At 43.1% G+C, this 230,686-nt stretch carries 197 protein-coding genes, 3 tRNA genes and 1 pseudogene (1 of these 201 cut by a window edge); 82 read left to right on the top strand and 119 right to left on the bottom strand.

The window, feature by feature from the left end; translation table 11 throughout:
* The 12 genes from HRQ91_RS01005 to HRQ91_RS00950 all read right to left on the bottom strand — a co-directional run.
* Nucleotides 1–127 carry the 5' portion of a GntR family transcriptional regulator gene (locus HRQ91_RS01005; protein WP_210119871.1) on the bottom strand. 977 nt of this gene lie to the left of the window's left edge, so only the first 127 of its 1,104 coding nucleotides appear in the window; its start codon is at nucleotides 125–127; the stop codon falls past the left edge of the window.
* 10 nt (nucleotides 128–137) lie between these two features.
* Nucleotides 138–1,541, bottom strand: coding sequence for a sulfatase family protein (locus HRQ91_RS01000; protein WP_210119870.1), 1,404 nt, complete (start codon nucleotides 1,539–1,541; stop codon nucleotides 138–140).
* Nucleotides 1,542–1,544: 3 nt separating this feature from the next.
* Nucleotides 1,545–3,032, bottom strand: coding sequence for a tripartite tricarboxylate transporter permease (locus tag HRQ91_RS00995; RefSeq protein ID WP_210119869.1), 1,488 nt, complete (start codon nucleotides 3,030–3,032; stop codon nucleotides 1,545–1,547).
* Nucleotides 3,033–3,043: 11 nt separating this feature from the next.
* Nucleotides 3,044–3,568, bottom strand: coding sequence for a tripartite tricarboxylate transporter TctB family protein (locus HRQ91_RS00990; RefSeq protein WP_210117350.1), 525 nt, complete (start codon nucleotides 3,566–3,568; stop codon nucleotides 3,044–3,046).
* Between the two features lie 72 nt (nucleotides 3,569–3,640).
* Nucleotides 3,641–4,597 carry a tripartite tricarboxylate transporter substrate-binding protein gene (locus HRQ91_RS00985; RefSeq protein WP_210119868.1) on the bottom strand — a complete coding sequence of 319 codons (957 nt, stop codon included), beginning with the start codon at nucleotides 4,595–4,597 and terminating at the stop codon, nucleotides 3,641–3,643.
* Between the two features lie 304 nt (nucleotides 4,598–4,901).
* Nucleotides 4,902–5,960 carry a Gfo/Idh/MocA family protein gene (locus HRQ91_RS00980; RefSeq protein WP_210119867.1) on the bottom strand — a complete coding sequence of 353 codons (1,059 nt, stop codon included), beginning with the start codon at nucleotides 5,958–5,960 and terminating at the stop codon, nucleotides 4,902–4,904.
* 4 nt (nucleotides 5,961–5,964) lie between these two features.
* On the bottom strand, nucleotides 5,965–6,762 hold the full coding sequence (locus HRQ91_RS00975; RefSeq protein WP_210119866.1) for a sugar phosphate isomerase/epimerase family protein: 798 nt from the start codon (nucleotides 6,760–6,762) through the stop codon (nucleotides 5,965–5,967).
* 1 nt (nucleotide 6,763) lies between these two features.
* On the bottom strand, nucleotides 6,764–7,579 hold the full coding sequence (locus HRQ91_RS00970; RefSeq protein ID WP_210119865.1) for a sugar phosphate isomerase/epimerase family protein: 816 nt from the start codon (nucleotides 7,577–7,579) through the stop codon (nucleotides 6,764–6,766).
* A gap of 18 nt (nucleotides 7,580–7,597) precedes the next feature.
* Nucleotides 7,598–9,100 (bottom strand): tripartite tricarboxylate transporter permease, encoded by a 1,503-nt coding sequence (locus tag HRQ91_RS00965; RefSeq protein ID WP_210119864.1) that lies wholly within the window; start codon nucleotides 9,098–9,100, stop codon nucleotides 7,598–7,600.
* A 15-nt stretch (nucleotides 9,101–9,115) separates the two neighbouring features.
* Nucleotides 9,116–9,634, bottom strand: a complete 519-nt coding sequence (locus HRQ91_RS00960) for a tripartite tricarboxylate transporter TctB family protein (RefSeq protein WP_210119863.1) — start codon at nucleotides 9,632–9,634, stop codon at nucleotides 9,116–9,118.
* Between the two features lie 124 nt (nucleotides 9,635–9,758).
* On the bottom strand, nucleotides 9,759–10,775 hold the full coding sequence (locus tag HRQ91_RS00955) for a tripartite tricarboxylate transporter substrate binding protein (protein ID WP_210119862.1): 1,017 nt from the start codon (nucleotides 10,773–10,775) through the stop codon (nucleotides 9,759–9,761).
* A gap of 143 nt (nucleotides 10,776–10,918) precedes the next feature.
* Nucleotides 10,919–12,133 carry an ROK family protein gene (locus HRQ91_RS00950; RefSeq protein WP_210119861.1) on the bottom strand — a complete coding sequence of 405 codons (1,215 nt, stop codon included), beginning with the start codon at nucleotides 12,131–12,133 and terminating at the stop codon, nucleotides 10,919–10,921.
* 329 nt (nucleotides 12,134–12,462) lie between these two features.
* Here HRQ91_RS00950 and nifJ point away from each other — a divergent pair, with 329 nt between their 5' ends.
* The 4 genes from nifJ (at nucleotide 12,463) to HRQ91_RS00930 (ending at nucleotide 20,606) form a co-directional block, all read left to right on the top strand.
* Nucleotides 12,463–16,011, top strand: coding sequence for a pyruvate:ferredoxin (flavodoxin) oxidoreductase (gene nifJ / locus HRQ91_RS00945; RefSeq protein ID WP_210119860.1), 3,549 nt, complete (start codon nucleotides 12,463–12,465; stop codon nucleotides 16,009–16,011).
* A gap of 335 nt (nucleotides 16,012–16,346) precedes the next feature.
* Complete coding sequence (locus HRQ91_RS00940; protein ID WP_210119859.1) at nucleotides 16,347–18,311, top strand: tRNA uridine-5-carboxymethylaminomethyl modification enzyme MnmG/GidA; 1,965 nt, start codon at nucleotides 16,347–16,349, stop codon at nucleotides 18,309–18,311.
* 102 nt (nucleotides 18,312–18,413) lie between these two features.
* A complete protein-coding gene (prfA, locus tag HRQ91_RS00935) occupies nucleotides 18,414–19,499 on the top strand; it encodes a peptide chain release factor 1 (protein WP_210118697.1) in 1,086 nt (361 codons plus the stop codon).
* A 27-nt stretch (nucleotides 19,500–19,526) separates the two neighbouring features.
* Nucleotides 19,527–20,606 carry a N5-glutamine methyltransferase family protein gene (locus tag HRQ91_RS00930; protein ID WP_210119858.1) on the top strand — a complete coding sequence of 360 codons (1,080 nt, stop codon included), beginning with the start codon at nucleotides 19,527–19,529 and terminating at the stop codon, nucleotides 20,604–20,606.
* Nucleotides 20,607–20,614: 8 nt separating this feature from the next.
* Here HRQ91_RS00930 and metA read toward each other — a convergent pair whose 3' ends face one another.
* Complete coding sequence (metA, locus tag HRQ91_RS00925; RefSeq protein WP_210119857.1) at nucleotides 20,615–21,523, bottom strand: homoserine O-acetyltransferase MetA; 909 nt, start codon at nucleotides 21,521–21,523, stop codon at nucleotides 20,615–20,617.
* A gap of 46 nt (nucleotides 21,524–21,569) precedes the next feature.
* Between metA and HRQ91_RS00920 the strand changes: the two genes are divergently transcribed.
* Nucleotides 21,570–22,598 carry an alpha/beta hydrolase fold domain-containing protein gene (locus HRQ91_RS00920; RefSeq protein WP_210119856.1) on the top strand — a complete coding sequence of 343 codons (1,029 nt, stop codon included), beginning with the start codon at nucleotides 21,570–21,572 and terminating at the stop codon, nucleotides 22,596–22,598.
* Nucleotides 22,599–22,630: 32 nt separating this feature from the next.
* The gene (locus HRQ91_RS00915) at nucleotides 22,631–24,100 is read left to right on the top strand and encodes a peptidase U32 family protein (RefSeq protein WP_210119855.1); all 1,470 of its coding nucleotides are present in this window, start codon (nucleotides 22,631–22,633) and stop codon (nucleotides 24,098–24,100) included.
* 43 nt (nucleotides 24,101–24,143) lie between these two features.
* On the opposite strand, the gene HRQ91_RS00910 is transcribed toward HRQ91_RS00915, so the two are convergent.
* Entirely contained in the window at nucleotides 24,144–25,988 is a 1,845-nt protein-coding gene (locus tag HRQ91_RS00910) for a RelA/SpoT family protein (RefSeq protein ID WP_210119854.1), read from the bottom strand.
* A 193-nt stretch (nucleotides 25,989–26,181) separates the two neighbouring features.
* Between HRQ91_RS00910 and HRQ91_RS00905 the strand changes: the two genes are divergently transcribed.
* Genes HRQ91_RS00905 through malQ form a run of 5 tightly spaced genes read left to right on the top strand, consistent with a single transcriptional unit; the run spans nucleotide 26,182 to nucleotide 33,562 of the window.
* Nucleotides 26,182–27,465, top strand: a complete 1,284-nt coding sequence (locus tag HRQ91_RS00905) for a TolC family protein (RefSeq protein ID WP_210119853.1) — start codon at nucleotides 26,182–26,184, stop codon at nucleotides 27,463–27,465.
* Between the two features lie 21 nt (nucleotides 27,466–27,486).
* Nucleotides 27,487–28,548 (top strand): efflux RND transporter periplasmic adaptor subunit, encoded by a 1,062-nt coding sequence (locus HRQ91_RS00900; RefSeq protein WP_210119852.1) that lies wholly within the window; start codon nucleotides 27,487–27,489, stop codon nucleotides 28,546–28,548.
* Nucleotides 28,545–31,688: an efflux RND transporter permease subunit gene (locus tag HRQ91_RS00895; protein WP_210119851.1), complete on the top strand. Its 3,144-nt coding sequence runs from the start codon at nucleotides 28,545–28,547 to the stop codon at nucleotides 31,686–31,688. The genes HRQ91_RS00900 and HRQ91_RS00895 overlap by 4 nt, the downstream gene beginning before the upstream one ends.
* A gap of 5 nt (nucleotides 31,689–31,693) precedes the next feature.
* Nucleotides 31,694–31,978 (top strand): PG0541 family transporter-associated protein, encoded by a 285-nt coding sequence (locus tag HRQ91_RS00890; protein ID WP_210117369.1) that lies wholly within the window; start codon nucleotides 31,694–31,696, stop codon nucleotides 31,976–31,978.
* 6 nt (nucleotides 31,979–31,984) lie between these two features.
* On the top strand, nucleotides 31,985–33,562 hold the full coding sequence (gene malQ, locus HRQ91_RS00885; protein ID WP_210119850.1) for a 4-alpha-glucanotransferase: 1,578 nt from the start codon (nucleotides 31,985–31,987) through the stop codon (nucleotides 33,560–33,562).
* 3 nt (nucleotides 33,563–33,565) lie between these two features.
* On the opposite strand, the gene hisB is transcribed toward malQ, so the two are convergent.
* Entirely contained in the window at nucleotides 33,566–34,156 is a 591-nt protein-coding gene (gene hisB, locus HRQ91_RS00880) for an imidazoleglycerol-phosphate dehydratase HisB (protein WP_210119849.1), read from the bottom strand.
* A 188-nt stretch (nucleotides 34,157–34,344) separates the two neighbouring features.
* Nucleotides 34,345–35,799, bottom strand: coding sequence for an MBL fold metallo-hydrolase RNA specificity domain-containing protein (locus tag HRQ91_RS00875; protein WP_210119848.1), 1,455 nt, complete (start codon nucleotides 35,797–35,799; stop codon nucleotides 34,345–34,347).
* Between the two features lie 113 nt (nucleotides 35,800–35,912).
* Between HRQ91_RS00875 and HRQ91_RS00870 the strand changes: the two genes are divergently transcribed.
* Together HRQ91_RS00870 and HRQ91_RS00865 are read left to right on the top strand one after the other, a co-directional pair.
* On the top strand, nucleotides 35,913–36,971 hold the full coding sequence (locus HRQ91_RS00870; protein WP_210119847.1) for a DUF2804 family protein: 1,059 nt from the start codon (nucleotides 35,913–35,915) through the stop codon (nucleotides 36,969–36,971).
* An 11-nt stretch (nucleotides 36,972–36,982) separates the two neighbouring features.
* Nucleotides 36,983–39,022: a hypothetical protein gene (locus tag HRQ91_RS00865; RefSeq protein ID WP_210119846.1), complete on the top strand. Its 2,040-nt coding sequence runs from the start codon at nucleotides 36,983–36,985 to the stop codon at nucleotides 39,020–39,022.
* 79 nt (nucleotides 39,023–39,101) lie between these two features.
* On the opposite strand, the gene thyX is transcribed toward HRQ91_RS00865, so the two are convergent.
* Nucleotides 39,102–39,938, bottom strand: coding sequence for an FAD-dependent thymidylate synthase (thyX, locus tag HRQ91_RS00860; protein ID WP_210119845.1), 837 nt, complete (start codon nucleotides 39,936–39,938; stop codon nucleotides 39,102–39,104).
* A 3-nt stretch (nucleotides 39,939–39,941) separates the two neighbouring features.
* A complete protein-coding gene (locus tag HRQ91_RS00855; protein WP_210119844.1) occupies nucleotides 39,942–40,523 on the bottom strand; it encodes a DUF308 domain-containing protein in 582 nt (193 codons plus the stop codon).
* Between the two features lie 623 nt (nucleotides 40,524–41,146).
* Here HRQ91_RS00855 and HRQ91_RS00850 point away from each other — a divergent pair.
* The 3 genes from HRQ91_RS00850 to HRQ91_RS00840 all read left to right on the top strand — a co-directional run bounded on the left by HRQ91_RS00850 (nucleotide 41,147) and on the right by HRQ91_RS00840 (nucleotide 42,806).
* Nucleotides 41,147–41,575, top strand: a complete 429-nt coding sequence (locus HRQ91_RS00850; protein WP_210117377.1) for an Hsp20/alpha crystallin family protein — start codon at nucleotides 41,147–41,149, stop codon at nucleotides 41,573–41,575.
* A 224-nt stretch (nucleotides 41,576–41,799) separates the two neighbouring features.
* A complete protein-coding gene (locus HRQ91_RS00845) occupies nucleotides 41,800–42,000 on the top strand; it encodes a SlyX family protein (protein WP_210117378.1) in 201 nt (66 codons plus the stop codon).
* A 41-nt stretch (nucleotides 42,001–42,041) separates the two neighbouring features.
* Nucleotides 42,042–42,806, top strand: a complete 765-nt coding sequence (locus tag HRQ91_RS00840) for an RluA family pseudouridine synthase (RefSeq protein ID WP_246473249.1) — start codon at nucleotides 42,042–42,044, stop codon at nucleotides 42,804–42,806.
* A gap of 365 nt (nucleotides 42,807–43,171) precedes the next feature.
* Here the strand turns inward: HRQ91_RS00840 and HRQ91_RS00835 are convergent, their stop codons facing one another.
* The gene (locus HRQ91_RS00835) at nucleotides 43,172–44,200 is read right to left on the bottom strand and encodes a hypothetical protein (RefSeq protein ID WP_210119843.1); all 1,029 of its coding nucleotides are present in this window, start codon (nucleotides 44,198–44,200) and stop codon (nucleotides 43,172–43,174) included.
* A 205-nt stretch (nucleotides 44,201–44,405) separates the two neighbouring features.
* Nucleotides 44,406–45,398 carry a helix-turn-helix transcriptional regulator gene (locus tag HRQ91_RS00830; protein ID WP_246473248.1) on the bottom strand — a complete coding sequence of 331 codons (993 nt, stop codon included), beginning with the start codon at nucleotides 45,396–45,398 and terminating at the stop codon, nucleotides 44,406–44,408.
* A 239-nt stretch (nucleotides 45,399–45,637) separates the two neighbouring features.
* On the opposite strand from HRQ91_RS00830, the gene HRQ91_RS00825 reads away from it, so the two are divergent.
* The 4 genes from HRQ91_RS00825 to proC are packed head-to-tail and all read left to right on the top strand — an operon-like array spanning nucleotide 45,638 to nucleotide 49,210.
* Nucleotides 45,638–46,192 carry a hypothetical protein gene (locus HRQ91_RS00825; protein WP_210119842.1) on the top strand — a complete coding sequence of 185 codons (555 nt, stop codon included), beginning with the start codon at nucleotides 45,638–45,640 and terminating at the stop codon, nucleotides 46,190–46,192.
* Between the two features lie 54 nt (nucleotides 46,193–46,246).
* Nucleotides 46,247–47,515, top strand: a complete 1,269-nt coding sequence (locus HRQ91_RS00820; protein ID WP_210119841.1) for a glutamate-5-semialdehyde dehydrogenase — start codon at nucleotides 46,247–46,249, stop codon at nucleotides 47,513–47,515.
* Nucleotides 47,512–48,360, top strand: a complete 849-nt coding sequence (gene proB / locus HRQ91_RS00815; RefSeq protein ID WP_210117384.1) for a glutamate 5-kinase — start codon at nucleotides 47,512–47,514, stop codon at nucleotides 48,358–48,360. Before HRQ91_RS00820 ends, proB begins: the two co-directional genes overlap by 4 nt.
* Nucleotides 48,361–48,397: 37 nt before the next feature.
* Nucleotides 48,398–49,210: a pyrroline-5-carboxylate reductase gene (gene proC / locus HRQ91_RS00810; protein WP_210119840.1), complete on the top strand. Its 813-nt coding sequence runs from the start codon at nucleotides 48,398–48,400 to the stop codon at nucleotides 49,208–49,210.
* 133 nt (nucleotides 49,211–49,343) lie between these two features.
* Here proC and HRQ91_RS00805 read toward each other — a convergent pair whose 3' ends face one another.
* The 4 genes from HRQ91_RS00805 to HRQ91_RS00790 are packed head-to-tail and all read right to left on the bottom strand — an operon-like array spanning nucleotide 49,344 to nucleotide 54,765.
* Entirely contained in the window at nucleotides 49,344–50,204 is an 861-nt protein-coding gene (locus HRQ91_RS00805) for a GNAT family N-acetyltransferase (protein ID WP_210119839.1), read from the bottom strand.
* Nucleotides 50,201–51,934, bottom strand: a complete 1,734-nt coding sequence (locus tag HRQ91_RS00800; protein WP_210119838.1) for a putative bifunctional diguanylate cyclase/phosphodiesterase — start codon at nucleotides 51,932–51,934, stop codon at nucleotides 50,201–50,203. The genes HRQ91_RS00805 and HRQ91_RS00800 overlap by 4 nt, the downstream gene beginning before the upstream one ends.
* Before the next feature lie 54 nt (nucleotides 51,935–51,988).
* Nucleotides 51,989–53,365 (bottom strand): MATE family efflux transporter, encoded by a 1,377-nt coding sequence (locus HRQ91_RS00795; RefSeq protein ID WP_246473247.1) that lies wholly within the window; start codon nucleotides 53,363–53,365, stop codon nucleotides 51,989–51,991.
* Between the two features lie 38 nt (nucleotides 53,366–53,403).
* Complete coding sequence (locus HRQ91_RS00790; protein ID WP_210119837.1) at nucleotides 53,404–54,765, bottom strand: PFL family protein; 1,362 nt, start codon at nucleotides 54,763–54,765, stop codon at nucleotides 53,404–53,406.
* A 211-nt stretch (nucleotides 54,766–54,976) separates the two neighbouring features.
* Between HRQ91_RS00790 and HRQ91_RS00785 the strand changes: the two genes are divergently transcribed.
* Nucleotides 54,977–55,300, top strand: a complete 324-nt coding sequence (locus HRQ91_RS00785; protein ID WP_210119836.1) for a BrnT family toxin — start codon at nucleotides 54,977–54,979, stop codon at nucleotides 55,298–55,300.
* The gene (locus tag HRQ91_RS00780; RefSeq protein WP_210119835.1) at nucleotides 55,266–55,538 is read left to right on the top strand and encodes a BrnA antitoxin family protein; all 273 of its coding nucleotides are present in this window, start codon (nucleotides 55,266–55,268) and stop codon (nucleotides 55,536–55,538) included. The genes HRQ91_RS00785 and HRQ91_RS00780 overlap by 35 nt, the downstream gene beginning before the upstream one ends.
* Nucleotides 55,539–55,540: 2 nt before the next feature.
* Here the strand turns inward: HRQ91_RS00780 and HRQ91_RS00775 are convergent, their stop codons facing one another.
* The 4 genes from HRQ91_RS00775 to amrA all read right to left on the bottom strand — a co-directional run bounded on the left by HRQ91_RS00775 (nucleotide 55,541) and on the right by amrA (nucleotide 61,264).
* Nucleotides 55,541–56,758 (bottom strand): chloride channel protein, encoded by a 1,218-nt coding sequence (locus HRQ91_RS00775; protein WP_210119834.1) that lies wholly within the window; start codon nucleotides 56,756–56,758, stop codon nucleotides 55,541–55,543.
* A gap of 90 nt (nucleotides 56,759–56,848) precedes the next feature.
* The gene (locus HRQ91_RS00770) at nucleotides 56,849–58,483 is read right to left on the bottom strand and encodes an ATP-binding cassette domain-containing protein (RefSeq protein ID WP_210119833.1); all 1,635 of its coding nucleotides are present in this window, start codon (nucleotides 58,481–58,483) and stop codon (nucleotides 56,849–56,851) included.
* A gap of 468 nt (nucleotides 58,484–58,951) precedes the next feature.
* Nucleotides 58,952–59,815, bottom strand: coding sequence for an AmmeMemoRadiSam system radical SAM enzyme (amrS, locus tag HRQ91_RS00765; RefSeq protein WP_210119832.1), 864 nt, complete (start codon nucleotides 59,813–59,815; stop codon nucleotides 58,952–58,954).
* Nucleotides 59,816–59,830: 15 nt separating this feature from the next.
* Nucleotides 59,831–61,264: an AmmeMemoRadiSam system protein A gene (gene amrA, locus HRQ91_RS00760; RefSeq protein ID WP_210119831.1), complete on the bottom strand. Its 1,434-nt coding sequence runs from the start codon at nucleotides 61,262–61,264 to the stop codon at nucleotides 59,831–59,833.
* A 289-nt stretch (nucleotides 61,265–61,553) separates the two neighbouring features.
* Between amrA and HRQ91_RS00755 the strand changes: the two genes are divergently transcribed.
* From HRQ91_RS00755 to HRQ91_RS00725, 6 genes and pseudogenes are all read left to right on the top strand, one after another.
* The gene (locus HRQ91_RS00755) at nucleotides 61,554–61,988 is read left to right on the top strand and encodes a hypothetical protein (RefSeq protein ID WP_210120693.1); all 435 of its coding nucleotides are present in this window, start codon (nucleotides 61,554–61,556) and stop codon (nucleotides 61,986–61,988) included.
* A gap of 43 nt (nucleotides 61,989–62,031) precedes the next feature.
* A complete protein-coding gene (locus tag HRQ91_RS11725) occupies nucleotides 62,032–62,961 on the top strand; it encodes a class I SAM-dependent methyltransferase (RefSeq protein ID WP_246473246.1) in 930 nt (309 codons plus the stop codon).
* 79 nt (nucleotides 62,962–63,040) lie between these two features.
* Nucleotides 63,041–63,169, top strand: a pseudogene (locus tag HRQ91_RS11810) (hypothetical protein); the annotation flags it as partial.
* 487 nt (nucleotides 63,170–63,656) lie between these two features.
* Nucleotides 63,657–68,090, top strand: a complete 4,434-nt coding sequence (locus HRQ91_RS00735) for an NACHT domain-containing protein (RefSeq protein WP_210119829.1) — start codon at nucleotides 63,657–63,659, stop codon at nucleotides 68,088–68,090.
* Between the two features lie 105 nt (nucleotides 68,091–68,195).
* The gene (locus tag HRQ91_RS00730) at nucleotides 68,196–68,684 is read left to right on the top strand and encodes a hypothetical protein (RefSeq protein WP_210119828.1); all 489 of its coding nucleotides are present in this window, start codon (nucleotides 68,196–68,198) and stop codon (nucleotides 68,682–68,684) included.
* Nucleotides 68,685–68,857: 173 nt separating this feature from the next.
* Entirely contained in the window at nucleotides 68,858–69,694 is an 837-nt protein-coding gene (locus tag HRQ91_RS00725; protein WP_210119827.1) for an RHS repeat domain-containing protein, read from the top strand.
* 12 nt (nucleotides 69,695–69,706) lie between these two features.
* On the opposite strand, the gene HRQ91_RS00720 is transcribed toward HRQ91_RS00725, so the two are convergent.
* Nucleotides 69,707–71,428, bottom strand: coding sequence for a phospholipase D-like domain-containing protein (locus HRQ91_RS00720; protein ID WP_210119826.1), 1,722 nt, complete (start codon nucleotides 71,426–71,428; stop codon nucleotides 69,707–69,709).
* Nucleotides 71,429–71,685: 257 nt separating this feature from the next.
* Here HRQ91_RS00720 and HRQ91_RS00715 point away from each other — a divergent pair, with 257 nt between their 5' ends.
* The 4 genes from HRQ91_RS00715 to HRQ91_RS00700 all read left to right on the top strand — a co-directional run bounded on the left by HRQ91_RS00715 (nucleotide 71,686) and on the right by HRQ91_RS00700 (nucleotide 75,998).
* A complete protein-coding gene (locus tag HRQ91_RS00715; RefSeq protein WP_246473245.1) occupies nucleotides 71,686–72,840 on the top strand; it encodes a LysM peptidoglycan-binding domain-containing protein in 1,155 nt (384 codons plus the stop codon).
* Between the two features lie 14 nt (nucleotides 72,841–72,854).
* A complete protein-coding gene (locus HRQ91_RS00710) occupies nucleotides 72,855–74,978 on the top strand; it encodes a flagellar assembly lytic transglycosylase (RefSeq protein WP_210119825.1) in 2,124 nt (707 codons plus the stop codon).
* Between the two features lie 248 nt (nucleotides 74,979–75,226).
* Nucleotides 75,227–75,475: a NifU family protein gene (locus tag HRQ91_RS00705; RefSeq protein WP_210119824.1), complete on the top strand. Its 249-nt coding sequence runs from the start codon at nucleotides 75,227–75,229 to the stop codon at nucleotides 75,473–75,475.
* Between the two features lies 1 nt (nucleotide 75,476).
* Complete coding sequence (locus HRQ91_RS00700; protein ID WP_210119823.1) at nucleotides 75,477–75,998, top strand: FKBP-type peptidyl-prolyl cis-trans isomerase; 522 nt, start codon at nucleotides 75,477–75,479, stop codon at nucleotides 75,996–75,998.
* Here the strand turns inward: HRQ91_RS00700 and HRQ91_RS00695 are convergent.
* The gene (locus HRQ91_RS00695) at nucleotides 75,957–76,562 is read right to left on the bottom strand and encodes a shikimate kinase (protein ID WP_210119822.1); all 606 of its coding nucleotides are present in this window, start codon (nucleotides 76,560–76,562) and stop codon (nucleotides 75,957–75,959) included. The two genes, HRQ91_RS00700 and HRQ91_RS00695, sit on opposite strands and share 42 nt — an antisense overlap.
* A gap of 85 nt (nucleotides 76,563–76,647) precedes the next feature.
* On the opposite strand from HRQ91_RS00695, the gene HRQ91_RS00690 reads away from it, so the two are divergent.
* Complete coding sequence (locus tag HRQ91_RS00690; RefSeq protein ID WP_210119821.1) at nucleotides 76,648–77,340, top strand: PrsW family glutamic-type intramembrane protease; 693 nt, start codon at nucleotides 76,648–76,650, stop codon at nucleotides 77,338–77,340.
* A gap of 38 nt (nucleotides 77,341–77,378) precedes the next feature.
* Here the strand turns inward: HRQ91_RS00690 and HRQ91_RS00685 are convergent, their stop codons facing one another.
* Both HRQ91_RS00685 and HRQ91_RS00680 read right to left on the bottom strand, forming a co-directional pair.
* A complete protein-coding gene (locus tag HRQ91_RS00685) occupies nucleotides 77,379–79,247 on the bottom strand; it encodes a M3 family oligoendopeptidase (protein WP_210119820.1) in 1,869 nt (622 codons plus the stop codon).
* A gap of 164 nt (nucleotides 79,248–79,411) precedes the next feature.
* Nucleotides 79,412–79,735 carry a cupin domain-containing protein gene (locus tag HRQ91_RS00680; RefSeq protein ID WP_210119819.1) on the bottom strand — a complete coding sequence of 108 codons (324 nt, stop codon included), beginning with the start codon at nucleotides 79,733–79,735 and terminating at the stop codon, nucleotides 79,412–79,414.
* 394 nt (nucleotides 79,736–80,129) lie between these two features.
* Between HRQ91_RS00680 and HRQ91_RS00675 the strand changes: the two genes are divergently transcribed.
* The 3 genes from HRQ91_RS00675 to HRQ91_RS00665 all read left to right on the top strand — a co-directional run bounded on the left by HRQ91_RS00675 (nucleotide 80,130) and on the right by HRQ91_RS00665 (nucleotide 83,716).
* Entirely contained in the window at nucleotides 80,130–80,852 is a 723-nt protein-coding gene (locus HRQ91_RS00675) for a 5'-methylthioadenosine/adenosylhomocysteine nucleosidase (protein WP_210119818.1), read from the top strand.
* An 11-nt stretch (nucleotides 80,853–80,863) separates the two neighbouring features.
* Nucleotides 80,864–81,937: a biotin--[acetyl-CoA-carboxylase] ligase gene (locus tag HRQ91_RS00670; protein ID WP_210119817.1), complete on the top strand. Its 1,074-nt coding sequence runs from the start codon at nucleotides 80,864–80,866 to the stop codon at nucleotides 81,935–81,937.
* Nucleotides 81,938–82,027: 90 nt separating this feature from the next.
* Nucleotides 82,028–83,716, top strand: a complete 1,689-nt coding sequence (locus HRQ91_RS00665; protein ID WP_210119816.1) for a hypothetical protein — start codon at nucleotides 82,028–82,030, stop codon at nucleotides 83,714–83,716.
* A gap of 98 nt (nucleotides 83,717–83,814) precedes the next feature.
* On the opposite strand, the gene HRQ91_RS00660 is transcribed toward HRQ91_RS00665, so the two are convergent.
* From HRQ91_RS00660 to HRQ91_RS00635, 6 genes are read right to left on the bottom strand one after another with little or no spacing between them, the layout of a single operon-like run.
* Entirely contained in the window at nucleotides 83,815–84,150 is a 336-nt protein-coding gene (locus HRQ91_RS00660; protein WP_210119815.1) for a hypothetical protein, read from the bottom strand.
* Nucleotides 84,147–84,674, bottom strand: a complete 528-nt coding sequence (gene lspA, locus HRQ91_RS00655; RefSeq protein WP_210119814.1) for a signal peptidase II — start codon at nucleotides 84,672–84,674, stop codon at nucleotides 84,147–84,149. Before lspA ends, HRQ91_RS00660 begins: the two co-directional genes overlap by 4 nt.
* 14 nt (nucleotides 84,675–84,688) lie before the next feature.
* On the bottom strand, nucleotides 84,689–85,456 hold the full coding sequence (locus HRQ91_RS00650; protein ID WP_210119813.1) for a Nif3-like dinuclear metal center hexameric protein: 768 nt from the start codon (nucleotides 85,454–85,456) through the stop codon (nucleotides 84,689–84,691).
* On the bottom strand, nucleotides 85,453–86,463 hold the full coding sequence (locus HRQ91_RS00645) for a hypothetical protein (RefSeq protein ID WP_210119812.1): 1,011 nt from the start codon (nucleotides 86,461–86,463) through the stop codon (nucleotides 85,453–85,455). Before HRQ91_RS00645 ends, HRQ91_RS00650 begins: the two co-directional genes overlap by 4 nt.
* Nucleotides 86,464–86,491: 28 nt before the next feature.
* Nucleotides 86,492–87,070 carry a phosphodiesterase gene (gene yfcE, locus HRQ91_RS00640; RefSeq protein ID WP_210119811.1) on the bottom strand — a complete coding sequence of 193 codons (579 nt, stop codon included), beginning with the start codon at nucleotides 87,068–87,070 and terminating at the stop codon, nucleotides 86,492–86,494.
* Between the two features lie 18 nt (nucleotides 87,071–87,088).
* Complete coding sequence (locus tag HRQ91_RS00635; protein ID WP_210119810.1) at nucleotides 87,089–87,871, bottom strand: TrmH family RNA methyltransferase; 783 nt, start codon at nucleotides 87,869–87,871, stop codon at nucleotides 87,089–87,091.
* Nucleotides 87,872–88,242: 371 nt separating this feature from the next.
* Between HRQ91_RS00635 and ppdK the strand changes: the two genes are divergently transcribed.
* Nucleotides 88,243–90,936 carry a pyruvate, phosphate dikinase gene (ppdK, locus tag HRQ91_RS00630; RefSeq protein WP_210119809.1) on the top strand — a complete coding sequence of 898 codons (2,694 nt, stop codon included), beginning with the start codon at nucleotides 88,243–88,245 and terminating at the stop codon, nucleotides 90,934–90,936.
* Nucleotides 90,937–91,145: 209 nt separating this feature from the next.
* Here the strand turns inward: ppdK and HRQ91_RS00625 are convergent, their stop codons facing one another.
* The gene (locus HRQ91_RS00625; RefSeq protein WP_210119808.1) at nucleotides 91,146–91,997 is read right to left on the bottom strand and encodes a putative ABC transporter permease; all 852 of its coding nucleotides are present in this window, start codon (nucleotides 91,995–91,997) and stop codon (nucleotides 91,146–91,148) included.
* Nucleotides 91,998–92,065: 68 nt separating this feature from the next.
* On the opposite strand from HRQ91_RS00625, the gene HRQ91_RS00620 reads away from it, so the two are divergent.
* Nucleotides 92,066–92,139, top strand: a tRNA-Ala gene (locus HRQ91_RS00620).
* Nucleotides 92,140–92,568: 429 nt separating this feature from the next.
* On the opposite strand, the gene HRQ91_RS00615 is transcribed toward HRQ91_RS00620, so the two are convergent.
* Nucleotides 92,569–93,528 (bottom strand): LysR family transcriptional regulator, encoded by a 960-nt coding sequence (locus HRQ91_RS00615; protein ID WP_210119807.1) that lies wholly within the window; start codon nucleotides 93,526–93,528, stop codon nucleotides 92,569–92,571.
* Between the two features lie 210 nt (nucleotides 93,529–93,738).
* Here HRQ91_RS00615 and HRQ91_RS00610 point away from each other — a divergent pair, with 210 nt between their 5' ends.
* The 7 genes from HRQ91_RS00610 (at nucleotide 93,739) to HRQ91_RS00580 (ending at nucleotide 101,933) form a co-directional block, all read left to right on the top strand.
* Nucleotides 93,739–94,671, top strand: coding sequence for a carbohydrate ABC transporter permease (locus HRQ91_RS00610; RefSeq protein WP_210119806.1), 933 nt, complete (start codon nucleotides 93,739–93,741; stop codon nucleotides 94,669–94,671).
* Nucleotides 94,668–95,510, top strand: coding sequence for a carbohydrate ABC transporter permease (locus tag HRQ91_RS00605; protein WP_210119805.1), 843 nt, complete (start codon nucleotides 94,668–94,670; stop codon nucleotides 95,508–95,510). Before HRQ91_RS00610 ends, HRQ91_RS00605 begins: the two co-directional genes overlap by 4 nt.
* A 32-nt stretch (nucleotides 95,511–95,542) precedes the next feature.
* Nucleotides 95,543–96,844: an extracellular solute-binding protein gene (locus HRQ91_RS00600; protein WP_210119804.1), complete on the top strand. Its 1,302-nt coding sequence runs from the start codon at nucleotides 95,543–95,545 to the stop codon at nucleotides 96,842–96,844.
* 193 nt (nucleotides 96,845–97,037) lie between these two features.
* Nucleotides 97,038–99,080 (top strand): hypothetical protein, encoded by a 2,043-nt coding sequence (locus HRQ91_RS00595; RefSeq protein ID WP_246473244.1) that lies wholly within the window; start codon nucleotides 97,038–97,040, stop codon nucleotides 99,078–99,080.
* 5 nt (nucleotides 99,081–99,085) lie between these two features.
* Complete coding sequence (locus HRQ91_RS00590; protein ID WP_210117423.1) at nucleotides 99,086–100,282, top strand: glycoside hydrolase family 88/105 protein; 1,197 nt, start codon at nucleotides 99,086–99,088, stop codon at nucleotides 100,280–100,282.
* Nucleotides 100,283–100,355: 73 nt separating this feature from the next.
* Nucleotides 100,356–101,438, top strand: coding sequence for a dienelactone hydrolase family protein (locus tag HRQ91_RS00585; RefSeq protein WP_210119803.1), 1,083 nt, complete (start codon nucleotides 100,356–100,358; stop codon nucleotides 101,436–101,438).
* Between the two features lie 81 nt (nucleotides 101,439–101,519).
* Nucleotides 101,520–101,933, top strand: a complete 414-nt coding sequence (locus HRQ91_RS00580; RefSeq protein WP_210119802.1) for a hypothetical protein — start codon at nucleotides 101,520–101,522, stop codon at nucleotides 101,931–101,933.
* Nucleotides 101,934–102,098: 165 nt separating this feature from the next.
* On the opposite strand, the gene HRQ91_RS00575 is transcribed toward HRQ91_RS00580, so the two are convergent.
* Nucleotides 102,099–103,487 (bottom strand): MATE family efflux transporter, encoded by a 1,389-nt coding sequence (locus HRQ91_RS00575; RefSeq protein ID WP_210119801.1) that lies wholly within the window; start codon nucleotides 103,485–103,487, stop codon nucleotides 102,099–102,101.
* Nucleotides 103,488–103,640: 153 nt separating this feature from the next.
* Here HRQ91_RS00575 and HRQ91_RS00570 point away from each other — a divergent pair, with 153 nt between their 5' ends.
* The 4 genes from HRQ91_RS00570 (at nucleotide 103,641) to HRQ91_RS00560 (ending at nucleotide 106,021) form a co-directional block, all read left to right on the top strand.
* On the top strand, nucleotides 103,641–104,612 hold the full coding sequence (locus tag HRQ91_RS00570) for an integrase catalytic domain-containing protein (protein WP_246473243.1): 972 nt from the start codon (nucleotides 103,641–103,643) through the stop codon (nucleotides 104,610–104,612).
* Complete coding sequence (locus tag HRQ91_RS11720) at nucleotides 104,609–104,830, top strand: hypothetical protein (protein ID WP_246473242.1); 222 nt, start codon at nucleotides 104,609–104,611, stop codon at nucleotides 104,828–104,830. The genes HRQ91_RS00570 and HRQ91_RS11720 overlap by 4 nt, the downstream gene beginning before the upstream one ends.
* A gap of 174 nt (nucleotides 104,831–105,004) precedes the next feature.
* Nucleotides 105,005–105,322: a thioredoxin gene (gene trxA, locus HRQ91_RS00565; protein WP_210119800.1), complete on the top strand. Its 318-nt coding sequence runs from the start codon at nucleotides 105,005–105,007 to the stop codon at nucleotides 105,320–105,322.
* 21 nt (nucleotides 105,323–105,343) lie between these two features.
* A complete protein-coding gene (locus HRQ91_RS00560) occupies nucleotides 105,344–106,021 on the top strand; it encodes a tRNA-uridine aminocarboxypropyltransferase (protein WP_210119799.1) in 678 nt (225 codons plus the stop codon).
* Between the two features lie 81 nt (nucleotides 106,022–106,102).
* Here the strand turns inward: HRQ91_RS00560 and HRQ91_RS00555 are convergent, their stop codons facing one another.
* Together HRQ91_RS00555 and HRQ91_RS00550 are read right to left on the bottom strand one after the other, a co-directional pair.
* Nucleotides 106,103–107,956: a glycoside hydrolase family 3 protein gene (locus HRQ91_RS00555; RefSeq protein WP_210119798.1), complete on the bottom strand. Its 1,854-nt coding sequence runs from the start codon at nucleotides 107,954–107,956 to the stop codon at nucleotides 106,103–106,105.
* A 2-nt stretch (nucleotides 107,957–107,958) separates the two neighbouring features.
* A complete protein-coding gene (locus tag HRQ91_RS00550; protein WP_210119797.1) occupies nucleotides 107,959–108,900 on the bottom strand; it encodes an NAD(P)/FAD-dependent oxidoreductase in 942 nt (313 codons plus the stop codon).
* 195 nt (nucleotides 108,901–109,095) lie between these two features.
* On the opposite strand from HRQ91_RS00550, the gene HRQ91_RS00545 reads away from it, so the two are divergent.
* From HRQ91_RS00545 to HRQ91_RS00535, 3 genes are all read left to right on the top strand, one after another.
* Nucleotides 109,096–109,845 (top strand): class I SAM-dependent methyltransferase, encoded by a 750-nt coding sequence (locus tag HRQ91_RS00545; protein ID WP_210119796.1) that lies wholly within the window; start codon nucleotides 109,096–109,098, stop codon nucleotides 109,843–109,845.
* A 66-nt stretch (nucleotides 109,846–109,911) separates the two neighbouring features.
* A complete protein-coding gene (locus HRQ91_RS00540; RefSeq protein WP_210119795.1) occupies nucleotides 109,912–110,607 on the top strand; it encodes a hypothetical protein in 696 nt (231 codons plus the stop codon).
* Between the two features lie 80 nt (nucleotides 110,608–110,687).
* Complete coding sequence (locus HRQ91_RS00535; RefSeq protein ID WP_210119794.1) at nucleotides 110,688–111,164, top strand: pyridoxamine 5'-phosphate oxidase family protein; 477 nt, start codon at nucleotides 110,688–110,690, stop codon at nucleotides 111,162–111,164.
* A gap of 14 nt (nucleotides 111,165–111,178) precedes the next feature.
* On the opposite strand, the gene HRQ91_RS00530 is transcribed toward HRQ91_RS00535, so the two are convergent.
* The 3 genes from HRQ91_RS00530 to HRQ91_RS00520 all read right to left on the bottom strand — a co-directional run bounded on the left by HRQ91_RS00530 (nucleotide 111,179) and on the right by HRQ91_RS00520 (nucleotide 112,209).
* Nucleotides 111,179–111,460, bottom strand: a complete 282-nt coding sequence (locus HRQ91_RS00530; protein ID WP_210119793.1) for a type II toxin-antitoxin system YafQ family toxin — start codon at nucleotides 111,458–111,460, stop codon at nucleotides 111,179–111,181.
* On the bottom strand, nucleotides 111,457–111,681 hold the full coding sequence (locus HRQ91_RS00525; protein WP_210119792.1) for a hypothetical protein: 225 nt from the start codon (nucleotides 111,679–111,681) through the stop codon (nucleotides 111,457–111,459). Before HRQ91_RS00525 ends, HRQ91_RS00530 begins: the two co-directional genes overlap by 4 nt.
* A 456-nt stretch (nucleotides 111,682–112,137) precedes the next feature.
* A tRNA-Cys gene (locus HRQ91_RS00520) sits at nucleotides 112,138–112,209 on the bottom strand.
* A gap of 109 nt (nucleotides 112,210–112,318) precedes the next feature.
* Between HRQ91_RS00520 and HRQ91_RS00515 the strand changes: the two genes are divergently transcribed.
* The gene (locus HRQ91_RS00515; RefSeq protein ID WP_210119791.1) at nucleotides 112,319–113,926 is read left to right on the top strand and encodes a Na+/H+ antiporter NhaC family protein; all 1,608 of its coding nucleotides are present in this window, start codon (nucleotides 112,319–112,321) and stop codon (nucleotides 113,924–113,926) included.
* Nucleotides 113,927–113,928: 2 nt separating this feature from the next.
* Here the strand turns inward: HRQ91_RS00515 and HRQ91_RS00510 are convergent, their stop codons facing one another.
* Together HRQ91_RS00510 and HRQ91_RS00505 are read right to left on the bottom strand one after the other, a co-directional pair.
* A complete protein-coding gene (locus HRQ91_RS00510; protein ID WP_420832842.1) occupies nucleotides 113,929–114,891 on the bottom strand; it encodes a DNA-methyltransferase in 963 nt (320 codons plus the stop codon).
* Nucleotides 114,892–114,927: 36 nt separating this feature from the next.
* On the bottom strand, nucleotides 114,928–115,173 hold the full coding sequence (locus tag HRQ91_RS00505) for a TIGR03905 family TSCPD domain-containing protein (RefSeq protein WP_210119789.1): 246 nt from the start codon (nucleotides 115,171–115,173) through the stop codon (nucleotides 114,928–114,930).
* Nucleotides 115,174–115,278: 105 nt separating this feature from the next.
* On the opposite strand from HRQ91_RS00505, the gene HRQ91_RS00500 reads away from it, so the two are divergent.
* The 4 genes from HRQ91_RS00500 to HRQ91_RS00485 all read left to right on the top strand — a co-directional run bounded on the left by HRQ91_RS00500 (nucleotide 115,279) and on the right by HRQ91_RS00485 (nucleotide 120,116).
* Nucleotides 115,279–115,719, top strand: a complete 441-nt coding sequence (locus HRQ91_RS00500) for a MarR family winged helix-turn-helix transcriptional regulator (protein ID WP_210119788.1) — start codon at nucleotides 115,279–115,281, stop codon at nucleotides 115,717–115,719.
* A gap of 205 nt (nucleotides 115,720–115,924) precedes the next feature.
* Nucleotides 115,925–117,229, top strand: a complete 1,305-nt coding sequence (locus HRQ91_RS00495) for an ABC transporter substrate-binding protein (RefSeq protein ID WP_210119787.1) — start codon at nucleotides 115,925–115,927, stop codon at nucleotides 117,227–117,229.
* 162 nt (nucleotides 117,230–117,391) lie between these two features.
* On the top strand, nucleotides 117,392–119,020 hold the full coding sequence (gene purH, locus HRQ91_RS00490; protein ID WP_210119786.1) for a bifunctional phosphoribosylaminoimidazolecarboxamide formyltransferase/IMP cyclohydrolase: 1,629 nt from the start codon (nucleotides 117,392–117,394) through the stop codon (nucleotides 119,018–119,020).
* Nucleotides 119,021–119,048: 28 nt separating this feature from the next.
* Nucleotides 119,049–120,116, top strand: a complete 1,068-nt coding sequence (locus tag HRQ91_RS00485; protein ID WP_210119785.1) for an MraY family glycosyltransferase — start codon at nucleotides 119,049–119,051, stop codon at nucleotides 120,114–120,116.
* A 51-nt stretch (nucleotides 120,117–120,167) separates the two neighbouring features.
* Here the strand turns inward: HRQ91_RS00485 and HRQ91_RS00480 are convergent, their stop codons facing one another.
* From HRQ91_RS00480 to HRQ91_RS00460, 5 genes are all read right to left on the bottom strand, one after another.
* Entirely contained in the window at nucleotides 120,168–121,499 is a 1,332-nt protein-coding gene (locus HRQ91_RS00480) for a COG3014 family protein (RefSeq protein ID WP_210119784.1), read from the bottom strand.
* Between the two features lie 25 nt (nucleotides 121,500–121,524).
* A complete protein-coding gene (locus HRQ91_RS00475) occupies nucleotides 121,525–122,760 on the bottom strand; it encodes a M20 family metallo-hydrolase (protein WP_210119783.1) in 1,236 nt (411 codons plus the stop codon).
* Nucleotides 122,761–122,832: 72 nt separating this feature from the next.
* Nucleotides 122,833–123,804 carry a UDP-glucose 4-epimerase GalE gene (gene galE, locus HRQ91_RS00470; protein WP_210119782.1) on the bottom strand — a complete coding sequence of 324 codons (972 nt, stop codon included), beginning with the start codon at nucleotides 123,802–123,804 and terminating at the stop codon, nucleotides 122,833–122,835.
* A gap of 357 nt (nucleotides 123,805–124,161) precedes the next feature.
* Nucleotides 124,162–126,147, bottom strand: a complete 1,986-nt coding sequence (locus tag HRQ91_RS00465) for an ABC-F family ATP-binding cassette domain-containing protein (RefSeq protein ID WP_210120690.1) — start codon at nucleotides 126,145–126,147, stop codon at nucleotides 124,162–124,164.
* The gene (locus HRQ91_RS00460) at nucleotides 126,147–127,457 is read right to left on the bottom strand and encodes an SH3 domain-containing protein (RefSeq protein ID WP_210119781.1); all 1,311 of its coding nucleotides are present in this window, start codon (nucleotides 127,455–127,457) and stop codon (nucleotides 126,147–126,149) included. The genes HRQ91_RS00465 and HRQ91_RS00460 overlap by 1 nt, the downstream gene beginning before the upstream one ends.
* A 287-nt stretch (nucleotides 127,458–127,744) precedes the next feature.
* Between HRQ91_RS00460 and pepF the strand changes: the two genes are divergently transcribed.
* Nucleotides 127,745–129,547 (top strand): oligoendopeptidase F, encoded by a 1,803-nt coding sequence (gene pepF / locus HRQ91_RS00455; protein WP_210119780.1) that lies wholly within the window; start codon nucleotides 127,745–127,747, stop codon nucleotides 129,545–129,547.
* Between the two features lie 84 nt (nucleotides 129,548–129,631).
* Nucleotides 129,632–130,633, top strand: coding sequence for an adenosine deaminase (gene add, locus HRQ91_RS00450; RefSeq protein WP_246473240.1), 1,002 nt, complete (start codon nucleotides 129,632–129,634; stop codon nucleotides 130,631–130,633).
* A gap of 103 nt (nucleotides 130,634–130,736) precedes the next feature.
* On the opposite strand, the gene HRQ91_RS00445 is transcribed toward add, so the two are convergent.
* The 6 genes from HRQ91_RS00445 to HRQ91_RS00420 form a co-directional block, all read right to left on the bottom strand.
* Complete coding sequence (locus HRQ91_RS00445; RefSeq protein WP_210119778.1) at nucleotides 130,737–131,561, bottom strand: TPM domain-containing protein; 825 nt, start codon at nucleotides 131,559–131,561, stop codon at nucleotides 130,737–130,739.
* A 71-nt stretch (nucleotides 131,562–131,632) separates the two neighbouring features.
* Nucleotides 131,633–132,328 (bottom strand): TPM domain-containing protein, encoded by a 696-nt coding sequence (locus HRQ91_RS00440; RefSeq protein WP_246473239.1) that lies wholly within the window; start codon nucleotides 132,326–132,328, stop codon nucleotides 131,633–131,635.
* Between the two features lie 27 nt (nucleotides 132,329–132,355).
* Nucleotides 132,356–132,964: a LemA family protein gene (locus HRQ91_RS00435; protein ID WP_210119777.1), complete on the bottom strand. Its 609-nt coding sequence runs from the start codon at nucleotides 132,962–132,964 to the stop codon at nucleotides 132,356–132,358.
* 125 nt (nucleotides 132,965–133,089) lie between these two features.
* Nucleotides 133,090–134,364, bottom strand: a complete 1,275-nt coding sequence (locus HRQ91_RS00430) for an ATP-binding protein (RefSeq protein ID WP_210119776.1) — start codon at nucleotides 134,362–134,364, stop codon at nucleotides 133,090–133,092.
* Between the two features lie 146 nt (nucleotides 134,365–134,510).
* The gene (locus HRQ91_RS00425; RefSeq protein ID WP_210119775.1) at nucleotides 134,511–135,497 is read right to left on the bottom strand and encodes an SAM-dependent methyltransferase; all 987 of its coding nucleotides are present in this window, start codon (nucleotides 135,495–135,497) and stop codon (nucleotides 134,511–134,513) included.
* Nucleotides 135,498–135,502: 5 nt separating this feature from the next.
* A complete protein-coding gene (locus HRQ91_RS00420) occupies nucleotides 135,503–135,862 on the bottom strand; it encodes a PilZ domain-containing protein (RefSeq protein ID WP_210119774.1) in 360 nt (119 codons plus the stop codon).
* Nucleotides 135,863–135,982: 120 nt separating this feature from the next.
* Here HRQ91_RS00420 and HRQ91_RS00415 point away from each other — a divergent pair, with 120 nt between their 5' ends.
* A complete protein-coding gene (locus HRQ91_RS00415) occupies nucleotides 135,983–136,504 on the top strand; it encodes a nitroreductase (protein ID WP_210119773.1) in 522 nt (173 codons plus the stop codon).
* 14 nt (nucleotides 136,505–136,518) lie between these two features.
* Nucleotides 136,519–137,790: a deoxyguanosinetriphosphate triphosphohydrolase family protein gene (locus HRQ91_RS00410; RefSeq protein WP_210119772.1), complete on the top strand. Its 1,272-nt coding sequence runs from the start codon at nucleotides 136,519–136,521 to the stop codon at nucleotides 137,788–137,790.
* An 18-nt stretch (nucleotides 137,791–137,808) separates the two neighbouring features.
* Here HRQ91_RS00410 and HRQ91_RS00405 read toward each other — a convergent pair whose 3' ends face one another.
* Together HRQ91_RS00405 and HRQ91_RS00400 are read right to left on the bottom strand one after the other, a co-directional pair.
* Nucleotides 137,809–138,078, bottom strand: a complete 270-nt coding sequence (locus HRQ91_RS00405) for an ACT domain-containing protein (RefSeq protein ID WP_210119771.1) — start codon at nucleotides 138,076–138,078, stop codon at nucleotides 137,809–137,811.
* A gap of 117 nt (nucleotides 138,079–138,195) precedes the next feature.
* Complete coding sequence (locus HRQ91_RS00400; RefSeq protein WP_210119770.1) at nucleotides 138,196–139,365, bottom strand: ATP-binding protein; 1,170 nt, start codon at nucleotides 139,363–139,365, stop codon at nucleotides 138,196–138,198.
* 345 nt (nucleotides 139,366–139,710) lie between these two features.
* Here HRQ91_RS00400 and HRQ91_RS00395 point away from each other — a divergent pair, with 345 nt between their 5' ends.
* On the top strand, nucleotides 139,711–140,448 hold the full coding sequence (locus HRQ91_RS00395; RefSeq protein ID WP_338064308.1) for a rhomboid family intramembrane serine protease: 738 nt from the start codon (nucleotides 139,711–139,713) through the stop codon (nucleotides 140,446–140,448).
* 11 nt (nucleotides 140,449–140,459) lie between these two features.
* Here the strand turns inward: HRQ91_RS00395 and HRQ91_RS00390 are convergent, their stop codons facing one another.
* The 6 genes from HRQ91_RS00390 to HRQ91_RS00365 all read right to left on the bottom strand — a co-directional run bounded on the left by HRQ91_RS00390 (nucleotide 140,460) and on the right by HRQ91_RS00365 (nucleotide 145,739).
* A complete protein-coding gene (locus tag HRQ91_RS00390; protein WP_210119769.1) occupies nucleotides 140,460–141,644 on the bottom strand; it encodes a 3-phosphoglycerate dehydrogenase family protein in 1,185 nt (394 codons plus the stop codon).
* An 82-nt stretch (nucleotides 141,645–141,726) separates the two neighbouring features.
* A complete protein-coding gene (gene serC, locus HRQ91_RS00385; protein WP_210119768.1) occupies nucleotides 141,727–142,824 on the bottom strand; it encodes a 3-phosphoserine/phosphohydroxythreonine transaminase in 1,098 nt (365 codons plus the stop codon).
* Nucleotides 142,821–143,501, bottom strand: coding sequence for a redox-sensing transcriptional repressor Rex (locus HRQ91_RS00380; protein WP_210119767.1), 681 nt, complete (start codon nucleotides 143,499–143,501; stop codon nucleotides 142,821–142,823). The genes serC and HRQ91_RS00380 overlap by 4 nt, the downstream gene beginning before the upstream one ends.
* Nucleotides 143,502–143,648: 147 nt before the next feature.
* Nucleotides 143,649–144,440, bottom strand: a complete 792-nt coding sequence (locus HRQ91_RS00375) for a transglycosylase SLT domain-containing protein (protein ID WP_246473238.1) — start codon at nucleotides 144,438–144,440, stop codon at nucleotides 143,649–143,651.
* 107 nt (nucleotides 144,441–144,547) lie between these two features.
* Entirely contained in the window at nucleotides 144,548–145,162 is a 615-nt protein-coding gene (locus HRQ91_RS00370) for a hypothetical protein (protein WP_210119766.1), read from the bottom strand.
* Nucleotides 145,163–145,292: 130 nt separating this feature from the next.
* Nucleotides 145,293–145,739, bottom strand: coding sequence for a PTS sugar transporter subunit IIA (locus HRQ91_RS00365; RefSeq protein WP_210119765.1), 447 nt, complete (start codon nucleotides 145,737–145,739; stop codon nucleotides 145,293–145,295).
* Between the two features lie 11 nt (nucleotides 145,740–145,750).
* Between HRQ91_RS00365 and HRQ91_RS00360 the strand changes: the two genes are divergently transcribed.
* Genes HRQ91_RS00360 through HRQ91_RS00345 form a run of 4 tightly spaced genes read left to right on the top strand, consistent with a single transcriptional unit; the run spans nucleotide 145,751 to nucleotide 153,318 of the window.
* On the top strand, nucleotides 145,751–146,314 hold the full coding sequence (locus HRQ91_RS00360) for a hypothetical protein (protein ID WP_210119764.1): 564 nt from the start codon (nucleotides 145,751–145,753) through the stop codon (nucleotides 146,312–146,314).
* Between the two features lie 27 nt (nucleotides 146,315–146,341).
* On the top strand, nucleotides 146,342–147,352 hold the full coding sequence (locus HRQ91_RS00355) for a radical SAM protein (protein WP_210119763.1): 1,011 nt from the start codon (nucleotides 146,342–146,344) through the stop codon (nucleotides 147,350–147,352).
* 51 nt (nucleotides 147,353–147,403) lie between these two features.
* Entirely contained in the window at nucleotides 147,404–149,503 is a 2,100-nt protein-coding gene (locus HRQ91_RS00350) for a 4-alpha-glucanotransferase (RefSeq protein WP_210119762.1), read from the top strand.
* Nucleotides 149,500–153,318 carry an alpha-amylase family glycosyl hydrolase gene (locus HRQ91_RS00345; RefSeq protein ID WP_210119761.1) on the top strand — a complete coding sequence of 1,273 codons (3,819 nt, stop codon included), beginning with the start codon at nucleotides 149,500–149,502 and terminating at the stop codon, nucleotides 153,316–153,318. Before HRQ91_RS00350 ends, HRQ91_RS00345 begins: the two co-directional genes overlap by 4 nt.
* On the opposite strand, the gene HRQ91_RS00340 is transcribed toward HRQ91_RS00345, so the two are convergent.
* Entirely contained in the window at nucleotides 153,299–154,630 is a 1,332-nt protein-coding gene (locus tag HRQ91_RS00340; RefSeq protein ID WP_210119760.1) for a PALP domain-containing protein, read from the bottom strand. The genes HRQ91_RS00345 and HRQ91_RS00340 overlap by 20 nt on opposite strands.
* A gap of 198 nt (nucleotides 154,631–154,828) precedes the next feature.
* Between HRQ91_RS00340 and HRQ91_RS00335 the strand changes: the two genes are divergently transcribed.
* Both HRQ91_RS00335 and HRQ91_RS00330 read left to right on the top strand, forming a co-directional pair.
* Nucleotides 154,829–155,272 (top strand): DUF3015 family protein, encoded by a 444-nt coding sequence (locus HRQ91_RS00335; RefSeq protein ID WP_210119759.1) that lies wholly within the window; start codon nucleotides 154,829–154,831, stop codon nucleotides 155,270–155,272.
* A gap of 78 nt (nucleotides 155,273–155,350) precedes the next feature.
* The gene (locus HRQ91_RS00330; RefSeq protein WP_210119758.1) at nucleotides 155,351–157,282 is read left to right on the top strand and encodes an Lnb N-terminal periplasmic domain-containing protein; all 1,932 of its coding nucleotides are present in this window, start codon (nucleotides 155,351–155,353) and stop codon (nucleotides 157,280–157,282) included.
* 74 nt (nucleotides 157,283–157,356) lie between these two features.
* Here the strand turns inward: HRQ91_RS00330 and HRQ91_RS00325 are convergent, their stop codons facing one another.
* From HRQ91_RS00325 to HRQ91_RS00285, 9 genes are all read right to left on the bottom strand, one after another.
* A complete protein-coding gene (locus tag HRQ91_RS00325; protein ID WP_210119757.1) occupies nucleotides 157,357–158,490 on the bottom strand; it encodes a PASTA domain-containing protein in 1,134 nt (377 codons plus the stop codon).
* A 10-nt stretch (nucleotides 158,491–158,500) separates the two neighbouring features.
* A complete protein-coding gene (fmt, locus tag HRQ91_RS00320) occupies nucleotides 158,501–159,505 on the bottom strand; it encodes a methionyl-tRNA formyltransferase (protein ID WP_210119756.1) in 1,005 nt (334 codons plus the stop codon).
* Complete coding sequence (gene def, locus HRQ91_RS00315; protein ID WP_210119755.1) at nucleotides 159,499–160,086, bottom strand: peptide deformylase; 588 nt, start codon at nucleotides 160,084–160,086, stop codon at nucleotides 159,499–159,501. The genes fmt and def overlap by 7 nt, the downstream gene beginning before the upstream one ends.
* A 66-nt stretch (nucleotides 160,087–160,152) precedes the next feature.
* Complete coding sequence (hisD, locus tag HRQ91_RS00310) at nucleotides 160,153–161,553, bottom strand: histidinol dehydrogenase (RefSeq protein ID WP_210119754.1); 1,401 nt, start codon at nucleotides 161,551–161,553, stop codon at nucleotides 160,153–160,155.
* Between the two features lie 6 nt (nucleotides 161,554–161,559).
* On the bottom strand, nucleotides 161,560–162,858 hold the full coding sequence (hisIE, locus tag HRQ91_RS00305; RefSeq protein ID WP_210119753.1) for a bifunctional phosphoribosyl-AMP cyclohydrolase/phosphoribosyl-ATP diphosphatase HisIE: 1,299 nt from the start codon (nucleotides 162,856–162,858) through the stop codon (nucleotides 161,560–161,562).
* 69 nt (nucleotides 162,859–162,927) lie between these two features.
* Entirely contained in the window at nucleotides 162,928–164,505 is a 1,578-nt protein-coding gene (locus HRQ91_RS00300; protein WP_210117470.1) for a hypothetical protein, read from the bottom strand.
* A 15-nt stretch (nucleotides 164,506–164,520) separates the two neighbouring features.
* On the bottom strand, nucleotides 164,521–166,251 hold the full coding sequence (locus HRQ91_RS00295; RefSeq protein ID WP_210119752.1) for an ABC transporter permease: 1,731 nt from the start codon (nucleotides 166,249–166,251) through the stop codon (nucleotides 164,521–164,523).
* Nucleotides 166,251–167,366: an ABC transporter ATP-binding protein gene (locus tag HRQ91_RS00290; protein ID WP_210119751.1), complete on the bottom strand. Its 1,116-nt coding sequence runs from the start codon at nucleotides 167,364–167,366 to the stop codon at nucleotides 166,251–166,253. The genes HRQ91_RS00295 and HRQ91_RS00290 overlap by 1 nt, the downstream gene beginning before the upstream one ends.
* Before the next feature lie 156 nt (nucleotides 167,367–167,522).
* Nucleotides 167,523–168,527 carry an extracellular solute-binding protein gene (locus HRQ91_RS00285; protein WP_210119750.1) on the bottom strand — a complete coding sequence of 335 codons (1,005 nt, stop codon included), beginning with the start codon at nucleotides 168,525–168,527 and terminating at the stop codon, nucleotides 167,523–167,525.
* A gap of 229 nt (nucleotides 168,528–168,756) precedes the next feature.
* Here HRQ91_RS00285 and HRQ91_RS00280 point away from each other — a divergent pair, with 229 nt between their 5' ends.
* Genes HRQ91_RS00280 through HRQ91_RS00265 form a run of 4 tightly spaced genes read left to right on the top strand, consistent with a single transcriptional unit; the run spans nucleotide 168,757 to nucleotide 176,543 of the window.
* On the top strand, nucleotides 168,757–172,776 hold the full coding sequence (locus HRQ91_RS00280) for a phosphoribosylformylglycinamidine synthase (RefSeq protein WP_210119749.1): 4,020 nt from the start codon (nucleotides 168,757–168,759) through the stop codon (nucleotides 172,774–172,776).
* A 45-nt stretch (nucleotides 172,777–172,821) separates the two neighbouring features.
* A complete protein-coding gene (locus tag HRQ91_RS00275) occupies nucleotides 172,822–173,871 on the top strand; it encodes a thioredoxin domain-containing protein (protein WP_210119748.1) in 1,050 nt (349 codons plus the stop codon).
* 21 nt (nucleotides 173,872–173,892) lie between these two features.
* Nucleotides 173,893–175,272: a hemolysin family protein gene (locus tag HRQ91_RS00270; protein WP_210119747.1), complete on the top strand. Its 1,380-nt coding sequence runs from the start codon at nucleotides 173,893–173,895 to the stop codon at nucleotides 175,270–175,272.
* Nucleotides 175,269–176,543 carry a hemolysin family protein gene (locus HRQ91_RS00265; protein ID WP_210119746.1) on the top strand — a complete coding sequence of 425 codons (1,275 nt, stop codon included), beginning with the start codon at nucleotides 175,269–175,271 and terminating at the stop codon, nucleotides 176,541–176,543. Before HRQ91_RS00270 ends, HRQ91_RS00265 begins: the two co-directional genes overlap by 4 nt.
* Before the next feature lie 33 nt (nucleotides 176,544–176,576).
* On the opposite strand, the gene HRQ91_RS00260 is transcribed toward HRQ91_RS00265, so the two are convergent.
* The 3 genes from HRQ91_RS00260 to HRQ91_RS00250 form a co-directional block, all read right to left on the bottom strand.
* The gene (locus HRQ91_RS00260) at nucleotides 176,577–177,224 is read right to left on the bottom strand and encodes a cytidylate kinase-like family protein (RefSeq protein ID WP_210119745.1); all 648 of its coding nucleotides are present in this window, start codon (nucleotides 177,222–177,224) and stop codon (nucleotides 176,577–176,579) included.
* Between the two features lie 91 nt (nucleotides 177,225–177,315).
* Nucleotides 177,316–178,302, bottom strand: coding sequence for an omptin family outer membrane protease (locus tag HRQ91_RS00255; RefSeq protein WP_210119744.1), 987 nt, complete (start codon nucleotides 178,300–178,302; stop codon nucleotides 177,316–177,318).
* Nucleotides 178,303–178,336: 34 nt separating this feature from the next.
* The gene (locus HRQ91_RS00250; protein WP_210119743.1) at nucleotides 178,337–179,083 is read right to left on the bottom strand and encodes an RluA family pseudouridine synthase; all 747 of its coding nucleotides are present in this window, start codon (nucleotides 179,081–179,083) and stop codon (nucleotides 178,337–178,339) included.
* Between the two features lie 313 nt (nucleotides 179,084–179,396).
* On the opposite strand from HRQ91_RS00250, the gene rsmI reads away from it, so the two are divergent.
* From rsmI to HRQ91_RS00230, 4 genes are all read left to right on the top strand, one after another.
* On the top strand, nucleotides 179,397–180,068 hold the full coding sequence (gene rsmI / locus HRQ91_RS00245) for a 16S rRNA (cytidine(1402)-2'-O)-methyltransferase (protein ID WP_210120686.1): 672 nt from the start codon (nucleotides 179,397–179,399) through the stop codon (nucleotides 180,066–180,068).
* Nucleotides 180,069–180,105: 37 nt separating this feature from the next.
* Nucleotides 180,106–180,393 (top strand): flagellar biosynthesis anti-sigma factor FlgM, encoded by a 288-nt coding sequence (locus tag HRQ91_RS00240; protein ID WP_210119742.1) that lies wholly within the window; start codon nucleotides 180,106–180,108, stop codon nucleotides 180,391–180,393.
* A 176-nt stretch (nucleotides 180,394–180,569) separates the two neighbouring features.
* Nucleotides 180,570–181,715 carry an iron-containing alcohol dehydrogenase gene (locus tag HRQ91_RS00235; RefSeq protein WP_210119741.1) on the top strand — a complete coding sequence of 382 codons (1,146 nt, stop codon included), beginning with the start codon at nucleotides 180,570–180,572 and terminating at the stop codon, nucleotides 181,713–181,715.
* An 11-nt stretch (nucleotides 181,716–181,726) separates the two neighbouring features.
* A complete protein-coding gene (locus HRQ91_RS00230) occupies nucleotides 181,727–182,569 on the top strand; it encodes a TrmH family RNA methyltransferase (protein WP_210119740.1) in 843 nt (280 codons plus the stop codon).
* A 36-nt stretch (nucleotides 182,570–182,605) separates the two neighbouring features.
* On the opposite strand, the gene HRQ91_RS00225 is transcribed toward HRQ91_RS00230, so the two are convergent.
* From HRQ91_RS00225 to HRQ91_RS00215, 3 genes are all read right to left on the bottom strand, one after another.
* Entirely contained in the window at nucleotides 182,606–184,105 is a 1,500-nt protein-coding gene (locus HRQ91_RS00225) for an HDOD domain-containing protein (protein ID WP_210119739.1), read from the bottom strand.
* A gap of 378 nt (nucleotides 184,106–184,483) precedes the next feature.
* Nucleotides 184,484–185,383 carry an aldo/keto reductase gene (locus HRQ91_RS00220; RefSeq protein WP_246473237.1) on the bottom strand — a complete coding sequence of 300 codons (900 nt, stop codon included), beginning with the start codon at nucleotides 185,381–185,383 and terminating at the stop codon, nucleotides 184,484–184,486.
* Between the two features lie 80 nt (nucleotides 185,384–185,463).
* Entirely contained in the window at nucleotides 185,464–185,685 is a 222-nt protein-coding gene (locus HRQ91_RS00215; protein ID WP_210119738.1) for a DUF2188 domain-containing protein, read from the bottom strand.
* 311 nt (nucleotides 185,686–185,996) lie between these two features.
* Between HRQ91_RS00215 and HRQ91_RS00210 the strand changes: the two genes are divergently transcribed.
* Both HRQ91_RS00210 and HRQ91_RS00205 read left to right on the top strand, forming a co-directional pair.
* The gene (locus tag HRQ91_RS00210) at nucleotides 185,997–187,034 is read left to right on the top strand and encodes an ATP-binding protein (protein ID WP_210119737.1); all 1,038 of its coding nucleotides are present in this window, start codon (nucleotides 185,997–185,999) and stop codon (nucleotides 187,032–187,034) included.
* A gap of 2 nt (nucleotides 187,035–187,036) precedes the next feature.
* Nucleotides 187,037–189,259: a S8 family peptidase gene (locus HRQ91_RS00205; protein WP_210119736.1), complete on the top strand. Its 2,223-nt coding sequence runs from the start codon at nucleotides 187,037–187,039 to the stop codon at nucleotides 189,257–189,259.
* 370 nt (nucleotides 189,260–189,629) lie between these two features.
* On the opposite strand, the gene HRQ91_RS00200 is transcribed toward HRQ91_RS00205, so the two are convergent.
* From HRQ91_RS00200 to dctP, 10 genes are all read right to left on the bottom strand, one after another.
* The gene (locus HRQ91_RS00200) at nucleotides 189,630–190,001 is read right to left on the bottom strand and encodes a hypothetical protein (RefSeq protein ID WP_210119735.1); all 372 of its coding nucleotides are present in this window, start codon (nucleotides 189,999–190,001) and stop codon (nucleotides 189,630–189,632) included.
* A 12-nt stretch (nucleotides 190,002–190,013) separates the two neighbouring features.
* Nucleotides 190,014–193,217: a pesticin C-terminus-like muramidase gene (locus HRQ91_RS00195; RefSeq protein WP_210119734.1), complete on the bottom strand. Its 3,204-nt coding sequence runs from the start codon at nucleotides 193,215–193,217 to the stop codon at nucleotides 190,014–190,016.
* A 188-nt stretch (nucleotides 193,218–193,405) separates the two neighbouring features.
* A tRNA-Ile gene (locus HRQ91_RS00190) sits at nucleotides 193,406–193,479 on the bottom strand.
* A 157-nt stretch (nucleotides 193,480–193,636) separates the two neighbouring features.
* Entirely contained in the window at nucleotides 193,637–195,088 is a 1,452-nt protein-coding gene (mnmE, locus tag HRQ91_RS00185) for a tRNA uridine-5-carboxymethylaminomethyl(34) synthesis GTPase MnmE (RefSeq protein WP_210119733.1), read from the bottom strand.
* Between the two features lie 49 nt (nucleotides 195,089–195,137).
* Nucleotides 195,138–197,549 carry a putative glycoside hydrolase gene (locus HRQ91_RS00180; protein ID WP_246473236.1) on the bottom strand — a complete coding sequence of 804 codons (2,412 nt, stop codon included), beginning with the start codon at nucleotides 197,547–197,549 and terminating at the stop codon, nucleotides 195,138–195,140.
* Between the two features lie 65 nt (nucleotides 197,550–197,614).
* Nucleotides 197,615–199,225 (bottom strand): mannitol dehydrogenase family protein, encoded by a 1,611-nt coding sequence (locus HRQ91_RS00175; RefSeq protein ID WP_210119732.1) that lies wholly within the window; start codon nucleotides 199,223–199,225, stop codon nucleotides 197,615–197,617.
* Between the two features lie 72 nt (nucleotides 199,226–199,297).
* Nucleotides 199,298–200,179, bottom strand: coding sequence for a sugar phosphate isomerase/epimerase family protein (locus HRQ91_RS00170; protein ID WP_210119731.1), 882 nt, complete (start codon nucleotides 200,177–200,179; stop codon nucleotides 199,298–199,300).
* A gap of 15 nt (nucleotides 200,180–200,194) precedes the next feature.
* The gene (locus HRQ91_RS00165; protein ID WP_210119730.1) at nucleotides 200,195–201,484 is read right to left on the bottom strand and encodes a TRAP transporter large permease; all 1,290 of its coding nucleotides are present in this window, start codon (nucleotides 201,482–201,484) and stop codon (nucleotides 200,195–200,197) included.
* A gap of 2 nt (nucleotides 201,485–201,486) precedes the next feature.
* Nucleotides 201,487–201,999, bottom strand: coding sequence for a TRAP transporter small permease (locus tag HRQ91_RS00160; RefSeq protein ID WP_210119729.1), 513 nt, complete (start codon nucleotides 201,997–201,999; stop codon nucleotides 201,487–201,489).
* Nucleotides 202,000–202,067: 68 nt separating this feature from the next.
* Nucleotides 202,068–203,090 carry a TRAP transporter substrate-binding protein DctP gene (dctP, locus tag HRQ91_RS00155; RefSeq protein ID WP_210119728.1) on the bottom strand — a complete coding sequence of 341 codons (1,023 nt, stop codon included), beginning with the start codon at nucleotides 203,088–203,090 and terminating at the stop codon, nucleotides 202,068–202,070.
* Nucleotides 203,091–203,296: 206 nt separating this feature from the next.
* On the opposite strand from dctP, the gene HRQ91_RS00150 reads away from it, so the two are divergent.
* Nucleotides 203,297–204,409, top strand: coding sequence for an ROK family transcriptional regulator (locus HRQ91_RS00150; protein ID WP_210119727.1), 1,113 nt, complete (start codon nucleotides 203,297–203,299; stop codon nucleotides 204,407–204,409).
* Nucleotides 204,410–204,551: 142 nt separating this feature from the next.
* Here HRQ91_RS00150 and HRQ91_RS00145 read toward each other — a convergent pair whose 3' ends face one another.
* From HRQ91_RS00145 to HRQ91_RS00100, 10 genes are all read right to left on the bottom strand, one after another.
* Entirely contained in the window at nucleotides 204,552–205,331 is a 780-nt protein-coding gene (locus HRQ91_RS00145) for a BtpA/SgcQ family protein (RefSeq protein ID WP_210119726.1), read from the bottom strand.
* Nucleotides 205,321–206,340: a carbohydrate kinase family protein gene (locus HRQ91_RS00140; protein WP_210119725.1), complete on the bottom strand. Its 1,020-nt coding sequence runs from the start codon at nucleotides 206,338–206,340 to the stop codon at nucleotides 205,321–205,323. The genes HRQ91_RS00145 and HRQ91_RS00140 overlap by 11 nt, the downstream gene beginning before the upstream one ends.
* Nucleotides 206,303–206,890 (bottom strand): cysteine hydrolase family protein, encoded by a 588-nt coding sequence (locus HRQ91_RS00135; RefSeq protein WP_210119724.1) that lies wholly within the window; start codon nucleotides 206,888–206,890, stop codon nucleotides 206,303–206,305. Before HRQ91_RS00135 ends, HRQ91_RS00140 begins: the two co-directional genes overlap by 38 nt.
* Nucleotides 206,891–206,906: 16 nt before the next feature.
* The gene (locus tag HRQ91_RS00130) at nucleotides 206,907–207,827 is read right to left on the bottom strand and encodes an ABC transporter permease (protein WP_210119723.1); all 921 of its coding nucleotides are present in this window, start codon (nucleotides 207,825–207,827) and stop codon (nucleotides 206,907–206,909) included.
* Entirely contained in the window at nucleotides 207,824–208,960 is a 1,137-nt protein-coding gene (locus tag HRQ91_RS00125; RefSeq protein ID WP_210119722.1) for an ABC transporter permease, read from the bottom strand. Before HRQ91_RS00125 ends, HRQ91_RS00130 begins: the two co-directional genes overlap by 4 nt.
* The gene (locus HRQ91_RS00120) at nucleotides 208,953–210,530 is read right to left on the bottom strand and encodes an ABC transporter ATP-binding protein (protein WP_210119721.1); all 1,578 of its coding nucleotides are present in this window, start codon (nucleotides 210,528–210,530) and stop codon (nucleotides 208,953–208,955) included. The genes HRQ91_RS00125 and HRQ91_RS00120 overlap by 8 nt, the downstream gene beginning before the upstream one ends.
* A gap of 75 nt (nucleotides 210,531–210,605) precedes the next feature.
* Complete coding sequence (locus tag HRQ91_RS00115; RefSeq protein ID WP_210119720.1) at nucleotides 210,606–211,778, bottom strand: BMP family lipoprotein; 1,173 nt, start codon at nucleotides 211,776–211,778, stop codon at nucleotides 210,606–210,608.
* A gap of 50 nt (nucleotides 211,779–211,828) precedes the next feature.
* Nucleotides 211,829–213,004 carry an iron-containing alcohol dehydrogenase gene (locus tag HRQ91_RS00110; protein WP_210119719.1) on the bottom strand — a complete coding sequence of 392 codons (1,176 nt, stop codon included), beginning with the start codon at nucleotides 213,002–213,004 and terminating at the stop codon, nucleotides 211,829–211,831.
* Nucleotides 213,005–213,034: 30 nt separating this feature from the next.
* Nucleotides 213,035–213,766: a tryptophan synthase subunit alpha gene (locus HRQ91_RS00105; RefSeq protein WP_210119718.1), complete on the bottom strand. Its 732-nt coding sequence runs from the start codon at nucleotides 213,764–213,766 to the stop codon at nucleotides 213,035–213,037.
* 12 nt (nucleotides 213,767–213,778) lie between these two features.
* Nucleotides 213,779–214,516: a tryptophan synthase subunit alpha gene (locus tag HRQ91_RS00100; RefSeq protein WP_210119717.1), complete on the bottom strand. Its 738-nt coding sequence runs from the start codon at nucleotides 214,514–214,516 to the stop codon at nucleotides 213,779–213,781.
* A gap of 205 nt (nucleotides 214,517–214,721) precedes the next feature.
* On the opposite strand from HRQ91_RS00100, the gene HRQ91_RS00095 reads away from it, so the two are divergent.
* Both HRQ91_RS00095 and HRQ91_RS00090 read left to right on the top strand, forming a co-directional pair.
* A complete protein-coding gene (locus tag HRQ91_RS00095) occupies nucleotides 214,722–215,414 on the top strand; it encodes a GntR family transcriptional regulator (RefSeq protein ID WP_210119716.1) in 693 nt (230 codons plus the stop codon).
* Between the two features lie 187 nt (nucleotides 215,415–215,601).
* Nucleotides 215,602–216,357 carry an NAD-dependent protein deacylase gene (locus HRQ91_RS00090; RefSeq protein ID WP_246473235.1) on the top strand — a complete coding sequence of 252 codons (756 nt, stop codon included), beginning with the start codon at nucleotides 215,602–215,604 and terminating at the stop codon, nucleotides 216,355–216,357.
* Here the strand turns inward: HRQ91_RS00090 and HRQ91_RS00085 are convergent.
* Nucleotides 216,354–217,295: a ParB/RepB/Spo0J family partition protein gene (locus HRQ91_RS00085; protein WP_210119714.1), complete on the bottom strand. Its 942-nt coding sequence runs from the start codon at nucleotides 217,293–217,295 to the stop codon at nucleotides 216,354–216,356. The genes HRQ91_RS00090 and HRQ91_RS00085 overlap by 4 nt on opposite strands.
* Complete coding sequence (locus tag HRQ91_RS00080) at nucleotides 217,288–218,043, bottom strand: ParA family protein (protein ID WP_210119713.1); 756 nt, start codon at nucleotides 218,041–218,043, stop codon at nucleotides 217,288–217,290. Before HRQ91_RS00080 ends, HRQ91_RS00085 begins: the two co-directional genes overlap by 8 nt.
* A 57-nt stretch (nucleotides 218,044–218,100) precedes the next feature.
* Here HRQ91_RS00080 and HRQ91_RS00075 point away from each other — a divergent pair, with 57 nt between their 5' ends.
* The gene (locus HRQ91_RS00075) at nucleotides 218,101–219,348 is read left to right on the top strand and encodes a class I SAM-dependent methyltransferase (protein WP_210119712.1); all 1,248 of its coding nucleotides are present in this window, start codon (nucleotides 218,101–218,103) and stop codon (nucleotides 219,346–219,348) included.
* Here HRQ91_RS00075 and HRQ91_RS00070 read toward each other — a convergent pair.
* From HRQ91_RS00070 to dnaA, 14 genes are all read right to left on the bottom strand, one after another.
* Nucleotides 219,334–220,167 (bottom strand): Cof-type HAD-IIB family hydrolase, encoded by an 834-nt coding sequence (locus HRQ91_RS00070; protein ID WP_210119711.1) that lies wholly within the window; start codon nucleotides 220,165–220,167, stop codon nucleotides 219,334–219,336. The genes HRQ91_RS00075 and HRQ91_RS00070 overlap by 15 nt on opposite strands.
* A 9-nt stretch (nucleotides 220,168–220,176) precedes the next feature.
* Complete coding sequence (locus HRQ91_RS00065) at nucleotides 220,177–220,494, bottom strand: hypothetical protein (protein WP_210119710.1); 318 nt, start codon at nucleotides 220,492–220,494, stop codon at nucleotides 220,177–220,179.
* The gene (locus tag HRQ91_RS00060) at nucleotides 220,491–220,967 is read right to left on the bottom strand and encodes a hypothetical protein (protein ID WP_210119709.1); all 477 of its coding nucleotides are present in this window, start codon (nucleotides 220,965–220,967) and stop codon (nucleotides 220,491–220,493) included. Before HRQ91_RS00060 ends, HRQ91_RS00065 begins: the two co-directional genes overlap by 4 nt.
* A 6-nt stretch (nucleotides 220,968–220,973) precedes the next feature.
* Nucleotides 220,974–221,954 (bottom strand): peptidylprolyl isomerase, encoded by a 981-nt coding sequence (locus tag HRQ91_RS00055; RefSeq protein WP_420832841.1) that lies wholly within the window; start codon nucleotides 221,952–221,954, stop codon nucleotides 220,974–220,976.
* 78 nt (nucleotides 221,955–222,032) lie between these two features.
* Nucleotides 222,033–222,842 (bottom strand): DUF6675 family protein, encoded by an 810-nt coding sequence (locus HRQ91_RS00050; RefSeq protein ID WP_210119707.1) that lies wholly within the window; start codon nucleotides 222,840–222,842, stop codon nucleotides 222,033–222,035.
* Between the two features lies 1 nt (nucleotide 222,843).
* Complete coding sequence (gene jag, locus HRQ91_RS00045) at nucleotides 222,844–223,533, bottom strand: RNA-binding cell elongation regulator Jag/EloR (protein WP_210119706.1); 690 nt, start codon at nucleotides 223,531–223,533, stop codon at nucleotides 222,844–222,846.
* Nucleotides 223,534–223,542: 9 nt separating this feature from the next.
* A complete protein-coding gene (yidC, locus tag HRQ91_RS00040; protein ID WP_210119705.1) occupies nucleotides 223,543–225,363 on the bottom strand; it encodes a membrane protein insertase YidC in 1,821 nt (606 codons plus the stop codon).
* Between the two features lie 23 nt (nucleotides 225,364–225,386).
* Entirely contained in the window at nucleotides 225,387–225,608 is a 222-nt protein-coding gene (gene yidD, locus HRQ91_RS00035) for a membrane protein insertion efficiency factor YidD (protein WP_210119704.1), read from the bottom strand.
* Nucleotides 225,605–225,967, bottom strand: a complete 363-nt coding sequence (gene rnpA / locus HRQ91_RS00030) for a ribonuclease P protein component (protein WP_210119703.1) — start codon at nucleotides 225,965–225,967, stop codon at nucleotides 225,605–225,607. The genes yidD and rnpA overlap by 4 nt, the downstream gene beginning before the upstream one ends.
* A 16-nt stretch (nucleotides 225,968–225,983) precedes the next feature.
* Entirely contained in the window at nucleotides 225,984–226,139 is a 156-nt protein-coding gene (gene rpmH / locus HRQ91_RS00025; protein ID WP_210117514.1) for a 50S ribosomal protein L34, read from the bottom strand.
* A 71-nt stretch (nucleotides 226,140–226,210) separates the two neighbouring features.
* Nucleotides 226,211–226,756 carry a DciA family protein gene (locus HRQ91_RS00020; RefSeq protein WP_210119702.1) on the bottom strand — a complete coding sequence of 182 codons (546 nt, stop codon included), beginning with the start codon at nucleotides 226,754–226,756 and terminating at the stop codon, nucleotides 226,211–226,213.
* Entirely contained in the window at nucleotides 226,740–227,849 is a 1,110-nt protein-coding gene (recF, locus tag HRQ91_RS00015; RefSeq protein ID WP_210119701.1) for a DNA replication/repair protein RecF, read from the bottom strand. The genes HRQ91_RS00020 and recF overlap by 17 nt, the downstream gene beginning before the upstream one ends.
* Nucleotides 227,849–228,949, bottom strand: coding sequence for a DNA polymerase III subunit beta (dnaN, locus tag HRQ91_RS00010; RefSeq protein WP_210119700.1), 1,101 nt, complete (start codon nucleotides 228,947–228,949; stop codon nucleotides 227,849–227,851). Before dnaN ends, recF begins: the two co-directional genes overlap by 1 nt.
* A gap of 315 nt (nucleotides 228,950–229,264) precedes the next feature.
* The gene (gene dnaA / locus HRQ91_RS00005) at nucleotides 229,265–230,686 is read right to left on the bottom strand and encodes a chromosomal replication initiator protein DnaA (RefSeq protein WP_210119699.1); all 1,422 of its coding nucleotides are present in this window, start codon (nucleotides 230,684–230,686) and stop codon (nucleotides 229,265–229,267) included.

Genomic DNA, 230,686 nt, shown 5'->3' with positions numbered 1-230,686 from the left:
GGCAGACGGAAAATTTATGCGTTAAAAAAGTTTCACTCGGAAGCTTCGTATTCGAGGAAAATTTATTTTGGTCGATATAAATCCTTAAATATTCATAAACGACCAAATGTTTGATTCGCGTGTTCATGGAGCTGCGTTCAATCTCCGATATTTACTTCAAGTCCTTCAACGTCTTTGATCCAACCGATCAATTTTTTTCTAAGCTCGCTCTTAATATTAACATAATCTTTATTATGAGCAAGGTTGGTAAGCTCATAAGGATCGGACTTCAAATCGTACAAAAAATCATCCACATAGTAATCGCTTCCGCCCTTTTCGCCGCCGTTTAAATTAGGAGCGACGACGGAATATTTCCAATCCGGCGTCCTTATGCAGCGCCCGACGCGGCTCTCGCTTATCTGCAAAAATACTTCGTTTTTTCGTGCATGCCATCCCTTCGGTTCGCCGTCTTTTAATTTGTCCGTCTTTCCGGCAGCCAAATCCTGAAGCCGCTCTCCTTCCATATAATTGTCCACGTCAAGCCCGGCAAGCGTAACTACGGTTTTAGGAATGGAAACGGTGGAAACAAGTTCTTTTATCCTTTTCCCTTTGCACTTGAACGGTCCCCCGGAAATTACTAGCGGTATGTGAATCGCAGACTCATGGCAAGTCCTCTTATAATCGTCGTGACCATTTAAATTAGCGTCTTTATTGCGCGTTCTAAAATGGGATCCGTGATCGGAAGTGTAAATAATGACGGTATCGTCGTAAACGCCTATTTCCTTAAGCTTTGCAATAATTCGCCCGAAATTTTCATCCACGGAATTACAAGCGCCCAAGTAGTCCGGATATTCTTCCTGCCAATCCCCGCCCGAAATAGCTTTGAGATCTTCCGGCGGAATAAAGTTTTTATATTTTTCTTTGCTGCCGGCAGGGCCCTGATAGTGATTGGCGTTGTTTTGATGATGGGGTTCGATATGACTGACCGTTAAAAAAAACGGTTTGTGTTTATCTTTTTTATATTGCTCTAAAAATTCAAGGGCGTAATCGGTGATGCAGCTGCAGCGGTAACCTTTGAATTCGTGCTTTTGCATGTTTTCATCAAACACAAAACCGCCTTCCCCGTCCGAAGTAAATTCAAGAACGTCGCTTGCCCGCCAAAAGCCGGTATATCCACCCCTGAGTTCGGGAGGAATCGCTTTTGTCTGATAGTCTATTACGGGCTTGCTTTCAAGCGCTCCTTCGCTGGCAAGGTGCCACTTACCCACGTAAGCCGTTTCATATCCCGCTCCTTCCATATAGTTAGCGACGGTTTTAAAATTTATGGGAAGCATCTTGTTGTTTCTAAAGCATCCCGTAGAAGTAGCATAAAGCCCCGTTTGAAATATTGCCCTGCAAGGTCCGCAAACGGGCTGCGGCGTAAAGGCGTTTTCAAACAAAACACCCTCTTGCGCAAACCGGTCAAGATTCGGAGTTATATCAAGTTTTTGACCGTAACATCCGCAGGTATCGGCTCTCTGCTGATCCGAAAAATAAAATACTATGTTATATTTTTTATCCATTTTTTAATTGTCCTTTTTAAAATCTCTAATTTTACCGTAAATAACGATTGCAAGCGTAAGCGCTATTAAAGCTATAAAAGCGATGCATATTGGGCTTGAAGCAAAGATTTTCGACGAGCCGTCTGACAAAACCAAACTCCGCCTAAAATTTTCTTCGGTTATGTCGCCCAGTACCAATCCCAGCAAAATGGGAATGGTTGGAAAATCAACTTTTATAAGAACGTAAGCCAAAAGCGCAAAACAAAGAGAAATAAAAATGTCTATCGTGGAAGTGTTTACACTGAATGCACCTGCAAAACAGAACATGACTATGATAGGCGTCAGTATCGCAAGAGGAATGTTGATAACTTTGGCAAAAACACCCGTCAAATATCTTCCCTGTAAGAACATAAACAAGTTGACGAACAACAGCCCTATCATGATCGCATACATTGTAACACCGTGTTCTACAAATAAATTAGGTCCCGGAGTTAAATTGTGCACCATCAAGGCGCCTAGCATAATCGCAACGCAGCCGTCGCCCGGTATTCCCATCGTAAGAAGAGGAATCAAAGTGGCGCCGGTAACCGCATTATTCGCCGTTTCTGCAGCGGCAATTCCTTCGATCGCCCCATCGCCGAATTTTTCAGGAGTTTTAGACATGTTTTTTGCGTTGTTATAACTGAAAAAAGAAGCCATAGTAGCTCCCGTTCCGGGAATAATTCCGATGACCACACCGATCGCCGCGGAAATAAGAGAGGGAAGCGCCATAAGTTTATATTCGGCTTTGCTGATTTTACCCTTGTCCTGTTTAAGAATTTTTGCGTCAGCTTTAAGAATTTCTTCTCTTTTACCGCGCGCAAGTATTTCGCTTAAAGCGAAAATTCCGATCAAACATATAACAATGTCAAATCCCGAATACAAATTTATATTACCGAAAATATAGCGCGGCTGTCCGTTCACAGGGTCAAGTCCCACTGAAGAAATAAAAAGTCCCAAAGCGCCTGAAATTATACCCTTTACCAGACTTTTGCCTGAAACCCCGGCGATGATCGTAAGGCCGAAAAGACAGACCAAAAAATATTCGGGCGTGCCCATCTTTTGAGCAAATTTTGCAAACTGGGGAGCAAAAAATAAAAGAGCTAACGCTGAAAAAAATCCTCCGAACGTGGAAGCTTGGAGCGCAATATTTAACGCCTTTCTGCTTTGCCCGCGCTGAGACATGGGATATCCGTCAATCATGGTAGCGGCAGCGTGCGGAGTACCGGGGGTCTTAATGAGAATGGCGGATATCGAGCCGCCGTAGCCTCCGGCGCAATAAATTCCGAGCAAAAACATAAAGGATTCGATCGGGTTCATCGTATAAGTGAGAGGTAAAAATAAAACTATGCACAATATTACGGTAAGGCCGGGGACCGCTCCGAAAATGACTCCCAATAAAAGCCCTATATTCATCCATATAAAATTCGGGATGTTAAAAAAAACTTTAAATCCTTGTATAAACAGATCCATTTTATCCTCTTTTACGGTAAACGAACGTGTAAAACTTCTCGGAACACTAAGCCGATTATTACTGCAGAAGCTAAAACTATCAGGTAATAATGCCATTTTCTGACTCTAAAGTAAAAAGTCATGGCAACGCCGAAAATCATTGAACTTACGATAAAACCCAAAAGCTTTATCGTAAAAAAATAAGCCAGCAAAATTATAAAAATGAGCAACGCCCTTAATTCCGTTAAAATTTCAATCGTTACTTTTTCAGTTTTTTTCTTTGCGATGATCTTTATCACTTCTTTTACAAAAATAAAAATTGAACAGAATAATATTATTCTAAGCAGTAAAAGAGGAAACGTCTGCGCATTTATAGCGGACGAGCCGGTAATTTTTATTTGTTCCGGCATGATAAAAATAAAGACGGAAGAAAATATTATAAACAAAAGGGAACCTAGAATATTCGCATTAAAGCTGATTGTTTTCCCCTCCAGGCGCTCACCTATATCGTCCAAGCCCTTATTTATTTTATCAAAAAACACAGTTATTCTATTCATTGAATATCCCCGGTTTAAAAGGCTGCCTAATTATCGCGCTTCAAGGCGGTCTAATTAAACAGCCTTTTTTTGTTATTTATTAGCATTAACAATGTCTATTACGTTCTGAATATGAGCGTCGTATTCAGCCTTGTCCATGGGGTTTGCTTCTATCATTAAGTTCTTAAAAAGTTCGACGACTTCCGGTTCCTGCAAAATTTTTAAATAAGCGTCGCGAATTTTGCCGATAACTGCGGGATCCGTTCCTTTTCTGGCAAAAAGACAGCAAGTGTTAGGATAATAGGCCTTGATTCCGTAAGAACCCACGCCTCTAACATTATAAACGTTGTTGTTTACGCCGTCTTTGTTGAACACCACGATAGGTTTTAAAATTCCGGCTTCCACATTCCCCTTTGCCTGCGACTGGTGGGAAACTGCAAATAGGGCTTCTCCCTTTGCCGCCGCATCCAGAGCCAGATTTGCGCCGTTGTAGCTTACCAGTTCATATTCAATACCCAGCTCTTTAAATAAGGCCTTTACTAAAAAAGCTTCGGATCCGGCCGCGCCGTTTACCGCAATCTTGAGTTTTTTTCCCTGTCCGTAGGCTTTAAGGTCATCAAGGTTATTGATATTGAGTTTTGCATTTGCCGTCATAACAAATATAGCCGAATATATGTTTACAATAGGTTCAAAATCGGAATACTTGAATCGGATAGCTTCGGATCCTGCGATATTCGGGGCAATTGAAAAACCGCCTTCTCCTCCGAAAATTAAATTATAAGAATTGGGTTCGTTTTTTAAGTAATTCGTTAATGCAATGTTCCCTCCGGCACCCAATTCATTGGTAGCAATTACGGGAACTCCAAAATATTTGGAACCGAAAGTTGACATTTTTCTGTTTACTATATCGGCAACGCCGCCGACGGCCCACGGGCAAATCACGGTAATTTCTTTTTCAGGCCATTTTAAGGTTCCGGACTCTTTTTGTCCGCCGGCAAATACCGACGACGCTAGCAAAAACACGGTTAAAAACCATACAACTTTTTTCATAAAACCCTCCAATTTCATTTATTTGTTTCAGTATAAAGTGCAATTGTCATAAAACAAGACAAAAATTAAATGTATTTGGAATAAGTTGTATGGTCAAAAGAAAAAAAATTAAAGTTGTCTAAGCGAAAGAATTTTATGTTTTTGGACGCAGTTATTTGGTTGTTATTCGGCGCTATTCGGCGCGGGCTAATGCGGCAGGCCGCGACGCCTTGGAATGAGCGCAGGCTAGTACGGTAAAGCGCAAAGTTCCCGCGCAACGGCAGGCTGAATGCACTGTGACTAGCGGCGGACTGAACGTTTCAACTTATTTTCGTTCCAAGGGCAAAGAGCATTTTTTACCGAGCCGGGCGCTTTTATATGCGGCGCATATTATTTCGACTGCACGGCTTGCGCTCTCGCCGGTTATGTCCGGTTCGGAGTCGGTGTCAACGGCGTTTATGAACGATTCAAAAAGCCTCTGATGGCCGTGGAATCCTATAGCAGACGGATCGGGAGCTCCGCCTCCTGTTAAAGTCGCATTGCCGTACTCCGCTCTAATCCGCTCGTCTTCATCCGTTTCGTTTGAAAACTCCCATTTTACAATATTTTCTTCTTCCATGACGGCGGTGCCTTCCGTGCCCATTATTTCAATTCGCTTAAAAAAACCCGGATATGCGCACGTAGTGCCTTCTATAGTTCCCACCGCGCCGTTTGCGAATTTAAGGGCAACCGCGGCGGTGTCCTCAACTTCGATTCTCTTATGTCCTACGGTTCCGATAAAAGCGGACACTTCTTTGACAGGCCCCATAAACCACTGGAGCAGATCTATCGCATGTATGCCCTGATTCATCAAGCAGCCGCCCCCGTCCATCTTCCATGTTCCCCTCCAAGCTCCGCTGTCGTAATATTCTTGACTCCGGCACCATTTTATCTGAGCGTCCGCAAATGCGATCTTGCCGAATCTTCCGCTTTCAATTGCCTTTTTTACTATTCGGGAAGCATCGTGATATCTGGAAGGAAAAACGCCTGTCAATTTTACCTTATTTTTTTTACAGGCGTCTATAATGACCTTGCATCTTTCGGGCGTTACTTCAAGCGGTTTTTCAACAATGACATGTTTTCCGGCTTTTGCGGAAGCGACGGCTCCGTCAAGATGAAGCCCTGAAGGGGTGGCAATCGTCACAATATCGATTTCAGGATTATTAAGAAAATCCGCCAAATTTTCATATCCCATGCAACCGTGCTTTTGGGCAAACGCCCCCGCCTTGCCGGGAACAGGGTCAAACCCGGCTATAAGCCGGGCGCCGTCAATATGCTCGATCGCCTTTGCGTGGAACTCCGAGATCATTCCCAGTCCTATTATCCCAAAACCTTTTTTTTTCATCGCTTTACCTACCAAACAGGTTTTTAATCTTCGACAGCGCCCGGCTTGCATCTTTCCATGTCTTAGGCTTTTCCGTTTCAAAAGAAACGGTTTCCTCATAACCGAGTTTAAAAAGAATATTGAGCGCATTAAAAACGTATTCGTCGGATTCTTCGGGAATACGCCTGTTAAAACCGGCAATATGTACATGTCTTACATGGTCAACACAGGATTTAAGAGAATCAAGGGATTCTCCGTTGGACATCATGTGAAACAAATCGACCATCATCTCAAGGCCGTCGTCATGCACAGTCCTCACAAGCTCAAGGCCTTCCGAAGCCGAAACGATTAAATTGCAGCAGGTTTTATCAAACGGTTCAATGCAAACAAGCATTCCCGCACGCTTTGTCCTAGGAAGAATGACGTCTTTAAGTATCCCTACGAACTGATCGAAAGCTTCTTTCCTTGTCTGCTCCGGGCCGAATGTCCTTGAAGGGCCGCTTCCGAGTATTATTTTTAGGATCCCAAGCCTTTTAAGTCTTGGAAGAATACTGTCCAAATATGAAGCCGTCTTGTTAACGTCAATTCCTTTTCCCACAAGTTTGATATCCGCCGGAAAAAAGTTACAGGCTGCAAGGCTTTTGATGTCCGATTTTTCCGTCTTTTCGACAACGCTAGAAAATTCGGATTCCGGCATTTCGTAAAAATTCATCAATGGGAATTCCACATAGTCGAAGCCCGCTTCCCTAATCATGTCAAGGAACTCAAGGCCGAGCCCGAAACGAGGTTCCGTGGAAAAACCTGTGCAGTAGCCGTATTTCATCTCATTTCCATTCAATGCCGAGCCCGTCAAGGATCTTCCTTACGGCGTTGACTGCAACCGCAAATTTTTCAGGCGAAGTGCCGCCTCCGAACCTGCCGGCGACGTCAAGATGCGGTTCCATGGAAATAAAAATGTCTCTGTCACGCAATCTGTCAAACACTTGCGGAATACAAGAGACGCCTTCGCCCGGAACGCTCATATCAAGCGCATGTCCCGAATAGTCTTTAACATGGACATAGCTTATATACTTATGCATAACTTTTTCGGCATCCAATGCGTTCTCTCCCGCTATGGAATAGTTTGCAGGATCAAAAACAAGGCCGAAGTGATCGGATTTAAGAGCTGCGGCAATTTCGGCGCTTTGCGCGCTTAACTGTCCGTAAATTTCAGACTCATTTTCATGAAGAAGGGTAACTCCTTCCCTTGACGCAAATTCCGTCATTTTTCCAAGTCTGAACAGAACCTCGTCACGGTGTTCAAGGATATTGCCGTTCCTGCAGTAAAAGGAAAAAATTCTCACCCTTCCGCATCCGAAGAAATTTGCAAGCCGTACAGCCCTTTCAAGCCTTTTCATCTCAAGTGAAAGAGGATCTTCTATAAAGGTCTTGCCTATCGGGGAACCTATACACGAGACTTTTATGCCGCATCCTTTAATTGTCTTTCCGATCAGGCTAACCTGTTCGTCCGTCAGCTCCATCACATTGGAACCCCACGCGGACCGCAATTCAAACCATGAAAGTTTCATTTGCCGCCATATTTCCATCTGAGCATCAAAATCGGGACCAAGTTCGTCTGCAAAGCCCGTAAGCGTAAACATGCTAAGCCTTCCTAAAAATTACCTTTTCGATTTGAATTTGTAAACAAGTTTTTCATAAAAGGGAGTCTGTGTGAAAATCAGATACGCAATCAGGAGCATAAAGAAAACGGATATCGGCCGAGTAAAGAATATGGATATGTCTCCGTGCGTAAGCAAAAGCGCTCGCCGCAGATTCTCGTCGGCCATATTGCCGAGTATGATTCCCAAAAGAAACGGCGCGCCGGGCATTTTCAAATAGCTCATAGCTATTCCCAAAAGTCCGAAGACGAACATGAGTTTTATGTCAAATAATCTGTTTGAAACTACAAAGGCGCCTATTACGCAACACACAAACACGATCGGCATAAGTATCTTTGCGTCTACCGCAAGAACTTTTACGCTGAACCTTGCTATAACCATTCCTAAAAACCACATAAGGCAGGACGCAAGGAACATAAAGACTATAACGTAGTATAAAAAGTTTGGAGTATCCTGCATAAGAAGCGGTCCCGGCCTATATCCGTGCATCCAAAACGCCGCAAGCAAAACCGCGGCGGAAGTCGATCCCGGGATTGCAAGGGACAGCACGGGAATGATAGCTCCTCCTATCGCGCCGTTGTTTCCCGCTTCCGCAGCTACGACGCCGTCAATGCATCCGTTGCTCCAGAGCTCAGGCGTCTTCGAAACCTTTTTTTCTGACCAATAAGATATCCATCCGCCGGTATCTTCTCCTACGCCGGGAATTGCGCCCATAAGCATCCCCAGAATACTCGACCTCAATATGTTTAAGCGGTTTTTTAAAAGTATGATGAGTCCTTCCTTAACGCTGTACTTATTGTTCTGCTGCATCATAGCCTTTGCGCCGCCGCTAAAAGCTTTGACAACTTCGGGAAATCCGAAAAGCCCTATCATGACCGGCAGCAGCGATATCCCTCCTGCAAGATTAATGCTGCCGTAGGTAAAGCGCCTGTATGAATATATGGTGTCCATTCCGACTTGGCTCATGAGCAATCCTATAAAACCCGATATCCACCCCTTAAGCGGATCTCCGTTGCTGGTAAGGTTTCCGCATATTACGACTCCGAAAACAGCCAGAAGAAACATTTCATGACTCATGAATTTTAGGGCAAATTGCGTCAACATGGGAGTGAACAGCGCAACGCATACAATGCTGATGATAGTTCCGAAAAACGAGGCGCCTGTCGCCACAAAAATTGTAAGCCCGGCTTTGCCCTTAAGCGCCAACGGATAACCTTCCATCGCTGTAGCCGCGGAAGCCGGAGTTCCTGGTATATTCAAAAGAATCGCACTCTGGTTTCCCCCTGATATGGCGCCGATATATATCGACAAAAGCGACATAATGGCCAAAGGACCGTTAAAATTGTATGTCAATCCGGTGAGCAAGGCTACCGCCATTGTCGAAGTCAGTCCCGGAAGCATTCCGAAAATCAGGCCGGTAAAAACAGACAGTACCAATGCCAGTAATCCCGTAGGGGTGAGGGCGATAGCAAACGCTTCACCTATGTAACCCAAAGCTGCCATTTTTCATTCCTCCTCTTACGGCATGGGAACATTAAAGATTATTTGGAACACCAGAATGATGGCAAAAGTCGCACAGGCGGATATAAGCAGCAGCTTCGCAATCTTTCCGAACGATTTTTCCCAGTTAATGAATATCAGCAAAGTAGAGAGGGCAATGAAGGTGGCGATCCAGAAGGGAAGTCTTCCAAGCATGATAAAGATATAAACCCAGAATATCGCAATACCGATCAATGCCTTGTGCACATTCTTACTCTTTACGAATTCAGCGCAAAAAGTCTTTATATCGAAAAGGCATTCTTTAAACGGATGTTCCTTTAAAGTTCTTCGTATGTATATAACCGAAAATATAAAAAGGCATATGCCTATTATCATCGGCATGAGTCCCGAAGAATAATAAAATACGTCTACAAAGTCCTCTTTCCAGAATGTTATGCTCTTACACATCACGTAAACGGACACCGCAAGAACTATGACTCCTGCGACGAGGTCTATACCGAACCTGCTCTTTTGATCCGTCGGTTTTTGATCATCCATGATTAGCTTCCTTAAATCACACGAAAGACGGTAGAAATTACGGAGAATCTTTCAACGACACTTTTTTTATAAAGCACTAAAGGTCGGGTCAATACGGAAAACCGTACCGACCCGGGTCAAGTCTCTATCTCTTATATCCCAGATCCTGAGGAGATCGTTTTGCTATTCCAAGGTCATATAGAGTAAAGCCTATGGCCGCGGCCGCTTTGTCTTTGAGTTCGTTGGATTCCGCAATCGTCGAACCTAGAAGGATCATACCTTTTTGACCGGCGAAAGCTTTTACGCTATCCGTCTTACAGGCCTTCACGAACGCAGCTTCAAGAGCTTTTTTCGAGGCGTCCGGAACGTCCGACGGGAACATAAGGCCGAATGCGTCTCCGATCGGCAGGGATTTTGCAAGTTCCGGAATAAACGTCTTTATTGACGGAATCGGTTTGGAAACGCCTTCAAGGACAAGATTTTCTTCCGTTAGAGAACATAGAGCGACAAGGTCTCCCGACCTGAGAAGATCGATCATTTCATTTGAAAGCTGAGACGTAAAGTCTACCTCGCCTGCGAGAAGCGCTTTAATCGCATCGGCTCCGCCCGCATAAGGGGTGTTAAGCCCCTTGCCCATAACGGCGTCCGTTGCGGAAAGAACCATAACGGCGTTGTATCCCGAAGAACCTATGCCGGCGACGCTGTTTTTGATTGTGTTTGCAGGATTGTCTTTAAGAGCCTTGTACAGGTCGTTAAACGTTTTGTACTTGCTGTTCTTTGAGACGGCAATTACACAGGGCACATAGTAGGCGGCCAAATAATCCCAATCCTTCGGCGACCAGTCTGCAAGACCGTTCACATAATGAGTATGCGGCGTCGCATTTGCAATTAAAGTATAGCCGTCGTGAGGTTTTAACAGACAGTCGTTCATGCCGACCGTTCCCGTTGCGCCGGGAGTGTTGACTACGCTTATTTTTACTCCGAAAATTTTAGACATCTCATCGGTAACCCGCCTGCCGACTAAATCCGATGATCCGCCGGCTCCCCACGGAACAATCAACGTAATGTCTTTCGAAGGAAAAGGCTTTTCTCCTGCAGCCTTAGCGAACACAGCCGTACAGGTCAAACAGAGAACCAAAGAAACGATACAGATCTTCTTCATACTTTCCTCCTTATTTATAAACGATTGGTGTTAATATCATAACACGCGCAAATATAGCCGTCAACGATAATAATCATCGCAATAACCGGCAATAATCCGGCAATCAAAGCATTTAATATCACAACTATTATCATAAAGTGATATTAATTATTGTCTGTTCCGCGGAAAGCAAGCATTTCAATAAGCCTGGTCTTGAAGAAATCTGCGCAGCAGCCGAGAGCGGTTATATCTTCAAAATCTCGGGTCATTATCTCTATCTCAACGGAAGCCTTTGAATACCACGGAAGCTTTTCCCGAATCGTTTCAACCAGCGCCCTTCTTATAAGTTGATTGCCTATGAACGGTCCATACACGATAATTCTGTCTGCAGGGAAAACCCTGTGCGTGTTATCGATGACGCAAGCTACGCTTTCAACGGCTCTTTTAATCACAGGATCGCCGGAAAAATCGCAGCTTGCCATGAGTCGGCCAAGCTCTTTTTCATCGGATGGAAATGTGCCTAAAACGGATTCCAAATGCTTCTGTAAAGCCCAGCCTGAACTGACAGTCTCAAGACAGCCTCTTTCTCCGCACCTGCAAAGCGTTGCATCTTTGGGCGGCACGATCTTCATGTGGCCTATTTCAGAACTACTTCCTGCCACGAGAGAGGGGATCTTTCCGTTTATGCAATAAGCGGCGCCTATCCCGTATCCCCAGTGAACAAGGATTATGGAAGAATCGTTAATGCTGACATTTCTAAAAATTAAGGCGTTCAGCTGAGAGTCCAAAAACCGATAAAGCCTTACGGGCACTTTGAAGCGTACCGAAAGTTTTGAAAAATCAAGGTTTGAAACCTCAGGCCACCTTGAATTGAACACCCACCTCGTTCCGTTCGCGCTGACTATTCCGGGAACGGCAATTCCGATTCCTACAAGAATTTGCCTTTTGGTGATACAGTATTCCAGCTCTATGATCAGGCGAACGAGAGACTCAAGGAATACCGTGTTATCCGCATCGTCGGGAACGGGTAAACTCTTTTGCCAAACGCTTTTCCCTTCCATGTCGATGAGATCTGCAGTTAGGGTGTTTGAAGAAACTCCGACGGAAATCGCCACAAGCCTGTCAAAGCGCGGATGAAGTATGACCTCCGGTCTGCCCTTTCCTTGAATTCTCACTTCCGCGTCCTCGTACACAAGTTCGTCTTCCGTAAGCTGCTGCACCGAATCCGAAACATTATTGGGCCTTAACCTGAGTTTTTGATTCATCCGCTTGCGCGACGTTCCATCTTCGGCACATATAAGCTCATAAAGCCTCGCCTTTTCAATGTCGCGTGTTTTAAATCCGCGGTTGAGATAGTATTCCGAAACCAGGTAATTCATATGTATATTAAAACTATTCTACCATATTTCAGTCAAAAAAATAATTCTACGGATCGTTAAAAGCTGCAATCGCTTCAGGCAATGCTGGATTTTTTTGCGCAATAAGTTCCTCCGTGTCGGTTTCAGCCCTGAAGACGCGGCCCTGTTGCCGTAAATAAGCGGTTTTCCGATTTAACATTCCGTATAAAGCAAAATATGGTTTTCAGACCGATATTTTTCACGTCATCAATATTGCTAAATCTACAGGAACGGTATAATCTATAAGCAGCTATTGTTGGTGGTTTTACCACTATCCCATAACTTATCCCAATATTCTTTTAGGAGGGCTTATGTCCAGAAAAAAGCAGTCAATGGACGGTAACCAGGCGGCTGCACATGTTGCGTATGCATTTACGGAAGTTGCAGGTATTTATCCCATAACTCCGTCATCGCCAATGGCGGATTTTGTCGATCAATGGTCGGCAAATAATTTGAAAAATATATTCGGAACGGAGACTAAGGTCATTGAAATGCAGTCTGAAGCGGGCGCCGCCGGCACCGTGCACGGTTCCCTTGCCGCAGGCGCAATGACCACAACGTTCACCGCGTCTCAGGGGCTTCTTCTGATGATCCCGAATATGTACAAAATTGCAGCGGAACAGCTGCCGGCTGTTTTTCACGTTTCGGCGCGTACCGTCGCAACTCAGGCATTGAGTATCTTCGGCGATCATTCCGACGTATATGCCTGCCGTCAAACGGGATTTGCGATGCTGGCGGAAAGCAGCCCGCAGGAAGTCATGGACTTGGCTCCGGTAGCTCACCTTGCCGCGATTGAAGGGAAGGTTCCGTTCCTTAACTTTTTCGACGGATTCAGAACGTCGCATGAAATTCAAAAACTTGACGCATGGGATTATGCGGATCTGAAAGAGATGTGCAATATGGAAGCGGTAAAGGAATTCCGTAAGCACGCGCTCAATCCTGAAAATCCGTCGATGCGCGGTTCGCATGAAAACGGCGATATTTTCTTCCAGCACCGCGAAGCATGCAACCTTGTGTACGACGCTTTACCCGAAATCGTACGCAAATACATGGCAAAGATAAATGTAAAACTCGGCACCCAATACGATCTTTTTAACTATTACGGAGCGAAAGATGCGGATCGCGTAATCGTAGCTATGGGATCCGTTTGCGACGTAACGGAAGAAGTCGTAGACTATCTCATGAAAAAAGGCGAAAAAGTCGGTTTGATAAAGGTTCGCCTGTACCGCCCGTGGGTTGCGGAAGCGTTCCTTAAAGTTTTGCCGGCCACCTGTAAAAAACTCACTGTCCTTGACAGGACAAAAGAGCCGGGATCTTTAGGCGAACCCTTGTATCTGGACGTAGCGACTACCTTGCGCGAAGCGGGAAAGCACGACGTCATTCTTACCGGCGGACGCTACGGATTAGGCTCAAAGGACACTCCTCCGTCAAGCATATTCGCCGTATATAAGGAACTTAACGAAGCTTCTCCGAAAACACGTTATACTGTCGGTATAGTTGACGACGTTACCAATTTAAGCCTGCCTGAAATAAAACCCGCCCCCATCACTTCGGCTGAAGGCACGGTCGAATGTAAATTCTGGGGTATCGGCGGCGACGGCACCGTAGGCGCAAATAAGGATTCTACAAAGATCATAGGCGACCACACAAACAAGTATATTCAGGCCTATTTTCAATATGACTCCAAAAAAACCGGCGGCGTAACGATCTCTCACCTGCGCTTCGGCGACAAACCGATCAAAAGCCCGTACTATATCAACCAGGCAGATCTTGTAGCCTGTCACAACCAGTCCTATATCGTCAAAGGGTATAAGATGGTTCAAGACGTTAAAAAAGGCGGTATCTTCCTTATCAACTGCCAGTGGTCCGATGAAGAACTTGACAAGCACCTCAACGCGGAAGCGAAAAAGTATATTGCAAACAACGATATCAAAGTGTACACGGTTGACGCGGTCGACATTGCAGGTAAAATCGGTCTTAACAAACGCACAAGCACCGTGCTTCAGTCGGCGTTCTTTAAATTGGCGAAGGTTCTTCCCGCGGACGATGCCGTTAAGTACATGAAAGAAAAAGTTGTGGCAAAGTTCTCAAGCAAGGGACAGGACATCGTCGACATGAACTGCAAGGCGATCGACGCGGGAGTAAACGCGCTGCATGAAGTAAAGATACCTTCTTCTTGGAAGAATCCTCCGGCAGACGCACCGAAACCCGCTTTGTTCGGCGAAAAGAGCACAGTCGCAATGGTCAAAAATCTTATGCAGCCCATCGCGCTCATGGACGGCGACAGCTTACCCGTTTCCGCATTCAAAGATATTGCCGACGGCCAGTTCGGAACCGGTATTGCCGCCTATGAAAAACGCGGTATAGCCGTTATGGTTCCCGAATGGACCGCGTCGAAGTGTATTCAGTGCAACAACTGTGCGTTCGTGTGTTCGCACGCGACGATACGTCCTTACTTGCTGTCCGATGCGGAAGTAAAAGGCGCTCCTTCAAATCTTGTTACGGCGGACACCAAACCGAAACCGAGTCAGTACAAATATACCCTTTCGGTATCGCCTCTTGACTGTACGGGTTGCGGCGAATGCGTAACCGTATGTCCTACAAAGGCTATCGCGATGGTTCCGCAGGAAACGCGCGTTCAGGAACAGCCTGTATTCGACTATTTGGTCTCTCACGTAAGCAAAAAGACGGATGCGGGTATGGACGACCTTACGCCGAAAGGTTCGCAGTTCAATCAGCCGCTTTTGGAATTTTCAGGTTCATGCGCAGGATGTGCGGAAACTTCTTACGCAAGGCTTATCACACAGCTGTTCGGCGAACACATGTATATTTCCAACGCCACAGGATGTTCTTCCATTTGGGGTGGACCGGCCGCTACCTGTCCGTATACCGTCAACAAGGATTCGAAAAAAGGCCCGGCATGGGCGAACTCTTTGTTCGAAGACAACGCCGAACACGGCTTCGGTATGGCGGTTGGACAAAAATACATACGCAACGGCTTAATCGCTCAGCTTGAAGAAATGGGAAAAAGCAATAAGGCGAGCGCATCCTTCAAAGAGGCCTTGTCTCAATTTATGGCGACAAAGGATAATACCAGATCAAATGCGGAACCGTGCAAAGCCCTTATCGCGGAGCTTGAAAAAGCCGCTGCATCCGGCTGCGATCTTTCCAAGGAAATTCTTGAAAAGAAAGAATATCTTTCAAAAAAATCCGTATGGGTAATGGGCGGCGACGGATGGGCCTATGACATAGGATTCGGTGGCCTTGATCATGTTCTTGCTTCCGGAGAAGACATAAACGTCATAGTTTTCGATACCGAAATGTATTCGAATACGGGCGGTCAAGCGTCAAAGGCTTCGAATATCGGTGAAATCTGTCAGTTCGCCGCGGCAGGTAAGGATATCGGTAAAAAATCTCTTGCGGAAATCGCAATGAGCTACGGATATGTTTATGTTGCTCAGATAGCCCTAAGCGCAAATCCGTCGCAAAGCTTAAAAGCAATTGTAGAAGCGGAAGCGTATAAAGGTCCGTCGTTGATCATAGCCTACTCTCCGTGCGAACTTCACGGAATTAAGGGAGGAATGAATCACTGTCAGGACGTAATGAAGTCTGCAGTAAAATCAGGCTACTGGAACCTGTTCAGCTTTAACCCGGCTCTGAAAGCGGAAGGCAAAAATCCGTTTACGCTTTCTTCAAAACTCGGAGACGGCTCTTATCAGTCGTTCCTTGCAAACGAAACGCGTTACTCCGCTCTTACCAGAAAATTCCCGGAAAGAGCGAGCGTTCTGTTCAAGAGAAACGAAGACACGGCAAAAGCCCGCTTCGAGCACTTGCAGAGACTGGTTGAATTGTACAAATAAGCGAGCTTGAAGTGCGGCGTTGCAGGACACGGTTTTCTAAAACGCCGCATGAGAGTAGCGCATATGTAAGTACGCGAGTTTTCAAAAGGGAACTTGCGGCGCGCATTAGAGCGCGCATACAACCAGGAGCCCTTTCGTAAGGCGATCCGCCTTACGAAAGGGCTTTTTTATCGGCGACGTTTCAGCTTTTAACCGCTTGTAAATTTTTACAATTTTACAGGCGGTTTGCCAAAATTAAAGACTTATGAGAAACAAGAGGAAGCGCTGATTAAATGCGCTCCTCGCTTTAATCAGCACTTTTCTAAAATACCCGATTACACTATAATCGCTCTACCATGGCCGGATTTTATGATTTTTTTGATGTCGCCGTTGTAGGCGGCGGACATGCGGGAATCGAAGCGTCTCTTGCTTCCGCAAGGATGGGGCTGAAAACCGTACTTATAACGCAAAACATAGACTCCATAGGAAAGCTTTCCTGTAATCCGTCCATAGGCGGAATTGCGAAGGGAAACATCGTACGCGAAATCGACGCGCTGGGCGGCGAAATGGGAAAGATCATCGACAAGTCTATGATCCAATTCAGGCTTTTAAACCGCCGAAGAGGACCTGCAGTGCAAGCGCCGCGCGCACAAGCCGATAAAATTCTTTATTCGCAAATCGCACGAAAGACGGTAGAAACTACGGAAAATCTTTCAACCTTGATGGATTCGGTAACGGATATTTTGACTGCAATCTCTTCTGCAAAACTTCCGCCCCAGTCCGACAGCATTGCGGAAAAAGGCTCCATTCCCGGCGAATTACGCGGCATAAAAACAGGCGAAGCTGCAAAAAGCGGAATGAGGCAAAAAGTTACGGGAATCGTAACCGAACGCGGAAGGATAATTCCCGTACGAGCCGTAGTCCTTACGACAGGTACGTTTTTAGGCGGTAAAATTTTCATAGGCGATTACGACGCTCCCTGCGGGCGGCTAGGTGAAGAAGGAGCTTTCGGGCTTACACACTCGCTTAGCAGGCTGGGCTTTACAATAGGCAGATTAAAGACGGGAACGCCGCCGAGAATTCTGCGTCACACGGTAGACTTTACAAAACTTGCGGCGCAGCTTTCGGATGAAGACATTATTCCCTTTTCCTTTGATAATGAAAAAATTGAAAGGCCCATGGTTTCCTGCCACATAGCCTACACAAATACGAAGACTCACGACATCATAAGAGAAAACATAGGACGCTCCCCTTTATACAGCGGAAAAATTTCAGGAATCGGGCCAAGGTATTGCCCTTCGATTGAAGACAAGGTTATGCGGTTTTCGGAAAGGGAGCGGCATCAAATCTTCGTTGAACCGGAAGGGCTTGAAACCGACGAAATATATTTAAACGGTCTTTCTTCCTCTTTGCCGGAATCGGTGCAGGACGCCTTTTTAAGAACTATGGAAGGCTTTGAAAACGCCGTTGTGGCAAGGCCCGGCTATGCCGTAGAATACGACTATGTAGAGCCGACGCAGCTTTATCCTTCCCTTGAAACAAAACGCGTGGCCGGGCTTTTTAACGCGGGACAGATAAATGGAACGTCAGGCTATGAAGAAGCCGCAGGTCAAGGCCTTATAGCGGGAATAAACGCTGCCCTGTACTCCAAGGCGCATAAAGAATTTTGCGGCCCCTTGTGCGCCTTAAATGAGGATACGGATGGAAAACCGCTTAATGAACGCATTGAACAATTCCAAAAAAAGGCCGGCTTTACAAATTTCCGCGTAATTCCTGAATGGAAGCCCGTCATACTTCATCGTTCGGAAGCATATATAGGCGTTTTGATCGACGACCTTGTAACTTTGGGAACAAAGGAACCCTACCGTATGTTTACCGCTCGTGCGGAATACCGATTGAAACTCCGCTTTGATACGGCCGACCAAAGGCTTTGCCGATACGGTTTTTACGCGGGATTAAAGACTCGGTCGCAGCTTGACGCCGTAAACGAAAAATACGCTCTTGAAGACAGGATAATAGCGGAGCTATTAAAAAATCCTAAAATGCAAAATCCGGGATATCCTCAAAAAGTATGGGAAACGGCGCAGATAGACTTCAAATACAAATACTATATAGAAAAACAGGACAAGCGAGTCGAAAAACTGCGCCGCATGGAAAACACCAAGATTCCCGTTAATTTCGATTACGGATCTATCCCTTCGCTTTCAAGCGAATCGCGGCAAAAACTTGAAAAGATCCGCCCTTTAACGCTCGGACAGGCAGGCCGCATAAGCGGAATACGAAACAGCGACATTATGCTTTTGATGGTTTATCTCAGGTAGATAACTTTTGCAGTTTCAGTGTGCGGTTTTCGCCTCCGAACAAACGCACGGCGATCCAATTGTAAAAAAAACGTAAAATATGTAAAATCAATTTCTATGGATTTGTTAAAAAAGCTCGAAGATTGCTCCGTCCGGTTAAAGGAGCTCGATAAAACCGTCGCCGATCCCGATTTGGTAAAAGATCCTCAAAAATACAAAGCCGTTATGAGGGAGCACGGACATCTCAGTACGATTGCAGCTCTTTACGACGAGTATAAAAAGGTTTTGAAGGGTATTTCCGACGCACATGAAATGATAACGTCGGAAGACGATCACGACATGAGGGAAATGGCGAGAGAAGAGCTGCGGGAATTGGAAGAAAGACTTCCTAAACTTGAAGAAGAGATAAAATTAAAGCTTATTCCGCCGGATCCTCTTGATGAAAAGAATATTATAGTTGAAATACGCAACGGAGTAGGCGGCGACGAAGCGTCGCTTTTTGTAATGGATCTGTTTCAGATGTATACGCGGCTTGCGGAGCGCAAAGGCTGGAAATACGAAGTCATAAATTCCAGTCCTACGGAAGTAGGCGGATACAAGGAAATCACTTTTTCCATAAGCGGAAAATTCGTATACGGAACTCTCCGCTGGGAAGGCGGCGTCCACAGAGTGCAGCGAGTTCCGACGACGGAAGCGCAAGGGCGAATCCACACAAGCACGGTAACGGTGGCGATACTCCCCGAAGCGGAAGAAACCGAAATTGAAATCAAACCCGAAGACGTAAGGATCGACGTAATGAGGGCGGGGGGACCCGGCGGACAATGCGTAAACACGACGGATTCCGCCGTGCGGCTCACACACATTCCCACAGGTCTTGTAGTCATACAGCAAGATGAAAAAAGCCAGATAAAAAACAAAGCCAAGGCGTTCCGCGTATTACGCGCCCGCCTGTTCGATATGGAAGAGTCTAAAAAAAATGCCGAACGTTCGGCCGCACGCAAGTCTATGGTAGGCGCCGGAGACAGGTCGGAAAGGATCCGCACGTATAACTTTCCGCAAAACCGTGTTTCCGATCACCGCATAAACCTTACGCTTTATAAACTGGACCAGTTTATGCTCGGCTACATGGATGAAATGCTCGACGCTCTTAATGTTTATGCAAAAGAAGAGCAGCTTAAAGCGGACATTACGGAGATGAACAATGACTGACATCCCGTGCTGCGAACAGGATGATTTGTGACAGTTTCGGAAGCCGTCGGATACGGCGTAAAATATCTTAAAGAAAAAAAAATCGACCGAAAAATTTTTATGCCGGAAACGACACCGATTTTTGACACGCCGGTTTTAGACGTAAACTGTATCTTAGAGCATACGCTAAAAAAATCGCGAACGTTTATCTTATCGCACGGCGACACTGAGCTTTCAAAAAAACAAACGTCCGTTTTTAAAAATGCCTTAAAAAAGCGAAGAGAAGGACTTCCCGTAGCATATATTACGGGCGTCAAAGAATTTTACGGACTTGATTTTCTTGTAACACCTGACGTTTTAATTCCCAAACCCGACACGGAACTTTTGGTAGAACATGCGCTAAAGGAAGCTGCCCAAAAATTTGCCTCAAGAGAAAATTTTACGGCAAATTTTACAGCGGATTTTACGGCAGGCCTTGCGGCAAAACCCGAAGACCGTAAAAATTCCCGAAATGCCGCTTACCGTGTAGCGGACGTATGTACCGGAAGCGGCTGCATCGCCGTTTCTTTTCTGCACGAAGCCGCCGCAAGCGGTGTAAATGCAGCCCTTATCAACCTTGCCGTTTATGCCTCCGACATAAGCAAAAAAGCGCTGGCCGTGGCAAAAAAAAACGCTTGCCGCATTCTTTCGGACAATCCGGCGGCAAAAAAGGCTATGGATTTTTTTCAAGGCGATCTGCTTGACGCCTTCCCCAAGGAAATTCGATTCGAATTGATTTTGTCAAATCCGCCGTACGTACCGTCCGAAACGGTAACGGAACTTTTAAAAGACGGCAGAAAAGAACCCCGCGTCGCCTTGGACGGAGACGTCACGGCTATACAGAGTAAAGATTTCTGCGATGAAAATTCATGCAAAAAAGATTTTCACGACGGACTTGCAATTATACGCAGGCTTATTCCTCAGGCGTATGAGAGGCTGTCGGCCGGAGGGCTTTTTTTGCTCGAAGCGGGAGAATACAACGTAGAAAAAACTGCAAAGCTTATGAAAAGCGAAGGTTTTGCGGACGTTAAAATTCACAAAGACTTGTCGGGGCAGCTTCGGCTCGCGGAGGGAAGAAAACCTTTTTAGGACGGCCGCTACGCAAAAGTAAACGGTGTTTCCTGATAGACATAGTAGTTAAGCCAGTTACTGTAAAACAAGTGCGCCGTGCTCCGCCATGTGGAACGGGGCGGATTTGACGCGTTGTCTTCAGGAAAATAGTTTTTAGGCAAGTCTATCTGAAGGCCTTTGTTTTTATCCCTCAGGTACTCATCGGCTAGAGTGTGTGCGTCGTATTCCAGATGTCCGGTTATAAAAACTATTCTGTTATCGTTTGACTTTATGATTGAAACTCCGGATTCTTCGGATTCAGCGAGCACCGTCAGATCGGGTACGGCACAAATATCTTCAGTTTTAACGCAGGTATGTCGTGACTGCGGTATAAGGAAAACATCGTCAAATCCGCGCAAAAGCGGATCCGACCACGTCATGCGCGTGTTTTTAAATACACCGAATAATTTGCTTTTTAAAAGATGTTTTTGAATTCCGTACAAATGGTAAAGAGCCGCCTGAGCCCCCCAGCATATATACAGCGTACAAAAGACTTTTTGCCTTGCATAATCCATGATCTTACACAGATCTTCCCAGTAATCGACCTGCTCGAAAGGCAGTTGTTCAACCGGCGCTCCCGTGATGATCATTCCGTCAAAAGATTTGTTAAAGAGTTCTTTAGAGCCTATATAAAATTTTTCAAGATGTTCTTCGCCCGTGTTTTTTGAAACATGATTTTCCATGCGGACAAGTGAAATTTCCACTTGAAGCGGAGTGTTGCCGAGAAGCCTTAAAATCTGAGTTTCCGTAGAAATTTTCGTAGGCATCAAATTGAGAATCGCTATCTTAAGAGGACGTATGTCCTGAGTCGTCGCACGTTGCTCGGTCATCACGAATATGTTTTCGCGTCCGAGAATCTCACATGCAGGCAGTCCCGACTGTATTTTTATAGGCATAAGACGGAGTATAGCATCCGGAGATCATTTTTGCTATACTTGAATTATGTTTTTTTCAGATAACAGAAAAGCTGCCGTCAAAAAATTAAGAAATCTTGTGCTTAATTCCAAGACCGAAATTTCCGTATTCAGAAAAAAACTTGAAGCTGCGTTTCAAAACCCGATCCTTCCGAACCGAGTTACTCTTTCCGAACATGTTTACGGGAATATAAAATGCGACGTTCTCATACCTGAAATTTATTCTTCAAGGCGCATAGTTCTTTACATACACGGAGGGTGTTTTGCCGGAGGTTCATGCGCTTCCTGGAGAAATTTCTGTGCGAGTATAGCAAATACGGCTTCGAGCCGCGTCGTCGTGCCGGAATTCCGCCTAGCTCCGGCTCACGCCTTCCCTGCGGCTATGGAAGATATTCAATTATGTTTTAGAAGTCTGTACACCGAAGAACAGATATCGCTCTCGTTGGATGCAGTTCCCGGTGAAAGAGCGGAACCTGAAATAATAGTTGCCGCCGACGGTTCCGGAGCGACCCTCGCGCTGGCCGTTCTGTTCACTTTAAAGGAACGTTATAAAAAATCCGTAAAACAGACGATACTGTTTTCTCCGTGGCTTGATCTTTCTCCTTCGTCCCAAGTCTTTCAGGAAAAAAGATCTTGCGATGAAGTTATTTCTGCCGATTGTTTAAGAAAAAGCGGAGAATTTTACACCTATGAATCAAATTTGCAAAATCCGCTCGTTTCACCCGTGTATGCCGAAGAAGAAATGCTAAAAGGCTTTCCCGACGTTTTTATTCAGATGGGCGAAAAAGAAATTCTCTTGCCGGATGCGATAAAATTTAAAAATAAACTTGAAGAAAACGGTATAAACTGTACGCTGGACGTGTGGAAAGATATGATGTTTATGTTTCAGATGGCGGACGAGTACTTGTCCTCTCCTCATCTCGCGCTCGAAAAGATCGGAAAACTCATAACCGCGCGCAAATCGTGCCCTGAAGATTTTTTTGCCGATTATTCGAAATCCGCCGCAAAAAGCCGCGCCGGCGGCGCTTCAAAAGCCGGCGGAGATTTGCCGCGGTAGACGCAAAAGAATATCGAGGTCTAAGGTAATATATGGAACTCTTGTCGCCCGCGGGGAACGTTAAAAAACTTTATTACGCATATGCTTACGGGGCGGACGCGGCCTATATAGGCTTAAAAAAATTTTCTCTTCGCGTAAAAGCGGATAATTTTTATGAAGACGAATACAAGCGCGTTATCGAATTAAAAAAACAATTTCCCGATAAAAAACTTCACTGCGCCTTGAACATAAGTTTTCATGACAGCGATATAGAACAGTTTATGAGGGATATGGATTATTTTCACCTGTATCCCATAGACGCTTTTATAATACAAGACATTGGAATTCTTCCCGTTCTGCAAAAGCATTTTCCTGAGGCAAAACTTCACTTGAGCACACAGGCAAGCTGTGTAAACGGCAGCGCGGTCAAAATGTATAAAAACATGGGATTCAGCCGTATTGTCTTAGGGCGGGAAGCGTCTCTCGACGATATCCGAAAGATAAAAGATTTTGTTCCGGACATGGAACTTGAAGCGTTTTGCCATGGAGCAATGTGCATCGCCTATTCGGGGCGCTGTCTTATGAGCGCTTATCTTACCGGAAGGTCTGCGCAGGCGGGTTTTTGCTCGCACACGTGCCGCTGGAATTTCGACGTAATGACGACAAAAAAAGCCGATCAAGATAAACAGGCTTCCGGCAAAAAAAATCTTTCCGCAGAGCAAGCCAAACTTATCGCCGAATCAGGAACGCTCTTATTGCGCGAACACGAACGTCCGGACGAATATTTTCCTGTTTTTGAAGGCGAAAACTTTACGGCGGTATTGTCAAGCAAGGATCTTTGCATGATTGAACATTTGGACGACATGAAAAAGTCCGGCTTGGATTCCATAAAAATCGAAGGCCGTATGAAAAGCATTTACTACGTCGCACTTGTCACACGCGCTTACCGCAAAGCTCTGGACGCTCTTGAAGGAAAAATTTCAAAGGTTCAGGCGGCGCCTTTTATTGCGGAACTTGAAAATGTCAGCCATAGAGAATCTACGACCGGTTTTTTTTACGACCGCACCGAAGCGGACAAAACCGCGTACGGCGCAAGCGACAGTCCCTACGAATTGGGCGCAATAGTCGAAGAAAAACTTACGGACGATTTTGAAAGAGAATTTTTTAAAATATCCGGGACAGCTGCTAAAGAAGTAAAAACAAAAAAGACGTCTTGCGGCGAAAAAGACATAACCTCCGGGCAAAAAAGCATGAAAAAAAAGAGCGGATGGAAATTTTACAGGCTGGAGGCGCTGAACAAATTCGATCCGAGTATGGACCTTGAAGTTATAACGCCTGAAACCGTAAGCCTTATACTGAAATCGGGTTCGTGGAAAATTGCGGATCCTGAAACGGGTCTTGAACGGACATGGGTCTGCAACGGGCATAAATGTGTTTTATACGCTCCGGACGACATTCCGACCGGAGCCCTCATACGCATAAAAGATTCAGGCTACGTCTCAGGAAAAATCCGCGTAACTTAAAAGTTTGAGTAAAGCAAAATTCAAAATCCGTCCGGCGGCACGGCTACTTAGGTTCCGCCTTGTTTTTTGTGTCGTCCGTCTTTGCGGCGTCCTCTTCGTCCCATAAAACGTCGATCGTCCGTTTTTCCACGTTCCTTATGCGCTGGAAGGTAAGACAATTCGCCCTGTGTATTATTATTCCGCGCCCGTTTGAAACATAACCTACTATGGGTTCAGGATACTCGGGATTGCAGCACTTTGCAATGTTTACAAGAAAATTTGTCGTCTTTCCTATTCTGACCTTGCCGGTGCTGCGCTTTGCTGTGCTCGCTTCTCCTGCCGCCTTGTGCCGAGTTCTCTGTTTTTTTACAGGCTGTAAAGGCGCAATTTCCGCCGAAGGTTTTCCATGCAGCAAAGGATCCGTAAAATTTACGGCGTGCTGCGTAAGCCAAGCGCGTATTTTGCTTCTTGCCTTAGAAGTCTTTACATAAGACAGCTGATTTTCCGTAGGATGCGCCTGCGGGTTCGTCAGAATTTCGATGATTTGAGTGTTTTTAAGCGGCGTTGAAAGCGGGATTATCTTTCCGTCGGCTTTTGCGCCCACTATCTTTTCGCCTATAGCGGAATGAACGTGATAAGCAAAATCTATCGCAGTGGACTCCGCCGGAAGCTGCACTACTTCTCCCTTGGGGGTAAACACAAAGATAGAATCTCCCAAAAGTTCGTTTTTAATTGCGGCAAAAAAAGCTTCGTCGGTAAGATGGATGTTTTTTAATTCCCTTAACTGATTTACGATCGTAAGATTGTCCGCAGCCACAGAATCGCGGCTCATTCCTTTTTTGTAAAGCCAATGACTGGCAACTCCGTGTTCGGCAATCGAATGCATCTTTTCCGTGCGGATCTGTATTTCAAGCGGTTTTCCTTCGCACATTACAGTAGTGTGCAAAGACTGATAACCGTTGGACTTGGGCATGGCGATGTAGTCTTTAAAGCGTCCGTCCAAAGGCTTCCACAGCCCGTGAACTATCCCTACGAGGGTATAACATTCCGGTTCGGTACGGCATATTATCCTGAGCGCAAGCAGATCGAAAAGCTCTCCTGCCTCCTTATTGCGTTTACGCATCTTTTGATAGATCGAATAGAAATGCTTTGCACGACTCGTTATGGTGACGTCGATACCGAGCTTTATTGCGGACTTTTGGATCGCCTGAACCGCTCTTTCAAGGTACTGCGCCCTTTCGTCTTTTTTCTGAGAAACTATAGCCTTAATCTGCCTGAAAACATCGGGATTAATGTATTTTAATCCGAGGTCTTCCATTTCGTTTTTTACGGTAGACATACCGAACCTGTCGGCGAGAGGCGCCCATATATCCAGAACTTCCTGCGCCACAGCTCTTTGTTCTTCAGGCGCGACGCTCGCCAAATCCCTCATGCGGTCAAGGCGGTCTGCAAGCTTTACGAGGATTATGCGCACGTCGTCGGCCATGGCAAAAAGCATCTTTCTGGTAGAATCGGCCTGCTGCAAAGTCTTATTGTTTATGTTGATATTTGTGATCCTGGTAGTGCCGGCGACGATTGAAGCGACGTTTTTGCCGAAATTGCGCTCCACATCGGCGATCGTAATTTCAGAACCTTCTGACAATACCGGCAGCGTATGAAAAAACCCTGCGATAACGCTGTCACAGTCCATTTTATTTTCCGCTAGGATATTTGCAACTCTAATCGAATGAACGTAATACGGACTGCCTCCGCTTCGAACGCCGGCGGTTTTTTCTACAAGATAATTCCACGCTTTTTCAATGCGCATTTTATCATCGTCTTTATAATAAGGGAAACGGTTAAAAAACGAATTTATGAGATCTTCGGGAGCTTCCTTGCTCTCGGACGGTTCATTCATTATATTATCCATACGTAAAACATAACAAAAATCCTCCGGACGGACAATGCAGGAGGAATAACAATAAATTATCAAAAAATAACAAAGTTTTTTTGCTTTAAAAGCCTTACAATATATATTATTTGTGACGGTTTAATACGAAAGGGATTTCGTAACTGTTTATTGCGGAATTGTTTTAACATACAGGAATTTCAAAGGACATTTTATGAGGTTAAAAAACTTCGCAGCGGCAGGTTTTATCGCTTTTTGTATTCTTCCGCTCACAGCGCAAAATCAAAATTTATCAGTTGAAGAAGCCGTAAAACTGGCTTTAGAGCAAAATACTTCTATCGAACAGAGCAAGATCAGCCTTTCAAGCGCAAAGCGCGAAAAAGCGCATTCATGGAACAGTGTAAGTCCGTCTCTCACGCTGGGCGGCGCTTATTCCAAGCCCAACGAAACGAATTCTTACGACTGGAGAATTTCAGGAACGGCGGGAATATCGCTTTTGTTTTCTCCGTCATTGTTTACGTCGATCAAGACGGCCAAACTCAATTATGAAAAAGAACTTATCTCCTACGAGCAAATGTGCCGCAGCATTGAACTATCCGTGCGCACTTCATTTTATTCGCTTTTATACGATCAGGAATATATTTCTTTACAAAAACGCCGCCTTGAAACGGCCAAACGGCAGTATGATCAGAACAGCGTAAAATACAACAACGGAAGAATTCCGGAAATCGACGTTTTATCGGCCAGAGTAAAATACGAAAAGCTGAAACCTCAGGTAGAAGAAGCGGATATTACCTTTTTGAACAACGTCGACACATTTAAAAAGCTTTTAAACATAGACGCAGACACGGATCTCACATTGTCCGGATCTTTGGACGACATTATGAACCTTGTCGAAAAAGATATCGCTTCCGGCAGAGTGGAAGACTGGGTAAACGCTTCCGTTTCCGTGCGTTCGCTTGAAAAGCAGTTGGAAGCGGCTGAGGCCGCCCTCACGGCGTCCCGTGCAGCGGTGTTCGGTCCTTCGATAAATGCCGGATGGAATTATCAGCCTTCGCTCACGGATAAGTCCAAAGGAAAAACGACGGACGGGGGCTCACTTTCTTTAAGCGTATCGATTCCCTTGGACGGACTGCTTCCGTGGTCGTCCAAAGCCGATACCGTAGCAAGCGCAAAGGACAATATCGCCGCATTAAAAATAAAGCTTGACGAAGCCAAGCGCTCCGCAAGCGTTTCCATAAACAACTACGTGCGGCAAATCAAGCAGACGCAATCGTCTATAAAATCTTTACAGATAAACGAAGAACTTGCGGAAAGAACTTATGAGATGACCCTTGACGCCTATAATAGAGGGACAAAGGATTATCTTACCTTACAGGACGCTTCCGATTCCCTGTTCGAAGCAAGACTTTCCGTAAAATCAAAACTTTACACACTTATTTCAACCATACTTAATTTGGAAAGCGTATCGGGATCACCGTTCGGAACGCTTGCCTAATAAAGAGTTTCGGAGGGAAACATGATATTTTCAAAACGCCCCTTTATAATCTCCTTAATCGTGATTTTAATAACCGTTGCCGCCGCATTATTTTTTAACACGGGCGGTAAAAACGCCTCGCAAGGCGCAAGGGGAAAAGGCGGCAAGGATTCTGCCCAAATAGAGATTGCCGTAAGAACGCAGGCTGCAGAGATAAGAACGCTTCACGACTACGTTTTAACGAACGGCGAAATTGAAGCGCTCAATTCCGTCGCCGTCTATCCCGACATCGGAGGAAAAATTTTAAGCGTGAACGTGCTTTTGGGCGACAACGTAAAGCGCGGAGATGTAATAGCACGGATAGACCCGTCCGAGCCGGGCGCCCGCTATGCTTTAAGCCCCGTCGTAGCTCCGATTTCGGGAAGCATTATTTCCACGCCGCTTAAATCCGGAACAACTGTGACGACGGGAAGCACCGTAGCGATCATAGGCGACATAAAAAACCTTCAGGTTACCGCCAAAATACCGGAAAGGTATACGGCCGTTTTAAAAACGGGGCTCAAGGCAAACATTGTTTTGCAAGCCTATTCGGATATTGTGTTTACGGCGACAGTAACGCGCGTTTCTCCCGTAGTGGACGCCGCATCCAGAACCAAAGAGATAATATTGAAATTCGACGAAGACGACACGCGCATAAACGCCGGAATGTTTGCAAATGTGACCTTATACACCCTCGATTACAGCGGCAGCATCGTAGTAACAAATAACGCAATAGTTACCAAGGGCGATAAAAAATATGTGTTTGTCGCGTCCGACGACACAGGCACGAAAGGAACTTTTGCAAAACAGAGAGAAGTCGCGCTGGGTAAGTCCGTCGACGGCTTTACGCAGATTTTGTCGGGAGTCGCCGAAGGCGAAAGAATCGTGATAGAAGGCGTGCAATCGCTCTCGGACGGCGTAAGAATTCGCGATGTTTCAGTTTCCGCAGGACAAAAGGATATGCCGGAAAATTCAAACAAGGCGGATTCCATAAATCAATCCGACAAGGGAAAACCGAAAAACAACGCTGACGCCGGCAGTAGCACTAACGGGGGCTCTAGATGAGCATTTCAAAAAAAACACTTGAACACCCTGTGCTTACGCTCATAATATTTGTTTTGCTCGGAGTGATGGGCCTTTTTACGCTTAAAAACGTGGCCATAAGCCTTTTTCCTGACGTGGATTTTCCCATGATATGGATATCTACAAGTTACAAAAACGCCGGCCCTGAATCGGTTGAAAAATCCGTCACAAAGGTTCTTGAAAGTTCCCTCGTGAGCGTAAACGGCCTTAAAAATATCACCTCCAGTTCTTCGGAAAGTTCAAGTTCCATTTCGCTTGAATTTGAATACGGAACGGATCTTGATGTGGCGACAAACGATATCCGCGACAAGATAGACAGAGTGAAGGGCAGCCTTCCCGGCGATGCGGGAACTCCCGCGATATTTAAAATCGACAGCAATTCAATGCCGATAATGCGCATTGCCGTGCGCGGTAACCGTTCAAACGACGATCTGAAAGAAATCGCAGAGAATTCGATAGTGGACGTGCTCGAACAAACCAACGGCGTCGCGGAAGCGAGCGTTTCAGGCGGTCGAGAAAAAATAGTGCGCGTAGAGCTTTCTCAGAACCGGCTTGCAGCTTATAAGCTCAATATCAGTTCCGTCATAAGCGCGATCTCCAAACAAAATCTCGAACTGGGCGGCGGAAAGATAAACGAAGGCACAAAGGATTTTATCGTACGCACGACGGGCGAATATTCCAGCATAGACGACATAAATAATGCCGTGATAACAACCGTAAACGGTTACGACGTAAAACTGAGCGATTTGGGAACGGCTTTTGAAGGTTACGAAGACAGGTCTTCCGAAGTTTATATAAACGGTGAAGAAGGCGTTTATGTTTCGGTCACAAAGCAGTCGGGAACAAATTCAGTCACCGTTGCCAACGCCGTCTACGAAAAACTGGATCAGTTAAAAAGAACCCTTCCCGCGGACATTTCGCTCGACATTATCATGGACGATACGACTTCCATCCGCGATACAATAAGCACACTTTTGACTTCTTTACAGCAGGGGCTCGTCCTTGCCGTTTTTATTCTGTTCGTCTTTTTGTGTAATTTTAAAAGCACTATAATAATCGCAGTTTCAATTCCGCTTTCAATGATCATAACCCTGCTTGCAATGCATTTTGCGGGGCTCTCCCTTAACATGATGACAATGACAGGTCTCATACTGGGACTCGGAATGGTAGTAGACGCTTCCATTGTTATGATCGAAAACATTTACGGGTACAGACAACGCGGTACAAAGCCCGTCATAGCCGCGGTTCTGGGCTCTCAAGAAATGATCATGTCCGTAGTTTCCGGAAACCTTACCACTATCTGCGTATTTCTTCCGTTTTTGCTGTTTATTTCGGAACTACAAATGATGGGACAGATGTTCAAAGGAATAATTTTTACGGTCGTCATAGCCCTAGTTTCAAGTCTCTTCGTGGCTATCTTTCTTGTCCCCGTTCTTGCAGGAAAATTTCTTCCCCTTTCAAACCGAACCGAAAATCCTGTACGGAACTCTGTTTTAAAAAGGTTTTATTCATTTTCGGCGCTGTGTATGGACAATCTTACCGCCGCTTATAAAAAAGCTCTTACTTCTGCTCTCAATCACAGGCCCACCGTCATTATTTGCTCTATTTGCGCATTGTTCCTTTCGATCACAGCATTGCGCACGATGCAAATAAACATGATGCCCCACGGCAATGACGATTCGGTTACGCTTAACATCACAATGCCCATAGGCACAAGTCTCAAAGAGACAACCCTTGTCGTACAGCAATGGGAAGAAATTGTAAAAAGAGAAGTCAAAGGCTATAAAAACCTCATCACAAGCATCGGCACGGGGAGCGGCAGGCGGTCATCCGGCGACACAACTTATAAGGGCTCCATATCGATCCGTCTTCCCGAAACAAAAGAACAGATCGACAGCGCTCCGGTAATACAACAAAAACTCCGGCAGTTTTTTAACGACTTTCCCGACGCGCAATTCAGTTTCAGCGCTGGAATGGCGCGGCAGATGGCGGGCGACGATCTTGACATCGCCATTCGTTCCGACGACCTAAATACCGCTTTACAGGTAGCCGATCAAATAAAAGAAGTTATGGACGGCATAGAAGACATAGGGGAAGCGAGCATAGACACGGAAAAAGGCCTTCCGCAAGTAGAAATAGTTATCGATCGCCCCAGAGCCTATTCCTTCGGCGTGGACGTTACAAGCGTCGCCAATGAAATTTATTACGCCATAGACGGTTACAAAGCGACAACTTACCGCAAAAACGGAAACGAATATGAAGTTGAGATCATGCTCCGGCCTGACGACAGAGCGAAAATAACGGATTTGGAATCAATCTATGTAAAAGGTAAGAACGGGCTTGTAAGCGTTGCAAATTTTGCCAGTATAAAGCGCGGCTTGGGGCCCGTAAGCATAAACCGCGAAGACCAGTCAAGAATCGTCCATGTTACTGCGGACATAGTGAGCGCTGCAAACGCAAATGTCGTCGAACAGATGATCAAAGACAAGGTGTCACAGACATTCGTAGTTCCAGATAACGTAACTATAAACTATGAAGGTTCGTGGCAGGACATACAAAAGCAAGGCTCCGTTTACGGTCTTATTATCCTGCTTGCGATAATACTCGTTTTCGGCGTTATGGCCGGAACGTACGAGTCTTTTAAAGCGCCTATCATAAATCTTACGACAATACCGTTTCTCATAATAGGAGTTGTATTCATATACAAGCTCACGGGACAGGCTCTTTCAATAATGTCGATGATCGGTGTTATAATGCTCGTAGGCATAGTGGTAAACAACGGAATCATCCTTGTCGATTACACGAACCTGCTGATAGATAGAGGATTAAAAATGAAGGACGCATGCATCCAAGCGGGATCGAGCCGACTTCGCCCGATACTTATGACAACGCTTACCACAATTTTAGGTATGCTTCCCATGTGCTTTGCAACGGAAGGTATGGCTGCGGTAGTTCAGCCCATAGGGCTTGCCGTCGTAGGAGGCCTCGCGTCGAGTACCTTTGTCACCCTGTTTTTTATACCCGTCTTATATTCATTGATAATGAACAGCGGCAAAATAAAACACAGTAAGATTCAAGTGCTTTTGAGCGGAGAGACCGACAGTAAAAAAGGAGAAAGATAAAAAGTATGCACCGTGCCGAAATCATAGCAAATCAATCAGTGCAGGACGACATTCTTGAAGCCCTTGAAGAAAACGTTCCTGAAATTCTTTATACCGTAGTTCCGTCGGTTCAAGGACGCGGCGGAGAAAACCGCAAACTCGGAACGACGACTTGGCCTGAAACAAATTTTCTTGTAATCTCATATATTGAAGACGATAAGGTTCCTGCGGTAAAGGCCGTAATAAAGGCCGTAAAAGAAAAATTCAAGAACGAAGGAATAAAATTGTTTTTTACAAAGGCGGAATCATAAAATAATATGCAACTTAAGCGCGCAAGCGGAATTTTACTGCACCCCACCTCCCTTCCCGGAAGTCCCGGAATAGGAACAATAGGAAAAAACGCCTTTGATTTTATCGATTGGCTCTCCGAAGCAAACCAAACCTTGTGGCAAATTCTTCCGTCAGGGCCTACGGGCTACGGCGATTCTCCGTACGCATCGTTTTCAACATTTGCGGGGAACCCTCTTTTGATCGATCTTGACATCTTAGTAAAAGAAGGCGTTTTGGATAAAGATCAGGCGTCGCCGCCGGAATATATACGCACAAACGGAAACGTAGACTTCGGCTCGGTCGTATATTGGAAAAAACCGCTTTTAAAGACGGCCGCAGTTCAATTTTTAACCCGCGCCGATCTGAAAACAAAAAGAAACTATGAACTGTTTAAGGCTGAAAACGCTTTTTGGCTTGACACTTACGCGGTCTTTATGAGCATAAAAGAAATTTATGACGCAAAGGCGCAAAAGGAAGGCGTCGCAAATTCCATGTGGAACGCATACTGGCCAGAGGAATTGAAAAAGTGCAATGCAGATGCAGTTGAAAAATGGCAAAAAGATTACGAAACCGACTGCGAAATTCAAAAAGCGATACAATATTTTTATTTTTCACAATGGAATGCGCTTAAAAAATATGCCAACGGCAAAGGAATTTCAATAATCGGAGACATACCTATCTTTGTAGCGTCGGACTCGGCCGACGTTTGGGCTAACCAAAAGTTATTCCGCCTGACGCCCGAAAGTCTTCCGGAATTTGTCGCAGGCGTTCCCCCTGATTATTTTAGCGCAGACGGCCAGCTTTGGGGCAACCCGCTTTACAACTGGGACGAAATGAAAAAAGACGGATATTCATGGTGGATAGATAGAATAAAAACAGTGTTAAAGCAAACCGATTACGTGCGTATAGACCATTTTCGAGGTTTTGACGAATATTGGAGCGTTCCTTACGGACAAAAAACGGCCGTACACGGTAAATGGGTAAAGGGCCCCGCATACGATTTTTTTAACGCCGTCAAAAGCGCGCTCGGCGACATACAAATAATAGCCGAAGATTTGGGAATTATTACCGACAGCGTACGAAAACTCAGAGATCATTTTTGTTTACCGGGAATGAAGATCCTTGAATTTGCCTTCGATAAAAACGAAGCGGCTCAAGGCGCCATGACCAACGCTTTTTTGCCTCACACATACGATAAAAACTGTGTAGTATATACGGGAACTCACGACAACGACACAGTTCAGGGCTGGCTTGAAAAATTGCCGCTTGAGGACAAACGCTTGATAGCGGCGTATCTGGGCTTTTCGGAAGGCGAAGCCCAAAAGAGATGTGCGGACGGAGAGCTATGCCGTGAACTCGTGAGAGCGGCTCTTGCTTCCGTTGCAAATTGGGCTATAATTCCCTTACAGGACGTTTACAGCCTCGGAACCGAGGCCAGAATGAATATGCCTTCAACGGCCGGAGGAACAAACTGGCAGTGGCGCATGGGCGAAGATCTTTTGGACAAGGAAAAAGCTCTTTGGCTTAAAAAATGCTCCGTACTTTATGCAAGAAACGTATTGTGAACTTTACAAAACGCCCTTGGTAGAAAGCACTCCGTTTATCCTTTCATCGTATTGAACCGCCGCTTCAAGCGCTTTAGCAAAAGCTTTAAAACTTGCTTCCGCGATATGATGATTGTTGTTTCCCGAAATGCAGCGCAAATGCAGATTCATCATAGCCGAATATGAAAAGGCGTAAAAAAATTCGCGGATCAGCTCCGTATCCATGTCGCCGATTTTAGGAACCGTATATTCTTCTTCAAAAACCAAAAAAGGCCTGCCGCAAAGATCTACGGCGCATAAGACTAAAGCTTCATCCATAGGAAGAATAAAATGCCCATACCGGCGAATCCCGCTCTTGTCGCCTAGAGCTTTTTTTACGGCTTCACCGAGCACGATTCCGCAGTCTTCTACTGTATGATGGGAATCCACACGAAGATCGCCCTTGCAGAGCAAATCTACGTCAAAAAAACCGTGCCGCGCAAAACCGTCCACCATGTGGTCAAAAAAACCTATTCCCGTATCGCTTTTGCATTTACCGCTTCCGTCAATATTTAAAGTAAGTGAAATATCCGTTTCTTTAGTCAGCCTGTGAATTTGAGCCGTACGTTTTTCCATATTAACTTCCAAAGATATCTATTATAAAGGCCTAAAAGACCTTACCCGCAATTTTATTAATTTGCCGTATTACGATCTCAACAATAAAAATATAAATTATAAAAAATCGGCTGTCAACGCGCGCTCACATTAGACGCGCAGAACCGGTGCAAACGGGACAATGATAACGCTGCGGTAAAAGTTTCAGTTTATTCAATATCGTAAACTTCACCGTATTTTACGATCGTAACATCTTTATAACCCGCCTCGGAAAGATGCTCTATGAAACTTTTTTGAGCGTCCGCTTCGCCGTGCACAATAAAAATCTGCTTTAAACGGCTTTTGTCGATAGAATTGAGCCAATTTATCATTTCCGAATAATCCGCATGAGCGCTGAATGCGTTTATCTGCTCAACTTTCGCCCTTACCTGGTACCAGTCGTTGAGAATTTTAACTTCTTTTTCTCCGTCCCGAATCCTTCGCCCCAAAGTATTCTCGGCCATGTAGCCTACGATCAAAACGGTATTGTCGGGATTGCTTATATTGTTTGCCAAATGATGGAGAATGCGCCCCGCTTCACACATGCCGTCCGCGCTTATTATTATCATGGGGCCGCTCTTGTCGTTAAGCGACTTGGATTCTTCTACGCTCGTTATATACGATATGACTCCGAAGCCGAACGGGTTTTTATGGTGCTTTAAAAACGCTTCATGCGTTTCATTATCATAACATTCAGGATGAAGACCGAATATTCCCGTCGCGCTCACGGCCATTGGAGAATCCACATAGATCGGAATTTGAGGAATTTTCTTTTGATCCACCAGTAGGTGAAGATAGTAAACCAATTCCTGGGCGCGTTCTATCGCAAACGAAGGAATTATTATCTTGCCTTTACGGACGACGGCACTGTTTACAATTTTTTCAAGTTCCTGCATCGCAAAATTTTTGTCTTCATGCAAACGGTTTCCGTATGTGCTTTCAAGGAAAATATAATCCGGAGCGGGAACGTCTTTTTCGGGATTTCTGATTATAGCTTTGTCGGGGCGTCCCAAGTCTCCCGTATATAAAATGCGTATTTCATTGCTGCCGCTCTTGGACAAAGCCGCAGGAGCGTTAAGCCCTCCGTGCCTGCCCTTTATCGTAACATAGGCATAGGCGGAACCTAAAATATGCCCGGCGTCAAAAAATTCAAGCTGAACGTCCGGCGAGATATACATTTTTCGTCTATAAGAAAGAGTTATGATCTGATCCGCAGCCTTCGTACAGTCGGCTTCATTAAACAAAGGGCTCCAATTAAATTTTTCACCTTTTTTTGCCGCCCTTTTTGCTAAATATTCCGCGTCGCGGGCCTGTATGCGGGCACTGTCCATCATAACAAGATTTGCAAGATCTCGCGTTGCCGGGGTTGCGTAAATATTGCCTTCAAAACCGTGTTTTACAAGAATCGGCAAGAGCCCGCAATGGTCGTAATGCGCATGCGTCAAAATCACAGCTTCAAGTTTATCCGTAGGAAAAGAAAAACTCCTGTTTTTTTCATCCGAAATGGCTCTTTTGCCCTGAAAGGCGCCGCAATCGATCATGTACGAGCGTCCGTTCATTTCAATAATATGTTTTGAGCCCGTAACCTCTTGGGCGGCGCCCAGCGAATACAAAGATATTCCCATGTTCCCTCCTGAACTGTCGGTTACAGTTTAAACTTACAAACGACTTGCAACAAGAGCCGATTTGCAGATTTTACTCATTTCCTGTATAATTTTACGATGTATACGAGGTAATTTTGTATTCACGACAGATCACGCAAGCGCCGAAAAAACTTATCCGCAACGGGAAACCTCTTTTTGGAACCTATTCGGGACTTACCGAAAAGCTTGACATAAAAGGAGTAAAATTTCCTTTCGGCATAATTCCGCTGCCTACGTTCATAACAAATTTTGCAATACGGAGCCAGCTCTTTGTCGCTTTTAATACCGAAAATTATATAGGACAGATCGCATTTTTTGACGCAAAGCTGTTCGGTTATTGCGAGGTCGTATTCTGGGATACACAGACAAACGCAAAATCCGTGTACAACGCTTTTATAGGGCCGAGAAAACGTCTTATTCCCAAAAATCTTAAAAAAGGAATCTGCATTTGTTTTAAAAAATCGCATTATATAAAAATAGGATGGAACCGGGCACACAAAAGAATTTCCATGTTTTTCAGCCTTGCCGGAAATCCTTCCCGACCGAACGCGGGAGCGCTGCTCACCGCAAACACCGACGATTCTACGGACATTATTTCCGTAATGCCGGCTCCTACGCTCAGAAGATGTTCGGCGACATGGTTAAACACTTTTTCCGTCCATGGAAATTTCTTTGTAAACAAGGACAGCAAGGCAAAGCTCTCAAACAACTGTTCCGGCTATGCAATCATCTCCATAAACCGCTGTTATTATAAACTGCACGTAAAATACAATAACGTAACGGGGCTCGGCAATTACGATAACAGGCGCTTGTCGTTCCGATTGACAACAAGTTCCTTTGACGCCAGAAACACAAACAACTGCAATTCCAATTTTTTGTTTTTAGACAAAGAAGTTACTCCTTTGCCCCAAGTATTCATCACGCATCCTTTCGGGATGGATAAAAGATGGATCATTCAAGACACGGAAAATATGATAGATCTCACTTTTACACCCGTTTCTGAAAATCTTCGCAAAATGAACACTGTGGTGTTCAGAACGGTTTATCACACTATATACGGTTTTTTTGAAGGAACGCTTTTAACAAAAGACGGCGAAAAACTTTTTCTTAAGAGTTTTCCGGGTATCGTTCAGGCAACTATGCTTCGTCTATAGGGAGAATTTTTATGGCTGATGAAAAAAAATACCTTGAACCCGGGACTCTCGAAAATACCCGCAAAAACATAGGAACAATAAACAAAGAAGAAGCCGCTCAAATGATAAAGGTTTTAGGCGGTGAGATTTTGGAAGAAAAGCCTGTGACGTCTCCCCTGCAATTCACATCTACGGCTTCCCGCAGCGCAAAACCTCCCAAACCCCGCTCGCCACGGCCCGAAGCGGTGCGAACGCCGGCGGAAGCCGCCATGCTTTCTACAATGTCCGTAAACCGCGCCTCAAAAAGCGCTCCAGTTTCAAATAAAAAAACTTCCGGCATGCCCAATATTTCTCCCCAGGACTGGCTTGCAGTGGATAAAGTGATGATGTCGCCCGAATACAAAATAAAAACGGATTACGGCATATTCAACTTTATACGCCTTCTGCAAAAAGACGGACTTTTACGGATAGACAGGAATTTCGCCAAAAACACGCTCGACCGCCACATAAGTCACATGGAAGCCTTTGTTACGCTCATACGGACAATAATCAACCTTTCTCCGGTATCCTATCAGGCTAGAATAAGATCCGACGACAATTCCAGATTCAGACTGTTGAACAAGGCGGAAAAATGGGACGTATATGCCTTAAGATCGCTGTACAACGATATTAACTTATACCATGTGCAGATCCCGGACCTAATGCCGTTTATAAAGGCAATCTACAGCATGCTTGTCCAAATACTTTTTTTAGGCGAACGTCGAGTTACAATGCTCCTAAAAGAAATTTACGAAGACCTTTCGCTTTATCCGGACGTAAAAAAACCTCTTGTCACAGCGACGATGAAAGATACCCATCGCGAATGGCTTTATTTATATTCTCAAATAGTGAAAGGCCTTTATCCTTTGCTCTATTGCATGTGCGGCGGCCCGTTTCAGAATTTCGAGACATTCTTTTCGAACAGGGCGGCAGCAATCCTTAAATTCACCGAAAAATCGCGTTTTGACATCCTCCTGCCGGAAGCCGAAGCTACGATTCCTCCCGCTTATGAACAAGCGGAACAAAAAAAGGAAGATGTGCCGCCTGCGCCGGAGGAAAAGGAAACTCAAGAAAAAGAGCAAAAAGAAAAGGTTCGAAAAAAACTTGTTAAGACCGGCATAAAACTCCTTGACACCCTTTTCCCGGACGCCGGATTTACAAAGCTTGAAACACATCCGGACATGTATCCGTATTTTCAGCCCCTGTTTGAATTTCCCGACGGATTCAATCTTCTTTCACCTGAAAATCCGCTTCAAGTGCTGGTGGTTCTCCTTCGCATAATGGAAGACCTGTTTCAGGGATGCCGCAACATACGTTTTGTTTTCGACAGCGACGCGCGCCAAAGAGACGATCAGGATTCCATACTCACGGTTTTAAACGAATGGAACGCTTACAGAGAAGTTTTATTTGATAAAACATATTGTCATACACTAAGAAATTTCGTGACGGAACAGTACACCAAGAGGGATTTTTGTCACACACAATACGGCAGGGCTATGCAAAACAAACTCTTTTGGTTTATAAAATATCACTTTCTGCCGCTTTATACATTTGACAAACTCGTACTTGAACGTCCTGAGCACAACAATACATACCGCCCTTTACATTCCAGGACGAACTTTATCTGTGATTTTTTTACCGAACTCGCCCATAATGTGGATATAACGGCTAAAACCGAAAACGCGTCCATAACAGGCATTCAAAATCCGTGGGATCATTACAGTTTCGACATTCCTAATACGGTATCCAAAAGACTTGACGTCTTGTTGATGGCCAACCGTACCGGCAAGGGCATGACCGCAACGAACATAAATCTCATCAAATACACGCTTTGCATCTGCGCCGTTTTGGATTGGTGGATAAACGACGGCGACAGCCCTGCTTATCAATGCGATCAGTTTAAATTTTATCGGGTTTCGCTTGAAGACGGAGGGCCTCTGTTTACGGTAACGCTAAGAGACGATCAGCAAAAACTGTTTCTTGAAAACTTCAAAAAGTTGACCGCGGAGCAAAACAAAAAAAAGCAGACATAAGAGCGGCAGCGCGTCGCGGAGGCTTGCAAGGGGCGCAAAGCGCGAAGTTTCCCGCGCAACGGCAGCGCGCCCGCGGCTCTTATAGTTGAACGCCCGTCTTTATTTTTTCAAGGAATCTGGAAAGTTTTTTTCCCTCAAGAGGATTCGGTCTGCCTTCAAGAATTTCCTGCAGCGCTTTCATTTCTTCACCGGAAAATCTTACGCCTCTTTCCATGTGATTTTCGAAGGATTTTACCGCCAAAGGAGCGACCTTCCTTGTAAGTTCAAGCAAAACCTTTGCGTATTCTCTTATCTCATACTGCGCATGGGTTTCCAAGCGGAGCTTTAAAAAATGAAACAGATTATGTAAATCCATCTCCCAATAGAATTCCGTATACAAAGAAAGGGGCAGGTTTATTCTGGCTATTTCGCGCGCAAGGCCGCCGTCAATAAGGCTTTCGTATTCTTCATAGGCGCGTTTTTGTCCCTCGATAAATTTATTTTGAATTTTTTGAGCTTCTTCGGCCGGAAAAGCTTCTTTAGAACGACCCTGCTTATTATCGGGACTTTGCGGAGCGATATTTTCAAGCGATGGAACGTAAAATTCTTCTTCCATTATGGAATAGCGCCCAGATATTTCATTCATCCGGCCCGTTCTGTGGCGCACCCACTGACGCGCAACAAAGATCGGCATTTTAACGTGGAACGTAAGAACGACCTGCTCAAACGGAGAAGTATGCTGGTGCCTTAAAAGATAGTCGATCAAAGCGGAATCTTCCGACACCGTTTTAGTGCCGGCGCCGTAAGAAACGCGGGCCGACTGCACGATCCGCTGATCGCCGCCTAAATAATCTACTAAGCGAACAAAGCCCTTATCAAGGACGGGAAACTCCTTATCAAGTATTTTTTCCGCTTCCGGAACTACACAATGCGACATCACCTACTCCATGTTTTCGGCTTTATCGTCGTCTGATACTTCATCCGCTTCCATAACGATGGGCGCATTCTTAAAAGAATACCGGGCAATAAAAACCGCAAAGGCAATAAGAAGGATTCCCAGAATTCTGACTATTAAAACGCCTATTCTGCCCGGAATCGCAAAAAGCAAAACGGAAAGTAAAATCGAAATTATAATTTCAATTACGTACGGACCTGCGGGAATGCCCGCAGCTTTCAGCTTAAATACGGCGAATATTTCCAGAAGAGCCGACAAAATAAGATATACTCCAAGAATGTATAGCATTATTGTCCATACGGTTGCAGCAAGGACAAGCGGCAGCGATACGGCGGCAAAACCTATTACAATCGATAAAAGGCCGCGGATTAAAATATTCTTTTTAAAATAAGGATCGTCGATAAGAGTTCTTACGACTGCGAAATTTATGATTCCGTCGATTACGGCTCCTATGCCTAAAATAATGACGATCGATTTTATAAATTCTTGCGGGGACGTAAGAACCATAACCCCTATTACGGCAGCCAAAAAAGCAATGATAATGCCTGATCTTTTCATGTTTTCCATATTCCCATTATATCATAATAATAAAAAGTCATAAATAGGTTTTTAAAGGCAGTTTTAAGGTTCCTTAAAATTATACGGCGAGTACATCTTCAGATGTAGGAGCTGTATAATTCGTGCGCGAGCGCGCACCGTTGATAAGCGACGTTTCGGCTTTGCCCGAAACTCGCAGTTTAACGAGACGGCGCCATATAGCCGTCGAAGTTAAACCTTCCTTAAAAATGGCGTGCTCAAGCGAGACACAGGTAATTTTAAAGGACATCTTGATTCATTGGCGACACTTCAGTTAAGATCACTGTGTCAAAAAGATACATTATTTTGTGTCAAATAAACACAATAGATTCTTTACGCAGCGCAACTCTAACACAACTTAAAAAAATCAAGTTCTGTGCCTCCTTTTATCCGTTTTTTTTCGCATTTTTAGCGGATTCGGCCGCTTATTCTACTCCATGTCCGCATATTTTGCTTATTTTGCAGAGTGGAAAAAGTTGGCACGGTATTTGCTAAGTAGTAAGTGTAAGGCGAAACCCTTTCAGAAACGAAAGAGCGCCGCCGAACATCGGCAAAATAAAGCCGCTGCAAACTTAAATATTATACGGATGTAAAAAGTCCGAACGGAGGATTTTATGAACGAATTATCACTTTTTAACACATTTTTTAACGACGCTTTTGGTGCAAACGGACTTCCCGAATTCAACTTCCACGCAACTCCCGCAGTTCCGAAAGTTGATGTAAAAGAAACCAAAGACAATTATCTTCTTGAGATGGATCTTCCCGGCCGCACCGAAAAAGACGTGAACCTTGAGCTGGATCACAATGTTCTTACGATCTCTTCGCATAAAGAAGACACAAAAGAAGAACATTCCGGCAAAAACGAAAAGGAAACATGGCTTATCCGCGAACGCAGGGTTTCCGATTTCAGCAGGCGGTTTACGCTTCCCGACGATGTAAACGGAGAAAAAGTTGCGGCTACATTTAAAAACGGAGTTCTTCTTGTGACGATCCCGCGCAAGGCTTTGCCCTCTCCCAAACGGATCGCTATAGAAACGAAGTAAAAAGCTGCCGTGCAAAGGCTTTTTAAGGCTTAACAACAGCTTGGAAATTAAAAGGGCTGCCTTTAAAAGTAATGTACTTTTGAGGCGGCTCTTTATTTTTATTGAGCACTGTAGAAATCGTGGATGTCGCAATACGCTAGATTACCGTTTCACGAAATCTTCGATCCGTAATTCCCGTATTTTCTCATATACATCTACAAAAAAAATCATTAGAATATGTAATCATGGATGAAGAGCGTTATACCGCCGTTGAAATAAAACTTTCCTATCTCGAAGATCTTGCCGAAAGTCTTCAGAAAGAAATTCTTCGCCAAAGCCGCGCAATGGAAGCTTTAAAAAACGAAAATAAATTGATTTTGGAAAAGCTGCGCAGCATATCGGACAGAATGGAAGAAATTCCCGATAAAAGACCGCCTCATTATTAACCTATCTATGAAATTTAATAAGGATTTTCAAACGAACATATATGAAAAAAATGGAAATTCCTAGAGTGGGAAAAAAGACATTTCGTGAAAATCACGGAAAAAGCGGAAATAGAAGAATTGAAATCCTTTTTGAAGACGAACACATAATCGTAGTGATTAAGCCAGAAGGAATGCTGTCCGTACCGTATGCGGGGAGCAGCAAAAAGACCGTCATAAACACGCTTGAAGATATCATGCACAAAAACGGCGCCTATTCATCAAGGCATAAACCTTACGCAGTACACCGGCTTGACCGCGACACATCGGGCGTAATGATGTTCGCCTTAAACGAAACCGCGCAAAGAAAAATAATGAATAATTGGAATACAATGGTCACGGAACGGCTTTACAGGGCCGTAGCCGAAAATTCCGCAAGAAGACCGCTCCCCGATACAGGGACGATCGACAGTCCTTTATCCTACAACAAATACAATATAGGATTTGTTCCCGCCTCTAAAAACGGACAATCCGGGGCAAAAATCGTTCCCGCAGTCACACGCTATAAAGTGATCGCACGCGGCAAAACTCATACGCTTTTTGAACTAAGCTTGGAGACAGGAAGAAAAAATCAGATCCGGGCGCATTTGGCGTCAAAAGGATATCCGCTGTCGGGCGATAAGGCTTACAGGGCAAAAACAAATCCGTTCGGAAGGCTCATGCTCCATGCGCGGACTCTTCGTTTTTATCACCCTTTTACAAATGAGCTTATGACATTTGAATCGCCCGAACCTGAAGAATGGATGGCCTTTGTAACAAAAAGATCTTAAAGATCACCCCGTCCGATCAGCTTCGTTCCGCTTTGTTTTCTTTCGGCTCTAAATGCTTTGCGGCATTTTCCTGAGCGCGAACTTCTTTTTGCTCTCTGCCGGGCGAAGTAAGACATCCGGGAGGAATATAAGCGCAGCCGCCTGAAATTCGGCTTATATCCTTATATCCGCGTAAAATTTTATGTATAATTTTTTTTACGGTATTAAAAATATTGTCCTCCAAAATTCAACAGTCGAACAAAATATCAATTTTAAAAGACTGTTGGATTCGTGTGCGTGCCCCGCAACGAGCGCGTAAGCGCGAAGTTTCGAGCGGCGCACAGTCCAATAAACGAATTTCCCCTCCGTATATTATACTATATTTTTCACACTTCCACCCGCACGACGATACCGCCACGCCCGTTTTGCGTATCGCCGATGCGCGCGAGTTTTGCGTTAAAACGAAAGGTATTCGGCTTGGCGGCGCGAAGGATCGCGGCTCCTGTCGCCCTGATGTACCCGGCGCGCTGCAACCCCGCATTGCCGCGGGCTTTTTCGCAAACGTCTTCCACCGAAACGGAAACCGCATTGGCGTCATGGGGATTGTACGGTTCGGCTTGGACGCTTACACGGAGCGAGGCATAGAGCTTTTTCTTTGCGTCTCGCACTTTTTGCGTTCCGTTTAAAATATCGTCGCCGATTTTTTGAGAAAGAGCATCGTCTAGGAAATCGGATCCGTCGTTCCAGCCGTAAAAGTTCGTCCCGACTATGCCGATCGTAAACGCCGTATTGTGATTTTTAAAATACCGTATGAACATCTGTTCGGGCGTTTCGTTTGTGACATCCGGTTTTAAGACATCTTTCGCCGCGCAATACAACAAAAACCCGGTATCCGTTTTACCTGCGCCAAGCATCGCATTCTTTTTATACAGCGCGGCAAACGCAGCGGCGTCGCTGTGAGTGCGCCCGTATATCCACGCAAAAAGCGCTTCGGCTGCAACCGGCTTTACGATAAAGAGCGTAAGCTGCGGAAAATTCATAAACAGAGCCGTCCGGCGCGCAAGCAGTTCCGCAGCAAGTAAAGAATCGCCGTTTTCAACTGCAATCAAAAGCGCGCCGACATGCGTCAAAAAAGCAAACGTATCGGCATCCGTGATTTCAAAATCGTTTGTAAGATACACGCGGATAACCCGGCACAGATCTTCGTTCATGTAGGTGTACCATGCGCTCGAAAAATAGGGGCTTCCGTCAAGCGTCTGCATCGTGTTAAGTACGCCGTCTTCTACGCCTTCAAGTTTTCCGCAAAAATCAAGCTGCCCGGCGCGCGTCCGGTTAAATCCCCAGTAGAGGGAATCCGTCTTTCCTGTCGCCAGAACGATGACATCCGCATCGCTATGATTTTTCATGTTTGTCATATAAACCTCCAATATAGAATATTCTGTCGCATGACGAAAACATCGGCTGCGTGGTTGTATATAAGAAGTATATAACGAGAGATGTGTCAGGGAGTGATACAGGTAAAGTTTTTTTCTTCGATCAAAACGGGTAAAAAGTTAAAAAAATCGTTGGCGGCATATTGCCGATTTTTTCTCGGAATAATTTTAGGTTTACCGTATTCCGTCAATACAGCTTACTCATTTTCCGCACTTCCTCTTTTACCGCTTCGATAAGCTCAGCCGGATTAAGCACGGTAACGGCGCTCCCGAAGCTCATAACCCAGTGCAGCGCTTCCGGCAGTTGATTCGTTTCAAATGAAAGATACACGCTGCCGTCGCCGTTGTGTCGAAGATGCTGCGTCCGGTGCCAGCTACGTTCTAAAATATACGTACTTATCTTTTCGTCGAACAAAAGCTCTATTTTTACAGGAGCGCAGTCGGTATTCCAAACGCCGAATTCGCTGTCAAAATATTTTTCGGGGCTGAAATCTTTCGGGCGCTCAAAACGATCTTCCGTCGTTTTCGGATTTTTCATTCGGGAAAACGCGAATATCCTGCACTCTTTGTGTTTTAAACAATGGGCGAGCATGTACCAGTTTCCCTTTTGGCATATCACGTGATAGGGCTGCGCGACCCGCGCGCGGTATGTCTTATCGCCGAGCGATCTGTATTCAAAAGCGAGCGTGCGCTGCATTTTCAAGCCTTCAAAAACCGCATAAAAAACACCGTTTTCTATCTGCGGCAAAGGATCGCTTATAAAGCTTAAATCCTTCGATAAAAAAAACGAATCGACGGAAACTTCTTCGGGCATCAGGTTTATAATCGTATCGAAGATATTTTTCATGGACGATTCGAGCGGCGTATTTCGATACTGTTCCAACAGCGGAATAACCGCTGAAACCGCGAACAGATCGCCTTCGGACAGCATGACGCTCTTTATAAAAAATGTCGGATCGGTATAATAATAACCGCGTTTTTCTTCGTCATATTCAAGCGGCGCGTTGTACCGGTCTCGCAAAAAGTCGATGTCGCGCATAATCGTGCTGCGCGAAACTTCAAATTCTTTACATAAATACGGCGCATTCGGAAATTTTCCGCTGCGGATAATTTCGTCGATTTTAAGAATGCGAAAGACTTTAACTTTTTCTTCGCGCTCTTTTTTTATCTTTTGTACCATATCGTTTATCAGTATAGCACCGATTTATAAAAACGCGCTAAAAATATTTTCCGCTGCCCACCAGCGCTCCCTGACACGCCCAACAGGACGCGAAGGATCGCAGCTCCGGTCGCGCGGATGTACCCGGCGCGCTGCAGCCCCGTGTCGCCGCGGGCATGCCAAAAGCTTGATCCAAAGCCCAAAAATACAAAAAATCATTCCCTACTTGAATAATATGAGTTAAAAATTTATTATTAATTATGGCTAAGACCGTAGATGTATTCGCGACGGATACACTTACAGAAACATTTATCGAAAAATCAGTTCTCAACGCCGGAAGGAAGATCTTACAGGAAAAAAATATCGCAAAGATCGAGGAATTCGCTCTTAAAATAGCGGGCGCCTTTGGAGTGAATGATTCCGTTTCAATTTCCGAATTTGCCGATGAAAAAAAACTGATAGCCAGTTTTAACGATAATATGACGCTTTTGATCCAAAAAACCTGGGTGGAAAAATCCGATGCGGAACTTAAAGAGCAGGTTTTATATCAGCTTGAGCAGTTTTGTTCTCTCATTGATTTTGATACGTGGAACAAAGCGTATTCTCCGTTTTTAAAAATAATATACGATGCGGTTTATCTGATGTTCGGCAGTCAGGCAAAACAGGAAGATTTTCTTGAATACGCTTTCCGCATAGATCCCGGATTCGGGATTTTTTGGTGGTATATCCAGCTGCTGCCCCAAGAAACGGATTGGACGTCGGAAAAATGCAGGATTATAATTTTATTGGGTATGTATTTTCTGGCTAATTACTAGAATTCGACAGTCCGGAGTTTTACAGCTCCGTTTTTTTATGTAAAATGGTTAAATATGGATATTACGGCTGTCTGTAAGGGTTTGCGAAAAAGTTCAAAGATATTGGCAGGGCAAACGGCAAAACAAAAAAACGACGCCCTCGCTTCGGTCTGTAAGGCTATTGAAAAACGTCGAAAAGAAATTCTTAAAGCTAACGAAAAAGATATAAAAAAGGCCGCTCTCGCGGGAATGAGCGAAGCGCTCATAGAACGGCTTTCTCTGGACGATAAAAAGATCGACGGAATAATAAACGGCATACGGACAGTCATAGCGCAGTTGGATCCGATAGGAGAAGAAATTTCCGGGTGGAAGATGCCCAACGGAATATATATCCGTCAAATCCGTGTTCCGATCGGAGTAGCCGCCATTATTTACGAGTCGCGTCCTAACGTAACGGCAGATGCGTTTTGTCTTGCTTACAAAAGCGGTAATGCGATCTTATTGCGGGGTTCGTCTTCCGCGCTTTTTTCAAATAAAGAAATAATAAGAGCGATAAAAGAAGGACTCTCATCTTGCCCGGACGGCGTTTCCGGTGCGGTGGAGCTTGCGGATTGTTCGGATCGAAGCGACGTTGACCGGATACTTAACGCGGTCGGCCTGATCGACGTAGTTCTGCCGAGGGGCGGCGAAGGCCTTATAAAAACGGTTGTGGAAAAAGCAAAAATTCCCGTCATTCAGACGGGGAGCGGCGTTTGTCACATTTACGTAGACAAAACAGCGGATAATGTAATTGCCGCCCGTATTGCGGAAAATTCCAAAATACAGCGTCCAGGTGCCTGCAATGCCGTTGAAACCGTTCTCGTTCATAAAGATGAAGCTGATGAATTTTTGCCGCTTTTGGAAAGGCAGCTTGCAGGCCGGGTACAGCTTCGCGCCGACGGAAGGGCTTTTGAAATTTTGCATTCCGAAGCTAAAAAAAACGGAAGGGATTGTGTAATAAAAGCGGATGACAAAGATTTCGGATTTGAATTTTTAGATCTAGTTTGCGCCGTAAAAACGGTGGATTCTTTGGAAGAAGCCGTTTCGTTTATAAACGAACACGGAACGAAACACTCGGATTGCATAATAACCAATGACCTTGTCAGTGCCCGTAAATTTCAGCAGCAGGTAGACAGCGCATGCGTTTATGTAAACGCTTCCACTCGCTTTACGGACGGAGGGGAATTCGGGTTCGGAATGGAACTTGGAATAAGCACTCAAAAACTTCACGCACGAGGCCCCATGGGGATAAGAGCTCTTACGACTACAAAATTCCTGATTGACGGAGAAGGACAGATCAGATGAGCGATTCGGGAAACGGAAAGATACTTGCCGAAGTTGTATCGCGGTCAAGAAAGATCATCATAAAGATCGGCAGCAATACGCTTGCAAAAGAAGACGGCACTGCAAATTTTGAATTTATGCAGAGCTTTTCCGCACAATGTAAGAATTTGATAAACAGGGGAAAACAGATAGTGTTGGTTTCTTCCGGGGCGCAGGTAAGCGGTATTTCAACTATATCCGGCTGGGCTCATAAAAGGGACGTACATTATCGGCAAGCTTTGTGCGCCATAGGGCAGGTCGAGCTTATGAATAACTGGAGAAAAGCCTTCGGCGAACAGAGTTTGCACATAGGTCAGCTTCTTTTAACAAAGGACGATTTTGCCGACGATCACCGCACTTTAAATATCCGAAATACGTTGTTCACGCTTGTAGACGAAGGCGTTATTCCCATTATAAATGAAAACGATTCGGTTTCTTTTGACGAAATCCGTATAGGCGATAACGATAATTTGAGCGCTTTGACGGCAATTTTGTGGAGTGCGGATTTGCTCATATTGTTCAGCGATATCGACGGAATATACACCGATAATCCTAAGACGAACAAGGATGCAAAACTTATAGAAACCGTGAGCGACATAGAAGATCTTAGGAAAAATATAAAAATCGGAAGCGCGAACGATTTCGGTTCCGGAGGAATAGAAACCAAGCTCCAAGCCGCCGAAAAGACGACATCATACGGGATTCCGATGATCCTAGCTAACGGAAAACAAAACGACAGCCTTGAGCATATTGCCGACGGACGCGGAAAAGGAACATTATTTTTGGCGGATGAAAAATGTCTTATCCGCGCGGTCGGAAGAGGATAGTATTCGGCCGATTTTATAACACAATTTGGGAGGAAGTATGAAAGATATTGCAAACATTACGATAGGCTGTATAGGAGCCGGAACAATGGGAAGCGCGCTTTTAAAAGCTATGACAAAAATCATAAGACCTGAAAAAATATTTGTTTCTTCCCTTAATTTTGAAAACGCAAAAAAGTTTTCCGATGAAACAGGATGCACGGTCTGTAAAACCAATGCGGAAGTCGCTTCTTTTTCGGATTTTTTATTTTTGGGAGTAAAACCGTCCGTAGTCTTTCAGGTTTTAAACGAAATAAAGTCTTCTTTAAGAAATTCTTCGGTCATAATATCAATGGCGGCGGGAATTCCTCTTGAAAAACTCCAGACGGCGGCGGAAGGTTTTTCCGTCATGCGTATAATGCCTAACATGAGCGCGCTCGTGGAACAGGCGATAACGGCTCTGTGTTGTTCCGCCGACGTATCTGCAGACGACATTGAAGTTGTAACAAAACTGCTTGAATGCGCGGGCAAGGTAGAAAATGTCAGCGAAAGTCTGATGGACTGCGTTACTGGCGTAAGCGGTTCAAGCCCGGCGTTCGTGTTTATGTTTATCGAAGCGCTCGCGGATGCGGCCGTGCGTTACGGAATGCCGCGTCAGCAAGCCTATGTCTATGCGGCGCAGACGGTAAAGGGCGCGGCTTCAATGGTATTGGAAGACGGAAGATGCCCGGCTGCATTAAAGGATGCCGTTTGTTCTCCCGCAGGCACAACTATAGAAGGGGTCGCTTGTCTTGAAAAAAACGGGTTCCGAAGCGCTGTGATTGAAGCCGTCAGTGTCGTCTGCGATAAGGCAAAAAACCTGAGTAAAAAGTAGAAGGCTAAAGGTAAAGGGACTGTCCTGGAAGTCGTACTGTTACGGCGCGATCCTGGGCTTATCGGAAAGAGTTCCCCGTGTGCGAAAGGACGCGCAACCGGATTACGACGTTTCCCGAAAGGCAAACCGCATGTTAAACAACATCGGAATAATAAGCTATCGTGTAAGCGGCGATCTCTTTAAAACCGCATTTTTTATATAACTCATACGCATTCGTATTTTTGTCTTTTACAAAGAGGACGCAGTTTTTTTGATTTGAAAAAAGAAAAGAAATGAGGCTTTTTAAAACGGCGAAGGCAAGTCCTTTTCTGCGGTATTCGGGAACGGTGTATATCCCGCCTAGCTGAGCCCATTCCCAAGAAAGCGAGGACGTTGCGGCTTTTGCAACTGCGGAACCGTCTTTTGTAAAGGCTGCAAATATATATTGCTCTTTCATTCGGCCGGAAAGCATGTATCGGCAGATCACAGGATCTGCCTTGCGCCCGAAAGGCAAAACTTCTTCTTCCTGGTACGCTGTTTCCAGAGGCAAAAGATTTAAGACGTCCGCTTGTGTACAGCGTCTGATTTCTACATCGAGAAAAGCCTGACAAATTTTTTTTTCGCTTTCACAAAAACCGTTGTTCTTTAATTCCATCAGACGGTAAGAATTTTTTATTTTATATTTTACATTGTTTATCTTTTCAAGAGCGGAAATAAGATATGCCGAACCGACAGCTTCGCCGTTGATGCCGGAAACGGAATGTTTTTTTAATACTGCGGCGACGTCATTTTTTAAAAGATCCGTTTGAAATTCTTTAGGAATATAGTGCATGAGCATATTCCCGCCGGATAAAGCGATAACGCCTTTTATTTCACCTTTTATCCGGTTATAAAGCGCGTAAACGGAAGTTTCTTTTTTTTTCAAGGATTGAATGAGAGCCACGCAAAAAGGTTCATGTTTTTTTAAAAAATCATGTATGGCTTTATCTTCACGGTCTACCGGAATAAAATTCATAAAGCTTGAGAAGGCAAAGATTTTGCAAGGTAAAAACCCTGTATGGAATCGCAGCCCAATTCTTTTAAAAGATCGAACTGATGATCCGTTTCAACTCCTTCGGCTATTACTTTAATGTCCAATCTATGGGACATGTCTATTATCGCCTTTACGATATTTACGCCGGACTTGTCTTTGGGAATCGGATCTATAAATGATTTGTCTATTTTTAAAAGGTCAAGGGGCAAAAGGCGCAGGTAATTAAACGACGAATAACCCGTTCCGAAATCGTCAAGAGCGATATGAATTCCCATATTATGTATGGCCGTTAGTTTTTCTATTACGGAATCAAAGGAATTTATAGCTATAGATTCCGTAACCTCGATTTCAAGTTTATCGGACGGCATACCGGTTTCTTTTATAACGGAGGCTAAATTTTCAATAAACAGAGGATGTTCAAATTGTACCGGTGAAATATTAACCGAGAGCAAGGGAGAATTATACATGTCCTTTATGACTTTAAGATATTGATTTATGCTTTCCCGTAAAACCCACTTTCCGAACGTTATGATGTCGCCGTTTCTTTCCATGATAGGAATAAAGACTGAAGGTCGGATGTCGCCGAAATCCTTTGAGGTAAAATACGAGAGAACTTCGAATCCGCGAAGCTCTTTTGTATCCGTATTGAATTGCGGCTGGAATAAAAGCGAAAAAGTTGAAATCTTTTGAAACTCTTTTTCATTTTCGTCCAGGGCCTGCACCGGCATTATTCCGCTGTCAAGATCCTCCAGCGTGTAATGAATATCCGTTTCCAAAGCTATGCTGTTTCGTAACACGTTGTTAAAAATGACGATACGGTTTTTACCGCGTTTTTTAGCTTCGTACAAGGCCATGTCCGCATATCGAAGAATTTCAGAATCGTTTTGCGCATGTTCCGGAAAGCGCGCAATACCTATGCTGCATGTTACGGAATAATTTTTATTCTTGTATATGAACGGCCGTGTTATACCGATTTTTATTTTTTCGGCCGTTAAAAGCAGTTGTTCATCCGTGTGAGATTCGGAAACTATCAAAAGAAATTCGTCGCCGCCCATACGTCCCAAAAGCATGTTCGGTTCTACATAACAGGCAATATTGTGCACGACTTCCTGTAAAAAAATATCGCCTATCTTATGCCCGAGCGTATCGTTTATGACTTTAAAATTGTCCAAGTCAATAAACATTATTGAAAAAGAAGATGCGGGAAGTTGAGGATCCGTCATGTTTTTAAGCGTATCGGATATTTTTCTTCTGCTTGCAAGGCCGGTCAATTCATCCGTGTAAAGAAGCTGTTCCATTTCGACTTTTGATTTATTAAACTGACAAATCAAATTCTTTTGTCGGTAATAAATAAAGAATAAAAAACCGGCGGTAGCCAAAGGATTTAAAATTCCCGGAAGAACAAATACGTTATACTTGATCAATATTGCAAGAGCAAATAAAAAAGGGATTCCGTTTAAAATTTGTATAAAGATAAAACCTTTACATTTAAAGTTTAAAACCACAAAGCAGAATATGAATATAAGAAACAGGCTCGAAACGGAAAAAAACGAAGAAATAAACTGTATTCGGCCGTTATTTAAAAGTTCCTGTGCGATAGGCGTCTTGAGTTGCATAAAAAATATGTAATGCGCAAAAAAAACAAAAACAAACAAAGAAATACGGGCAAGGAGAAATTTTTTGTTATGCGGTTCGCTATTTACTGTTTCCATGCTCACAATAAAGAATTATAAAACATATAACATAAAAAAACTATAATTTTAACGCTATGTTGTTACATTATTAAGCCATTTTCCCGAGCGTACGCGGATTATTCCGGCAATTGACTTAAATATGTTTTCACACAGAAGGCATGCGTATACCTGCCAAGGATGCCAGTGTAAGACAAGCGCAGTTACAAAGCCCATCGGTATTATGATCGCCCACATCCAAAACAGATCATGAAACGCCGCATATCTCGTGTCCCCGCCGGATCTGCAAATACCTACTATAAACAGCATATTAAACGAGTTAAACGGATAAAACCATATGAGGGTCCAAAGCATTAACCGGGCCTGCCGCAGTATGTCGGATCCCACTTTAAAGAAGGACGGCAAAAACAAAGAAAACGGATACAAAAGGCAGCCCACTGCAAATCCTACAGCCGGTATGAAAAAGGCAAAGTGCTTTGCGTATGCGCGGGCGCTTTTTTCATTTCCGGCGCCTATCTGTTTTCCTATTATGATTCCTGCTGCGCTGCCGAAGCCTATGACGAAAACCCATGACAGCTGTGAGATAGTTCCGGTGATATTAAAGGCTGCTATGGCCTTTGTTCCGATGCGCGCGAAGATAGCGTTTTCAAAAGTGATTCCCGTGCCCCATAAAGTTTCGTTAAACAATACGGGAAGCGCGGTTTTTATAAATTTCGCTACGAACGAACGGTCGAAGCTTAAAAGCTCCTTTAACGTGCCGCAGGGTTCGTATTTTTTTGAATACGAATAGCATAAAATGATAGCCATCTCTATGCTGCGTGAAATAAGCGTAGCGACGGCCGCCCCCAAAACACCCAAGGCAGGAATAAAAACGCGTACGCCTAAAAAAGACAGATTCAGCCCGAAAATGAGGATCAAGTTAAAAAACGCGTTTAGGATAACGGAAACAAACGTTGAAAACATAGGTAAGCGCACGTGCTCCGTGCTCCGGAATGAAAACTGGTATGCAAAACTTATAGCCGTCGCAGGATAGCTTAGCCCCACGGCGCGAAGATATTTTGCTCCGCATTCGATTACTTTGGGATCCTTTGAATAAAAACCTATGAGAATTTCCGGTATGAACAGCGTGGCAAGGGTAAAGATCAAAGAAACCGCGACTGAAGCGGAGAGCATTATGCCCAAAACCTGCCGTATGCGGCGTACGTCGTTTTTCCCCCAATATTGGGCTATGAATATGGAGCCTCCGCTTGCAATGCCGAAAAGTATCATATTCAATATGAAAAATATTTGGTTTCCCAGCCCTACGGAAGCTATTTCCACAGCGCCGAGCTGACCTACCATAATGGTATCGAGCATATTTACAAAGGTCTGCATGAGCTGCTGCAGAGTTATGGGAACGGCGATTAAAAAAAAGTTTTTATAAAATCCGGGAACTTTTTGTGTTTTCATCATAGCTTTTATTACATCAGGCTGTAAACGCCGGCTAAGCCCTAGTTTCTGAAAGAATGAATCGGCGCGGGTATTCTTCCTCCCCGATTTATAAAATCCTCGCAACCAAACCTGTTTACGGATATTATCGGCGCGCCTCCCATTAAACCGCCGAATTCGGCCCAATCACCTTCTTTTTTGCCGGGAACGGGAATAATCCTTACAGCCGTGGTTTTCCCGTTGACCATGCCGATCGCAAGCTCGTCCGCCATTATACCGCTTATCGTCGCCGCGCTAGTATCGCCGGGGACAGCGATCATGTCCAAGCCCACGGAGCAAACGGTCGTCATAGCTTCAAGTTTTTCTATAGTGATGGAATGATCTTTTACGGCGTTTATCATACCTTCGTCTTCGGAGACGGGAATAAAGGCTCCGCTCAATCCGCCCACGCTTGTGCTTGCCATAACGCCGCCTTTTTTTACCATGTCCGTGAGCATCGCGAGCGCGGCCGTAGTTCCGGGAGCTCCCGCCCTTTCCAGTCCGCATTCTTCAAGAATACGCGCCACGGAATCGCCTACGGCAGGCGTAGGTGCCAGAGAAACGTCCAAAATGCCGAAACTTACGCCGAGTCTTTTTGCGGCCTCGGTTCCTACAAGCTGCCCCATGCGCGTGATCTTAAAGGCGGTTTTTTTAATGCCGTCGGCAAGGACGTCTATGGGTTTGCCCTTATATTCTTGCGCGGCGGCTAAAATTACACCCGGGCCCGAAACTCCGACGGAAAGAACGGCGTCGCCTTCTCCCTGCCCGTGAAAGGCCCCCGCCATAAACGGGTTGTCTTCCGGCGCATTGCAAAAGACTACCAATTTTGTGCAGCCGTAGGCGTCTTTCTCTTTTGTGAGTTCCGCAGTATTCTTTACTATATTGCCCATAAGTTTTACGGCGTCCATATTTATGCCGGACTTTGTAGTTCCGAGGTTTACCGAAGAACAGACCCTGTCGGTTACGGCAAGAGCTTCCGGAATGGAATTTATGAGCGCAAGATCTCCGGGTGTAATCCCTTTTTGAACCAAAGCGGAAAAACCGCCTATGAGATCGACGTTAAGTTCTTTTACAGCTTTGTCCAGTGTAACGGCCCATTCCACATAGCTTTTTTCTCCGCTGGGCTCCGCAATTAAAGAGATAGGCGTAACCGCAATACGCTTGTTTATAATAGGGATTCCGAATTCTTTTTCAATTTCCCCGCCTACCTTTACAAGATTTCCGGCGCGGCGCATGATTTTGTCGTATATCTTTGTGCGGCTTTCTTTTCCGCTTGAGCAGGCGCAATCGCGAAGCGAAATGCCCATCGTTATACAGCGTATATCCAGTTTTTGCCGCATGAACATGTTGACCGTTTCTTGAATTTCGACCGGTGAAAAAATCATATATTAACCCCGTAGCAGTAAACTTTAAACATCATATCCGAACGCAAAGAATATATCAAATATTAACATTAAAGAAACGGTAAGAATAAATGGCGGACAATTATTATCTATTCGGAGTTCGTTCCATTGGATACGTTCCGCAGGACATACTTCTTTGTATAATTTTTGACATTATTGTAATTACGTTTTATAATTACACAGGACAGTAAAAATGCCGAAAGGTAAGTTAGTCATAAAAGAGCAATTTGAGTGGTTTAGCGAAAAAAGCGAAGTAAATAAAAAGCATGGATTTGTCTTTGATGAAATTCTTGATGTATTTGACGACCCATATTTTTATGAAATTTATGACATTAAACATTCGGAGCTTAATCAAACCAGATACAACGGTCTCGGATATGCGAAAGGTAAATTACAGGTGGTGCAAATTGCATACACGGAAAACGGACGGACGCATATAATTTCAGCTCGTCCTGCTACATCGCAGGAAAGGAAAATGTATTATGACAGAGTTAGAGAAATTTATAGCCAAATGTGAAGAGAACGCCGTTTCCGACGAGCAGATAGATACTTCAGACATTCCCGAACTCACGGAATCGGATTTTGCAAGGGGACACTTTAAATATTGGAAACCTGCAAAAAAAAGCATTACAATCCGTATCGATGTTGATAATTTGGCTTGGCTTCAGAGCGTGGGCAAAAAAGATTATCAATCTCGTCTGAATAGCGCTTTGCGGTGGGCGAGAATGAATGATTGCCCCGTAGACCAACTTTAACATTAAAGCATGGAAGACAGTCTTTGTTTTCCGTAAATCGTATTGTTTCCGTTGCAGGCATAAGCTATTGCGCATGTGATAAAAAAATACGGAAGATATTTAAAGCCGAAAACTTCGCAGCCGATAAACATGGGGGCTAGAAAGGTATTTGTCGCGCTGCCTAAAACTGCGGCGGAACCCAGCGCCGCACATAAAACCGGCGGAAGTTTTACGATACCCGCAAAAACATAGCCGAAAGAAGATCCTATACAGAGCAAGGGAGAAATCTCGCCGCTTTGAAACCCTGCGCTTAAAGAGATAACTGTAAAAAGAATTTTTAAGATCCAATCCCATAAATATACTTTACCGCCGTGGAATACCGAATGGGTTATACCGAGGCTGAGCCCCGAATAGCGTCCCCGGTATAAGGCTATGGAGGCTGCGCTTATTACCAAGCCGACAATAAAAATCCTGGCACAGTCGTTGGGTAAAATTTTCTGCAGCAAAAGGCGCATTTTTTTGTCCGCAGTCGAAAAAATCCGGCCTACCATACAAAATGCGAGAGAGGCGATAACTATGCGGAATATGTTTACTGCGGTAAACGATATTTCCGCATCAATTAAAACGGTTTCCATCGGCACTCCTAATTTACCTGAGACAAAAGAAGCCGTAAAAGCTGTGATCAGAGAAGGCAGAAACGCTTCGTAGGCGAGACTTCCGGCTATGAGCACTTCAAGGGCAAAAAACACTGCGGCTATGGGAGTTCTGAAAAGCCCTCCGAATCCGCCTGCAATTCCCGCTATCAATAAAATGCGGGCGATTCTGTCGTTGCGGAAAATTTTTCCTACTCTAAAACCCAGCCCCGCTCCGATCTGTATGGCAACCCCCTCTCGCCCCACGCTTGCACCGAACAAGTTGGAAATCCACGTAGAGATGATGATGAACGGTATGATCCTTTTAGGGACGGAAGGCTTTTCGCCGTATCCCACTTCGAAAATCAAAGAAACACCTTCAGCGCTTGAGCCGCCCCAACTTTTATAAGCCGATACTATGATAATTCCTGCGGCGCCCAAAAACGGAATAAAAAACAGCGGGTGCGATACGCGAAGCGCATCAAGGAACAAAAGCCCTCTCCCGAAAACTGCGCACACCAATCCTGCAAAAACACCTGTAAAAACAGATAACAATAAGATCAAAAAAACGTATGCTTTGTGTTTAATAAAATCAAAGACAACCTGCATTCAAGCTCCCTTAAAATTCAACAGTCGAACAAAATTTCAATTTTCGACCAAATGCAATTCGTACGCACTTTGCGCACAGTTCAATTTATTTTATGAATTATCGATAATCTTATACATAGGTCTTTCTTTGGGGTGAAACTCAAGGATGTGTTTTTCACAAGGCAGAACTTCAGTGGGGTCATGAGTTACATGTAGCAATGTCGTGGTTCCGCTTTCGGCTATGGTTTCCAGCAAATTCAATATATTTTCTCTGTACGATTTGTCAAGCCCATGGCAGGGTTCGTCTAAAATAAGGATTTTAGGACATTTAACCGCTGCGCGCAGTATTAAAAGCGCCCGCTGCTCTCCGTAGCTTAAATTCCCGAAAAGTTCTTTTTTTCTGCCGGAAAAACCGCCCAGGTTTAACCATTTTTCAGCCGTGATAACTTCCAGGTCGGTTTTATGTTCGTAAAGACCTATGGAATCGCGGAAGCCCGAAATGATTACCGATTCCAGATCTGTTCCGCCGAGCATCCGATATTCTACGTGCATTCTGTACGACACTATTCCCAACTTGGATTTTATGTCCCAAACGGTTTCTCCCGATCCGCGGCGCTTTCCGAACAAGGAAACGTCGTTGCAGAAAACCTGCATATTGTCGCCCGTTATAAGCTCCAAAAAAGTTGTTTTCCCCGAGCCGTTCGGGCCTCTTATGAGCCAGTGTTCGCCTTCGTAAAGCGACCATGTAAGATCGTCCAAAACGACATGACCGCTCCAAGCCACATTGACGCGCTTCATTTCAACTAGGATCTTGCGCTCTGCCCGTGACGCCTTGTCTGCATTGCCGGCCGTTTGACATAAAGACCGCGTTTTAAAAGACTCATCGTTTAACATAGAAACTTCGGCTATAAATGTTTTTTTACGGCTTTTAAGTTCGGAATTATTTTCTTTTTCGCGCTTAAAAAGCAAATTCTCGTAATCGTTTTTCGATCCGCAAAAACTTATCTTTGCTCCGGTAAATTCGATCACATCAGTTATCGCGCCGGGAATTTCGGAATATCTGTCCGACGATAAAATTATATAAGGCAAAGTGTCGTCGATGCGGGAAGACCGTTCTTTTACCGTTTCGTCAAAAAACTTAAACAAAACGCTGCGGCTTTCAGAATCCAGGCCGGCGAACGGGTTGCTTAGGATGAGCAGTTTTTTCTTGGAAAAAAGAGAGCGGCACAAAAGCGTGCGTCTGATTTCGCCGGTGGACATGTATTTTAGTCCTCTGTCCAGAATATCTTCTATTCCGCAGAGCTTTACATATCGGTCGTTTTCAAGACATTTTATATTTTCAGGAAGAATTTCGTTTTTCTTTACGCTGCGTGAAAGAATCGCTTCTGCAAGAAAAATGCGCCCTGTTCTGCCCGCGTCTACGCCGTCCGGCGAAAATTCGCTGTCGTCGTTTTTACGCTCCTCTTCGATGAGCGCGGCGGCTCTTTCCAGCGAAACGGTCTCTACGGAAGAAGAGAAAACGTTTTTATAATAAGAGCTGTCCTCATTCGGTTCGCAAGATGCACTGCCGGATACACCGTTTCCCGAAAGCGCCTTTAAAAACACTTCTTTCCCTTCGCCGCCGGGGCCCGTCACAAGCCACGCCTCGCCGCTTTTCATGGTCCAGTTTAGATTTTGAACGAGGGCTTTTCCGCGGTCTTGTATGCGGCAATTTTTTATGGATATAAGGCACGAGCCGTCTTGCATATAGAAAGTATACTACAATAACGTGTTTTAAGTCATTTGATAGTACAAAACGTAGCAAAACCTAAACGTCGCGTATTGTGCGCCATGTGGCACTACGGCGCCGCCCTCGAGAGGGCAACTCTTTCTGCAGCGGCACATTTTAAGGAATAGTTAATCCGAATTTGAAATTTTTAAATATCGGGTGTAATATATATATGGGCAAAGGAAAGTTCCGCTTTGATATCCAGACAATATCATCAATCTTCCCGTCTATATTGAACTCTTTGTCCTCCTAATAACCGGTAGTAAGTTTTACTGCCGGTTTCGGTTTTTAAATCAGGGTTAAGCTGTAAAACGGCGCGGTACCTAGACACAGGGGTTCGGTTGTGGCGAGTCCGCAGTCTGCCGTTTTATTTGCAGCCGTGTTTTTGTTGTGAAAATATTTTTCTTCAATTAAGCTATACGAAGTTTACCGAAAAAGCATTGCACTCAGCAGTTGCCAGGGAATGCGTATTCGAGGTATTCGCGCGCAATCGAAACCGTGCGGTACACCGTGTCGACCGGCGTCGCGATCGCATCCTTCATGCGCCAGTGCGGGAAAAAGCGCGTGACGTGAAGGGGAATAGTTTTGTCGATTTTCGAAACCCACTGCGCAAGGGAGCGAATCTCATCTTCGCCGTCGTTTTTTCCGGGAACGATGAGCGTCGTAAGTTCGACGTGCGTCCTCTTCGCACAGCGAGCAATCGTATCTTTGACGACATCCAAATTGCCGCCCAAGGTCTCATACCACTCATGCGTAAACCCTTTTAAATCGATATTCATCGCATCGACATACGGCAGCACTGCTTCGAGCACCTTGGCGCTGATGCAGCCGTTTGTGACGACGACGTTTTTCATACCGAAAGAGCGCACGATACGTGATGCATCGCGCACGTATTCCCACGATACAAGCGGCTCGTTGTACGTGTAGGCGACGCCGATATTGCCGCAGGGGATAAGCGATAAAGCTTTTTCGGCAAGAGCCTCGGGTGAAACATACACCGTTTCGATGCCGCCGCCGCTCTGTGAAATCTCCGCATTTTGGCAAAACGGGCAGCGCATATTGCAGCCCCAACTTCCTGCCGACAAAATCACGCTTCCGGGAAAAAATCGGTAGAGCGGCTTTTTTTCGATAGGATCGAGGGCTAATGCTGTGAGCCGTCCGTAATTGAGAGGGACGATTTTTCCGCCCCTGTTCATTCGGGAGCGGCATTTTCCAGTTCGGCCTTCGGCGATCGAGCAGCGGTAAAAGCACGTATCGCACACGGCCGGCGCTTGAAGACCAGCGTTTTTTACGCTTACATCGTCTTTCATAGCAGGCTCTTGAAATCAATAATGACGCACGACTTCGAAGCGTTCGATTTCGGGATTTTCGCTCATAGCGATGCCGCCTTTTTTGCACGCAATTCCTATTTGCTCGTCAATTGTGTTTACCGTTTCGAGGTTCGGCAAAAGTAAGCCGCGCCTGCTTCCCTTTGTCACTATGACGCCGTAGCGCTTTACGTCGAGCTCGGTTTTCGACGAAATTTTTTCAGGGCTCGAGAGAATATCAACGCTGTATACGAGAGATGAAAGTTCGTCTTCCTCCACTTCGGAAAACCGCGGATCGAAAGCGGCGGCGCTTACCGCATTGTGAGCGATCTCTTCGGCGATGTTTGCGCACACAGGGGCGATCGTTCCGATACAGCCGCGGAGCATGCCGTCTTTTTTAAGCGATACGAAAACTCCTGCGCGATTATCTAGCAAATCGCCAGAAAGCTTCATCATCGGATCGGAACCGCTTGATCTCACGGCCGCGCCGCCTTCGATGCGGAGCATTCGCTTTGTCCGCACATAGGTTTCAACCGTAAGCCTTGCAAGGCGGACATATTCGTCTTCGCTTTTTTTCCGCTCATCAAAAGCTCGCCGTTCGTCTTCTTCGTACCGCTCCAAAAAATTGCGCGCTTCGTCACTCCCCGTCACGCCATAGATACAAATCCCGTAGCCCACGCCGAAAGGCCCTTCGTAGGAAAGCCTTTCCGCGCGGACTGCCGTGCGGTCGAGGCTTCCCGCCATAATGATAAACGAACGGTGACCGCACTCCGCAGCGTTTTCACAAAAATCAGGGCTGAACAAGCTGGCCGAAAGTAGCTTTCCGAAATCTGCATTTCCCATAACGTTCATGATGCGCTCATCGTATACGGGGCCTTCCGCGCGAAATCCGTATGGCCCGTCCTCTTTCAGCACATGAGACAGATCTCCGCTTGCAACGACGACAACTCTTTTCTCCGTTTTTTCCGCAGCCCGACGGATGCACTCGCCGAGCGCATAATGCGCTTTGTACGACTGCCCCGAAAGACCGATGCGCACGAGCTTATAATCTGTGTAATACTTATTGATAAAATACAGCGGCACAGCAGTACCGTGGTCGAGCGGCGCATGTACCTCCCCTTTCGCACCCGCCGCAATCTTTGCCGCGTCGGCTTCGCGGCAGACGGCTTTAACAAAACCGGTATCGTAAAAAAGGTGAAAGCTCACTTCCGGTGCGCCGAACTCGGAAAAATCTCCGAATGCTTCTGTGCCAGGGGAAATATGAAAATAATCGCGATAGAAAGTTGCATGTGGAGACGTGACGACGATCGTTTCGGGCTTTAGACTCGCGATCTTTTTTGCAACCTGCACATATGCGGCAACCGTCGCCGCAATATCATCTTCCCTGCCGCGCCCCACTTCATGCACGATTAGCGGAGGATGCGGAACCATAAACGCGCCGATTATCGCCATAGCAAACTCCCGTTTTAATAATTATTTTGTATTATTTTGCCGCTCCTGTAAAAGCGCGGCGCTTTCTTAAAATAATTGTACTCCATTTTTTCTGAGCCGTAAACGCCGTCATAAGGGCGCGCCCGAAGTTACTCGCGTCTTTGGCGCGCGTTCATCCTATGTACACGGCGCATGTCTTCCCGCGAATTTGACTGACGGGCGCGTTCGCGGTATTGTTATCGTATGGAAACTGCAGCGAATTATTCCCTTGGCGGAAACGCCGACTATATCCCACAGGCGTAAAAGCGTGATATGCAAAGAATGTTATTCCGAACAAAACAGAGCGACTCCCTTGCTTAATGCCGCGGAATGTTTAAAAAATCATACTCAGTACATATGCGGTTCCTGCGGAAGATGTATTTGCATAGAGCATACGGAACGAGGCCTGCAAAGGTGGAATTTTCCTTTTAGAACATTGGAAATCGCAAAGCTGTATTTAAGGACGGCGGATTATACGGTGAAAAATTGCTGCGGCGTCTATGAAATAAAAAATACAAAAAGTAAAATTTCGTACAAGATTTTATCAGGAAAGGACGACTTGCTTTTATATCTAAAGAAAAATCCCGATAAAAGCTGCAAAGAAGAAAAGCCGGTTTTTTCCGTAAAAGAATACTCTGAATTTCCCAATACGGAAGTACGAAAATTAACCGCTTTGGAAGCCGAAAAATATCTGTCTGAAAGATAGAATTAAACGGACTTTTAGAATAACCTTTATCGGGAGGATAACTATGAGCGAATTTAGCGGTGTGGCCGATACAATGCTTATACCTATGGCGGCGCGGATTTATGCGTCAAAACGTTTTCCGGAATATTTTTATGACGAAGCGGCTTTGTCTCTGGAAGAAAAAATACCCGGAGAAACGCTTGAGCGGATTTGGAAATCATCTTCTGAATACACTATGCTGGCTTCCGTAGCCCGCTATCACAATTTTGACGAGATAACGAAAAACTTTATTGCCGCGCATGAAAAATGCAACATCATTAATCTGGGCGCGGGACTTGAAACTGCGGCATTTCGGCTGCAAGCAGAAAGTGTGCAGACAACCGGGACGCAGGCAAACATCATACAAGCAGACAACTTACAAGCGGCAAATGTACAGGCATCCGGCAACCATACTGTCGACATACGTACCGCCGGCACATATACGGGCGGCGCAATTTTTTACGAAATCGATTTGCCCGAAGTTATCGAACTGCGCAAAAATATCTTGGGTAAAAAAGGAAACGAGACTCTCATAGGAGCCGATCTTTTTACGCTGAAATGGGCTGAAAACATAGACGCCTCCCTTCCGTCTTTGCTGGTTGTTTCAGGCGTGTTTCAGTATTTCCATGAAGAAAAGATTCTGTCTTTTTTGTCGGATGTTAAAAAACGTTTTCCTGCCGGAGAATTGATTTTTGATGCGACGAATGAGATCGGCATAAAATACGCGAATAAGTACGTTAAAAAAACCGGCAACGCTTCGGCGCATATGTATTTTTACGTAAACGATTGTTTAGCCTTTGCAAAAAAATGCGATATGGAGCTAATCGAACGGCGCACGTTTTATACCGCCGCGCGAAAAATGTTGAAGCGTAAACTGAAGCTGTATACCCGCATAGCGATGAAAGTGTGCGACGACGGCGGAAGAACGGTCATCTTACATTTAAAACTTAATTGAGCGGACATAGAGCCCCGAATGCCGAATATGCTAAACGAAACGGGCGCAGGTTAAGTACAATCAGCTTCATCCTTCCGATGAAACCGCACAGAAGGGAATTCTACGTCGTCTTTTTGGCAAGGCAGGTGAAAACATCCGTATTACGGCTCCGTTCTGGTGCGACTACGGTTACAACATGGAACTCAGCAAGAATTTACGCAAACCATAACCTTATCGTCCTTGACGGTGCAAAAGTCGTATTCTGCGGCAATGTGTTTATAGTGCTGAAATGCGGTTTTTATACGGCGGGGATCCTATTGATTTTGAGCGCCGAAATCAGGGATTGGAATACGCCTACCCTATCACGGTCGGTAATAATGTCTGGATCGGAGGCGGCGTGCAATCCTTGTAAAGTAATTCGTCCTATTACGGAAGAAGACAAAAAGACCTGCTGGAACAGGTAGTTTAAATTAAAAACAGAATGTAAAAATATTTCAACTGGCTTAAAAGGCGCGTAAGACAAAGCCGGAAGCAACTCTTCAAGAATATTCAGGCTAGTAGCGAATGACATAAATGTATCGTAGGAATTCTACTAAGACCGGAATTATATGTAAGTTTTTTACTTTTATTTTATAGATTATAATCTATGATCTAAAGTAGTATAGTGAAAAAAGTTCAATATAATACCGTGTCTGTAAAAATATAGTGGATAAAATATGGTGATAAAACCTGATTGGGATATATTTAAATCTAATTTTCCTGAAAGCTCAGAATGCAATTTTGAGTGGATGTGTTATCAGTTATTTTGCAGAGAGTTTGGAAAAGATAAAGGAATTTTTCGGTTTTACAATCAGCCGACATTAGAAACGGAACCGATAGAATATAATAACGATATTATAGGTTTCCAAGCAAAATTTTATACAGTAAATCTTTCAGAACGAAAAGGGCAAATACTAAAAATTATAAGTGATTTAAAAATTACATATCCTAATTTAACAATTCTTTATTTTTATACAAATCGCGAATGGACACCGTCATCGATAACCCGTGATAGAAAAACTAGGGTTCAAAACGATATTGAAAAATATGCATTAAAGAAAGGAATTAAAATTGAATGGAAGACCAAAAGTTATTTTGAATCCGAATTTGTAACAATCAAAAATGCAGATATAACGCAATATTTTTTTAATAGTAATACAAATGAATATTATAAAAAAATAAAAAAAATTCAAAAAGAAGATATTGATTTACTTGAAAATAAAATATTTTCAACTTCGATATATATAAATAACAACGAGCAGCCTTTATTTGGAAAAAATATTTTAAGTGTTTTTATACTCGATCAATTAAAAAATAGTGAGCTACATAGTTTTCCCGATATTTTTATTCGTGGTGTAGCGGGAATTGGAAAATCTACAGAAATGAAAATCGCATATAATAAACTTTTAGAGAAATGCTCCGGCGAAGATTGTTATCGGGAGTTTCATTTTTTGCCTACGCCATATTTCTTTGAATTAAAAAACTATCAAGAAGGTTGTTTCAAAATAAATGGAAATGAAAACCCGATATTATTTCTTGATGGTATAGATGAAATTCAGAATTCAAAGCTGCTCCCTTTTATAAAAGACTTGTCAAATTTGAAATCCCAGAATTCATCGGTTAAATTTATTATTTCCGGTAGAGATGCGGCTTTTCCTTCCGAAATAAACGGGTTTAAACATATTGATGTGCGATTGTCATTTTATATCGATTCGGAATTACAGAATTTAATATACAATTTTAAAGGAACCGTTTTCGAACCTTTTGTCGGAATTCCCTTTTATAGACTTTTTCTTTGTTCTACAAATTTTAAAAATATAAAAACGTACAAAGAATTTATTATGACATTAATAACATCTAGGTTGGCACAGGATAAAGAAAAATCGGACAGAAGTGAAAATATTTTATCCTCGACAGGAATGGGTATAGATCTAAATCATATTCAAAATACTTTGGCAAAATTTTCCTATGATCTTTTTAAATCCGGAAAAAGAGTTTTTTCTACAGAGGATATAAAGAAATATTTTAATACCACAGAATATTCATTCGTGTTAAAATCCTGCATTTTCGATTATAAAAATGATAACACTATCAGTTTTTTTTCAAACATTTATTTCGAATTCTTTGTTGCAAAATATTATTCAAAGAAAAATTATTCGCTGGCTCGAAAGGAATTATTTATTTCTACCGGTAAAGTCAAAGTTCAGTATGTAAATATTATTGCGATATTGATGAATTATATTTCTAATACGACGAAATTATACAAAAAGATTTCCAAACAGCTGAAGCAGGAAACCGGCGCTTACATATTATTAACAGATTATGTTTGTTTGCCTATAGAAAAGCGATTTCATTTTTATAAAAAAATTGTTGAAGAATATAATAACAGAAAAAAAATTATTTATTATTTATCTTTTAAACATCAAAAAGATTTATTGAAAAATATAGATTCTTTATCTGATGCGGTGCATAAACTTTTACCGGAATATTTTTACGATGATGCTATAAAAATTCACTGCGACATAATTTTAAATTTCATAAAGAATCCTGTAGCTGATGAAATAGTAACATTTGAAAATGCAGTTATTCTGTTAGGTGTTCATAACACTTTTTGGCAGGAAAAACAGCAAGATTTATTAAAAGAAATATCGATTCCTTTAATCAAATTCTTCAGAGAAAATGAACTTGCCGAACAAATGAAAGGTCTTCTGTCCGAAGATATAATTTTGGGTTGGTATCAAGATTATAACTGGACGGCCGGATGGGGTGAAAAAGAATGGCTATCTTTTATAAAGAAAGTACTTAACGATATCCATTTAGATTTTTATGATTTTAAATCCGAGTCTGAATTTCGAATCAAATTAAAACTGTTTATTCATTTTCATACAAATATCTATATCAGGAGTCTTCTTGTACCTCTCGCAAAAAAGATTTTAGAAAATGAAAGAAATAATACGGACATGGCTTCCGTTGTACCACATGAAGTTGATGATGAATTTAAAACTCCTATTTTACATTTCGATAATGATATTGCATACTTTTATCACATATTAAAAACCTACGAAATCTCCATATCCGATATATTACATGTTTTGAATTTTTGTGCTTGCAATTATATACAGTATAATTTACCGTATCAGACGGAAGAAATATATATAGAAATTATCAATCAGTTTAAAAATAATATCCATTGTATTACCGATGTTGAAATGCCGGAATTATATAAACTTTTTGTAACTTATATAAACACTGAGTCCTGTATATATATTTCAGATTTTTTCGAATATATAAAGCCGTTAAATGATAATCGGAAAAAACAGTTATTTGTTTTATTAGCGAAAGATTTAAGACAAAAAGTGGAATGGCGTAAACTGTGGATGCTGCGTGAGTCTATAGTTATACTCCTTGATATAACAAAAAAAGAAGACTCTTGTTTGCTTTTTGAGCAATTAAAAAAAATTGATAACATATATCGTGACTGTATTGCGTATATCTATGCTAGAAAATTAAACGAACATCCGCTATATGGAATAGCTGTATCTGAATACCCTAAATTATTTCCCGAACAATTAAAAAAAGATGAAATTTGCAATCGACGTATTGCTGAATTCGAAGCTGAAAAACAAACGATGTTTAATAAGGAAATAGATATTATTTTAAATAAAGAAAATCTCCTTAATGAAATAAATCATATTTTTAACTATCTTGATAAAACTGTAGATTCTTCTAAAAAAGATACTGCCCGTAGCAGATTATTGGATTTAAGGATTGATCATATAGGTGGCAAAATAAAATACGATTATGAAGAAAATCATTCCGATTTGCCCATATTTTCTCAGTTTGTACTTGAATATTTATTTGCTTGTACAAGAGATGATCGCCGTTTGGATCGCATGCAAGCAATTAAAAATATAGAAGATTGGTTTTCAGATGAAAAATATTTTTGGCGATATTTCTTTTGGTTGTATATTTGTTGTCATAAAAAAGAAGAAACAGATAGTTATTTGAAAAAATATCCTGAATTACTTGAGAAAATTACTAATTCAATGGAAAAGGAAGCTTCTTGCTTTTTGGAAAATGACAGCATAGATAAATATGATGACGGAGAAAATCGTTTTTGGGTTGTTCCGTTTGTTCATTATATTAATCGTTTATACAATAATAAATTACCCAAATGGGTTGATAAAATAAAAGTTTTAAATTTTATAGCCTTTCCTGCATGGCAACTTGCTACCGAGTTTTATTGTCATATTAACAGTGAATTTAAATGGGAAAAGTGGAATTCGGTTTTTGACTGGATAGAAGAAGTTGCTGGAATTTCTTCCGATGCTGTTATAAAAGAAGCTTTAACCTTACTTCCGAAGTTAAAGTCTGACCAATCTCAGACCCAAATCATTGCAATATTTGTTAAAAACGTAAAATCGGAATCTGTATATAGACAGGATATGTTGGGTGCAATCTTTGATAAAACGATTATTGAAATACGAAAAGATTATAAAGACCATAATCACACATCAATTATGAATGCGGGCGCTCTTTCTTCATTTTGGTACGAAACCGGAGAAAACTTTGTAGAAAGAATTTATTCATATATAGACTTTTCAAAATACGATTCTAATGATGTGAACTATTGTCGAAAGGCGGTTTTGGAATATTTCTGTAAAGTGGCAAATCAAGAACAAAAGAATACAGTCATTGTTTTGTTAAAAAATCGGATTGCAGAATCTAATGTCAAAATATATCTTGCAAAATTAGGATATGAAAAAGCAATAATAAAGCTTATAGATGAATTTCTTGATGGAGCAAATTTTAATACTAATCTGACTTTTCATACACCTTTATTTGGAAAATCTAAAAAATCTATGCGCCTGTTGAATAAATACTATCAGTTATACAAATATTCTATGGAAAAAGATAACGATAGAAGGCGATATTTAATGGATTATGCAAGAGTTGGAATTTTACAAACTGTAATAAAACATAATTTTTGGTTTATAAAATGGAAATTAAATAAAATCATAAAGAGATTGAAAGCGAAAGGACTTTATTTTGAGGGTATTCAGGATTTTTTGAATGAAATAGAACAGAAAGTTTTCGGAGATGATAATTGATAAAAGGAGATCTCAAGGATGGTATCATTAATCATACAATTCATAATTACAACAATTATATCTGTAAGTTCATTGTTTACAGCGATTTTTATACCTTGGCGGATAATGAAAAAACAAAACAAAATCGCTATTTTTGACAAACGTTTTGCAGTTTATCAAGAAATAAAGAAAATAGTTGCATTTGCAGAACCTGTGCAAAACTTAAAAGGCCTTCCTAATAATCCTACTGAAAAACAATTATCGATTGCTCTTTTAAGTGTTTGGTGTCAACGAAAATGGGAAACAGAAATATTATGGGAAGAATTTAGTCATATTAATGATGTTAATACAACAATGAAGTTGTTTAATGCGATTGGAAAAAGACTTGAAAAGCAAATTACTTTGTTAGAAATTTCAGAGTTCTTGTTTAATAAAAACACTTTTAATTTTGTAAATGATTTAAAAATAAAATATAACGATTTAATCGTAAGTATGGAAAGATCATTTATAACGAATAAGACAAGTAATTTCTGTCAAGTAAAAAAGGATTTTTGTTCTTTTGTAAATGAAAGAGGATCTGAAATTAAAACTCTAGAGAAGGAACTAAAGCTATAAGGAAATTGATAACATATTCAAAGTAAATATTGGCAAAACAATGTTTTCGTCACTCTATCCACAACAATATCTCAAAATAAAAAGTAAAGCCTCAAGAGAAACCGGCCGATAGTAGTAACTGCAAGATTTTATTTAAATTCGATATATGGAATGTTTTTATTTTGGAGGTTTCTATGAAAAAGATCTGTCTTTTAGCTTTATTTTTATCATCTGCAATTCTGGCGGGAATTTTTGCCGATCCGCCGTCTTTTAAAATAAACGGAAAAGTGAAGTCTTATACAAAAACGAACTATGTGATAACGCAAAAATTCGGCGATTATTTTCGCACGCCGGACATAAGGTATACTTATAAATTTGACGAACAGGGGCGGGAAACCGACGTTTCGGAAATCACGGCGGCGGGTATTCTTTTAAGCAAGATCACCAACTCATACAACGAAAAAGGCCTCGTCGCTTCAAAGATAAGCACGGATGCGGCCAATATTACAGAGTGGCGCATATCGTTTACATATAACGACGACGGTCTTGTCATAGACGAATCGGAATTCAATAAAAACGACACGCTTTCCGGAAGAACGATTACAAAATACTCCGACGACAAAACCCAGTGCGAAGAATCGTCATACAATGTAAACGGACAGCTCATTTGGAAAAACATCCATAAATTCGATTCTTCCGGCAGAAAAATCGAAACAAATCAATATTTTGCCGACGGCACTTTGGATCAAAAACAAAAATACACTTATAACGACGAGGGAAGACTTGCGGAAGTCAACAGCTCGGACGGATTCGGCAAGGCCGTAAAAAAAATCCAATATCGTTTTGACGAAAAAGGAACGGTCACGGAGACTGCGGTATACGACTTTGTTACCGGCGCTGAAGAAAGGGAATTTTATCGCTATAACGAAGACGGAAATCTTATCAGAACTACAACGTATAATGTAGCAAATAAATTCGACACGATCGTAAACGAATTGATCGCTATGAGCGAGTACGCTTACGAAAAATGACGGCACGCTGAATTATAAAAGAGGCGAAAACACTCTTGCGACCCGGCCTATCATTCTTTGATAGACCGGTATTTTTTTATATTCCGCTAAGGTAATTTCGCGGCAGTTTTTTTGCGTCAATTTAAAATCGTCTTCCATATCTCGGATAACGGGATTTCCGTAAATAAAGACGCCGCATTCAAAATGATGAAACAGGCTTCTATAATCCAAGTTGATCGTTCCGATAACTGCGCGGTCTCCGTCCGAAATGAACATCTTTGCATGTATAAAGCCGGGTACGTATTCGTAGACGCGAACGCCCTTGTCGATAAGTGTTTTTATAAACGTGCGCCCTATGCAGAAGGTAACAAAGTGATCGGCCTTTGCAGGAACCAGAATCGAGACTTCTACTCCACGTTTTACGGCAAAGGTCAAGGCGGTTTCAAGCGTGTTGTCCAATATCATGTATGGAGTTGTAATGTGAACATACCAGCGCGCTTTGTTTAAAATATCGCAGTAAACGTTTTCAGCAATGTCTTCCAGGTTTACCCCGTCGTCGCCGTAGGGAATTACGAATCCGCCCGTCCGCTCGGGCGGCGTTTTTGCATCCAGCTTTGATAAATTCTGTTGTAATAAAACGGAAGAAGCGAGTGTTCCGGAAAGCGACAGAGGGGGAACAACATCGGGCGTGTCCGACATTTTAGTATAAAAATCCCAATCGTCGGGTTTTTTTTCATTTAAATTCCATGTCTGAAGAAACAGAGCCGTAAGAGTTTTTACGGCCTGTCCGCTTATCTTTACTGCCGTATCCTTCCAATAAGCAAACCTGGTATGGCGCAAGTTCATGTATTCGTCTTCTATGTTTACTCCGCCCGTATATCCTACTCGCCCGTCAATGACAAAAATCTTTCGGTGATCACGGCTGTTTTGATGCGTTGAGAGTATTGGGATCAACGGCGCAAAAACTTTTGCCTTTATGCCGAAGGTACCAAGATACTCGGGATAACCGGAAGGCAATAACATCATTGAACCTATTCCGTCGTACATAACCCTGATTTCAACGCCTTGTTTCGCTTTTTTTATGAGAATTTCAAGAATGGAATCCCAAATTTTTCCCATTCCGATTATAAAGTATTCGATAAAGACAAAATGCTTTGCCGTTTTCAATTCCGCCATGATGTCACTGTAATTGGCTTCTCCGCTGGGAAAATAGGACGCTGTAAAATTCATATAGGCGGGGAATCCGCCGGAATTTTGTAAATACCAAGCGGTATCTTTTAATAGAGGCGTGTGCTTTACGATAACTTGAACTTCGGGATCGGGCTGCAGAGAATCTTTCATTTCTTTTGTGGTCGTCTCCAAAGCTCTGCGTAATCCCACGGCTCCGATATTCGTCTTAAAAAATATGTAGAACAAGACTCCGAAAACGGGGATGACTGCGACGGGAATCATCCATGCAAGTTTAAATTCCGGCTTTGAATTATTATTTACAAGGAAAATTATGAATATGAAGCTTAATATATCGACGCCGTTTACGACATAGCTTAATATGGGGTTTAAAAAGCGTCCTATTGAAAACAAAAAAAGAAATTGTATTGCAAGAAGAAATAATATGACAAGCAGCCGCCCGAACAATAAGTATGTCAGAATTTTCTTGCTTTTACGGCGGACTTTTATGATCTTTTTTGAGCCTTTTTTTACTTTTCGTTTATATCTAAACGAGTCGGTTTTAGGTTCAGGATCCATCATTCTCATACGGCAAAATTATAAATGCTCGATTTAAAAAATGCAAATTGCACAAAAAGCCGATTGGCAACTGCCGCAAAAAGTCGATTGGCAGCCGCGCCGAAATTCGCCCGAAAATTCACAGGCAAAACCCGTCGTAAAAAAATCGCAGCAAAAAAAGAGGAAAGTTCGGTAAATTTCCGGTAAAAAAGCCTTTAATAAAATACTTCAGAAATATGTGTTTTATGTCGATAAAGAAATCGGAATATTATAGATGAAGGTGTGTTATGAGTAAAACAATCGGCATAAAACTTGCGGACGGATCTTTTTATCCTATACTTGAAGAAGGAAAACCTCAAAAGAAAAGAATGGAGTTGACAACCGTCAAGGACAATCAGGAGACTGTTCAAGTCGACCTATACCGGTCTGAAAGCCAAACCATGCAAGATGCAGAATACGTCGATTCCCTGCAGATAAACAACCTTGCCGCACGCCCGAACGGAGAACCTACCCTATCCTTTGACATAACGATTGACGAAAACAATAAGTTGTCCGCTCTGATCAGCGATCTTGAGTCCGGAGAAAAGAACAATATATCCATAAACCTTGTAAACCGTCCTGCAGAAGAACGCGAAGAACCGGCCAATTTTGAACTAGTTCCGGAGTCGGAAGTTCCCGACATTGACTTTGATCTCGGAGACAGTCTCGGCTCGGAATCTGCGGCCGAAAAAACACAGGGCGGATTGCTTGCCGCCGCAGATGCGGTAAAAAGCGACGACGATAACTTTTTTGATTTGCCCGATTTCGATGCAGACTCGGACAAACCCGATTTTGCCGACCGGAGCAACTTATCCGATCAATCCGGTGAAACGAACGGTATAAATTCGACTGAAAATTTTGACAAAGACGGGCAAAGCAGGACGGAAGACGGACTGAGCTTTGACGATTTTTACGATAAAGAAACCCTGGAAGGTTCAGGTGTGAGCAGCGAGGAAGTAAAAAAGACAAAACGGCACGTAATAATTTGCCTTATCTGCGCAGTTATCTGCATAACGGCTACAGTCTTGATCCTGTTCGTAGTTCCTTCAAAATTAAACCTTCGCACAAAAAAAGCAAATAAAGACGCTGTCAAGATCACACCTGTGGCCGTAGAGCAGCCTTTAGCTCCGCCGCCGGAAAAACCCGCGCCCGCTCGTTCCCCTGCAAAAGAAAACGAAATAGTAGTGCCGCCCACGCCTCAGGTAGTACCCGTCGTTCCCGCTGCAAAGCCCGAGAGCAAAAAAAATATTTCATACAAGATAAAGTGGGGAGACACCCTGTGGGATATTTCGGACGCATATTACAGGAACCCGTGGAAGTACCGCAAGATCGCAAATTATAATCGCATAAAAAATCCCGATCACATCATTGCCGGAACAACAATAATAATTCCTGCAGAATAAGGCCGGAAAATCTTGTGGCATGCCTCATAAGCAAAACGGTAAGATTTCTTGTTTTTTCGTTAATTTTTTCAACTCTGTCTTGCAGTTCCGAGAGCGGGAAGCTGCAAAAACAATACGGAAAAGATTCTTATTATTTTCAGGGACTTAAAAGCATTGAAAAAAACGACGTAAAAAATGCGGAGCGTTTTTTCAGAAAAGGAATAAAAGAGGGAAGCAAATATACCGCCCGCCTCTGCGCTGAAGAATTGACAAGGTTCGGGAACATACAGGAGCGTATCGCTTCCTGTGAATATCTTGCAAAAAAATTCCCCGACGACCGCTCTCTTATTTTGCTTGCCTCGTCATTAAACGAAGGAAAGGAATTTTCCAAGCTCATTGCCGTAACCGACGATCTTGACATAAGAACGTGCAGCAACGTTCTTGCCTTTCAACGGCTTGCCGCTATGAGAGAAAAACAGGATCTCCGCTATGAAGACACCGTATACAAGTGGTTTGTCTTGCGGCAATATACGCAGGAGCATTTCAGATTTTTTAAAGAAAACCCTTTAGCCGTTTCGGACGAAAATAAAAAAAACATACTGCTTTTTAGGACGGCGGTTTTTACGCAGAACTATCAGTTCGCATACAAACAAATTAAAGAAATATCTTCGCTCATAAAAGACACAATCTCTAATGGCGAAGATCCGCGCTTTATAAGGCAGCTCATATCCGACATGGGCAAGGCCTGCCTTTTCGGGTCTGAAATAGGCTCTTTTATCGCCCAAGCCTCTCTTTTTGACGATTTTGCAATCCTGTCCGCTTCTAAAGGAGATTCGGAAACGGCTTTTTACGCATGGTTTTATGCCGCCCGCCTGTATGAAAAAGCCGGCGGTCATCATACCCTCGCTTCAGACCGGTACTTAAAAGCCATGGAAGCTTCCGTAACAGGAAATCAGTACGATAACGCTCTGTGGTATCTTTTAAATTTGGATCTTGGAATTTCAACTGATAAGGCAATACAGAGATTAGAGACCTACTGCACAAAGTGGAACGACCCCGAATATTTTTCCGACCTTTTTTATACAATGTCTGTCTTGTTGCTTTCGGGGCACAAGCTAAGTGATTTTTACAAGGTTTATACAATAATCAAAGATGTTGCCGACGAGGACGTCTGTGCAAAGTACGCTTATTTGAGCGCACGCCTTATCGAAACAAAACTTATCGAATCGGCGGCGGATCAAAAAACCGAAGAAGACATTCAAAAACTTTTTCGTGCCGCGCTGAAAGGCGGTTCCGTTTCTTATTACAAACTTTTGGCCGCGGAGCGCTTAAACCTTTCAGGGCAGGAACTGGAAAATGCATTGTTTTCTTTGAAAAGAAGAGATTCATTTGACGCTGACAAGGACGCAGAAAACCTTTTGCTGGGATATGCATCTTACGGGTTCCCTCAAAAGATATATTCGGCATGGGAACAATTTTATTTACAGAGAATACCGCTGGGGACGGACTGCCTTCTTTCCGTTTCCTCTTTTATAAACAAATGCTCTGGACAAATACCGGGCAATCTATACAAAAGCCTTCGCATAGCTTCGATCGCCGTAAATGAAAGCGATAGAATTCTATCAAAAAAAGATTTAAAAGAAGCTTACCCGCAAAATTATTCCGACTTGGTTTTCGACGCGTGTAAGGAATTCTCCTTGGATGAAGGAGTTTTATATGCGCTTATAAGAAGCGAAAGTTTTTTCGATCCCGACATAAGAAGTTCCGCCGGCGCCGTAGGATTAACGCAGCTTATGCATAGCACGGGGCAGGACATTGCAAATCGTCTCAAAGTCAAAGAATATGATCTGACGGACCCTCAAACAAGCGTCCGCTTCGGCGCTTATTATCTCAGCAATCTTATAGGAAGGCTGGATTCTTCGATATTGCTTGCAGCCTTCGCCTACAACAGCGGAATATCGCGTGTCAGGCGATGGGTGTCGAATTCAAAAAAAGAATTGGAAATTTCAAAAACGCTTCCGATGGATCTTTTTTTGGAGACGATTCCTTTTTCGGAAACGCGCGAATACGGGCGAAAGATAGTTTTTGCTGCGGCGATATACGGGTGGCTTTATTACGATATTACGCCGGGTGAAACGATCCGTAAAATTATGAAATAAAAACCGCAAAAGCTGCGGCACAAAAGGCTGTACTACAAAAGCCGCAAACTTAAAAATATTTTCGTAAAAAAGTAAAAAAAACATTTTTTATCTATGCTTCCGGCAAAGATTTATATATATTAATGTAAGGAATTAAAGGGGATGTCTCAAAAGTTTGTTACTTTTTCGCCATCCCCGACGTTTAAAATTAGGTCCTTATATTGCAATGACTTAATTTTAAACGTCGCAATGAAAATCAAGGAGGCATTATGGAAAACAGTAAAGAAAATCCGCTTGAAAAATCCGTAAAGGAAGCATTAGATAAATTTCGTCCCTACTTGCAGTCGGAAGGCGGCGACATGGAATACTTGTCTCTCGATGACGAAAATCGTGTGCACATACGCTTGGTAGGCGCCTGCGGTTCTTGCCCCATGTCCACCATGACTTTAAAAATGGGAATAGAAGAATTCTTAAAAGATGCAGTTCCTGAAGTAAAGGAAGTTGTACAGGAATTTTAAAATGACTATAACAAAAAACAAAGTTGTCGGCATCGACTATACTTTAAAAGATGAAACGGGCGCCGTCATAGATTCATCAAAAGACTCAAGCCCTCTTGAATATGTTCACGGCACGGGAAAGATTATTTCCGGCCTAGAGGCTCTTCTTGAAGGAAAATCCGAAGGCGATTCTTTTAGCGCCGTGATCGAACCGAAAGACGGATACGGAGAATACGACAAGTCTCTGCTTATAGAGGTTCCCCGAAAAAATTTCGATGAAGGGACGGAAATCAAAGAGGGAATGAAGTTTCAGGCTTCAAGCCCCGGAGGACCTTCCGTCGTCACGGTAAAAAAAGTTACGGATGACGTAATTACGATAGACGCAAACCATGAATTAGCCGGTAAGCAGTTGCATTTTGACGTAAAGGTCATAAGCGTTCGCGACGCGACAAAGGAAGACATGGAACCGCTTTCAGGCTGCGGCGGAGGCTGCTCCGGATGTTCAGGTAGTTGCGGAGGGTGCGGCGGCTCCTGCGACGAGTAGCAGGGAAACGAGCTTTTTTGAGTTTTCGTTTGCAGAACGAAAACTCAAAGAGAGCGTAAGATCCGCAAGGGACGCGTATTTATCGTTCCTGCATTTATAAAAACCATGGAAAATTGTCCGTACATCTTCTTCGGTGTGCGGACTTTTTTTTGCTATGTAGGCGGGAATGTTTTTTATTTTGCCGTTTTCAAAAACCGCTTCTTTTAATATCCTGTCGAAAGCGGTTTTTTCGGTGACGTTTAAAAATACGAAAAGTCCGCCTGACGAACGCAGCGTTTCCAAAGCAGGATCGTTGTCGCAAACTCCTCCTCCCGTCGCAATTACGGCAGGGCAAAAGACAATGTTTTTGCATATCTCTTTGCATGCGTCGGCTTCCGCTTTTTTAAATTCGTCTTCGCCCTTTTCCAAGTATATTTTTCTTGCGGACATGCCGCGGATTTTCAGTATCTGATCGTCTGTATCGAAAAAAGGGCAGTTAAAATATTTTGAAAGAAGTTTTCCCTGTGTCGATTTTCCGCAGTGTTTTATTCCCATGAGAACGACGGATCTTGTGAGGCAGAACATAAGCTTTTTTCCTTAGGCAAGAGCATAAGATATGCACGAATAATTTTCAATTGCAAAAGAATTTTTGTTGAGATATGCTGATACTATGAACGTTTTGGCTCCTATCGCCCTTTGCTTTGTAATGTATGTTGCGATTTTTATCATATTCGCAGTTCTTGTTCCCTCTTTAAAAATCCGCCATGAGCTTTGGGCTTCTTTTCTCGGGCTGCTTGCGGTTTTGCCTACTGCCTTTACGGAATATGTTGTTCTCAGCCTGCCCATCTTTACGGCTCATACGTTTTTTACGGTTTTGATAACGGCTCTCGTCTTTAACGGCTTGATCGAAGAAAGCCTTAAGATGATCTTTATGCTCCTGCTCCCTTATAAAAAGCTGAAATTACCGGCGTTTTTTGCCTGTTCCGTCTTATGCGGGCTTGTTTTCGGCAGCTTTGAGTCGGTGATTTACATGCTGGTCTATCTGCAAAAAATATCTTCAGGCGGAATCGGCGTAGTGTACAAGCTTATACTGATAAGGATGTTTACAGCCGTAATCATACACACGTTTTGCGCAGGACTTTCAGGCCTATATATCTGGTCGTTCCGCAAAAAAGCTTCGAATATTACGTCCTTTATTTTTGCAGTGTTGTTTCACGGATTATATAATTTTTTTGCCGGCAACTCAGGACTTCTTTACTGGTTTATCATACCGGTGATTCTTTTTGCGATCGTCGAATGCCGCATCCGCTATTTGGTCGTAAGCGAAAAAAAGACACGAACAAAAAAAGCGAAATCGATTTAAGGCCTGCGATATTTACAGCTGGAAGTAGAACCTGAAAATCACAACTGCTGTTTTTTAGAGACAAAAAGATTTTCCAATTCTTTGAATTCCTTTTCGTAGATTGAAATGCCGGAGCGCCAAAAATCTTTTTCCGTAATGTCAAAACCCGCTTTTTTGCATAAGTCTTCGCAGCTCATTTTTCCGGTATCCGAAAGCAAAAGACGGTAGGTCTTTGCGAAATCCGGTCCTTCCTTTTTGTAGCGGGCATAAAGCCCCAGGGCGAACAGCTGTCCGAAGGCATACGGAAAGTTATAAAAGTCCAAAGAAGTGCTGTAATAATGCGTTTTTACCGCCCACATATACTCGTGCCGGTTTTCATTAAGACCTTCGCCGTACGAGCGTTCCTGAGCATCTCTCATGAGAGCGCAAAAATCATCGGCGGTAAGTTCTTCGGAAGCGCGCTTTTCAAATACGCTCTGTTCAAAATAATAGCGGCTTAGAATGTCGACTAAAATTTGACACGAATCCTGCAAGTCGAACTCAAGAAGCCGGATTTTGTCCGCTCCCTTTGCCGAAGAAGCGACGTCCTGTTTTACAATGGTTTCGGCGAAGGTGCTGGCGGTTTCCGCCAAAGTCATGGGATAAGATGAAAGCAAATAAGGATTTTCGGTTATGCACGAATGGTGGTATGCGTGCCCCAGTTCGTGAACAAGGGTTATGACATCCGAAAAAGAGCCCGTAAAATTGGATAAAACGCGCGATTCTTTTTGCGCCGGAAAATCCTGGCAATAAGCTCCGCCGACCTTTCCGCTTCGGACGGAAGCGTCGATCCAGTTATTTTCAAAGGCTTTTTCAGCAAAACCGCCCATGTCCTTACTGAAAGAGTTAAATTCTTTGATTATATATGTCCTTGCGTCTTCAAATGTCCACAGGCGGTCAAAGACCGAATCAACGGCGCTGCATCCGGAGGGAACCGGAATGGGTGCAAACATATCGAAAAACGAAAGCCCTTTTTGTTTACCGGCTGAGGCGGCGCCTGAATTATACAGAATTTCGGCTTTAAAACGCATGTATCTGCGCCACATGGGAAGACTTTCTTCTATAACGCCGATCAGGGAAGAAAGAGTTTTTTTGCTCATCCTGGCCGAATAAAGCGAGCGGTCGACGGCGTTTTTCCAAGATCGGCGCTTATTCAGACAAACGGTTTCGCCTTTCAGATTATTCAGCGCCGCGGCAAAAGCGATCCTGTTTTGTTCAAGCAGAAAAAGCTCTTTTTTATAGGAATCTTTTCTTGTCTTTGCCTCAGGCGAATATGCGTCGCTTCTTAATTCGTTAAAGGTTTTGCCGGTTTCCTTGTCCTTCAAATTTGAAATAAGCTGCTCGTGAAGCCGCGCCCACGCGTCCCCTCCGGTACGCTGCAAGTCAGAAGCGAGGTTTTCTTCATCATCGCTCATCTGGTGAGACAGCTCGTCAAGCTCTTCGTTTATAAAAAATTCATAGTCGGAAAATTCCGGATAGCGTCTGTAAAATTCCGGAAGACGTCGCATATTTTTCTTTAATACCGAGCGGAAGATGAGTTCTTGTTTTTTCGACCTAAGCTGCAGTTCTTCCATGCGGGACAGGTTGTCAAGGTATTCCTTATTTACGGTATTGACGGAATAAATTATGTAAGCGTAGGCGGCAAGCGATTCTTCAAGGGCGCCTGTCTTATCGGCGCAAGAGATGTACATGCTAAGCCACATGGGAAAGTCAAAATTGTCTTTGCTTTTTTCCGAAATCGTATTTGCGGAATTAAACAGCAAATCGATTTCATCCATTCCCTTTTCATAATCCCTAAGAGCGTCTTTATATTCTTTGCTCTTCAATGAAGGATAAATGCTTTTCAGATCCCACTCGGGGGCTTTTAAGTTTTTATTTGTTTGTTTCATATCCATATTTTATCCGGTTTTGAATTTTTTAGCCCAGCCTATAGTACGCGGCGAGTATCCACTGTGCCAAAATTCCTGCATGACGAAAGTCCGGCGCAAAAATCAACATGCGCGTAGAAAACCCCGCACGGCGATCGCCCGACGCGGGACGTCAGATTTCAGACTTAAACAAAATCTTTTCTCATCGGATTAAATATATCCAACAAGACGGAATCTTCCAGTGCGACTACTCCGTGCTCTACATTCGGCGCGATTTGATAAGCGTCTCCGGCTTTTATAATTTTTTTACCCGCGCCGGCTTCTTCAACTTCAAACGAACCTGAAATAACATATCCTATTTGTTCGTGAACGTGTTTGTGAAGCGCTCCGACGGCACCTTTTTTAAATGTAAGTTCGCACAGCATGAGATTTTCCGAATACGTAACGACCTTGCGCGCTATTCCGCCGCCTAAATCCTTATAAGGTATTTTATCCGCATATGTTATCATTGTGTCGCTCCATGCATTTTGTAATACACAAATCTTTTTATTGTGTTCTGAATGTGATATAAATATACTGAATTTGACAATAAAAAAACAGACGGGTCTTGCTTTGAGCATCGCACTTTAAAAGCTCGAAATTGAACCATAAAGTACTTGCGGGGGCATAAAAAAAGAGCCGCAAAAAGGAGGAAGAATGCGGCTCTTTAAGTTGTTTGTTGCTGGTAAGAGTAATATATATAATTATAAAAATTATGTCAATCGCAATTGTGTGAATTTTTCGCATATAATGCGTTTTTTTGCGGTTTGAAACAAAAATTCGGTAAATTAAGTATATGATACGCCGATCGGCAGGATTTCCGTAATTGTTGCACCGATCATTAAAATTTTCACAGGAGATAAAATGAAAAAGATAGGTATTATAGGCGCCATGGAAGTGGAAATTTCTTTATTAAAAGACCTTATGACCCCGAATGAAAAAGCAAAGCGGATAAACGCCGCCAAATACTGCGGCACTGAGTATTTTGAAGGCCTTATAGATGAAATTCCCATCGTTGTGGCAAAAAGCGGCGTGGGCAAAGTAAACGCAGCGCTTTGCGCACTCACGATGATTTATAAATTCGGCGTAACTCATATTATAAATACAGGAATAGCCGGCGCCGTCGGAAAGGGTCTTGACGTTCTGGACTTCGTGGTTTCGACGCAAGCCGTTTACCATGACATGGACGCTACGGGCTTCGGTTATAAGCCTACGGAAATTCCACAGATGCAAACCAGCTGTTTTATAGCCGATAAAACGATGATCCGTGCCGCTCAAAAAGCCTTTGACGGTATTCCCGAATTAAAGGGACATAAGCTTATGAGCGGAAGAATCGCTTCGGGGGACCAGTTTATTTCCGATAAGCAGGTAAAAAACCGTATCCGTGAAATTTGTAATCCCCTGTGTGTCGAAATGGAAGGAGCTTCGATAGCGCATACGGCCTTTGTAAACGATATTCCGTTTGTGATAATACGCTGCATGTCAGACATGGCGGACGACGGACATGAATCCGTTTATTCTTTTAACGAAACAAACGCCGCAAAAATGAGCGCGGCTCTCGTGCAGAAAATGATAAAGTTATTTTGATCGGCAAACATATGATTTCAACGAAACAATTCGTTTTTAAAGAGCTCTCTGCAGCGCAGGAAAGTGGAGTTTTCATATCCGGACAGGAATTGGCTGAAAAATGCGGAGTTTCCAGAACGGCGGTTTGGAAGGCGATAAAGGCTCTTGCCAAAGACGGAATAAAGATCGAAGGCGTCACAAACCGCGGATACCGATTGGAGAACAGTGAAGAAAATTTATCCCTGTCTGCGATGGAATCTTTTGTTCTACCGAAGGATGGCATACGGTTTTGTGTTTACGACCGGCTCGATTCCACGAATCTTGAAGCAAAGCGCCTGTGTGCACAGGCCGGAATATTGCGCGACACGCTTGGGGCTCTTACGCCTGAAGGGAAAAAGCTTCACAAACTGGTCATAATCGCAAATGAACAGACGGCTGGGCGCGGCCGCTTGGGTAGAGAATTTTATTCGCCGGCAAAAACAGGAGTCTATTTATCCATGATTTACATTCCGCAAAAAAACCTTGTTCATCCGGCAAAGATGACAGCCTCAGCTGCCGTAGCGGTGTGCCGTGTTTTTAAAAGATTGTATAAAGCGGAACCTAAAATAAAATGGGTAAACGATATTTTCGTAAACGGCAAAAAAGTATGCGGAATTTTGACCGAAGGAATTACGGACTTTGAAACGGGAAGAATTGAAGCCACCGTTATAGGGATAGGGATCAACATATACGAGGATGCAAAAGGGTTTCCGGCACGGATAGCGGATACCGCAGGATCTATTTTGGGAACAAAAGGAGAGCCGGCAAAGCGCAACGAGCTTGCAGCGCAAACTGCGCTGGAACTTTCACACATATACGCCGAACAGGAAAACGATCCTCTTTCTTCCGAAGCAAAAGATATAATAAGTGAATACAAGCAATTAAATTTTCTGCTCGGTAAGACTCTGGAAATAACTCCCGTCATAGGCGTAGAAGAAAAATATACGGCAAAAGCCGTGGACATAACGGAAGACGCGGCCTTAGTTGTAAAAAAAAGCGACGGAACTTACCAGACATTACAAAGCGGCGAAGTGAGTTTATATTCAAAAAATTTTTTATCTTTTTGATTTTCTCACAAAGGTTTTACTGTAAACTTACTCAAGTCTGTGATATAGTTATATATACGTGTAATATTAAAAAAGTAGGAGACCAGTTTCATGAGCGATTCCGAATTAGATCCTTCTATTTTGGCTTTATTAAACCAGGCTACCCAATCTACGGCGCAGGAAGGAAACGGCGGCGAAGGAGCACCCGAAAATGACGCTTTTACCGACGAACAAGGACCTTTGGAAGCAGCTGAAGGAAGCACGAGCGATCCTATAAAAGTCGATCTAAGTAAAAAAGAATTTGCTCCTATAGAAAAATTTTTCCAAGACGTGCCTGCCGATTTTTTCGACGATCCGTCGTATTATAAGACTGCACTGTCCGGAGAAGACCAATCGGCGCAAAGACTTCACTCGGTTCTCTCAAAGTATTTAAAATGTCGCGACGCCCAAGACAGAACGGTTTTTCGGCAGCGCCTTGTAAGTGCGTATTGGGAATTTTTCCGTTCGATCGCGCCTAAGATGAGACTTCTTTCTACGCCGATGCCTAAGCGTCTTTTGCTGCGATACGGCGTGCTTCTTCCGTCGTTGTTTACGCCCGAACAAAAACAAATGTTTGCCAAGGCCTTTATTGAAAACACGTCGGACGAACCTGTTTTTTACGTAGACGAGTGGTTTAAAGAAATAGCATCAGGACGCCTTCCCATATCGGCAACGGATGAAGCCCGTCCTGCCCACAAGGCTTCCTCGCCCGCCGAAGTGGATACCGCAGAACAACAGTATCTTTTACAGCTGCAAACTAAAAATAACGGGAAGCTGCAAAATTCGGAAAGCCTTTTAAGCGTAAAAGAAAACGAAAGAAGCATGCTTGAATCCGAGCTCAGAAACCGCATAGACATGCTTTTGGAACACCAGCCGGCCATCGGGCTTGAGCCGCACAAGATGCCTTATTCCGATTTACAAAAAAAGTTGTTTTCCGAAATAAATGAAAGATTGCGCGCTCTCTCGAGGAACGACAAAGAACTGTCCGCCAACTTTAAGGATTTCAGAGAGGCAAAAGAAATACAGACAAGCCTGCAGGAAAAGATAGCCGCCGGACCGCAGCTTGTCGAAGTAAGGAAGTCGGATATTGATACTGAAATGACTACCGTGCGCCAAATGGTAAAAATGACCGTAGGACGGCAGGGCAATCAATTCCCGATCTTTTCAAGGGAATTTTTCCACTGTCTTCCCAAGGAAACGGGTTTTCGTGAAAATGTTATTTCAATACTGTCTTGGATAGAATCCATAGATCCGGGAGCCTTTTGCCGGATTCACAAGAATGTTCCCAATAGGATTGTGCCTTTTGTGCTCCTTGTTCCTTCTTACGGGGAATTCGGCTTTTGCTGGGAACCCTTTGACCGCTACAACCGTATCACAAGCCGCGGCCGCATTGTGATCCCCATGTATCCGCGCAACCTTCAAATTTCAATATTGCGCGCCGTTGCGGATCTTCGCTGGCAGGTCGCAAAAGAAAAAGCTTCTTACTACTGGATGGAAGAAGGACTGACCGGACAGTATTACCAGTGGATAGATTCCCAAAAATTAAAAGGCGACCTCAAATCGTTTTTTATCGAAGATTATATCCTATGGATGACTAAGGAATCTACCGGCGTCCAGCGGCTTGAAAAGACCGTTCGGGGAATTTTTTGGAGACACCTTCCCTTCCCGCAGAGTCTCAAAGACGAGCTCAAAAAGAGAAGTCTCGCTTATGCGGAACTTTATCAAAAAGATATAAACCGTGCCATGTCGGACGGATATTGATTTTTTTACAGAGAGGGCTTCGTTTTTGCCTTTGCCGTCAAATTGCTTAAAAACTGCCTCGGCGCGTCGGTCGCGGCAGTGCGGCATAAGCGCACATTTTAGGGGCGTGAACTTTTTTTACTGTATAAATATTGATCCGCTATCTTTTTGTTTATCTTGTCTTTAAGATCGAATTTAACGATAACGAAGCGTATGATTTTTACCGATAAGATTATATCCAGTATTAGGCCCGCCGCCAAAATGAACGGCATAACTATGTGGAGCGGCAAAGAAGACGAAAAATTAAAGACTTTGTAAATCACAAGAACCGCTACGATAAACAACGCGACGAGCAGGACAATCATAAAAATAAAATTAAACACTCCTACGGCTATGGAAAAAATAATCGTGTTTTTTTTGCGCTGATATTCGGTAATTTTTACCTCGTCCATCATTTATCCTCCGGATTTTCTTTTTTTATCGCGTAGACAAAGGAAAATATTAAAATTGCCCCGCAGACGACTACGGCCGAATCAGCTACGTTAAACGTAGGCCATCTTTCCATTCCGAACAGGCCGTAAAACTTGACGTCGATAAAATCTACAACGCCTTCGCTTCTGAAAATTCTGTCAAAAAGGTTCCCTAAGCCTCCGCCGAGAACTCCGCAAATGCACCAACGCTGCAATTTTGAAAATTCATTGTTCCTAAAATAAATGATAAACACTAGCAAAATCACAAAAAACGGCATGACGGAAAAAAGCGCCGCACGGATGTGAGAGGGCAGACTTCCGCCTACGCTGAAGGCGATTCCCGGGTTGCTAACATGGATGATCCGTAAAAAATCTCCTAAAAACGACGCTCCTATTGAAAAAGGCGGAATCCGCTTTACGATAAGCGCTTTTGAAAGCTGATCCGAAATAAAAACCGCGGCCGTCAAAACCAAGGGAATGAGTTTTTGTTTAAATTTTATTTCAGCCATTTTTATAATCCTGTTTACAATCCTGTAGGAAAATCGATAAACACGGTCTTAACTCCGGTTTCTTTTTCAAGTTTTTGCCGGACAAGATTTATTCCGACCGTTTCCGTCTGATAGTGACCGCCGGCAATAAGATTAAGTTTAAGTTCTTTTGCGGAATGAAAAACTTCGTGACCGATTTCTCCCGTTATATAGGCGTCGATTCCTTCATTTGCAGCCTGAACATGATCTTCTCCCGCCGATCCTGAAATTATAGCGACCGTCCTTATTTTTTTTACACCGAACGGCAAAACGTACAAAGGTTTTTCTCCCTTGTTCAAGGCCCTTTGAGACAACTCTTCTACGGTAAGAGGGTTTGGCAGAGCGCCTTTAACGCCTATCGTCATCCCTCTCCATTGCCCGAACGGGCTCAGATCGGTAAGTCCTAACCGAAAAGCTATTCCGTAATTATTACCGACGCTGCTGTTTGAATCAAGGGGAATATGACTTGCATAAAGGGCAAGGTCGTTTTTTAAAAAAATATTTATACGCTCGTAGTGTACGCCAGTTATAGTATCACATTGTCCCCAAAAAAGTCCGTGATGAACAAAAAGAAGCTCCGCTCCTTCTTCTGCAGCACGCAAAGCCGTAGCGGCACAGGCGTCGACGGCAAAGGCAACCTTTGCTATCTGCTTGCCGCTGGGCGAAGAATTTGAGATCTGTATGCCGTTCTTGGAAGGATCGTTAATAAAATCTTCCTTGCGCAAAAAACCGTTAAAATAAGAGTCCAATTCCGTCAACGTCATTTTTCCTCCAACGCCTGTCGTGTGCGTAAGGCCATATACGAAGGCACGATTAAAGTCGGTTCCCTCTTCGCACCTAAAACATAGGCGGTAAAAGGATCGGTCTGCGCTACGCAGCCGTATCCCTTGTTCTTATAAAGATCGACGGAAGATAAAGAAAAGACGCCTTTAAAACCGGGGGAATTTTTTTCACTCAGCTTTAGAAGAGCTTTTTCCTGCATAAGGTCGCCGATGTAAAAATAGCGGGTTTCTGAACCCTGCCGCTCCGAAGCGATCTTTAGTAAAGTTTCGTATTCGTTTAAGACGGATTTTGTGTATTTCCATTCGTTTTTTATAAATTCGTCCGGTTTTTTTACAGAAAGATAGATCAGGCCGCTTCGGCGAAAAAACGGCAAGTCCAGCCTTGAAGAAACATAGGGCAAAGCGCTTTGGTATAAATCCAAGGAATATATTGTGTACCCGGAGCGCGCAAGGAGTATCAGATACGGCCTGTACGACCTTGTGTCGCCCCTTTTGTCGGCGCTAAAAAGAATGACGGGCTTTTCGCTCGTCCTTTGTTCGTCCGTACCGTCTTTTTCTTTAAATGTCCATAAAACAGCTCCCTTGCCGTATCCTTGAAGCCTTTCGGCGGTTTCCGTCACACCGTAAGAAGAAGCGTCAACGGGCACTTCACGAAAATAGACGATCAGCACCGTCAATACAATCGTGCAAATAAAAAAAAACAGTGAAAAAATATAAAAAACGGGACTGTATCTGTCTACATACAAGTGTGAAGCAAATCGCGATATGGCGTGTATGTTAAGGATGAATACCGCAAGTGAAAGGGCGAATATAAGCAATGCAGGAACGGTACAGCCCTGTGCAAGGATCTGAAAAAAAGAGACAATCAGGACGACGGGCGACAGAACCGTAACGGTTATGCTGTTTTTATGCTTTGAAAAAAAGATACGGCCGTTTATGAGAATTAATAGAAAGAGGCAAAGCAGGTTTCCCGTCAACGAGTCGGTCATGACAAAATATTATACGAAAAGATGAAATCTAGCAATGCAGAGAATTCAGTATTTTCGCTTCCATGTCGTATAAGGTCACCGTCTTATTTTCATATACGGCGAATCCCGCAGGGGAACCTCCTTTAGGCAACGATACGGAACCGGGATTGCAGACAAGAACGCCCGACTTGTTTTTTTCAAGGACTTGAATGTGCGTGTGTCCGTAAAAGATCACGGCCGAATCCGAAATAGGAGGTGTCTTGCTTCCACTCACGGCGATATTGCCGTCGGCGCGTTCCGGCGCATACACGTGTCCGTGCGTGCAGAACAGGCGGACACCTTCGTCAACCACAAGGGAATATGTGCCCAGCACCGGAAACTTTAAAACCATCTCTTCGACTTCCGCATCGCAGTTGCCGCGGCAGCATATTATTTTATTTGCCAGCGGATTAAGTATTTCTGCAACACGGCCGGGATTGTGTCCTTCAGGTAAAGGATTTCTTGGACCGTGATACAGAATGTCACCGAGCAAGATAATGTAATCCGCTTTCATCTTTGAAAATTGTTCTATAACTTTTTCACAGGCCGTAGCCGAACCGTGAATATCCGAAAATATCAGGTATTTCATTTACTTCTCCTAAAAACGCTACGCATTCCCTTTAGCCCATTCATAGAGTATGACGGAAGCGGCTTGCGCAACATTCAGGCTTTCAACGGGTGGCGCTTTGTCCGGATCCGTAAACATTCCGGCGGAAGGAATGACGGCAAGAGCATCGCAGTTTTCTTTTACTTCCCGTGAAATGCCCGTCTCTTCATTTCCGAGCACTATCAGAGCCGGTTTTGTTTTACACAGAGCGTGTATTTGAGAAATGTGCGTTTTAGCTCCTACGTCGCTGCCCAGCCTGAACATCTTTCCTTTTAAGGCTTCGAGCAGCTTCAAAATAGACATGACGGAATAAATGTTTACCAGCTCCATACCGCCTTGGGCTATGCGATAAGCGCTTGTCGTAATGGAAGTTTGCTCTTCCGTGAGCGGGATGATTATATTTTTCATACCGAAAAAGGCTGCGCTTCTGACTATCGCGCCGAAATTGTTTGCGTTTCCTATTCTGTCAAGAAGAAGCGCGCTCTGTTTTTTGTGCAGCCAATCGTCAGTAATTTCGGAAGTGAGAGGTTCGATTTCAGGCTGCGCTATCATAGCCACAGCCCCTTGGTGATGTACGCTTCCGCAAAGTTTTTCAAGCTCGGTGTCTTTTACAGTATTGTAGGGGATTTTATGTTGAGCAAGGAATTTGCATGTGCCGCCGAAGCTGTGCACACGGTTTTCCGCAAAATACAGCCGTGTTATTTTTTCAGGATGAATACGCGAAAGGGCAAGAACCGCTTCAAATCCGCAGACGGCGAGTTCTTTTTTTGCCTTGTTTTTCATAAAAAAAATATAGCAGTTTTTCAGCGGCGTAACAACTGAAAATAAAAGCGCCGACAATCGAGTATTTAAGTTTGACAACTGACAACAGAAAGTGTAAAATCCTCTATCTATTTGGTCGAATTTCGAATTTTGAAAATATCAGCCAGTAGTGCTATGCTTTCGGCGAAAACCCGTCTGCTTAGCCGCGGTCGAGCTTTTTAAGAAGAATTCTGTAAGCATAACGCTCGAAGCGTCACGCAGCCGGAACCTCACCTCCGCACAGTTTTATTCGTTTTCAAAGCTCGCCATTCAGTTGGCACACTAAAGGGTTGGAAAATTTCGAGTTTTATCAAACTCGAAATTAACCCTATTATAAATACACGGAGAAATACATGGCTAAAACAGCAAAACTTGTATATTTTTTTGGCAACGGCAAGTCCGAAGGTAATGCGAACATGCGTTCGGAACTTGGTGGAAAGGGCGCAAATCTTGCCGAAATGACGAATATAGGCATTCCTGTTCCTCCGGGATTCACGATCTCTACGGAGGTTTGTAAACTTTTTTACGAAAATGACAAACAATATCCGTCTCAGTTAAAAAGCGAAGTGGCGGAAAATCTTTGCAAACTCGAAAAGGCTTTCGGAAAAAAATTCGGCGACGAAAAGGATCCTCTTTTAGTCTCCGTTCGCTCCGGAGCGGCCGCCTCAATGCCCGGCATGATGGACACGATTTTAAATCTGGGACTCAACGATAAATCGGTGGAAGGCCTTGCAAAAAAGACGGAAAATCCGCGCTTCGCATGGGACGCATACAGACGCTTTATCCAGATGTTCGGCAACGTGGCCATGGGTATAGATCACGACAAATTCGAGCACATCATTGACGAAGTAAAATCACACAAAGGCAAAAAACTCGACACGGAACTTGACACTTCCGAAATTCAGCAAATTGTGGCCAAGTATAAAGCGCTTTACAAAAAAGAAAAAAAATCCGACTTTCCTCAGGATCCTATCGAACAGATGTGGTATGCGATCGACGCTGTGTTCGGTTCATGGATGAACGCGCGTGCAATAAAATACCGGGAACTCAATAACATAAAGTATCTCAAGGGAACCGCAGTAACCGTTATGGCCATGGTCTTCGGCAATATGGGCGAAGATTCGTGTACGGGAGTATGCTTTAGCCGGAATGCGGCGACGGGAGAAAACAAATTCTACGGGGAATATCTTGTAAACGCACAGGGTGAAGACGTAGTTGCGGGAATCAGAACTCCCGACGAAATAGACGTGCTTGCCAAAAAAAACCCGCATATTTACAAAGAACTGTTGGAAATACGCGACAGGCTTGAAAAACACTATCACGATATGCAGGACATGGAATTCACCGTTCAACAGGGAAAGCTTTTTCTTTTACAGTGCAGAAACGGCAAAAGAACAGGCGCCGCGGCGGTTAAAATGGCCGTCGACATGGTTACGGAAAAGCTCATAGACAAAGAGACTGCCGTCATGAGAGTTGAACCCGGACATTTGGATCAGCTTCTTCACCCCGGCATCGACGCAAAGGCGGCAAAACTTTCGGGCGCAATCACAAAGGGCCTTAACGCTTCTCCCGGAGCCGGCTGCGGACAAATCGTGTTTACGGCCGAGGATGCCGAAGCGTGGGCGAAAGAAGGCAAAAAAGTTCTTTTAGTCCGTAAGGAAACCAGCCCGGACGATATCGCCGGCATGAACGTTTCTCAGGGAATTCTTACGGCAACGGGCGGAAGGACAAGCCATGCGGCGGTTGTATGCCGCGGTATGGGTAAGCCCTGCGTTTCCGGCGCGGAAGAAATAAAATTCACTTCCGCAAAAGAGATAAGCGTCAACGGAAAAACATACAAAGAGGGAGACTGGATGACTATTGACGGAACTACCGGCGAAGTCTACGGCGAAAAAATTCCTCTGGTAGAAGCGGTTTCTTCAAAAGAATTGAACACCTTTATGGCCTGGTGCGACGAGATCCGCAACAAGTCCGTGAGAACGCCGAAGGTCGGAAACAAAATTAAAGGATTCGGCGTGCGCGCGAACGGAGATCAACCGATCGATGCAAAAAACGCATTCAAATTCGGAGCGGAAGGAATAGGCCTTTGCCGAACGGAGCATATGTTTTTTGATCCTGAAAAACTTGTGTATTTTCAAGCTATGATAAGCGCCGATTCCACTGAAATGCGGGAAAAAGCTCTTAAAAAAATTCTTCCGCTGCAAAAAAAAGATTTCACAGGTATCTTTAAAGCTATGAAAGGGAATCCGGTCATAATAAGATTCCTTGATCCGCCCTTGCATGAGTTCATTCCTCATGACGAAGAGGGAACGAAAAAAGTGCAATCCGTTCTTAAAGATGAAGGAATTGAAATTGACCTTAAAACCCTGGAAATGAAATTTAACGGTCTTAAAGAATTCAACCCCATGCTCGGACACCGCGGCTGCCGGCTTGCAATTACTTATCCTGAAATTTACAAGATGCAGACGGAAGCCGTTGCCCTTGCAGCCATAGAGTGTATAAAAAAGGGAGAAAAAGTTTTACCCTACATTATGATCCCGATTGTGTGCGACCCGAAAGAGCTTTCCGTAATCCGCGCCGAATGTGAAAAAGTTATCGCGGAAGTTGAAAAGAAAAAGGGCGAAAAGGCGAATATAGAAATCGGTACGATGATAGAAGTTCCGAGAGCCGCTTTGCTTGCAGACGAAATAGCAAAGCATGCGGATTTTTTCAGCTTCGGAACAAACGATCTTACCCAAATGACCTTCGCTTTCAGTCGAGACGACGCGGGAAAATTCCTTGAATCATATTACAAAAGAGACATACTTCCCTCTGATCCGTTTAAAACTCTTGATGAAAACGGAGTCGGAAAACTTTTGCAGTATGCGGTTGAAAAGGCCAGGTCGGTAAAACCGAATTTTCACTGCGGCATATGCGGAGAGCACGGCGGCGATCCTGAGACTATAGATTTTTGCTACCGTGCGGGGCTGAACTATGTTTCGTGTTCTCCGTTCCGCGTTCCCATAGCGCGTTTGGCCGCGGCTCAAGCCGTTGTTCGAAATAAATAGGCACGACTGATCCGGCACAGGGCAGTTGCAGGGAAACTGTCCGAAGACTTCAGTCTTCGGACAGCTGCCTTATAATATGCGGCTTTTGTGGAGATCCCTTTCGCCGGCCGGGCAATTGCAGGGCAGTTGCCCGGCAAAATCGGTCGAGCAAGTACGCAGACAAATCAGTCGAGCGGCCAGGCAATTAGTTGATCGGATAATCGGGCGATCTATTGGGCGTCGGAAGCCGACCGGTCATGCTTTTTTGCCTTGTTCGCTGCAGCTTCGCGGAGCATTTCCTTTATAAGGGCAATGGAAGCTCCGTAGTTTTTACTGGTCATAGAGGGGAAATGACGCAGCAGGGTTTCAGCATTTTTTTGCCGCCGGCGTGCGTCTTCGATTTTTTCAAGAAGCCTTTTGCTGAACTGTTCGCGGTGCAGCTTTGAACGCTCTTTTATTGACAGGAGCATTTCGTTCAGACCGCCTTTTTTGAACCAGCTTTCCGAAGAAAATCTTTCTTCAAGTTCCTCTTTGAATTCCCTGAGTTTTACCATCGTTTCACTGAATCCGACAAGCCGACGGAGAGTGTTCGACAAATCCGCAAAAAGTAAGACGGCTATAAAGGCCGCGCACCATCTTGCGCCTTTTTCCGACAAAGAAAATACAATCGCTAAAAACAGCGGCTGCACAAAGTGAGCGCAGAGAACGCCCATCAATCCGAACAGAACTGAATTTAAAAGACACACTCGTCCGTGAAGGTTGAATTTTTTATCGGAATAATCCCACCACTTTGTTTTAAACAGTGTTTCAAGAAGCCAGCTGCTTACATATTCAAGGACGGAACAAAAAAAGGCCGAAGCAAAAAAGAGTTCCAACCATGTTCCCTTCCAATTTTCAAGACCGTGTAAAACAATGAGGCCTCCGAATCCGTATATCGGACAGACAGGCCCGTGTAAAAAACCTCTGTTCACAAATTTCCGTTCAAAAAAAATACCTACGTAAAAAACTTCGCAAGCCCATCCTAAAAAACTATACAGAATAAAAAGCAGAAAAAGACGCGGCGTCGTTATTATGCGGAACATGATATTGAAATATAACACGTTTTTTGAGTCTTGACTACGTGAAACATTTTTTATATATTAACACAAACGGGGGTGTAGCTCACCTGGCTAGAGCGCTTGCATGGCATGCAAGAGGTAGTCGGTTCAAGTCCGATCATCTCCAAAAAACAAAGATCCGTCGCTGTTTACCGCTTGTGATTTTTTCCGGCTTTACTCTGGACGCTTCTTTTATTGCCTTAAATCCGCCGATCCTGCCGCAGCGACTTTAAATTTAAAGAACCGACTACCGAAGTACGCGCCGAGCCAATGCGAGGGATAGGCGGCACGGATGCCGCCGGCAGCGTACGGAGGCGCCCTGAGGAAGGCGCAGAAAGCGCCTGAACGAAGGGGTCGGTTCAAGTCCGATCATCTCCAAAAAACAAAGATTTGTCGCTGTTTACCGCTTGTGATTTTTTCCGGTTTTACTCTGGACGCTTCTTTTATTGCCTTAAATCCGCCGATCCTGCCGCAGCGTGTTCCGGAGCGCGCAGCGACGGTTTAAGCTGACATGATTGACAGTAAAAGCCAACCACGCTGTGTTTTAGGCGCAAACCTAAAAAGATGTATACATCCTCGGCTCGGCATAAAAACTGCGAATGGACTCCATAGTGTGATCGATACACCAGCGCTTGACATCTGTCATTGGCGATTCTTTAAAAACTATAAAGATCTTCAGAATAGATGGAACACCGCCAGGCATTAAAAAAACAGGCTTCTCATCAGTTTTGACGACGTCGGCGTAGTATACGGACTGATAGGTGGTGCCGAGTCCTTTCAGAGCAAGTTGATAGGCGGTATTGTTGTTGGCGATGAAGACGATGTCCTTTGGCGCTAGGCGATGCTGCGAAAAGAGCTGCTGCGTATAGAAATTCAGACCGTTTTTTGTAGAAGGGGAGAAAAAAGTCTGGTTGTTGATGAATTCCGAAGGGACGTCCAAGGGGTGAAAAGGATCGTTCCCTTGTATATCCATGCCTACAAGATGCGGATTCTGCGCGCCGGTTACAAGGCAGTGCGATTCTTCCGCAAGCATAAGATAACTAAGCGAACCAACGTAAAGAAACGACTCAATGATCGCTATGTCAACTGCGTTGTGCTGAACTTTTTCCGCCATAACTTCATCGCGGTCTTCAAAAACGGAAAGGTGAATGCCCGGGAAACGGCGATACAAACCTGGAAGAATACGAGGTAGCATAAGCTCGCCACGGTTACGGCCGATAGCAATGCGGAGGGTTTCCTCTGCAGGTTGATCGAGCCGCCGAATCGATTCCAGAAGCTGATCCTTCTGATACTCGATATCTTTCATCATCGTGATGTATTGCTGCCCGGCAGGAGTTATGCGCAAAGGAGATTTGCTTCGGTCTAAGAGCCTTACTCCTAAGCTTGCCTCCAGTCGGTTCAGATAGGAAGTCAGCGCAGGTTGTGAGATGTAAAGCCGCTCTGCCGCACGGGTGATATTCAGTTCTTCTGCAAGAGTAATCAGATAGTTCAGCTGTTCGTAATCCCGCTTATGCATGTACATCCATCCATATTTCAATCATATCATAGAGAGAAAAAGAATGTAAAGAATATCATAAGATGTGAGTTATGATGAGATAATACTATTGGTATTAGACGGTATTGATAAAAGCAATTAAAATAAATTAAGAAAAGGCGCTTGTTCGATTTGTAATATGAAGTATCAGCCAAATACAAATATACAATTACGTGCAAAGGGGTAATGTCGATGAACGAAAAAACCATTAACGTAAACCGGTTGCGGAGTTCCAGAGTGTTTCGTAAAGAACTTACGCCGTATCTTTTGCTGCTCCCTGTAGTACTGATGATTGTTTGCTTTATGTTGTATCCGATTTGCAGCGTTTTTTCCATGAGTCTTGAGAATTATAAGGCGACCAGGCCGAATGCCCGCGCATTCGTTGGTTTTGCCAATTACGTTAAGATCTTTACAAAAGACAAAATGTTTATAAAGACTCTCAGCAACACTTCCAAGTGGGTTATAGTCAGTGTCCTGTTTCAGACTGTATTAGGCTTCTGGCTGGCGTATTTGCTTAACAAGCGATTCAAGGGGCGCGGTATTATCCGTGCCTTTGCACTTGTCCCGTGGGCAGTTGCGGGCGTTATGGTCGGCATCATCTGGAAGCTCATACTCGGTGAGACCTTCGGTGTGTTCAATGACATACTGAAGCGTCTGAATATCATTTCCGTAAATATGTCCTGGTTCTCTACGCCGGGTAAAGCGATGTTTGCGGCTATACTCTCCAATGTGTGGCGCGGGATTCCGTTCTTTACAATCAGTTATCTATCCGCACTTTCCAGCATCCCTGACGATCTCTACGAGTCCGTAACTATAGACGGCGCGGGTCCTATCCGTATGCTTTTTTCAATTACCATACCGATGATTAAAGACACCATTATTCTTACGACGCTGCTCCGGGCAATCTGGACTTTCAATGCGGTAGATCTCATCATAAGCTTGACCGACGGCGGCCCGAACCGCGGCACAACAACGCTCGCACTGTATATCATGAACAAGTTCTCCGGCGAGTTTGACTACGGATATGCATCAACCCTTGCTGTGATCGCGACAACGATGATGATGTTGCTTGCATTCGTCTATATTACTCTGGGTAAGCTCGGAAAGGACGGTGTAAACGGATGACAATCGCTACGAAGAAAAAACTTTCGGATATCGCTTTCCGAAACATTCCTCTTGCAGTTTTTCTAGTCTTTACGCTGTTCCCGTTCTATTGGATCATCAATACTTCATTGAAGGGCAGTATTGAGGTTTTTGCCACACCTATCCTGTATTGGCCTCTGAATCCCACGCTGGCAAACTTTCAAGGGCTGTTTACTCGCTTCGGTTTCGGAACATTCTTTGTTAACAGCGTAATCGTGGCGTCGGTAACAACATTTCTGGTTACAGTGATGTCGTTGCTCGGCGGTTATGCAATGAGTCGTTATAAGTTCAAGGGTAAGGTTTTCATGTATATTCTGTTGCTTATTACACAGATGCTGCCGGCGGTCGTACTGATGATTCCGTTATTCCAGATGATGAACAACATGAACCTTATCAATAATCTTATTTCTCTGATCATCGTCTGCACCTGCACAAATCTGCCGTTCTGTCTGTTCATGATGATGGGGTATTTCAATTCTATTTCGGTATCGCTTGAAGAAGCGGCGCAGATTGACGGCTGTACACTGCTCAGGTCGATTTTCCTCATTCTGCTTCCGGCAATGCTACCCAACATCATTGCGACCGGTGCGTACGCGTTCATCAATACCTGGAATGTGTATGTTTATGCGACGGCGTTCATTACCGATAAAGCGGTCTATACGCTGCCGCTCGGACTTAAGATGTTCCAAGGAGAATACGGTACGGATTACGGCAGCCTTTCTGCCGGCTGTGTAGTCGCACTTGTACCAGTTATCATGATCTTTGCCTTTATCCAGAAACACCTGTCGGGAGGCGCAACTGCCGGCGCAGTCAAAGGATAAGGAAGAGTATAAAGATTAAGGAGGTCTTAACCGTGAAAAAGACTGTTTCTGTTCTGCTTGCCCTGCCACTCATGCTGGTGCTGGCCGCTTGCTCCCGGGCAAAGCCGAAAACTGTCAACTTATGGTATCATTCTGCCGATCCGGTAACTGATGCCTACTTCGAAGGCAAATTTGCCGAACTGAACGCTTCTCAGAATGATTACAATTTTGTTTACACCAGTTTTGCGTTTGCTGATTTCCAAGAAAAATTTCAAATGGCCGTTATGACCGACAACATGCCGGACGTCGTGTCCCTTGGTTTTTCCAACATTGCCACCTTTACCGCGCAGAATACCCTGCTCCCGCTGAATGATCTGGTTGATCGAATGGATAACTATCAGTACATCGATGAAAACCTCATGGCTAACCTTATTTCTCTGGGGAACGGAACTATCTACGGTCTGCCGTATGCATACAATCAGGAGGTTGCTTGGTACAACACAGTCAAGTTTGCGGAAATGGGAATTAAAGCCGCTCCGGCAACACAGTCCGAGTTCCTGGCTCTCTGCGAAAAGTATGCAAACAAGGGAAAAGGTACTTACTTTGCCAGCCTTCGCGGTGTTCGCCCGTATGACAGCCTGCTGGCATGGCTTTTCACCTATACCGACGGCTGCGGCTATAATGGCAGCTGGTTCAACAAAGAAGGCAAATGCATCCTCAGCGATGACCGGTTTGTTGAAGCTCTCAATGTCTATGCCGACATCTACAAAAAGGGCTGGGTTTCCAGCGACTCTGTGAACAACAACTATGCGGAGATCGTTGCCGAGTTCGGCTCCGGCGTTTCTATGTATATTGTTCACAATTCTTCTTCCGAATCCACTCACCGAAAAAATCTGGGCGAGGGAAACTTTGCTTCTGCCCGCGTTCTTGCCAATGCTGCCGGCCATTACTATGCTTCCGGTCTGCAGCCGAACGTATACTGCATAGCTAAAAACAAAAATCCTAAACATGACTACACCGGAGCCGTGAAACTGATCGATTGGATGCTGAGTGCCGAGATCGACGGCGGTCTCTGCGAAAAGGTGGGCCGTGTTCCCTGCAACACCCAGATTGTTGAACAGGACTGGTATAAGAACAATGTTAACATGATGCTTTATGCCGATTATCTAACGGATAAAAACTACATGCAGATCCTCAACCCTTATTGGCTGAGCGATTTCTCCACGATGATTACCACCGATATGACCGCTGACTTCCAGGCTGTTCTTCTTGGGGATATGACTGCTAAAGACTGTTGCGCCAAGTGGGCAAAGCAGATCGACGAATATCAAGCTGAATATCTGGCAAGCCTTTAATCCGGCTATACAAGAGTCATTCTTGTGGGATAATTTCATTGCTCTGTGGTTTAAATAACCCAGATGCGGACGCTGCAGCTGACAGAAGAGTTTCAGATTTGCGCTGTGAAGCTGCTGTCGGTTGTGACGTCCATTATTTGTAAGAGTTTTAAAGCGAACATATGCCGAAAAGTTGTATGTAAAAGGAGCCGGAATGATGAAACGGACAGTAATTCTTTTTGAGGATGATTTTTCCTCGTTTCCGATAGGACCGCTGCCTTTTGACAGAGAACATTCCGCCATGGGTGAATTTCACTATTGCGTAAAACCCGGCGATTCAGGCCGATGGTACGATCCTATCACAAACTGGGCTTTTCGCGGTCCCAGCTGGATCGTAACGCACGAAGACGGAACTCATTCTATGGAGCAGATGCGTGTCCGAAACCCTCTGACGCACGAAGTCTGCTCAACGTTGGTTGCCGGAGAAAAAGATTGGGCAGACTATACCTTGAGAGCCGATATCCGTGCCCTTTGCACTACGGATCAGGTCGGCCTTTTGTTCAGATACCAAACATCTTTGCATCATTACGCGCTGTTCCTGTGCAATCAGGAGATACAGCTGATAAAAGTCGATAAAACAGAACGGATGATACTTGCGTCCGCGCCTTTTGAATATACATGCGATATATTTCACACATTGAGTGTCTCTGTAACGGGAGACGAAATTCGCTGCTTTGCGGATGGAAGAGAGCTGATTTTCATTCACGACGAAACTTATCGCCATGGCTGTATTGCACTCGGCGCATTCATGCCGGTGCAGTATCGTAGACTTCGCGTCGAATGTTCGGATTTTCAGTATGCGAAGCTTTTATCGCACAGGGATAAGTATTCTAAACTTCTTGCCGAAAAAAGAAGCCGCTATGCCCAACCGAAACTACATAAGATCTTTGATCTCGGTAATTACGGTGCATCGCGCCAAATCCGATTCGGTCACCTCGCCGGTACGGATGAACTCTTCTTCCTTATTGCGCAGCATCAAAAACGCGTTTACAAAGAACGCTATTGCAATATAAGCTGTCTAACCGCAGTGAGCTTTGAAAGCGGAAAGATCCTTTGGCAATGGGGGGAACCCTCCGAATTGGAAGACAATCAGGATACAACCTGCGATCTGCCTATGCAGATCTATGACATAAATAATGACGGATTCGATGAAGTGATCCTAGCTCGCGATTTCAAGCTGATGATCCTTGACGGGCGAACGGGAAAAACGATTCAATGGATAGACGTACCGTTTAACACGGAAGACCCCTCAGAGATCCAAGGAATAGAATTCAAAAAACATGCGTTTGACCGCCTGAATGTGGATGCCATCCGTATCGTCAATGTCTCAGGCAAGGATCGGCCAAGCGATATTCTCATAAAGGATCGATATGCTAGACTATACGTTTACAACGATCGGTTGGAACCGATCTGGAAATTCTGTCATAACAATACGGGGCATTTTCCGTATGCATACGACTTTAACGGTGACGGCAGAGATGAGATCTTCAGCTGCTATAACATGATTTCTGCAGATGGAGAGCTCCTTTGGGAATTGCCGATTCCCGACGATCATACCGACGAGATCATTATTGGACGGTTCGATCCGGACATGAACGAGGATCAGATCGCTATCGTTTCAGGATGGCGAGGATTTATGATCGTTGACACTAGGGGTAATATCCTGACCAGACATATCAACGGGCACGCACAGCGCATCAGCGCCGCCAACTACTGTCCGGATAGGGCCGGCTTGGAAATATGCACAACAACCTATTGGGAAAATCAAGGAATAATTTATCTGTATGATGGGAAAGGCCGCGAGATTTGGCATATGGAGCCATCTACAAACGGAAATATCATCGCACCGGTCAATTGGCAGGGCGACGGGACGGAACTGATTATGCTGAACGGTAATGTTAAGCTCGGCGGAATGCTTGACGGAGAAGGAGACAGGGTCGTCGTTTTTCCGGATGACGGACATCCGGAAATGTGCTGCGAAGTGTTGAATATTACCGGAGATGCGCGTGATGAGATCGTTCTCTGGGATCATAAAAAGATGTATATCTACACACAGGACAGACCCTGCAGCACAACCGATAAGGAGTATATTCCTGAAAAATATCCGACCTATAATTCGTCCAATTATCGAGGAGAATACTCTTTTGCGCGTTGGCGCAGCATAAAACAAGGCGGACAAAATACAAAAGGAGATTGAGCGGCATGCTGATGGAGTACTATCTAAAGGAATACGCCGGACTTTTTGCAAACACAGACAGGAATGTCTGGAATTACGAAGACGGTTGTGTGTTGATCGGTTTAAATGCTCTTTATGAGTCAACCGGAGACGAGACCTACTTTGATTGCATCAAGACATTTATGGATCGGTATATCGAAGAGGACGGACACATCCGCCTTTACCGGATGGAAGATTATAATGTGGATTTTATACCGGCAGGGCGCGTACTATACCTGTTGCACGAAAAGACAGGAAAGGAAAAGTATCTCATAGCAATCGAAACTCTGATGGAACAGATCCGTCGACAACCGCGCACTCAACACGGAAGCTTTTGGCATAAAGCAATCTATCCAAATCAAGTCTGGTTAGACGGGCTGTACATGGCGTTGCCGTACTATGCGATGTATCAGTTGCGCTTCAGCAACGGCAGTCTTGACGATATTGTTATGCAGTTTGAAAATGCAAGGAAATATCTTTACGATGAAAAACAGAAGTTGTACTATCATGCATTCTGTGCTACAAAGGATATTTTTTGGGCAAATCCAAAAACGGGCTGTTCCGCGAATTTCTGGACACGCGCAATTGGCTGGCATCTTATGGCCTTTGCGGATATCTATGCGATGATGCCCAATGGGAAACTGAAAGAACGCATGGGTGAGTTGTATATGGAGTGCGCTTCCGGTGTCATTAAAAGACGGGATGATAAAAGCGGTATGTTTATGCAGCTCACTGCTCTTCCGGACACGAAGGGCAACTATCCTGAAACCAGCGGAACACTGATGATCGCTTACAGCCTGATGAAAGGAACAAGGTTCGGTCTTCTGCCTGCGGAGTTTGGCAGAACGGGAGCCGAAGTTTTAATGAGTGTGGAAAAGAATGAATTTCGACTGGCAGGGGACGAGTTGCATCTTGGAGGAATCTGTAAAGGCGCCGGCCTTGGTCCGGACGGCAATTTCCGACGCGACGGCTCGGCGGAGTACTACATTTCTGAGGATGTCGTTGAGGATGAGCAAAAGGGTGTCGGCGTCTGTATGATGGCCTATGCCGAATGGCTGTGCTATTCGAATAAAGTGCGGCACGGTGGTCCGAGAGTCGGTATCTTTATGAAAGCCTATGACCCGATCATGCCGGATGAAATCGCAAGGTTGGCAATAGAGGGCAAACGGCCTGGCCGCTTGTGAACTGTAAAATAAATTTGTATGCAATGCTGCGCCCGTGCATGGATATGCATTTATCATCAAAAGGAAGTGAACTATGAGTAGTCAGCAAAGTACCGTTTATTATGACAGCTTAAAGGGTATGCTGCTCAAATATGATAAGTATTCGCGGAAAAGCCGCTTTTTGGGAAAAGGGCTGGAGGACTTTCAAAAATGGAAAATTAACAGCAAAAATATCCTGTGTAATCTTTTGGGATTATCTTTGATGGATAGAACAGAATTAAATCCTCAAATGCTGGAATCCGGTCCTTATACGGACGGGATATCTTTTGAAAAAATTCTGCTAGAGACGGAACCAGATATCTACATGCCTGTTTTGATTCTGATACCGAAAACAACGCCAAAAGGAGTTTTTTTGGCAATGTCGGGACATAGGGGCGTCGGAAAAGAATCGGTTGCGGGGCATCACGTCAATTCTACAGTTGACGGTGCGATTGAGTTTTATAATTATGATTACGGGTATCAGCTGGCAAAACTGGGCTATGTAGTTGCATGCCCTGAAACACGGGGTTTCGGAGAACGAAGAGATGCGGCGGCTCAGGGCAATACGCCTGAAAAATTGCTTTCCTGTTCTTGTTTTCAATTAGCTCACATGGCGGAGGGTATGGGCGAGACTGTAGTGGGAATGCAGGTTTGGGACAATATGCGGCTTATTGATTATCTGGAACGGCGAGCAGAATGGAGTCTTGATAACCTAGGGAGCATCGGCTTTTCCGGCGGCGGTATGCAAACGTTATGGCTTTCCGCCATGGATGTGCGCGTAAAGCAGGTTTACATAAGCGGGTATTTTTACGGGGCACGTGACTCGTTTATGCTCTTGAACGGCAATTGCAGCTGCAATTATGTGCCGGGATTGTGGCGGCACTTCGACCTCGGCGATATTGCTTCGATTATTGCGCCAAAGCCTATGGTAATCCAGACGTGTTCTGAGGATGCCCTTAACGGCCCGCGCGGATTGAAAAATGTAGAAGAGCAATTGCAGATTTTACGCAAAGCCTACTCATTTTATAATGCTGAAGACCGCTTGATACACGAAATTTTCCCCGGACAGCATCATATGCATACGGATAATCTTGAAAAGCTGACAAATCAATTTGACTCAATTCTAAGAAAGATGTAGGCTAAGTTGAAAATCATTTATCTTCATTATTCCCTCCGGTTTTTTACAAAAATATTTTTATGTGATAAAATGCTTTAATTTATGAAGTATGAAATTCCGTTGTTAGAAAAGATTGTTTCCGCCGTTTCTGGGAACAAGGCAAAAAATGATCCCGACCTGACTTTTGCAAAAAAATCGTTAAAAGGAATTTGTTCTGCGATCGATAAATTCGCACAAAAGGCGGACGGCCGTCTGGCTGAAAAATTTCCTGAACTGTCTTTAAGAATAAAAGACTTAAACCGAAAAATGCATATGCTTGAACCGGACTTGTCTACCGCTGCCGGAAAAGCTGAACAGGCGATCGCTCAGAAAATAACTTGCGCCAGCTCTTCGTGCGAAGTTGTGCTTACAGGCGGCGGCGCCGAAGAGTTGGAAAAACAGCTTACGGAACTTGAAAGACTTGTTCACACAAGATCACGCGGATCTTTGCCGTCCACTGACAAAACAGACAGCTAGACAGCGGCGCTTTTTGAGCCGTAACTGTCATAATGCCGCGCAGCCTTCCGTCGGGGCGCGGTAAGTTTTGACATAAGGTTAGCCGGATACGCACTTTTCTGAGGCGTGCGACGCCGAACATGCGCGGCGATGTGCGGCGGAAATGGCTTAGATAATCTTTCCGCTTTATTTACGGCTTGCTTTTGGATCGGGCGTTTTTCTTCTTCTGACATCGTGTTTTTCTTCCCAAAGTCTCAGCTTATTAAGGCAAACATAAAACGCGGGAACAAGAAAAAAATCAGCAAAAAGCCATGCCGCAGGAGAAGCGAAGCAGGCGCCCGCGAATCCGAAAATCGGAACAAAAACAATGCCTATGAAAGAACGTGCGAACATTTCAAGAACGCCTGCATAAATCGCAAATTTGCTGAAACCCATTCCTTGAATCGTAAATCTGATTACATTGACCATTGTAAGTAAAATATAAGATGCGCTGTTAACTATCAAAAAAAGCTGTGACTGCTCAAGTATGCTTGCCTTCGCTTTATTTAAAAATAACATAGTGAGCTCTTTACCGAAAAAGAGCATGACAAGGAAAGCCAGCACGGAATATGCAAAGCCCAGAGCGTTGCTCGAATACATTCCAGTCTTGAGCCTGTCAAGTTTTCCGGCGCCCGTGTTTTGCCCGGCATAAGTCGCCATAGTAGTTCCCAGTGCGTCAAACGGAGTACAAAAAAACGCTCCTATCCTGCTGCCTGCCGTGATCGCCGCCACCGCTCCCGAACCGAGAGTGTTTACAGCCGCCTGCAGAACTACCGTTCCGACTGCCGTAATGGAATATTGCAGCCCCATCGGAACGCCCGTTCCGCACAGAGTGGTAAAATGATGCGTCCGGATGCGCCTGTCGTCCTTTGTCATGTTCAATATCTTAAATTTCTTTTTCATGTAAAACAGGCACGCAACGCCTGCCGCCGCTTGTGAAATAACGGTTGCAAGAGAAGCTCCTTCCACATCGGTGTGAAGAAAACAGATAAAAAACAGATCCAATCCTATATTTATTGCGGATGAAAAAAGCAAAAAATAAACAGGCGTTTTGCTGTCGCCCATTGCGCGTATTATGCCGGAAACTATATTGTATAAAAAAACGAAGGGAATTCCGTAAAATATTATGAGGATATAGTTTGCGGCCCGATCGAGTATATTGTGAGGTGTAAGCATTAAAATCAAAAGCGGGCGGCAAAATATGACGGTTACGGCGGTCATAAAAAAAGAAAAAATCACGGAAAGATATCCTGCGTTGGCGACAAACTGGCGCATGGTTCTGTAGTCCTTCGCGCCGAATTTTTGCGCTATGGGAATCGAAAGGCCGCTGCACAGTCCCGTGACAAATCCTATTATCAAAAAATTTACGGAACCCGTAGAACCTACAGCCGCAAGAGCGTCTATACCGAGGAATTTTCCTACTATAACGGTGTCCACAAGGTTATAGAATTGCTGAAACAGATAACCCAAAAGCGCGGGGATCGAAAACCCCAGAATGAGAGACAGAGGCGATCCCCGAGTTAAATCCTTCGTCATGCAGAAAATTATAGCTTGTTTTAGCAAAAATCGCGAGTGGTCGCATTGCCTCACGTAAAATCTAACCGAAAAAAAAGCGGTGAATCACGTAAAAATCTAACCCAAATCTGAGTCACAATAGAAGCCCGAAGGAAGGGCAAAATGGGGTTAGACATGAAAACGAAACAGAAATTAACCGAAGAAACGGCAAAACGCTACTGTACGGCAAGCAAAAAGCACAAGACGAAAATCATCGATGAGTTCATTGCAACCACCGGCTACAACCGAAAGTATGCCATCCACATTTTGAAAAACACGGCGTACATAAAAATAACACACTTTAACAACGTTGAAAAAAAGAGCGTGCAGGTCATTACGAAAGTACGCAAAAAGCGGCGCTATGAAAAATACTACTGTCAAAACGTACAACAGGAAGTTATTCGCCTGTGGATTTTATCGATGTATCTGTGTGCAAAACGCCTTGTTCCGTTCATCCGCGACAACATCGACTACTTTGCTCAAAAGGCAGGCTATGATGAACAACTCAAGCTTAAACTAAGCGCCATATCAAGCGCAACGGTCGCAAGGATTCTCAAGCCGGAAATCCCAAAACATTCAATCTGCGGTATTTCAACCACACGTCCTGCAAAAAATCTGAATAAGCTTATTCCCATACGCACCTATTTCAATTGGGACGAGAAAAAACCGGGTTTTTTTGAAGCCGACACGGTCGCTCATTGTGGTATGAGGAGCGAAGGTCAGTATGTTTGTACGCTCACACTCACCGACGTGCATTCAGGATGGACGGAAAACAGGGCTCTGTTGAACAAAGCCCAACGCTGGACAAAAGAAGCGGTCGCTGATGTAAAAGAAAAATTACCGTTTAAGATGAAAGGCATCGACAGTGATAACGGAGGTGAGTTCAAAAATACTCAGCTGTTGCAATGGTGCCAAGAGCATAAGGTTGTATTTACCAGAGGTAGAGAATACAAAAAGAATGACAATTGCTTTGTCGAGCAGAAAAATGACAGTGTGGTACGAAGAATTGTCGGCTATTACCGCTTTGAAGGAGAAGAAACTCGAGAAGTCATGGCAGAGCTGTATGAATACTATAACAAGCTCGTCAACTTTTTTTCCCCTCGATGAAGATTATCGCTAAGGCACGAATAGACGCAAAGGTTATAAAAAAATATGATACTGCTAAGACTCCTTACCGAAGGCTTATGGAAAGCAAGGAACTGAGCCCTGCTGAAAAAGAGGAACTGAGACGGAGAATGGTCAACTTGGATTTGCAACTGTTGCTTGAGAAAACACAACAGCTCCAAAGTACGCTTATCTCTATGGCTGTCCCTTGGTCAAAATAGCTACGGTTAGATTTTTACTTGAGGAACCTAAATCCTTTGGGTTAGATTTTTATTTGAGGAAATACGGTGGTCGGCCGCATTGTCTTACTTGTCGTGTACTGCAGTTTTTATTTGCTTTTTTTTGCGTTTTACCGTATATTGATTGTATACAATTTAATTTTGGAGGATTGGATTATGGCAATGGAAATAACACAGCAAAATTTTAAAAGCGAGGTAAGTGAATCTTCGGTTCCGGTTATGATCGACTTTTGGGCTTCATGGTGCGGGCCCTGCAGAATGATGGGGCCGATCGTAGATGAAGTTGCCGAAGAACTTAAAGGAAAGGTAAAAGTGGGAAAAGTCAACGTCGACGAGCAAAGCGGCCTTGCCCAGGAATACGGAATTTCAAGCATTCCCACATTTTTGGTTTTTAAAGGCGGAAAAAAGGTTGCCGAAATCGTCGGAGGCCGCAGCAAAGACGATCTTAAGAAATTTGCCTTGGACAATGCTTAACACCCTTTTTTCAGCCTTAGTATGAGCAAGCGGTGCGTAAAATGTTTCCGTCCTTTGGGAAATTGCTTTTGCAAATACATATTCCCCTTTGATCCCGGAATAAAATTCGTATTTTTAATGCATCCCAAAGAAGCAAAACACCAAAGAACGGGCACCGGCCGCCTGTCTCATCTTACCCTAATAAATTCCGAAATTCTCGTAGGCCTTGATTTTACAAAAAACGAAAGGCTGTCCGAGCTTCTTTGCGACAAGAAATTTTTTCCGCTGCTCTTGTATCCGGGGAAAGACGCTTGGTCTTCACAAAAAGAAGGTTTTGTAAAGACCGTAGACAAAAAGAAACTCTTAGTCCTTGTGATAGACGCGACGTGGTTTTGTTCGCGTAAAATAATCGAGCACAGTCCAAATCTTATGAAAATTCCGCGCATCTCTTTTTCAGGTTGCTACCGGTCGATTTTTACATTTAAAAGAGAGCCCCGCCCGGAATATATTTCTACAATAGAATCCTGCTATTATTTGATAAAAGAATTGCAGCCCTTAGAACTTGCCGCCCGCGACGCCGATCCGGAGCCTCTCATAGGTGTTTTTAAGCGGATGATAAACTTTCAGATTGAATCCGAAAACGCCCGCATAGAAGGGAAACTTCCGAGCACGCACGCCTATGATTGGAAGTATAAGAGAAAAAGAGATGTTCTTTTATAACGCAATCAAGAACTTCGCCGCAGATTCGCAGCGAAGATAAAAGCGGCGGTGTATTAAACCTTTTGCACGAGCGCAAGGCAGTTATTCGTTAAGGACTGGAAGTACTCCCTTTGGAGAAAATTCCCCCGCGAGGGCGCCGAAAAGAGCTGCCGAAGTATATTCCGAATAACTGTAACCCATCAGAATTGCGTCCGCCCACGTCAGGCTGAAGGCATTTTCAGGCGACATAATTGAAAGAATTATTATTTTTTTACCCGACTCTTTTAGACTTTTAAGACGCTCGGCGATCTGCCTTGTCCGCCCGTTATGGACGCAAAAAATAACGGTGTCAAAAGCTGCCGCCGTGTAAAGAATATTGTCTATCATCCATTGCGTTTCGTTCGGCCCTATTTCATAATTAAAACGGAATTCCGCAGCATCGGGAAAACGCTTTTTTCCTTCCGCAAAATAAGACGGAAAAGCGCCCGCCAAAAGCACGCGGCCTGCGTCTTCTTGTTTTAACGGGAGCCCGTCGGCCTTATACGGCGTTATCGAGCGGCAGGCCTGCTCCAAAAAGAATTTTCGGCCGTCTTCATCCGGAATCCTTTTCGGAATGGCCGCCGTATCCGGATAAAGAGGAGCTGCGTTTTTGTTTTTAAAATAGTCGAGTTTGACTTTTATTACGCGCCTTGCAGCCTTTGTCACCGTTTCGCGGAACGCAAGATCGCTTTTCATCCTTGCCAGATTTGAAGTCCAAAGACCTTCGTTTAAATGAGCCGTCGTCGACGATATTATGATGTCGTTTCCCGCTTCTATTGCCATTCTGAATGCGTTTGAAACCGAACCTGCGTACATGGTGTCGCCGTTCATCATCATGTCGTCCGTAATTATAAGTCCTTCGTAGCCTAACTTTTCGCGCAGTATTTGCGTCAAAAAAGTTTTTGAAAGCGACGCCGGTTCCCCGTTGTTTGTTATCCTGGGGAATCCTAAATGGCCGGACATAACGGCGGGAATTTTTTCGGCGATAAGGTATTTGAAAGGAACAAGTTCCCTTTCAGACCATGTTTCAAAATCTATATCTATAGCCGGAAGGTGCAAGTGAGAATCCTCATCCGTCGCTCCGTGGCCCGGAAAATGTTTTGCGGTGGGAATAACGCCTGCGGCCATACTTCCGGCCGCAAAGGCCGCTCCCAGAACGCCCGAATTGTCCGGATCTTCGCCGAAAGAACGCGTACCTATGATCGTAGAATTATGCTTTGTGTATAGATCCACCGAGGGAGCGAAGTTCATGTTTATTCCGAGCGCATGAATTTCCCTGTTGATATAATATCCGCTGTACCATGCGTCGAACGGATATCCCGACGCCCCTATTGCGAGGTTGCCCGGAGTATTCGCCGTGGCGCCTTTTACGTGTCTTATCCAGCCGCCTTCCTGGTCGGTAGCGACGAACAAAGGAATTTTATACCGGCGTCCTTGAGCTTTTTTTTGTATTTCCGAAACCGACTTTGCCACAAGGTTTATGTCGTCCGTATTCCATCCGAAAATTTTTACGCTGCCGAGCCCTCTGTCCGACACCCATTGATTTAAAAGCTCCGACGGTTCGGCTCCCGCCCACCCGAACATAAAAATCTGCGCCAAAAGCTCCGAATCTTCCATGCGCCGTATGAGGGCTTCGGAAAGGATGTCGGAAGGATAATCGCTCCAAAATGTAATGTCGGGCGGTAGCCGGTCGGCAAGAGAAGCAATCTCCGTTTGATCTTTTCGATATGCGGCGCCGCCTGAACGGTTTTCGACAGGAAATTCGGCGCTTTCTGAAGAGGTTTCGGATCCGGGCGCGAAATTCGTTTGGGCTTCGGAATTTCTTGTCGACGTTTTTACGATCGCCCGCTTGGCTGTGAATAAAACCGCCGACAGACAAAACGCAAGAAGCGCAAAAAGGGCAAAGATTTTTTTCATTTTTAAATGCTTCCTTTTTCGGAAGTTTTAAGATCGTATATGTACTTTGCCGCTTCATGCGCCGCTGTGGCTCCGTCCGAAGCTGCAGTGATAAGCTGCCTGAAAGGTTTTGCGCGTACGTCGCCAGCTGCGTAAAGCCCCGGAACTATGGTTTCCATGCTCTCGTTTGTGATTAAATATCCGTTTTTATCCGCAGGCAAGGTAGAAACGATTTCCGTGCACGGCGATATTCCTATAAATATAAAAACGGCATCCGTCGGAAGTTCGGTTTTTTCTCCCGACTGCGTATCTTCCAAAAGCACGGATTCCACCCTGTCTTTGCCGCGGATTTCGAGAATGTTTGTATTATAGCGTATGGCTATGCCCGTCTTTACAACCTTATCCGCTACGGCTTTTTGCGCGCCGAGTTTTGCCCGCCTGTGTACGAGAGTGACGTCGCTTGATATTGTGGAAAGATATGCGGCTTCAGTGCAAGCGGAATCTCCGCCTCCCGCGACTATTATCTTTTTATCTTTGAAAAACGGTCCGTCGCACGTTGCGCAATAAGAAACTCCGCGCCCTACCAATTCGTTTTCACCCGGGATTCCCAAAGTATTGTGCGTAGCGCCGGTCGCAATAAGAAGCGCAAGAGATGAAAAGATCCCTTTTGAAGTTTTAACAAAAAAATTCCGTTTTATTTTATCGACGGAAATCACATTTACCTGTAAAATTTCTACGCCGAAGGCCTTTGTCTGTTTTATCATATTGACGGCAAAATCTGCGCCGTTTACCGGAGGGTATACGCCCGGATAGTTTTCAAGTTCCGCGATCTGCAAGGCCTGTCCCCCGCCGGTTGACGTGTCAAGTATGATAGTTCTCAGTCCCGCTCTGGCGCCATACTGTCCTGCCGAAAGCCCTGCGGCTCCCGCGCCGATTATGATGTAATCGAATTCCTGTGGATCCATAAAGACAGTATACCATTACGGACATGTTTACAAAAGATAGCGGAGTTTATCAATAAATAGATATTCGCAATAAAAATGCGTATTATATGTTTATGACTGAGCAGGATAAATTTTTCACAAGCGCTTGAAACGGTTTTAGAAGAATTATGCAGTTGAAAGATTCGATTTATCCTACAGAAAAACAGGGAGAATTTTATGGACTCATATCAAGATGAAAACGCGGCGGTAATCGACAGATGGATTACAGAAGGCTGGGAATGGGGAAAGCCCGTCGATCACGAAACTTACATGCAGGCAAAAAGCGGACAATGGTCGGTTTTACTGACACCGACAAAGCCCGTACCGCGCGAATGGTTAGGCGATTTAAAAGGCAAAAAGCTTTTAGGGCTCGCATCGGGAGGTGGTCAGCAAATGCCGATTTTTATCGCAGCCGAAGCCGAATGTACCGTGCTCGATTATTCTGAAAAACAGCTTGAATCGGAACGGGCTGTTGCAAATCACGAAGGTTATCGGATCAACATCGTACGCGCCGATATGTCAAAGCCGCTGCCCTTTGCTGATGCTTCGTTCGACATCATTTTTAATCCGGTGAGTAACTGTTATATCGAAAAAGTTGAACCGGTATTCTCGGAGTGTTTCCGCGTGCTTAAAAAAGGCGGCGTTTTGCTCTGCGGTCTGGATATCGGCATAAACTATATTGTCGATCAAAGCGAGGAACGGATTATCAACGCGCTTCCGTTCAATCCGCTCGTTTACGATGAACACCGCAAACAGCTTGAATCGTCGGGCGGCGGTTGGCAGTTTTCTCACACGATCGCCGAACAGATCGGCTCTCAGATTCGCGCGGGTTTTACGCTTACCGATATCTACGAAGACACAAACGGCGAAGGCCGCCTGCACGAACTGCACATTCCGTCATTCATTGCGACGCGCGCGGTAAAGTAACGGAAAATAATTTGTAATGGGAAAGGAATAATGTTTAATTGATAATTAAATGAAAGAGGATAAAAAATGGATACAATTCAACAGCTTAAACAAAATTCGCATCTTCCCGGTCCGAGAGCCAATTTGGAATTGCTGTACTCTTTTTCAAAAACGGCAACGGAAGATGAAATACATGAATGCCTAGCGCTTATCCGAAACGATACTGAAAATTCTCCCGACGAATTTGCCGGCATGTGCGGTATTGTTGCATACGCGCTGTATCATCAAAATGACAATAAAGCTGCAATCGATTTTATTGCCCGTTATGCGTCCCATAAAAGCTGGCGCATTCGGGAAGCGGTTGCGATTGCTGTGCAGGAACTGGCAAAAAAAGATATAACGGCAACTTTAAAAAATATCGTGAATTTGAAAAACGGAAACAGTTACGAAAAAAGAGCCGCTGTCGCAGGGCTGTGTGAACCGAAGCTGTTAAAAGATAAAACTGTCGCCGTTCAAGTGATACGTCTTTTAGATGAAATAACGGCAACGCTTGCTCACAGCGATAAGCTCACCGACGAAGAAGATGCGCTTAAAAAGGCGCTCGGATACGGCTGGAGCGTTGCAATTGTTCATGCGCCTACTGAAGGGAAAAAGGCTTTTGAAAAGCTGCTCCAAAAAAACAGTAAGCATATCAAATGGATTATGAAGGAAAACTTAAAAAAGAACCAGCTGATAAAAACGGATGCCGAATGGGTTAGAATGATTGAAAATCGATTGGTCTAGCTTGTAGACGCGCGATAATGAACCTTTGTTATCTGTCAAGTCAGGGACGGATAAAATTTGTGCGATAAGGAGTTTTATTTATGAGAAGGATCGACAGAGCTGTAACGGATAACAGGCAAATACAATCGATTATAGAGAAGTCAAAGGTTGTACATCTCGGGATGATCGACGATGGCCGGCCGTATGTGGTGCCGATGCAATACGGTTTTGTGTTTACCGGCGGACAGCTGACCTTATACCTGCACAGCGCAAAGGAAGGGCGGAAACTCGACGTTATCAAAAAAAATCCGCGCGTTTTTATCGAACTTGAAACAGATGTCGCGCTTGTTTCAGGCGGCGAAGTTCCGTGTAAATACAGTTCGGAATATGCGAGCGTTATGGGAGACGGCACGGCAGTTCTTGTTGACGACGTAAAAGAAAAGATTTTCGGCTTAAAGCTCATGATGAAAACGCAGACCGGCAGAGATTTCGAAATATCCGAACAGATGACAAAATCGGTTGCGGTCATACGCATAGACGTTCCGTGCGTAACGGCAAAAAGCAGAGCTAAGGATTAATTATGATGAATTCATTATTTTCCAAACAAATCCGAATGTGTTCCTGTATCAACGAGGGTGAGAGTCAAAATAGATTCCTGCTTTAAATAGACAAGCAACCAATTTGGTTGTATATGACATTCTCGGAACAACTTCATATTGCCAGTTAACTGATGGTCGTGAAAGTGTTCTTCAAGAGGTATATTATTTTTTAGTTTTTTCACAACGTCCTCAAGCAAGGAAATATCAAGCCCCCTTTTTATAGCAAGTTTATAGCTTTTTTTGAACTGGGTTGTTATTTTAACAAAATAACTCATGAATTCAATTCCTCAAAAAGTTCTTTTGTGTCAGAATACGCTTTTACAGATGAATCACCGCTTATTTGCAGTGCTTCAGTCATTGCATCTGCAAGTTGAGAGGAAGGATTTTTTTCCTCTTTTTCGTGCTTATACATCACATAACTGATTATATCCGAAATTTCATCAAGATATTCGACAGGAACGGAGCGGAGCTGCTCTAAAACTGCTTCATAATTCATAATTGTTTCCTCCTACAAAGTGCGCACAGGATGTGCGACTTACAAGTAGTGCTGACAGTTTTTTGCCGCAGCGAACAAAACATTCAACTCGCTATAATTATATATGAAACTTTATACTTTCGCTATCTTTTATGACGGAAAGAATTTGTTCGGTAATGTTTCTTGTATGGAGCCGATTTATGCAACAATAGGGCTCCTTAAAATTGCACGAGTGAGAAAATTTCAATTTTCGACTGAGTGCAATTAGTGTGCACTTTGCGCACAGTTAAAAATGAGTTTCCTGAAGGGAAACTCAAAGTTAAATTGAACGGCGCCATTCCTGACGTTCAATTTAAACCTTCTTAAAGCCGCGGAGGACTGCAAAATGGAAAAAAATAACGGCGGCCGTAAAAAAATTACGACCGCCGCGCGTATATAAAAACGGACGGAGTTTTAGCCTTGCCGTCCGGAAAAAAGAGGCGTCAATCGGAATTGAACCGATGCATAGAGGTTTTGCAGACCTGTCCCTTACCACTTGGGTATGACGCCGTTCTAAACCGAATATATTGTAAAGCCGGCCGTTTGTCAATCTTTTTATCATATAAAACTTTAAATAGAAATCGTTTGGTGATACAATCATTTTTTATAGAGGTGTTTTATGGAACATTACGGCTTATGGGGTATTATTCCTCCCGTGCTTACTATCCTGCTTGCCTTTGTAACAAAGGATGTCGTTGTTTCTTTGTTTTTAGGAATTTTATCGGGAGCTCTGATAATAGGCGGCGGTAATCCCTTTATCGCTCTTATGAAGCTCGCGGATCTTTTGGCCGGCTCCCTTGCCGACGGATGGAATATCCGTATTTTTTTATTCTGCGCGCTTTTGGGCGGGCTGGTCGGTATGCTTACAAAGACGGGCGCCGCCGGTTCTTTCGGGCGATGGGCTTCTTCCAGATTAAAAAACAGCCGCGGAAGTCAGTTTATGACCTTTGTCTTCGGAATCATTATCTTTATCGACGACTATTTTAATTCACTTTCTGTCGGTACTGTTATGCGTCCGATCACGGATAAGACGAAGATTCCCCGCGCAAAACTTGCGTACATTTTGGATTCCACCGCAGCTCCCGTATGCATAATCGCGCCTATTTCAAGCTGGGTGGTAACCGTAATGTCCATAGTGCGCGACGCCCAAGGATTTGAAAAACTCGGCATGACGGAATTTACATTTTTTATACGTTCCATACCGTACAATCTTTATGCGCTTACAACCCTTCTTATGGTTTTATGTCTTATCATCTTTAAGCGCGACTTCGGCCCCATGAAGGCTTCGGAAGAATTGGCAAAGACCGGCATTCTTTATAATGAAAAGAAATACGGCCCCGTGAGCGGGAACGTTCCCGAAGCATCTCAATCCAGAGCGAAACCTTTCGACATGCTTTTTCCGATCATCGTTTTGATTGTGAGCGCCGTGTCGTTTTTCCCCGTAACTACGTGGATCGGCGCCGTCGATGGTGAAAGTATAACTTCTTTCAGGCAGGCTGTAACAAGCATGTCTTTAAAAGAAGCGTTTAACAACACCGACTCGTCCGTAGCTTTGTGCTATTCGATTATCTTTACGATAGCGCTCACGTATATATACTATTTGCTTCGCAGGCTTATGTCGCTTCAGGAATCAGGGGAAGCTCTGAGAGACGGAATAAAGAGTATGGTGCCCGCCCTCGTGATTTTGACCATGGCGTGGTCGATCGGGACTATAATAAAATCGCCCCGGACGGACGGCGGACTGGGGCTCGGTATTTATCTTTCAACCGCAGTAAGGGAAGGCGGTTTTCCCATAGTGTTTTTACCGGGCATCTTATTTATATTGAGTGCTCTCATAGCTTTTTCTACGGGAACAAGCTGGGGAACGTTCGGCATTATGATTCCGCTTGCGATGCCTATCGTTACAGGCATTGCCGAAGGAAACGGACTTCCGCAAAGCGCCCTAGTTCAGGCTACGATGATCTCTATCGCGGCAGTATTGAGCGGCGCCGTATGGGGAGATCACGCTTCTCCAATTTCGGACACTACGATACTGTCTTCTACCGGCGCCGGATGCCCGCACCTTGAGCATGTGGCTACGCAATTGCCCTATGCGAGTTTTGTAGCGGTCTGCGTTCTGTTTGCCTTTTTTGTGGGCAGCATCTTTGAAAGCCTTCTCGTGTGCTGGATTGCGGATTTGGCCTTATTTATCACAGGGCTTATCGTTCTGCCGAGGGTAATGAAGTAACGTCAGGATACCGGCCTTGTATTTCGCTCGTAAAACACTCCGCCTGAAAAGCCCTGTATGGATTTGTCTTTTTCCGCATTTTCAAGGCGCTTTTCAGCCCAAACGCAATACTGCGGGTTTTGTTCGATCCCGCAGTAACGGCGGCCGAGTTTTTTTGCAGTGACGGAAGTTGTTCCTGAACCCAAAAACGGATCGAGCACCGTGTCGCCGAGCGAAGAGCTTGCCAATATCAGCTTTGCGATGAGTTTTTCAGGCTTTTGCGTAGGATGAGCCGTATTTTCCGGCATAGACCAATAAGGAATCGATATGTCGTCCCAAAAATTTCCGGGGCACGTGTTTCTGAAATTTCCTTGTTCCGTCTTTTCCCAATCCTTGGGCTGCCCGTCTTTTTTGTAAGGAGCTATTACTTTCCTTCGTATTTTTACATTTTCCAGATTAAAAGTGTATGCCGATTTGTCGATCGTGCAAAACCAAATATCTTCCATGGAATTTTTCCAGTTGCGCGCCGCACCCCGTCCCTTTTCTCTCTGCCATGAAATTCTATTTTTAATAAACAGCCTTTTTTCATCCTGAAAGGAAGTAAGAACTTCCGCGATCTGTACGCTGCTTTTCCAGTCGCAACAGACATAAAGCGATGCGTCGGGTTTTAAATGCGGCAACAAAAGATTAAGCCACGCCTCCGTATATTTTCGATACTTTTCGGCTTCCAGCTTTCCGAAAGTCGTTTCGCCGTAGTTTTTATACAGATTGTACGGAGGATCGATCACAGCAATGTCCGCAAAAGAAGACGGCAAGAGCGGCAAAACGGAAAAGGTATCGCCGCATAAGGTTTTATCTAAAATTTCATTTATTTTAAAAGGAATCGTATCGCCCGCATCGCTGAATTTTATACATCTGTCAAGATAGAATTTCCCCTCTTCAAGGTCTATATCTATGGTCTTATTTCTGTTGGATTTTTTTTGCACAGGTTGCATAATAAAAAATGCGCAGAATATCGGATTCTATTCGCTCATTACGGCTTTTGCCAACTGATCGGCGCAACTGGTATTCTTTTTGCCGCAGATGTTTCCGGCAAGTTTGTCGCGGATCTGTTCGGCCGTCATCCCTTCGACAAGTTTGGAAATGGCTTTAAGATTTCCGTTGCAGCCGCCTTCAAACGAAACGTCTGTTATACGGCCGTCGTCCGTTTTCGTAAAATGTATTACAGTCGCACAAGTTCCGCTGGTCTTAAAATCTACAGTTTTCATGTCTAAACAGTAGAACAAAACAATAAGGATTGTCAATATTATTTTTATATTGCACGCTATTTAATTGTGCTTGAAATTATCGCTTAAGATCTTTATAATGTGAATATGTCCGGAACTTCGGATGTTTTGAACCTTGATAATCAGTTGTGTTTTACGCTCTATGTCTGTTCGAAAGAGATAATACGTCTGTATAAACCTTTTTTGGACCCTTTAGGTCTTACGTATACTTCTTACATAACGATGATGGCGCTTTGGGAAAAAGATCATATCACGGTGAACGAATTGGGTCGCAGACTTTTTCTTGACTCGGGAACGCTTACGCCTCTTTTAAAAAAAATGGAAAAACAGGGACTTATAACGCGATCGCGCTCCGCTTCGGACGAACGGACGGTCGTCGTTTGCCTTACGGACAAGGGGCTCTCTCTTAAAGACGATTGCCGCAGCGTGCGTTCAAAACTTTTATGCTCTTCGGTTTTTAAAATCAAAGACGGACCGGAACTGTTGAAAGGACTTCACGTCTTGCTGGATTCTTTAAGCCGCCGTTGAGTTAAGCCGATCGCGTTTTCGCCGAAAGCGTAAAATTATCAGCTGATATTTTACTGAATTTTTTTCTTGTAAAATCCGTTTTATTGCCTTATCATTTTCTTTAAGCGGATTTTTTTGTTTTATCCGCAGAACCGAATTCTTTAACAAAAATTCTTTTTGTATGCTTTTGCTGCGCGCGTGCATTGTGCAGCGGGGGGAGAGGAGTATGAAAAAGATTGTCACAGTTCTGTTTTCGGCCGTATTGCTGTATATACCGTCCGCGCTTTTAGCGTCGGGCGTAAGCGAAACAAAAAGCGAAGCAAAAGAAGTTGTCATTGAATTTTGGACGCACGAAGACGTAAACCGCCAGAGGCTCGAAGACCGTTACATAAAAGAATTCATGCAGGCCAACCCTCATGTCACTGTAAACGTTAGCAGATTTGACTCTGAAAAAATGGCCGATATTATAAAATCCGCTCTAGATAATAATACCGGGCCTACGATGTTTAATCTTTCGATAAACGACGAGTATTCCCATATAATGAACGGCCGCATCGCCCATGTGAACTACAAGGCCGCCGGATATAAGGACGCAAAGGCTCTCATCGAATCTTACGCGCCCAACATGCTTGACCCTGTGACTATAGACAGGCATGTTTACGGTCTTCCGCTTGAACTTACGAATTGGGCGATTTTCGTGAACAAAAAAATGTTCGTAGAAGCGGGGCTGGATCCCGTAAACGACTTGCCTAAAACATGGGAAGATATGATGGAAGTTTCAAAAAAAATCGTCAAGCGGAAAGGAAATACTATTACCCATCGTGGCTACGATTTTCGCTACAAGTATCAGCTTGAAAATATCGTTCCCATGGTGGAACAGCTTGGCGGGCATCTCATAAGCGTAGACGAAAAAGAAGCTATCGTCGGCAAGGATGCGTGGGTAAACGTTCTCAGTTTTTTAAGAGAATGGGGCCCGTACGGGCAGAATTTAGGCTCTCCCGAATATACGGCCGCCCGCAGGCTGTTTAATAGCGCAAGCGGCGATGTGGCAATGTGTTCAAGCGGTTTGTATCAGGTTGCGCGCATAAAGGCTGAAAACGAGGCATTTTACAGCAGCAGCGACTGGATTGTTATTCCTTATCCTAAATTTAAAGACGCCGTAAAAGACGTTTCCGCATGTCATTACGGGCATTATTACGTGGTTAACTCGGCGGCTACAAAACAGCAAGAGGAAACCGCATGGGCTTTGATCGCCTATATGCTGAGCCACAGCGAAGAATATCTCAGGGAAGTAAACATCATACAGCCCACCCTTGCGCTGCTTAGCAGCGAAACTTACAAGAGCCTGCCGTATTCGGAAGTTTTTATCAAGGATATGGAAAGGGGACACATAGTCTATTATGCCGAAAACGCAGACAAAATACAGGACGCTCTTAAAACCGCCGTTAACGGCGTAATGCTTGAAGGCGTTTCGCCCGAAGCCGCTTACGAAAAACTGAAAGAAACCGTGCAGAAATTTATTTCCGGCTGACACGGACACTGATACGGTCGACAACGGCGGTTGCCGGGAAATTTCGCGCTTTGTGTGCGTGCAAGTCGCCTAGGCGCATTTCAGCTACATCTCAACTGCCTCATTGAAAATGTGAGTGTTTTTTGGTAATATGTTACATCTATTGCGATGCAGGGGTGCCATATGAAAAAACGGGCTATTATCAGCGTTTTCAAAAAAGAAGGAATACTTGAGCTTGCCTCTTTTTTGAATGAGGCCGGCTGGGAAATTCTTTCTACAGGGGGAACGGCCTCTTATCTGGCTCAAAATAAGATACCTGTAACTGACGTAAGTTCCGTTACAGGTTTTCCCGAATGTCTGGACGGGCGGGTAAAGACATTACACCCTTCTGTTCACGCAGGTATCCTTGCCCGGCGCGATAACGCCGCTCATATTGCAAAACTCGAAGAACTTTCCATAAAATTAATTGATCTTGTCTGCGTCAATCTTTATCCGTTTTTTGAAAAAGTGCAGGAGGATCTCTCGTTTAACGATACGGTTGAATTTATCGATATAGGCGGTCCCACTATGCTGCGCGCCGCCGCAAAAAACTATCAGGATGTTCTGGTTTTGACCGATCCTGCGGATTATGCCAAGGCTATAAAAGGAATAAAAAACGACGATCTTTCCATCGAATTCCGGCGAAGGATGGCGGGAAAGGTGTTTAACCTTACGGCGGCGTACGACGCAGCGATTTCCCGCTTTATGCTCGGCGAAACGGGAGAAGACGAATATCCGGAATACTATGCGCTTTCTCTAAAAAAACAGCAGATGCTGCGTTACGGCGAAAACAGTCATCAAAGCGCATGCTTATACGTTTCTGCAGACCGTAAGGGCGCCTTCGGCGGAATGAAGCAGCTTCAGGGCAAAGAGCTTTCTTATAACAACATCCGTGATCTGGACGTCGCTTGGAAGGGAGTCTGCGCTTATTCGAAGTTCGTTAAAAACGCGCTTCCCGTAAAGGGCAAAGACAGAGACGGCAATGAGGTTACCGCTAATTTTGCTTCCGTTTCAGGCAGCGTTTTTACGATCGCATTAAAGCACAACACGCCCTGCGGCGCCGCCTTAGGAAAAAACGTCTTGGATTCGTACAAAAAAACATACAACTGCGATTCCGTTTCAATTTTCGGCGGAATTTTAGGATGCAGCGCCGTTATCGATGAAAACGCTGCTCTTGAGATGAAAAAATGCTTTCTTGAAGTTATCGTGGCGCCCGGCTTTACCGACGGCGCTCTTAAAGTATTCGAAGAAAAAAAGAATCTTCGTCTTATCGTCGCCGAAATTCCGGCGGATGAAAAACACAGCTATCTTTCTGTCGACGGCGGAGCTTTGATTCAGAGTTCCGACGACACGCTTTTTGAAAAGTGGGACATAGTGACAAAGGCTAAGCCCACGGCGGCTCAAGTAAACGAGATGGCATTCGGAATGACAATCGCCATGTTCGCAAAATCAAACGCCATTTTGGTCATTAAAGACCAAATGGCTATAGGCATAGGCTGCGGACAGACGAACAGGATCTGGGCTGCGGAACAGGCTTTGGAACGGGCGCAAAAAGTCGTCCAATCCGGTGCGACTTCGGACAACAAAAATGCGGAAGTGCTCATAAGCGATGCGTTCTTTCCGTTCGACGATACCGTGCGCGTTGCGGCAAAGTACGGCATAAAGGCCATAGTTCAGCCCGGCGGTTCTATCCGCGACGAAGATTCCATAAAGGCTTGCGACGAACTGGGTATAGCGATGGTATTTACAGGAACACGGCATTTCAAACACTAGATCCTGAAACTGATATTACCGAGGAAGTATGCTTTATCACATAGGCTCTTTTTTACAGCAGTATTTCGGTCCCGCAAGACTTTTGCAGTCGTACACGGTTCTTATTGCCATCGCTTTATACGTAGGTTTCTTATCCATAAAGTTTTTTTTGCCTAAATTTTACGGAATTTTACCGGCCGATCGCGGCCGAGAATTTACGCTGGCGGCGGAAGCTTCCAAGGGGAAACCTACCGGAGCGGGCAGCGTTTTTATAACGTTTTTTATCATTTTGACGCTTATTACGGCTCCCGTAACAAAGCTCCAGCTTTGCATATTGGTTCTTACTTTTGTAACCATGCTTACAGGCTTTTTTGACGACGCCAGCATAAAAAGCTGGGGAGAATACAAAAAGGGGCTTCTTGACCTGATCATAAGTCTTTCAGCCGCCTTTGTTTTATATTTTTTTACCGCAGAAAGCAGCGTCGACGGAATTCATTTTTGGCTTCCTTTTATAACAAATCCCGTGCGTATTCCCGGAGCGCTGTACATAGCGATAACAACCCTCATGCTGTGGGTTTCCATAAACACTACCAACTGCACCGACGGAGTCGACGGACTTTCTTCGACGCTAGTCCTCATCGCACTGATAACGCTTAGCTGTGTTTTTTATTTTGTGTTGGGACACAAGGTAATAGCTACATATCTTCTGGTTCCTCACCTGGCTGCGGGCGCCAACTGGGCCGTGATGACATTTTGTCTGTCGGGAGTTTTAATGGGATATCTGTGGCACAACGCTTATCCCAGTAAGGTGTTGATGGGCGACGCGGGAAGCCGTGCGCTGGGATTTTATATAGGCGTGTGCGTTATGGTTACGGGGAACCCTTTTTTAATTTTAGCTACGTCTTCAATGATCTTTGTGAACGGCGGCATGGGGCTTGTAAAGGTGGCTCTCATACGTTTTTGTCACATACACGTGCTGAACAGCATACGGTTTCCGCTGCACGATCACATGCGGAAAAACAGAGGATGGTCTCCTACGCAGGTTTTAGTAAAATTTATGATCATGCAGCTTTTGATTACAGTTGCGCTCATAGGCGTCTTCTTAAAAGTCCGCTGAAAAGCAAAACGCGCACATCACTAGCCGGCCGCACAGGTCGCAGTATATTGTTTATTTTAAGCAAAAAGATTCTATGAGGTTGAGTTTTTCCGCACTTATTTGATAGCCGTATATGTCATGCTCCCAAACGGGAGATCCGTTACTGTTGTAATAGACGATTTTTATATCATATGTTCCGGGCTCCAGCGTAAGCCCTGCGACGTAAACGCTCGCGGGAAAAAACCTTCCCGTGCGGACGTCAGCGCGTTCCGTAACTTCCGTTGAAATAGAAGAAGCGAACGAAAGCAGGCTGAGCGCAAGCCCCGCAGCTCCGTCGTATTTTTCCGATTGGTTTTTCAACACACCGGTCATCGTCGCTTTTGAAATCGAGCGCAAAAGCGATCTTGCAAAAAGCATCGCATATTCTTGTTTATACGTGTCCAGTGCAATGTTTTCAATGCTCTCGATTTTTTCAAGGCTTCCCTCCGTCTTTTGGGAGACGGCTTTGGACTCTACAAAAATTTTTGCGCCGGCGACGCCTGATGTTCTTTTTTGCATTTCTGGCAAAGACAGTTTATAGTACGTGTCCCCTAAAAACAGCCTGAAATTGTTTTCCGTCTTAACCGGAGCGAGCCCTGAAAAGCTTATCACATTAAGGCGCGCCATTTTAGGCGGAACGTCCAGCTCCGAATCGACGGAAGACGGAAGCGAAAAATCGTACAGGTCGGGTTGAAGAGCAAAGGCGTCCTTCAGCAATTTAAGATCGACTCCCGCGTTATCGGAATCTCCGTCGGCACGGTATATGAGCATGCTGATGTAACGCGCAAAAGCCGAATTATGAAATTTTATATCGGAATCGGGAAGTTCGCCGTTGTTTTCGGCCAGAGACTGTTTTGCTTTTGCAATGGCCACTTGATTTTGCGATATTATTTCTTGCAGCTTATTGTTAAAACGCCGGATTTCCACGAAAGCGTCGTCGAATTTGTTCATTTTAAGATAATTCAGCGACATAAAAATATTCGTGTATATGTTTTCATAAGTGCTGCCAGCGTAATCTTTTACAGTGTCGTTGACCAAAAAAGACGCTACGGCTTGGGAAATACTCTTTGCGTAAAATTCGTCTATTTTTCTTTCCGCTAAGGATAATTCCTCGTTGGACCGCTTTGAATTCCCTGCATAGTGAGATACGATTCCCTTGTCGAGATTTTCCAAAACAATGTCGTTTTTTGAATAAAGCCTTTTAGAATCGGCTTCAAGCTCGGAATAGACGGCCTCATAGTCCGCGTTTTTTAACGAAGCGTCTATGCTTGAAAAATCGTAATCCGCCGTTGTGGCACATGAAAAAAGAGCGAAACCTGAAAATAAAACGAGAAGTGATATAGGAAGGTGCCCGGCTTTTTTCATGTGCAATTCCTTATGCCGTCCGGATTCAGTCGAGCATCAAAGCCGCCATTGTATATGCGTCCGCTTCCGTATTGGCGATGACGCTGTATTCGTTTGGCTGATGACACACTTCGTCCAATGTGCTCCACACAGCGGCGTTGTATCCCGCCTTTCTGAGATCGCCGCCTACGGTTCCCCCTCCGATCCCTATGGTTCTCGCCTTAATTCCGTGTACTTCTTTGAGCGTTTTTGAAAGTTTTTTTACAATCGGGGCGTCCGCCGGAGTGGCCGGAGATTCTTCCGCCTGGAGGAGTTCAAGCTCGATTTTTACGCCGTATTTTTTTTCTACTTCGGTATAAATAGCCTCAACTTCTTTTAAGACATCTTTTATCTTATAGCAGGGCAGTATGCGGCAGTCGGCACAGCTTACGTCGTCCCCGGGAATTATATTTACGCCCGAAACGTTTGCAAGGTGCATGGTCGGCTGGAAGGTTGAATACGGCGGATCAAAAATATCGTCTTTTTTATCGAAGCGCTTTTCAAGATCGTTTATGCGGAGCATTAAATCCGCCGCCGCAACACAGGCGTTTTTGCCCTTGTTAGGCATGGAACCGTGCGACTGTTTTCCTACGGTGTGGAAGCGCATCCACAGGATGTTTTTTTCGGCGATTTCGATCGTTTCGCCCTTGGGATCTCCTCCGTCGGGGATAAGGATGAGATCCTGTTTTTTAAACAGATTGTGTTCTTTAAGAAGATATTTAATTCCGTATTTCGATCCCACTTCTTCGTCCGCTATAAAAAGCAGCTTTACTGTGTGTGAAGGAATTATCCCCGTTTTAAAAAGTGCCAGAGCTGCAAAAACGGATGAAACAAGCCCCTGCTGGTTGTCTTCCACGCCGCGGCCGATCAATTTTCCATCTTTTTCGACAACCTTCCACGGATCGGAATTCCATAAAGAAATTTCTCCGGGAGGAACTACGTCCAAGTGCGACATTATCCACAGCGAGTATTCGTCACTTTTTCCGGGAATCGTAAGCACGATGTTCGGGCGGACGCCGTTTTTTGCCCTTTTATCGGGCGCGTCATAGCGTTCGATATTTTTTAATCCCCTGTCCGAAAGCCATTTGATCAAGGCCTCCGCCTTGTCGTATTCGCCTACGCCTCCGTTTTCCGGCGCCAATGCGGGAACGGATGTAAGAAGCGTTTCCAGATTTATCATGTCTTTGCGGGAATTTTTTATAAAATCTTTCAGCTTTTTCAGCTCTTCATTAGAATTTGCCATATTTTCCTCCGTGTATTTTAAATATCAAGGGCTGTCCGAAATTTTAAGCTTTCGGCAGCTCCGGATAAACTTTTAAGCGTTTTTTAAGTAAGCTTTCCACGTTGAGCTTACAAGGGTTTCTATGTCGGAATGCAAGGCTTTCCAGCCGAGTTTTTCGCGGGCAAACGAAGAAGAAGCCACAAGGGCAGCCGGATCTCCTTTTCGCCGCGGCGCATATTCTGCGGGAATCAGTTTGCCTGTGATCCTGCGGGCGGCTTCGAGCATTTCAAGCACGGTTATTCCTTTTTCGCTGCCCAGCCCCACGGTTATGCTTTCGTTTTTCTTAACGATGTAATCGAGCGCTTTTACATGAGCGGCGGCAAGATCCGTCACGTGAACGTAATCCCTTATGCAGGTGCCGTCGCGCGTTTCATAGTCGTTGCCGAAAATTTTCAGTTCTTTGCGCATGCCGCAGGCAACTTCCATTATTACCGGCAGCAAATTGGCGGGATTCTGTTCAAGACCGCATAAGACGCCTTCGGGGTCGTAGCCTGCGGCGTTAAAGTATCTCAATGCCGCAAAGTTGAGCCCTTTTAATCTTGCGTACCATCCCAATATCTGTTCTATGGCGAGTTTCGTGTATCCGTAATAGTTTTCAGGTTCCGTAGGATGTTTTTCATCGATCGGCAAATATTTGGGTTCTCCGAACACCGCCGCGGACGACGAAAACACCATGTTCGCGCAGTTGTGAGCCAATGCGCCGTTAAGAATATTGATCGTTCCGCTTATGTTGTGAGATGAATATTTTTCCGGAACGATCATAGATTCTCCTGCAGCCTTATAAGCCGCCAGATGAATAAACGCATCGAAGCCTTGCGAAAACGCGGAGTTTACGTGCTCTTCAACCATTATGTCACCGGCTATAAAGTCGTTTTTCGGAAAAAGATTTCGGATAAGCCCCGTCGAAAGATTGTCAAAGACACAAATCTTGTGTCCGTTTTTCATGAGCTCTTTTACGACATGGCTGCCTATATATCCCGCACCGCCTATAACCAATACTTTCATTTTTTCTCCCATAAAAACTTTTACAGGAAGTTTCAACTTCCGAAAAAGTTTTTTCCGCGCTTTCGCAAACATCAGTTGAGAAAGCGCAATAAATAATCGAGTTTGCGAAAATGTAATGTATCATATTAATTTTTTTCAAAACGATATGTATACATGCTTTACGCAAACAACCATGCAAACTCGAGATAAAAAGCGACGGCGATATTTCAGACGGTGCTTTTTATCATGTCTCCTTTCGGAATTATATATCTTTTTGCGCCTTCGCTCAATTAAGAGCTGATCAATAAGCGCGCTTGCGGCAAGGGTGCGAGTAAGAACCGCAGGGCGCCGATAAATTGAAATGAGCGGATGCCGCGTTTATCGATATTTTTCCAAATCCTCCATCGCCTTTTCCCACTGAAAATTCAGGTCGTCAAGCAGATTGTCGATTTCGCTTATTTTAGTTTGAATCGACTTGCATTTTTCGCCGTTGCTGTAAATTTCAGGCTTCGCCATTTCATTTTCAAGCTGTTTTTTTTTATCTTCGTTTTGAAGAATCAAGGCTTCAATATTGTTGACTTTGTTTTCTTTTTTGCGTTTTTGAGAGCGGAGAGCTTTTTGCTCTTCATAAGAAGCCGGCAATTCCGCCGCACTTGATGCAGCCGGAGTCTTCGCGCCCTGTGCCCCTGTTGCGGCCGACGCGCCTTTTGCGGCTCTTGACGCCGACGCATTGGATGCGTCAGTCGCCGCCTCACGGTTTTCCGCTTCCAGCCGCTCAAGATAATAATGATAATCGCCGGGAAAATTTCTTGAGCGTCCGGGCTTGAGCTCAAGCACACGGGTGGCAAGGCCTTCTATAAACCCTCTGTCGTGGCTTACGAATACTACCGTCCCGCCGAAGTCTTTTAAAGCTTGTAAAAGCACGTCTTTTGAATGCATATCCAAGTGGTTTGTCGGCTCGTCGAGGACCAGCAGGTTTACCGGATGCAAAAGAAGACGGAGCAGGGCAAGGCGGCTTTTTTCGCCCCCTGATAGCACGTCAAGGCTTTTAAACACGTCGTCCCCGCGGAATAAAAATGCTCCGAGCATGCCGCGCAGTTTGGGAATAAGCTCAAGCGGCGATTCTTTTTCCATAAAATCCATTACGGACTCGCCGCCTTTGATCGTCTCTGCGATGTCCTGAGAAAAATACCCTATTTTTACTCCGGCTCCCGGTATTATTTCACCTTTAAAATCTTTGTCCTCTCCTGAAATGATACGCAGCAGCGTCGTTTTTCCGGCTCCGTTGTAACCTGCTACAACAAGCCGCTCCCCGTTTTCCAAAACCAGATCAAGGTTGTTAAGAACATTGACCTTTCCGTCATAGGTTTTAGAGATTCCGTTCATCCTGAGCACTATTTTTCCGGCATGGGGCGCTTTAGGAAACGTAAAATGTATTTTTTTAAGCGATTCGGGAATTTCTATGCGTATTATTTTGTCCAGCCGCTTTTGTCTGTCTTGCGCCTGAGAAGCCTTCGTAGCCTTTGCGCCGAAACGTCGTATGTAATCTTCAAGATGTTGAATCTCTTCCTGCTGTTGCTCGTATTGGGCAATAAGGGTTTGAAGTTCTACTTCACGAACTTTTTCATAGTGAGAAAAATTTCCGGGATAGCGTTTTAAATTTCCCCCGAAAAGCTCGTAAACTTCGTTGATGGTAACGTCCAAAAAATAGCGGTCGTGACTCACTAAAAGGAATCCGCCCTTGTAGTTTTGCAAAAAGCGCTCAAGCCAGCTGCGGGCTTCAAGATCCAGATAGTTCGTTGGTTCGTCCAAAAGCAGGATATCGGGATTTTGCATAAGAACCTTGGCAAGAGCTATGCGCATCTGCCATCCGCCGGAAAATTCTTCGGTTTTTTTATGCATATCTTCTTTTGTAAAGCCCAGTCCCAACAATACGGACTCTGCCGTCGCACTTCTCATGTGCCACCCGGAGCTTTCAAGTTCGTTCATCAAAAACGCATGCCTCTCAAGAAGATTTTTTGTGTTTTTGTCGTTTCGGGCAAGATTTTCGCCTATGTTTTCAATTTCCTCTTGTATCTTGTATCCGAAGTCAAAGGCTTTGTCGGCTTCTTCCATTAGCGTGCAGCCGTGATGTGTAAGCCCAGACTGTGGAAGATAGGCGATCCTTGTGTCCTTTTGCAGCGAGCGTTTGCCGCTGTCCGGAGCTGTGAGCCCTGCCATTACCTTTATGAGAGTCGATTTTCCGGCTCCGTTTGCCCCAGTTAAGGCCGCCTTCGAACCTGTCTGCAGGTTTATCGAAACGTTTTTTAATATGTCGCGGCCGCCGAAAGCCAGTGAAACTTGAGAAAACTGAACAAAGGCCATCATTGCCCCGCAAAGAAAAGCACGAGAGGGCTTGCTCCCGGATTTTGTACGGAGAGGCCTTTAAAAACCGCCCCTCCGGCGTCCGTAAGCCGTATTCCGTTTTCTTCAAGTTTATATAAAAAATTGAGCTCTTTATTCATCCTGTCAAATTTGAACGTAAGAATTCCATCGTAGGAGGCTTTAAGTGGATTGGAAATAAAATATTTTATGGACACGATGCCCTCATTTCCCGCATTGCGGACTATCAAAGACGGAACCAAAAGATTGTATCCCCGCCAAGTAAAGCTTCCGCCTTCGTTGAAGGTAAGATGTCCGTAATTCGAGCTTCTGAAGCGTCCGCCGTTCGCGCATAGCCTTTCTATCTCGTCGCTTCTGCGCTTTATCTCTGCGGAAACAAGCTCGTCTATGTTTTCTTCCACCGTTACCATGTTAAAGTCCTGGGGTTTTCCGCTTTCATCGGTGTACCGCACTACTATGAAATTTTCGTTACGCACGGTTATCTCTATGGGAATATCATTGTATTGATAGACGTCTTCGGGCGTTTTTGTTACGCCGTTATACGGCCAGCTCTCCGAAATGCCCGGCATATTAAGCGTTACCGTTCCGGATCCTGCGCCCGTATCGAAGCCGTAAGACGAATTCATTTTTGCTATGTCGATGTTTTGCGAGCGGATCATCGCCGTGTAGGAATCCGGATACCAGCGTTTTGAGAGCATATCTTTAAGCACGGTATCTTCTTCCTGTATTTCTTGAATTTGTCCGCCTGTTATGTTACCCAAAGCGTCGGTTTCATACTGCTGAAGGTTGTAAGAAAAACACCAGCCGGAAGTTCCGTCCTGGGTGAGAACGCGAAGCCAATCGCCTTCAAGCGGAACATTCCCTACCATTACGGTCTGTCCCTTGCCTTTATACAGAAGTTTTACGGTTTCGTTTTTCCGCAGCCTGTACACCTGCTTTGCGGTATTCACCGGTTCGTTTCTGATCGGGAGCCCGTCAAGTTTTACATGCGCGTATTGATGTTTGAATTCCGCGTATTTTTGCGCAGTTTTCGACGCCTTTCTTTTTGACTGGGGTTCCGTGATTTTCCACAGAGCCACTTCAGCTTTTTTACTGCCGTCCGGTAAGCCTATGACGTAAACTTGTGAAATATTCGATTTTATATAGACGGGGACTATGTCGCCGTCTTGAAGGCGGTGTTCAGGGATTCCCCATAAGAGCACGGAATAGCCGGTGATATTTGAACATGAACTTAAAAAAAACATTACGGCTAAAAAAACGATGACAGATAAACGATAGATACGGAATTTCATGCTTCTATGATAGCAAATACGGCGGAAAAAGTCATATGGCGGCTTGTAAAAACTCGCAACATTGGCGCCTCATCGTATGCCTGCACAGGAGACGCTCGGCGGCGCTTCTTTTGGTTCTTGATTCACGCGGAACCTTAGACAAATGCTTTTGCCCTGAAAACGCGCGACGACGGTTCCTGAATGGCGGAGTGCCGTATCTGTCGTAATGGATCCGAAAGCCCTGAAACTGCGAAAGCCGTATTTTATCGGCTATGGACTAATTTTTTTCATTTGTTATAATTATTATCATGGCGAATAACAGTATACCGGAAAGAAAAGATGTTCCGGATAGCAATAAATGGGATCTGATAACCTTATTTAAAACGGACGAAGATTGGGAAAAGGCTCTTTCGCAGATAGTTCCTGCGGCCGAAAAGCTTTCAAAATTTAAAGGAAAACTTTCGCTTTCAAGCGGAAATTTCCTTTCCGCTCTAAAGCTAAGCGAAGATCTTTGGAAAAACGCGGAACTCGTCGGAAATTATGCGGGGCTTCAGCACACGGCCGACGAGAGCGACAGCGCTGCAACCGACCGCGTAGGGCGCTATTCCATGGCGTATTCAAAAGCTTCCGCAAAGCTCAGTTTTTTTGATGCGGAAATTCTTTCAATACCGGATGAAAAAATCCGCGTGTGGACGGCGCTTCCCGAATTTGCGGATTATAAGGTATATCTTGAAAAACTTTTGTATCTAAAGCCCTATGTCCTTTCCGAAAAAGAAGAGCGCATCATGGCGCTGCAATCGGAAGCGGCGGAGGCTCCTCAAAAAACTTTCAGCGTGCTTAGCAACGTGGATCTTTCTTTCGGCGACATTGAAATAAACGGCAAAAAAGAACCTCTTACACAGGGAACCTGGAGCCGGTTTATGGACAGCAACGACAGATCAGTCCGCGAAAATGCCTACAAAAAGTTTTACGGCGTATTTGAACAGCATCAGCATACCTTAGCCGAATTGTATGCGGGATCCGTCAATCAGGACGTATTTGAAATGCGCGCTCGCGGTTACAAATCGAGCTTAGAAAAGGCCTTGTACAAGGATAAGGTTCCGACGAGCGTCTATCACAATCTCATAGAAACCGTTCATAAAAACCTTCCCGCGCTGCACAGGTTTTACGCGCTTCGCAAAAAAGTTCTTAAACTTGACGAACTTCGCCACTATGACGTGTACGCTCCTCTTGTAAAAACGGTGGACGTTAAAATTTCATATGACGAGGCCGTCGATATTTGTAAAAATGCTCTTTCCGTTTTGGGCGGCGAGTACACCGATATTCTCTGCGGCGGGCTTAAAAACGGCTGGGTAGACCGTTATGAAAACAAGGGAAAAAGAAGCGGCGCGTTTTCGTCGGGAGCTTACACGGGTTATCCTTACATTCTTATGAATTATAAGGATACTGTCATACGCGACGTCTTTACACTGGCGCACGAAGGCGGACACTCAATGCATTCTTGGTATTCCGCGCACAACAACCCTTTTATGCAGTATAATTATACGATCTTTGAAGCGGAAGTTGCGTCTACGTTTAACGAAGAGCTCGTGTTCAGGTATCTTTTTAAAAACGCAAAAGACGACGAAATGAAAACCTACCTTTCGGCTATGAGGGCGTGCGACATTACGGCAACTCTTTACCGGCAGACTATGTTCGCAGAGTACGAACTTAAAGCGCACGAACTTGTGGAAAACGGAACACCGCTTTCCGCAGAAGTTCTTAGAAAAACTTACCGAGCTCTATTGGAACAGTATTTCGGTCCTGAAATGTGTTTTGAGCCCAACAGCGACATGGAAGGGCTTAGAATACCGCATTTTTATTCCGCATTTTATGTGTATAAATACGCTACGGGAATATCGGCTGCGCTTGCTCTTGCGGACAGGGTGTTGAACGGCGGAGAAAAAGAAAAAGACGATTATTTCAAATTTTTAAAGGCGGGCGGAACTTATTATCCGATAGAAACTCTAAAAGTCGCAGGGGTGGATATGTCGAGTGCCGCTCCGGTGCAAGCCGCGCTTGACGTGTTTACGCAATTAATTGCGCAGCTTGAAAATATGCTCAAGATTTAGTACCGTTATACCGATGCTATAGATATACAAGTCTGTATAAACTCACGGGGGCATTCGTTGGAAAAAGAATTATTTTATTCTTTTATGAAAAAAATACCGAAGGCGGAAATTCATCTTCATATTGAAGCCGTAGCCAAACTTCATTCCATAGAAAAACTTTATGAAAAACGATTTGGAAAAAAAATAACGGATGCCGAACGGGACTCTTTTTTTTCATATACGGATCTTAACGGTTTTATTCAGGCCTTTTTAAAAGTTCAGGATCTGTTTTTGTCCGTCGACGATTTTAATTTGGTTTTTGAAGATTTTGCCGAATACTTGTCTGAAGATAATATCGTTTATTGCGAAGCCTTCTTTGCTCCTTCAGCCTTTATAAAAAAAGGTTTTAACTACAAGGACATGATCGACGTCTTTACCAAAAATATAGTAAAGATAAAGCGGGAAAAAAACATAACGATAAAGCTTCTTCTCGACGTGTCGAGAACGTTCGGCTGTGAAAACGCAATGCGGAATTACAGTCTTTTAAAGCAATTTCCCTGCGAACATATCTTAGGCATAGGGCTCGGCGGAGCCGAACAAAAAGGACCTGCGCGAGAGTTTGAACCTGTTTTTACACAGGCGCATAAGGACGGTTTTCACGCTGTGGCTCACGCGGGAGAAGACGTAGGGCCGGAATCCGTGTGGGATTCAATAAATCTTTTGCATGCCGAAAGAATAGGGCACGGAATTACGTCCGTAGAGGATCCTAAGCTTGTAGATTATTTAAAAGACACGCAGCTTCCGCTTGAAATTTGCCCCACAAGCAATGTGTTTACAAAAAAAGTGGTTAAAAAGATTGAAGATCATCCTATAAGGCAGCTTTACGATAAAAATGTTCTTGTAACCGTGAATACGGACGATCCGGTGTTTTTTAAAGTCGGCCTTATAGACGAATACTGGAATCTTTACAGCAAGTTGAATTTTACTATGGGTGAAATCGAACAGCTTATCATAAACGGTTTTAATTCAACCTTCCTATCTGATGCCGAAAAAAAATCATACATTAAAAACGTAAAAGCCGCGTGGAAAAAAGCATCCGCCGAATAAATAAATAATCGCTGCCGAATAAGCGTGTGCCGTCGGGCGCACAGCAACGCTTTTTCCGGCCTGCAGTCGCCCTGTAAAATACTTATAAACTGTAAAACGCCTGTTACCAGCTGCCGCTGGCTCCTCCTCCGCCGAAACTTCCGCCGCCGCCGCTAAAACCGCCTCCCGAACTATGTCTCGAGCCGCCAAATCCTGTCGAACCTCCGAACCCTCCGAGACCTCCTAAAAAAACGCTTCTGCCTAATCCCCCGTATCCAGTTCTCGAGGCGGATGAACCAAATGTTCCTTGCGGATTTGAACTTGTCTTAAATTTGGAAGCTATTCCCATTATGAATATTAAAAAGTATATTACCAAAAAAGCGAAAACCGGCAGCGGAAGGCCGTCTTTTTCTTCGGTCCCGGTTATAAGGGGATTAAGAGAATCTTCATTTTCTTGAATATCTTGCCCCGCCGCTTTTTGTACTACGGCGCGAAGCCCTTGTTCGAGTCCTTTTGCGTACGCATCCTGTCTAAAGTACGGAATCATAACCTGCCTTATTATAAGACCGCAGTATGCGTCCGTAAGAACTCCTTCAAGCCCGTAGCCAACTTCTATGCGCACCTTGTGTTCGTTCAGCGCAAGTAACATGAGAACGCCGTTGTCTTTTTCTTTTTGTCCGAGTTTCCAGTTCTCCGCCACGCGCATGCTGAAAGATTCTATTTCTTCTCCGTTTAGGGATTTGACGGTTAAAAGAGCGACTTGTATTCCCGTTTTTTCGTTTACATTGTTGAGGTAAGATGACATCTTTTCCTTTGCCGTTGCGGTCAATATATTTGCGGTATCTGTTACGGCTCCTTCCATTTTAGGTATAGAATTTTCTTTTGCATGTACGCTTGTAAATATGAATAAAGTTAAAATTATCATATTCAGTTTTTGCCTGTAGTTCATCTTAACCTCGCGAGATTTAATGTTCGCTCTGTGTGCGGCCGCATTCCGCCGGCACAACGTTGGCGGGCAAGTCACAAAACCGCTAAGCCATCCGGCAATTCGGAGCAGCCTTCATTTTTTTTAGGAAAGTGCTTTGCCAAAAGAACGCCGCATTCTTCCAGAGCGCAGAGAAAGGCCTTTTCGCCCGATCCCTTTCCCAAATCCGAAGCGAGTTTTGCCGCTATTTTATCCCATACCGCCTGTTCTATTTTTTGCGCAATTCCCGTGTCGGCCAAAATAAAGACGTGTTTTTCAAGGTAAGAGGCAAAGATCAGCACTCCCGATCTGTCGCTTGTCTTGTATACGCCGCTTTCGGAAAAATAGCGCAATGCTCTTTCATATACGCTTTGCCTAAAGACGCTTTTGGGCACTATCAGGCGGTCGATCGCTCTGATATTTGCAAGAAAAAAAACCGCGATGATCGCCGATAAAATTCCGCATCCATATACAAAGGGCATGTACCATGCGGGAACTACCCAAAAAAACCGTGCGGAAAACTGCAGGATATTTTTTGCAAAGGGTAAAAGGAGCGCAAAAAATACCGCCGAAGCTATTACGGCTGCAAAAAGTTCCCAAAACGCATAGGAAGAGCTTTCCGCCGTCAGAGCCAAAGCTATTTCACCGCTCGTTGCGCTTTCGATCTTTTGAACGGAGCTTTTTATAACTGCAAAAGCTCTTTCGTTCAATCCGAGATCCTTTAACATTTTGTCGGTTTTTATCGAATTCATTTTATCCGATTTACCTGAAAAAACGGATTAAAAACTAACCTGCGGAGCCGTCTGCGCCGCGTCCGATGCCGTAAAATACTGTTTTGCCCTAAAGCCCGACATATTCGCTATGATAACGCGCGGAAATTGCCGGATGAACGTATTGTATTGCTGGGCGGCGTCGTTAAAACGCTTTCGCTCCGTTGAAATACGATTTTCGGTTCCTTCCAGCTGATCCTGAAGCGCCAAAAAATTGGAGTCGGCTTTAAGAGCCGGATAGTTTTCAGTTATCATCAAAAGCCGCTGCAAACTTGAACTTAAATTGTTTTGAATTTGCTGATATTTTTTAAAACTTTCAGGATCGTCCAAAACGTTACTGTCTATGTTTACCGTTCCGCCCGCCGCGGCGCGCGCTTTTGCAACATTTTCATATACTTCGCTTTCGTGGGAGGCATAAGCTTTTACCGTCGCCACGAGGTTGGGAATAAGATCCATGCGCCGCTGATATTGGTTTTGAACCTGCGCCCATTGGCTTGTGACGGTTTCATCCATTTCTACCATACGGTTGTAATTGCCCGTCCAAAATCTGTAAAAACTTAAGCCGATTATCGCTATCGCTGCCAATACGATAAGAAGCAGCTTTGTTCCTTTTTTCATCGAAAACTCCTATGGAAACTTTTAAGAAATTGCTGAAAGCGGTTTTTTCAAGATACCTCTATACTCTTAAATTAAGGATCATACGGATTATAGTCAATAGATTCCTTAAAATGAGAGCACAACCCTTAATTTTTCAAACAACCAATCGGAACAACCAGAACTCCATCTTCTCTTTTGTACGCATACCGGCCAATTCCGGTTAAAACCATTAAGAACGAAGGCTCTTTCATCTTGGAAGTATCAATTTTGGAGCCTAGCTTTTTCAAATTTTCTGCACCTTCTTCTATCAGATTATCGCCACCGAGCTTTATTTCAATTAAACCATATTTACCATTTCTCAGATGAATAACTGCATCACATTCCAAACCTGTGTTATCGCGATAATGATAAACTGAACCGTCAAGGCTTTCTGCAAATACACGCAAATCACGGACACAAAGAGTTTCAAAGAAAAGCCCGTAGGTGTTCAAATCATTCAGCAAATCTTCAGGTCCGATTCCGAGACTTGCAACGGCAATTGAAGGGTCAACATAGTAACGAGTATCAGATGTTCGGATTGCAGATTTTGAGCGTAGATTAGGATTCCATGCTGTCATATCTTCAATCACAAAGATTTTTTTTAAGGCTTCTATATAGGTGTGAACAGTATCTTCATTTACGCTGGAAGCATCGTTTGCCAGAATGTCATTTGCAACTACTGTTGTTGCAATCCGGCTGCCTTGATTACGTGCAAACGAACGCATTATCCGCTTTACGCGCTCTTCATTTTTTGTGCTTCCATCAGCCCGATTTATATCATATTTTACAACTCCGTCATAATAATCAAATGCCTGCTGTAAAGCCGGTTTTTCATACAAATCAATTGCTCCAGGCCATCCGCCACGGCAAATTAAGAAAGCGAGTTTCTCTATATTATTATGATTCTCTCCATCTACATCAAGATTACCATTAAACAGTTCTTTTAAGCTGACTTCACCCGATGATTCTCCTGATTCAAACAAAGACATTGGCCTCATCAAAAGCCATGAAAATCGGCCTGTACCGGAATGAGTGATTTCTTTAGTATCCGGAGGAACCGCCGAGCCTGTAAGAATGAACTGTCCCATTTTAGCACGCCGGTCTACTTCATATCTTATTGTATCCCAGAGAGAAGGAGCTAGCTGCCATTCATCAATAAGGCGGGGAACTTCCCCCTTTAAGAGTCTCAGCGGATTTAATTTTGCAAGGTTTAGATACTGCTCTTTTTCTGTAGGATTGTCCATGCGCAAAACACTTGCAGATTTCTGTACAGCAGTTGTTGTTTTACCGCACCATTTAGGGCCTTCTATGAGAACAGCTCCTTTTGCTTCGAGTTTATCTTGTAAGATTGTATCAACAATACGAGTTCTATATTCATTCATATTTTTATTATTGCATTTTTCGGCGTTTTGTAAAGATATTTTTCGGCGAGTTGGAATGATTTTTTTCGGCGTCTTAGCTGGCTTTTATTCGGTGAGTCGACGTATCATGTCCTTGTCGTGAATAATAAAAATCTCAGAACTAACTCTTACGTTTTACAGGCGCGGTGCAGCCACGTAAGTTCGTGTTTGTTGTAATTGAGATGCACTATGCGGCTTTCAGGCAGATTTTCAAATTCTTTTATTAGATTCCAATCGATCTTATCCTGCGTTTCCGTTTTTATTTTCATCTTTATAGTGCAGATCATGTTTTTTGCAAGCCCGCTTTCGATCCAAACTTGAACCCATTTATACAAACGCTCCGGATAGCATATGACGTCGCTGAATATCCAATCGAAGGATCCCAATTCTTCGGGTTTTAGGGTAAATGCGTCGTGTTTTATAAATTTTACAAGCGGATCTTTCATCAATCCGGAGGCAAGCTCCGCCCGGTCTACCGCAAGGACGGAGCAGCCGAGCTCTGAAAGCACCCACGTCCAGCCTCCGGGGCTGGCGCCCGCGTCGAGGCAGCGCTCTCCCGTCTTAGGCAGTCCCGTGTCTAAAAGACAATCGGCCGCGCACAGGGCTTCCTGAAGTTTTAAATAAGCGCGGCTCGGCGGATCTTTGTGATTTTCTTCAAAGTTTATCGTTCCTGCCGGCAAAAAGCTCGTCGTTTTTGCGGAAGCAATGATAGTATGTTCGTCTATGAGCGTGTATAAGCCTATGGGACTTTTTGGTATGCAAAAAGGAAACTTTTTAGGCTTTAAATTTATATAGGGAAGGCTTTCGTGAATGAAATTCGAGCGTCTGAACAGCCTGTACGTGTACGGCGCCCAGTTTCTTTGAATTTCTTTTAAAGAATTCGCCGCTTCTTTGCAGGAATCGAAATACAGCAAAAACGGTTCCGTCATTGCGGTTTTACACCAGTAAGGCAAACTGTCAGCGGGCCAATCGGCAAAATAAAGCAGATCGCCGTAGACGGCGTCGGGCGGCCGCTTTATTCCCAGCCGGTCTTTTATTTCGTCTAAAAGGAGATCTTCCGTTCCGTGGAACGCTAACAAGGCTGCTCCGGGTAGTTTTTTTGTGCGGCAGGACATAGAATTCAGTTTATAAAATCGTTTTTTAAATCCATTTCGTCATCCGCAAGCTTTTGAATATAATCGTTAAAACGGGCGGTGTCGGGTGATCGAAGGAATTCAAAACCTATCAAAGTGGAACCGTCGTCTTCTTTAAGCCATTGGGGATGGCATATAAGTACGAACAAAAGCGATTTATCCATTTGCGTAAATTTTATTTTAAGCGTATAGTCAAGATCCATATCTATCGTTAAAGAAAGTGGGAAACGCACTTTGCAGCCGGACTTGCTTATGTCCGCAAGAGCGCCGTGAATTTGACATATATCGGGAGCTTCGACGCGTGCAAAAGTATTAAAGCGTTCAAATCTCCTCTGGATCTTTGCCATGGATAAAGTATGCCTTTTTTATCGATCGCCGTCAAGAATAGCCGTAATAATTTTGACAATAAAGCGAATACAATGTAAATTTGTTTTAACGAACAAAAAATATCAGCTACGGAGGTTTTTATGGAAAACAAGGTTATGGACGCCCTGCTGTCACGGCGCAGCTGCCGCTCTTATACAGGCGAAATGCCCACATCGGAAGAGTTAAAGGCCATTCTAAACGCGGGACTTTACGCTCCCAGCGGAAAAAACAACCAGACATCCGTAACGGTTTGCGTTACCGATAAAGCCGTCCGCGACAAATTGTCCTGCCTTAATGCGGAAGTTCTCGGGCGCGACGGCGATCCGTTTTACGGAGCTCCCGCCGTAATAGCCGTTTTAGGCGACAGCACCTGTCCTCTTTACGTTCAGGACGGCTCTCTTGTAATGCAAAATCTGATGCTGGCCTCTTATTCTTTAGGCCTTGCTACGTGCTGGATAAACAGGGCGTATGAGGTTTTCCGTTCCCTTGAAGGCAAAAAGATCAAACAGGGATGGAAAATTCCGGAACAATATGAAGGTATAGCGTTCTGCATAGTGGGACATCCTTCGGGCGCTATGGACGAAGCAAAACCGCGCCGCAGCGGCCGCATTATATTTGTGTAACTTCGACGACTAATATGCAAGGTTTATTCAACAAAGTCCGCTGCGGCCCCGAAAACAAAAATTGGGAGCAATGCATTTTACGCGAAAGCCGGCTTTATTCGCGCGGAAATGATATCCGAAGCGATTTTGAACGCGATTATACGCGTATTCTGCATTGTCAGGCTTACAGACGCTTAAAGCATAAGACTCAGGTGTTTTTTTCGCCTCATAACGATCACGTGTGCACCCGCATGGAACACGTGCAGCACGTGGCGTCGGTAGCTTGCACCATTGCAAAATATTTGGGACTCAACACGGAACTTGTCGAAGCCATAGCGCTTGCTCACGACATGGGGCATGCGCCTTTCGGTCACCACGGAGAAAATTGTCTTAACGGCCTCTTGAAAACCCGCGCCGGAGCCGGCGGTCTTAAAAAATTCTGGCACGAACGGAACAGCCTTTTTTTTGCAGATTATATTGAAACATTGCCCGACCCCGACGGGGTTGAAAGGCGTCTTGATCTCACGTATGCCGTCAGGGACGGAATTATCTGTCATTGCGGTGAAATCGACCAGCAGGGAATAAAACCGCGGACTTCCGCTATAGATCTGTACTCTATGAAACGTCCGGGGCTTATACAGCCTTATACGTGGGAAGGCTGTATTGTAAAAGTGGCGGACAAGATCGCCTACCTTGGGCGCGACCTTGAAGACGCAAGAACTTACCATATCCTTGACATGGGGGCTTACAGGCGCCTGCGGGAGATAGTTCTTGTTACGCTCGGTCTTAACGATAAGGGAAAAAAGGCTTTGCGGAGCGGGAAGGCGGTAAATACTACCGTTTTGATCAATGATTTGATCGTCGATCTGTGCGAACAAAGCTCGCCTGAAAAGGGACTGTGTTTTTCGCCGGAATATTTTTCGTTTCTTCTTGAGCTGAAAAAATTCAATATTGCGCACATATATAAACATTGGCGCCTGGTAGAATTCGGAAAGTACGCCACGAACATTATCGAAACTCTTTACAGAACTCTTTTAAGAACGCAGCCTTACGCACAAAACGGAAGAATCGCCTCTGCGCTGCGAAATTATCCCAATCTGTGCAAAACCTTTGAAGAATGGCTTTTAAAATATTCGGATTATAAAAAACAGGGACATGACGGCATTTTCGGGACTCTGAAATACGATACGAAGGTTGTTTTTTTTGTAAACGACAACGAATCTTTTAAAAAGTGCATCATCGAATACATTTCGGGAATGACCGACCAGTATGCGACAACCGTGTATCAGGAAATAATTTCTTTTTAAAATCGATCGATAGATCGATCAAACTCTGTGCATTGCGGAAAATACTTTTTCGTTCATGACGTTGATTTCAACCTGCATTTCTTTACTGATCTTATCCATTTCCTTGCGTAGATCGTCGATGGAAATGTCGGCGGTATCAAGGTTTACCATCATCATCATAACGAAATTTCCCGACAAAACGGTCTGTGTGATATCGGCAATATTTATTGAATGTTTTGCCAAAAAAGCGCTTGTTTTTGCTATGATTCCTACCTTGTCGGAACCCACAACTGTAATAATTGCATTCATGCCCTCATTCTAGCAGCAATCGTATGTTTTTTCCATACGAAAATTCTAAAGTCAACACAGGGAAAATTCCAAAGTTTTGGCAGGGAGTAATCCAAAGTCTTACTTTGCCATTTCGTATCATTTCACGAAATCTTCCCAATCGCGCCAGCTCACGTAGGAAGTCCCGTTAATGTCCATGCTGATATCGGACAAATAAAATACCGCGCTTTTCGCCGTTTCATCATTAAGCAGCTGCAAATATTTTTTTGAGCTGCTCGACAATTTTGCGTCCGGGGCATTGGCGCTTTTTATCTCAATCGCAAAAGTCCTCTTCCAATCCGCAATCGTATCCACTTCCAAGCCCTTGCTGTCTCTAAAAAATGTCAGGTTCGTTTTTTTACCCCGATTCATTCTAGCTTTTAGCAATTCTGCAACGGCAAAGGTCTCAACAGCCGCACCCTTGTACCTGCTCAGAAGTAAATCCTCTTTTGTTTCCAATCGCAACAGATGGCACATAAGCCCGGAATCGACAAAGTATAACTTCGGTGTTTTTACAATGCTTCTCCCAAGATTATTGGTGTTGGGTTCAAGAAAGTGAATAATAAAAGAAGCCTCCAAGACGGAAAGCCAACTCTTTACCGTCGGCGCAGAAATTCCGACATCCCGCGCAATGCTGTCCATAGAAAGCAGCCGCCCGCTATGCACCGCGCATATCTGAACGAACTTTTTAAAAAGAGAAAGATTGCCGGGGTTAATCCGATCTTGTATATCCAAATCCAAATAAGTATCGATATAGCTTTCATACCAATCTTCCGGAATAAAATGTTTGTCTTTATCATAGAGAGGAGGATATTGTCCCGAAAAAATCAGTTCGTACGGATTATCCGGCAGCATGCCGGCACTCTTTAACTCGTGAATGGAAAACGGCAGCAGCTTCAAAAACGCGGCCCGCCCCGCCAGGCTGTCCGTCATATTTTCTTTTAAGCGGAATTGACTGGAACCCGTCAATATAAATTTTCCGGGAGCGCTGTGTTCCCGATCCACATGCAGTTTTATCGCGTCAAAAATTTCCGGTACTTTCTGCGCTTCATCGATCACCGCACCCTCAGGGAACGCCATGATAAAGTCATGCGGATTTGACGCCGCAAGGTTACGCATCGTCCGGTCATCAAAAGTGACATAGCTTTTATCAGGAAAAACGGCTTTTGCCAGCGTCGACTTTCCGCTTTGCCGCGGCCCTGTTATGCCGACAACAGGAAACTGTGAAGCCAGACGCAACAACGTATCTGCCGCTGTTCTTTTAATCATAGCTCCTCTCCATTTGTAAATCCGCCCTGAGTCTATCCGGTAATAATCTAAAGTATAATATACGAAAATCCTAAAGTCAACACAGGGGAAATTCCAAAGTTTTGATGGGGAATAATCTAAAGTTTCACCTCTCAAACAGTAATTTCGGCTTACCAACCGTCACAATACGGCTTTAATAATAACCGCCGTCGGTTGATCAGCTCATAACTTTCATATCCGACCGCTGAGAGGATTGTTTCCCGCAAATTTTTAAATAGACAAAACTTTCAAAAAACGGTAGTTTAAATTGGACTGTGCGCAAAGAGCGCACGAAAACGCCATTCTCGGAAATTGAAATTTCCTCGCATGTCATTTTTTAAGGAGAGTTTAACGGAGCGTTTTATGGGCGGCAGAGCCTCGCAAAAAAAGACTAAAATAAAATTCAAAATCACATATAATGCACCCGTTACGCTTACGTTTGCGCTGTTGTCATCAATAGTCTTGATTTCGGATTCAGTGATTTTTAACCACAGGCTCATAACCGCGCTTTTCGTTTCGCCCGGATGTCAGGGATCGGTCTACGCCTTCGATTGGCATAACGGACTTGATTATTTTAAGCTTTTTTCACACATCCTCGGACACAGCGACTGGAATCATCTCCTATCGAATTTCGGATTTATCCTGCTGCTGGGGCCGATCCTTGAAGTGCGGTACGGCTCGGTCGTCCTTTTTATCATGATACTCGTTACAGCCTTCGTTACCGGTATCATAAACGCTTGTCTCATCCCTTCTCCTTTGATGGGTTCAAGCGGCATAGCGTTTATGATGATATTGCTTGCTTCTTTTGCGACTATGTCGCGGCACGAGATACCTCTTTCGTTTTTGTTGATCTTGGGACTGTACATAGGACGAGAGCTGTTTAACAGGAGCCGCGATTCGGATATCGCAACCTTTGCCCACATAGCCGGCGGTATATGCGGAAGCATGTTCGGATTTCTTGCGTCGCCGACAAGACAATCGTCCGCCGGCAAAAGAAGAGCAAAAAAAGACAAAAAAGAACAGCCGGAAGAAATTTTTCCGGCCGACGACGATATACCTCAATAAATATCCGCAAATTATTTTTTTGCAAAAATCGGGCGAACTTTTGTTACGTTTTCAATTGTCGCAAGGGCTCTCAGCGTTTCTTCCGGAACAGTTCCGTCCACATCGATGATATTGTAAGCCAATTCTCCCTTGTTTTGATTTATAAGTCCCGCGATATTAAGATTTGCATCGCCCAGAATTGTCGTGAATTTTGCCACCATCGCAGGCGCGTTTATGTGAGAGATGCAGAGCCTTGTTCCCCCGCCTGGAATCGGATTTTCACTTACGCATTTCGGAAAATTAACCGAATTGGTAATGTTGCCGTTTTCCAAAAAATCGCGGAGCTCTTTTACAGCCATCAGAGCGCAGTTTTCTTCCGCTTCGGGAGTTGACGCCCCAAGGTGCGGCATGCATATTATCTTCTCGTTATTAAGTATGTCTTCAGACGCAAAATCGGTGACAAAGCACGAAACTTTTCCGTTTTTGATAGCGTCAAGCATATCCGCATTATTTACCAACCCGCCGCGCGCTATGTTGATTATCTTTACGCCGTCTTTCATAGCCTTCAGCGTGTTCGCGCATATGAGACCTTTCGTATCGTCCGTCTGCGGAACATGAATCGTGATATAATCCGCCTTTGAAAGAAGAGTGTCCAATGTTTCTGCGTGTTTTACGTTTTGATTCAGTCGCCATGCCGAATCAACCGACATAAACGGATCGAAACCTATTACTTCCATGCCGAGCTCTACGGCGGAATTTGCAACCATCGCTCCTATGACGCCGAGTCCTATGACGCCGAGCTTTTTACCCATGATCTCATTGCCTATGAATTGAGACTTTCCTTTTTCCGTCAGTTCTTCAATTTCATCGCCCTTACCGGCAAGGCCGTTTATCCATTTTGTCGCCTGAAAGACGGGCCGGCTTGAAAGCAGCAGCGACAGAATGACAAGTTCTTTTACGGCGTTTGCGTTCGCTCCGGGCGTATTAAACACTACTATTCCTTTGCTCGTAAGCTCTTTTATGGGAATATTATTCGTACCGGCTCCGGCGCGGGCTACCGCTTTTACGGTTTCTTTTATTTCCATATTGTGCATATCCTGCGAACGCACCAGGATTGCGTCCGGATCCTGAATGGACGAGGCTATTTCATAGTCGTCCCGCGGGAATTTATCCAGCCCCCTTGCCGAAATTTTATTTAAGGTTTGTATTTTAAACATTTGTCTTCTCCTAATTCACGATGTTTGCGCAGCAAACTCGACGAAAGCGTACAGCTGCCAATAAGCGACCGCTCAAAAACGGTTAAAAATTTTCTTTTGCAAATTTTTCCATAAAGGCAATAAGTTTTTGAACGCCTTCGATCGGCATAGCATTGTATATCGAAGCCCTCATTCCTCCGACGGTCCTGTGTCCGGCAAGGTTTACCATACCTTGAGCCGCCGCTTCGGACACGAATTTTTTGTTTATAGCTTCGGCTTTTTCAGCGTCCGTTTCTTTTGTAAGGAAAGGAATGTTCATTATCGATCGGCTGCCCTTTTCTACGGTTGAACGGTAAAATTTGCTGTTATCCAGATAATCATAAAAAAGTTGGGCTTTTGCATAATTCCGCTTTTTCATGCCTTCGGCGCCGCCGTTTTTTTCAATCCAGTCAAGAACTTTCCCCATAACGTATACCGCGTAGCACGGAGGCGTATTATACATGGACATTTCGTCGGCGTGCGTTTTGTAATTGAGCATCGTGGGAGTTCCTTTGAGCGGAGCTCCTGTTATGAGATCGTTTCTGATTATGACGAGGGTAACTCCTGCCGGCGCAAGATTTTTTTGCGCACCTGCAAACAAAATCCCGAATTTCGTCACGTCAAGCGGTTCCGAAAGTATACAGGACGAAATATCGGCTACGAGCGGAATATCGCCGGTGTCCGGAATGTATTCAAAGTGAGTTCCTTTTATGGTGTTATTAAAGCACACATAAACATAATCGTAATCGCCGCTTATTTTTTCAAGTTTGGGAATATAGGAAAAATTCCTGTCTTCCGAGCTTGCGATTACGTCCACGTCCACAAATTTTTGTGCTTCTTTGATCGCCTTGCTTGCCCAGATGCCGGTGTTTACATAAGCGGCCTTGCCTTTTTTTACACCCAGATTCATCGGAACCATGGCGAACTGTGTCGAAGCTCCTCCCTGCAAAAACAGGATTGTGTAGTTGTCAGGAACGTTCATTAGCTTGCGGACCTTTTTTTCACAGCCTTCGATTATGGGCTTATAATCTTTTGACCTGTGGCTCATTTCCATGACGGACTGACCGGTGCCGTTATAGTCGAGCATTTCATCCGCACATTCCTTGAGCACTTCTTCCGGAAGGCAGGACGGTCCCGCCGAAAAATTGTAGACTCTTTTCATTTTACCTCTCTCCTTGTATATTTTGTTCGCCGCTGCCGGCGACAACTGCCGTCGGCATCCGTCGCGCTTTCCGCAGCAAGGTTTGTAAGCGCCGTTACGGGCGAAGCGTTTTCAACTGCGATATTTACGGGCAACGAAAGCATCACCGCCGTATAATTGACGATTCCCTTTATTCCGGCGTTTACCAGCCGTTCCGCCATTTTTTGCGCGTCGCTTTCAGGCACGGCGAGCAGCGCAAATTTTATGTTCTGCTGCGCAATTACGGTTTCCAGCTTTGACGCGGGATAAAGAGGAAACGTTGAACGCAGAATTTCAGTCCTGTTTACGTTCGAATCAAAACCTGCAATGAGCGTAAACAGCGAGCCTTCAAAGAGCCGGACTTCAAGCAGCGCCGTTCCGAGACGTCCCAAGCCGACTATGCAGCAGTTTTTTTTACCGTCGGCAGCTTCGCTTATTTTTAGTCCCGTACATATCGCGTCGTACAAATCTTTTACGGTATATCCGTTTGAAACTCCGCCCTTGTATCCTAGCGTTAAGATATCTCTTCGAATAAGAGAATCCGACCATCCCGTCAAAGATTGTATGGTTTTGGAAGTTATCTTTTCGGACTTTTGTACGGACAAAAGCGCCGCCAACCGGACCAAACGCCGTTTTGCCGCTTTGGGTATCTGCCTCATGTCTAATGAATATTAGATTTTGGCGTGAACGGCGTCAACATCGAAAATCCGAAATTCGCTTGATTTTTAAGGGAAATGCAAAAAAAATGCTGAAATTTATCGTTTATTGTGATTTATTTCACAGTAAATGCAAAAGATTCGGGCGGATTATTTTATCATCGCAAGTTTTATGCTCTTGGATGTTTCAGGTTGATATAGCCTCGCTATTTCGTTTGAAAAGGTTGACTCCAGCCCGGAACGGTAGCGCATTATAGCATCCACATAGTTCAGAGTGGATCGGGGCGTATTGTTTCTTCGGACTCTATTTGCTCCGGCGTTATACATTGCAAGAGCCGTAACTTCCTCTTCGCCGAGATCAAGGCAGAAGCGAAGGTGTTTCATTCCGTATTTTGCACTTACGGCCGGATCAAAAAAATCCGTTTCATTTAGGTGCGGAAAAGAATAACTGTTAAGCTGAAACAAACCCCTGTCGACCGAAGAATTCGTGTTTTTATTTGCGGCTTTAGGATTGAAGCGGCTTTCGACGTAAGCCAAGGCAAATGCGAGAGAGAGAGGAATGTCGTTTTTATTCGCTTCCTGCAAGATTGCATAAGCTATCTCTTTATTTCCGGTGATGTTTATGTAAAACCACTCTACGGCAGTTTTTGAACGCGCCTGTCTGTACAGCTCCAATCCTTTGTCCGCACGCTGTGAATGCTGCAGCACAGCGTTGGAAGGAGAAAAGATATTTTCCGAAAGATCTGCTGCGGCTTCGGCAAAAAAATTATCGCCGGTGATCAGCTTACCCAACGTTTCCTGAGGCGACGGCATCTTCGCCGGCAAAAAAAACGCAACTGCAAGAGCGGCTGCCGCAAAGAAAACGCAAAACCCGATCGTTTTCAGGAGCAATAATTGCATATTTGAGTGTCTGTAATTATTCGACGTTTGATTCTTTTCCATTCGCATAAACATGTGTATATTTACATAAAATTCAATTTTTATCAACAGTTTTGATGAAAATTTTGCATTATCATGAAAACCGTGCGTTTTTATAACTTTTAACGCTTTTAGTACATCACGATATCCGTATTTGCCACGTCGTTTATACAATGCACTCTTTCAATTTCATTTCGGCCGGCAAAAAAAATATAATGTTCGTGCTTCTTTTTCAATTCCGAAATATATTCGGCGGCACAGCTTTTTTCACCCAGCCCGCCGGCCAATAGTTTTTCAGGAATTGCAAAGCCTATCACCGACTCGCAATCCTTTATGCGGCGCGCAGCGTGGCTCACAGCGGCGATAAACGATTCGACGCCTTGAGAATCGCTCGAATCGGCTTGCAATGACGGTGTGTCAAAATCGTCTTCAAATTGAGGCGCGATGACGGCGTTGAGTTCGCTTTTTTCTATCGCTTTTAGAAAGTCTCTAAGAGAAGCCAGAGCGGTTTCGTTATACGCGCCTGAAGAAATTTCCATAAAACTTTGCGGCAAGTCTATAAAAAGAAATTTATTTTTTACGGCGGTCGTTTCGCCTTCGGCTTTTTTTAAAATATCGACAGCAAGCGTATTTTTACAGGCGTCGGCTGCTTCCGTTCGCACGGGCGAAGAAATGGAAATTTCAGTAAGGCCGTCGGCGCTGAACAGTTTATTGGACTTTACGGTGAATTTCGCTTCGATTTTCATGCTTTTTTCGAAAATAAAAAAAGCCGCCCAAAGCGTCTTTTAAAAAACGACATGCAAAGAAATTTCAATTTCCGAGAATGGCGTTTTCGTGCACACAATTGATAAAAGACAGCTTTTACAGCGGCGAGGTCTATTCCGTTAAAATCTTTATGACGTCGGCCTTGTCCTGCGTATTCAGGATCTGCTGGCGTTTATCCGCGCTTTTGAACAGAAGGCTTACTTCCGCCAAAAATTGAAGATGCGGCCCCGTTTTATTTACGGGAGAAAGCGTCATAATAAAGATGCGGCAAGGCTCTTGATCGAGCGAATCGAAATCAACGGGTTTGTCGGATATGCCTATGCAGGCTACCAAATCGGATACGGTATCGGTTTTTCCGTGAGGAATAGCGATACCGTGCTTCATTCCTGTCGACATTTTGCGTTCACGATCCAACACACATTCAAGCGCAGCCTTTTTATCTGTAACTTTCCCGGCCTTTACGAGAATATCCAACATTTCATCAATAATTTCTTCTTTTGTGCTCCCCTTGAGGTGGAGATTTACCATATCGGTTGTTAAAACAGTTCTAAGATCCATGTTATAAGTGTATGTTTACTTTTTGGAAAAGTCAAGAAAATAACGGCTCTTATTCGGTTATCGGCAATGAATTTCAGACAAAAACAGAAAACGTTTACTTTGGAGTGGCGAGCGAGGCCTTGAACGTTCCCGATTGCGTTTTTACCGTCGTATTGCTATCATTCTTTTTAATGAACGAATCCGATAAATTTATTGCCGACCTGAGGCGCATCGTTAAATACGAGCGCGCAAAAAACGGCGGCAGACTTAATATTCATGACGTTTGCGAAAAAATAGCGGATTTTTTTGCAAGAGCAAATCCTCTCGTGCCTTCGCTTGCCGCTGCGGTTTTTGACTATTGGACGAGGACTTACGTAGATTCCTCTTTGAACATCGACCTTGAACCTACGGAGGAAAATCTTTACAGGCTCTGCGCAATGAAAAATTTTCTCTGCGGCGTTGACGATAAAAATGAAATTCTTTGTGAACGGGATTGGAAAGAATTGTCCGAAGCGGTCAGGTTTGAAGCCGAGGATATTCCGCTTGACCTGTTGGAGCGGATGATGGCGATCGTCGTCGACAAAGACGCGCTTTAAGTTATTCAGCGCATATTCGAGCTTCATATGCACAACCGTTTGTCTTTATATAAAAAATGTTTTCAGTGCCCGCGCAAATGCGGAGCCGACAGGACGGGCAAAAAAACAGGGGTATGCGGCGAAAGTGAAAACATAAGAATAGCCTCCGCTTGCCTGCACTTCGGCGAAGAGCCGCCCGTCACCGTTTACGGCGGAAGCGGAACCGTTTTTTTTACGGGCTGCACGCTTAAATGCGCCTTTTGCCAAAACTATCAGATTGCGCAGCAGGGAATGGGAAGAGACGTTTCTTCAGACGAATTTATAAGTATATGCTTGAAGCTTCAGGACGCCGGAGCGGAAAACATAAATCTTGTTACGGCAAGTCATTGCATTCCCAAACTGGCCGAATACTTACGCGACGCAAGGCGTGCGGGTCTTACAATCCCGTTTTGCTGGAATTCTTCCGCATATGAAAATGTCGAAATGCTTGAGCTTTTACGGGGGACAGTTACGGTATGGCTTCCAGATCTTAAGACTTTGAGCGCTGCGCTTGCAGGCCGGCTGTTTGCAGCGGCAGATTACCCTCAAGTGGCCGTAAAGGCGATTTTATGGATGATGGAAGCGTCTCCTTTAAAGCTTGTTGAAAAGAATTCGGACGGGAAAACAAAAGAAAAAATACAAAGCGGGGTCATAATACGGCATTTGTTCCTTCCGGGGCGCTTTGAAGAAACGGCGGATACCTTGGACTGGCTTAAGCACAATGCGGATAAAAAAGCCGTGATTTCCCTTATGTCGCAATACACTCCCGTTCCCTTTGCAGGCGCTGAAGACGAGCTTTTAAAGCGTAAGGCTTCTCTTTCCGCCATAGAAAACAGACTTGTTACGGCCGAAGAGGATCAAGACCTGAAGGATCTCATAGAAGCCTACGATTTTGAATATCTTTTTTATCAAGAGCTTTCAAACGATACGTCTTGGCTTCCGGACTTTAAGTGCGCGCAGCCTTTTTCAAACGAGCTTGCAAGGCCGTTCTGGCACTGGAAGACAGGTTTTTGCGTTTAAATTTTTATTCATGCCCGTACAAAACTTACTAATCATGATATACTTTTATACATGGAAAGTGCTGCCGGTAAAAAACTTCAGCGTCTTACGGGGACTGTAATTCCCCTTGGCGCGCTCCGCACTGAAAAAAGTCCCGTCATCGGTGAATTTTTATCGTTGATCGATCTTATACCATTTTGCCAAAAAGCGGGGCTTAAAATCATACAGCTTTTACCCGTAAACGACAGCGGAACTCACGTTTCTCCCTACAGCGCGCTTTCGGCCTTCGCCTTGCATCCTGTTTACGTTTCTATTCCGGAAATTCCGGAGTTCTCTGAGCTTTATAAGAGTGATAAAGACTTTGCCGACGATTATGATCGATTTATAAAAAAACATTCAAAACCCGCGTCTAAAAAAAACAATCGTTACGATTACGAAGCAATTCTTGAAAATAAGGTCGCGTTTCTGAAACGCATCTTTGAAAAAAGTGAAATTGCCGCCGGGCATGTCGGTTCAAAACGCTGTTCGCCGGACGGGAGAGGCTTAAAAACCGCAGCCTCGGAATATGAGGACTTTTCTCTATGGCTTAAAAAAAACGGCTGGGTAAAAGGCTATGCCGTATTTAAAGCCTTAAAAGAAAAACACCTGCAGGCCTCATGGAAGACTTGGCCTGAAAAAGACCGTAAAGCCGATGCGGAGCTTTTATGGAATACCGAAGACGTAACTCGTCGTAAACTGCAGCTTTTTTACGCGTGGGTGCAATTCGTCTGCCACGTTCAGTTTAAAAAAGCGGCGGACGCCGTTGCCGATGCGGGGATACTTTTAAAAGGCGACATACCGATTTTGATGAATGAGGATTCGTGCGACTGTTGGGAAAACAGCTATGTTTTCGATCACGGTTTTAGGGCGGGAAGTCCGCCTGACGGCGACAACCCGAGCGGGCAAAACTGGGGCTTTCCCGTATATAACTGGGAACAGCTAAAAAAAAGAAATTATTCATGGTGGAAGGAGCGGCTTGCTTTTGCCTCTCAGTATTATAAGGCCTACAGACTTGATCACATACTCGGGTTTTTTAGAATTTGGGCCGTTCCCGAAGGCGATGTGTCGGCAGAACTGGGACATGCCGAGCCTTTTGTTCCTTGTACTAAAGAAGAACTTGAACGGTTGGGATTCGACGAAGGCAGGATTCACTGGCTTAGTGAACCGCACATTCCCACAAAAGTAGTTGAAGATATCACATGGAATCATGAAAGCGCCCACAGGATTCTCTCAACAGTTGCAAACCGCATCGGAAGCGAAGAACTTTGGAATCTCAAAAAAGAACTGGAAGGCAGCAAGGAAATTTATTCTTCGGATTTTTCGTCTTTGTGCGCTCAGGATGCGGAAAAACGCATAAAGGACGAACTTTGTAAATATTGGACGGACAGGTGCATTCTACAGGTTAAAAAAGACATGTTCGTTCCCGTATGGAAATACAAGGATTCTACGGCATGGAAATCTTTGAACATTGACGAACGGGAAAAGCTTGAAAATCTGTTTGAAAAAAAAGATGCCGAACAAAACGGACTGTGGCAGATCGAAGCTTCTGAAATTCTTAAAGAGCTCACGTCTTCGATTAATATGATACCCTGCGGCGAAGATTTGGGCGTTTCGCTGGAATGCGTTCCCGCCGTTATGAATCTTTGCGGAATTTTGTCGCTTCGCGTAGTGCGCTGGTGCCGTAATTGGGTGCAAGAAAAGCAGCCTTTCATTCCCTTTGAAGAATATCCGCCGTATTCGGTTACCGCAAGCTCCGTTCACGACTCTTCCACGCTGCGCCAATGGTGGGAAACCGAAAAGGATTCCGTAGAAGCTTTTATAAAGGCCTTCGCTTTGAATAAAGATTTAGATTCCGATTTTTCACCGGAAACTGCGTATCTGATCCTTGAAAAAACCGCGCACAGCGCAAGTTTCTGGTGCATACATCCTCTGCAGGATTTTTTATACCTTGCAAAGGAATATTATCTTAATGAAAGCTCCGACGAGCGCATAAACGTGCCCGGCACGGTTACAAACGCCAATTGGGTGTACCGTATGCCCGTATCCGTAGAAGATCTTTCCAAAAATAAAAGCCTATGCGATTCGATAAAAAGAATTTCTGAAATTCACAAAGATAAAGGCGGCCAGAGATGAAAAAAGACTTACCCGTATCGTATAACGAATTTCATGTAAGTAAAACTGTAAGAGATATGTGCGGCTTCGCCGATTCCCTTTTTTCTTCTTCCGGCAACGTCGTTTTTAGGAATATTCGCGCCGTCCGCCTTTTTGCACAAAAACTGAATGCGCTTTTTGACATGCAAAAAACTCCGGAGCTGAAAATTTCCGCAGGAAATTTAAACGCCATGGGTCTTATTGACGAAATTTTTCATATCGTAAGCATGATTTACCGGCGGGACAAATACAAAGCCGCTTTTTTTGGAGCCTTGGAAGCGCTTGATAAAAAATTCGGAAAAGAAAAAGTCGACGGCATGCTGCTTTGCTTTGTAGAAAATTTTCCGCCTACGGAAGTGTATGCGCAAAAGATTACCGCCCGTGATTTTTTAAATCAAAAAGCGTTCGACAAAGGCGTCCGAGCGGAAAGGGAAAACCGAGAAAGCGTTTTGGAAGAGCTCGTTCTGCTTTATCTTGCAAACGAAAATCCGGCTTTCAAACCTTTTAAAATTTTGTTTGACGATTCGCCTCTTAAAGAGCTTTCAATATACAAGGATGCATGGACGGAGATAAAAACGTTTTTTAAAACAAAACCCGTGTTCGGACCGTTCAGTCACGATCTTATCACCATGCTGAGGGAACCTGTAATTTTCAGCCCTAACGACTTACGCGGCCAGCTGGAATACATAAGAAAACATTGGGTTCCGTTTTTCCCCGAGCTTGCAAAAATAATTTTGCTTCTCCTGTCTTCGCTTGACCTTCTTTCCGAAGAAGCTAAAGCCGCTTGGAGGGCGCCGAATGCGGGCGGAGCTCTTCCCGACATGTCGGCGTACAGTTATGAAAATTTAATGAACGAGTACGAAAGGTTTAGTCCCGACCGGGAATGGATGCCGAAAGTGGTTCTTATGGCAAAATCCGTCCTAGTTTGGCTTGATCAACTCGGCAAAAAATATAACAGAAGCATAACGCGTTTGGATCAAATTCCCGACGAAGAGATAAATATTCTTGCCGACGAAGGTTTTACGGGGCTTTGGCTCATAGGTTTGTGGGAACGCAGCTCTGCAAGCCGCCGCATAAAACAGCTGTGCGGAAACCCCGAGGCGGCCGCGAGCGCTTACAGCCTTTACGATTACGATATCGCAGCGAATATCGGCGGCTGGGACGCGGTAAACGACCTTAGGTTCCGTCTCTGGAAGCGCGGAATAAGGCTTGCATCCGACATGGTTCCGAATCATACGGGAATGGATTCCCGCTGGATTTCCGAAAAACCGGATCTGTTTATCCAGCGCAAAGACAATCCTTTCCCCCAATACACTTTTAACGGGGAAGATCTTTCTCACGACCCGCGCATAGGCATATACCTTGAAGACCACTATTACAACAGATCGGACTGCGCCGTCGTTTTTAAGCGGGTGGATAAGGCTACGGGCGACGTTCGCTATATTTATCACGGTAACGACGGAACGGGCATGCCGTGGAACGATACGGCTCAAATCGATTTTTTAAATCCTGCCGCCCGTGAAGAAATAATCCAAAAAATTTTGCATGTCGCAAGAAATTTTCCCATAATCAGGTTCGACGCGGCCATGGTTTTGGCAAAAAAACACATACGGCGCCTTTGGTATCCCGAGCCGGGAAGGGGCGGTGACATAGCTACAAGAAGCGAAACACAGCTGTCTACGAAACAGTTTGAAGACGCTATTCCTCAGGAATTTTGGCGTGAAGTTGTCGACAGGGTTGCAAAAGAAGTTCCCGACACGCTGCTTTTGGCCGAAGCGTTTTGGATGATGGAAGGATATTTTGTGCGCACCCTTGGAATGCACCGCGTGTACAACAGCGCGTTTATGAATATGCTTAAAAAAGAGGAAAATCAAAAATATCGGGACACCGTAAAGAACACGCTCTCCTTTGATCCGCAGGTTTTAAAACGCTTCGTCAATTTTATGAATAACCCTGATGAAGAAACCGCCGTTGCCCAGTTCGGCAAGGGCGACAAGTATTTCGGCGTATGCACCCTTATGGTAACGATGCCGGGTCTTCCCCTGTTCGGCCACGGACAGATCGAAGGCTTTGAAGAAAAATACGGCATGGAATATACGAAGGCTTACAAACACGAAGTTCCCGACGAAGGTCTTATAGAGCGTCATCGCAAAGTGATCTTTCCTCTCATGAAAAAGCGTTACCTCTTTGCCCAGATTGACGATTTTTTGTTCTTCGACGTATGGAACGGTTCTTTTGTAAATGAGAATATCTTTGCGTATTCAAACCGATGCGGCGACGAAAAGGCCGTAGTTTTTTATAACAATAAATACGATAGGGCTTTCGGCACGATAAAGCAGTCGGTTCCCTATGCGGTAAATACGGGAGGCGAAGGCGAAGTTCAAATGCGCTCCAGAAGCATAGGAGAAGGGTTGGGGCTTTCTTCGGAGCAAGGAAGATATTGTATATTCCGCGATCTATCGAGCGGCCTTTGGTATGTGCGCGAAAGCTCCGACATATGCGAAAACGGCCTGTTCGTAAGCTTGAACGGGTTTGAAACCCAGGTTCTGCTTGACATACGCGAAGTTTCAGACGCGGCGGACGGCAAATGGGGAATTTTGTGCAGAAGTTTGGCGGGTAAGGGCGTTCCAGATCTGGAAATTGCATGGCAGGAACTTGCATACAGGGAACTATACGAAGCGATGGGCGCCTTTATGTCGGCCGAATTTATAAGATCCGTAAACGGAATTTTATATCCTCCGAATATTCCGGCAAAAAGCGGTGGCAGGGCAAAGTCCGACAAGGGATTAAAAGACGCTGGCGACACGTATACTGCCGAAGGCAACGCTTCCGCCTATGCGGACACTGCAGAAAACGGCTCGACGACCCGCGCGACCATCGACAGCCGCACAGATTCTGCTCGCCCGGCTTCCGTATCGCTAAATTCGATCCTCGGCAAGATAAAACCGCATGCGCTCGCCTTTTATTCCGCGGCCGCAGAGTTTTACGCAAAAGAAGCCTCGCCGGGCAATAAAAGCTTAAAGTCGGCGACTACTGAAAAGTCCAAGGGCGCTGTAAAGTCTGCGGATACTGCAAAGACGGTGGTCGCCGTAAAATCGGCCTCTTTTACGCCTGAAAAAGAATTCCGCATGTTTTCAAAAAAAATCGGAATTCTCGTCAAAAACGCCCGAGATCTTAGGTCGTCAAAAAAAGATATGTTTTCAAAATTTGCGGCAAAAAATCCTCTGCCGCTAAACGCCTTATTCTGCGTGGCGGCGGCAGGCAGTTTTGCAAAAACTTCGTCCGCACTGAAATGGGCCTTACCCAGAAAATTTTGCGCCTTCTTCGCCGATGCGGGAATAGCCGCTCCCGACTTGTATAGAGATCTTGAAACGATGTTCATCCTTGGCGGATTTGTTCCTTTTAAAAAGCAAAGACTTAACGACGGGGCTTCAAAGAGCGGAATAAAGAAGGACGCGTATCCGGTTGCAAAGCTCATGATGAAAAGCGACTTTTCTGCCGCCTTGTGCGGTGTGAATGAGTTCGGCGGAGTGCTGTGGTTTAATAAAGAAGCTTCGGAGAGATCTTTAAACCTTTTTGCCGCCCTTAACATGTTTGAACTTGAAGCCTCCGCGCGCGGAGACTCTCTTGCCGAAAAGCAAGCGACCGTTTTGAAAATGCATAAAATGCTTTCCGACGCTCAAAAAAAATCCGAATATAAGGCGGAAAGGTTCTTAAAGGAATTTGAACCTGAAGGGAAGCATTCGAAAGTCGGCAAAGAAAAAAGCGCAAAGGCTGTTAAAAACTTTCGGCAGTAAAACCTTTTGATACGTCCCGCGCTATGCTTAAGACTTCGCTTGAAGACCTTATTAGAGGCTTTCCAATATTCGCGGGACGGACGGAAGCGGCAACGTTTTCAGGCATTTGCAGATTTTCCCCGGTACATCGGCGTATAAAATCCGCATCGAGCGACGGATGATCGTTTACAACCAAGACAAGGGTTCCGTTGTCTTGGTACGTAGCGCCTTTTTGCTTTAACGCGGCCGCGTAAGCGCTCGCCGTGTTTTTATCTGCGTAAAGGTGATATTTCATAAACAGCTCTTTTGCGGCAAAGACCGTATCGTCGTCCGTGATCTTAGCTGCATAAACAAGGTTATGCATGAGAGCCGTATTTGCGGAAAAAATTTCTTCCAATCTTTCAAGGTTTGAAAGGCAGGAAGGATCAGTTTTTCCGCGCTCGTTCACCGGTACGAGGGCGTCGAGCATCACGCAGCGGCCTGCGGGATCCACCGTAAGGGCGTCGGTCGCCGGCAGGATAAAGCCCGAAACGGGCATGGCGATCTTCCAGCTGTAAAGCCCTGCCGTAACGTTGCTGAAATTTCCCGGCGGCATGGCATAGTAAATATTTCCCGTTACTTCTCTCTTTAACCTTGAAAATGCAAAAGGATAGAAAAATGCCTGAGGAAAAAGTCTTCCTATGTTTGCCGTGTTTGCGACGGTGAGATTGAAATTTTCGACGTTTTTATGATCCGAAAAAATATCTTTTACGATTTTATTGCAGTCTTCGATATTTCCGTCAATCTCTATCGGAAAAAGGTTTCCCCCGTTCCAAATAAAATCCTCTGCCGAAAGTCCTTTTACTGAATTTTTAGGGAACAAAAGTACGGCCTTTATGCGTTTTTTGCCGCGCAGCGCGTTCGCCAAAGAGGCCGCCAGGGCGGAGGCGTTTACGTCAAGGATGACGGCGTTTGTGTCCTTCATCAAAAGTATGTTTTCAAGGGCTTCGATGAGGTAGCTTACGCCGAAATCGCGGTGCCACCCTGTAGGGCCGTGAAAAAGTTCCAAAGTATAAAGCCCCTTGTCCAATTTGGACAGTTTGGGTTCATAAGGAAACGCTTGTGCGGCTATCGCTTCGCATATTATCGGACTGAACTCTTCGTTTACGCATGCGAGCGTAAGAGCTCCCGCAACGGAAGCGTAGGTGGTCTTTTCATTTGTAAATAAGATCCATCGGCGCAGGTCGTTCACTTCCGCAGGAACGTAAAGACCTCCGTCTTCCGGCATACAGTCGCGAATAGCCTGTTCAAAGCCTACGTTCAATTTTTTATTTCTCGTACTGGTAAAACGCATAAAAAGATTATATCACTATATGAGAGCTTTGCCAAAGGTGCCGGATGCGACCGTCAACCGCAGTCAATTATTTTATTGCAATAAAAAAAACTTTGTTGTATCATATACATTATAATTAAAATCGAAGCGGCTTAAAATGTTCTTTAAATCCCGTTTTGCAAAGAGACTGATTCGATTTTATAAAAACAGGAGGCTTTTATGCTTAAAAGGAAATTTGCGATTGCGTTGGCTGTTGCGTCATTGGCGCTTACGGCGAGCACATTTGCAACGGCTGTAGGTCCGGGTCTCGGATATGTATTCTTCGGCAAGAAGAGCGGAGCGGTCTGGGATATCCTTGCCGCAACGACAAACGGATGCTGTTTCTCTCAATTTTTTGCCATCACGTTCGGAACGTCCGGATATGAAGGCGGACTTATCGGTATGGAAGAAACTGATAAATTCATCGCCGAAAACATGGACGCTCTTGCGGCGGACATAGCAAAAGGCGACGGAGAATATGTCGACACCCTTTCGACCATGCTCAATGTCGCGGATAAAATGGCATTTAAAGCCGCCCTGCAGGATAACTTTGATGAAATTTTCTCTTCATCCGAAGTTTCTGCAAAAGAAGTCAGCGCAAAGATCTATTCTTTTGTAGGATAAGCTGACCTTCTATCTTTAGTAAGACAGGATGCGGCAAAGCCCGTATCCTGTTATTTTTTTGCCTATTTTTTGTTGTCAATGAAATGGCGAGTTTTTGAAAACAAGATGCTCAAAGCGACGATTTCTCTCACAATTTTTTTTCTTTTTATTCAGTTTTCTCCGGCTTTTGCAAAACCCGTAAGCTCCGACGGATACGAAAGGTCCGCCGAATTTGCCGTAAAAAAGGCGCAGGAAATGCATCTCTCCGAAGACCCTTATTGGCACACATTGCTGCACTATAAACCGGCCGGACAAGAGCGTTATAAAAGCCTTATAGACGATCCCAATTTCTTTTGTGCAAAAAACGGAAAAACCGATCCCGATGCGGAACTTTCGGCTACTCTGAAAGCTTTTTTTTCGCTTCCCGTTGAAGGAGAGCGTCATGCGACGGTGCGTTTCCCCGGCAGGTATGCATGGCTTTGCCGTAAACTCGATTTACAGACTCAAGATTTTCCTTATGACGGCGACGTCGAATATTCAAGTCTCATAAAACTTCTTCGCCCGGGTTCGATTTACCTGGTTTTTCCCGCCGGTTATATGAAAAATCCCGCATCGGTTTTCGGGCATACCTTGCTTCTCGTTGAAACGGAAGGAAAGCCGCAACTGCTTGCCAATTCCATAAGCTACGGAGCGATTACGACTTTAGACGTAGGAGTTGTTTACGCCCTTTTGGGACTTGTGGGAGGTTTTCACGGTTATTACGGCTTTAGTCCCTATTACGAAAAGATAAAAGAATATGCAAACATGGATATGCGCGATATGTGGGAATATCGCTTTAATTTTACGGAAGAAGAAAAGGACAGACTTTTACGTCACCTTCTTGATATGACGGGCATATATTCAAATTATTATTTTATAAGTGAAAACTGTTCGTATAATTTGCTTTTTTTAATAGAGGCGGCTCGGCCGGAAACAAAGATAACCCAAGTAGTGTCGGGAGTCGTTGAGCCGATAGCGACTATAAAGACTATGCATTCTGCCGGATTATACGACGACTTTGTATACAGGCCTTCGCTTTTTAAAAGAATAGAAACATTAAAAGCGTATTTGAACGCCGAACAAAATAGATACGTAAAATCGCTTTGCACGGGCAAAACGACTATAAAAGATTTTCCTTTTGAAACTGCGGATAAGGAAACGCAGGCTGTAATTTGGGAGCTTTCTGCGGAATACCTTCAATATCTTCTTAATAACGGAAAAATCAGCTCTGAGGAATATAGACCGCGCTATGTCGAAGTTTTATCCGAAAGACGAAAACTGGGCGCGATAAAATACGCTGCAGAAACCGAAATTCCTAAGGCTCCGCACACGGCGCACGGCTCAAAGAAAATCGCCGTCGGAGGCGGTAAAGACGCAGGCGGCTCTTACATCGGCTTTAATTACAGGCTTACGGCGCACGAACAGCTTGAAAATTCCGCCGGCTACAGTGATAACTCGCAGCTTTTGTTTTTTAGTGTCGACGGGCGCTTAAGACCCTTAACAAACGAATTTTATCTAAAGCACGCCCTTCTTGCGGATATTATTTCTTTGCCTATTTCGGACATATATTTTTTTAATTCCGCCATTCGTGTTTCGTTCGGGTTAAAAAGCAACGCTTATAAGGATAACGGCGAGAACATTGCTCTTAATTTAAAGTTTTTATACGGCGCGAGCGTCAAGCCCGTTTCATGGATTCAGTTTTATTTGATGGCGGGCGCCGATGCATATTTTAATCGTGAATACGACTATTATACGGATTTGCCGGTAGGCGGCGAAACGGGATTTATAACTACCGTCGGTACGTGGAAAAATAGAATACAGGCGGAGATCTTTCAAACGCCGCTAGATCCGCCGCATTTTCGTATCGCTTTTTCTGCAGACGAGGAGGTTACGCTTTCGCAAAATTCGGCTTTAAAGGCCGGCTGTTCGTTCAATATTAACCGCGGGGAATATCGGCCCGAGTGGTACTTTTCCGTCAATGCCTTTTTTTAGAGAAATCTCTTCAGCGATCGCTCGCCTGCCGTACGATTCCGTAATTTTCGTATAAGTAATCTCCGCCGTTTTCGTTATTTTACGGTAGTTCTGCTTCGCTCTTTTTCCACAACATAGAGCACAAGGACGGATCCTTTTGCCAGCTCGTACGGCACCGTAAAATTCCCGCCCGGATGGCTGAAAGAGATCAATGTATAAGGTTCCGCTTCGGGCGATTGTACTTCAATCCTCACCGGCACGGGGTACGGATAATTTGTAAGAGTTTCGCTTAAAATTCCAAAGACAAATTCATCGCTGTTCGCTGCGGGAAAAGCAAATTCAGCCGAAACCCTTGAATAATTCGGAATGAATTCTTTGTCGAAGGTTTGCTGTTGAACTATTGTACCGGGTATTTCATTTGCTTGGGCGGTATGTGACGTAAAATCAAAAACGATTTTGCTCGTTTGTATGAGATCGAGCATTTCTTTTACATTTTTACCGATTATATTAGGTACCCGAGTATTTTCAAATTCCGGCCCTCGGCTCACGATGAGATTTAAGGTTACCGGTTCCGTTATGACCGTACCCGGCGCCGGATTTTGTTCAAGGATGACGCCGGGGGAAGAAACATCGGCCTTGTAAACCGGGTCGGCAAGAACGATAAGCGGATTGGCGGACCCCGCAAACAATGTCTGCAACTGTATGCGAACGTCATCAAGTATGAGTCCCTTGTAATCTTCGATATGGTCTATGACAACTCCCTTGCTTACCACAAGCGAAATCCTGCGGCCTGCCTTTACGATCATGCCGGCGCCCGGATTTTGTTCAAGAATTTTGCCTGCGTCGCCGGGTCTTTCCGAATAGCGCAGTCTTATTTTGGGATAAAGCTCCTTTTCCTGCATTTCGATGAGAGCGTCGGCCAGGGTTTGTCCCGTTACGTCGGGAACCATAACCTTTTCCTGCCCCTGCACGACCGCAAAGAAAACTATGCCAGCGGTAAAAATCATTAGAATAAAAGCTGAAACAAAAGTAAAAATCATCGCTTTTGAATTTTTTTGGAATAGAGACAGAGTGTCCGCCGCATTTATCCGCAGTTTGTTAAAAAAGAAATTTTTAAGTTTAAAAAGAATATCCGCTGCGTTTATCTTTGTGATTTTGAATTTGTTTTTTCCGAAAAGTGAATTTTTTTTCGATCCGTCGGAATCGGAAGTTTTGTTTTCATCATCCATAGCGTTTCCTCTATTGTAATGTGGTACCTATAAAATTGCGGCTGCCGTTCATAAAGTCTATGTAATTCATGGCTTTTTTAAACTGCCATTGAAGCTCCGTCGCAACAATAAAATCCTTTGCGCAGGCAATGTAAATTCCGCTTTTTTTATCAAAGAAAGCCGCCGTGCCCGGTTTTAATTCCGCCGGACCCTTTAATGCCGGATTTTTTGACGCTGAAACGGAAGCGGCGGCAGGCAAAGCGCGCGATATGCGAGCCTTTAGGATTTTAAGGTTCACGCCCCCTGCAGTTGTAAAGCATCCGGGTTCGCTCGTGTAGGCGCGAATCATCGCTTCTATGTCTTCGGCCGGCTTATCCCAACGGATTTTTGTGTCTTCCTTTTTAACGGCAAAAGTGTAAGAAGCATCTCCTTTTTGCGGTTTTGCCTCAGGCAGATTTCCCGACGCGGCGGTTTCTTTCAGTATTCGGAATATCTGTTCTGCTCCAAGGACAGCGCTTTTTTCCAAAAGGCTGTCCGCGGTTTCCGTAAGGTCAAGCGGAATCTCTTTTTGATAAAGCAAGTCTCCCGTATCCATTTCCAAAGCAATTTTTTGTATGCTTATGCCCGTCGTTTTGTCGCGGTTTAATATGGCTTGGATTACGGGAGAACAGCCTCTGTATTTTGGCAGGAGCGACGGATGCAAATTTATTCCGCCGTATTTTAAGATCGTCAGAAATTTCGGGCCGAATATGTGACCGTAAGCAAAGCACACTAAAATGTCGGGGCTGATTTTTTCCATTTCGGAGCGAAATTTTCCGTCCAAATGTTCGGGCGTAAACACTGGGATGTTTGCGTTTCGGGCGACGACGTGAACCGGCGTGGGAATCAATTCTCTGTGTCTGCCCTGCGATGCAGGCGGATTTGTGAGAACGCTTGAAATCACTACGCCGCTTTCAAAAAGGGATCGGTCCTTTAAAAGAAGTTCAAGCATAACGGCGGAAGCGCCGGGGCTCCCTGCGTACAGTACTTTCAGCACCGGTTCGTTACCTCCGCTTTTTTTGCTTCCTTCGCGGCGATTTTTGCGTTTATTCGGTTCAATTTCGCTTTTTTTTGCGCTTGTTTTTGAGCGGAACGCTCCGCCCGGATTTTGAATTTCTGTTTTATCTTTTCGGCGAAGTCTTTATCGCCCTTGTCTATAAAAAGAATTCCTTCAAGGTGGTCGCTTTCGTGCTGAATAACGCGGGCAAGTAATCCGTCGGCTTCGAGTATAAACGGTTTACCGCTTTCGTCAAGCGCCTGCACGGTTACCTTTTTGGGACGAACGATGGATTCGTAAGTTTCCGGAATGCTGAGGCAGCCTTCCTCATAGGAACAGACTTCCTGAGAAGTCGATATTATCTGGGGATTTATGAATACGCGGCGTACGTTGTCGTCAACCATGACGACAAACATTCTTAACGGAAGACCTACTTGCGGCGCCGCAAGGCCTACGCCGTCGGCATTTATCATCGTTTCAAGCATTTGTTCAGCCAAAGAACGGATTTCGTCCGTTACTTCGGGAACGTCTTTTGCTTTTTGGCGTAAAATTTCTTCTCCCAATTTACATATACGAAGCATATCACTCCTTAAAATTGCACAGCGCCGGAATTTTACCGCAAGCCGCGGCGCAAAATTCATAAGGTATTATTCTCTTATTCTCAGCCTTGCAGCTTGCGCGTGGGCAAAAAGACCTTCGGCGTCTCCCAAACAGGCCGATACCTTTGCGCTTTTATTTACACCGTCATAACCCGGTTTCGTTCTGAGCGTAGTAACGGTTTTTAAAAAACACCGCACGCTTAAGCCGCCTGTAAATCGCGCGGAACCGGAAGTAGGAAGCGTGTGATTTATTCCTGCAGCATAATCTCCCAAAACTTCTGCGGAACTGTGTCCTATAAAAAGAGACCCGTAATTGTGTACGAGTTTTTCGATTTTATCGAGTTTTGAGTCTTCATCGATCGCAAGCTCAAGGTGTTCCGGAGCTTTACGGTTTGCAATATCGGCGGCCTGTTCGAGCGATTCGGTTATTATGATCCGGCCGAAGTTATCGATGCTTTCCCTCGCGATGTTTTTTGTTTGAAGCGTCTCAAGCTGTTTTTCTATTTCGGCTGCGACGGAAAAAGCGAATTCTCGCGACGGAGTTGCCAAAACCGGCTGGGCGACAACGTCGTGTTCCGCCTGCGCCAAAAGATCGGCTGCGATCCATTTCGGATTTGCCGAAGAATCGGCAATTATGAACACTTCAGTAGGACCTGCCGCCATGTCCAAACCGACGGCGCCGTAAACGAGTTTTTTTGCCTCCGCAACAAATTTATTACCCGGACCTACTATCACGTCTACTTGCGGCACGGATTGTGTTCCGAACGCCATCGCCGCGATCGCCTGTGCTCCGCCGCAGGCAAAGACGCGGTCGGTACCGCAGATATATGCGGCGGCCATGATTCCTTCGTCGGCGTACGGTTTTCCGCCTGAAAACGCCTTGCCGGAAATTCCTTCGGCGACGGAGGAGACAGAAGAAGTGGTTTCGGCAGAAACGTTGCCGGCCTTTTTAAGGTCGTCGGGGTGCACCCGCGGAGGAGTGCATATTATCGTTTCTTTTACACCCGCCGCTTTTGCGGGCATTACTGTCATTATCACGGTTGAAAGGAGAGGGAAACGCCCCGCAGGAACGTAGGCGCCAACTTTTTCAACGGCAACGGTTCTTTGTCCCGTAAACAATCCGGGACGCAGTTCGATTTCAAAGTCGCCGAAAGATTCTTTTTGTTTTTTTGCAAATTCAAGCGCAAGGTCGCGGGAATAAGAAAGAGCTTCGTATAAGGCGGGATCCTGTTTTTCCATCTTTTTTGCAGCGGCTTTAAGATCGCTTTGAGGAATTTCAAAAACGGCGGGATCCGCAGCGTCAAATTTTTTAGCATATTCGTGAAGGGCAAAATCCTTTTTCACTTTGACGTCGGACAAAATGGTCTTTACCGTCTCAAGGGAAGATCCGAAATCCCGTACCGCAAAAAAGTCGCTTTCAAGTTCACAGGCTTTTTGTATTTTTATCATTTTTTGTCATTTTTCCTTGTGGCGCTTGTCCAATTCATTGTAAATATCCTGCCACGTAATTCCGCTCTTATTCATCAGGACGCTCACAAAATACAAAAGGTCCGAAGTTTCCCAGACTATTTCATCTTTGGTTCGGGCTTCGCACAGTTCCTGAGCTTCTTCTTCGATTTTTTCGCGCACACGTTTGTCGTTAAGAGTCGCCGTATACGATCCGGGGCTCGGATCGGCAAAACGTTCGGATATTATCGCGTAAAGCCGCTCCATAGTGGAAGGTTCGTCCGGAGCGGAAGTAAAGCACGACCAGCTTCCCGTATGACATACGCCGCCGTGAGGAACGACGGTCGCCAAAACCGTGTCCCTGTCGCAGTCTGCGCGAAGTTTTACCAGTTCAAGATAGTGCCCTGAATTTTCACCCTTTGTCCAAAGGACGCGACGAGTACGGCTCCAAAAAGTGAGCTTACCTGTTTTAAATGTCTTTTCAAAGGCGTCTTTATTGGCATAGCCCAACATTAGGACCTCCCCGTGCGCATCCTGTGCAATGACGGGAACAAGTCCCTCTGTCTTTTGCCAATCCAAACAGGAAATAAAAGCGTCTTTCAGCGTGATTTTTCCCGTGTAAAGCGCCATTCCGATTTGAACGTCGCAATGCATTTTTTCGAGCATTTCAATTTCTTGGATTGATGAAACGCCTCCGGCGGCAACTATTCTGCAGTTTACGGCTTTGCGAAGGTTTTCTATGGTTTTTATGTCGGCGCCTTGCATACAGCCTTCTTTTTCAACGCATGTGAATAAAAGCTCCGAGCAAAAATTTTCTGCGGCTTTTGCCCCTTCTATGAGAGAAATGTTTAAAGCTTGTGTCCAGCCTTTTACGGTGATTTTTTCATTGACGGCGTCTACGGCGATGATTATGCGTTGTCTGCCTACGGCATTTACGAGTTCTTCCAAAAACTTTTTATTTAGGATATCGCCGCAGGAATTTGCGCTTGCGTTCCATGCGGCGGAACCGATTATGACTTTTTCGGCTCCTAGGCTGACCAATTCTTTTGCACGCTTTACGGAGCGTATGCCGCCCCCGCACCTTACGTTCCCCCGGCGCAAAAGCGATTTTAACAAGGCGGTATTTACCGTGTTTCCTTGGGCATCCGCGTTTCCCAGAGCCGCGTCAAGATCTATAACGGCGACTTCGCCGTAGCGATTGAAGTCTTCGATAAGTTTATCCGCGTCGTCGCGCTGAATTACAAGTTCTTTTCCGTTTTTTAATTGAACGACGTGCCCGCCTTTTAAATCGATAGAAGCGATTACCATATTTTGATTTTATCAGAAATGGAAAGGTCTATCAATTACAGGATGCCCGGCAGCCCGCTGCGGCATCTCTTACACGTATTCGGCAAATTTTGCGTTTACGTACTTATCGGAAATGCTTCTCACCAAAGCGTTGGCGGCGTCGCACATTTCTTTATTATTTGCGACGATTTCCCAGCGGGTCATTCCTTCTTCGCTTCGGCTTATTCTTTGAGCAACCTGGAACCACGGTTTTGACATGTCGGTGTCCTTTGTGATAACTTCCGGCAAGCCGTAGCGCATTAAAGTCGCGTCGAGGCTGCTCTTGTCTTCCATAAATTTTATTACGGTAACGCCGAATTTGTCTTTCATCGCGTTTTCAACGTCGTCCATTATGGACTCCTCTTTGGATTCGTCCAAAAAGTGGCACGGCCATTCCCTTATCCTGAAAATATCTTTTTGTCTTTCATAGATTTTTTCATATTTTTCAGGATACTTCGCCCACATATTCGCGGTTAAAAGCGTGAACAGCAGAGTGTTTTCCGTAGCGGCAAAGCCTTTTGAATAATCGTTCAGATCGAAAGGCTGGTTCAAATAATAGTGAGCGGACTCTTCGCTTGCCACAATATATTGGCGTTTCAAGTTTGTCCTGAGAGCCTCTTTTATAAACGAGTGTCCGTTACGGATTATGTGAACATTGAATCCTTCTCTGCATTGATCGTACATCGAAAGCGGATTGGCTTTAACGTCCGAGTACAGATGAGGGTTATAAGTCGAGCCTTCAAAAAATCCGCTTTCAAAAACGGGGCGATAGATTTCTTTGAATTTGGGAGCCAACAAGGTCATGTTAAAAGCCGGCGCCAACTGCTCTCCGTCGCGGTTCATAATGTCCAGGCGGTCGCCGTCTCCGTCATAGCAAAAACCGAAGTCATAGCCGCCTTTTTTCATGATATCCCAAGTGGGCTTAATGCTTGAGATTATGATAGGGTTGGGATCTCCGTTTGGGAAATATCCGTTCGGAACGATATTGCGGGGCGTAACGGAACAGCCCGCATAGGTAAGGGCTTCAACTATTTCACAGCCTGCGGCGCCGGATAAAAAATCTACAAGAACGGGAACGCCGTTCAAGCTGTCTTTTTCAACGCCTGCAAAGCGCATGCTGTAGTCGATGAATTCGTCCATCACCCTTGAAACTATAACTTTTCCCTTTTGCTTTGAAGGAGAAATTTCTTTGTTTTCAACGTAGTATTCTTTGATACATCTTATTCCGCCCTTAGGCCCGCAGTCCGTCGCCAGAGTGAACATGTCGGGCGCCATGAGCTTTAAGCCTATGTATTCTCCGGGATTGTGGCTTGCGGTAAACATTATGGCAGCGCTTTTTCTGTGTTTCATGCAGGAAAAATAAAATTGGCACGTTGAAATTTGAAGAGGGTTCAGTATTACGTCCAGCCCGATAGACGTGAACAGATCCGACGCTTCTTGAAGCAGGCCCGGCGCGGCGAGCCTTGCGTCCCGTCCCAAAACTACGGAGCTTACCTTGAGATCATCTTTAAAGTATCTTCCTGCCGCTTTTAAAAGGCGCTCGGAAACTTCGCTTGTCATTTTACCCGATCGGGTTCTTATATCGTATGCCTTAAACATCGATAAATTCAAATCGAAATTTTCATTCATAAAATCTCATCCCCCTTACATCTTAAAACTGTTTGACATGCGCAGTCCGCGGATCTTATTTGTTCCGTAGACCACAAGGAACACCACTATGAGCAAAACGGTACTTAAAGCGGACGCTTCGCCTAAAGTTCCTTCGGCTACGGCAACGTATATCTGAACAGGAACCGTTCTTGTCTTAGGTCCGTACAAAAGGATCGTCGTGGACAATTCCTGCAACAGCGTCGTAAACGTCAGGATTGCGCCGCTTATGATTCCCGGCAAAATCAAAGGAACGCTTACCTTCCTGAAGGTGTAAAACCACGTGGCGCCTGCGATCGTCGACGCTTCTTCCAGCGACGGATTAAGCTGCGTCAAACTTGCGCATACGGAACGGTAAGTGTAGGGCGTACGCCTTATCATATATGAAATAATGATGATCGTGTAAGTACCACCGATGCTTATAAACGTATTTCCCGTAAAAGCCGATATGAGGGCAACCGAAACTACCGTCCCCGGCAAAATAAAGGGAATCATTATCGACATATCGATAATGCCGGCTCCTTTGGGACGCTTCCTCTCGGTTATATAGGCCATGATGCTGCCCAAAAATGCGGACAGAACCGTAGCCGCCGTTGAAAGGTAGAACGAATTGAAAAATTCATGACCGCTTGTCTTGGGAATTACCTTATAGTTGTTTAGGGTAAAGCCTTCGGGGAACAAACCGTACCATTTTTCAAAAAAGCTCATGATGATGATCGTTATCTGAGGCGCCAAAGAAAGCACCAGGACTAAAAGGCAAAAAATAAACGCTAAAATCCTTGCAGCCATATTCGTGTGCTGCCTGATTTCAGTGTGCGTCGCGCTTATCGTTTCGTATTCTCTGCTTTTTACCATGCGTTTCTGCGCGTAAAGTATTATGCCCGTTATTATGCAGTTTACTACGGCGATCGTGCTCGCTCCGTTATAATCGGCAAAGCCGTTTACTCTAAAGTAGATCAAGGTCGGAAGCACGTACTGGTCGCCGCCGATCATGGCGGGAATTCCGAAGTTTCCGATCGCTCGTATAAATACCAAAAGGGCGGAAGCGCCTAAACTGGGCAGTATGAGAGGCAGCGTAATGGTTCTGAAAATTCTTCCCTTTTTTGCGCCCATGAGCATTCCGGCGTCTTCCAAAAGATTGTTCGCCCCGCTGAAAGCTCCTTCGGCCAAAAGGAACACGAAAGGATAATATGACAGAACCATACAAAAAATCATGCCGAACATACCGTATATGCTCGGAAGGGTGATCCCTAATGGTGAAAGCAAAAAGTTGAAAAAATATTTCATTATTCCCTTGTTGCCTAAAAGGATAACCCAGCTAAAAGCTCCGATAAAAGACGGCATTATCATGGGAAGAATTCCCAGAGACAGCATAAGTTTTTTACCGGGGATCTTTACTCTGGCCACAAAGTAGCCCATGGGCACCCCTATGAGCAAGGTTCCGAGCGTTACCGAAAGGCTTGAGATAAGGCTGTTCTTCATGCTCGTCATGTAGAGCTTGCTGGTAAAGAATTTCTTAAAGCCGCTTACAGTAAATTCGCTGAGCTTTAACTCTATCCCGCTGGGCATAAAGGCTCTGAACAAGGTTATTACCAAAGGATAGATCAAAAATATCAATAAAAATAAAAGCGGAACCAAAAATATAAAAAACTGCGACCTGTCTTTTTTATAAAGAGCGGAAGCGTCTTTTATTGCAGGCGATAAATTATTTTTGCTGTCGGATTTCATTAATTATTTACCTCCGGCTTAAACAAAAACGCTCTTCCTTCTTTTATGCGGACGGATACGTCGTCGTGTTCTTTTAAGCCCTTTACAAGGAACGGCATATCGACTTCAAGCGCAACCGGACTGATTTTTTTATCGACGGTTATCTCATAGCGGACTACCTGACCCAAGTGCTGAATGATCTGGATTTTACCGGAAATACACGAAGGATCTTTTTCGGACGTAACTTCAAGCATTTCGGGTCTTGCGCCGACAAATACGTCTTTACCCGCAGCGACGGCTCCCTTCGTTCTGTCGTTATTCTCCGAAACCGAAACGGTAATGTTCGTTGTGTGAATTTTTGCCGATCGTTTGTCCGTAAGCTCGGCGTTAAAATAGTTCATCTTGCCTATGAAATTTGCAACAAAGGCGTTGTCCGGAGCCGTGTACAGCTCATCGCTCGAGCCAATCTGTTCTACAACTCCGCGTCTTAAAACGGCAAGCCTGTCGCCTACGGCCATAGCTTCTTCTTGGTCGTGCGTTACAAAAATTGTGGTTATATTTGTAGCCTTTTGTATTCTGCGGATTTCAGCCCTCATGTAGCGCCTTAACTTTGCGTCAAGGTTTGCAAGCGGTTCGTCCAAAAGCAAAATATCCGGATCGTAAACGAGAGCCCTTGCGATGGCTACGCGCTGCTGCTGTCCGCCTGAAAGAGCCGTGGGGAACGGATTTCTTTTTAATTCTTCCTGCAGACCCACAAGCTCCATAACGCTTTCAACCTTTTTTTTGACGGTTTCGTTGTCCGTCTTCCTTACGCGTAAGCCGTATGCGACGTTTTCAAATATGTTCATGTGCGGATAAAGGGCGAAGCTCTGAAACACCATGCCTATATTTCTTTTATACGGCGGAATTATAGTCATGTCAGTGTCGCCGTAAAGGATCTTACCGCTCGTTATGGTTTCAAGACCGGCGGTGCTCCTCAGCAATGTGGTTTTCCCGCAACCGGAAGGACCGAGCAGGCAAAACAATTCTCCCGGTTCTATCACAAAAGAAACATCGCTTAAAGCCTTTACTGCGGAAGGTCCCTTGCCGCCGTAAACTTTATCTACATTTTGATAGGTTAAACTTAAACTCATCATTACCTCTTATTTTATGAATTCAAAATCCGCTATAGACGACAAGAGCCGGCTTTTATTAAAACCGGCTCTTCTTTTACAGGCATAAAATCGGCCGTTGTCAGACCGGCTTTTGCGTTTAGTCTCGAAAATCGCTGGAGGCGAGTTTTTCGAGCTGCCTTAGAGCATCATTTCCGAAAAACGGTCAGTCAGGTCTTTTCTCAATTTTTGCGCTTCGACTGCGTTATAGTCAAAGAATTTTATATTTTTCAAAGACGGTAAAAAGTCCGGATCGGGGATATTATCCATTACTACGCGGCGTCCCTGCGTTTCTCTGATCGTCCTGTAGGCGTCTTCCGTGGTTAAAAAATCCATAAACAGTTCCGCAGCCTTGGGATTCGGCCCGTTGTTTATAATTGCGGAACCGTCGAAGCGGAGACCCGTTCCGTCTTCAGGGTATACGTAGGTTACGTGGCTTCCGCTCACCATAAATTTTGAAACATTATATTCTGCGGTAACGCCGATAGCGTATTCGCCGCGGGCGACTGATTCGCCTACCGTTGTGGAATTAGGCGTAAAAGTGCAGTTTTTTGCAAGGGAAGGAAGAATGGATTCGCCGTACAGTTTATAGATCATATAAAGCTGGGCGTAAGCTCCTCCGCTCAGCGCGGGGTTTCCCATGATGATCTTGCCCTTGTATTTTGGATCGGCTAAATCTTTCCACGTCTTCGGGTATTCTTCCGGTTTTAAAAGGTCGGTGTTTACCATAAAGCACTGAATAGGCATGGAATAGCTATAGTACTTGGGAACGTCGGCTCTGTCGCGAAGGTTTTTGTCAAGTTTTGAATCGTTAACCGACTTGTAAGCCCTAAAATAGTTATATGAACCGTCAAGAATTTCCTGAGAAGCTCCCAGCAAAATATCTCCGGAAGGCTTGGGCTGTTCGGCGTTAAGCCGCGTATTGAGTTCTCCGGCTCCCGCTCTTATGATGTTCACTTTAATTTCGGGGTGGATGACGTTAAATTTTGCAACCAAGGCTTTTGCCTCTTTTTCCTGCGCCGCGCTCCAAATCACCAATTCGGTAGGCGCCTTTTCCTGAGCGGAGGCGGAGTCTTTAAAACCGGTTGCAAAGGCCGAGCTCAGCAAAACGGTTAACACGGATAAAACAATAAGCGCTTTTTTCATGGATACTTCCTTTGCGCGTGCGCGCAGTAAACCGCGGCGCCGAAAAAGTCCAATTTTACGCGACGCACAGTTTTAAATAACGTTTTATTTATAATATCGGTTATGATACTTTACGGAATGTGATTTTGTCAATGTTCCGGTTAGGTTTTTATGTGAGGCAACTTACCCCGTTTTGCCTAAGGCAAAAAAACGGATTGAAATGTCTTAAGTAAACCCATATACTTATATAATGTTCCGCATATATGTAGAAAGAAAAGAAGGTTTTCAAAACGAAGCCGCCCGCTTTTTTTCCGAAATAAGGGATTTTTTAGGAATCAAAGGAATTACGGGCGTACGATATTTAAATCGCTACGACATGGAAAACATCTCAAAAGATGTCGCGATGTCCGCCGCGACTCGTATTTTTTCGGAGCCGCAGAGCGACCTTTACACGTTTTCAGAAATTAACGTAGAAAAAGACGAAACCGTCATCGCGTGGGAATACCTTCCCGGGCAGTACGATCAGAGAGCGGATTCTTCCCGGCAGTGTCTTCTTTTGCTGCGTGAAGATCTTTCGCGGTCGGTCAGAACGGAAGCGAACCCTCCTCTCGTGCACTGCGCAAAGATGCTGATTTTAAAAGGAAATTTGTCGACCGAAGACATAAAAAAAATAGAAAACTATGTCATAAACCCTGTAGATTCGAGGCTCGCTTCTCATGAAATTCCTGAAACCCTTGTTATGAAAACAAAGGATCCGGAAGATATCGAAATTCTTGACGGTTTTATTTCTCTAGATGAGAGGGCTCTTGAAACTTTGCGACTGGACATGTGTTTGGCGATGGATTTTGCGGATATAAAATTTTTGCAGGATTATTTTAAAAAAGAAAACCGAAATCCTACGGAAACCGAAGTCCGTGTTTTGGACACATATTGGTCGGATCACTGCCGTCACACCACTTTTTTAACCGAGCTCAGCGACATTCAAATTGAAGACGGCCCTTATTCGCAATTATTTAAAAAATCCTTAGAAAACTATAATTCCATGAGAGATGATCTGTATGCTAAAAAAAGCGGCAAGCCGGTAACTCTTATGGATATGGCGACGATAGGGGCCAAATATCTTCGTAAACACGGCAAACTCGACGATTTGGAAGTTTCCGAAGAAAACAACGCCTGTTCGATTTACATCGACGTGCATTACACGGCCGATAAAAACGGAAACCTCGTTACAAAAAATTCCGAAAATTCCACCGAACGCTGGCTCTTGATGTTTAAAAATGAAACGCATAATCACCCTACGGAAATAGAACCCTTCGGCGGAGCGGCCACTTGTATAGGCGGAGCTATAAGGGATCCGCTTTCGGGACGCTCGTGGGTATACCAATCAATGCGCATTACGGGAGCGGGCGATCCCACCGTTCCTCTTTCCGAGACTTTGCCGGGAAAACTTCCGCAAATAAAGCTTGTGCGTGAAGCCGCCCAAGGATTTTCTTCTTACGGAAATCAGATAGGGCTTACGACAGGGCAGGTAACGGAATTTTATCACGACGGATACAAAGCTAAGCGCATGGAATTGGGAGCAGTCATCGCCGCCGCGCCTGCAGACACTGTCATACGCAAAACCCCTGAAAAAGGGGACGTCATAATACTCTTGGGCGGCGGTACCGGACGGGACGGAATCGGAGGAGCGACGGGATCTTCCAAAGTCCATACAAAAAAATCCGTCGTTACGGCGGCGGCTGAAGTACAAAAGGGGAACGCAGTTGAAGAGCGAAAGATCCAGAGACTTTTCAGAAATCCCGACGTAAGCCTTATGATACTCCGCTGCAACGACTTCGGCGCAGGAGGCGTTTCCGTAGCGATAGGGGAACTTGCGCCGGGGCTGGACATCAATCTGGACGCCGTTCCTAAAAAATACGAAGGCCTTAACGGTACGGAACTTGCCATTTCAGAATCTCAGGAACGGATGGCTGTAGTTGTAAAAAAAGAGGATGCCGATAAGTTTATCAAGGCTGCTTCCGAAGAAAATTTGCAAGCCGTCGCAGTAGCCGTCGTAACCGATACGAACCGGCTCGTCATGAGGTGGCGAAAAAAAGTCATCGTAGACATAGCGCGTGAATTTTTGGACGCAGCGGGAGCCCCGCATAAGGCGAACGCCCTTATCGAAAGCCCTGCGAAGCCTGAAGATTCTTCTTTAGCGCATCCGCTCGCTTCGGTTTTAAAAGAACTTAAAAACAAGGGTGAGCCCGAAAACCGTCTTAAAAACGCATGGCTTAAAAACATGTCGGACCTCGCCTGCTGTTCACAAAGAGGTCTCGGCGAAAGATTTGACGGTTCCATAGGATCGTCCAGCGTTCTGTTTCCGTACGGAGGAAGACGGCAATGCACTCCCGAAGCGGGAATGGCTGCAAAAATCCCCGTGATCTCTCCTTCGGAAACTTCTACCGTAAGCCTTATGTCATTCGGCTTTGACCCCAGAATAAGCGAATGGAGCCCTTGGCACGGCTCTCAAATATCGGTTCTTTCTTCTCTTGCAAAAATTCTTTGCATGGGAGGAAGACCTGATACCGCCCGTCTTTCTTTTCAGGAATTTTTCGGCAGGGCGGTAGACAAAAAAACTTGGGGTTATCCTGCCGCAGCTCTGCTGGGCGCGCTCGATGCACAAAAAGCGATGGGAACCGCGAGCATAGGCGGAAAGGACAGCATGAGCGGCAGCTTTGAAAACATGAACGTGCCGCATACGCTCGTTTCTTTTGCAGTCGCCCATGAAGAAGTAAAAAACGTGACCTGCGGTTCATTTAAAAAAAGTGGCAGTTCCGTTTATATTGTCGTAACTCCCTATTCGGAAAAACTCGTTCCCGATTTTAAAGCGTTTAATGAAAACGCGAATACCCTGTATCGGTACAACAGTGAAGGTAAGATTTTTGCAATGTATCCCGTATGTGCCGGAGGAATTGCGGAAGCCGTAACCAAAATGGCCATGGGAAACAACATCGGCATAAAAATAATGTCCGTCCCGAAAGGCGGCGCCGTGTACGGTACGAGTTCATCTTTTTCGGATATTCCGTTTTCAAATCTGTTTACGCCGCTCTACGGCGCCGTCATAGTTGAAACGGATCTTGATCTTGAAAACGACCCCGATCTGGTTCATAAAACAGTAATAAAACTCGGGGAAACTCAAAAATCCCCCGAAATTACGATTTATGCATCGGCAGCTGCAGCGGAGGCTGAAAAAGATTCGGAACCGGTTTCCATACCATTAAAAGAAGCCGAAGATGCATGGGAAAGCACTCTTTCGAAAGTGTTTCCTATAAAGTCGGAAAAAAATTCTTTAAAAGATCTGCCGGGTTTTGCAAAAAAAACACATCCTTCCGTAGCGGCCGTCAGAAAAAACCCTGCTTTTAAAACCGTATCCGTAAGACCCTTGGCGCTGCTGCCTGTTTTTCCGGGCACCAACTGTGAATACGATATGGCGAGAGCTTTCAATCTTGCGGGAGCAAAAACTAAAATTCTTGTGTTCAAAAACAATACACAAGAAGCGTTGCAGGCTTCTTTAAAGGAATTTGAAAGAGCGATAGCCGAAGCCCAAATCCTTGCTCTTTCCGGCGGATTTTCGGCAGGGGACGAACCTGACGGTTCGGGCAAATTTATAGCGAACGTCCTTCGCCAAAATAATATTGCGGACGCGGTCATGTCCCTGCTTGAAAAACGGAACGGCCTCATACTCGGCATATGCAACGGTTTTCAAGCGCTCATAAAAACGGGTCTTTTGCCCTACGGCAAGATCATTCCGATAACGCAAGACATGCCAACGCTGACATTCAATACGATAGGACGGCACGTTTCAAGAATTTCGCGCACAAAAATAGTTTCGGCCGTAAGCCCTTGGGCGCAGGATCCGTCGGTAATTGAAGACAAAATACATCTTGTTCCCGTGTCGCACGGCGAAGGAAGGATCTTTATGCGTTCCGAAGAAGCGAAGTTTTTGTTTGAAAGCGGACAGGTTTTCAGCCAATATACGGATGAAACGGGGAGCCCCGCGCTTTCGGAGCCTGACAATCCCAATGGATCCTTGTTCGCCATAGAAGGAATAACAAGCCCTTGCGGAAAAATTCTCGGAAAAATGGGTCACAGCGAACGAACGATAGGAAGCGGTAAAAACGGTTGTTCAAGGGATTTAATAAAGAATGTTGCGGGCGATCCGCTTACAAACGAACATGAAAGTTCCTGCCAAAACATTTTTGCCGCAGGCGTGCGTTATTTCAGTTAAATTGTGCGCTTTTGCGCACGAAAACGGCATGCGAGGAGTTTGTTTATGAAAAAAAAACTGACGGCTATGACGGCCTTATTGGCCGCTATGTCTTTATTTATAAGCTGTAATTCAAACAGCCCCGATCGGTTCGGCTGGTACGAAGACTTTGACAGGGCGAAAGAGGTCGCCCAAAAGAACGACAAGGACATTCTTTTTTTTGTGAGCCTTATAAACGAAGACGAAAGGAGCGCTTTTTTCAGCGAAAATATAATTCGAACCAAAACTTTTAAAGATTTTGCAAAAAAGTCCTTAGTATGTGTAAATTTGGATTTTTCCGCAAAAAAATATCCGGGTCTGCCGGTCGATGAATCCGCTTCGGAAAAAGTAAAAAAATCTATGATAAAACTTCAGCAAAAATATGACAAAAACTTACGTATAGCGACGAGTTTTTACGTAGAATCCACTCCCGCCGCGTTTTTGATCACAAAAGAAGGGTATTTTATTTCTTCTCTCAGCTGCGACGGCTCGATCATTAAGCCGGAAGATTTTATTTCCGTCATAGATTCCAAAGCGGAAGAAAGATCCCGCTTAAACGCCCTGGTTGAAGCTACGAAATCCGGCGGAAAAATCGAACAGGCAAGGGCGATAGACGCCTTATATGAAGCGACCCCTCCACAAAACCGAATTCTTTTGGCAAATGAAATAGAGCGCTTTTTAGAACTGGACAAGGAAAATGAAACCGGCCTTATCGGGAAATACACAACAGCGTCGGTAAATATCGAAGTTCAAAAGGCTTTTATGAACGGAGACATGAAAGCTGCCGTTGAAGCTCTTGAAAAAATCACTTCTTCAGACTTTGTAACGGATGAAGAAAAGCAGCAGGCGTATTATATGTCCGCCTATATTTTGAGACAAACGGATGTTGCAGATATCGATGTTACAAGAAGGATTTTTGAACTTCTTCAAAAGGCCTATGCCGCAAGCCCCGAAAGCGAAGCTGCGCCGGAAATTCTGCAGGCCATAGAAATAACAAAGGAAGCTTTCGATCTGCTGCAGCAGCATCTCAGCGAAGATAAAAGGGAACGGCTGCCTGACGGCCCGCTTTCAAATTAAAATTTCAAAGAGCTTTTCCGTATGAAAGCTGCATCACTTTCTTCGGCAGATATAGGTTTTTCAGCGCTTTTAATTTCGGCCCTATGCCTTATAGCGCTTTCAATGCTTTTTTCCATATCGGAAAGCTCCTTTTTGTCCATAAACAAGCTGAGGCTGCTCTCTAAAATAAACCGCCGCGATAAAAAGGCCTTACGCGCAGGCAGGCTTTTGCAAAAAAAAGAAAAAATGCTTAACACTTTACTGGTGGCAAACGAACTGGTAAACACCTTGCTTTCCGTCATTTTAACCGCAGCGGCGCTAAAACTTTTCGGACCTGCAGGAGTAGGGATAGCTACCTTTTTTGCAACCGCATTATTGCTTGTCTTCGGAGAAATTACGCCCAAGGCTATTTCCACCCGTCATCCCGACGTCTTCGCCTATAATCTTTCACTTTTCGTGCAGACCGTAGTCAAAATTTTTTCACCCGTGGTTCCTATCTTTACATTCGTTTCCCGCGCCGTATTAAAACTTTTCGGCGTTGAAATCAAAAAAAGCTCAGGTTCTTTTACCGAAGAAGACATCAAAACAATTATAGACGTAGGTAAGGACGCAGGGCTTTTCGGTAAAAGCGAACAAACAATGATGCACAGCGTCTTTAAATTTACCGATCTTGAAGCGCAAAGCATTATGATTCCGCGCACGGATATAGTCGCCGTTCCTATTAACGCCAGCCACAGAGATATTTTGGAATTATCTGAAAGAACGCATTTTTCGCGTTTTCCGGTTTATCGTAACGACATAGACGACATCGTAGGCATTCTTTATATAAAAGACCTTCTGTTTTATACAGGATCTCAAAAAGATTTTAACGTACAAAACATCATGCGTCCGCCGCTTTTTGTTCCGGGAACAAAAAACATATCGTACGTACAAAATCAGCTTGCAGAAAAACATCAGACCATAGCCGTAGTTATCGACGAGTATTCCGGAACGGACGGAATTCTTACACGGGAAGACATAGTGTCCGAAATTTTCGGGATCATAAAAAAAGATTCTCCTGAAAACCGTTCTTCCGTCGATCTTTCAAAGCTTGAAACCTCCGGCGAGGGTCCGGTTCCCGGCGAAACTCGTCTTATAGACTTAAGAGAAAGCCTTCATATACCAATAAATTCGGATATAAACGAAACCCTGGGCGGCTGGATAACGGAAAGACTCGGCCGCCTGCCGGAGAGCGGCCGCATCCGCGAGCGTTCGGAATTTGTTGATTTTGCGGGATTCCGGTTTATCGTAGAAAAGTTACACGGCCGGCGAATTGAAACAGTGCGCGTGAAAAAGCTGTCGGCGGCTAAGGAGAATGTGCCCTTTGCGCCGTCTACTGCGTCTAAAGCCCGGTCTGAAAATCAAAAGGAAAAAGAAAAATGAGCACCCTCCAAATTATTCTTACGGTTTTCTTTTTCTTTGTCCTCGTTTTGTGCATAGCATTTTTTGCGGCGTCCGAAACCGCATATCTTTCAATTTCAAGTTTTACGCTTAAAAGAATGCTTAAAAATAACGAAAGCGGCGCAAAAAAAATAGCGGCTCTCTACAACCGCATGGACAGACTTTTAACGATTGTTTTGATAGGAATCAATTTTTTCAGCACTTTAGCGGCTTCAATAGGCGCAGCCGCGGCTATTTCCATTCTCGGCGCCCAAGGAATAACCGTGTCCACTATAATTGTCACTTTTATCATAACGATAGGAGGGGAAATCGTCCCTAAAACCGTAGCGGCTTCACATCCTTTGCCCATCGCAAAAAACGCCGCTCCCGCCCTTTTGGTACTGCAAAAAATTTTTTTCCCGGTCATATGGACTTTTACAAAGATATCCCAAGCCGCTTCATCCGCTACCGAAAGGTTCTGGAAACACGAAGATCCTCTTATCACTGAAGAAGAGCTTAAAACCCTCATCGACGTAGGGACCAAAGAAGGCGTCCTTGAAAGATCCGAACAGCATATGTTCTACAAATTATTTGAATTTAACGACCTGCATGTTTATGACATAATGCGGCACAGGTCTTTAATAAAAGCCGTCCCCGTAAACATAAAAAGTACCCGCCTCGTCGAAATTTTTACGAATACGGGACTTTCAAGACTTCCTGTCTACAAAGGTTCCATCGAAAACATAACCGGTTTTTTTCATTACAAAAAACTTTTGTTTGCGGGGAAAAAAGAAATTTCAAAATCGGATTTTGTCGAAAAAAATCAAAGCCCCGCTCTCTTTGTTCCCGAATCCCTTACTGCGATAGAATTGCTTACGCTGTTTAAAAAGAACAACGACGATATAGCCGTCGCTCTTGACGAACAAGGCTGTGTAGCGGGGCTTGTGACTATGGACGATCTTTTGCGTTCCGTCTTTGACAGAATCACCGACGAATTTTCAATTTCCGAAGTACCGCCTGAAAAACGCATAAAAATTATTTCCGCAAATGAATTTTTAGTTCCCGGCGACATGCACATTAAAGACGTAAATTCCGTGTTAAAACTTAACCTTAAATCCGAAAATTTTATAACGCTCGGCGGCTGGCTCTTGGAACGCTTTGACGCCTTGCCTTCGACCGGCGAATCAATAAAAAAGGACGGTATGTTGTTTGTTGTCGAAGATCAGGCTTCCCGCCGGATACAGACGGTGAGAATAAAATTAAATTGCCGCTGACGTGCCGACTGACATGTTGACGCAAGGCGGTTTTCAGCTCTTAGTCTGTTCTGCCATCTTACAGATTATCTTGGCAGTTCCTTCTATTCCTAAAAAAGAGCTGTCTATGGACAGATTGTAATTGTTACACTTTCCCCACGTGTTTTCCGTAAAAGTGTTGTAATGGTTTGCACGGCGTTTATCGATCTGAGTGATTATCTTTTTAGCCTCTGCGGCGGGAAGTCCGTACTCGTTTACCGCGCGGTCTATGCGGTCGTCCAAATTAGCGTAAATAAAAATATTGAATATGTCGTTTTTATCCGTTTCCCCTGAAGAATTTATTATGTAATCCGCACAGCGGCCTACGATTACGCATTTTTTATCTTTTGCGATGTTTAAGATCACCTTTCTTTGAGCGTTAAAAATTTGATCCGCCAAAGGCAAAATCGGGTTTGCAGCCCCCGGCGTTGCTCCTGCCGTACCTATCGCATAGCTTGAACCGAGCATCATATTGTAAAGCCATCCGCTTGAAATATTCTGTTCGGTCTTTGCGATAAAGTCAGGGGAGAGGCCGCTCTCTTTGGCAGCCATGTCTATAAGTTCTTTATCGTAAAATGAATATCCCAACATTTCGGCAATTTTTCTGCCGATCATTCGTCCGCCGCTGGCATACTCGCGGCTTATCGTAATAATATTTTTCATATGAACTCCTGTCAGATCGTTTATGGGCATCTTAAAGAACTCGCCTTTAGCGAGTTTTATAGCTTATCCGCCCTATCTCTATATTATAACCTCAAAATAAAAATTTTACCGCCACAGAGTATTCAAAATATTCGGAAGAAAAGCCGTCTTCCGCGTCGACTTTGTAATATCCCTTGTCTCTTTCGTTTGATTGATATGCTTTGGAAGTATGAATTTCTTTGGTCATAAGAAATCCTGCTTCCAATTTAAGTAAAATTTTCTTTTTTAAACTGTAATTTGCAGCGATTTTCAGTTTTTCGGCGCAAAACCGGTCGTATCCCATATCTATATAGTAAACACTTTTCATAAAATGAGAATCCCTCGACCACATGTACACATACGGCGCAACGTAGCCTGAAACCGAAAAATTCCATTTGCCGGAAAAAACCCAATCTGCTCTGCAGCCGAGCCAAACATAGACGTCCCGTCTTTCATAATCTATCACTTTTCCGAAAAAATCCTGGATCGTGCTGTAGCCGCCGCCGGCATTGTAGGGATAAAAATTGTCTTTCCCGTACCAAGCGGTTCCGTCGCGCCCTGAAAAATGCATGTTCTGGTATTCAAGGGCGAAAAGCGGAAAAACAAATATTTTTTCAGACGGGCGAAACTTGTAAGAGATTTCTCCGAATGAAGAAAATCCCGAAGTCAGAAAATTGTCGTGTTCGGAATAATTTGTCTTTACGGAACGATTTCCGGTTCCCCAATGATAGTCTTGAAGCCAGTCGGAATCCTGCATATAGCCGCAGGAAGCGGGAACGAAGCCTTTTAAATTTACAAGAAAAGAAAATTTTTCGGAAGCGGCTTCAAGGTCTACGCCGTAAAACCACAAAGGCTTCATATCCCATTCAAGATAACTTAACTTGTCGGAAGAGCCTTTGTCGTAATATGCATATTCGCCCATGCGGCCGTATATGAACCCGAGCGACGCCTCAGCCGACCACGTCCATTTCTTTTTATCGCTATGACCGCTTTGAGCGCAAACAAGAGCCGTTGCAAATGCAAGAGCTGTCGCTATAAAAAACTTTCGCCGTTTATTCATGTTTTCTTCCGTAATTACGGTCTTAAGTCAAAATTCATTTGAGCGGATCGACCGAAAAAATTTTTTCAAATTGTTTACGCACCGCTTCCATGTCCCTGGGATACGGAGCTGTAAAACACATCTTTTTCCCGCTTAAAGGATGCGCAAATTCAATACCGTAGGCGTGAAGCGCCAAACGATTTAAAAGAGGTTTTTCTTCTTCTCCGTCGCCGTGCCAATTACGTTTAACATCGCTCAATCGAACAGGCTTTTGATTTCCGCCGTACAAGGGGTCGCACACGATGAAAAAACCGTTTTCTGCAAGATGCGCTCGAATTTGATGCGTCCGCCCGGTCTTAGGTCGCGCTTCTATCCATGAATAAGGCCCGCATACTCCAAGCAGCCTAAAATCCGTGACGGAAGTCTTTCCGGAACGCTGATTCGCTACGGTTCTGTGGCGGGAGTCTCCGTCAACCTGTAATTTTAAATCAACGCGCAGAGTTTCCCAAAGCGGACGCCCGTTTACCAAACAGTGATAAATTTTTTCAACTTTTCTGTTTTCAAACTGCATTGAAAGAGCCTTATGCGCTTCCGCCGTACGCGCATACACGATTATACCGGAAGTGTCTTTGTCTATGCGGTGCACTGCGAACAACTTTCCGAATTCTCTTTCGGCGCTAAGATCAAGCCTTGGAGCGGCCGCGTCATAGCGGTCGGCTGCAACCAAGAGCCCGGATCTTTTATTCAAGACTGCAATATCTTTATCGCAGTATATCACTGTATAATCGGGAACAAATTTCATATTGTCAAGTATAGCAAAAATTTCGCTTATTGCAAAAGCGCGGGTACTCAGCTGTCCGGGACAAGAGCTGCGGAAATGTATGAGCGTGGGAAAAAGCCTACATTAAAAGTAAAAAGCGGAACGCAAGGCAGCGTCCTGCCGTTGCGCAAGAAATTTCGCGCTTCGCCCTCTGCAAAGCGGCGCAGTTAACCCTAATAGGCTGCCCCTGTAGTCGTCTCAGCCTCCATGTCCTGCCAGCCAACACACATCCTGCCGTATCCTTCTTGCCCTAATTTCGGTTTGCTTATATATTTTATCTGTGTCTGTCTTATATATGGTAGGAACGCCCATCGGGAACCTCGGCGACATAACCTTACGGGCGCTTGAAACATTCAAATCCTCAGACTTCGTCGCATGTGAAGACACTCGACACACTCTTCAGCTTTTAAATCATTTTGAAATAAAAAAACCTCTTATTTCCTGCCGCGCACAAAACGAACTTTCCGCCGCCGCAAAAATCATTAAACTCCTTGAAGAAGGAAAAAACGTCGCCTACGCAAGCGACGCGGGAACACCTGGCATAAGCGATCCGGGCGCAGTTCTGGCGGACGCGGTAAGAAAGGCCGGTTACAGGGTAATCCCTATTCCCGGCGTTTCGGCTTTGACGGCGCTCGTCAGCGTTGCAGGAACAGGGGGAAAAACCATTATCTTCGAAGGCTTTCTTTCTCCGAGCCCCGGAAAACGCAGAAAACGCCTTAAAGAGCTTTTGCTTACCGAAGAAGCCTTTATCTTATACGAATCGCCTTTCAGAATCTTAAAACTTTTGTCCGATCTTGCCGATATAGAAGGTATGCGCAGAATAGTAGTCGGCAGGGAACTTACCAAGCTGCATGAAGAAATTATAGAAGGTTCTGCAAAAGAACTTTTTACTAATTTTCAAAAACGTGATATACTTAAAGGAGAGTTTGCCGTTTTTGTTTCCGGCATAAAAAAGTCTCAACTTTAGAAAAATATTACCGATAATTATATAAAGGCAGGATAATATGATGATAGATAAAATAGGAGGAGTTAATTCTCTCAATAACCTTCAAAACACAAAGCGAACCGACGAAACTTCAAGGTATGACGCAGGTTCCGATTCTATTTTTGTGTCCGAAGAAGCCCAAAAAATGGCCGAATCTTTTTATCTTAAGGAAGTTGCGGATGCAACTCCCGACGTGCGTGCAGATCTTGTCGCCGAAATAAAACAAAAGATAAAAGATCCGTCATATCTGAATGCCGACACGATCGGTTCTGCCGCCGACCGTATTCTATCCAGCTTTGGTTTGTAGTCTGCCTTATAGCTTTATAAGGATGTAATAATAGGGAATTTAATGGTGTTTTAACAAAAAGGCGGATCTTGTGTTCCGTCTTTTTTATTAGTGCGAAGGTTCAATCCTCGTTGCCGCTTAAAGTTTCGCAGCAAAGCTTTGGCTGGGTTGTTGATTGTTTAAAATACGGAAATTTTATGGCTGATTTTATTTTTAAAATTTCACCGAATATTACATTGGGATCATACACGGCAACCAGACTGGGTCAGTTTTGCCGTGAATGGGGCTCCAAATTCATTGTTATCATAGATCCCGTATTAAAAGACGCCGGCGTTTCCGAAAAAATTTTACAATCTTTAGACAGCCGCAATCTTGATTTTTTTGTGTTCAGCGAAATTAGCGAAGGCGCTTCTACAAAAGCCATACAGCAGGCTCTCGCCCTTGCAAAAGATGCACATGTTCACGGCGTCATAGCGGTGGGCGGAAGCAAGGCTTTGCAGGTAGGGCGGGCCGTAAGCGCTTATTATTATGAAATACAGGATCTTTATTCCTTTGTAGACGGCTCTTTGCCTTCTTCGGCGTCTCTTCCGCTCATATGTGTTCCCACGACGCCCAGAGCTCCGTTTGTTTTTACGAATTTTATTCCCGTAACGGATTCAAGAACGATGAGCATAAAGCTGCTAAAAATTCAAAACGGACTTTGTAAACTTGTCTTATTCGATCCGAATTTAACCGTTACGCTCACCGAAAACCAGATTACCGCCATGTCGATTGAAATTCTTTGTCTGGCAATAGAAGCATATCTTTCACCAAAATCAAATTTTTTCAGCGATATGGTAATTGAAAAAGGCATAGAATTGCTTAGCTTCGCCCTTGACGGAAATCCTTCCCTTTCGACGACGCCCGCCGATGTCCTTCTTTCTCAAGGAGGATGCTTGGCTTCTTTGGGTTCTTCATGCAGCTCTCTCGGGGCGGCTTCTCTGCTTTCTTTGTGTATAAACTCGCGCTTTAGAATTTCACGCTCGCTTACATCGGCAATTCTTCTTCCGTACATAATCGAAGACGCAGGTCATTTTAAAACGGATAAGATTGTTAAACTGGCGCGCATATTTCGCACGGCGTCGACTTCCGACGCTCCCGAAAATATAGTCGCCGCCTTTTCAGACAATATAAGACAGAGAATCGCAAAGACGAATCTTCCGCCGAGATTAAAAGATCTGTCATTTTCCGTTGAACAACTATCCCTTGCGGCCGAAGACGCAGGAGAGCTTGACCTGATAACGTCCCTTCAGAGAAGTATGACTTCCGACGATCTGTTCGATCTTATAAAACTCGCCTATTAGTCTATAAAAAAATGATCGACCCGTCCAAAATTTTTCAATTAAAAGGCGGCCAAAAACGCAGAAAACTGGCTCTGTGCTTCGGCTCTCTTGAACGTGATATTGCAGGAATCGCCGAAAAAGGAGCGGAATATGATTTTCCGAAAATGCCGCGCCGCGAATACATAAAAAACCTTGTAAACATCCTTTTTAAAGATCCTAAATTAAGTCCCGCAGCTCAAAGCGAACTTCAAAATTTGTTAAACGAAGCTCCTTTTGACGAAAGGCGCGTCTGTAATTGCGCTAAAAATCATCTTTTAGCTATTTTAGGAACCTTTCCTGCGGAGTGGGATTTGGTCATAGCGCCGCATTCCGCCCCCGGCTTGCACGGCACTGTAAAAAAACGCTTTTTTTATCCCGGCGTCTTTATCTATGCGGAAGACATCCGCTCTCCTTTTAACATAGGCTCAATTTTTCGTACCGCAGAGGCAATGGGCGCACAAAAGATATTTATTTCTCCGGGATGCACGGATCCTCTGCAACCAAGGGCCGTACGAAGCGGCATGGGCTGTATCGAAACCTTGGAGTATGAAAAAAGATCGCTTTCAGATCTGCCTAAAAACATGCCTGTCTTTGTACTTGAAACGGGCGGAACCGACATAACGGATTTTGTATTCCCGAAGCAGGGGATATGCATAATAGGTTCCGAAGAATTGGGCGTAAGCCCGCAAGCTCTAAAAACGGCTTCTTACGGCCGCGTTACAATACCTATGAAAGGCCTAAAAGCCTCTCTTAACGTGGGAGTGGCGCTGGGAATATTGATGCAAAAATGGACGGAATTCTTGGACAGGGCGGATCGGGCGGCAGCCGTAGATTAACAAAAAAATATCCGCCGCCAATAGAAAAAGCCTGATTCAGTCGTTTTCTTTTTCAAGCGCTTGCCCGAGTTTTTTTACGATGCGGTCGAACTGTTCCTGGGACTCGATATGGAACATTACAAGCAAAGATTCGTCTATCTGGTAAAAGTCGATATTTCCGTCGTAATAATCCACCATCAATGACGCAAGCGAAATCAAAGACGTCAGTTTTCTGTACGCCTCAGGCGCTTGATCGGGATCGTGATGATAACGTATCACATTTGTTATGACTTCCGGAAAATTCCATCTTTCCGTTATCATAGCTCCTATTTCACCGTGGTTTACGCCTGCAATCATAAGTTCGAAAACCGGAACAGGTATGTCTTTTTCTGAAAATTTAGTCCTAAGATCGTTTATAAGATTGGGATGCGCCGTCTGAAAAAGCAGTTTTCCTATGTCATGCAGCAACCCGCATATGTAAGAATCGTCTATGAGTTGTCTTTCCGAAGAACAATAATTTCGCGCCATATTGTATGAAAAAAAGGCGACCTTTTTGGCGTTTTCCCAAATTTTTCTTTTGACCTTATCATTTCCCGGCGAAAGCGTTTCCATTGAACCGATTGAAAACAAGAGGTTTTTTATTCCGCGTATTCCGATAAGTTTTACCGCGTCCGCAACATTATGGCAGGGAGTCGCAAGCGCAAAGGCCGCAGAATTTACCAAGTGCAGCAATTCAGTTGTCAAAGAAACGTCGCCGCTTATGGCCGCAGCAATATCCGACATCTTTGAATCCGGATCGTTTAAGAGGCGGTTTATCTTAGTGATATGTTCAGGAAATTGCGGAATTTCGTTTATGGATTTTACGAATTCGGCGGAAAGTTTAGTGAGGCTGTCCTGTGTTTCTTTATTAAGAGGAAGCGTTATTCTCGTTATCGTTTCACCGTCTTGGCAAAGAGTTTGGAAATTTTCTTCGGTAAGCCCGATCTTTGAAAGCATGAGGATCATAATTATGAGCCCCAGCCCCGCTCCTTCTGAGCTGTCAAGTATTTGCGAAATCGCCTCGTTTATGGAAGTGTACTGCTGTGCGCGGGAAAGCTTGTCATGGACGCGCTTGTATTCAAAAACGGTCATTTCGGCATTGTTACGGACTTCTATTCTTATTTTGTCTTTTCGCATTTGAAGTCTGAATTTCACATAAAGCCCGGCTTTTTTTTGCAACTCAAGATAATAATTGATGTTTTTCATCGTATCTTCTTTAAAAGTCGCCATTCCTTTTTCGTAGTCGCCGATATTATTTATATCCAGATTTTTTGTCCGAAAATATACGCGTTTCGTATTGGCTTTTTTCGCATTGGTTATCAGTTCGCTCAAACAATAGCTTAAATATTCTATCATTTGTTTTTGGCCCAATTCGGTCAAAAAAACGGTCAAAACTTCCGTCATATATACTTCAACATCATGCGGCAAAGTATATGTTGTTATTGAAAGAGGGACGCCGGTTTCTATCGCCATCCGTATTTTAGAACGATCCACTGTAACCTTATTCGAATTCTCCATAACACACATACCCTTCTATAATATACTATATCATGCTATGTATAAAATTAAAACAAAAAAAGATAAAAATTCTCCAATATATCCGATATATTTAAAACTTTTTTGTGTTGTTTACATCAGCAGGCCAGGGGCTTCTTTATCATAGGTTCCAAAGATTCCGCTCCGAACCCCATTTAACCTCCAAACACGCTCCTGTTATACAATCGGCAGCATCGGTAACAATTGAAAGGGCTTTTTTCTTTAAATATACGGCGCCGCAGTGCGGCGCATAGGTTTCGACTATGTATTGCGCCCGCAAGGTATCTTCGAAAAGCAATTCCGTTTTGGCTGTTCTGCCTTTTCGGGCGGCGTTTTGCGGCGCAGCGTTGTATTCATAAATTAAAACTGAGTTGTATCCGGGTCGCGCACGGGAACGATACCCGTGTCTTTGAGTGTCCCGATCAGACTGCATTCCTTTTCCGTCAATTCAAACGAAAAAACATCCGCGTTTTGCCGAATTCGGTCGGCTTTTACCGACTTCGGAAGCGGAAGGAAACCCTGCTGCAAACACCATCTGACGCACACTTGAGCCACCGACGTTTTATGCTCGTCCGCTATCTTTTTCATTTGCGCGTTTTCAAGGACCAGCCCCGTCCCCATAGGACTGTACGCTTCAAGCAGCATTCCCTGCGATCTGCTGTACGAAACCGTTTCCGGCTGTGTTATTCCGGGGCAAAGTTTGATCTGATTTATCACGGGCTTAATCTCCGCCGTTTTTAAAAGTTCTTCGATATGGTGCTGCCTGAAATTACTTATCCCTAAAGAACGTATTTTTCCTTCACGGACGGCTTCTTCCATAGCTTTGTATGCGCCGGCGTTGGCTTTTTGCCATACGGAGCGCGTTTTAATGGGATTCGGCCAGTGTATCAGATACAAATCCAAATATTCCAAATTTAAATCTTTTAAAGATTTTTCTATCGCAGCCTTGGCTTCTTCATACCCGTGATCGTTATTATGTAATTTTGTAGCGATATAAAGATCCTCTCTTTTGCATTTGCCATGTTTCAGGAATTCGCTTATGGCCTTGCCTACGCTCGCCTCATTGCCGTACGCTGCGGCAGTATCTATGTGACGGTATCCGCATTCCAGCGCTGCAAGAACCGCATTATAACATTCTTCACCGTCTTTGGACTGCCAAGTTCCGAAGCCTATACACGGTATTTCATTTCCGTCGGAAAGTCTATATTTGTCGGTAATGGATTTAAAATTCATTTGCATTCCTCCTTTTATAATATCCATTTTTAACCTCACAATAATGAAATAGAAAAAAGTATAATACTAGCAAGGAGAACAAGTATTATACTTAAAAAAATTATTGATTATCCTCTTGGAGGAAACGGATCGTTTCCATGAGAATCTCGACTAGAAATCTGACCATTCATATTATGTATGAAGAGTTCAGAACCTTGATTTTGACTGATTGTACGCGCAATAGAAATTGCTCCAGCTTTTGTTGTTGAATGTGCACTCGCGCGCTGTGCATTAGCAGCTTTTACATCCCAGCCGCCATTAGGATTATGGACAACATGGTGTTGTTTCAAGAGGCTATCCTCCCACCCCGAATGACTCCTTGACACAAATTCTTCAAAATTTTATTGTAAGGTATTCACTATTTGTGGCTCATTCAGAGTTATATAAAGGTTTATAAAGGGCTATTAGCAGTTGCAGCTGTTTTTAGTCCTTTTTTATTGGAACAACGTTCCTCAGTGTGATGGACACAGTTAAAATATAGTAATCCATATTTTTAAAGTCAAGAACTTTTTTGTCCTTTTGTAAAATTATTTTTATGACCAATGTCCCGTATATTGATTTTTTGTCCCTTATATATTATTATAATGAGTGGGGTGTCTTTATGAAAAAGAAGAATGTTATCAATCTAATCAAATATTATTCAGAAGGCAATGATGTATCTTTTAGAGATGAAGCTTATGAAATTGCCAATGATTTTAATGCTTCTGGAGATCGAGAACTTGCAGAATATATTATGGCTCTTCTTTCTAAAGCTAACACATTCGTTCCTCAAATAAACGAAGACAACAATTCGTTTTTACATAAAATTGAGTATTCTAAAGAACCTCTTCCACTGCCTGAAATCATTAAAAATGATATTTTAGGTATTGTAAATGCAATTGGACAGAACGCTGGAATCAATAAATATCTTTTTTATGGTGCACCAGGAACTGGAAAAACAGAAACTGTAAAACAAGTTGCGCGTATTCTTTCAAGAGAATTATATGTTGTTGATTTTGATAATCTCATCGATAGTAAATTAGGCCAAACTGCTAAAAATATTTCAAACTTATTTTCTCAACTTAACTCGGTAGCTCATCCAGAAAGAATGATCGTGCTTTTTGACGAAATTGATGCTATTGCTTTGGATAGAACTAATTCTAACGATTTACGAGAAATGGGTCGTGCCACTTCAGCTGTTTTAAAAGGAATGGATAATCTCAATGAACAAATTGTAATGATAGCTACAACTAATCTTTATGATTCTTTTGATAAAGCTCTCTTGCGTAGATTTGATTCTTGCATAGATTTTAATCGTTATTCAAGAGAAGATTTACATGACATTGCAGAAATAATATTGGGACATTTTTTAAGTAAGTTTAAATACGCAGGCCGAAATCTGAGACTCTTTAATAAAATCCTTGATGAACAGGAATTTATTCCCTATCCGGGAGAACTTAAGAATCTTATAAAATCTTCTATTGCATTCAGTAAACCAAATGATGAATTTGATTATTTAAGACGCCTTTATACATCGATTACAAATAATCCAAATCCAGATGTAAAGGAACTACAGGAAAAAGGATATACAGTAAGAGAAATAGAAATTCTTTCTGGCATTTCAAAAAGTCATGTTTCTAGAATATTACAAGAGGCTTAATTATGAATGATATATTAAAGTTGACCGGTCATTTTGAACAAAGGAAAAATCCTAATAGACCAGGTCCTAGAAATCTTCCTGCTAATAAGAAAATTAAAGTTTCACATATTATAAACTTAAGGAATCAACTTATAGAAATTGATGAATATTGGAAAAATAAAACGCTTTTTCAAAAAGCACTTGTTTCTGTCCATTACACAGAAGTTGTTGCAAAAAGCAATCGTATTAAAGATTTATTATCGCAATATTCACAGAATACTAATGAAACAATAGTTGGTGCAAAATTTTCTAATGATTCAGAAGATGACCCGAAACATATTATTACCCATTGTGTAGACAAGAAAACTATAAGAGAAACTATTACACAATTGGATAAGTGTATTTCTATTATTCAAGCAATGTTCTCTGGAGAAGTTGATTTTGCAATAATAGAGAAAATCAACAGCAATTTAACTCCAATTCCGAACTTTTCTAAAACAAAATTTGTTTCTTTAATTGTCGATTGTTTTCATGTTGATTTTTTTGATGTAGATCTTGAAAAGGAATCTATTAACATAAATTCTATCGTTACTCTTTATAAAACAGATGTAAATTCTATTGATATTCTTAGGCAAATTGGAATTTCAGAAACAAAATATCAAAAAATAGATGTTGATACATTTATAATGAGCCCGGCAATTTTTGAAATTCTCAAACGAGAAGCACCTTATTTAATTGCTATGAAAGTTGAAGATCTTACCGAAATTCCTGCTGTTAGTATTGAAGAAGATATTGATGCAGATCCAGATTTTTCTATACTTGACCCAACAAACGAACCTGTTATTGGTGTTATCGATACTCATTTTGATAAGCATGTTTATTTTACAAAATGGGTAGACTATACAAATATGCAATCTTCTGATATTGAATTGGAACCAGAGGACTATGATCATGGTACTATGGTTTCATCGATTATTGTTGATGGTCCAACATTGAATCCTAGACTACAAGATAATTGTGGTAGATTTAGAGTAAGACATTTTGGAGTTGCCAAAAAGGGTTCTAACAGTTCTTCATTTATTATGGAAACTATAGAGAAAATAGTCGAAAACAATAAAGACATAAAAGTATGGAATCTTTCATTAGGTTCTGAACTTGAAATTGATAGAAACTTTATTTCTCCAGAAGCAGCTAAACTTGATTATTTACAGTTTAAGAATGATATTGTATTTATTGTTTCAGGAACAAATAAACCTGAGAATAAAGAATATCCAAAGAAAATAGGTGCACCTGCGGATTCTATTAATTCTATTGTTGTTAATTCCGTTGACTTCAATGATATTCCTGCAGAATATTCTCGAACAGGGCCGGTTCTTTCTTTTTTCAATAAACCCGACTTATGCTACTACGGTGGAACTTATGAAGATGGACTAACAGTATATGCTCCATTTGGAAAAAAGAAATCCTACGGTACATCATTCGCTGCTCCTTGGATAACTAGAAAAATGGCGTACCTTATCTATAAAATGAATTTTACAAAAGAAGCTGCAAAAGCATTGTTAATAGATTCTGCTGCAGGATGGAAAAAATTCAAATCAACAACGACAATTGCAGGTTATGGTGTTGTTCCAATACAAATTGAAAACATTATTCAAAGTCAGAATGATGAAATTCGATTTGTTATTTCTGGTAGTTCCATATTGTATGATACATATAATTATAATATTCCAGTACCTGTATATCAGGACGCCCAACCATTCATTGCTAAAGCTACTTTGTGTTATTTTCCAAACTGTTCTAGGAATCAAGGAGTCGATTATACTGATACAGAGTTAGACCTTCATTTTGGTCGAATCAAAGATGATTCTATTAAACCAATCGATAACAATATTCAAAATGACGAAGGAAGATATTTCTTAAAAGAAGAAAAAGCTCGTCAGCTTTACCGAAAATGGGATAATATTAAATTAATTGGTGAAGAGTTAAAAAATAATCCACGTGCACGAAAGTTGTATGATGATGGACGCTGGGGAATAAGCTTAAAAACAACGAAACGCTTAGTTGGTAATTCAGGACGAGGTATGGCTTTTGGACTTGTTATTACATTAAAAGAAATTAATGGTCAAAACAGGTTAGAAGATTTTATTCGACTTTGTTCATTGCGAGGTTGGCTTGTTAATAGAATCAATGTTGAAAATCAAATTGAAATTTTCAATAAATTTGAACAGGCTATTGAATTTGAATAAACCACACCGTTTTTTTCAAATATCGTGTTAAAAATACCTAATTGAATCATTAAAGAAGTACACGAATGTCGGATTACAACGAAGAAGCCTATGAGAATGCACCGGTCGAACTATTTCAAAACATGGGATGGGAACATATGGCTCTGATATTGAGCGCGACTGGTACTATATCCAACTACAGGTAATTTTATACAAGATTATAGCGTTAAACATACGTATATATTTATCCTACTGGTTTTTATAAAAAATTGAACATAAAATGTCTATTAACATAGTAAAGTTTTTTAATAACAAAAACTCATTGATTTAACAAAACACCGAGCATTTCCACATCAAAAGAATTCGGGGTTTCTATTAGCCAATATTTATCTCAATAAAGCCGCGCTAGATCCTTCCCTTCGTCAAAAAATTTTTGACAATCAATAAAAAACTCAATTAAATCTATTTGTAAAAACTTAATATACCCAAACGCTTGGTTTCCAAAGCCATCAACAAAAGCAAACTCATATTTATCATTTTTCTTGTTAGCAACAATTGTTTTTTCAATCATATGTGTAAACGGTAATAATGTTTTCACAATGTTGATGGTTACCCTTTTATCTGTTTTTGAATTTATAGTAACCTGAACGAAATCCAGTATTTGTAAATCATCAGATTGTAGAGAATAATTCACTGAAACATAATAATCCTTTGCAAATGCCACTGAAAAACACATAATGAAAACTATTAACAATTTTTTCATAATTTTTTTCCCTTAATTATCCGTATTATCATTTTGACTTTGAATTTGACGCAATAAGTTAGCCTCTGCATTACGTCGATTGGTATATCCATTATCTTTCCCGTATTGTGTTAAAACATCTGCGGCACCGGAATAATCTCCTGTTGCTAATTTATCAATTAAATCTTGTGGTATTGACCCACTGCCATTCTGATATGCAAAAGAAAATAAAGCAGTTTGTGCATTATCAGGTAAATTATCAAAATTTCCATTATTGCTTTTACTTGCTGAATTAAATGCCCTTTTTATCGATATTAATTTTTGAGAGAAAACGGCTGCATCAGTTTTGTCTGCCTGATTTTGAGTTATTGTAAGTGGTATTTCTTCCAATTTATCAATCGCATCTTGCTTTCGTATATCTAAATACGGTGTATATAAATCCTTTAATTCCTGATTTGTATTATTGCTTCCGAAAATTCGATTTAAATCATAAGAATTATGCTGGCCAATATCAAAACCTGTTGCAATAGTAACTCCACTTCGACCAATAGTTTTTCCATCATTATTTTTTGGTACATAACCATTCAATTGTTGCTTTCCTTCATGTCCAGCAACAAATTTATAATCTACTTCCTTCCCATCCGGATCTATATACTTCACAGGATTATTGCCTGCATAGTGATACAGCTGCAAGTTCACGATGTTGAAGATGCCACCTTGTCCCGGCAGGCTTTGGTTGTATTTCTTTGCCTCATCGTTTACAGGTGCTTGAGGTATGTACTCCCCGACCGCCGGATCTGTTGATAACCAGCGGGAGTACTTCGCATCCAAGTAGCGTGCTCCGTAGTAATAGAGTCCTGTCTCTTCATCTTGTTCTTTTGCTGTGAACTTATAAGGCAGGAAACGTAAGCCTTCTTCCGTCTTTGACTTCTTCTCTACCCAAAGCTCTCCATATGGCGTGTATTCTATCCTCTGATACTCGTTTCCTTCATAGTCTGTCACAAGCTGTGCCGAGCCTAGGTGGTCAGGATGATAGTAGTACCTATGATGATATTCATCGCTTTGCCCATAGCTTATATCAAGCTTACTTGTCTGCTTGGTTACGATTCTTGTCTCACCTAGGTATATGTGCTTTGAATACTGCCCTTCAGGAAGTCCCGTATCCGTGTGCCATGTCCACATCATGTTAAAGTATAATGTCTCACTTGAGTTAGAAAGAGTCCATTTGGCAGCTCTATTGCCGTCCGCACCGTATGCATAGCGCGTATCATAGACAGAGTTCACGCTCCTCATTAAGAGGTTCCGGCTGTTCCATTCATAGGTTCTCTTGTTAAGAGGTGCAGGTTTGTTGCTGCTATTGCTTCCTGTGCTCCAAGGCCATGCCCATGCATAGTCGGCTTCATAGACGGGTGAGCCTTCGTCATTAGTATGAGTTGTTATAGTTACAGGTGTGAGTTCTGCCGTATCTTCATTAGGAGATGTTCCGTCGTTTTCGGATGTAACATTCCCGTTTTTATCATATGTATAATACCTAAAGCCCTTCTTCTCACTTCCTACTCTCTTTAAGCGGTGTGCATAGTCCGTATCATACTCATATGTAAACTCATAGTTTAAATCGTCTCCATTTTTCTTCTGCATTGCAGGAGTGATTATTTCAGTGCTCTTCTTATTTATCATGTTCCCGATTTCATCAAAGGAGAAGTTTTGACTGTAAGAGCTTATATAGTCGGGCGATCCTATAATACCGTAGGGGTTGTCTTCCGTAGTACCGATTGCTTCAACTAACTGATAAAGAGAATCATATGTGTAGCTTTGAGAAGTGCTGTAGCGAGCTCCGTTCATACAGTTATTATCATAGCCTAACACATTACCTACATCGTCAAAGGTGTAGTCTATGTTTTGATATTGCATCCCGAATTTGTTTTCGGTATTTATGTGCTTTAGCCATCTCATATCGTCATCATACGTGTAGTTTGTTTCAACTCCGTTTCCGTATTTGATATACACTCTCTGGCTATATTCGTCATATCCTATGTTCTCTATGTAAGTGTACTCTTGAGAGTCGTGTATGCCTTTTATACTTCTGACCTGTCCTCCTTCATCATAGCCGTAAGTAACTTTTTCCCTGTCAGGATATGTAATGCTCTGCATGCGTCCTAGATAGTCGCTTACATATTCCATTACGGATGTCTTTTCACTCTCATGTGACGGTATGTGCCTTTTAAGCGTTCGCTTTTCTTTTATAACTTCCCCGAGTTTTCCGTACTCAAAGTTTGTAACGCCCGCTTCATCTTGTACCGAAGTGACTTTACCTGCTCTATTGTACGGCGCTCCGGGCTTCCCGTATTCATATTCTACATCTCCCCCTTCAGGGTACGCTATCTTTATGACACGGTTAAAGCCGTCATAGGTGTAGTTTATCCGTTTACCCGAATCTCTCATAACTTCATCATCTTCATATAAGAGATTTATATCGTCATAGGTGTACCTTTTTGCTCCTCCGTCCTTTGTAGAGATTTCAGTCTTTCTTCCGAGCATATCGTAAGTAACTGTTATCGCATTGCCTTTAGCGTCATAAGCTCTTGTCATTTGGCCGAGAGAATCATATTCATATGTAGCAAAGGTGAGCTTTTTTGCGTTATCTTTTGCATATCGCTCTACTTTTATGATATTCCCTCTAACGTCTGCATACTGCACTCCTATGTTCCCTAAAAGATCTGTCGTCTCTATGTATGATAGCCCTTCCTCCGTTATGCCGTACTTAGTTCTTTGGATCCTCTCGTCTCCTTCTTTATTAACCCCCGGAAGGATAGTCTTTACTATGCGGTCAAGGTCATCGTATGTCTTTTTTGTAGGCCTTATCATCTTATATAGCATAGAGACATCTTGATTTGACTTTCCGTTAAGGTTTATTGCTTCTATGCCTTCCCCTGAAATAAAATGCATCTGCCCTTCAGCTATTGTCCTGCCTTTCTCATCATATGCCAGAGCTCCGCTTACATTCCACCCGACTTCATTTGTCTTTGTGTGTAAATCGAATTTACATCCTGTCTTTGCTTTTATAAGCTCTCTTCCAAGTCCGTCAGTCTGGATAAAGGTTTTTATCACTTCGCCGTTTTCGGGGTCTGTCGTTACCTTGTTTTCAGTTACTGTGTACCCAAAGCCCTCAGACGGCGTGTAATAATTATAGCGCACACAAGGGATCACTCCTTTGTCGTAGGAACTCCATACTTCCATTTATGAACGATCTTATCCTTTGATTGTATTGATTTCTTAAAAATGTGATAATTTAAATCCATAAAAACCTCCAAGTTCTTTGTTAAGCACTTAACATTTGCTTAACATTTCCAAAAACCTGAAGGTCAGATAATTTTGTAAATGCTTATATTATAAAGATTTAGCACTTATCCTGAAGCGCTAAAATATGGGCCATCCTGGACTTGAACCAGGGACCAAAGGATTATGAGTCCTCTGCTCTAACCAACTGAGCTAATGGCCCGAATGGTTAACTCTATCATATTTCCCATATGCGGGTCAAGAATCTTTGTTTCGTGTATTAACAACAAGCGATAAAGTAGTCATGTAAGCAACGAGCGACTACTATGGGCGGCTTTGATAATTGTCGAGCGACGCCGAGGCATAATAAAAGCTGCCAATTATTTTCCGACGCAAAAATTTGAAAAGATTGTTTCCAAAATATCGTCCGGCGTAACTTCGCCCGTAACTTCCGCAAGCGCTTCGAGGCTGTCTTCCAAATCCTGAACGGCGGCATCGAGCGAATAATTTTCATTTACGCTTTTTAAAGCATGGGCAACGCATTCATACGCTTCTTTTACATTTTTTTCCTGCCGTGAAGAGCCGAGCCCGGCTTTTTCCCTGTCCGTTTCCAAAGAACCTGTAAGGACGTTTTTTACCGCCTCAGAAAGAGCGGCGATGCCTTTTCCCGTTTTAGCGCTTATATGAAGTTGTCCTTTTAACGTCGGAATTTTTTTTATGCTGTTCTCTCTTAAATACGGCAGACCCGCTTCTTCAAAACCGGTAGCAAGGCTGTCGCATTTGTTCCAAACAAGCAATACGGGAATTTTATTATCGGGCAGCAGCGCCTCTAATTCTTCCGTGATTATTTTCGCTTTTTCTTTAGAACTGTCCGAAGCGTCGGCCAAATATAAAACTATATCCGCATCTTTTGACAAATCTTTTGTCCGCTCGACTCCGCTTTGTTCTATAAGGTCTTCGGTCTTGCGTAAGCCCGCCGTATCAAACAAGCGGGCGGGAACCCCGTCAAAATTCACCCAGCTTTCAATCCAATCTCTTGTCGTTCCTTCTATATCCGAAACTATAGACCTGTCCTCTTTTAAAAGAGAGTTGAACAAACTCGACTTTCCTACATTGGTCTTGCCGCACAAAACTACTCTGGCGCCGTCCTGATACAGTTTTTCACTCTTCCAAGAATCCGAAAGACTTTTAAGTTTTTCAGCTGCGGACAACAGATCCGTACTGTCAAACGCATCCGCTATGGTTTGTTCGTCTTCAGGATATTCAATGCCCACTTCGATTGCGGCTATTGTTTTAACTATCAACTGCTGAATGTCTTTTATCTGATCGTATACGGAACCTGCCAGTCTGCCTGCCGCCCTTCCGGAGGACTTATCCGTTTTGCTTTCTATTATTTCCCTGATAGCTTCTGCCCTTGTCAGATCCGTTTTACCATTAATATACGCCCGAAAAGTAAATTCTCCCCTCAAGGCTTTTCTAAAACCGTTTTTTAAAAGCAGGTTGTAAATTTCCGTCACAACGGCGATTCCGCCGTGACAGCTTATTTCGGCCATGTTTTCGCCGGTAAAACTTTTAGGAGATTTAAATACGCTTATCAAAACTTCATCTACGCGCCCGTCTTCGCCGCTTTCCTTTTTTAAAGGATCGATAATCCAACCGTAAACGATCGAATTCCCGCCGGCCGACAACAAAGCCTTGGGCCTTGAAAAGAGGCGAGAAATCATTTCTATGCTGTCTTTGCCCGTAGTCCGTATAACGCCGAGCGCCGAAGGAATAAGCCCTGTGGCAACCGCCGCAATCGATTCTTCGGGCGTGTAAGTGATAGTTTCCATGATATATTAAAAATTATATGATTTTTATAATAACTTCAATTACCGCTTATTAAAATATCGACGTCGACGGCAGTTTGAATATATTCAAAAACCTGTTTTTTTCAATTGTCTCATATTTACGCACACTGTCGATAACGGATATGGACGGCAATGTCCTTTGACCTTCCGAATCGCTTTTATTTTTAGCATTTTCAGAAATACCGAAAGCGGGTTTTCTGTATTCCCTGCCGGCTTCTTTTGTCTTTCCGGAATACGGCTCTTCGCCTATATCCGGCTGAATCATGCTGTAGTTACCTACGTTATTCCAATACATATATCCCTTGTTTACGGAATCGCGGATACCGAACAGCTGCTGTCTTACATATTCCTTGCTGTAAAACTGCCTGTCGTATCTTACATTTAAATAAAATGCCTGAACCCACGGGCGCACGATGATTCTGTTTCTCCCGATGATAGAATTTCTATATGCGCCGTAAAAATATATGCGATAAGGCCGCTCCGCCACCGGTTCATAAAGCAAAAAATCCTGTTCAAAATGGCTCGGATAAAACATAGGACAAATCACATCTACGTAATTTGAAAGCATTTCAACATCTTGACCCGTCCGTGCGCCGCTGCGATACCAGCCGTTCGCCCCGTAAATATCTATTCCCAAAGGCGCTTCTATTTGCTTTCTGGCGTAGGCTAAAAAAGACATAAGTGCCGATTCCTTTGTCATGCCTTGAGAATGCCAGCGGAAACGTGCATTTTTTAAATTATATCCGTCCGTAGGGAATCTTATATAATCAAACTGAATTTCATTAAATCCTCGCGCAATCAGCTCTTTCGCAATTCCCACGTTATATTCCCAAACCTCAGCCGAATACGGATCAACCCAATTTTCATCATAGTAAACGGTTTCTTTTCCGGTAATTGTTCCTTCTTCATTTTTAATGTCTTCATATCCTTTTATTCCGACCCAAGCCCTGCCGGTTACGGCGTCCCATACGGCGTATTTCCCGCCGCCGTATCTGGCTAAATTCTTGTCTTTAAATACGACTATGCGGGCGATAAGGTATATGTCTTTTTCTTTAAATTTGGAAATAAACTGATCTATATCTACGGAATATTGGCTTTCCGTCGCTTTTTGCGCTACAAGCGGGTCTTTTGTGCTGTAACGCAAAAGACCGTAATCGTCTTTCATATCTATTACGACGCTGTTTAAACCGTTTTCTTCCACGATCGAAAGAAATTTATCTATGCCTTCCGAACCTAATTGCTTACGCACTTGATACGGCGGTATATATAAGCTTCGCTTATTGTCTTTAATAACGTTTGCGTACTTTGAACCTATCTTTTCAGGATAGAGCATCCACAATTCATTAAGAACAAAACCCTTTTCAAAACCCGCAGCCGCTTTAGGAATCCATGCCGTTTGTACGGGAAGTGACAAAGAATCGAATCTTTCTTTCCACAAAGAAAATTTACCCGGTATTCCTCCTTCTTTTTGTTCTTTAAGATCGAAGGTTCCGACATCTGAAGGTCTTGTGAATAACAAAGTGTCTTCAACGTTGACTAAGGACTCTATCGTATCGCTTGGTTCATTGCCGCCGTACAGAAGTTCTCCTTTTTTCTTTTCCCAATTAAACCTGTAGATATTAGGTATGAACGTCTGTGAAATATAAATATCAACGTAATTTCTGCCTTCGGCGTCGGCCTTGAGTACCGGTAAAATATCGGAAATTTCATCCGGAGCGGTAAGCGACGACATTATTTTAAATCCGGATGTCACATCGGTCCAAGCGGGTTTTTGATCGTTGAGCATGATATAAGACAGTCCGAATATCGGATGCGACATAAAAACTACCAGATCCGTGCCATAAAAATTTCCGTCAGGCGCAAAATGCGGCATATCGGCTATTGCAACCGCTTTTATTCCTGCCGTAGTCTTACTCATCGATCCAAGCGATTTCCAATTCAATGCGCCGTCAAAGCTGATATATACGTTGTCCTTTGTTGCAGTTACAAGCTGCATGGGATTAAGAGGATTGGCACATATGTCTTTTAGATCTTCTATTTGCTGCGTATAACTGTCTTTTTGTTCATCGTATTCGTGTATAACAAGGGAGGGAAGGCCGGTATTCCTAAATTCAAACTCGTTCAAATTCTGAGAGTAAAGAATCCCTTTGGACGTAATAAAATACCAATGTTCTTCCGTATTTCCCGTTTTGCCGACCGTTTCGGTTCTTAGAATTTGTTTTACTCGCCCTTCCGTCCACAACGGAAGCGCCGTATTGTTATCGGTTATTCTGAATAAACCGGCGTCGTTTCCGGCTATTATATTTTGAGTTGCCGTATCGGTTGTTTCTTCTTTTAAAGGCATCGGGGAGAGCTGATAAAGCGGTCTTGCCTGTGTCTGAGCCGTCGCTGAAGAAAGACAAAATAAAAGCGCAAATGGTGCGGCGAATTTTAAAATTTCCATGTCTATTTTATCGGCAAAAATCGACTGTTTTTATAGCCCCTATAACCGGAAATTTTGCTTCAAGTTTAAGTTAAATATTTTCTAACTGTCGCTCTAACAGCCCCTAGACCAGAAATTTCTTCCTTAAAAATTTCTTCTATCTTTTCTCCTATTCCTGTTTCATATAGATTGGCTAAGAAAAGATTTTTGTTGGAAAGAATCCACTTAAGCTGATCTTTCATCGTTTCCGGCCGACCGACTTTGATAGAGGAAATACGCTTTATACATTCCTCAGCCATAGGATCCGGAGCAAGTTCATAACTATCTCCCTTATCATCAACACCAAGAAGATACCTGAGCCACCCGGCAATTGCTATAGGAATTCCTATCAGTTTTTTTGCATCGCCATATTTTTTCACATATGAATTGATCGTTACACCAAAACGAACTCCAAGTCCTTGAGATACATCTGTGCAAAGCCTGAGGCATGTGTCTCCAAGATACGGATTTGGGAATCTGTTATTCATGCATTCATCAAGAAAGTCTTTAGGAGAAAGAACGACCGGATCAGGTGTTACATCCATACCCTCTTTATATCCTATAATCTCAGCAAGTTTATGCATATCCGGATCTCGTATTTCATCAGAAAAAAGGTCATATCCAAGCATACATCCGTAAGGACCAAGAGCCGTATGAATGGGATTTAAACACGCAGAAACTTTCATTCTCTCCGACTTGTTCACAGTATCTCTGTCTACCATGTAAATCCCTGCTGTTTCAAATCTAGGTCTACCGTTGGGAAAGTTGTCTTCAACAACAAGATACTGAGGATTTTCCGCATTAACAAAAGGTGCAATATAAGTCTTTTTTAAAGTGATGACAGGTTGCATGTTTTTTACCCCTAATGCTTCGAGAGTATCCGCGACTTTTTTGCTGGGCCTTGGTGTGATTTTATCTATCATTGTCCAAGGGAAAGAAACTTTTTTATCATCCTTTACATATGCTACAAATTCTTCTGTAACAAATCCCCTTTTAAACCATTCGTAAGCTATCTCAATAATCGGCTCTCTAAGCTTTATACCATTCTGGGAACAATTATCCATTGATACAAGCGCTATTGGTGCTGCATTTTTCAAAAATCTCTCAAAAAGCATTGCTGTCACTATTGCCATGGTACCTATGACCTTTTCCGGACCGTTAGCAATATCATCTTCTGATATCTTAAAAAGGTCTCCATTTGTCTTTCTAAGCTGATAACCCTTTTCAGTGATTGTGAATGAAATAATCTGAAGATCTTTTGAAGAAAAAATTTCCTTGAGACGATTCCAAGCCTTTTTGTCATCGCTTTTGGCCTTTACAACTTCTGCAAAAGAACCCAAAACTCTTTTGTCCTGTGTCCCGTCTCCATTAAGGATCACACTCAATGCAAGATTATCAAACGGTATACAAATTTTATCTACAATATCATAATCAAAGGATTCTACACATGTGAGCCCCCTGTCGAGTTCTCCTTGTTCAAGGAGAGAATCTGCTATCCCTCCTATGAAGATCCGAAAAATATTCCCAATACCAAAATGAACCCATCTAGGCGCTTCTATAGTTTTTTCTATAATCTTTCTAACATCATATGCTGGAAGTTCGATTTCAGCTTTCTGCCATTCGCCATTATTTTTAATTCCTTTTAACGTAAGTTCCATTTTTCCTTATTTCCCATTACTTATTCGATACTTGTCTGAGACAACCGTTTTTTTAAACCGGATTTCGTTGCTTTATCTTTTATAGGCCTCTATTCTTGAGATGAGATATCTTCCAACATCATGTTCAAATTTAAGGGCAGAACTGATTAAAGGCTCCGGATAATAGTGTTTTAGAAAATTTGTGACTTCAAAAGTAAAATCGCCTTTATAGTCTATATCGGCAAGAGTTTTGGTTACTGCTTCCCAATCAATTTTTCCCATGTAGGGAAGAAAGTGATCATCATTTCTAAAACAGTTATCATGCACATGTATAGCCCTTACCCTTGATCCAAGAATTTTCAAAAGTTCTACAGGGTCCTCCCCTGTAGGCCCCGAATGTCCTATATCCACACATGCTATAATTTCATCACTAGCCAAAGCATCATAAAAAGCGACATATTCCTGAGGCTTTGCAAAAACATCAGGCACAATACATCCTCTTTTTTCATCAAGCTGTAACATATTCTCCAAGGCTATCTGTACACCAGTATTTTTTGCAACCGAAATTAATTCTTTATAGTATTCCATATTCCAATCCCAGAGATATTTTTCGTTCCCCTTATACTTTATATGATGGATTGGATGGACAATCATATGCGGAATTCCAAGAGACGCTGCACATTCGAAAGAATGCTTTATTGTAGGTAAAATCCAATTCTCCATTTCTCCGTTCTTTTCCCAATTAAATAGAAACGGAGCATGTGCTTGATTGAAACATATTTTACATTCATTAGCTTTACGGACGAGTTTTATTGCATATTCTCTCCAGTTAGCTTGGTTCCATACATTTTCCCGCATATACATTTCATTAAATGTATAATCAATTGCATCGAAACCTGCCGCAGCCATAAGCGTTATTGATTTTTCATCGCCAAAACCAGGCCTCATCGCAGACATGGGTCCTGAAAGCATCATAATTTTTTCTCCTATCTAAATTGGACCATATACTATCTCTGGAAGCAATGTTGAAATCTGTGGGATGAATACTACAAAAAGTAATACAATTATAAGCGCAAATATAAAAGGTTTCACAGCATTAAAAAAATCCGGAATCGAAACCTTTGTAATATTACAACACGTATACATTACACCGCCAACAGGAGGGGTTAGGGATCCAATGTAGCCGCATATAAGTTCTATAATACCTAAGTGTATGACGTTGATCTCATATTTCATTGATATAGGATACAAAAGAGGAGTAACTATCATTAGCATAGCTGTTCCATCCATAAACATTCCCATGATTAGCATAAGACCACATGCCATAATCATGAAAATATACTTATTAGAACTTATCGTCATTATCAGTATAGCCAAGTTTTGAGGAATTCTAGCCCATGTGAGATAAAAACCAAATACCATTGAACCCATGAGCATAATCATAATATTGCTAGTGGTATGGAATGCTTCGAGAAACATTTTTGGGATTTCTTTTATCGTGAGCGTCTTATATATAAAAAGACCGACAATAATACAAAGCGCACTTGTAACTACGGCACCTTCATGAACATTGAAAAATCCAAATCGAAGCCCTACAATTAGGAGGAAAATTGCTACTATCGCCCAAAAGGCATTTTTTGTCTGAATAAATATTTCCTTTATTGAAGCTCGATCGGAACGGCTCTGATATCCATTTTTCCTACAAATCACAGAAACTGTTATCATTTCAGCTATACACATGAGGATTCCCGGAATATAGCCTGCCATAAACATCCTGACACAAGAAGTATCCGTCATCGTTGAATAAAGGATTAGAGCATTTCCTGGCGGAATCATCGGAGCAATAAGGCCGGATGCCGCTGTAACTGCAGTTGCAAAAGCAATAGGATATCCTTTCTTCACCATTTCGGGAACAAGAATTTTACACTGCATTGCAGCATCAGCACCTGAGGAACCACAAATACCACCATTAACCGTCGAAAGAAGAACGTTAACCTGGGCAAGACCGCCCTTTTTATGGCCGACAAGAGCATTGCACCAGTCCAAAAGTCTTCCTGTAAGTCCGCAATAGTTCATTACAGTGCCCATAAATAGAAACATAGGTATTGTTAAAAGGCCTGTGGACATACAGTTCTGTATCATATTCTGTATAATACTTGTTAAAGGTAGAGTAGTTGACATAAACCCGAAATATATGAGACCGGATGTAAGAAGCGCAAGACCTACAGGAATACCTGCAAAAAGTAAGACAAATGCCAGTATGAAGGGGATATAAACCATTGTTATTCCTCCTTTAGAATTTTTACGACTTTTGTTTTCTTATGTGGCAAATACCGGTAAATAATATTGAATAATAGATTACCAAACCCTATCACAAGTCCAAGATCTATCCATAAATAACAAATCTTAAGAACCCCAGTATATTTATTTCTAGATCTTAACATAAGTTTCGATCCAAAATAAAAGACCACCATTCCAATTATAAATGTAAAAATATCATTGATTATGTCAGCAATTTTTTGATTCCTTAAAGAAAATTTTGTAAGTAAGAAATCAACTCTAATATGCTGCTTTCTCCTGTAGTGCGATCCCATGTTTATATAAGAAATCCAAACAAGGCAAGCCGTTACCGCTTCTTCAAGTTGACCGAAACGCTTCTTCGCAAACCACCAAGAGCAAACATTAAACACAAGAAACATAATCATCATGAAAAACATGGATACTCCAATAATATTTTCCAATGTGTCCAATACATCAAGCACTGTTTTTTTGTTTGTCTTGATTTTGCTGAACATTCAGCTTTCCTCCTCATTTAAAAAGGGACATCACAGATATTTACATAATGCCCCTTTATTACCATGATTTACTTAGATGACTGAATTTTCCCAACTGCTAAAGATACTTCTGAAAACATAGGAAATTTCTCATTAACAGAACGAGCAGCCGTTTTAAAAGATTCTATGTTTATATCTTCATAAGGAATAATCTTTACACCTTGATTTTTGAGACTTTGTAGATAACCATCTTCTTCAGCTTCAATCATTTTATTGGTTTCATGAGCGCATTTTGTAAATTCTTCCGTTATGATAGTTCTATATTCAATTGGGAGTGTATTCCAAAAACCAGCGCCACAGTAAAGGCCAACCATGGCATTTCTCCACTTAATCATCGAATAAACCGGATTTTTAAGGATTTGTGCTAAACCGGAAACGGCAGCTCGTTGAACTGTACACTCCGCACCATTAAGCATACCCGTTTCACATGCTGTGACTCCTGCTGACCAACTGATTGCCGAATAGTTCGCACCGAATGCATTGAATGTATCAACATATGATGAAACATTAGGAATTCTAATATTGAGTTTCGCTGCATCTGCTACATCATATACTTCTGTTCCGCCGGCAAAGATATTTCTTGATCCAACACAGAATGTGCCTGCGATTACATGAACCCCTTTTTTATCACCGATCCTAATAAGTTTGTCATATGTCTCTGTCTTAGCAAAGTTTTCCATTGTAGTTGCGCCATCCCAAAGAAAAGCTGCACACACTGAACTGAATTCCGGAACATAATCAGCCATGACATCTAGATCATTAAAGGAAATCACTGCCGCATTAGCCATGACTGCTTCAATGCCTTCGTCTCCCATAAGTATTTCTCCACCTGGATAAATTTGTATATCAACGTTACCGTTTGTTTTTTCCTTTATAATTCCAGCATATTTTTTAAACATCTTAACATTTATGTCTTCACTTCCGTTGGATGTAACAAGCTTGATTTCATAAACCTTTCCAGATTTTTTGTTCGTCCCATCCACACCACCTTGAGCAAAAAGTGCCGTTGTGATAAGCACTGTAACAAAAAAACCCATTACAGCTTTCTTCATTTTTTCCTCCTTTTTAAGAATCTTTTAGAAAATTACTTTTGAAAAGTTTCTTTCCAAAACTAAATTTAGTTTACATCCAGTAATAACTATTTGCAACATTAATTTTAAGAATTTCTATAAATAAAAATATTTTTCATTTTTATTATCCGTTTCCTTGTTGCAGCCAAGCAAAAAATTTCGTATTCTCTCTTTAGTAAAGGCAGAATATGAATAATTTAATAGGTATAAAAAAATTAAACAGAAAAAAACTTTATGAATTTATATATCAATCCGGTGAAACTTCAAAACAAGCGATTGCAGATGCCCTAGGCCTTAGTCTTCCAACTGTCAAAAACAATCTGAATACCCTTATGAAAGATGGATTGATCGAGAAATGTGGATATTATAAATCCACAGGCGGAAGAAAGGCTTATAAAATCAGATGTGTTAAGACGGCAAAGTTTTCTGTAGGGGCTGCAATTTTCAAAGGATCAGTAAGAATCTGTGCTATAGATTTATACGGTTCTATGTTAACCGAAATTTCTCATAAAATCCCATATAAAGATAATGATAATTACTACGAAAAAATATGCAAACATATTATATCGTTCATTGAATCTACGGGAATCTCTAAAAAGCGATTAATTGGTATAGCCTTTGCTACCCAAGGACTCATATCACAAGACGGATCAGAGGTTATATATGGCACCATTCTTCACAACAAAGGACAAAAAGCGCAAGCCTTTAGCCGGTTTCTTGACTACCCATGCATACTAGTCCATGACACAAAAGCCAGTGCCACCGCCGAAATTTGGAAAAACAGTGATACGGAGAATGCTATTTACCTTCTCTTAAATAATAACTTTGGTGGTGTCTTAGTTTCCAGAGGAAAAGTACATTCTGGTGGTTCTGGTCTAATCGAACACATGATCATTCATCCGAATGGAGAAAAATGTTATTGTGGAAAAAAAGGATGTGTTGAAGCATATTGCTCTGCAAACGCCTTGAAAAAATCTGCAGGAATGCATTTGGATATATTTTTTAAAAAACTCAGAAATGGGAATGAACATTGTAAGGAAGTTTGGAGAAATTATCTTGAAGAGCTTGCTTTGACTATCGATAATATTCGCATGATAATAAATTACAAAGTCATATTAGGCGGTCTGTTAAGACAATATATGAACTATGAGGATATAAATCAACTGATTGAAATAATTAATGAAAAAACAGCCTTCAATTCTATCTCCGTGTCGGTTAAACTGAGTAAATACGGCCAAAATGCTGCATCGATAGGAGCCGCTATCTATTATATACAAAGCTATCTGGACACAATATATTAGATAGACTTATCTTTTACACTTTAAAAATTACACTTCATAAACTTGATGCTCAAGTCGTAAACCAAACCTGAAAAATAAATTCATAAAACCATCAATAACAATATTTAGACATAAAAATATTGAACTCTGTATTTTCGAGTATTTACAATGCTTTAATTATTTTACTTGCTTTTGAAGAATCTATAGGTTCGGACATTTTTCCATTTTTTCTAATATTTGTTCCAATTATAAATATATCCGCAAATTTTGCTTGTTCTTTGATATTACAATCAGAAACACCGCTTCCTACTGCAACAGGAATGTCTACTTGTTTTTTAACCCTTTCGATATCATCAATTTTTGTTTCTACTCCTGTAGAAGTTCCTGTAACAACGATCGCATCTGCTCCCTGTCTCTGGGCCCATAAAGCCGATTCTGTAATATCTATCGATTTGTCAAGCATATGGTAATGCTTAACTTGGATATCAGCAAAAACTTTTATCTTTTCTGCACCTATCTGCTTTCTATAAGTAATAAGTTGGCTACTACAAGGCGCAATAACACCGTTATAATTAACGAGAGTGTCTACAAAAATCGGTGTTCTGATAAAATCACAGCCACATATAAATGCAATTGAAAGAGATTCTTCATAGTTCGTACAGCCACAAGTTACCCCGACAGGAATTAATACTGTATTGCTTATAATATTGACTACTATGCTCATACTTGCAAATTGGAGTTTTGTCATTTTTGGAGAATTACAAAGATCTTCATTTTCAATAAGAATTGCTCCGAACCCACATGACTCAAGTATTTTTGCATCTGTAACAGCTCGTTCAATAACTGTTTTTATCGTATTTTTTGATCTATATGTCCCTGGAAGAGGCAAAAGATGTACCATACCTACAAGAAGTTTGTGTCCGTCACTAAAATCAAAATTCATATCCTATCCCTCGGCTCTCTTTAAAACGTTCAATTAATCTCTTTTCGTCCGGAAGATTTGTTACACTACCTTCGTTTTCCAAAATAAAAGAAGATAATGTGCTTCCAAGAAGAGCACATTCATGCATTGTTTTTCCATTAAGAATGCCATACATAAAACCACATACATAACCATCCCCTGCGCCAACGGTATCTATTATGGGTGTTCTACAATGCACAGCCGGAACTCTATCGTAAACATAAATTCCGTCTACATCTTTGGAAATTATTATGCTTCCGTCTTTTCCCATCGTTTGAACTATATATTTCATTTTTCCATATTCAAACAGATCTTCAATTTTTTTAAACTCGTACTCATCGACTATGAAATCAACTTCGGTTTTATTTGCAAAAAGATAATTTGCATTTATTAAAGCTTTAAAAAGAATTTCGTGTGGAAAAGCATTTTTGTCTTTTCGCATAGAAAGCACAAACGGCTTTTGACTCATAATTATGGCATCAACAGCGGAATCTGCATTTTTGGGAAACGTAGCTGTAAGAATTACATAATCTGAAGATTTAAAAAATTTATCTTCCATTTTCTGTTCGTCAAAATAATCACTTGCAGGAAGGCGATTACCATACTCTGTTATAAGAGTCATATGGTTTTTCTCACCATCCTGAATCATAATTGTCGTACCACAAGAATTTTCCGGAGGATCCTTGATTCCATCTTCAGGCAGATTTTTAAGAGCAAAAAAAGAATGAATATAATCGTGCTGCCTTGCATCGGCATATGTAAGAACCGGATAAACGGAACAACCAAGCGAAACAAGACCTGCGCATATATTAAAGCCCATACCTCCATTTTGAAAATCTATTATAGATCCTCCAAAAACGGGGGTTGAAGCTCCAACCTCTGGCATCTTCTCAACCTTAAATATTGATACAGTTGCAGCTGTCCCTACCACTGTAAAGTTATATTTTGACATATCAAAATGTACCTTCTTTAAATCTTTTGAATACTTCATTAGAAGTAATAGCTTTTGCAAAATACTTTGTCATTTCGGAAAGATGAAACTCGTTAATTTCTTTCGTATTTGTACTGAGCATATCAGAAATCATAAATGTCTTAAATTTATAGCTATAGGAATCTGTTGCCGTAGCCCTACAACAAACATTTGTTTTAACTCCACATATTAAAACATTTTCAACACCTTTTTCTTCAAGAATCTGATCAAGATTTGTTTTAAAAAATGCGCTTGGAGCATATTTTCTGAAAAGAACATCTTGCTTATGTAAAACAATCCTATCATCGAGTTTTGAACCCATAGATCCTTCAACAAGAGAAGCCTTTTTCCCATCTTTGAACATTCTTGTCAGTTCAGGATTAACCTCTTTTTCATTTATAGGATGCATAGTATAGACAATTATAATAAGAGCTCCCATATCTCTCATCTTGTTCAGTTTAGAAATAAAGGTTTTCATCATCTCTCCCGTTGTCTCAGCGTAATAAAATTTTCCATCAGGTATAGTGAAATCTTTTTGCATATCTATAACAAGTACAGCAGTTTTTGGCATTTTTATCTCCCCACTTTTATTTAAAAAATCTAAAATGATTTTTCCGCATTATAGGAACTTCAACAAAAAGAAGAACCACAATAATCGTTACATACGGTATTATTGCGAGCAACGATGAAATTGCTGCAGGCACGTAATTATTTATCACCATCTGAAGTGCTCTTACAAAACCAAAAATCATTGAATAAATACAGGCTTTACCAGGTTCTTTTTTTCCACAGTTGATAGCGCTAAGACAAATGAATCCCCTATTTGCGGACATTCCCATTGTATACATACCAAGCTGTTCAACCGAAATATTAAGACCTGCAAGCGCACTTGTGATACCTGCAATAATCAGACATAAAAACTTTATTTTGTTTGTCTTTATTCCAACAGATTGTGCAGCATCTGGATTTTCACCTGTAACACGTACATAAATTCCAAACTTTGTCTTATACATAACGATCATAAGTCCCCAAACAATAAAAATTGTAAGATAAGTTATAAATGTATGCTTGTTGATTACATTACTTATCAAAGGTATTTTTCTAATAAGGGGAAGATCTAGTTCCATCTTGGCAGGGTCTATAAATATCGTTGCAATAAGATTACTTCTTGTTCCATAGAGAGCCTGAAGCAATGCTGGTGGAACGCAAAGCGCCATAAGATTTATACCTGTCCCGACAACACTGAGGTTTCCATTAAATTTCACGGTAAAAAAATAAAATACCGTATTAACTATTGCTCCCATTATAAGTGCAGCTATGACCCCTACCCATATCATTCCTGTCACATATGTAAATATAATTCCAGCAAAAGCACAAAATTCACAACATCCTTCCATAGAAATATTAAATACTCCCGCCCTTGCGACAAAGACGCCGCCAATTGTAATAAGAAGATAAGGAACCGATGACTCAATTGTCATGTAAAGTAGATTGAGAAAAAGATTCATACTTTTATCCTTTTTATATTGCCCTGTAACATACTCAGCTTCTTATTAACTCGTTCTTTGATTTTTATTCCATAGGTAGAAGCGATTTTTATTGCCTCAAAAAGAATCATTGTGCTTTTAACAACATTTATAAGATCTAGAGGAACTCCAAGTCCTGTTTGAGCAACAATTGCACCGTATCTTAATGCTCCAAAAATAATGGAATATACCAGTATTCCCATAGGCTCGCTTGCCGAAAGTATGCATACAAAAAATCCATCCCATCCTATTCCAGGATTCGTTGAAAAAGTAGGTGTAAAATTGAAGTTAACCCCCATTATTTCCGTTGCACCTGCAACGCCTGCAATTGCTCCTCCTATAACAAAAATAATTATGATTTTTTTGCTAACCCGCATTCCAACAGCATCTGAAAACTCCAGTTGTCTTCCTATACACCCCACTTCGTATCCAAACTTCGTATTGCTTAGGACAAAATAGAGTATGCTCCAAATTATTATTGCAATAATAAAAGCCGTTGAACAACGATATCTTGAAACAAATTTTGTTAATCGTGCCGTATTTTCAATGAATTCTGTATGAACATAAGCATCTCCGGTACTCAAGTATGTCTGTGTCATAAATGTTGTAACTGTAGTTGCAATACTATTAAGCATAACAGTTGTAACAACTTCATTTATTCTAAATTTTGCCTTAAGAATACCGGGTATTAAAGCATAAAGAGCACCAAAAGCAGCACCAATTAGAAGGCAAATAGGTACATGAATAAAAGACGGAAGCCCTTTTACAAGATAACCGGCAAGAGCCGTTGCAAAAGCGCCAACAAATACTTGTCCTTCAATGCCCATGTTCCAAATGGCAGCCCTAATTGAAAATGCTGTAGCGATCCCTGTCATTATAATAGGAGTTGCAAAACCAAGTGTATTTAGAATTCCACCAAGAGAACCAAATGCCTTTTTTATAATATATCCATAAAGTTTGAATGGATTACACTTACATATGATAGAAAAAACACTCCCTACTCCAAACGCAAAAACCAAAGGGAGTATCACGTCTATTATTCTGAACATCCTTTTTCTGTTAATATCAATTCTTTCAGACCGAGAAAGCGTTTCTATTTCTTTTTTCTTAATCACAGTTTTCAAGTTCCTCTTTGGTCATTTTTTTTACTCCAGACATATACATCCCAAGCTCGTTAAAAGAAACCGTTGTTGCCTTGAAATTTCCTGTTATTTCTCCGTGACACATAACAAGTATCCTGTCTGAAAGCCCTGTAATTTCAGACAGCTCAGAAGAAATTACAAGAACAGCACATCCTTCATCTCTCATCTTAAGAATTGCATTATGGATAAATTCAATCGCACCAATATCAACACCTCGCGTCGGTTGACTAACGAGGAGTACTTTTGGTGCCCTACTGAATTCTCTAGCAATGATTACTTTTTGCGCATTTCCGCCCGAAAGAGATCCAACAGCTGGATCGCCTGTTGAAAGTCTAATATCATATTGAGATACAAGTTTATTCTTGTTTTCCTTAATAATCTTTCGGTTCATAATTCCATACTTACAGTAAGGTCTTTTTCCATGATAGCCGGCTATAAGATTTGCTGATACTGGCAGCTTAAGGCAGAGCCCTTGCCTATATCTATCCTCTGGTATAATGCCAACACTGTATTCTCTGAGTTCATCAGGCCACATTCCGGTAACATCCTTACCATTGATTTCAACTTTTCCGCTTTTTACATCTAAAAGTCCGGTTAATGCTTGCATAAGTTCTGTCTGTCCGTTACCTTCTACTCCGGCAATACCAATAATCTGCTTTTCATGAACTTTTATATTTATTTCATTGAAGATTTTTTTGCCTTCCGAATCAATAGCCGTAAGATTACTCACATTATAAGCAATCTTTTTACCACTTGGTTTCCCACTTTTCCTCACTCTTAAAAGTACGGGTCTTCCTACCATCATTTCTGCAAGATTTTCATCTGTTGTTTTATCCGTGTTTGGAACTGTTCCTATAACTTTTCCTGCTCGAATAACCGTAATGTTGTCTGCACACATCTTAACTTCATTAAGTTTATGAGTAATAATAATTATTGTTTTTCCTGCATTTTTAAGACTTTTGAGTCTTTCAATAAGATCAAGAACTTCATCCGGGATTAGAACAGCGGTGGGTTCGTCAAGAATAAGAATATCCACATCCCGATAGAGCATCTTAAGAATTTCAACACGTTGCTTAGCGCCGATTGAAATATCTCCGACTTTAGCATTTATATCCAAATTGAAATTGAGCTTATCAACAAGAAGTTGAACATCTTCTTTTTCTTTTTTATTGTCAACAAGAAAACCATTGAATATATTTCCATTGATATCATATTTCTTTAGAATTTCAGTTCCCAAAACAATATTTTCATAAACTGTCAATGATGAAGAGAGCTTAAAATGTTGATGTATCATTCCTATTCCAAGATCAATAGCAATTCTTGGAGAATCAATAATAACTTTTTTCCCTCTAAATAAAATATCCCCGGCCGTAGGTTGATAAATGCCGTATAACATATTCATTAAAGTAGATTTTCCTGCTCCGTTTTCTCCAATGATAGCTCGTATTTCACCTTCTTTTATATTCAGATTGATATTACAATTGGCAACAAAATCTCCAAATTTTTTTGTAAGATTTTTTACTTCAATGATAGATTCTCTCATAAATACAAATGCCCTAAATTTAGAATAATTCTACCTAACCAATACAGGACTTAATAAAAACTAGCGTTTTGTAAATTAATGAGAAAGATGGGCATATGTAACAAACTTACCAGAGGTTTTCATCCATTCATCAAGTCTAAGTCCGTTCTGTTCAATGCTTGCAAGACGCGCATCAAAAATTATAATTTTGCCTTCAGAAATCCATTGTCGAGCTTTGGTAACGATAGATTTAAGCTCTTCAAATTTTGCTGCTTCTGTGACATATTTCCCAATAACGCTCATATCAGTAATATTAACACCGCCATTTGAAAGATTAAACACGTCCGGCTTTGTTTGTTCTAGTTTTCCTTTTTTTAGGAATTCGCTAACATAGTATTCTACAAGAGATTTGTTATCACGGACGGCAGAAGTTATAATGTGTCCAGGTTGAAGACTGTCCTGATTTGTATCAACTCCTATTCCGTAAACATTGTTAAGCCTTGTTGCTTCAAGCCCCCCAAGACCAGCTGTTCCACAGCATGTCCAAATGACATCACATCCCATATTTTTAATCATATTGGTTGCAATAACCTGTGCATTTGCCGTATCGGAAAAACCTACAGAATAATCAATATAAACATTCGCGTTTGGATTTAAAAAATATACTCCTTGTCTGAAACCGTCACCGTATTGATAAAACCCGACAGAGTCCGCGCCAAAAAGAACACCAATATTACAGTTTCCATTATTTCTTCCAACACCAGAAACAATTTCATTTCCATCTGTTGCTACATATGCAGCAACTATACCTGCAAGAAAAGAATGTTCATTAAGTGTAATATATGATTCAATAACATTAACTGGTCTTACTTTAACTCCATCAACAGCGTTAATTCTTAACTGTCGACCAATTGCACAAAAGTAAATCTCAGGATAATCCATAGCTACATGATACATATCACCTGAAATACCAGCTTCAAGATTAAGAATCAGATGATAACCTTCTTCGCAAAGACTTCTAAAAATTTCTTGTCCCTGTGAAGAATCCGTACATTCAACAGCATTTATTTCAATGCCATACTGGGTCTTACAATAAACAAGTCCTGAATAAGCGGAATCATTGAATCCAAGATCTCCAAGTCCGCCTTTTTGCATAACAAGCGCTACTTTCTTTATCCGTGCAGTAGAAGCTATTTCCTGTTCCCCCTTTGAAAACACACTTGCGCAAACAAGAGAGACGAGTGTAACAATAACGACAACTTTTTTCATTTTTTCCTCCTAAAATTTTTCACATTAAGCCCAAATTGGGATAATCTCAATTAATATGCCATTTTATAGATTTCAAAAGCCGCATTTTCGTCAAGGACTCTGAAAGCCTTCGAAAAATAGTCCTTACCTATAATGCTCGCCTCATGCGCCATCTTTGGAAGCATATCTTTTTCAATTCCAATATCTCTGAGTCTTAAAGGAAGATCTATTTCGGCAAAATATTCTTTTGTTTTCGTAATAGCGAGTTTCGCCGCTACCATTTTATCCATTCCAGAAGGATCTATTTCAAAAGCAGCTTTGAGATATCCTAAATACCTGTAAGCGTTATCTTCTGTAAGCATCCATTCCATCCATGCTGGCATGATTACAGCAAGACCTATTCCATGTGTAACATCGTAAAAAGCCGAAAGCTCATGTTCAAGTTTGTGCATTGACCACCCTACCGGATTCCCCTTAACCACTAAACCGTTGATTGCCCAACAACATGCCCACATGATATTACTTCTGGCTTCATAATTTTTAGGATCGTTGTAAACTGTTTTCCCATAGTGAAAAAGCGTATTGAAAAGGGCTTCTCCAAATTTTGCTTGAAGATATGCTTCAGGAACATTTGAAAAATACGACTCTGCGACATGGCTAATAGCATCCGCAATGCCTGCCGCTGTTTGTTTTTTCGGCATAGTGAATGTGAACTCCGGATTAAGAAATGATGCTTTGGGTCTCATTTCTGGATCTGAATAACCGGCCTTCTCATTAATATCCATTCTTGAAATAACAGAACTTGTTGACATCTCTGAACCTGCGGCAGAAAGAGTGGGAACTGTAATTATTGGAAATACTTTACCTACTTGAACTTTTTTGCTTATGATATCCCACGGGTCACCTTTGTATGTACATGTAGCTGCAATTGATTTTGCACAATCAATTGCACTTGCTCCCCCAATAGGGAGTAAAATATCACATTTTTCTTTTCTGCAAATTTCATTTCCCTTTATAACGGATTCAAGTCGTGGATTCGGCTCAACACCATCCATTTCTACAAAAGGTATTCCTGCTTCTTTAAGTCTTCCAACAACGGCATCATAAGCACCGTTTTTTTTGATAGAACCACCACCATAAACAATTAACGGCTTTGTACCCCATTGTTTAATGGTATCAACTAAATACTGAAAACAACTCGGCCCAAAATTGATCCTAGTCGGAACATAATACCAAAAATCTTTCATTTCGATTCTCCTTTTTGCAATCCACAAATATCAGTTCTGTGCGGCATTTTTATATTCTCTAATAAGAGCAACAAGTTCTTCCGGTTTATCATAGAGCTTAATAATTGAACTACCCACAAAAAAACCATCTCCTCCGGCTCTTTTAATTTCTTTTACATCATCAGGATTCTTAATGCCCGCTCCACAAAAAATTGGTTCTGATACCCCTCTTTCCCTGAGATATTTTATGCATGTTTTAAGTTTTTCAAATCCGGGCTTTATATACTGGCCGATACTTGGAAACGCTTGCATATATGTAAAACCATCTGTTTCAATACATCTATGAATATCCGTTTCCTCCATTTTGTAGTTAACAGATCTTGAAAGTTTTACTCCATACAATTTAAATGTCTTGATCGCATCAAAATCATGAAGATCTCCTGAAATTATGTAATTAATGTTATGTTCCTTACAAAACGCCCCAATTTTTGCTGCACCAATTGCCGAGATTACTTCATGGTAAAGAATTAAAAAAAATTCTATTGAAGTATATTTCTTTATCATTCGATCTATGCCTTCAAGATAGTCATCATAGTTTGAAGTCTGGTCTAAAGCCTCCTTATATAATTGTTGTATAAAAGAACTATCCCTATATCCATTTTTCGGAGGAATTGCCACTTCAATAGCGTCACACCCCCCTTTAACATATAATCCGGCAATATCAATAGCCTTATTTATTGTTGGATACCCAAATGAAAGAAAGCAGATTGTCTTAATACCCATACAAAATACTCCTTATTTACTCACAGCCGCTTTTTCCAAATCATTAAGTAACTCAAGCATTTTTTTTTCATCTTCCCAAAGATTCATCAAACAACTTCCGACAAAAGCTCCGTTTGCACCGGCTTCCTTCGCTTCAATTAATGCTTTTCCATTTGCAATTCCCGCAGTTGCATAAATTGGCGCGGAAACACCTTCTTTTTTAATAAATTTTATTCTGTCATTCCAAGAAACTAATCCTTTTCTGCTTTTCATTCCCTGTCTGATATTCCTGAGCATGACACCTCTTCCGGTCTTTACCGCAAGATCTATTTCTTTTTGAGGTAGATCAAAATCTATAAACATAAGTGTATCTATTCCTGCAGCATTCATATCGAGTCGGGCAGTTTCTATGATTCCATCACCTGAAATACGACAGGTTTTAATATTGTTTTTCTTACAGAATTCGATATACTTTGTAGTCCCTATTGTAAGAAGCACATCTTCATATGAAACCATCTGCATTTCAAAATCGGTATGTTTATTTCTAAACCGCGTAAGAGCTTCCAAGAATACGTCATAATTACCATACTTCTTATATGCATATTTCATTTTATCCTTAATAAACTGAGTTTCTCTGTAAGGATTTCTTGAAGGTAAATCAAATTGAAGAGCTTTTACGCCATATAAAAGGTATTTTTCTGCCTTATCAAGCGAATATTCAATACTGGGACAACCCACATTAATGTAATAAACTAAATGAAAAGCTTTCATCTTTATATCCTTATGTTGTTATATTGTTATAATAACTTATCATAAAAACCTTGCCTAATCCTTCTAAATCATTTATAGTATAAATGTTGATTGCCGATAAATCAACAAATTTTTTTCATTTTATTTAATATGGATTTTTATGCAATTTTCAAATGAACAAATAAATAGCTTGATAAACAGCATACCTAAATATATTTATATTAAAATGGATATTATCAATAAAATTAAACTCGGCCAGTTTGTTCCGGGAGGTAGAATTCAAACAGAAGAAGAACTCTGTAATTTCTATAATTGCTCAAGATTAACAGTGAGAAATGCACTAACTGCCATTGCCAATGAAGGGTACATCAAAAAAATCCAAGGGAAAGGTACTTTTGTTAATTCTGTCATTCCACAAAAATCTACCATGAAAAATATAAACAGTTGTTCCGCTCTCATTCGTTCTCAGAACATGAAGCCCTCAAAAAAAATCATTTTTTGTGGCCTTTCTACTGAGATAGATAGCACCATCAAGAACAAATTACAAATAGAAAAAGATAATCCTGTATTTGTCTATATTAGAGTGTATTATGCAAACGAGATACCTGCAATTTATTGCTGTTCATACTATAACGCAAAAAAACTTCCTGGAATTGAAACCATCGATTTTTCAAATAAATCAATTGTTTCTTTTCTTAAAGAAAGATATAATATCGAGCTTAAACGTTCTGACCGGGAACTCAGCGCAAAACTTGCAAATACTGAAACAGCTTCTTTGCTTTGTACACCAAAAAACTATCCTCTCCTACAAGTCACAGACCTTAAGACATGTGTGCTTCAGGGAATTGAAGTCCCTATTGAATTATATACATTTCAATATGTAACAGACAGGATCAAATATTACCCTGAAATTCAATAAAAATAAATTTGTATCTATGATAACATATTTAAATTTTTTTTCTGTAACCATTAACCATTCCTAACAGTAACTCTTTATAAACATATCCGATACAAAAGTTACGTAAAGACAAAATCTTTGCAGAAAACCCTAAAACCTATTTCCTTTCCTCTAAAGCGATTTCCGTGTTATAATTTTAATGCTGATTATGAAAAATGATTTTCAAGATCTTATTAAAAAACTTCAGGAATACATAGACGAAAGCGATAATATCGTGTTTTTCGGCGGCGCAGGCGTCTCTACTGAAAGCGGCATTCCCGATTTCAGGAGCCAAGACGGTCTTTATTATCAACAATGGAAATATCCGCCTGAAACTATCATAAGCCACAGTTTTTTTATGGAAAAGACCGCTGAATTTTACGAATTTTACCGCAAAAAACTTATAATAAAAGGCGTCTCTCCGAATGCGGCGCATCTGAAATTGGCCGAGCTTGAAAAAAAAGGAAAGTTAAAAGCCGTGATCACTCAAAACATCGACGGCTTACATCAGGCGGCGGGAAGCAAATGTGTTTTTGAATTACACGGCAGCGTTATGAGGAATTTTTGCATGAACTGCGGAGCGCCCTACGGCATTGACGCTATCTGCGACAGCGAAAATTCTCAGGACAAACTTCCTCACTGCGCAAAATGCGGCGGACTTATAAAACCCGATGTTGTTTTATACGAAGAAGGGCTGGACAATAATGTCATCTCTGGCGCCATATCGGCTTTATCAAAGGCCGATATGCTTATAATAGGCGGAACTTCTCTTGTAGTGTATCCTGCCGCAGGGCTCATAGACTATTTTCACGGGAACAGGCTCGTCCTCATAAACAAGTCGGAAACGTCAAGCGATTCAAGAGCGGATCTTGTTATACGCTATCCCATAGGAGAAGTGCTTTCTTCGATTAACGTCCAAGATTAGCGGCGTTCGCCTATAGTAAAAAGCGAATAAAGCCTGTCCAGATCGTCTTTGCTAAAATAATCTATCCGTATGGAACCGGCTTTAAGATCGCCTTTGATTACGACCTTCGTACCTAAGGCCTCTATAAATTTTTGCTCTATAGCCGACAGATCCGGATCTTTATGTTCCGTTTTTTCGGCTTTAAGAACCTTCTTTTTTAAACCGTTATATTCGGCGGCAAGCTGTTCCGCCTCCCGCACCGAAAGAAAATTTCCCACTATTTTTCCGAATAAGATTCTTTGGTCCGAAGCGTTTTCCACCGAAAGCAGGGCTCTTGCGTGCCCGGCGGAAATTTGTCCGCTTATCAAAGACGACTGAATATCTTCCGGCAGTTTTAAAAGTCTCATGGAATTTGCAACCGTAGAACGGTTTTTGCCCACACGTTTTGCAACATCTTCTTGGCTTAAATCCCCTAATTCCATAAGTTTAAAATATGCTCTCGCTTCATCTATAGGGTTCAGATCTTCTCTTTGAATGTTTTCGATGAGAGCAATTTCAAGTTTTTTTACTTCATTGAATTTTCCGAGCAAAACGGGAACTTTTTTCAATCCCGCAATGATGGAAGCTCTTGTGCGCCGCTCTCCGGCTATTATATAAAAGGTTCCGTCGTTCGCATCTTCTGTGAGAATCGGCTGCAAAACGCCGTTTTCACGTATGGAATCCGACAATTCCTGAAGGTCTTCTTTTACAAATTCTCGGCGGGGTTGATGGGGATTAGGCTTTAATAAGGTCGGATCTATCCAAAGCGTTCCGTTTTTATCGGCCGTAACGCCTTTGGGCAAATCCAAACGCTCTTTAAACTCTGCTCCCCCGGCTTCGGTACCCGTTCTTGTCTCGGGAACGTCGCCGGAAGACATGAGAGCGTCGATGCCTCGTCCCAAACCTTTTTTCTTAGCCACGGCGCATCACCTCTTTGGCAAGACTTTCATAGCTTTTGGCTCCGGCACACAAAGCGTCATATTCGCATATCGGAAGTCCGTGAGAAGGTGCCTCTGAAAGGCGGACGTTTCTCGGAATGATCGTATTAAAAACAATGTCTTTAAAATACGACTTTACCTGCATAACCACGTCCTGTGCCAAGCGGGTGCGGGAATCGTACATGGTAAAAAAAATTCCGCCTATGACTAAGCCGGGATTTATGCTTTTTTGAACTTTTTTAACTGTTTGGAGCAAAAGCGTTATTCCCTCAAGCGCAAAATATTCACACTGCATGGGAACAAGCACTTTATCGGCCGCAGCCAAGCCGTTTAAAGTTAAAATTCCCAAGGACGGAGGGCAGTCAATAAAAATGTAATCGTATTTATCTTTTATGGACGCCAGTGCATTTTTCAAAAAAAATTCTCTGTTTTCCTGATCCACAAGCTCGATAGCCGCGCCCGAAAGATCTATAGAAGCACCTATGGCATCAAGGTTTTTTACCGATGTGTGTCGAATAATTTTTTCAGCCGGCACCGATCCGGACAATAATTCGTAAACGGTAGGTTTTTCTTTGGGCAAACCTATACCGCTGGACATATTTCCTTGAGAATCAAAATCAACCAATAAAACGGTCTTTCCGGAAAGCGCCACATATGCCCCTATGTTTATGGCCGAAGTCGTCTTTCCTACTCCACCTTTTTGATTTACAAAAACAAAACATTGTCCCATGCAAACGACTATATCATTTTTAAAGAATTTAGTATACAGTGTAAATTTGAGAAGCATATGATCTTATCCGTTTCTTTTTCCAAACCGAACCCGAAACAAAAAACAGCCTGCCAGGAAAATCCGTCCGGAATACCGCAAAATTGTCTGAGAATAAAGGTCCGTCCCGTTCATAAAAACGCTAAAATAAATTATTTTGCGGAATTTTTTACCAAAACGCAGGTTTTTCACAAAACTTTTTCTGAAAAAGAACTTCTTGCTTTTATAGACGACAATGCGGGAAAAACGTTTTTACAATGTGTGTATCGTACGGAAACGGAAGAAATCACCGTTTTAGGAAATAAAAGCGGCCATGTTTCAAGGCTCTCAAAAAAACCATCCGACAAACCTTTATTGCAGGATTTCAAAAAAAAGAAAAATTATCTTATTCGTGAAGGCGACCCCGTACCGTTTTTGGTTTTGCTCGGAATAATGACTCCTTCGGGAAAAATCCTATCCTCAAAATATGATAAATTCCGGCAGATAAACCGTTTTTTGGAGTTTATAGACGATATTATCGACGACGTTCTTTCCCTGATCCGAAAAGAAGAAACGGAAACGAATAAAGCGGCTTTATCTTCGATTTCCGGCAATACTCGCTCCTTACGCATTGCGGATTTCGGGTGCGGCAAGTCTTATCTGACGTTCGCCGTCTATCACTATTTAACTCAAATAAAAAAGATCGACGCAAAAATCGTAGGGCTCGATCTAAAAGAAGACGTCATAAAATACTGCTCTGCCCTTTCAAAACAATGCGGTTATAAAGATCTTTCTTTTGAAGTCGGAAATATTGCCGATCATAAATCACCTTTTTCTCCCGACATTCTAATCTCCTTGCATGCGTGCGATACGGCGACGGACTATGTTTTACGGTATGCCGTCGAAAACCGCGTCAAAGCGATTTTAAGCGTTCCCTGCTGCCAGCATGAAATAAATTCGCAGCTCGAAAGCCGAAAAGCAGACGTTTCAGATGAAAAAAGCGTTTTTGCCTCCGTTTTAAAACACGGAATATTAAAAGAACGCTTTTCCGCAATAGTAACGGACGCTTTGCGAGCGGATTTTCTTGAAAGTTCCGGTTATAAGGTGCAAGTTTTGGAATTCATAGATTCACAGCACACGCCGAAAAATTTACTGATACGCGCCGTAAAAAAAACTCGCTGTGATAAAAATTCTCAAGCGTTCCAAGCAGCTGAAAAAAGAAGCTCTAATCTTACAAAGGCTCTGGGCATCAAGCCCGCTATATTTTCAAACTTTTCAAAGGACGTATGATTCCAAAAAATCTGCAACCCCGTCTTCGTTATTGTTTTTTTGTGTTACAAAGGCGGCAAGGTCTTTAATATATTCCAAGCCGTTCAACATAGCGACAGACATCGGCGCTTTGCGGATCATTGTTTCGTCGTTCATGCTGTCCCCAAACGCCATAAGACTTTTTTGCGGAATATTCAACTTTTGTATGAGCCACAAAAGCGCTTCGCCTTTTCCGCATTCGGGCGGCATAATTTCAAGAAAGTAAGGTTTACTTGTAAATATCACGGCTTTTTTACCGAGCAACTCTTTTAATTCTCTTTGAACCTCGGGTAAAATTTCAGGCGGTCCTGAAACCATCATCTTTGCAGAACCTTTTTGCAAAACTTTTTCAAATTCGGGAATAATTTTCATGGGAAGCTTGCAAAGCGACGCGTCCCGCCTCGTCCACTCGTTGTCGATAGGCGTAACCACGGTAGAATCCTCGTAAACGTTCGGAGTCAGATTGTATTTTTTTACCTCATCGTATACCGATACTAAAATTTCACCGCTAACCTTTCGCGAATAAATGCTTTTATTTTTATGCACGTCGTATACTACGGCGCCGTTCAGGCACACTACATAACGCCCCTCTTCCGTACCGCTTAGATCAAGCTGTTTTGCATACCGTAAAACGGAATTTTCCACCCTGCCGGAACATAAAACAATATAGATTCCTTTTTCCGCCGCCTTTTTTAAACAGTTTTTCGTCCGCTGTGTTATGAGCAGGTCTTCGGTTAAGAGAGTGTCGTCAAGATCAAGAGCTATGAGTTTGGGCTCAAGTTTTTCTGCGGGAATTTTCATAATAAAATCTTATTTTATGCCGGTTTTAAAAATATTTATCAAAATAAAAAATGCCGCCGTCAATACGATCATATAAATTAAAGCGATAAAATATTTTACTTCGGGTATTATAACGAATAAAAAGCCGCATATAATTGTCAAGATGCCGACAAAAATCGAAAAACGTCCCGCCGATATTCCTAAAAATCGTCTGGAAGCCTTTTTGTCCGGATCCGTTATATTTTCACAGATACTCTTAAGATATCTTTCCGAAAGGAAATAAAATCCTGCAGCTAAAAAAACCGATCCGCCGGCAAAAAAAACAATACAAATTATCAAATTTTTCATACGTCAACGGTTTTCACAGCCGCTATTTTTTCCAACACGATGTCCGCCTTGTGCTGCGTAGAAACATGCACCGTCATCTTGTTTCCTTGTTTGTCGTAAAATTCCATATCGATCTTTCCGAATCCCGTATAAAATAAAAAATCGTACCATTTTTTAGGCGGTTTTTTAAATTCAAGCGAATCCAGCTCGGTGATATTCAAAAGCTGCTCCTGAACCCTTTTTCCGCCGAAAGTTCGTCTTAATATGATATTTACGGAAGATTCGTACGGAACTACATAAAAATAAATGTTTTTCGAGCAAAAAACCAAAAGTCCCCACAGCTGTCCGGAAGCATTTTTCTTTAAATTTAGAGCTTCAAAAACACATGGTTCCGCTTCCAAACTTACAAATTCCAAAGAAACTACAATATCTTTTACCTTGTCCGAAAAATCTTTGTAAAATTGTTTTATATCTCTTTGCTGCCCAGCTTCCATATCTTTTCAATTCTTTATCAGTTCAAGATCGAAAGCCAAATATGCGTTTTCGGGAATTACGCCCGGATATCCGCGCTCGCCGTAGGCAAGGCCGGGCGGAATTACGATCGTTCGCTTTTCGCCGAGTTTCATATCCTGTACCATAAGATCAAAACCCGGAATCATCTGTCCGGCGGCGGTTTTAAAAGAAAGCGGCTCTCTTCCCTTCGACTGATCAAAAACCTTTCCCGAAATCAAATAGCCCTTATAATCCACCGAAACGTTTTTTCCTTTTCCGGTTTTATTTCCGCTTCCTTCCTTGGCGATCTTGTAATAAATTCCGTTAGGATCTTTTTCGTAACCGGGAAATTCTTTTTCTATAACTTTTATCTGTTCGGCGAATGCGGCCTCTTTTTTTCTGGCGGCTGCCGTTTGCGCTTTTTCCGCCAAATCGTCAAAATCTTTTTGCCCGGCCGTCATTTTTTTTGCTTCATCGCCCTGGCGTATTATATTTACTTTTAAAATTTTATCGTCTTTTTGGATCCTGTTTACAACGTCCTGTCCTTCAAGAACCCGGCCGAAAATCGTATGTTTTCCGTTAAGCCAGGGCGTTTCCACATGTGTGATAAAAAACTGACTTCCGTTAGTCCCTGCGCCGGCGTTCGCCATCGCCAAAATTCCAGGCCCCGTGAATTTCAATTCGTCGTCAATTTCATCGGCAAATTTATAGCCCGGGCCTCCCGTACCGTTTCCAAGCGGGTCGCCGCCTTGAATCATAAAATTAGGAATCACTCTGTGAAATTTAAGTCCGTCGTAAAACGGTTTTTCCTTCGATGCGTTTAAAGTCCCTTCCGCAAGACCGACAAAATTCGTAACCGTCAAAGGGGCTTTTTTATAATTCAATTCAAGAACTATGTCTCCTTTGGATGTTTCCATAATTGCAAAAATACCGTTCTTTCCTTCTATAGCTTTCATGCTCTTCTCCGTAGGTTTTGTATAAGAATTCATAACAACCGCACAAAACAAAATTAATGCCGATAATATTTTTTTATTTTTTATTCCGCTTTTCATATAGACCTCAAAAAATCAAAATTGTTCCGTAAACCACTTGTAAATCGCATCGAGCCGGGCGTTTAAAGACTTATTCATTCTTTTTTCAAGAACCGACCACCTCAAAATCCGCGCCTGTATAACCATGTATACCAAAAAACTTTCTCCGCAGTCGGTAACAACCACGTTTATATTCATATTTCCTTTTTTCACGGCCCGAATGAATGTGTACTTTAGCGGATCCAGATTCTGAAACGTCACGGATACTTCGCTTTCGCTTTGATTATACGTTAAAGAATACTTGCTGCCTCCGAAAGCGTGTTCGTTCTGAAAACAATAAAGTTTTAATCCGTCTGCGGAACCTTCAAGCATATCGGGAATCGGCGTATCGGAATCGGGATCTTCGATCATATAAGATTCCGAATACAAAACATCCCATTCCTGACGGCTGTTTGAAAAATACAGCATTCCCTTCATTTTAGAGATGGAACGGACTACCCTTGAAACTTCGTCTATCGATACGTCGGGATCGGTTTTTTTGCTTTTAGCGATCAGATCCGATTTTTTTACCAAATATAAGGACTCGGAAATAAACGAAGGATCCTCGTCTTTTTCATTTCCGTGAAAGACCGCCGCTTTTTTTGCAATAGGCGTGTCGGGCGTAAGGGCTAACTGTTTTTCGTCCTTTTCAAGAGTGTGTTTGACCTCTCCTTTTTCTTTCAATTCCTTTATGAGCTTTACATCTAAAATATCCTCTATAAGGTAAGTTTGAGCATAAAGCGTAGGCATAAAAAAAATAACCGAAAAAGAAAGCAACAAAAATGTCTTTTTCTTCGGTTCGAACATGTTATCGCACTCCCTTATACAAAACCCTTACCTGCTTGTATAAACCCTCGCCTTCGCTTTTTGTTTCAATATCTGGAATGTCGTTCAAAGTAGTATGAATAAGGCGGCGTTCAAAAGGATTCATAGGTTCGAGCAAAATGGAACTGTGCGTCGAGCGCACCTTATCGGCCGTTACATACGCCATTCGCACGAGGAGCTCTTCTCTTCTTATGCGATAATTTTCGGTATCAAGGACAACTCTGGTATCTTCATGTCCCAACCGTCCCGCGTACACATTTGCAAGCAGCTGTAAAGCGTCAAGGTTTTTACCTTTACGGCCTATCAAAATCGAAGAATTGTCAGATTCGAGTTTTATTCCTATCTTCCGCTCTTCACGGAACATGACGTTCACTTTTACCTTATACCCCATTTTTTCGGTCAAAGTTTCAATAAATTCCGTCAGTTTTTTTTCAAACCCTTCCTGAGGAACCGGATCCGCAAACGTTTTTTTTGCGGGTATTTTTCCGTCAAATTCCGGCGCAACTTCAGGGCTGTCCGTATGCACTCTTATCTTCACAAATCCTTTTTTAAAGATGGAGCTCTTTTGCGTTTCAAGAATTTCCACATCGAATTGCTCTCTCGCAAGGCCAAGTTCGTTTGCCGCCATTTCTATGGCTTCTTTTTCGGTTTTCGCTTCGTATTCGTAGATCATAAATATCCTCTATCGTTTATTTTTAGGAAACTGTTTTATATTGGAAGACCTTCCGTTTACGGCCGTCTTTCCGTTCGCCGCAAGCGCGGCTTTTTTCTTGTTCATGATACCGTTAATCACAAGCTGTTGAATGAGCTGTACAAAATTGGAAACAGTCCAGTAAAGCAAAAGCCCGGACGGCGCATTATAGAAAATAAAGAAGAAAAACAATGGCATTCCGTACATCATTATCTTCATCTGAGCTGCGGACGAACCCGTCATAGTTCCGCCGTTCTGAGTGATTTTTCCGAACAAAAGCTGAGAAACCACGTAAATTATGGGCAAAAGTCTAAGCTCGTTTCCTATAAACGGTATCGTAAATTTAAACGTATAAATACTGTCTCCGACGGAAAGATCCGGTATCCAGCCGGGAATGAACATGGCTCCGCGGAATTCAAAATAATTATTGAAAAGGTTGAACATCGCAAACAAAATCACGAACATAAAAACCATGGGCAAACATCCGGAAACGGGATTATATCCGGCGGCCTTGTATACCTTTGCCGTTTCGGCCTGCAATTTTTGCGGATTATCTTTGTATTTCGCCTGTATGGCCTGCAATTCCGGCTGCAGTTTCTGCATTTTAAGGGTTCCCATAGAGCTCTTTTTAGTGAGCGGGAACATTATCATCTTAAGGAAAATAGTAAGTATTATGATGGAAACTCCCCAGTTCGGAACAACCTTGTATATCATTTCCATCATCCATTTTAAAGCCGCTTCAAGCCATGAAAGAAATCCGCTTGACTGAAGACTCTCGCCTAAGTTTTGTCCCTTAAGATTCCAAGCGTTGTTTTCAGGTGCATTGTACTTGTGCAGATCTTTTTCATTCCTGGGTCCGAAATACAGATAATAAGTGTCGTTGACCTTTCCGCCGTTAAACGCGTCGCGCACTAACAAAGCCTGCGCGTTGGCATAATCGTTTATCTCCATCAAAGACGAATAATAAGCGCTTTTTACGATCGATTTGTTTTCCGGAATGATCAGTCCTACAAAGTATTTTCCGCCTATTCCTACCCAAGACAGGTTTCCCTTATCGTATTCTTTGAATTGCTTGTCCGAAAGAACGATTCTTTTCGATTTATCGCCGTTATATGCGATAAATTGGCGCGATTCATACCTGTCGGTTTTTCTGTTAAAGTGCGGCCCAAGCTGCGGAGAAGTGCGGATCGTATAAGAAGCTCCGCCGAAATTCAATCCGTTCGAACCTGTGTCGCCGTCTACCGTTACGTCGAGCTTAAAAGCGTATTCTCCGTTTTTAAACGTATAGGTTTTTGCTATCGTAAAAACATTGTCGGTATTATCGGAGTTTTTAATGTTAAAAGTCTTAAAAAAACCTATGGTGTTATCGTCTATCCTTTTTGAAAAAAATATGTCGTTTATTATAGGATTGGAAGCGGAACCGAAAGCCAAAGCGCACATTCTGTTCGTATTGGAAACGTTGTCCGAAAGTTCAACTCCCTTGCCCGTGTCTCTGTCAAGGTGATCCAGCAGTTCATAGCTTACTATATCGCCGCCGCGGTTTGTAAAAACGACTCTTACCTTGTCCGTCGTTACGGTAAAATTTTCTTCCGTAAGAATTTCATCCGACTTTTCAGGTTCCGAAACAACCGCCACCTGAGCGGAAGGTTTTACCGCTTCGTTTACCTGTTCCGGTGCGGCAGCTTGAACGCTTCCGGCGTTAGAAGTATTTTCCGGCGCATTTTTTGCAGGAAAAAACCTTGTCTGAAAAAACATAAATCCGACTAAAACGAGGGTGGAAAGCACTATAGCTAAAATCGTATTCTTTTCCATAAAATCAAACTCCAAACAAATTTTTAAGGAACAGGATCATAACCGCCGCTGCAAAAAGGGTTACACCTAATAATGCGTTTAAAAGACAAATATATTCCCTTTACCGAACCGTGTTTTTTTATCGCTTCCATAGCGTAATTCGAACAGGTAGGATAAAACCTGCAGCATCTGGGAAATAACGGAGAAATGCAGACTTGATATATTCGGATAAGCAAACAGAAAAATTTGATAAAAAAATTCTTCATTTTTTTAATAATCCTGCTTTATCACATAACAAACTGAATTGAACATACCGCATGCCGAACGAATCGTTTCCCGGATATACAAGCAACAACAGATCGTATCCTGCGTTAAGATATGTTTTAAAAGACCTGTAAACTTCACGGCTGTATCGTTTTGATCTATTTCGTTTTACGGCCGAACCGTAATGCCGGGAAAGAGTAAATGCAATTCTGTTTATTTTAAGATTGTTAGGCAAAAAAAATAACTTTGCGCCCGAAACGCTTACTCTTTCCCCGTTTTTAAACAGATTCCTAATTTCATCGGAACTTTTTATTCTTTCACTTCTATAAAATCGTCCCGGCAAAAGCAAGTCTGCTTCCATCCCTAATTTGTCAAAATCAGTAAGGTTTTTTTTCGTCCGAAATCGTTAATTTTGCACGACCCTTTGCACGTCTGCGGGCAAGAACAAGTCTGCCTCCGCGGGTCGCCATTCTTGCACGAAAACCGAATTTTCTATTGCGTTTAACTTTGCTTGGTTGATATGTCCGTAACATGGTGAACGCGTCTCCTTATTTAAAGAACCTGTGAGGCTCCAATGTTCAATGCAGTGTTAAAAAATATAACATTAATCGTCTCTCTTGGTCAACATAGTCTTTTTTATTCTATTGAACGATTCTATGATTTCCAAGGGAATTTCTTTATTTTCGTTTATCTTTTTGTCTTTATATACGTCTTTTAAAACCTTTTCTTCCCTTTCAAATTCTTTTTCTATTCGCACTTTTTCTTCATATTCTTTTTTATTTTCCTTCTCGGATAAGACGGCCGCGCTGCCTTTAAGCCTGAAAGATAAGGCTCTTATATCCAATTGGGGAACCTGCTGCTTTAACCCTTTTAAAATATATCTTTCATACATTCGGAATAACTGAATGTATGCAGGGTGATCCGTTTCTACCAATAAAATTCCGTTTTTTATTTCCACCAAAGAGCTGTGGGAATATAATTTTTCACCCAAATTTTCTTGCGAATTTCCTTTTTTTACGGATTTCGTTATCGTTTTCCACGCTTCAGTAACGTCTTCTTTTTCTTTGTACTTCTCTTTATCGATAGAGGAAAACACGTCCATTATCATATCGCCGCAATTTATAACCTGCCCTTTAAAATTGCCGTTCACTTAATTCTCCGTTTTTCACAAAATAAACTTTAGTGCCGCTTCTCATATATCTTTCGTACGGTTCCCCAGGCAAAAACGTGCAAAACATTTGATCGTATTCCGGCAAAGACGAGGTAACCTTCTTTCTTTTTTCGGGATCCAGTTCAAGCATAACGTCATCCATGAGCAGGACGGGCTTTTTTCCCGTAACCTTAGTGTAAAACACCGCTTGCGCTATCCTTAATATGAGCGCTATCAATCTTCTTTGTCCCGTCGACGCTGAAGGAATAAACGGCTTTTTGTCTTTTATAAAGTAAATTTTATCGCGATGCGGGCCGTAAAGGGTAGTCTCCGCCATTTTATCGTTGTCTTCTTTTGTCTTTAAAAGATAAAGTATCTCATCTTTTAGAGGAAAATGTTTTTCTTCGCCGTCTTTCACTTCCTTCCATGAAGGTTCGTAAAAGATGGAAATTCCTTCTATGCCCGCTATGTCTTCATATAGTTTTCCGAAAATTTGATTGAATTGGAAAATCATATCCTTTCTTTTTTTTTGCATAATTAAGCCGTTTTCCGCAAGCTGTTCGTTGTAGACTGGCAGCATTTCATATTCGTGACTTTTTAAAACGGAATTTCTGCTTTTTAAAATTTTTTTATATTTTCTCAGCAAGTCTAAATAAAGAATATCGTACATCGACAAGGACTGGTCTATAAAAAATCTTCTTCGCTCAGGTTCTCCCGTCGCAAAAGCAAGGTCGTCGTGACAAAACAGTACGCACGGAATTGTGTTTATAAGTTCTTTTCTGTCCTGTATTTTTTTTCCGTTTTTTTCTATTTTCTTTTTACCGTTTTCAAAAATCACGCTTATAGTCTGCGTGGTATCGGTTTCTGTGCGAAAAAAAGATTTTATGCTGAAATTTTCTTCTCCTTCTTTTACGATCTCATGTTCGTTGTTCGTTCTGAAAGAATTTCCGTAAGAAGAAAAATACAAGGCTTCAAGAAGATTGCTTTTTCCCTGTCCGTTTTCGCCTACAAAATAAACTTCTTTTGAAAAAAGGTCGGTAGTCTTGTTGCTCAAATTCCTGAAGTTATAAAGCGAAATATTCAAAAAAGGCATTATTCAAAATTCATCGGCATGATTATATGAAAATAATCTGCCGCAGGATCGGATCTTAAAGTTATGGCTTTCATAACTTCGGTGAATTCAAATACAACTTTGTCGGTTTTGATCACTTTTAAAGGATCGCCTATATAGCGGTAATTCAAAGCCAACGTTATTTCGTTACCCGCGTATTCGCACGGAATTTCTTCGTCGGCCGTACCTATATCCGATTCGGGAGATATGAGTTTTAAAACTCCGGGGCTTATTTTAAACAAAAGTCTGCATATCTTTTTGTCAATCATGAGAGCCGTTCGTTTTAAAGCTTCTTCCAAATCGTTTTTGTATACCTTAAAGTGAAACGATTGCTTTTCCGGAATTACGCGCTGATAATTCGGAAATTGCCCGTCCAAAAGTAGCGAAGAAAATTCGTAATTTCCGAACTTTATAAAAATCATTTTATCTATAACGGAAACAAGTATATTACCTTCATCCGAGGCGTTTTTCAAAACGCAGTTAAGAATTTTTACAGGTACGATTGAAGAAGGAAAATCAGGCACGGGATTCGTTACGTCCTTTTCTATATAGGAAAGTCTTCTTCCGTCGGTCGCCACCATAACAAGGTTTTCTTCTTTTTTCGTAAAAAAGACACCCGTCATAAAGTATCTGTTGCCGTCTTCTGAAACCGAAAAGATAGTTTGAGAAATCATCTCTTTAAAATCCTTTGCAGAAACTTCAAAGAACGTTTCTCCGGTAGATGCAATTTCAGGAAATTTATCTCCGGCTATGCTTTTAAGCTGAAATTTTATCTTTTTAGAAACAGGCCGTATCGTAACCTTTATGTCTTCCTGTTCGAATTCTATTTCTCCCTGCGGCAAAGAAGACAATATGCTCATAAATTTATCGCAATATATAGTGGTGGATCCTTCTTCTTCAACGTTTACCGGAATATGCGTTATAAAATTTACCGACGTGTCGGAAGCTTTTATCGTCAAGGTATTCTTACTTGCTTCTAACAGAATATTTGAAAGAATGGATATTGGACTTTTGTTCGTTATTATTTCTTGAGCAATTGCAATTTCTTTTATCATCGAATCTCTGTCAAAAGAAAATTTCATTTTTTTCTCCTATTAAATTTTAAACTTGCGCTCGGTCGAAAATCGAAATTTTCGATCAAATGTAAGCAGTGCGTTTTTTTGCGCACAATTTAGATTTGTCATCAGACATTATATATTATTATATTTTTAAATTTAATAATAATAGTAATAAGGCCTGTTATTATGTGTAAAAGTGCCGTAACCGTATATGCTTTAATAAAATAAAACTTGGATAAGTTTGTTATTTCAATTAACAGTTTATGCACTTATCAACATTTTTAATATATATCAATAAGGTATCAACATAATATTATCACATTATACACAATTTTGTATTTATTTTTTATAATCTTTTACCTGCCTCATGAGCATTTGAACCAGCGAATTTAAAGAAGAATCCGTCTTGAGCATATTTTCAATCTTTTCATACGAATGCATCGCCGTCGTGTGATCCCTTCCTCCGAATTCGTTTCCAAGTTCGGGAAATGAGTATTCGGTCAGTTCTCTTGCTATGTATAAGGATATCTGCCTTGGAAATACGAATTTTTTGTCGCGTTTTTTACTTTTAATGTCCGAAATGGAAATGTTAAAATGATCGGCCACTATTTTTTGAACGGTGTCTATCGTTATCGTTCCGGACATTGGAGAGCTGAAAGTGTCTCTCAGTTGTTCTTGCGCAATTTCTATCGTAAGATTTTTGTTTATAAGCTCCGAATATCCTATCATCTTCGTTAAAGCCGATTCAAGATCGCGTACGTTTGTAACTACGTTTTTTGCTATGTATGAAACCACTTCTTCGGGAATCTTTTTTTGAAGAATTTCAAGTTTTTTCAAAAGTATTGCATAGCGGGTTTCAAAATCCGGCGGCTGAAGATCGACTACAAGACCGTTGGAAAACCTTGAACGCAGTCTGTCGGTCATGTCTTTAAGTTCTGTTACAGGCCTGTCGCACGTGAATACCATTTGCGAGCTGCTGTCGTGCAAAGCGTTAAACGTGTGAAAAAGCTCTTCCTGAGTTTGAGTTTTTCCCTGCAAAAAATGAATGTCGTCCAAAAGCAGAACGTCAAGGTTTCTGTATTTGGATTTGAATTTGTCTATCGTCTTATTTCCTATTGCGGTGGTGAATTCGTTTGTGAACGTCTCTGCAGGAACGTAACAGATTTTAAATTTATCGCCCTTTTCCCGATATATATAATTTCCTATGGCTTCCATAAGATGCGTTTTTCCCAGGCCGACTCCGCCGTACAGCAATATGGGATTATAAGTTTTTCCCGGATTTTTGGCTGCGGCTATGGAAGCGTTGTAAGCGTAGTCGCTGTTGCTTCCCGGAATAAAGGTTTCAAATGTGTAATTGGGATAAAGCTGAGGATGTCGTTTAACTTCAGTTTTAACGTAGGTATGATTTGACAAAGAGTTTTGAGAGCCGTTTTGCTTTTTGTCGGCCTGCGCTTCAACAGGAGAGTCTTTTCGGCTTTCCGAAAAAACGGATTCGTTGTTTACAAAATGTTTTAACGAAATGTTTTTTTGGCCGGTAAGATCTTTAATTTTATCCGTTATTCTTTGAACGTTTCCTTTAGATACCATCGATTGCCATAGAAATTCCGAAGCGACGGAAACGGTTATGGTTGAAATAGTGTCTTCTTCATATTTCATGTTGTACCAAAGTTTAAAATCCGTTTCTTTTCCGGCTTTTTTATATTCTTCGTGAATTTGATTTAAAGCGTATGTCCAAACATCTTTGTAATTATGTTCTCCCAT

The sequence above is a fragment of the Treponema parvum genome, from assembly GCF_017893965.1.
GTDB lineage: Bacteria > Spirochaetota > Spirochaetia > Treponematales > Treponemataceae > Treponema_D > Treponema_D parvum.
This window is presented reverse-complemented; position numbering and strand designations above follow the sequence as displayed.

Excerpts from the sequence above, each read along its gene's own strand:
- HRQ91_RS00865 (WP_210119846.1), top strand. The coding sequence starts at position 36,983 with ATGGCTGATGAAAAAAAATACCTTGAACCCGGGACTCTCGAAAATACC.
- HRQ91_RS00480 (WP_210119784.1), bottom strand. The coding sequence starts at position 121,499 with ATGAAAAAAGCCGGGCACCTTCCTATATCACTTCTCGTTTTATTTTCA.
- HRQ91_RS00795 (WP_246473247.1), bottom strand. The coding sequence starts at position 53,365 with ATGATGAAAACACAAAAAGTTCCCGGATTTTATAAAAACTTTTTTTTA.
- HRQ91_RS00095 (WP_210119716.1), top strand. The coding sequence starts at position 214,722 with ATGGATATTATCAATAAAATTAAACTCGGCCAGTTTGTTCCGGGAGGT.
- HRQ91_RS00370 (WP_210119766.1), bottom strand. The coding sequence starts at position 145,162 with ATGAAAATCGAAGCGAAATTCACCGTAAAGTCCAATAAACTGTTCAGC.
- HRQ91_RS00875 (WP_210119848.1), bottom strand. The coding sequence starts at position 35,799 with ATGGGAATATCTTTGTATTCGCTGGGCGCCGCCCAAGAGGTTACGGGC.
- HRQ91_RS00465 (WP_210120690.1), bottom strand. The coding sequence starts at position 126,147 with ATGGCCTTTGTTCAGTTTTCTCAAGTTTCACTGGCTTTCGGCGGCCGC.
- HRQ91_RS00660 (WP_210119815.1), bottom strand. The coding sequence starts at position 84,150 with ATGATGGACGAGGTAAAAATTACCGAATATCAGCGCAAAAAAAACACG.
- HRQ91_RS00065 (WP_210119710.1), bottom strand. The coding sequence starts at position 220,494 with ATGAAAAATTTGATAATTTGTATTGTTTTTTTTGCCGGCGGATCGGTT.
- proB (WP_210117384.1), top strand. The coding sequence starts at position 47,512 with ATGAGCGATTCGGGAAACGGAAAGATACTTGCCGAAGTTGTATCGCGG.
- HRQ91_RS00680 (WP_210119819.1), bottom strand. The coding sequence starts at position 79,735 with ATGATAACATATGCGGATAAAATACCTTATAAGGATTTAGGCGGCGGA.
- HRQ91_RS00605 (WP_210119805.1), top strand. The coding sequence starts at position 94,668 with ATGACAATCGCTACGAAGAAAAAACTTTCGGATATCGCTTTCCGAAAC.
- HRQ91_RS00210 (WP_210119737.1), top strand. The coding sequence starts at position 185,997 with ATGAAAAAGAAGAATGTTATCAATCTAATCAAATATTATTCAGAAGGC.
- HRQ91_RS00835 (WP_210119843.1), bottom strand. The coding sequence starts at position 44,200 with ATGACAAACATGAAAAATCATAGCGATGCGGATGTCATCGTTCTGGCG.
- HRQ91_RS00420 (WP_210119774.1), bottom strand. The coding sequence starts at position 135,862 with ATGGCAAAGATCCAGAGGAGATTTGAACGCTTTAATACTTTTGCACGC.
- HRQ91_RS00725 (WP_210119827.1), top strand. The coding sequence starts at position 68,858 with ATGAAAAAGATCTGTCTTTTAGCTTTATTTTTATCATCTGCAATTCTG.
- dnaA (WP_210119699.1), bottom strand. The coding sequence starts at position 230,686 with ATGGGAGAACATAATTACAAAGATGTTTGGACATACGCTTTAAATCAA.
- hisB (WP_210119849.1), bottom strand. The coding sequence starts at position 34,156 with ATGGAAAAACGTACGGCTCAAATTCACAGGCTGACTAAAGAAACGGAT.
- HRQ91_RS11725 (WP_246473246.1), top strand. The coding sequence starts at position 62,032 with ATGAGCGAATTTAGCGGTGTGGCCGATACAATGCTTATACCTATGGCG.
- trxA (WP_210119800.1), top strand. The coding sequence starts at position 105,005 with ATGGCAATGGAAATAACACAGCAAAATTTTAAAAGCGAGGTAAGTGAA.
- HRQ91_RS00425 (WP_210119775.1), bottom strand. The coding sequence starts at position 135,497 with ATGTCCTGCCGCACAAAAAAACTACCCGGAGCAGCCTTGTTAGCGTTC.
- HRQ91_RS00200 (WP_210119735.1), bottom strand. The coding sequence starts at position 190,001 with ATGAAAAAATTGTTAATAGTTTTCATTATGTGTTTTTCAGTGGCATTT.
- lspA (WP_210119814.1), bottom strand. The coding sequence starts at position 84,674 with ATGGCTGAAATAAAATTTAAACAAAAACTCATTCCCTTGGTTTTGACG.
- HRQ91_RS00230 (WP_210119740.1), top strand. The coding sequence starts at position 181,727 with ATGATCGACCCGTCCAAAATTTTTCAATTAAAAGGCGGCCAAAAACGC.
- HRQ91_RS00980 (WP_210119867.1), bottom strand. The coding sequence starts at position 5,960 with ATGAAAAAAAAAGGTTTTGGGATAATAGGACTGGGAATGATCTCGGAG.
- HRQ91_RS00060 (WP_210119709.1), bottom strand. The coding sequence starts at position 220,967 with ATGGAAGCTGGGCAGCAAAGAGATATAAAACAATTTTACAAAGATTTT.
- rnpA (WP_210119703.1), bottom strand. The coding sequence starts at position 225,967 with ATGGAAGCAGACTTGCTTTTGCCGGGACGATTTTATAGAAGTGAAAGA.
- HRQ91_RS00970 (WP_210119865.1), bottom strand. The coding sequence starts at position 7,579 with ATGTTTACGCTTACGGGCTTTGCAGACGAACTTGGTCCCGATTTTGAT.
- proC (WP_210119840.1), top strand. The coding sequence starts at position 48,398 with ATGAAAGATATTGCAAACATTACGATAGGCTGTATAGGAGCCGGAACA.
- yidC (WP_210119705.1), bottom strand. The coding sequence starts at position 225,363 with ATGGAAAAGAATACGATTTTAGCTATAGTGCTTTCCACCCTCGTTTTA.
- def (WP_210119755.1), bottom strand. The coding sequence starts at position 160,086 with ATGCTTCGTATATGTAAATTGGGAGAAGAAATTTTACGCCAAAAAGCA.
- HRQ91_RS00625 (WP_210119808.1), bottom strand. The coding sequence starts at position 91,997 with ATGTTCCGCATAATAACGACGCCGCGTCTTTTTCTGCTTTTTATTCTG.
- HRQ91_RS00840 (WP_246473249.1), top strand. The coding sequence starts at position 42,042 with ATGAAAAAAATGGAAATTCCTAGAGTGGGAAAAAAGACATTTCGTGAA.
- HRQ91_RS00500 (WP_210119788.1), top strand. The coding sequence starts at position 115,279 with ATGTCCGGAACTTCGGATGTTTTGAACCTTGATAATCAGTTGTGTTTT.
- HRQ91_RS00920 (WP_210119856.1), top strand. The coding sequence starts at position 21,570 with ATGTTTTTTTCAGATAACAGAAAAGCTGCCGTCAAAAAATTAAGAAAT.
- HRQ91_RS00675 (WP_210119818.1), top strand. The coding sequence starts at position 80,130 with ATGAAAAAGATAGGTATTATAGGCGCCATGGAAGTGGAAATTTCTTTA.
- HRQ91_RS00375 (WP_246473238.1), bottom strand. The coding sequence starts at position 144,440 with ATGGAAAAGAATCAAACGTCGAATAATTACAGACACTCAAATATGCAA.
- HRQ91_RS00905 (WP_210119853.1), top strand. The coding sequence starts at position 26,182 with ATGAGGTTAAAAAACTTCGCAGCGGCAGGTTTTATCGCTTTTTGTATT.
- HRQ91_RS00650 (WP_210119813.1), bottom strand. The coding sequence starts at position 85,456 with ATGACGTTGACGGAATTGGACTCTTATTTTAACGGTTTTTTGCGCAAG.
- HRQ91_RS00505 (WP_210119789.1), bottom strand. The coding sequence starts at position 115,173 with ATGAAAACTGTAGATTTTAAGACCAGCGGAACTTGTGCGACTGTAATA.
- HRQ91_RS00555 (WP_210119798.1), bottom strand. The coding sequence starts at position 107,956 with ATGAAAAAAATCTTTGCCCTTTTTGCGCTTCTTGCGTTTTGTCTGTCG.
- HRQ91_RS00360 (WP_210119764.1), top strand. The coding sequence starts at position 145,751 with ATGTTTACTTTTTGGAAAAGTCAAGAAAATAACGGCTCTTATTCGGTT.
- HRQ91_RS00160 (WP_210119729.1), bottom strand. The coding sequence starts at position 201,999 with ATGTTCAGCAAAATCAAGACAAACAAAAAAACAGTGCTTGATGTATTG.
- HRQ91_RS00120 (WP_210119721.1), bottom strand. The coding sequence starts at position 210,530 with ATGAGAGAATCTATCATTGAAGTAAAAAATCTTACAAAAAAATTTGGA.
- HRQ91_RS00495 (WP_210119787.1), top strand. The coding sequence starts at position 115,925 with ATGAAAAAGATTGTCACAGTTCTGTTTTCGGCCGTATTGCTGTATATA.
- rpmH (WP_210117514.1), bottom strand. The coding sequence starts at position 226,139 with ATGTTACGGACATATCAACCAAGCAAAGTTAAACGCAATAGAAAATTC.
- HRQ91_RS00850 (WP_210117377.1), top strand. The coding sequence starts at position 41,147 with ATGAACGAATTATCACTTTTTAACACATTTTTTAACGACGCTTTTGGT.
- HRQ91_RS00900 (WP_210119852.1), top strand. The coding sequence starts at position 27,487 with ATGATATTTTCAAAACGCCCCTTTATAATCTCCTTAATCGTGATTTTA.
- HRQ91_RS00950 (WP_210119861.1), bottom strand. The coding sequence starts at position 12,133 with ATGAATTACCTGGTTTCGGAATACTATCTCAACCGCGGATTTAAAACA.
- HRQ91_RS00635 (WP_210119810.1), bottom strand. The coding sequence starts at position 87,871 with ATGAAAAACAAGGCAAAAAAAGAACTCGCCGTCTGCGGATTTGAAGCG.
- HRQ91_RS00570 (WP_246473243.1), top strand. The coding sequence starts at position 103,641 with ATGAAAACGAAACAGAAATTAACCGAAGAAACGGCAAAACGCTACTGT.
- HRQ91_RS00515 (WP_210119791.1), top strand. The coding sequence starts at position 112,319 with ATGGAACATTACGGCTTATGGGGTATTATTCCTCCCGTGCTTACTATC.
- HRQ91_RS00730 (WP_210119828.1), top strand. The coding sequence starts at position 68,196 with ATGAAAAAACAAAACAAAATCGCTATTTTTGACAAACGTTTTGCAGTT.
- HRQ91_RS00735 (WP_210119829.1), top strand. The coding sequence starts at position 63,657 with ATGGTGATAAAACCTGATTGGGATATATTTAAATCTAATTTTCCTGAA.
- nifJ (WP_210119860.1), top strand. The coding sequence starts at position 12,463 with ATGTCCAGAAAAAAGCAGTCAATGGACGGTAACCAGGCGGCTGCACAT.
- HRQ91_RS00070 (WP_210119711.1), bottom strand. The coding sequence starts at position 220,167 with ATGAAAATTCCCGCAGAAAAACTTGAGCCCAAACTCATAGCTCTTGAT.
- HRQ91_RS00690 (WP_210119821.1), top strand. The coding sequence starts at position 76,648 with ATGAACGTTTTGGCTCCTATCGCCCTTTGCTTTGTAATGTATGTTGCG.
- HRQ91_RS00145 (WP_210119726.1), bottom strand. The coding sequence starts at position 205,331 with ATGAATTTTGATTTTAGTGACGGACACAAACTTCTTGTAGGTATGGTA.
- HRQ91_RS00670 (WP_210119817.1), top strand. The coding sequence starts at position 80,864 with ATGATTTCAACGAAACAATTCGTTTTTAAAGAGCTCTCTGCAGCGCAG.
- HRQ91_RS00645 (WP_210119812.1), bottom strand. The coding sequence starts at position 86,463 with ATGACCGACTCGTTGACGGGAAACCTGCTTTGCCTCTTTCTATTAATT.
- HRQ91_RS00400 (WP_210119770.1), bottom strand. The coding sequence starts at position 139,365 with ATGATTAAAAGAACAGCGGCAGATACGTTGTTGCGTCTGGCTTCACAG.
- HRQ91_RS00720 (WP_210119826.1), bottom strand. The coding sequence starts at position 71,428 with ATGAGAATGATGGATCCTGAACCTAAAACCGACTCGTTTAGATATAAA.
- HRQ91_RS00915 (WP_210119855.1), top strand. The coding sequence starts at position 22,631 with ATGGAACTCTTGTCGCCCGCGGGGAACGTTAAAAAACTTTATTACGCA.
- HRQ91_RS00610 (WP_210119806.1), top strand. The coding sequence starts at position 93,739 with ATGAACGAAAAAACCATTAACGTAAACCGGTTGCGGAGTTCCAGAGTG.
- HRQ91_RS00295 (WP_210119752.1), bottom strand. The coding sequence starts at position 166,251 with ATGAAATCCGACAGCAAAAATAATTTATCGCCTGCAATAAAAGACGCT.
- add (WP_246473240.1), top strand. The coding sequence starts at position 129,632 with ATGAAAAAAATACCGAAGGCGGAAATTCATCTTCATATTGAAGCCGTA.
- HRQ91_RS00995 (WP_210119869.1), bottom strand. The coding sequence starts at position 3,032 with ATGGATCTGTTTATACAAGGATTTAAAGTTTTTTTTAACATCCCGAAT.
- HRQ91_RS00960 (WP_210119863.1), bottom strand. The coding sequence starts at position 9,634 with ATGGATGATCAAAAACCGACGGATCAAAAGAGCAGGTTCGGTATAGAC.
- HRQ91_RS00275 (WP_210119748.1), top strand. The coding sequence starts at position 172,822 with ATGAAAAAAAAACTGACGGCTATGACGGCCTTATTGGCCGCTATGTCT.
- purH (WP_210119786.1), top strand. The coding sequence starts at position 117,392 with ATGAAAAAACGGGCTATTATCAGCGTTTTCAAAAAAGAAGGAATACTT.
- HRQ91_RS00205 (WP_210119736.1), top strand. The coding sequence starts at position 187,037 with ATGAATGATATATTAAAGTTGACCGGTCATTTTGAACAAAGGAAAAAT.
- ppdK (WP_210119809.1), top strand. The coding sequence starts at position 88,243 with ATGGCTAAAACAGCAAAACTTGTATATTTTTTTGGCAACGGCAAGTCC.
- HRQ91_RS00575 (WP_210119801.1), bottom strand. The coding sequence starts at position 103,487 with ATGACGAAGGATTTAACTCGGGGATCGCCTCTGTCTCTCATTCTGGGG.
- HRQ91_RS00355 (WP_210119763.1), top strand. The coding sequence starts at position 146,342 with ATGCACAACCGTTTGTCTTTATATAAAAAATGTTTTCAGTGCCCGCGC.
- HRQ91_RS00285 (WP_210119750.1), bottom strand. The coding sequence starts at position 168,527 with ATGAAAAAAGCGCTTATTGTTTTATCCGTGTTAACCGTTTTGCTGAGC.
- HRQ91_RS00240 (WP_210119742.1), top strand. The coding sequence starts at position 180,106 with ATGATGATAGATAAAATAGGAGGAGTTAATTCTCTCAATAACCTTCAA.
- HRQ91_RS00405 (WP_210119771.1), bottom strand. The coding sequence starts at position 138,078 with ATGAATGCAATTATTACAGTTGTGGGTTCCGACAAGGTAGGAATCATA.
- HRQ91_RS00255 (WP_210119744.1), bottom strand. The coding sequence starts at position 178,302 with ATGAATAAACGGCGAAAGTTTTTTATAGCGACAGCTCTTGCATTTGCA.
- metA (WP_210119857.1), bottom strand. The coding sequence starts at position 21,523 with ATGCCTATAAAAATACAGTCGGGACTGCCTGCATGTGAGATTCTCGGA.
- HRQ91_RS00170 (WP_210119731.1), bottom strand. The coding sequence starts at position 200,179 with ATGATGCTTTCAGGACCCATGTCTGCGATGAGGCCTGGTTTTGGCGAT.
- HRQ91_RS00105 (WP_210119718.1), bottom strand. The coding sequence starts at position 213,766 with ATGGGTATTAAGACAATCTGCTTTCTTTCATTTGGGTATCCAACAATA.
- HRQ91_RS00955 (WP_210119862.1), bottom strand. The coding sequence starts at position 10,775 with ATGAAGAAGATCTGTATCGTTTCTTTGGTTCTCTGTTTGACCTGTACG.
- HRQ91_RS00550 (WP_210119797.1), bottom strand. The coding sequence starts at position 108,900 with ATGGATCCACAGGAATTCGATTACATCATAATCGGCGCGGGAGCCGCA.
- HRQ91_RS00350 (WP_210119762.1), top strand. The coding sequence starts at position 147,404 with ATGGAAAGTGCTGCCGGTAAAAAACTTCAGCGTCTTACGGGGACTGTA.
- hisD (WP_210119754.1), bottom strand. The coding sequence starts at position 161,553 with ATGATAAAAATACAAAAAGCCTGTGAACTTGAAAGCGACTTTTTTGCG.
- HRQ91_RS00380 (WP_210119767.1), bottom strand. The coding sequence starts at position 143,501 with ATGAGGCAGATACCCAAAGCGGCAAAACGGCGTTTGGTCCGGTTGGCG.
- HRQ91_RS00180 (WP_246473236.1), bottom strand. The coding sequence starts at position 197,549 with ATGGAAATTTTAAAATTCGCCGCACCATTTGCGCTTTTATTTTGTCTT.
- HRQ91_RS00050 (WP_210119707.1), bottom strand. The coding sequence starts at position 222,842 with ATGTTCGAACCGAAGAAAAAGACATTTTTGTTGCTTTCTTTTTCGGTT.
- HRQ91_RS00825 (WP_210119842.1), top strand. The coding sequence starts at position 45,638 with ATGGCTAAGACCGTAGATGTATTCGCGACGGATACACTTACAGAAACA.
- HRQ91_RS00110 (WP_210119719.1), bottom strand. The coding sequence starts at position 213,004 with ATGAAAGATTTTTGGTATTATGTTCCGACTAGGATCAATTTTGGGCCG.
- HRQ91_RS00220 (WP_246473237.1), bottom strand. The coding sequence starts at position 185,383 with ATGGATATTATAAAAGGAGGAATGCAAATGAATTTTAAATCCATTACC.
- recF (WP_210119701.1), bottom strand. The coding sequence starts at position 227,849 with ATGCCTTTTTTGAATATTTCGCTTTATAACTTCAGGAATTTGAGCAAC.
- HRQ91_RS00985 (WP_210119868.1), bottom strand. The coding sequence starts at position 4,597 with ATGAAAAAAGTTGTATGGTTTTTAACCGTGTTTTTGCTAGCGTCGTCG.
- HRQ91_RS00800 (WP_210119838.1), bottom strand. The coding sequence starts at position 51,934 with ATGGAAACAGTAAATAGCGAACCGCATAACAAAAAATTTCTCCTTGCC.
- HRQ91_RS00080 (WP_210119713.1), bottom strand. The coding sequence starts at position 218,043 with ATGGGACAATGTTTTGTTTTTGTAAATCAAAAAGGTGGAGTAGGAAAG.
- HRQ91_RS00615 (WP_210119807.1), bottom strand. The coding sequence starts at position 93,528 with ATGCATAAGCGGGATTACGAACAGCTGAACTATCTGATTACTCTTGCA.
- HRQ91_RS00715 (WP_246473245.1), top strand. The coding sequence starts at position 71,686 with ATGAGTAAAACAATCGGCATAAAACTTGCGGACGGATCTTTTTATCCT.
- HRQ91_RS00895 (WP_210119851.1), top strand. The coding sequence starts at position 28,545 with ATGAGCATTTCAAAAAAAACACTTGAACACCCTGTGCTTACGCTCATA.
- HRQ91_RS00250 (WP_210119743.1), bottom strand. The coding sequence starts at position 179,083 with ATGAAATTTGTTCCCGATTATACAGTGATATACTGCGATAAAGATATT.
- HRQ91_RS00965 (WP_210119864.1), bottom strand. The coding sequence starts at position 9,100 with ATGGCAGCTTTGGGTTACATAGGTGAAGCGTTTGCTATCGCCCTCACC.
- pepF (WP_210119780.1), top strand. The coding sequence starts at position 127,745 with ATGGCGAATAACAGTATACCGGAAAGAAAAGATGTTCCGGATAGCAAT.
- amrA (WP_210119831.1), bottom strand. The coding sequence starts at position 61,264 with ATGGCGATAATCGGCGCGTTTATGGTTCCGCATCCTCCGCTAATCGTG.
- HRQ91_RS00975 (WP_210119866.1), bottom strand. The coding sequence starts at position 6,762 with ATGAAATACGGCTACTGCACAGGTTTTTCCACGGAACCTCGTTTCGGG.
- mnmE (WP_210119733.1), bottom strand. The coding sequence starts at position 195,088 with ATGGAAACTATCACTTACACGCCCGAAGAATCGATTGCGGCGGTTGCC.
- HRQ91_RS00535 (WP_210119794.1), top strand. The coding sequence starts at position 110,688 with ATGAGAAGGATCGACAGAGCTGTAACGGATAACAGGCAAATACAATCG.
- HRQ91_RS00705 (WP_210119824.1), top strand. The coding sequence starts at position 75,227 with ATGGAAAACAGTAAAGAAAATCCGCTTGAAAAATCCGTAAAGGAAGCA.
- HRQ91_RS00100 (WP_210119717.1), bottom strand. The coding sequence starts at position 214,516 with ATGAAAGCTTTTCATTTAGTTTATTACATTAATGTGGGTTGTCCCAGT.
- HRQ91_RS00265 (WP_210119746.1), top strand. The coding sequence starts at position 175,269 with ATGAGCACCCTCCAAATTATTCTTACGGTTTTCTTTTTCTTTGTCCTC.
- HRQ91_RS00445 (WP_210119778.1), bottom strand. The coding sequence starts at position 131,561 with ATGAACTACAGGCAAAAACTGAATATGATAATTTTAACTTTATTCATA.
- HRQ91_RS00055 (WP_420832841.1), bottom strand. The coding sequence starts at position 221,954 with ATGAATTCTTATACAAAACCTACGGAGAAGAGCATGAAAGCTATAGAA.
- HRQ91_RS00135 (WP_210119724.1), bottom strand. The coding sequence starts at position 206,890 with ATGCCAAAAACTGCTGTACTTGTTATAGATATGCAAAAAGATTTCACT.
- HRQ91_RS00780 (WP_210119835.1), top strand. The coding sequence starts at position 55,266 with ATGACAGAGTTAGAGAAATTTATAGCCAAATGTGAAGAGAACGCCGTT.
- HRQ91_RS00910 (WP_210119854.1), bottom strand. The coding sequence starts at position 25,988 with ATGGATAATATAATGAATGAACCGTCCGAGAGCAAGGAAGCTCCCGAA.
- HRQ91_RS00585 (WP_210119803.1), top strand. The coding sequence starts at position 100,356 with ATGAGTAGTCAGCAAAGTACCGTTTATTATGACAGCTTAAAGGGTATG.
- HRQ91_RS00075 (WP_210119712.1), top strand. The coding sequence starts at position 218,101 with ATGATCTTATCCGTTTCTTTTTCCAAACCGAACCCGAAACAAAAAACA.
- HRQ91_RS00475 (WP_210119783.1), bottom strand. The coding sequence starts at position 122,760 with ATGGCAAATTCTAATGAAGAGCTGAAAAAGCTGAAAGATTTTATAAAA.
- HRQ91_RS00225 (WP_210119739.1), bottom strand. The coding sequence starts at position 184,105 with ATGGAGAATTCGAATAAGGTTACAGTGGATCGTTCTAAAATACGGATG.
- HRQ91_RS11720 (WP_246473242.1), top strand. The coding sequence starts at position 104,609 with ATGAAGATTATCGCTAAGGCACGAATAGACGCAAAGGTTATAAAAAAA.
- HRQ91_RS00410 (WP_210119772.1), top strand. The coding sequence starts at position 136,519 with ATGCAAGGTTTATTCAACAAAGTCCGCTGCGGCCCCGAAAACAAAAAT.
- HRQ91_RS00775 (WP_210119834.1), bottom strand. The coding sequence starts at position 56,758 with ATGCAGGTTGTCTTTGATTTTATTAAACACAAAGCATACGTTTTTTTG.
- HRQ91_RS00595 (WP_246473244.1), top strand. The coding sequence starts at position 97,038 with ATGATGAAACGGACAGTAATTCTTTTTGAGGATGATTTTTCCTCGTTT.
- HRQ91_RS00665 (WP_210119816.1), top strand. The coding sequence starts at position 82,028 with ATGAGCGATTCCGAATTAGATCCTTCTATTTTGGCTTTATTAAACCAG.
- HRQ91_RS00280 (WP_210119749.1), top strand. The coding sequence starts at position 168,757 with ATGTTCCGCATATATGTAGAAAGAAAAGAAGGTTTTCAAAACGAAGCC.
- HRQ91_RS00235 (WP_210119741.1), top strand. The coding sequence starts at position 180,570 with ATGGCTGATTTTATTTTTAAAATTTCACCGAATATTACATTGGGATCA.
- HRQ91_RS01000 (WP_210119870.1), bottom strand. The coding sequence starts at position 1,541 with ATGGATAAAAAATATAACATAGTATTTTATTTTTCGGATCAGCAGAGA.
- HRQ91_RS00990 (WP_210117350.1), bottom strand. The coding sequence starts at position 3,568 with ATGAATAGAATAACTGTGTTTTTTGATAAAATAAATAAGGGCTTGGAC.
- HRQ91_RS00430 (WP_210119776.1), bottom strand. The coding sequence starts at position 134,364 with ATGAATGAATATAGAACTCGTATTGTTGATACAATCTTACAAGATAAA.
- HRQ91_RS00290 (WP_210119751.1), bottom strand. The coding sequence starts at position 167,366 with ATGATGAGTTTAAGTTTAACCTATCAAAATGTAGATAAAGTTTACGGC.
- HRQ91_RS00340 (WP_210119760.1), bottom strand. The coding sequence starts at position 154,630 with ATGCGTTTTACCAGTACGAGAAATAAAAAATTGAACGTAGGCTTTGAA.
- HRQ91_RS00890 (WP_210117369.1), top strand. The coding sequence starts at position 31,694 with ATGCACCGTGCCGAAATCATAGCAAATCAATCAGTGCAGGACGACATT.
- HRQ91_RS00785 (WP_210119836.1), top strand. The coding sequence starts at position 54,977 with ATGCCGAAAGGTAAGTTAGTCATAAAAGAGCAATTTGAGTGGTTTAGC.
- HRQ91_RS00335 (WP_210119759.1), top strand. The coding sequence starts at position 154,829 with ATGCTTAAAAGGAAATTTGCGATTGCGTTGGCTGTTGCGTCATTGGCG.
- HRQ91_RS00685 (WP_210119820.1), bottom strand. The coding sequence starts at position 79,247 with ATGAAACAAACAAATAAAAACTTAAAAGCCCCCGAGTGGGATCTGAAA.
- HRQ91_RS00115 (WP_210119720.1), bottom strand. The coding sequence starts at position 211,778 with ATGAAAAAAGTTGTCGTTATTGTTACACTCGTCTCTCTTGTTTGCGCA.
- galE (WP_210119782.1), bottom strand. The coding sequence starts at position 123,804 with ATGAAAGTATTGGTTATAGGCGGTGCGGGATATATAGGCAGCCATGTC.
- HRQ91_RS00270 (WP_210119747.1), top strand. The coding sequence starts at position 173,893 with ATGAAAGCTGCATCACTTTCTTCGGCAGATATAGGTTTTTCAGCGCTT.
- HRQ91_RS00195 (WP_210119734.1), bottom strand. The coding sequence starts at position 193,217 with ATGGAAGTATGGAGTTCCTACGACAAAGGAGTGATCCCTTGTGTGCGC.
- amrS (WP_210119832.1), bottom strand. The coding sequence starts at position 59,815 with ATGAAAGACGATGTAAGCGTAAAAAACGCTGGTCTTCAAGCGCCGGCC.
- HRQ91_RS00560 (WP_210119799.1), top strand. The coding sequence starts at position 105,344 with ATGAGCAAGCGGTGCGTAAAATGTTTCCGTCCTTTGGGAAATTGCTTT.
- HRQ91_RS00345 (WP_210119761.1), top strand. The coding sequence starts at position 149,500 with ATGAAAAAAGACTTACCCGTATCGTATAACGAATTTCATGTAAGTAAA.
- HRQ91_RS00770 (WP_210119833.1), bottom strand. The coding sequence starts at position 58,483 with ATGCAAGACGGCTCGTGCCTTATATCCATAAAAAATTGCCGCATACAA.
- HRQ91_RS00485 (WP_210119785.1), top strand. The coding sequence starts at position 119,049 with ATGCTTTATCACATAGGCTCTTTTTTACAGCAGTATTTCGGTCCCGCA.
- HRQ91_RS00440 (WP_246473239.1), bottom strand. The coding sequence starts at position 132,328 with ATGAATTCGATAAAAACCGACAAAATGTTAAAGGATCTCGGATTGAAC.
- HRQ91_RS00435 (WP_210119777.1), bottom strand. The coding sequence starts at position 132,964 with ATGAAAAAAGGAACAAAGCTGCTTCTTATCGTATTGGCAGCGATAGCG.
- HRQ91_RS00845 (WP_210117378.1), top strand. The coding sequence starts at position 41,800 with ATGGATGAAGAGCGTTATACCGCCGTTGAAATAAAACTTTCCTATCTC.
- HRQ91_RS00365 (WP_210119765.1), bottom strand. The coding sequence starts at position 145,739 with ATGGATCTTAGAACTGTTTTAACAACCGATATGGTAAATCTCCACCTC.
- HRQ91_RS00940 (WP_210119859.1), top strand. The coding sequence starts at position 16,347 with ATGGCCGGATTTTATGATTTTTTTGATGTCGCCGTTGTAGGCGGCGGA.
- jag (WP_210119706.1), bottom strand. The coding sequence starts at position 223,533 with ATGATCTACGAATACGAAGCGAAAACCGAAAAAGAAGCCATAGAAATG.
- HRQ91_RS00830 (WP_246473248.1), bottom strand. The coding sequence starts at position 45,398 with ATGGTACAAAAGATAAAAAAAGAGCGCGAAGAAAAAGTTAAAGTCTTT.
- HRQ91_RS00580 (WP_210119802.1), top strand. The coding sequence starts at position 101,520 with ATGAAGTATGAAATTCCGTTGTTAGAAAAGATTGTTTCCGCCGTTTCT.
- hisIE (WP_210119753.1), bottom strand. The coding sequence starts at position 162,858 with ATGGTAATCGCTTCTATCGATTTAAAAGGCGGGCACGTCGTTCAATTA.
- HRQ91_RS00460 (WP_210119781.1), bottom strand. The coding sequence starts at position 127,457 with ATGAAATTCCGTATCTATCGTTTATCTGTCATCGTTTTTTTAGCCGTA.
- HRQ91_RS00260 (WP_210119745.1), bottom strand. The coding sequence starts at position 177,224 with ATGAAAAATATTATTACGATAAGCCGCGAGTATGCCAGCGGCGGACGA.
- serC (WP_210119768.1), bottom strand. The coding sequence starts at position 142,824 with ATGAAAAGAGTCTACAATTTTTCGGCGGGACCGTCCTGCCTTCCGGAA.
- HRQ91_RS00545 (WP_210119796.1), top strand. The coding sequence starts at position 109,096 with ATGGACTCATATCAAGATGAAAACGCGGCGGTAATCGACAGATGGATT.
- HRQ91_RS00590 (WP_210117423.1), top strand. The coding sequence starts at position 99,086 with ATGCTGATGGAGTACTATCTAAAGGAATACGCCGGACTTTTTGCAAAC.
- HRQ91_RS00790 (WP_210119837.1), bottom strand. The coding sequence starts at position 54,765 with ATGATTTTTTCACCGGTCGAAATTCAAGAAACGGTCAACATGTTCATG.
- HRQ91_RS00140 (WP_210119725.1), bottom strand. The coding sequence starts at position 206,340 with ATGAAGTATTCAAAAGATTTAAAGAAGGTACATTTTGATATGTCAAAA.
- HRQ91_RS00330 (WP_210119758.1), top strand. The coding sequence starts at position 155,351 with ATGAAATGGCGAGTTTTTGAAAACAAGATGCTCAAAGCGACGATTTCT.
- HRQ91_RS00415 (WP_210119773.1), top strand. The coding sequence starts at position 135,983 with ATGGAAAACAAGGTTATGGACGCCCTGCTGTCACGGCGCAGCTGCCGC.
- HRQ91_RS00855 (WP_210119844.1), bottom strand. The coding sequence starts at position 40,523 with ATGGAAAACATGAAAAGATCAGGCATTATCATTGCTTTTTTGGCTGCC.
- dnaN (WP_210119700.1), bottom strand. The coding sequence starts at position 228,949 with ATGAAATTTTCTTTTGACAGAGATTCGATGATAAAAGAAATTGCAATT.
- rsmI (WP_210120686.1), top strand. The coding sequence starts at position 179,397 with ATGGTAGGAACGCCCATCGGGAACCTCGGCGACATAACCTTACGGGCG.
- HRQ91_RS00090 (WP_246473235.1), top strand. The coding sequence starts at position 215,602 with ATGAAAAATGATTTTCAAGATCTTATTAAAAAACTTCAGGAATACATA.
- HRQ91_RS00805 (WP_210119839.1), bottom strand. The coding sequence starts at position 50,204 with ATGAATTTTATTCCGGTAGACCGTGAAGATAAAGCCATACATGATTTT.
- HRQ91_RS00700 (WP_210119823.1), top strand. The coding sequence starts at position 75,477 with ATGACTATAACAAAAAACAAAGTTGTCGGCATCGACTATACTTTAAAA.
- HRQ91_RS00395 (WP_338064308.1), top strand. The coding sequence starts at position 139,711 with ATGTCATTTTTTAAGGAGAGTTTAACGGAGCGTTTTATGGGCGGCAGA.
- malQ (WP_210119850.1), top strand. The coding sequence starts at position 31,985 with ATGCAACTTAAGCGCGCAAGCGGAATTTTACTGCACCCCACCTCCCTT.
- HRQ91_RS00165 (WP_210119730.1), bottom strand. The coding sequence starts at position 201,484 with ATGGTTTATATCCCCTTCATACTGGCATTTGTCTTACTTTTTGCAGGT.
- HRQ91_RS00130 (WP_210119723.1), bottom strand. The coding sequence starts at position 207,827 with ATGAATCTTTTTCTCAATCTACTTTACATGACAATTGAGTCATCGGTT.
- HRQ91_RS00820 (WP_210119841.1), top strand. The coding sequence starts at position 46,247 with ATGGATATTACGGCTGTCTGTAAGGGTTTGCGAAAAAGTTCAAAGATA.
- HRQ91_RS00175 (WP_210119732.1), bottom strand. The coding sequence starts at position 199,225 with ATGGAACTTACGTTAAAAGGAATTAAAAATAATGGCGAATGGCAGAAA.
- yidD (WP_210119704.1), bottom strand. The coding sequence starts at position 225,608 with ATGAAGAATTTTTTTATCAAATTTTTCTGTTTGCTTATCCGAATATAT.
- HRQ91_RS00300 (WP_210117470.1), bottom strand. The coding sequence starts at position 164,505 with ATGAATGAAAATTTCGATTTGAATTTATCGATGTTTAAGGCATACGAT.
- HRQ91_RS00325 (WP_210119757.1), bottom strand. The coding sequence starts at position 158,490 with ATGGATGATGAAAACAAAACTTCCGATTCCGACGGATCGAAAAAAAAT.
- HRQ91_RS00540 (WP_210119795.1), top strand. The coding sequence starts at position 109,912 with ATGGATACAATTCAACAGCTTAAACAAAATTCGCATCTTCCCGGTCCG.
- thyX (WP_210119845.1), bottom strand. The coding sequence starts at position 39,938 with ATGTCGCATTGTGTAGTTCCGGAAGCGGAAAAAATACTTGATAAGGAG.
- HRQ91_RS00525 (WP_210119792.1), bottom strand. The coding sequence starts at position 111,681 with ATGAATTATGAAGCAGTTTTAGAGCAGCTCCGCTCCGTTCCTGTCGAA.
- HRQ91_RS00390 (WP_210119769.1), bottom strand. The coding sequence starts at position 141,644 with ATGTTTAAAATACAAACCTTAAATAAAATTTCGGCAAGGGGGCTGGAT.
- HRQ91_RS00530 (WP_210119793.1), bottom strand. The coding sequence starts at position 111,460 with ATGAGTTATTTTGTTAAAATAACAACCCAGTTCAAAAAAAGCTATAAA.
- HRQ91_RS00695 (WP_210119822.1), bottom strand. The coding sequence starts at position 76,562 with ATGTTCTGCCTCACAAGATCCGTCGTTCTCATGGGAATAAAACACTGC.
- HRQ91_RS00150 (WP_210119727.1), top strand. The coding sequence starts at position 203,297 with ATGAATAATTTAATAGGTATAAAAAAATTAAACAGAAAAAAACTTTAT.
- yfcE (WP_210119811.1), bottom strand. The coding sequence starts at position 87,070 with ATGAAATACCTGATATTTTCGGATATTCACGGTTCGGCTACGGCCTGT.
- dctP (WP_210119728.1), bottom strand. The coding sequence starts at position 203,090 with ATGAAGAAAGCTGTAATGGGTTTTTTTGTTACAGTGCTTATCACAACG.